We start from the raw sequence: 229465 nt of genomic DNA on the forward strand, positions 1-229465 counted from the left end.
CGACCGTTCGCCGATGTACACGGGCGTGATCGAAGGCGTGGGGCCGCGCTACTGCCCATCGATCGAGGACAAGATTCATCGATTCGCGTCGAAGGAATCGCACCAGATCTTCCTCGAGCCGGAAGGGCTGACGACCAACGAGTTCTACCCGAACGGGATTTCGACGAGCCTGCCGTTCGACGTGCAGCTCGAGCTCGTGCATTCGATGCGCGGCCTCGAACAGGCGCATATCCTGCGGCCCGGCTATGCGATCGAGTATGACTACTTCGATCCGCGCGCGCTGAAGGCGTCGCTGGAGACGAAGGCGATCAACGGATTGTTCTTTGCGGGCCAGATCAACGGGACGACAGGCTACGAAGAGGCGGCTGCGCAGGGCCTGCTCGCAGGCGTCAACGCGGGCCGCTACGTGCAGGAAAAGGACGCATGGTGCCCGCGTCGCGATCAGGCGTATCTGGGCGTGCTGGTCGACGATCTCGTCACGCGCGGCGTCGCCGAGCCGTACCGGATGTTCACGAGCCGTGCCGAATACCGCCTGAGCCTTCGCGAAGACAACGCGGACATGCGTCTGACCGAGATCGGCCGCGAGCTGGGCCTCGTCGACGACGTGCGCTGGGACGCCTTCTGCCGGAAGCGCGACGCTGTTTCACGTGAAACCGAACGACTGAAGACGACCTGGGTGACGCCGAAGACGCTGCCGCCGGAAGAGGCGAGCGCATTGCTCGGCAAACCGATCGACCACGAATACAGTCTGGCGGAGCTGCTGCGGCGTCCGGGCGTCGACTACGACGGCGTCTGCGGGCTGAAGGGCGGCGAGTGCGGGCCGGCGGAGCCGCTGGCCGACGATCCGGTGCTGCTCGCGCAGATCAAGGAGCAGGTCGAGATCGGCATCAAGTATCAGGGCTATATCGAACGTCAGGCGACCGAGATCGAACGCAACGACGCGAACGAGAACACGCGTCTGCCGGACGGGATCGACTATCGCGAGGTGCGTGGCTTGTCGTTCGAGGTCAGCCAGAAGCTCAATCAGTTCCGGCCTGAAACGATTGGGCAGGCATCGCGCATCTCCGGCGTCACGCCGGCGGCCATTTCGCTGCTGATGGTGCACTTGAAGCGGCGCGGGCTGGGCCGCCGTAACGGCGCGGCCGCATCGGCTGCCGAGCAGGGGGACGGCGCCGTCCCGACGCAACAATGACGGCGCGTCGCGCGCCGGCGGTTAATCGGGACGTACTTGAACGGATGCTCGTCGACGGCGCGGCGTCGCTCGACGTCGCGCTATCCGATACGCAACGCAACCGGCTGCTCGACTACGTCGCGCTGCTGGGCAAGTGGAACGCGGTCTACAACCTGACCGCGATTCGCGATCCGCAGCAGATGCTGATCCAGCACATCCTCGATTCGCTGTCGATCGTGCCGCATCTGCGCGGCCGCGCGTCGGCACGCGCGCTCGACGTCGGCTCGGGCGGCGGCTTGCCGGGCATCGTGCTCGCGATCGTCGAGCCGGACTGGCAGGTAACGCTGAACGACATCGTGCAGAAGAAGTCCGCGTTCCAGACGCAAACGCGTGCGGAACTGAAGCTCACGAATTTGTCGGTGGTCACGGGGCGCGTCGAATCGCTGCGGCCCGGCGTCGAGGTGCCGGAAAAATTCGACATCATCGTGTCGCGCGCCTTCGCGGACCTGTCCGACTTCGTTAAACTTGCTCGGCATCTCGTTGCGCCGGGCGGTTCGATCTGGGCGATGAAGGGCGTGCATCCGGACGACGAGATTGCGCGGCTGCCCGAAGGCAGCCGCGTGAAGCAGACGATGCGTCTGGCGGTTCCGATGCTCGATGCCGAACGGCATCTGATCGAGGTGGCCGTCGACGAGGCGATTTGACGGCGCGCGAACGGCGCGCCGAATGTTTGAAGGTAAGAGGAACACACCAACGATGGCAAAGATCTTCTGCGTTGCGAACCAGAAGGGGGGCGTCGGCAAGACGACGACATCGGTCAATCTCGCCGCAAGCCTTGCAGCGCAGGAGCAACGAGTCCTGCTGATCGATCTCGACCCGCAGGGCAACGCGACGATGGGCAGCGGGATCGACAAGGCCGCATGCGAAGCGACGGTGTACGAAGTGCTGGTCGACGGCGTGTCGGTGGCCGACGCGCGCATCCGGCCCGAAGCCGTCACGTACGACGTGCTGCCGGCGAACCGCGAGCTGTCCGGTGCGGAGATCGAGCTGATCGGTATCGAGAACCGCGAGCGCCAGCTGAAGGCGGCGCTCGAGCGCGTCGAGGACGATTACGACTTCGTGCTGATCGACTGTCCGCCGACGCTGTCGTTGCTGACGCTGAACGGCCTGTGCGCAGCGCACGGCGTCGTGATCCCGATGCAGTGCGAGTACTTCGCGCTCGAAGGGCTCTCGGATCTCGTCAACACGATCAAGCAGGTGCACGCGAACATGAACCGCGACCTGAAGATCATCGGCTTGCTGCGTGTGATGTTCGATCCGCGCATCACGCTGCAGCAGCAGGTCTCCGATCAACTGAAAGCGCACTTCGGCGACAAGGTGTTCGACGCGGTGATTCCGCGTAACGTGCGCCTCGCGGAAGCGCCGAGCTATGGGCTGCCGGGCGTCGTGTTCGACCGCAGCTCGCGCGGTGCGCAAGCCTATCTCCAGTTCGGTGCAGAGATGATCGAGCGCGTGCGCGCGTTCGAGGCATCGTAACCGGACATGAGCGAAGCGAGGAAGAAAGACATGAACGCCGTACCGAAGAAGAAGGGCTTGGGACGTGGCCTCGAAGCGCTGCTCGGCGGCAGCGCCGACATCACCGAAGCGGTGAAGATCGAAGGGGCGCCGAACACGCTCGCGCTCGGCAAGCTGCAGGCCGGCAAATACCAGCCGCGCACGCGGATGGACGAAGGCAGCCTGCAGGAGCTCGCGGCCAGCATTCGCGCCCAGGGCGTGATGCAGCCGATCCTGGTACGCCCCATTTCGTCAGACAAATACGAGATCATCGCGGGCGAGCGACGTTTCCGCGCCGCGCGTCTCGCGGGCCTCGAGGAAGTGCCGGTGCTCGTGAAGGAGGTGTCCGATCAGGCCGCGGCGGCGATGGCGCTGATCGAGAACATCCAGCGCGAGGATCTGAATCCGCTTGAAGAGGCGCACGGCATTCAGCGGCTGCTCGACGAGTTCGGTTTCACGCACGAGCAGGCGGCCGAGTCGGTGGGCCGTTCGCGCAGCGCGGTGTCGAACCTGCTGCGTCTGCTGAACCTCGCGGCGCCCGTGCAGACGATGCTGCTCGCGGGCGATCTCGACATGGGCCACGCGCGTGCGCTGCTCGCGGTCGATGCGGCGACGCAGATCACGCTCGCGCATCAGGTCGTCAACAAGCGAATGTCGGTGCGCGAGACCGAGAAGCTCGTCGCACAGACGACGAAGGAAGCGCCTGCCGTGAAGGCGCGCGCGAAGGACGACGGCGGCCGCGATACGCGTCGTCTCGAAGAGGAGTTGTCGGATCTGCTGGCGTCGACGGTGAAGATCAAGCTGGGCCGTCGCGGGCGAGGGCAGGTGACGATCGACTTCGGCAACCTCGATGCACTCGAAGGCATTCTCGTGCGCCTGCGCGGCAACGTCGCGGCCGAGGAATAACGCGAGCATGTCGATTAACGACACGGGCGCGCCGGCGTCGCGCCGGTGGCTCGGCTGGCTTGCACAGGAGCCCGTGCTGTCCGTGCTGGCGCTCGGCCTGATCGTGCTGGAATGGTTGCGTCCGCAACCGATTCGCGTTCTGGCCGAGCGCGTCGACTGGCAGACGGTCGCGACGCTCGCGGGCCTGCTGATGCTGACGAAGGCGCTGGAACTGTCGGGCTGCCTGATGTGGCTCGCGCACCGGATCGTGCATCACGTGCGTTCCGAGCGCGGGCTCGCGATGCTGCTCGTGGTGTTCGCGGCCGTGCTCTCGATGTGGCTGACGAACGACGTCGCGCTGTTCGTCGTCGTGCCGCTGATGGTGTCGTTGCGCGAACTGACGCCGCTGCCGTTCCGGCGCCTCGTGATCGTGGTCGCGCTGGCCGTCAATGCGGGATCGATCGCGACGCCGCTCGGCAATCCGCAGAATCTTTTTCTGTGGCAGTTGAGCGCTGTGTCGTTCGGCCGCTTCGTCGTGACGCTCGGGCCGCTCGCCGTCGCGCTGATGGTGCTGCTGCTCGCGCTGACTGCATGCGCGTTTCGCGCGAAACCGCTCGATCTGTCCGGCGACGTCGCGGGCGTCGACGTGCACCGCACGCACGCGCTGATCGCGGCCGTGCTGTTCGCCGCATTCGTGCTGCTGGCCGACGCGCATCATCCGCTGCCGGCGCTGATTGCGGTGACGATCGTGCTGCTTGCCGTTCAACGCAAGGCAGTCCTGAAGATCGACTGGCTGCTGCTGCTGATTTTCGTGCTGATGTTCGTCGTGCTGCGCACGGCCGCGGCGCTGCCGTGGATACACGACGCGATCGCGCACGCGCGGCTCGATTCGCCGCTGCGCGTGTTCGCGGCGGGCGCGATCCTGTCGCAAGGCATCAGCAACGTGCCGGCCGCGATCCTGCTGTCGGAGTTCACGCACGACTGGCGTGCGCTCGCGTTCGGCGTATCGGTCGGCGGCTTCGGATTCGCGATCGGCTCGCTCGCGAATCTGATCGCGGTTCGTCTCGCGAAGGAACCGCGCATGTGGCTGCCGTTCCACCTCGTGTCGATTCCGTTCGCGCTCGCGAGCGCCGTGCTCGGCGCATGGCTGCTCGCGCATCTCTGACGATCGCTGCACAGAATATCGGCTGGCCTCGGCGGTGGCGACGCACAGCCTGCGCTGTGCCGGCGTGCGCCGCGCGCGCGGGGTGCGGGGCGGACACGGCGGGGTGCGACGGGCCGAGTGAATCGGCTGTGGTGCGACTGCAACCGATGCGCGCGGATCTTCGAATTCGCGAATCCGGCCGAGCAGTCCGCAATGCAGCTTCACGGCAAATTTCCGCGTCCGGCGACGCACGCTTCACCCGTTCGATCGTGTGCCACGCTTTCCACCGCATCGCGACGGCGACAAACGCCGGCCGTTCGACCAACGACGTCTCCCGCCGCACGCCTGTGCGGATCGCCGCGACGATCGCATTACCACACATTTTCTTCGACCGATGACGACGCAAAAGTTGACCTTACAACTGTCATCGTACGTCCCCGAATCGCGCGTTTTCTCGCATCATGACGCGTCGTTTCACGCCGGTTTTTGTCGCGTCTAAAGCCTTGAATCAGTTGCAACTATCGCTTACAATCGCCCGGATTTGTTAGCTCGGCACCCCTGAAAGCTTTCGGAAAGCTTGGGGCCGGTTTCAGGATTTTGCGGAAGACTGCGATGGCGGGTCAGGCGCCGAACGATAGGCACGATGATCACCGCGCGCAACGCACCGCTTCAGCGGCCGGCGAGCGGCGCGAATCCGATGACGACTGGGATGTCGAGCAGCAAGATAACAACATCGTTCCGCTCACACGGGCGGAGGCCGAGAAGCTCTTCGGCCCGAACGTGAGCAAGCCGTCGCGCGTGACCCCGTACAAAGTGGTGATCGCGCAGGTGGCACTGTCCCTGGTTGCAACGCTGGCGTGGTGGCTGTTTTCAAAGTCGCCCGGCGCCGCTGCGCAATCCGCGTTTCTGGGCGGGGCGATCGGCTGGGTGCCAAGCGCGTTGTTCGTGGCACGACTGAAGGCGGGTGGCTCGGCCACCGTGATGAGCTGGGTGGCCGGCGAAGCGCTGAAGCTCGGCGTGACGATCGGCATGTTCGCCGCAGTGGCGTACGGCTATGCCGGCGTGCACTGGCCGGCGCTCCTCGTCACCTACCTCGTCGTGCTGAAGACGTACTGGATCGCGCTGGCCTGGCGGTAAGAAACAAGCAGCGTGCGGTTTTCGACACGAAATCGCACGGGCCCGTTCCCGCAATAGCGTGTTGCGGAACAGGCAAAACGATTTTCGACAATTTGGGTGGCATTAACGATATGGCAGCTAGCGAAGGCACGCGCAGTCCGGATCCGTCCGAGTACATTGCGCACCACTTGCAGAATTTTTCCACCTCGCATCAGACGTCGATTTTCGACATCCACGTCTGGAATCTCGACACGCTGTTCTGGTCGATCGTGTGCGGCATCGTGACGATCGTCCTGCTGCGTCTGGCCGCCCGCAAGGCGACGCCGGGCGTACCGGGCCGCTTCCAGTGCGCGATCGAGATGCTCGTCGAGATGGTCGAAGACCAATCGAAGGCCATCGTTCACGGCAACCGTACGTTCATCGCGCCGCTCGCGCTCACCGTGTTCGTGTGGGTCGCGCTGATGAACTCGCTCGACTTCCTTCCGGTGGACCTGCCGGGCCGCGTGATCGGCTGGCTGGGTCTGTCGAACGTGATCTCCCACCATCGCATCGTTCCGACGGCCGACCTCAACGGCACGCTCGGCATCGCGCTCGGCGTGTTCGTCCTGATGATCTACTACAGCATCAAGATCAAGGGCCCGGGCGGTTTTGCGCATGAGCTGCTGTCGGCGCCGTTCGGCGCGCACCCGCTGCTGTGGATCCCGAACCTCGCGCTCAACGTCGTCGAATACGTCGCGAAGACCGTCTCGCTCGGCATGCGGTTGTTCGGCAACATGTACGCGGGTGAGCTGTTGTTCCTGTTGATCGCCCTGCTCGGCAGCATGTGGAGCTTCGGTGGCGACGCAACGTTCCTCGGCTTCGTTGGTCATGTGATCGCGGGCAGCGTCTGGGCAATCTTCCACATCCTGATTGTTCTGTTGCAGGCATTCATTTTCATGATGCTGACGCTGGTGTATCTCGGCCAGGCGCACGACAAGCATTAAGCACGGCGTGCAAAAAAGAGTCTTCGTTTTATTTTCTTAAATCTCTAGTTCCAAGTCTTTTCACAAAGGAGTGATCATGCAAGCTTTCATCGCCAACATCCAGGGTCTGACCGCCATCGGTATCGGCATCATCATCGGCCTGGGTGCAATCGGCGCCTGTATCGGTATCGCGCTGATGGGCGGCAAGTACATCGAAGCGTGCGCACGTCAGCCGGAACTCATCAACCCGCTGCAAACGAAGATGTTCCTGCTGGCCGGCCTGATCGACGCGGCATTCCTGATCGGCGTGGGTGTCGCAATGCTGTTCGCGTTCGCGAACCCGCTCCTGTCGAAGCTCGCAGGCTAAGGTTCCTCGGAAATATGCGCCCGGCGTGAGCCGGCGCAGGGCGGAACGGAGACTTGGGGCGCTGATCGAATGCAACTCGATGAGCGCCTTACCGTTTCATTTTTCCGGAATAGCAGATAAGGAAACACCGTGAATCTCAACGCAACTCTGTTTGCGCAAATGGTCGTGTTCCTGGTCCTCGCGTGGTTCACGATGAAGTTCGTGTGGCCGCCGTTGATCAACGCCCTCGACGAACGTTCGAAGAAGATCGCCGACGGCCTCGCCGCCGCGGAAAAGGGCAAGGCGGAACTCGAAGCAGCGCACAAGCGCGTGGACCAGGAACTCGCGCAGGCCCGCAACGACGGCCAGCAGCGCATCGCCGACGCCGAAAAGCGCGCCCAGGCGGTCGCCGAGGAAATCAAGGCCAACGCCCAGGCTGAAGCCGCCCGCATCGTCGCGCAGGCGAAAGCGGAAGCAGAACAGCAAATCGTGAAGGCGCGCGAAGCGCTGCGCGGCGAAGTCGCTGCGCTGGCCGTGAAGGGCGCCGAGCAGATCCTGAAGCGCGAAGTCGATCAAACGGCCCACGCCCAACTGCTGAATCAACTGAAAGCCGAGCTCTGATCATGGCCGAACTTGCAACCATCGCCCGCCCTTACGCAGAAGCGCTGTTCCGCGTGGCCGAGGGCGGTGACATCGCCGCCTGGTCCACGCTCGTGCAAGAGCTGGCCCAGGTTGCGCGTCTGCCGGAAGTGCTGTCGGTCGCGTCGAGCCCGAAGGTGACGCGTGCGCAAGTGGCCGAGCTGCTGCTTGCCGCGCTGAAGTCGCCGCTCGCGGCCGGCGCCGAAGCGAAGAACTTCGTGCAGATGCTGGTCGACAATCATCGCATCGCGCTGCTGCCGGAAATCGCCGAGCAGTTCGAGGCGCTCAAGAACGAACGTGAAGGCGCAGCGGACGCCGAGATCGTGAGCGCGTTCCCGCTGGACGGCGCGGATCTCGACAGTCTCGTCGCGAGCCTCGAACGCAAGTTCAAGCGCAAGCTGAAGCCGACGGTCGAAGTCGATTCGTCGCTGATCGGCGGCGTGCGCGTGACGGTCGGCGACGAAGTGCTCGACACCTCGGTTCGCGCGCGCCTCGCATCGATGCAGGCTGCCTTGACCGCCTGAGCGCCACGCCGGCACGCAACAGAATTGACTATCAGGAGCGAATAATGCAACTCAATCCCTCTGAGATCAGCGAGCTGATCAAGAGCCGGATCCAGGGCCTTGAAGCGAGCGCAGACGTTCGCAACCAGGGCACCGTGATCTCCGTGACCGACGGTATCGTGCGCATCCACGGCCTGTCGGACGTGATGCAGGGCGAAATGCTCGAGTTTCCGGGCAACACGTTCGGCCTCGCGCTGAACCTCGAGCGCGACTCGGTCGGCGCGGTGATTCTCGGCGAATACGAACACATCTCGGAAGGCGACGTCGTCAAGACGACGGGCCGCATTCTCGAAGTCCCGGTCGGTCCGGAACTCATCGGCCGCGTGGTCGACGCGCTCGGCAACCCGATCGACGGCAAGGGTCCGGTCAACGCGAAGCTGACCGACGCGATCGAAAAGATCGCCCCGGGCGTGATCTGGCGTAAGTCGGTGTCGCAGCCGGTGCAGACGGGTATCAAGTCGATCGACGCGATGGTGCCGATCGGCCGCGGCCAGCGCGAGCTGATCATCGGCGACCGCCAGACCGGCAAGACCGCGGTGGCGCTCGACGCGATCATCAACCAGAAGGGCAAGGACCTGATCTGTATCTACGTCGCGATCGGCCAGAAGGCTTCGTCGATCATGAACGTGGTGCGCAAGCTCGAAGAAACGGGCGCGATGGCGTACACCATCGTCGTCGCCGCTTCGGCCTCGGATTCCGCCGCGATGCAGTACCTCGCACCGTACGCGGGCTGCACGATGGGCGAATACTTCCGCGATCGCGGCCAGGACGCGCTGATCATTTACGACGACTTGACCAAGCAGGCTTGGGCATACCGTCAGATCTCGCTGCTGCTGCGCCGTCCGCCGGGCCGTGAAGCGTACCCGGGCGACGTGTTCTATCTGCACTCGCGTCTGCTCGAGCGTGCGGCGCGCGTCTCGGAAGAGTACGTCGAGAAGTTCACGAACGGCGAAGTGAAGGGCAAGAGCGGTTCGCTGACGGCACTGCCGGTCATCGAAACGCAGGCAGGCGACGTGACGGCGTTCGTTCCGACGAACGTGATCTCGATTACCGACGGCCAGATCTTCCTGGAAACCGACCTGTTCAACGCAGGCATCCGCCCGGCAATCAACGCCGGCGTGTCGGTGTCGCGCGTCGGTGGCGCCGCGCAGACCAAGGTCGTGAAGAAGCTGTCGGGCGGTATCCGTACCGACCTCGCGCAGTACCGTGAACTGGCCGCATTCGCGCAGTTCGCATCGGACCTCGACGAAGCGACCCGCAAGCAGCTCGAGCGCGGCCGCCGCGTGACGGAACTGCTGAAGCAGCCGCAGTACCAGCCGCTGCAGGTGTGGGAACTGGCCGTGTCGCTGTTCTCCGCGAACAACGGCTACCTCGACGATCTCGACGTGAAGCAGGTGCTGCCGTTCGAGAAGGGCCTGCGCGAATTCCTGAAGACGAGCCACGCTGACCTCATCAAGCGCATCGAAGACACCAAGGATCTCTCGAAGGACGACGAAGGCGCGCTGCGCGCGGCGATCGAATCCTTCAAGAAGTCGGGTGCCTATTGATCCGTGAGTGACACACCGAGGCCGCGCGGGAGCCGAGGCGCCCGCGCCGTTTCGGTGAGCGGTGCATGAGCCCCGAGTAAAGCGCTGAAGTGCCAGCTCGGGGCGCAAAGGAGCAAGCTATGGCTGGAATGAAGGAAATTCGCGGCAAGATCAAGAGCGTGCAGAACACGCGCAAGATCACGAAGGCGATGGAGATGGTGGCCGCATCGAAGATGCGCCGCGCGCAGGAACGCATGCGCGCCGCTCGTCCGTACGCGGACAAGGTCCGTGCCATCGCCGCGCACATGAGCCGCGCGAACCCGGAGTACCGCCACCCATTCATGGTGGCGAACGAAGGCGCGAAGACGGCCGGCATCATCCTCGTCACGACGGACAAGGGTCTGTGCGGCGGTCTGAACACGAACGTGCTGCGTGCGTCGGTGCAGAAGTTCAAGGAGCTCGAAGAGAAGGGCCAGAAGGTCGAAGCCACCGCGATCGGCGGCAAGGGTCTCGGCTTCCTGAACCGCTTCGGCGCGAAGGTGCTGTCGCAGGTCGTGCATCTCGGCGACACCCCGCATCTCGACAAGCTGATCGGTGCGGTCAAGACGCAGCTCGATCTGTACTCGGAAGGCAAGCTGTCGGCGGTCTATCTCGCTTACACGCGCTTCATCAACACGATGAAGCAGGAAGCCGTGATCGAGCAGCTGCTGCCGCTGTCGTCGGAGCACTTCGAGGCCGACGACGGTACGCCGGCCACGTCGTGGGACTACATCTACGAGCCGGACGCGCAGGCAGTCGTCGACGAACTGCTCGTGCGTTACGTCGAGGCGCTGGTGTACCAGGCCGTCGCGGAGAACATGGCGTCCGAGCAATCGGCGCGGATGGTCGCGATGAAGGCCGCGTCCGACAATGCGAAGACGGTGATCAGCGAACTGCAGCTCGTCTACAACAAGAGCCGTCAGGCCGCGATCACGAAGGAACTGTCGGAGATCGTCGGCGGCGCAGCCGCTGTTTAAGCGCGCGCCCGGGACGACAACTGCGCCTTTGCGCGAGTAAAGAATCAGGTATTTAAAGGAAAAGCGATGAGTACTGCTGCTTTGGTAGAAGGCAAGATCGTACAGTGCATCGGCGCCGTTATCGACGTGGAATTCCCGCGCGACAGCATGCCGAAGATCTACGACGCGCTCATTCTCGATGGCTCGGAACTGACGCTCGAAGTCCAGCAGCAGCTGGGCGACGGCGTGGTCCGTACCATCTGTCTGGGTGCATCCGACGGCCTGCGCCGCGGTCTGACCGTGAAGAACACGGGCAACCCGATTTCGGTGCCGGTCGGCAAGCCGACCCTCGGCCGCATCATGGACGTGCTCGGCCGTCCGATCGACGAAGCGGGCCCGATCGAAAGCGAAACCAAGCGTTCGATCCACCAGAAGGCGCCGGCGTTCGACGAACTGTCGCCGTCGACCGAACTGCTCGAAACGGGCATCAAGGTCATCGACCTGATCTGCCCGTTCGCAAAGGGCGGCAAGGTCGGTCTGTTCGGCGGTGCAGGCGTGGGCAAGACCGTCAACATGATGGAGCTCATCAACAACATCGCGAAGGAGCACGGCGGCTACTCCGTGTTCGCGGGCGTGGGCGAGCGTACCCGTGAAGGGAACGACTTCTACCACGAAATGAAGGACTCGAACGTTCTCGACAAGGTCGCGCTCGTGTACGGCCAGATGAACGAGCCGCCGGGCAACCGTCTGCGCGTCGCGCTGACCGGCCTGACGATGGCCGAGTTCTTCCGTGATGAAGGCCTCGACGTGCTGTTCTTCGTCGACAACATCTACCGTTTCACGCTGGCCGGTACCGAAGTGTCGGCACTGCTCGGCCGTATGCCGTCGGCAGTGGGCTATCAGCCGACGCTGGCTGAAGAAATGGGCAAGCTGCAGGAACGCATCACGTCGACCAAGAAGGGCTCGATTACGTCGGTTCAGGCCGTGTACGTCCCTGCGGACGACTTGACCGACCCGTCGCCGGCAACCACCTTCGGCCACCTTGACGCAACCGTCGTGCTGTCGCGTGACATCGCTTCGCTGGGTATCTACCCGGCGGTCGACCCGCTCGACTCGACGTCGCGCCAGATCGACCCGAACGTGATCGGTGAAGAGCACTACTCGATCACGCGTCGCGTTCAGCAGACGCTGCAGCGCTACAAGGAACTGCGCGACATCATCGCGATTCTGGGCATGGACGAACTGTCGCCGGAAGACAAGCTGTCGGTCGCCCGTGCGCGTAAGATCCAGCGTTTCCTGTCGCAGCCGTTCCACGTCGCTGAAGTGTTCACGGGCTCGCCGGGCAAGTACGTGCCGCTGAAGGAAACGATCCGCGGCTTCAAGATGATCGTCGACGGCGAGTGCGACCACCTGCCGGAACAGGCGTTCTACATGGTCGGCACGATCGACGAAGCCTTCGAGAAGGCCAAGAAGATCCAGTAAGGGTTCGAGTGAGTCGCACGCCGGCGCATGCGGCCGCGCATAAGTCATCGCTGATTTATCGCCGCGGCCGACCGCGCCGATCGCAACACGCTCAACCCGCCGTGCATGAGATTGGAGCGAGGCCGAAGTGCCCGTTCCGGTCGATGGCCGACGGGCCGCGATCCGCGCAAGCGCGAACGCAGGCCCGCCGCGGCATCGGTCGGACGTCGCGCCGAAGCGCTCGCACCGATCGACAGGAGTCGATATGGCAACCATCAAAGTAGACGTCGTCAGCGCGGAAGAGCAGATCTTCTCGGGCGAGGCGAAATTCGTCGCGCTGCCGGGCGAAACGGGTGAGCTGGGTATTCTGCCGGGCCACACGCCGCTGATCACGCGGATTCGTCCGGGTGCGGTGCGCATCGAAGTCGAGGGCGGCAGCGACGAATTCGTGTTCGTCGCCGGCGGCATTCTCGAAGTGCAGCCGGGCGCCGTGACGGTGCTCGCCGATACCGCGATCCGCGGCAAGGACCTCGACGCGGCGAAGGCCGAGGAAGCGCGCAAGCGTGCCGAGGAAACGCTGCAGAACGCGAAGTCGGACCTCGACCTCGCGAAGGCGCAGTCCGAGCTCGCGACCGCGATGGCGCAGCTCGAGGCGATCCAGCGTCTCGCGAAGATCCGCAGCCGGCACTGAGCCGGCCGCGTATCGCGCGAAAAGAGAGCAGCCTTCGGGCTGCTTTTTTTTCGCCTGCAGTTTCGGTCCGCGCGCGCGCATCGTTGCGTCCGGTCGTGCTATTTCATCCCGACGCCGCGATTTGATGTCAGAGTGTCGTCAGCGGAGCGCGGCATCATCCGCGATGCGGCTCGCCGCGGTGCGCCCGCCCGCGCAGCCGGCCGGCCCGCGCCGCTCAGACAAAAACGGACGGAGACACTCATGGCAGCAGACCTTGGCGTACGGGCGCTGATTGCGCCCGAGAACGGACTGTCGTACGTGCGCGGCGCGATCGACGTGCCGCTGTCGGAAGCGACGATCGGCCGCTTCCTGCGCGACACAGCCGAGCGCTTTCCCGAGCGGCCCGCGGTCGTGTTCCGCGAGCAGCAGGTGCGCTGGACCTGGCGCGAATTCGCGGCCGAAATCGACGTGCTCGCCGCCGGCCTTGCGGCGCTCGGCATCGAAAAGGGCGACCGCGTCGGCATCTGGTCGCCGAACCGCAGCGAGTGGCTGCTCACGCAGTTCGCGACTGCGCGCATCGGCGCGATTCTCGTGAACATCAATCCCGCATACCGGCTCGCGGAACTCGAATACGCACTGAACAAGGTCGGCTGCAAGGCCGTGATCGCGGCCGAACGCTTCAAGTCGTCGGCATACGTCGAGATGCTGCAGACGATTGCGCCCGAGCTGGCGAACGCGGCGCCCGGCGAACTGCGCGCGGCACGCGTGCCGAGCTTGCGCACGGTGGTATCGATGGGCGACGTCGCGCCGCCCGGCATGTTTCGCTTTGCCGACGTGATCGCGCGCGGGCGCGCCAGCGTCGATTCGGCCGCACTCGACGCGCTCGGTGCGACGCTCGCACCGAGCGATCCGATCAACATCCAGTTCACGAGCGGCACGACCGGCAGCCCGAAGGGCGCGACGCTCACGCACCGCAACGTCGTGAACAACGCGCGCTTCATCGCGATGGCGATGCGCTTTACCGAGCAGGACGCGCTCTGCATTCCGGTGCCGCTGTATCACTGCTTCGGGATGGTGCTCGCGGTGCTCGCGTGCGTGTCGACCGGCGCGGCGATGGTGTTTCCCGGCGAGGCGTTCGACCCCGTCGCGACGCTCGCGGCCGTCGCCGAAGAGCGCTGTACCGCGCTGCACGGTGTGCCGACGATGTTCATCGCGGAACTCGATCATCCCGAGTTCGCGAAGTTCGACCTCTCGACGTTGCGCACAGGCATCATGGCCGGCTCGCCGTGTCCGATCGAGACGATGAAGCGCGTGGTGTCGCAGATGCACTTGTCGGAGATCACGATCGCATACGGGATGACGGAAACGAGCCCCGTATCGTTCCAGAGCTCGACCGACGATCCGCTCGAGAAACGCACGACGACCGTCGGACGCGTGCAGCCGCATCTCGAGGTGAAGATCGTCGATCCGAGCGGCGAGATCGTGCCGGTCGGCGTGACGGGCGAGCTCTGCACGAAAGGCTACTCGGTGATGCTCGGCTACTGGGACGACGACGCGAAGACGCGCGAAGTGCTGATCGACGGCTGGATGCACACGGGCGATCTCGCGACGCTCGACGCGGAAGGCTACTGCAACATCGTCGGCCGCCTGAAGGACATGGTGATTCGCGGCGGCGAGAACGTGTATCCGCGCGAGATCGAGGAATTCCTGTTCCGGCATCCGAAGATTCAGAGCGCGCAGGTGTTCGGCGTGCCCGATCCGAAGTACGGCGAGGAGCTGTGTGCGTGGATCGTGCTGCGCGCGGACGAGCAGATGGCCGAGGACGACGTGCGCGCGTTTTGCCAAGGGCAGATCGCGCACTACAAGATTCCGCGCTATATCCGCTTCGTCGACGAACTGCCGATGACTGTGACGGGCAAGGTGCAGAAGTTCGTGATGCGCGAACGGATGATCGACGAGCTGAAACTCGACGTGCAGAAGACCGCCTGACGATTCGGCTGAACGGGAGAGAGGGGAAACGCGGCGGCCTGCTTCGGGCCGTTGCGTTTTCGATGGACGAAAAAAAGCGGGCTTATTAGCCCGCTAAAAACCACACGCTACGGGGTTAGCGCGAGGAGACCAAAGATGAAACCGGATCCGGCGGGGGGCCGGAAACGACTCCAACAAGGATGCCCCTCGGAAGGGCTTCGGTACGTGACCGACTGGCTCGCAGCGCTTCGCGTCCGCTCACACTTGGCACACGAGACCGCATCCGTGTTGAAACCGTTGAGGCCATTGTGGGCGAATTGATGGACTATCGCGGTAACAAAGTGTTTCAGGTTGTAACGCCCGTCAGATAAGGCTTTCCGGGATTTTTTGCTGTTTTCGGCATCCTGAAAAAGGTCATTTTTACCCACCTTTTCTCATGCGTTTTCATCGCGTGCGTGCAATGCGATTTTCACGCGCATGACGCTCGATGAAATGTCGATTTGCACGCCCGAAAATGCGCGGCGTGCAAGCGACGACGATCGCCGCTTCATCCGTTGGAAAGATTTTGAAACGTGATCGTCGACGAAAACAGTCGGCCGTTCGGCCAGTTCGACGCGCGGCGATCGGCGAGGTGAGTTCGAACGCGCGTGCGGCGGCCGGCGCGCGAAGCGAAGCGCGTGAACCGAAGCACGCGCATCGCCGTCGATCATGCCGTTACTTGAGCCATTTATCGGAGATCGCCTGGTATTCGCCCGTCGACAGCGCGAGGTGCAGCCACTGATCGACGTACTGCTGGAACACGACGTCGCCGCGCGGCACCATGTACGCCTTCTCGCCGAACTGGAACGGCTTGTCCGGGTGCACCGAGCAGAGGCCCGGATTCAGCTTTTGCTGCAGCAGCGTCTCGGACGCGTCGGTCACCATCACGTCGGCCTTGCCCGCGAGGATCTGCTTGAAGATCGTCACGTTGTCGGGATAGACGGTCAGGTTCGCATGCGTGAAATACTGCTTCGCGAAACGCTCGTTCGTGCCGCCGGGGTTCACGATCACGCGCGTTTCCGGCCGGTCGATCTGCGCGACCGTCTGATATTTGTCGACGTCGCTGCAGCGCACGATCGGCGTCTTGCCGTCGACGACGTACGGCTGCGTGAAGAACGCGCGCTTCTGCCGTTCGAGCGTCGTCGATACGCCGCCGACCGCGATGTCGCATTTCGCGACGAAGTCGGCGGTCAGGTTCGACCAGCTCGTCTTCACGTAGTCGGGCTTCACGCCGAGCGATTTCGCGAGCGATTCGGCCATGTCGATGTCGATGCCCTCGAAGCGGCCGTCCGTGCGGTAGTACGAATACGGCTTGTAGTCGCCGGTCGTGCAGACGCGCAGCGTGCCGCGCGCGAGCACGTCGTCGAGCCGGGAAGCGCCGGCGCCTTCCGCCTGCGCGGCGCCGGCGCAGCACAGCATCGCAGCCGCGGCGATCGTGGCGAGTGTCTTCATCTGTCTCCTCCTGGGTTCGGTTCGATATGAGCGTCCGATCATAACGGAGCCATCGCGCGCGTCATATGGCCGCCATCGCGCGGGCACGCGCAGTCCGAGCGCGGCTGTCCGGTAAAATGCCGGTTTGCCTACGCACCGTCGCTCACACCGTGGCCCATACCCTGCTCAACGACACCTTCCTGCGTGCGCTTCTGCGCGAGCCGACCGACTACACGCCGATCTGGCTCATGCGCCAGGCGGGCCGCTATCTGCCGGAATACAACGCGACGCGCGCGCGGGCCGGCAGCTTCCTCGGCCTCGCGAAGAATCCCGATTTCGCGACCGAAGTGACGCTGCAGCCGCTCGAGCGCTTTCCGCTCGACGCCGCGATCCTGTTCTCCGACATCCTGACGATTCCCGACGCCATGGGCCTCGGCCTCGACTTCCAGGTCGGCGAAGGGCCGAAGTTCGCGCATCCGGTGCGCACCGAGGCCGACGTCGCGAAGCTCGCGGTCCCCGACATCGGCGCGACGCTCGGCTACGTGACCGATGCGGTACGCGAGATCCGGCGCGCGCTCACCGATGGCCAGGGCCGCCAGCGCGTGCCGCTGATCGGCTTCTCCGGCAGCCCGTGGACGCTCGCGTGCTACATGGTCGAGGGCGGCGGCTCGGACGATTTCCGCACCGTAAAGTCGATGGCGTATGCGCGTCCCGACCTGATGCACCGGATTCTCGACGTGAACGCGCAGGCGGTGGCCGCGTATCTGAACGCGCAGATCGAGGCGGGCGCGCAGGCGGTGATGATTTTCGACACGTGGGGCGGCGCGCTCGCCGACGGTGCGTATCAGCGCTACTCGCTCGACTACATTCGCCGCGTGGTCGCACAGCTCAAGCGCGAGCATGAGGGCCAGCGCGTGCCGGTCATCACGTTTACGAAGGGCGGCGGGCTATGGCTCGAGGAAATCGCGGCGACGGGCGTCGACGCGGTCGGGCTCGACTGGACGGTCAACGTCGGCGCCGCGCGCGAGCGTGTCGGCGGCCGCGTCGCACTGCAGGGCAACCTCGATCCGACGATCCTGTTTGCGCCGCCGGCCGTCGTGCGCGAGCAGGCGCGTGCGGTGCTCGACAGCTACGGCAATCATCCGGGCCACGTGTTCAATCTCGGCCACGGCATCTCGCAGTTCACGCCGCCCGAGCACGTCGCCGAACTCGTCGACGAAGTGCATCGCCACAGCCGCACGATCCGTAGCGGAGCCGCGCGCTGAACGCAAGCGCCGCCATGCTGCGGTGCAGCGTGACGGCGTTGCGCAGCCGGCGCTAAACAGGGCGCAACCCCGCACCGGCTGCCGATTCGATGCTTGTCAAGACTTGACTTATACACATTTTCCTCGTTGCACCGCGGTAGAGTCCGATGTCGGTCCATCCGTCCCGCTATGATTCGGGAATTTGAATAGCAGCCTTGTGGGATAAGGCTTCGCGGCGCCCGCCGAAGGTCGGGCGGAAGCAGCGGCAAGCGCGACACGGCGCGCGGCGCGCGTAAAGGACCGCAAGTTCTCAACAAAGTTATCCACAGGTCGTGCAGGGTATACGGCGATTCCTAATGAGAATCCAAAACTTAGCGCCGAATCTGAAGTTTTACTTTAAGTTCGCCGACGCGATGCGGACGCGCGCCTATACCGTCTGTGCCACCGCCGCAGCGGCCGCCGGAGCCGCGCGATGAGCGGCACGTATCTGCGCGTCGCGCTCGACCATCCGCTCGCGACGCTGTTCGACTACCGATGCGACGTCGACCCGCCGCCGGGCCCCGGCACGCTCGTGCAGGTGCCGTTCGGCAAACGCCGCGCGGTGGGCCTCGTCTGCGAAGTGACGGCTCACACCGACGTGCCGCCGGCGCGGCTGCGGGCGATCGACGCGGTCTGCACCGAGCTGCCGCCGCTGTCGGCCGACTGGCTCGCGCTCGTGTCGTTCGCGGCCGACTACTATCAGCGCGGCCGCGGCGAAGTCGCACTGCCGGCGCTGCCGCAGGCGCTGCGCGACGCGGAGCGTTGGGGGCGGCTGCTCGCGCCCGAAGTGCGATACCGGCTCACCGACGCCGGCCGAGCGGCACTGCCCGACGCATTGCCGGCGCGCGCCGCGGCGTTGCGGCGGCTCGCGCAGGCGCTCGCCGACGCGGACGCGCTGACGCTGCCCGACGCGCGCGCGCTGCATCCGAAGGCGGCCGCGACGCTCGACGACTGGGCGGCGCGCGGCTGGGTCGACGTGCAGGAGATCGGCTGGTCGGACGCGGCTGTGGGCAATCCTGTGCCCAACGGTGTGGATAACCTGTCGACAACCGGTGGAAGAACTGTGCCGCCGGCGCTGACCGACCAGCAGGCGGAAGCGCTCGACGCGATCCGCGCGGCGCGGGGTTTCGCGCCGTTCCTGCTGCACGGCGTGACCGGCAGCGGCAAGACCGAGGTTTATCTGCACGCGCTCGCGTCGCTGCTCGACACGCGCCCCGATGCGCAGGCGCTGGTGCTCGTCCCCGAAATCAACCTCACCCCGCAGTTCGAGGCCGCGTTCCGCGCGCGCTTCGCGGGCACGCTCGCCGACGACGCGATCGTCACGCTCCACAGCGGCCTGGCCGAAGGCGAACGCGCGCGCAACTGGCTCGCCGCGCATACGGGCCGCGCGCGCATCGTGCTCGGCACGCGGCTCGCGGTGCTCGCGTCGCTGCCGACGCTCGCGCTGATCGTCGTCGACGAGGAACACGAACCGGCGTACAAGCAGCAGGAAGGGTTGCGCTATTCGGCGCGCGATCTCGCGGTCTGGCGCGCGAAGCATCTCGACATTCCGGTCGTGCTCGGCTCGGCGACGCCTTCGCTCGAGAGCTGGTGGCAGGCCGAGCAGGGACGCTACACGCGGCTCACGCTGTCGCGCCGCGCGGTGGCCGATGCGGTCCTGCCGACGGTGCGGCTGATCGACCTCGAAGAGGAGCGGCGGCGCGGGCGCGCATCGACGGGCGGGCTGTCCGGGCCGCTGATCGCCGCGCTGAAGACGCGGCTCGAGCGCGGCGAGCAGAGCCTCGTGTTCCTGAACCGGCGCGGCTACGCGCCGCAGCTCGCCTGCGACGCGTGCGGCTGGGTCGCAGGATGCCCACGCTGCAGCGCCTATGTCGTGCTGCACAAACCCGAGCATGCGCTGCGCTGCCATCACTGCGGCTGGGAAGCGCGCATTCCGCGCTCGTGCCCCGAATGCGGCAACGTCGACATCGCGCCGCTCGGGCGCGGCACGCAGCGTATCGAGGAGACGCTCGCCGAAGCCGTGCCGGGCGCGCGCGTGCTGCGCATCGACGCGGACAGCACGCGCCGCAAGGGCAGCGCCCAGGCGCTGTTTTCCGACGTGCACGCGGGCGAAGTCGACATCCTGGTCGGCACGCAGATGATCGCAAAGGGGCACGATTTCCAGCGCGTGTCGCTCGTCGGCGTGCTCAACGCCGATACCGCGCTGTTCTCGCACGACTTCCGCGCGAGCGAGCGGCTGTTCGCGCAGCTGATGCAGGTGAGCGGCCGCGCCGGGCGCGCGGGGCTGCCGGGCGAGGTGCTCGTGCAGACGCGCTACCCGCGTCACGCGCTCTATCACGCGCTCGCGCGGCAGGATTACGTCGGCTTCGCGAACTCGACGCTCGGCGAGCGTCGCGACGCCCATTTGCCGCCGTTCGTCTATCAGGCGCTGCTGCGCGCGGAAGCGCGCACGCTCGATGCCGCGCTCGCGTTTCTGCAGCAGGCCGCGGCCGCGCTGCCCGGGCTGCCGGGCGCCGATCGCGTGACCGTCTACGATGCGGTGCCGATGACGATCGTCAAGGTCGCGAACGTCCATCGTGCGCAACTGCTGCTCGAAAGCGCGTCGCGTGCGGCGCTCCAGCATGCGCTGCGCGCATGGCAGCCTGAACTGCGCGCGCTGAAGGGCGTGCTGCGGTGGAGCGTCGAGGTCGATCCGCTCGACATCTGACGCGCCGCAGCGGCGCGCGCTTGCTCCCGGTGCCGCTTCTTCCTTACATCCGCCGCGGCCACGCGGCCATCCCAGTGCAACCCGTTTTCGTCGCCCGTCCGCGCACGCCGGACGGCGCGGCGGCGCGCGGACGCGCCCGATCAGGGAAAACACCGATTCGCCGACCACGGGCAACCCCTAGGTTGCGACCGGATAAGTGTCTGATTATATTGATTAAACCGATGGTGCAACCCGTCTTGAAATTCGGTTGCACCTTTTTATTGCGTGCCGTAGGATTTCGCGCATCCTCTCACACCACATTGCCGGCCTTGCGCCGGCGCATGAACCCACCATGGCAAGCACGACCCTCGGCGTCAAAGTCGACGACCTTCTCCGCTCACGTCTGAAAGATGCGGCCACGCGTCTCGAACGCACGCCTCACTGGCTCATCAAGCAGGCGATCTTCGCGTATCTGGAGCGGATCGAGCACGGCCAGCTGCCGCCCGAGCTGTCGGGCCACAGCGGCGTCGCGGATCTTGCCGACGGGCACGCGACGGACGGCGAGGACGACAACTCGCCGCACCCGTTCCTCGAGTTCGCGCAGAACGTGCAGCCGCAGTCGGTGCTGCGCGCGGCGATCACGGCCGCGTATCGCCGGCCCGAGCCGGAGTGCGTGCCGTTCCTGATCGGCCAGGCGCGTCTGCCCGCGAATCTGCAGGCCGACGTGCAGTCGCTCGCGACCAGGCTCGTCGAGGCGCTGCGCGAGAAGAGCTCGGGCGGCGGCGTCGAAGGGCTGATCCACGAGTTCTCGCTGTCGAGCCAGGAAGGCGTCGCGCTGATGTGCCTCGCCGAAGCGCTGCTGCGCATCCCGGATCGCGCGACGCGCGACGCGCTGATCCGCGACAAGATCAGCAAGGGCGACTGGCGCTCGCACGTCGGCCATGCGCCGTCGCTGTTCGTGAACGCGGCGACGTGGGGGCTGATGATCACCGGCAAGCTCGTGACGACGAACAGCGAAGCGGGGCTGTCGTCCGCGCTCACGCGCCTGATCGGCCGCGGCGGCGAGCCGCTGATCCGCAAGGGCGTCGACATGGCGATGCGCCTGATGGGCGAGCAGTTCGTCACCGGCGAGACGATTTCCGAAGCGCTCGCGAACAGCCGCAAGTACGAAGCGCGCGGCTTCCGCTACTCGTACGACATGCTCGGCGAAGCGGCGACGACCGAAGAGGATGCGCAGCGCTACTACGCGTCGTACGAGCAGGCGATCCACGCGATCGGCAAGGCGGCCGGCGGCCGCGGCATCTACGAAGGGCCGGGCATCTCGATCAAGCTGTCCGCGCTGCATCCGCGCTATTCGCGTTCGCAGCAGGAACGCACGATGACCGAGCTGCTGCCGCGCGTGCGCGCGCTTGCGCTGCTCGCGCGCCGCTACGACATCGGCCTGAACATCGACGCGGAAGAGGCCGATCGTCTCGAACTGTCGCTCGACCTGCTCGAGGCGCTGTGCTTCGATCCCGATCTCGCGGGCTGGAACGGAATCGGTTTCGTCGTGCAGGGCTACCAGAAGCGCTGCCCGTTCGTGATCGACTATCTGATCGACCTCGCGCGCCGCAGCCGTCATCGTCTGATGATCCGGCTCGTGAAGGGCGCGTACTGGGATACCGAAATCAAGCGCGCGCAGGTCGACGGGCTCGAGGGCTATCCGGTCTACACGCGCAAGATCTACACGGACGTGTCGTATCTGGCGTGCGCGAAGAAGCTGCTCGCGGCGCCCGATGCCGTGTATCCGCAGTTCGCGACGCACAATGCGTACACGCTGGCCGCGATCTATCACCTGGCCGGCCAGAACTACTACCCCGGCCAGTACGAATTCCAGTGCCTGCACGGCATGGGCGAGCCGCTGTACGAGGAAGTCACGGGCCGCGACAAGCTGAACCGTCCGTGCCGCGTGTACGCGCCGGTCGGCACGCACGAGACGCTGCTCGCCTATCTCGTGCGTCGCCTGCTCGAAAACGGCGCGAACACGTCGTTCGTGAACCGCATCGCCGACAAGTCCGTCTCGGTGAAGGAACTGGTCGCCGATCCGGTCGACGAGGCATCGAAGGTCGTGCCGCTCGGCGCGCCGCATCCCAAGATTCCGCTGCCGCGCAACCTGTACGGCGACGAGCGTCCCAACTCGATGGGCCTCGATCTGTCGAACGAGCATCGTCTCGCGTCGCTGTCGTCCGCGCTGCTCGCGAGCGCGCATCATCCGTGGCGCGCGGCGCCGATGCTCGCCGACGACGCGCTCGCCGACGCGCCGGCGCGCGACGTACGCAATCCGGCCGACCAGCGCGACATCGTCGGCACGGTCAGCGAAGCGACGGCCGAGCACGTGAGCGCGGCGCTCGCGCATGCGGTCACGGCCGCGCCGATCTGGCAGGCGACGCCGGTCGATGCACGCGCCGACTGCCTCGTGCGCGCGGCCGATCTGCTCGAAGCGCAGATGCACACGCTGATGGGCCTGATCGTGCGCGAAGCCGGCAAGTCGCTGCCGAACGCGATCGCGGAAATCCGCGAAGCGGTCGACTTCCTGCGCTACTACGCGGCGCAGATCCGCGGCGAATTCTCGAACGATACGCATCGTCCGCTCGGCCCGGTCGTCTGCATCAGCCCGTGGAACTTCCCGCTCGCGATCTTCATGGGCCAGGTCGCCGCCGCGCTCGCGGCCGGCAACACGGTGCTCGCGAAGCCTGCGGAGCAGACGCCGCTGATCGCCGCGCAGGCCGTGCGCCTGCTGCGCGAGGCCGGCGTGCCGGCCGGCGCGGTGCAGCTGCTGCCGGGCGACGGCGAGACGGTCGGCGCGGCGCTCGTCGCCGATCCGCGCACGCGCGCGGTGATGTTCACGGGCTCGACCGAGGTTGCGCGCCTGATCAACAAGACGCTGTCCACGCGCCTCGACCCGGACGGCAAGCCGATTCCGCTGATCGCCGAAACGGGCGGCCAGAACGCGATGATCGTCGACTCGTCGGCGCTCGCGGAACAGGTCGTCGCGGACGTGATGCAGTCGTCGTTCGACTCGGCCGGTCAACGGTGTTCGGCGCTGCGCGTTCTGTGTCTGCAGGACGACGTCGCCGATCGCACGCTGACGATGCTCAAGGGCGCGATGCAGGAACTGTCGCTCGGCAACCCGGACCGTCTGTCGACCGACGTCGGCCCGGTGATCGACGCGGACGCGAAGCGCACGATCGACGCACATATCGCGACGATGAAGGACAAGGGCCATGCGGTCACGCAGCTCGCGATGCCGGAAGCGTGCGCGCACGGCACGTTCGTGCCGCCGACGCTGATCGAGATCGGCAGCATCGACGAACTGAAGCGCGAAGTGTTCGGCCCCGTGCTGCACGTCGTGCGCTATCGCCGCAGCCAGCTCGACAAGCTGCTCGAGCAGATCCGCGCGACGGGCTACGGCCTCACGCTCGGGATCCATACGCGGATCGACGAGACGATCGCGCACGTGATCTCGCGCGCGCACGTCGGCAACATCTACGTGAACCGCAACGTGATCGGCGCGGTGGTCGGCGTGCAGCCGTTCGGCGGCGAAGGGCTCTCCGGTACCGGGCCGAAGGCCGGCGGCGCGCTGTATCTGCAGCGTCTGCTCGCGACGCGTCCGTCGGGCCTGCCGCGTTCGCTCGCGCAGTCGCTCGTCGCGGACGGCGCGGTGGAAGGCGGCGAGCGTGCGCACCCGGCGGCGGCGCTCACGGCACTGCGCGACTGGCTGATCGAGCAGCGCGAGCCGGCGCTGGCCGCGCGCTGCGACGGCTACCTCGCGCAGGTGCCGGCCGGCGCGACCGCCGTGCTGACGGGGCCGACGGGCGAGCGAAACACGTATACACTCGGCCCGCGCGGCACGGTGCTGTGCGTCGCAGCGACGCCGTCCGGCGCACGCGCGCAGCTCGCGGCGGTGCTCGCGACCGGCAACCGCGCGCTGTTCTCGGGCGCGGCCGGCGAGGCGCTGGTCGCCGCGCTGCCCGCCTCGCTGAAGGCGCATGCGACGGTGCGCAAGCAGGCCGACGCGGCGTTCGACGCGGTGCTGTTCGAAGGCGACAGCGACGAACTGCTGACGCTCGTGAAGGAAGTCGCGCAGCGGCCGGGCCCGATCGTGTCGGTGCAGGGCGTGTCCGCGGGCGCGTTCGAGCACGGCGACGCGGAGGACTACGCGCTCGAGCGGCTGTTGACCGAGCGCTCGGTCAGCGTGAATACGGCCGCGGCGGGCGGCAATGCGAATTTGATGACGATCGGCTGACCATCCTTGCCGCTCGGCTCAAACAATGGAAGCGGCAAGGCGATCCCGAAGCCGCTCCACTTACCCTGGTACCTAGGAGATGCTATGCAACACACGATGAAAAAGCTGGCAGGCGCGACGTTCGTCGCTGTCATGTCGCTGGCGGGGACGGCTCACGCGGACGACGTGAAAATCGGTTACGCAGGGCCGATGACGGGCGCGCAGGCGCACTACGGCAAGGATATGCAGAACGGGATCGTGCTCGCGCTGGAGGATTTCAACGCGACGAACCCGAAGATCGGCGGCAAGCCGGTCAAGTTCGTGCTCGAAACGGCGGACGACCAGGCTGACCCGCGCACCGGCACGACGGTCGCGCAGAAGCTCGTCGACGACGGCATCAAGGGCATGCTCGGCCACTTCAACTCGGGCACGACGATCCCGGCTTCGCGCATCTATGCGAACGCGGGCATTCCGGAAATCGCGATGGCAACGGCGCCGGAATACACGCAGCAGGGCTACAAGACGACGTTCCGGATGATGACGTCCGACACGCAGCAGGGTTCGGTGGCGGGCACGTTCGCATCGAAGGATCTCGGCATGAAGCGCATCGCGATCGTCGACGATCGCACCGCGTACGGCCAGGGTCTCGCCGACCAGTTCGAGAAGGCCGCGAAGGCCGGCGGCGCGACGATCGTCGACCGCGAGTTCACGAACGACAAGGCCGTCGACTTCAAGGCGATCCTGACGAAGCTGAAGGCCGCGAAGCCGGACCTGATCTACTACGGCGGCGCGGATTCGCAGGCAGCGCCGATGGTCAAGCAGATGAAGGCGCTCGGCATCACGGCGCCGCTGATGAGCGGCGAAATGGTGAAGACGCCGACGTTCCTGAAGATCGCGGGCAACGCGGCGGAAGGCACGATCGCGTCGCTGGCCGGTCTGCCGCTCGACGAGATGCCCGGCGGCAAGGCGTATGCGGAGAAGTACAAGAAGCGCTTCGGCGAAGACGTGCAGACCTACTCGCCGTACTCGTACGACGGCGCGATGGCGATGCTGAACGCGATGAAGAAGGCCGATTCGACGGATCCGGCGAAGTACCTGCCGGTGCTCGCGAAGACCGACATGGCCGGCGTCACGTCGACGCATGTCGCGTACGACGCGAAGGGCGACCTGAAGAACGGCGGCATCACGATGTACAAGGTCGAGAAGGGCGAGTGGAAGCCGCTGAAGAGCATCGGCGGCAAGTAAGCCGCACGGTGTAGCTACAGCAGCATGACGGCCGGGCCGCGGGATCCCGCGGCGCCGGTCCGGCATTCGGAACCCGTCGCGAGCGTCGAGCGCTCGCGGCGGGTTTTGTTTTTCGGCGGTCGAGCGATGGGGCGGCGACTTGACTTCGTCGAGCGCCGTATCGCCGCATCGACCGGTACCCGCGACACGCGCGCGAATTCGCGAATCGGGCGCGCCGTCACTGCGGATACGCGCGCTCGAGCAGCGCGCCGACGTCGATCGCATGCGGGTCGAACGCGCCGGCCACGCGCCCCCACGACGCTTCGCCGAGCCGCGTCGCGATGAACGCATCCGACACGGCCGCCGGCGCATCGCGTCGCAGCAGGCAGGCCTGGGCCGTTAGCGCGAGCCGCTGGGCGAACAGGCGCGCCGACGCCTCGAGCGTGTCGGCCGGCGCGGCGAGCATCGCGCGCAGCGCGTCGAGCGCCGCGCGGATGCGCGGTTCGCCGGCGCCGAGCTCGCTCAGTTCGGCGAACAGCGCGGCAGCCGAATCGGGCTCGCGCGACACCGCGCGCAGCACGTCGAGGCACATCACGTTGCCCGAGCCTTCCCAGATCGAATTGACGGGCGCCTCGCGGAACAGCCGCGCGATCGGGCCGTCGTCGACGTAGCCGTTGCCGCCGAACACTTCCATGACCTCGCCGGTCAGCTCGACCGCCCGCTTGCAGACCCAGAATTTCGCGGCCGGCGTGACGATCCGCTTCCATGCGCGCTCGCGCGGCGAGTCGTCGTGCTCGAACGCATCGGCGAGCCGCATCGCGAGCACGAGCGCGGCTTCGCTTTCGAGCGCGAGATCGGCGAGCACCGTGCGCATCAGCGGCTGCTCGGCGAGCGCGCGGCCGAACGCGTGGCGCTGGCGCGTGTACGCGATCGCCTGCACGACGCCCTGGCGCAGCATCGCCGCGCTGCCGAGCACGCAGTTGAGCCGCGTGTAGGTCGCCATGTCGATGATGGTCGGGATCCCGCGCCCTTCGTCGCCGAGCATGATGCCCCACGCGTCGTCGAGCTCGATCTCGCTGCTCGAATTGCTGCGGTTGCCGACCTTGTTCTTCAGACGCTGGATCTCGACCGCGTTCTTCGTGCCGTCCGGCCGCCAGCGCGGCACGTAGAAGCACGACGGGCTGCCGGCTTCGGTGCGCGCGACGACGAGGTGCGCGTCGCACATCGGCGCCGAGAAGAACCACTTGTGGCCGCGCAGCCGGTATTCGCCGCCGCGTCCGCCCGCGCCGGCCGGCGTCGCGAGCGTCGTGTTCGCGCGCACGTCCGAGCCGCCCTGTTTCTCGGTCATCCCCATGCCGAACCAGATCGAGCGCTTGTCGGCGATCGGCACGTCGCGCGCATCGTAGTCGTCGCTGTACAGCTTGTCGCGCAGCGCTTCCCAGAGCGCGGGCTCCTTCTGCAGCACCGGAATCGCGGCCTGCGTCATCGTCGCCGGGCACAGCGTGCCGGCCTCGATCTGCCCGTGCAGATAGAAGCCGGCGGCGGTCGCGGCCCAGCGGCCGCGCCGCGTATCGCGAAACGCGAGCGACACGAAGCCTTCGTTCCGGTACAGCCCGAGCAACGCGTGCCACGCGGGATGGAACTCGACGCGGTCGATCCGGCGGCCGCGCCGGTCGAACACGTTCAGTTCCGGCGTATGGCGATTCGCTTCGTCGGCGAGCCGCGCGGTATCGGCGCTGCCGAGCCGCGCGCCGTATGCGTCGAGCTGCGGCACGGCCCAGTCCGCGCCTGCGCGCGCGAGCGCGTCGCGCAGCGCGATGTCGGTCGCGAACGGGTTATAGTCGACCAGTTCGTCGAACTGGTTCGTGACGACGTGGGTCGGTTCGCTCATCGAATGTCTCCTGTCGGCGCGGCCGCGCGTTCGACCCGCGTGGGGCCGCGCGACGAAGCGCGTTCGTCTCGAATTCGAGGGTAGCAAATATGCCGCCGCGACATGTTCAGGTTCCCGCGCCGTCCGGCTCGCCCGCGGCGCCTTCCGCGCCGGTGCTGCGCCGCCGGCCGCGGCAGCCGCGCGCACGCGCGAGTTCGGACGCGCTGCAGCAGGCGTTCGTTCAGCTTTTGCGCGAGCGCGGCTACGCGAAGACGACGATCCGCGAGATCGCGGCGGTGGCCGGCGTCAGCGTCGGCACGTTCTACGAGTACTTCGGCGACAAGCAGAGCCTCGCGGCCTTCTGCATCCACCGTCACGTGCTTGCGCTGGCCGAGCGGCTGCGCGAGGCGGCGCACGCGCTGCGCGGCGAGGCGCGCGCCGCGCTGGCCGCCGCCTTCGTCGATCTGCAGGTCGATGCGGCTGCCGGCGACGCGGCGCTGTGGAGCCTGCTGTTCGCGCTCGAGCGGCAGGTGTCGTCGCTGGTCGCGTATCGCCGGCATTACGACGCGTATGTCGCGCTGTGGCGCGACGCGCTCGCGTACACGGCGGACCCGCCGCCGGCTGCGCGTCTCGATGCCATCGCGCGCATGGCGCATACGATCTGCTACGGCGGCATCTCGCAGGCGCTGCTGACGCTCGGCCCCGCGTGGGACGCCGCCGCGTTGCGCGGCGAGCTGCACGCGGCGCTGCGCGCGTATCTGGCCGTGCTGCCCGCCTGAGCGCGCCGGCCGTAGCCGGCAATGCCCGACGCGCATGCCGGCGCCGCCGGTGTGCCCGGCCGCTGAACCGTTTTCCTCGTTCGCCATGAGCAAAATGCATGGCCGCCATGACGAACTTTCGGTTGTCCGCCGATATTGGCTCGGGCTAAATCATGCGGAACGCGCAGGCCGCGCGAGCGTGCGGCCGGCCCGACAGACACCGGAAGGAGGAGGAGACATGCGAAGCGCCACTGCGCCCCGTTCGAAACTGCCCGACGTCGGCACGACGATCTTCACCGTGATCGGCCAGCTCGCCGCGCAGCACGACGCGCTGAACCTGTCGCAGGGCGCGCCGAATTTCGCGCCGGATCCGGCGCTCGTCGAGGGCGTCGCGCGCGCGATGCGCGACGGCCACAACCAGTACGCGCCGATGGCCGGCGTCGCGGCGCTGCGCGAGCGGCTCGCGGAGAAGACCGAGACGCTGTACGGCACCCGTTACGATCCGGCCACCGAGATCACCGTGATCGCGAGCGCGAGCGAAGGGCTCTACGCGGCGATCAGCGCGCTCGTGCATCCGGGCGACGAGGTCATCTATTTCGAGCCGTCGTTCGACAGCTACGCGCCGATCGTGCGGATGCAGGGCGCGACGCCGGTCGCGATCAAGCTGTCGCCCGAGGATTTCCGCGTGAACTGGGACGAGGTCGCGGCCGCGATCACGCCGCGCACGCGCATGATCGTCGTCAACACGCCGCACAACCCGACCGCGACCGTGCTGTCGGGCGACGATCTCGCGCGGCTCGCGCAGCTCACGCGCGGCACCGACATCGTGATCCTGTCCGACGAGGTGTACGAGCACGTCGTGTTCGACGGCGCGCTGCATCAAAGCATGGCGCGGCACCGCGAGCTGGCCGAGCGCAGCGTGATCGTGTCGTCGTTCGGCAAGTCGTTTCACGTGACGGGCTGGCGCGTCGGCTACTGTCTCGCGCCGGCCGCGCTGATGGACGAGATCCGCAAGGTGCATCAGTTCATGGTGTTCTCGGCCGACACGCCGATGCAGATCGCGTTCGCCGACATCCTCGCGCGCCCGGACAGCTACCTCGGGCTGTCCGCGTTCTATCAGGCCAAGCGCGACCTGCTCGCGCGCGAGCTCGCCGATTCGCGGTTCGAGCTGCTGCCGAGCGCGGGCTCGTTCTTCATGCTCGCGCGGTTCCGGCATTTCTCGGACGAGCGCGACAGCGATTTCGTGCTGCGGCTGATCCGCGATGCGCGCGTCGCGACGATTCCGCTGTCGGCGTTCTATACCGACGGCACCGATGCGGGCCTGATCCGGCTCAGTTTCTCGAAGGACGACGCGACGCTGATCGAAGGCGCGCGGCGCTTGCGTTCGCTGTAGGCGCGGCGCCCCCGCCGCTGCAATCGACAACAGGAGATCACGATGAAACCCACGCACTCCCTGAAACTGGCGATCGCGCTCGCATGCGCGCTCGGTTCCGCCGCGGCCGTCGCCGACGCGCAGACGCTGCGCTTCGGCCTCGAGGCGCAATATCCGCCGTTCGAGTCGAAAGCGCCGAACGGCGAACTGCAGGGCTTCGACATCGACGTCGGCAATGCGGTGTGCGAAACCGCGAAGCTGACGTGCAAATGGATCGAGACCTCGTTCGACGGGCTGATTCCGGCGCTGAAGGGCCGCAAGTTCGATGCGATCAACTCGGCGATGAACGCGACCGAGCAGCGCCGCCAGGCGATCGACTTCACGACGATCATCTACCGCGTGCCGACGCAGCTGATCGCGCGCACCGGCAGCGGGCTGCTGCCGACGCCCGAATCGCTGAAGGGCAAGCGCGTCGGCGTGCTGCAGGCGTCGATTCAGGAAACCTATGCGAAGGCGCACTGGGAGCCGGCCGGCGTCGCGATCGTCGCGTATCAGGATCAGAACCAGGCCTATGCCGATCTCGTCGCCGGCCGCCTCGATGCGACGCTCGTGCTCGCGCCGGCCGGCCAGCGCGGGTTCCTGTCGCGTCCGGACGGCAAGGGCTTCTCGTTCGTCGGTCAGCCGGTGCGCGACGACCGGATCCTCGGCAGCGGCATCGCGTTCGGCTTGCGCAAGGGCGACGACGCGCTGAAGGCGAAGCTCGACGCGGCGATCGACAAGCTGAAGGCGGACGGCACCGTGAAGTCGCTCGGCCGCAAGTACTTCGGCGACATCGACATCTCGGCGAAGTAAGCGGGACCGCACGATGTCGATGCCGGATACGGCCGCCGCGCGCGGCACGCCGCGCGCGGCGCGGCTGTCGGATACCGCGCTCGAAGCGGCGCTCGTCGCCGAGCTCGGCGACGAATGCGTGACGCGCGCGGCCGACATCGAGCCGCGCTACTTCACCGCGTACAACGAGCGGCCCGGCGTGCGGCCGCGTGCGCTGGTGCGCCCGCGCAGCGTCGACGAGGTGTCGCGCGCGCTGGCGCTCTGTACGCGACTTGTGCAGCCCGTCGTGCCGCAGGGCGGGCTCACCGGCCTCGCGCGTGGCGCGGTCGCGCTCGGCGGCGAAGTCGTGCTGTCGATGGAGCGCTTTGCGGGCATCGACGCGCTCGACGCGGCGGCGGGCACGCTCACCGTGCGCGCCGGCACGCCGCTGCAGGTCGTGCAGGAAGCAGCCGATGCCGCCGGCTTCACGTTCGGCGTCGATCTCGGCGCACGCGGCTCGTGCCAGATCGGCGGGATGCTCGCGACCAATGCGGGCGGCACGCGCGCGATCCGCTACGGGACGATGCGCGAGCAGGTGCTCGGGCTCGAAGCGGTGCTCGCGGACGGCACGGTCGTCTCGTCGATGAACCGGATGCTGAAGAACAATGCGGGCTACGACCTCAAGCAGCTGTTCATCGGCAGCGAGGGCACGCTCGGCGTCGTCACGCGCGCCGTGCTGCGGCTGCATCCGAAGCTCGCCGCGCCGGCCACGGCGCTGTGCCGCGTGCGCGACTACGAGGCCGTCGTCGCGCTGTGGAACCGGATGCGCACGTTGCCGGAACTCGTCAGCTTCGAAGCGATGTGGCCCGCGTTCTACGACTACGTCGCGCGTCATACGCCGGGTGTCGCGGCACCGTTCGCGGCCGACGGCGGCTTTGCGGTGCTGATCGAATGCGCAACGAGCGCGCCGGGGCGCGACGCGCGCGCCGCGCTCGAAACGGCGCTCGCCGATGCGATCGACGCCGGGCTTGCCGACGATGCGGCGCTCGCGACGTCCGAGCGGCAGGCACGCGACTTGTGGACGCTGCGCGAAGGGCTTGCCATCGATGCACTGCCGAATCTGGTGAATTTCGACGTCAGTCTGCCGACCGGAGACCTCGGCGCATTCGCCGCACGTTGCGACGCGGCGCTGCGTGCGCGCTGGCCCGATATCGTGTGTCTGTTCTTCGGCCATGTCGGCGACGGCAACGTGCATATCGGCGTGTCGCTCGCCGCGATGACCGACGCGGACGCCGACGAGATCGATCGCCGTACCTACGCGATCGTGCGCGAGATGGGCGGCTCGGTCTCGGCCGAACACGGGATCGGCGTGCTGAAGCGCGACTATCTCGCGCACACGCGCAGCGATTCGGAAATCGCGCTGATGCGCACGTTGAAGGCCGCGCTCGACCCCGGCGGCATCCTGAATCCCGGCAAGGTGCTGTGAGCGGCGGCGGCCGCGCGGGCGGCGCGCGTCAGGCGTCGACCCAGCGCAGCGCACCGATCTTCAGATGCTCGACGACGCTGCGCGTCCAGTCGAGCTCGGCATCGAGCAGCACCAGCGCGTGCTCGTTGTGCAGCAGGAACAGGCGCGGCACCTGATCGGCCTGCGCGGCGTGGCGCAGCGCTTCGACGCGCGCGCGCTCGGCTTCGAGCGCGGCAATGCGGCGCTCGAGTTGCTGGCGCGCATCGTCGGCGTCGAGCAGCGGCAGGAAAGCGAGACCCGCGCCGAACGCCGGAAATTCGCGCACCGGCTCCGCGAGCAGCGCGTACAGCCACGCCTGCCCGGCCGTGTGCCCGGCTTCGGTCAGCGTGTACAGCGTGCGCTCCGGAAACGCCCCGTCTCGCTCGGTGTCATGCACGACGATGAGCCCGTCGCGCAGCAGCCGCTCGATCGTCTGATAGAGACTCGTGCGCTGTCGCACGTTGACGACTTCGTCGTAGCCACGCGCCTTCAGTTGCTGGAGCATCCCGTACGGATGCATCGGTGCTTCGGTCAGCATCGCCAGCACGGCGAGCGCGAGCGGGGACGGGCGGGCAGCGGGCATGAATAGTCTCGATATATCTAGTCAAATTATGACTAGTATCAGATCGACTATCTGGTTTGACAAGGGTTTCAGCCGAGATGCGTGCGCTTCGCCGCCGGCGCGACGGTTTCCATCGTCGCGAGCCCATGCACGATCCCGCAGTCTTCCACCGAATGCTCGCCGACGCATTGCCGCCGCAGTTCGGTGAGCTGATCGCGCAGATGCGTGAGCTCCGCGAGGCGCGCGTCGACGTGTCCGATGTGTTCGTCGAGCAGCGCATTGATTGAATCGCAGCGGTCGCCCGGCGTGTCGGTGAGGCGCAGGAGCGCGCGGATTTCGTCGTGCGCCATGTCGAGCGCGCGGCAGTTGCGGATGAAGCGCAGCCGCTCGAGGTGTACATCGGTGTAGTTGCGATAGTTCGAGTCGGTACGCTGCGCATCTGGCATCAGACCCTCTTTCTCGTAGAAGCGGATCGTCTCCGGCGTGCAGCGGGCCGCTTTGGCCAGTTCGCCGATCTTCATGTCGCTCTCCCGGTCAACGGTTGACCTTGTAGTGGCTACAGGGTGTTAACTCTACACCGTCAAGTCATCGAAAGGAGAACGTCATGAGCGACGCCCAGCGTCTGCGCGAGCCGCGCGACGACACGGAGGGCAGCGGCGCGTGCTGCACCGGCCCGGCCCGCAGCGCGCCCGCGCAACGCACGGCCGACGCGGCGTGCCGCGCGCACGGCGACGCAGCGTCGTGCGGCGCGTCGTCGCACGCGAGCAGTCGCGATCATGGCGCCGCGCCGGCCGTCGGTACGGACGCGCACCGCAAGCACGAACATCACGCCGCGCACGGGCACGGGGATGACGAGGCGGGGCACGAGCACCGCCACGCTCATCCGCATGGCCACAGCCACGAGCACCAGCACGGCCACGACCACGACCACGAGGACAGCTGCTGCGCGCCGGCCGTTTCGACGCTCGCGCCGCTGCCGGCCGCCGAGGCGACCGCAGCCGGCAACGTGCGCTCCGCGTTCCGCATCATGCAGATGGACTGTCCGACCGAGGAAACGCTGATCCGCAAGAAGCTCGGCGGAATGGACGAGGTGTCCGCGCTCGAATTCAACCTGATGCAGCGGATGCTGACGGTCGAACACGTGCCGGGCGCGCAGCCCGCGATCGAGCGCGCGATCCGCACGCTCGGAATGACGCCCGAGGCCGCATCGGCCGGCACGCCGGCCTCGGCGGCGCCCGCCGAAGCGCCCGCGAAACCGTGGTGGCCGCTCGCGCTGGCCGGCGCGGCCGCGATCGCGTCCGAGGCGGCGAGCTGGGCCGGCCTGCCCGCGTGGCTGTCTGCGCTGCTCGCGATCGCGGCGGTGCTGAGCTGCGGGCTCACGACCTACCGCAAGGGCTGGATCGCGCTGCGCAACGGCAACCTGAACATCAACGCGCTGATGAGCATCGCGGTGACGGGCGCGATGGCGATCGGCCAGTGGCCGGAGGCGGCGATGGTGATGGTGCTGTTCACGATCGCCGAACTGATCGAGGCGAAGTCGCTCGACCGCGCGCGCAACGCGATCCAGGGGCTGATGCGGCTCGCGCCGGATACCGCGACCGTGCAGGACGCGGACGGCACGTGGCGCACGATCGATGCCGCGCGCGTCGTGCTCGGCGCGATCGTGCGCGTGAAGCCCGGCGAGCGGATCGGGCTGGACGGCGAAGTGGTGTCCGGACGCTCGACGGTGAACCAGGCGCCGATCACCGGGGAGAGTCTGCCGGTCGAGAAGGCGGCCGGCGACGCGGTGTACGCCGGCACGATCAACGAGTCGGGCTCGTTCGACTATCGCGTGACCGCGCTGGCGTCGAACTCGACGCTCGCGCGCATTATTCACGCGGTCGAGGAAGCGCAGGGCGCGAAGGCGCCGACGCAGCGCTTCGTCGACCGCTTCGCGCGCATCTATACGCCGATCGTGTTCGCGGTCGCGCTGCTCGTCGCCGTCGCGCCGCCGCTCGTCGTCGGCGGGGCATGGCACGACTGGATCTATCGCGCGCTCGTGCTGCTCGTGATCGCCTGTCCGTGCGCGCTCGTGATCTCGACGCCGGTGACGATCGTGTCGGGGCTCGCGGCCGCCGCGCGGCGCGGGATCCTGGTCAAGGGCGGCGTCTATCTGGAAGAAGGGCGCAAGCTTGCATGGCTCGCGCTCGACAAGACCGGCACGATCACGCATGGCAAGCCGGTGCAGACCGATGTCGACGCGCACGCGGCCGACATCGATTTCACGCGCGCGCGGCACCTCGCCGCGAGCCTCGCCGCGCGATCGGACCATCCGGTGTCGCAGGCAATCGCGGCAGCCGCGCGCGACGCGAACGCGCCGGCGTTCGCCGACGTGCAGGATTTCGAAGCGCTGCTCGGTCGCGGCGTGCGGGGCACGATCGACGGCGTGCGCTACTGGCTCGGCAATCATCGGCTCGTCGAGGAGCTCGAGCGCTGCTCGCCGGCACTCGAGGCGAAGCTCGATGCGCTCGAGCGGCAGGGCAAGAGCGTCGTGATGCTGATCGACGATGCGCGCGTGCTCGCGATCTTCGCTGTAGCCGATACGATCAAGGACACGAGCCGCGCAGCGATTGCCGATCTGCACGCGCTCGGCATCCGCACCGCGATGCTGACGGGCGACAACCCGCATACCGCGCGGGCGATCGCCGCGCAGGCCGGCATCGACGACGCACGCGGCAACCAGTTGCCGGAGGACAAGCTCGCGGCCGTCGACGAGCTCGCGCGCGGCGGCGCGGGGGCGGTCGGGATGGTCGGCGACGGGATCAACGACGCGCCGGCGCTCGCACGCGCCGATATCGGCTTCGCGATGGGCGCGATGGGCACCGACACCGCGATCGAGACGGCCGACGTCGCGCTGATGGACGACGACCTGCGCAAGATTCCCGCGTTCGTCCGGTTGTCGCGCGCGACGCACCGCGTGCTCGTGCAGAACATCGGCTTCGCGCTCGGCGTGAAGCTCGTGTTTCTCGGGCTGACGGTCGCGGGGCTCGGCACGATGTGGATGGCCGTGTTCGCCGATGCGGGCGCGAGCCTGATCGTCGTCGGCAACGGGCTGCGGCTGTTGTCGAACGCACGCGCGTTCGGCGGCGCGCCGGCCGCACGCTGAGCGCGGCGGCGACGATGGACTGGCTCAAACGACTGCTGCGCGGGCACGGTGACGGCCATCGCGCTACCTACGCCGATGGTGGCCATCACGGCCGCGATCGGCGCGGCGGGCACGGCGGCCATGACGGCCATGGCGCCCCGGGCGAACATCACGGCTGGGGCCGCGCGCCCGCGCATCGCGCGGATACGCACGCGCCGCCGCGCGACGTCATCTGCGCGACGTGCGGGGCGCCCAATGCGGCCGGCGCGCGCTACTGCATCCGCTGCGGCAGCGTGCAGCGCGGTCGCGCCTGCGTGCGCTGTCAGGCCATGCTGCCGGCCGATGCGCGCTTTTGCCCCGCATGCGGTACGCGCGCGCATGCGGGCTGACGCCGAGGCGCCGGCCCGGCCGCCTCAACGCACCGACACGTGAATCTCCGTCAGCAGATCCGCCGGCGCCGTATCGAGCGGCGTATTCAGATACAGCTCGAACGGCGGCGCGGCGGCCGGCGTGCGACCCGCTTGCTGCAGCCCCTCGCCGTATAGCCATTGATACGCCGCCTTCAGCTCCGCATACGGCCCCGTATGCAGCAGCACGGCATAATCGCCGCCCGCGATCGTCACGCGCTCCACGGGCGCATCGGGTTCGACGGCCGGCGCGTCGTCGGGCGGCACGATGCACGCATGCGCGCGCAGCTGCGCCTCCGGAACCGTATCGGGATCGTCGTAGTAGATCCCGGCCATCTTCGCGCCGCGGCCGATGAGCCCCCGACGTGCGGCCCACGCGCCGATCTGCGCGAACGCGTCGCCGACCTTCATGTACGCGCCGACATGCGCGACCGCATAACCGTGCTGCGCCGGCAGCCGACGGATTTCGACTTCGTGCTTGAACATCCGCTGTACTCCTTTTCATCGCGATGCGCACCGCGCGCGCTCGTCTGTACGCCTGTATCCGCGCGCCACGGTAGCACGACGCACCATCGCCGCGCGCATGCCAACGCGTAGTCGCCGCCGATATTCCGCCCCTTTTTATATTCCGGCGAAAAGGGTCACGTCCCCACCGATCTATGATTAAAGTTAAAGACGGTGAAATCGGGTGAAGCCGTCATTTTTCTCGAGTAAGTTGCTTGAGCGGGAAAGCGCATCTTGTCGGAGTCCGCAGGGAGTGTGTCGAAGTCCAATCACAACGCACGTTTTCGGGAGAACAAGAAATGGATGCTTCCAGCTTCATTACGTCGCTGCAGACCACGTTAGGCGGATATCTGCCGAAGATCGCCGGTGCGATCGGCATTCTGGTGATCGGCTGGCTGATCGCGGTGATCGTGCGGGCCGGCGCGCTGCGCCTGCTCGGTGCGCTGAAGGTCGATCAGCGAATCACCGAAAGCACCGGGCAGGGCGCCTGCGTCGAGCGCATCGTCGCCGGCGGGCTGTTCTGGCTCGTGCTGCTCGTCACCGCGGTGGGCATCTTCAACGTGCTCAATCTGTACGCGGTGTCCAACCCGTTCTCGCTGCTCGTCACGCACATCGTCGACTATCTGCCGAACCTGATCGGCGGCGCGGCGCTCACGCTCGTCGCGTGGCTCATCGCGTCGCTGCTGCGTAGCGTCGCGAATCGCGCGCTGAAGGCGAGCAAGGTCGACGACAAGCTGTCCGGCAGCGCCGGCATGCAGCCGATGAGCGGCTATCTCGGCGACGTGCTGTTCTGGCTCGTGATCCTGATGTTCCTGCCGGCGATCCTGTCGGCGTTCGCGCTGTCGGGGCTGCTGTCGCCGGTCCAGGGGATGATCGACCGGCTGCTCGCGATCGTGCCGAACCTGTTCGCGGCCGCGGTGATCGGCGTGGTCGGCTGGATCGTCGCGCGCGTGCTGCGCGGCCTCGTGACGAACCTGCTCGTCGCGGCCGGCGCCGACCGTCTCACGCAGCGCCTCGACAGCCCGACGCCCGTACGCGTGTCGAGCCTCGTCGGCACGATCGTCTATGTATTCGTGTTCGTGCCGACGCTGATCTCGGCGCTCGACGCGCTGAAGATCGACGCGATCTCGGTGCCCGCGACGAACATGCTGAACGAGTTCCTGAGCGCCGTGCCGGACATCGTCGCGGCGATCGTGATCGTGCTCGTCACGTTCTATTTCGCGCGCTTCGTCGCGGCGCTCGCGCAGCGGCTGCTCGAGGCGGCCGGCGCGGACGGGCTGCCGGCCGTGCTCGGCGTCGAGCGCGTGTTCAGCGGCATGCTGCAGCCGTCGGTGCTGGTCGCGCGGCTGATCGTGTTCTTCGCGATGCTGTTCGCCGCGGTCGAAGCGGCGAACCGGCTCGGCTTCACGCAGGTGCGCGACGTCGTCACGCTGTTCATCGAATTCGGCGGCCACGTGCTGACGGGCGGCGTGATCCTCGTGATCGGCGTGTGGCTCGCGGGCCTCGCGCGCCGCGTGATCGAGCAGGCCGACCGCGAGCACAGCGTGCTGTTCGCGCGCATCGCGCAGTTCGCGATTCTCGGCCTCGTGTTCGCGATGGGGCTGCGCGCGATGGGGATCGCGAACGAGATCGTGCAGCTCGCGTTCGGCCTCGTGCTCGGCGCGATCGCGGTGGCGGTCGCGCTGTCGTTCGGCCTCGGCGGCCGCGAGGCGGCCGGCAAGCTGCTCGATCGCTGGTTCAACCAGCGCGGCGGCGGTCAGTAAGCACGTCGGTCGCGCGCTGCCGCGCGGTCGCGCGCGGTCGGTCGGGCGACCAGTCGGGCGGTGCGGCCGGCGTTTCCGTCAGCGAAACGTCGGCTGCCGTCTTTGCCGAATTTCGATAACACGTCGAATAATGACTCTCTAGCATCGATTCTCAGTCGCGCGGGCCGCACGCCTCGCGCTTTTGAGGAGAGTCCGATGAAAGCAGAGTCGAAAGGCCAGCCCGCGCTGCAGCAGACGCTCGGCACCTGGCAACTGTGGGGCATCGCGGTCGGCCTCGTGATCTCCGGCGAATACTTCGGCTGGAGCTACGGCTGGGCCAGCGCCGGCACGCTGGGTTTCGTGATCACCGCGCTGTTCGTCGCGGCGATGTATACGACCTTCATCTTCAGCTTCACCGAACTGACGACGTCGATTCCGCATGCGGGCGGCCCGTTCGCGTACGCGCGCCGCGCGTTCGGCCCGACCGGCGGCTATCTGGCCGGCGCCGCGACGCTCGTCGAGTTCGTGTTCGCGCCGCCCGCGATCGCGCTCGCGATCGGCGCGTATCTGCACGTGCAGTTTCCGGGGCTCGAACCGAAACACGCGGCGATGGGCGCCTATCTCGTGTTCATGGCGCTGAACATCGTCGGCGTACAGATCGCCGCGACGTTCGAACTGGTCGTCACGCTGCTCGCGATCTTCGAATTGCTCGTGTTCATGGGCGTCGTGTCGCCGGGCTTCGCGTGGAGCAATTTCACGAAGGGCGGCTGGGCCGGCGCCGACCATTTCAGCGTCGGCGCATTCCACGGGATGTTCGCGGCGATCCCGTTCGCGATCTGGTTCTTTCTCGCGATCGAAGGCGTCGCGATGGCGGCCGAGGAAGCGAAGAATCCGAAGCGCTCGATTCCGGTCGCGTACGTCGCGGGCATCCTCACGCTCGTCGCGCTCGCGATCGGCGTGATGGTGTTCGCGGGCGGCGCGGGCGACTGGACCAAGCTCGCGAACATCAACGACCCGCTGCCGCAGGCGATGAAGTACATCGTCGGCGCGAACAGCGGCTGGATGCACATGCTCGTCTGGCTTGGGCTGTTCGGGCTCGTCGCATCGTTCCACGGAATCATCCTCGGCTATTCGCGCCAGATCTTCGCGCTCGCTCGCGAGGGCTACCTGCCGGAATGGCTCGCGAAGGTGCACCCGCGCTTCCGGACGCCGTATCGCGCGATCCTCGCCGGCGGCGTGGTCGGCATCGCGGCGATCTACAGCGACGAGCTGATCCAGTTCGGCGGTCAGACGCTGACCGCGAATATCGTGACGATGTCGGTGTTCGGTGCGATCGTGATGTATATCGTCAGCATGGCCGCGCTGTTCAAGCTGCGCCGTTCGCAGCCGAACCTCGCGCGGCCGTTCCGTGCGCCGCTGTATCCGCTGTTCCCGGCGTTCGCGATCGTCGCGGCGCTCGTCTGTCTCGGTACGATGGTGTACTTCAACGGCCTCGTCGCGCTGGTGTTCGTCGTGTTCCTCGCGCTCGGCTACGCGTACTTCCTCGCGACGCGCGCGCAGCGCGCCGCGAACGCACCGGCCGACGCACTGCTGGAGGATTGAGCATGACGAAGCCGAACGGCCGTTTCTGACGGCATCGGCGCGCCCGGCCGCAGCGGGCGCGCCGCCGGTTTTTGCAAGGAGACACGCACGATGTCCTATACGGAGACGATCGGTTCGCGCACCTACCGCTTCGCGGACCTGAAGACGCTGCTCGCCAAGGCAAGCCCGCTGCGTTCGGGCGATCAGCTCGCGGGCGTCGCGGCGGCGAGCGAGGAGGAGCGCGTCGCCGCGAAGATCGCGCTTGCCGGCGTGCCGCTGCGCGCGTTTCTCAACGAAGCCGTGATTCCGTACGAGGCCGACGAAGTCACTCGGCTGATCGTCGACGATCACGATGCGGGCGCGTTCGCGGAGATCGCGCACCTGACGGTCGGCGATTTCCGCAATTGGCTACTTTCGCCCGCCGCCGACGGCGCGGCACTCGAGCGGATCGCGCCGGGCCTCACGCCCGAGATGGTCGCGGCGGTGTCGAAGCTGATGCGCAACCAGGATCTGATCGCGGCCGCGCGCAAGCGCCGCGTCGTCACGCGCTTTCGCAACACGGTCGGGCTGCCGGGCCGCATGTCGGTGCGGCTGCAGCCGAATCATCCGACGGACGACGTGAAGGGGATCGCCGCGTCGATGCTCGACGGGCTGATGTACGGCTGCGGCGACGCGATGATCGGCATCAATCCGGCGACCGACAGCCTCGCGGCGATCGTGAAGCTGCTCGCGATGATCGACGGGTTTCGCGAGCGCTACCGCGTGCCGACGCAATCGTGCGTGCTCACGCACGTGACGAACACGATCGCGGCGATCGAGAAGGGCGCTCCGGTCGATCTTGTGTTCCAGTCGATCGCGGGCACCGAACAGGCCAATGCGAGCTTCGGGATCTCGCTCGCGCTGCTTGCCGAGGCGCGAGAAGCGGCGTTGTCGCTCAAGCGCGGCACGGTCGGCGACAACCTGATGTATTTCGAGACCGGGCAGGGCAGCGCGCTGTCGGCGAACGCCCATCACGGCGTCGACCAGCAGACCTGCGAAGTGCGCGCGTACGCGGTCGCGCGCAAGTTCGAGCCGTTCCTCGTCAACACGGTCGTCGGGTTCATCGGGCCCGAATACCTGTACGACGGCAAGCAGATCATCCGCGCTGGGCTCGAGGACCACTTCTGCGGCAAGCTGCTCGGCGTGCCGATGGGCTGCGACATCTGCTATACGAACCACGCCGAAGCCGATCAGGACGACATGGACAACCTGCTGACGCTGCTCGGCGCGGCCGGCATCAACTTCATCATGGGGATTCCCGGCGCGGACGACGTGATGCTCAACTATCAGAGCACGTCGTTTCACGATCAGCTGTACGTGCGCGAGGTGCTGGGCTTGCGCCGCGCGCCCGAATTCGAGGAGTGGCTGGAGACGATGGAGATCGCCGATGCGCACGGCGTGCTGCGCACGGCGACGTCGCGCGCGCCGCTGCTCGCGGGCGCGAACGACTGGATGGGGCTGTCCGCATGAGCGATGCCGTCGAAAAGAATCCGTGGAGCGAGCTGAAGTCGTTCACGAATGCGCGGATCGCGCTCGGTCGTGCGGGCAGCAGCCTGCCGACCGCGCCGCTGCTCGCGTTCAACCTGTCGCATGCGCAGGCGCGCGACGCCGTGCATCAGCCGCTCGACGCCGATGCACTGCGGCGCGAGCTCGATGCCGCCGGTTTCGCGACGCTCGGCGTACAAAGCGCGGCACCCGATCGTCAGCATTACCTGCGCCGGCCCGATCTCGGCCGCAAGCTGTCCGACGACGGCCGCGCGCTGCTCGCCGGCTACGGCGCCGCGCTCGACGATGCGCCCGATATCGTGTTCGTCGTCGGCGACGGGCTGTCGGCGTTTGCGGCCGCGAAGCAGGCGGTGCCGCTGCTGCGCGCGGTGCGCCCGCGGCTCGAGGCGGACGGCTGGCAGACCGGGCCCGTGATCGTCGCGACGCAGGCGCGCGTCGCGCTCGGCGACGAAATCGGCGAGCTGCTGCGCGCGAAACTGGTCGCGGTGCTGATCGGCGAGCGGCCGGGCCTTAGTTCGCCGGACAGTCTCGGCGTGTATCTGACGTGGGCGCCGCAGGTCGGCTGCCACGACGCGCAGCGCAACTGCATCTCCAACGTGCGGCCCGAAGGGCTGTCGTACGACGCGGCCGCGCACAAGCTGCACTACCTCGTCACGCACGCGCGCCGGCTCGGGCTGACGGGCGTCGGGCTCAAGGACGACAGCGACGCGCTGCTGCCTGCCGCGCAGCGGGCGCGCGTCGGCGCGGCCTGCGATCCGGCTACTTGAACAGCCGCTCGCACAGAAAGTCGACGAACACGCGCAGCTTCGGCGACAGCTGCCGGCTCGACGGCCACACGATCGAGAACTGGCCCGGCGCGATCCGGTAGTCGTCGAGCACGGTGACGAGTGCGCCGCGCTCGAGCGCGCCGCGCGCGAGGAAGTCCGGCATGTAGCCGATGCCGAGCCCCGCGAGCACCGCGCCGCGCAGCGCTTCCATGTTGTTGCACGTCATTGCGGTGCGCAGCTTCAGCGGCGTGCCGTCGTCCGCGGCGAGCGCCCAGTCCTGCAGCTTGCCCGTGGTCGGGAAGCAGTAGCGCACGCAGTCGTGCGCTTCGAGGTCGCACGGTGCGTGCGGCGTGCCGGCCCGCGCGAGATACGCGGGCGTCGCGCACAGCACGAACGCGAACGGGCCGAGCCGCCGCGACATCAGGCTCGAATCGGATAGCGGCCCGCTACGGATCACCGCATCGAACCCGCCTTCGACGACGTCGACCATCCGGTCGTTGAAATCGAGATCGAGCTCGACGTCCGGATAGCGCTGCCTGAATTCCGGCAGCACCGGTAGCAGGAACCGATAGCCGATCACCGGCAGGCTCACGCGCAGCTTGCCGCGCGGGCGCTGCGCGGATGCCGTCACGGTCGCCTCCGCGTCGCGAAGATCCTCGAGGATGCGCTGACAGCGCTCGTAGAAATGCCGCCCTTCGTCGGTCAGCGTGATGCGGCGCGTGGTGCGGTTGAACAGCCGTACGCCGAGCGACTGCTCGAGCCGCGCGATCGTCTTGCCGACCGCCGACGCCGAGATGCCGAGCGTACGGCCGGCCGCGACGAAGCTCAGCGCGTCGGCGGCGCGCACGAAGGCGACGATGCCGTTCAGGTTGTCCATCGACGAAACGCGCTCCGGTGTGCGAGACAGATTGCGGAATTCTAGTCCGTTATATGCGGAGCTTCGCGTGGTTTTTCGCGGATTGGATCGGATTTATCTTGTGTCGCGTTGCGGCGCCGATGCGCCGGCTTTTCGAGGAGCGATGATGGATCAACCGTTTTCCGCGGTATCGCCGCGTCGGCGCGCGCTCGTGCTGTTCGCCGTCTGCGCGGCCGCCGTCGCGCTGCCGCTGTCGTTTTCCGGCGGCGCCGTCGCGACGCCGGCGATCGGCCGCGACCTGCACGGCAGCGCGGTCGCGATGAACTGGATCACGAACGCGTTCATGCTCGCGTTCGGCAGTTTCCTGATGGCGGCCGGCGCGCTGGCCGACCAGTTCGGCCGTAAGCGCGTGTTCGCGGCCGGCGTCGGCGGCTTCACGCTGATGTCGGTCGCGCTCGCGTTCGCGCCGTCGATGCTCGCCGTCGACCTGCTGCGCGCGGCGCAAGGGCTCGCGGCGGCGGCCGCGCTGGCCGGCGGCACGGCCGCGCTCGCGCAGACGTTCGACGGCGCCGAACGCACGCGTGCGTTCAGCCTGCTCGGCACGACCTTCGGGATCGGGCTCGCGTTCGGACCGGTGATGGCCGGCTGGCTGATCGAACACTACGGCTGGCGCGCGATCTTCGTCACGGGCGCGCTGGCCGGCGCGCTGTCGCTCGCGTTCGGGCTGCCGCGCATGCAGGAGTCGCGCGACCCGCACGCGACGGGGCTCGACTGGCCGGGCACGGTCGCGTTCACGGCCGCGCTGACGCTGTTCACGTTCGGCGTGATCGAGGCGCCTGCACGCGGGTGGACGGCGCCGCTCGTCGTCGCGCTGTTGGCCGGTGCGGCGCTCGGCGCGGCGGCGTTCGTCGCGATCGAGACGCGCGTCGCGCGGCCGATGCTCGATCTGTCGCTGTTCCGGATTCCGCGTTTCGTCGGCGTACAGGTACTGCCGATCTCGACGTGCTGCTGCTACATCGTGCTGCTCGTCGTGCTGCCGCTGCGCTTCATCGGGATCGACGGCTTCAGCGAGATCGACGCGGGCTGGCTGATGCTCGCGATCTCCGCGCCGATGCTCGTCGTGCCGATCGCGGCCGCGACGCTCACGCGCTGGTGGCCGGCCGGCATCGTCTCGGGGCTCGGGCTGCTCGTCGCGGCGGCCGGCCTCGTGTGGCTCGACGTTGCGCTGCGCGGCGGCGCGGGCCCGGCCGCGATCGCGCCGATGGTCGCGATCGGCGTCGGGGCCGGGATGCCGTGGGGGCTGATGGACGGGCTCTCGGTGAGCGTCGTGCCGAAGGAGCGCGCGGGGATGGCGACCGGCATTTTCAGCACGACGCGCGTGGCCGGCGAGGGTATCGCGCTCGCGATCGTCGGCGCGCTGCTCGCGGCGCTCGCGCATGCGGGGCTGCAACGCGCCGCGCCCGGCGCGCCGTCCGACGCCGTGCTGCACGCCGCCGCGCGGCTCGCGACCGGCGATCTCGCCGGCGCGGCGGCCGCGCTGCCGGGCGTCGACCGCGGGGTGCTGCTCGCGAGCTACACGCATGCGTTCGATCGCCTGCTGATCGCGCTCGCGATCGTCACCGTGCTGTGCGCGGCGATCGTGTTCGCGTTTCTCGGCGCGCGGCAGACCGCCGACGGCACGCACGCCGACACGCGCGCGAGCCTGCCGCGGGACCGCCGCGCGCGACGGCCGGCGTGCGCGGACACGAACGGCCGCTGAGCGGCGCGGCCCGTTACGCGGCGCCGCGCCCGCGGCGCGTCACGCGAGTACGAGCGGCGGCAGCGTCGCGTCGGTGCGCGGCTGCGCGCACCCGACGTCGACGATCACATAGCGCCGCGCATCCGGCCACAGCGCGGCGAAGCGTCCCGCGTCTTCGTCGATCGTCGCGCGTCCCTGCACGAGCCACGTCGTCTGCCGGACGAAATCGACGAACAGCAGCGCGATCGCGGGGTTCACCAGCAAATTTCCGATCGTATTGAACAGGTTGTTGCCCGCGAAGTCGGGCAGCACGAGCGTGCGTGCGTCGACGATCGCAACGAGCGGCGTGGGCGTGCCGTCCGCGCGCGGCTGCCGGCCGCGATACGAGCAGTCGCTGTTGCCGGCGTCGTCGGAGGTCGCGACGATCAGGAACGCCTGTTCGTGGATGAACGCGATCGCGTCGTCGGTCAGCGGGGCGGGTGCATGCATGGAACGAATCGGCGCGGCGGCCGGCGAAGGACGATGCGCGATGCATACGCAAGCCGCATGCCACGCGATCGCGGCCGGCACGCAGGCGCGCGTTGTGAAAATTCCGAACACCGCGCGCCCGTGCTGCGCAGCCGCGGTGTTCAGTTTCGACACAGTCGCGTAGCGCATGCGCGTCGGCGCGCCGCGCGCCGCATTGCGCTACGTGCCGGCGCGACGCCGCGATCGGATGGCATGCATGTTGCGTAAACGTCGACGCGCAATCCAACCGGCGCTGCACTCACAAGCACGATGAACAGGAGACATGTATGAACCCGTTTGACCTGAAGCAACTGGGCCTCGACGTCGAATATCCGTATCGTCAGCAGTACGACAACTACATCGGCGGCAAGTGGGTTCCGCCCGTGAAGGGCGAGTATTTCGAGAACGTGTCGCCGATCAACGGCCAGCCGTTCTGCCGCGTGCCGCGTTCGGGCGCCGACGACATCGAGCTCGCGCTCGACGCCGCGCACGCCGCGCGCCGCAAGTGGGGCAAGACGTCCGTGGCCGAGCGCGCGAACCTGCTGCTCGCGGCCGCCGACCGCATGGAAAAGAACCTGAAGCTGCTCGCCGTCGCGGAAACGATCGACAACGGCAAGCCGCTGCGCGAGACGATGGCGGCCGACCTGCCGCTCGCGATCGACCACTTCCGCTATTTCGCGGGTTGCATCCGCGCGCAGGAAGGCGGGATCTCCGAGATCGACGACAACACGGTCGCGTATCACTTCCACGAGCCGGCCGGTGTCGTCGGCCAGATCATTCCGTGGAACTTCCCGTTGCTGATGGCCGCATGGAAGCTCGCGCCGGCGCTCGCGGCCGGCTGCTGCGTCGTGATGAAGCCGGCCGAGCAGACGCCCGCGTCGGTGCTCGTGCTGATGGAGCTGATCGGCGATCTGTTCCCGCCGGGCGCGGTCAACATCGTGAACGGCTTCGGCAAGGAAGCGGGCGAAGCGCTCGCAACGAGCAAGCGGATCGCGAAGATCGCGTTCACGGGCTCGACGCCGGTCGGCAAGCACATCCTGCACGCGGCGGCCGACAGCCTGATCCCGTCGACGGTCGAGCTGGGCGGCAAGAGCCCGAACGTGTTCTTCGCCGACGTGCTCGACCAGGACGACGCGTTCCTCGACAAGGCGCTCGAAGGGCTCGCGATGTTCGCGCTGAACCAGGGCGAGGTCTGTACGTGTCCGTCGCGGATCCTGATCCAGGAATCGATCTACGACCGCTTCATCGAGAAGGCCGTCGCGCGCGTCGAGCGCATCAAGGCCGGCCATCCGCTCGACATGCAGACGATGATCGGCGCGCAGGCGTCGCAGCAGCAGCTCGACAAGATCCTCTCGTATATCGATATCGGCCGCGGCGAAGGCGCGCAATGCCTGACGGGCGGCGAACGCACGGCGCCGGCCGCCGAACTGAACACCGGCTACTACGTGAAGCCGACGATGCTGCTCGGCAACAACAAGATGCGCGTGTTCCAGGAGGAGATCTTCGGGCCGGTCGCGTCGGTGATGACGTTCAAGGACGAGCAGGAAGCGATCGAACTCGCGAACGACACGTTCTACGGGCTCGGCGCCGGCGTGTGGACGCGCAACGGCACGCGCGCGTACCGCATGGGCCGCGAGATCGAGGCGGGCCGCGTCTGGACGAACTGCTATCACCTGTACCCGGCGCACGCGGCGTTCGGCGGCTACAAGCAGTCGGGGATCGGCCGCGAGACGCACAAGATGGCGCTGTCGAACTATCAGCAGACGAAGTGCCTGCTGGTCAGCTATCAGGCGGAAGCGCTCGGCTTCTTCTGATCGCCGCCACGCGGGCGCGGACGCACGGGCGCACGCCGGGCAGCCGGCGGCGCGCCCGTCCGTCTCGTGATCGCGCCGCCTTTCCGGAAATCCGGCGCAGGCCGCAGCGCATCGCGTTGCAGCCCGCGCCGGCCACGACCTCGTCCGCCGCCTGCGCGCGGCGGTTCCATCCGACATGACAGACACGCCCCGTTCGCGACATCCGGTATTTCATGCAGGCGAGCTCGACGCGCATCGCCGGTTCGGCGTCGCCGACGAAGCCGAACGGATGAGCGACGTCGTGACGACGCGGCTCAGCATCGGCGTGCGGCAGTTCGTCGAGACGCAGCCGTTCATGTTCGTCGGCACGAGCAGCGGCGGCGGCGCGCCGCTCGTCTGCGACATCGTGCAGGGCGGCCGCGATCCGAACGGCGAGCTGCTGCCCGTCGTTCGCGTGATCGATACGAAGACGCTGCGGTTCGCGCTGCCCGCCCGGTGCGACGCATGCCGGATCGATGCGGCGCGATGCGACGGCAGCGGGATCGGGCTGCTGTTCGTCGATTTCGTGCGCGCGATCCGCTACCGGATCAACGGTCGCGCGACGCTGCGCACCGATCTGTCCGACGCGGACGCCGCGCCCTGGCCGGCGGGCAGCCCGATCGTCGAACTCGCCGTCGCGCAGGCGTACGGCAACTGCAGCACGCGCGTCGTGCGGCTGCAGCCGGCCGCCGGCCGCTAGCCGGTGAACGTGCCGCGATGCACGTACGCACCGTGGCGGTGCGCGCGGCGCGCGCGCCGGGCGGGGCGTACGCCCCGCGCAGCGTTGAATCTCGGGCGTGGCCGCCTCGCGCGCGGTTCGGCACGGGACTTGCGTGACCGACGCGGTTCCGGCAGGTGAAGGAGAGCACGATGGATGCACGACAGGCACGTCACGACGAACCGACGGCCGAAGACACGCAGCGCAGCGCGCACGGCGACGATGCGTCGGCCGGGCAGGCGGTCGTCAGCGTCGCGCACGACGCTGACGAGCAGGCGCGCAACCTGATCGGCTGGCGACAGACCTACGACCAGCTCGCGGCGGGCCGCTTCGTCGGCACGCTGACCGAGCTGCCGCTCGACACGATGAAACTGTTTCGCGAATCGACGAGCCATGTGCTGCGCCAGGCGTGCGAAGTGCGCGGCGACGCGTACTGGTTCGGCATTCCGCTCGCCGGCGACGGCACCGCGCGCGTCGACGCGTGCCGGATCGGCCCCGGCGCCCTCGCGTTCCGGCCCGGCAACGTCGAATTCGAATTGCTGACGCCCGCGCAGTTCTCGATCTACGGCGTCGTCGTGCGCGGCGAGGTGCTGCGCCGCTATGCGGAGCAGGTCGAACATCGCGCGCTCGACGAGCGGCTGTTCGCGCAGCGCGTGATCCGGATCGGCGACGCGCGGCTCGCGCGCCTGTGCGCGCTGCTCGGCCGCCGGCTCGACGGCGCGGCGGTCGGCGGCGGCCCGTTGCCCGGCGCACAGCGCGATGCGCTGCAGGCCGAGGTGCTGGCCGCGCTGTTCGACGCCTGCGCGCAGCCGGCCGACGACGGCAGCGGCGCAGCGCCCTCGACGCGGCGCTGGATCGTCGAGCAGGCGCGCGACTACGTGCTGGCGCATCGCACGCGGCCGGTCGGCGTGCCGGAACTGTGCGAGCAGCTCCACGTGAGCCGCCGCACGCTGCAGTACTGCTTCCAGGACGTGCTCGGCATGGCGCCCGCTTCGTATCTGCGCGCGCTGCGGCTGAACGGCGTGCGGCGCGATCTGTGCGGCCGTGCGGCAGGCTCGGTGCAGGATGTCGCGGAAGCGTGGGGATTCTGGCATCTGAGCCAGTTCGCGACCGATTACCGCCGGCTGTTCGGCAAGCGGCCGTCCGATACGCTGCGCGAGCGCGACGCGCTCGCCGCCGGGTGATGCGCGCGCGGGCGCGTGGATCGGCGGCATAGGCCGCGTCGCGCGGATCGCGTGCAGCGTCGTTGTCGCGCGTGCTGCCGATCGCGTTGCGCACGCATCGGGCCGCTGTCCGCGCGCGCTATGGCGCCGCGGTCCGGGCAGCCGGCCACGGCACCGCATCCCAGTCGAGCGCGCCGTAGGCCGCATCGATCGCCGCGATGTCGTCGGGCTGCTCGCTGCGATGCAGCCCGCGCAGTTCGGCCGGCACGTCGAGTTCGATCGGCACGCAATGCGGGTAGTCGCGCACGCGCAGTGCCGGCTCGATCGTCGTGAAGCACGCGACGCTCGGCACATCGAAGCCGGCCGCGACGTGCAGCGCGGCCGTGTCCGGTGCGAACAGCAGGCTCGCGCCTTTCACCCAGGCGATGAAGCGCGCGGTGTCGCCGGCCGCGTCCTCGCTCACGTCGACGTAGGCCGGATGCGCGACCGGCCCGAACCCGACCACCGGCAGCCCGTAGCGCTGCGCGAGCCGGTCGACGAGCACCGCGCGCCGGGCCGGCGGCACGCTGCGCACCGCGGTGCTCGCGTCCGCGCAGAACAGGACGTAAGGCCGCCGCCATGCCGCTGGCAGCGCGGGGAGCTGCAGTCGCGCGAGCCAGCTGTTGCGCTTCGCCGATGCCGGCACGGCGGCAGGCTCCGCACCGAGCGCATCGAGGAAGAAGTCGATCATCGGCATATGCGCGAACGCCGGCCAGTACAGGTGGTTGCCGATGTCGATGCACGGTGTGTGCGCGGGTAGCGCGTCGGCTGCGCACGGCAGCGCGCGCGTCGGCGCGACGACGTCGGCCGCGAGCGCATAGAGCGCCTCGACGTAGCGCGGCGCACGCGCGGGCCGATACAGCGTGAAGCGCAGGTCCGGATGCGCTTCGCGCAGCGCGGCGAGCGCGGTCAGCCCGATTACCGAATCGCCGAGCGCGACGCCCATCCCGTTGATCACGTGTACCTGCGTCGCGTGGCTGTAGTCGAGCCGGAACGGGCGCTGCGCGGCATGCAGCAGCTGCAGCGCCGGCGCGGCCGGCACGTAGCCGGTCGCGCGCGCCATGCCGTGCTCGAGGTCGTACGGCGCGACGAGCGTGCGGTCGGGCGCGAGCAGCGTGCCGGGAAACGCGAGCGCCGCGTCGTGCGACAGCGCGGCGGCGGCCGGCGCGGCGAGCGTGGCCACCATCATGCGCCGCGCGCGCGACGGCCTTGCTCGCGGATCTGTTCGAGCGTCGCGGCCGGCGTGCTCGCGTCCTGCGGAATGCGGATCTCGATCAGCGCGGGCAGCCCGCAGGTCAGCGCGCGGTCGAGCGCCGGCGCGAATTCTGCCGTGCGCACGACCGTCTCGCCATGCGCACCGAACGCGCGCGCGTACGCCGCGAAGTCGGGGTTCGTGAGGCCCGTGCCGTGTACGCGGCCCGGATAGTTGCGCTCCTGATGCATGCGGATCGTGCCGAAATGCCCGTTGTTGACGACGATCACGACGATGTTCAGCCCGTACTGCATCGCGGTCGCCAGTTCGTTGCCGGCCATCATGAAGCAGCCGTCGCCGGCCAGCGCGACCACCGCGCGCGACGGATAGAGCGACTTCGCGGCGAGCGCGGCCGGCACGCCGTAGCCCATCGCGCCGCTCGTCGGCGCGAGTTGCGAGCGGAAGTGGCGGTACGCGAAATGACGATGCAGCCAGATCGCATAGTTGCCCGCGCCGTTGGTCACGATCGCATCGTGCGGCAGCCGCTCGCGCAGCTGCACCATCACGTCGCCGAGCTGCACGTCGCCCGGCATCGGCAGCGGCGCATGCCACTCGCGGTAGGCGCGGTGCGCGTCGGCGGCCGTGCCGGCCCACGGAAGCGCGGCGGGCGGCTCGAGCGCGGCGAGCGGCGCGGCGATCTCCGGCATCCCCGAGACGATCGGCAGATCGGCCGCATAGACACGGCCGAGCTCGTCCGCGCCCTGATGCACGTGGATCAGCGTCTGCCGCGTCTTCGGGATGTCGAGCAGCGTATAGCCGCCGGTCGTCGCTTCGCCGAGGCGCGGGCCGAGCACGAGCAGCAAGTCGGCGTCGCGGATGCGCTTCGCGAGCGCCGGATTGATGCCGAGCCCGACGTCGCCCGCGTAGTTCGGATGCGCGTTGTCGAACGTGTCCTGATACCGGAATGCGCAGCCGACCGGCAACTGCCAGCGTTCGGCGAACGTGCGCAGGTTCGCGCAGGCCTCGGGCGTCCAGCCGCTGCCGCCGACGATCGCGAACGGGCGTTCCGCGCGCGCGAGCCGTTCGCGCAGCTCGTCGATCTGGGCCGGCGATGGCGCGGCCGCGACACGCTTGGCGGCGGGCACCGGCGGCTGCGGCGCGCACGCGTCGGACAGCACGTCTTCCGGCAGCGCGAGCACGACCGGCCCCGGCCGCCCGGACGTCGCGACATGAAAGGCGTGGCTCAAATATTCAGGGATGCGGCGCGGATCGTCGATCTGCGCGACCCATTTCGCCATCTGGCCGAACATCCGCCGATAGTCGATTTCCTGGAACGCCTCGCGGTCGAGATGCTCGCGCGCGCACTGGCCGACGAACAGGATCATCGGCGTCGAATCCTGGAATGCGGTATGCACGCCGATCGACGCGTGCGTCGCGCCGGGCCCGCGTGTGACGAACGCGATGCCGGGGCGGCCGGTCAGCTTGCCGACCGCTTCCGCCATGTTCGCGGCGGCCGCCTCGTGGCGGCAGACGACCGTCTGGATGCGCGCAGTGTCGTCCGCGAGCGCATCGAGTACGGCGAGAAAGCTCTCGCCCGGCACGCAGAACACGCGTTCGACGTGATTGGCGAGCAACGCATCGACGAGCAGTCGCGCGCCGGTGGTGGCGGGCTGCTCGAGATCCTTGGAATGCGACATGGGCTGCCGTCTCCCTGGGTAGCGGGACGTACAGATTACGCTCGTTGGCGGGGCTACGGTATGCCGGCCGATGAAAAGTGTCGGAACACGGGAGGGCGCAAGCGGCGTCGTGTACACACATGGATTTACATTGGACGAAGAATGACCTAATGTACATCCATCGTACATCCGTAATGGGAGAGATGACATGCATACCACCCGGGTCTTCCGGAATGGCAACTCGCAGGCGGTGCGGATTCCTGCGGATCTTGCTTATGAGCGCAGCGATATCGAACTCGAAATCGAGCGTGTCGGTGACGAAATTCGCATCCGGCCTGCGCGGCGGCCGCTGACCGGCGTGCTCGGCAAGTTCGCGAAATTCGGGCCCGATTTCATGGCCGAGGGGCGCGGCGATCAGGAACAGGCCGAGCGCGAGGGTTGGTGATGCCGCGCTACATGCTCGACACCAACATGTGCATCTATCTGATGAAGAACCAGCCGGAGCAGGTCGCGCGGCGTTTCGCGCAGTGCTACACGGGGGACGTCGTCATGTCGGCGATCACCTATGCGGAACTCGAGTACGGCGTGACGCTATGCACCAATCCTGCCCGCGAACGCCGCAATCTCGCCGCGCTGATCGAGGATATCCCGGTGGCGCCGTTCGACGTTGCGGCTGCGCAGGCATACGGCCCCATTCGAGAGGCGACGCGCGAACGCAAGAAGGATCATCTCGACAAGCTGATCGGCGCGCACGCCGTATCGCTCGACGTCGTGCTGGTGACCAACAACGAGCGTGATTTCGCGAGTTATCCGGGCTTGAGGCTGGAGAACTGGCTGATCGGCTAGCACGCGGATGCCGCGGCCGGCCGGTTCGAACGGCCGCGACGGCGGCCGGCGTGCGACGGCCCGCCGATGTAAGGCGGGCGCGTATCGCGCGGTCGGGGCGAGCGGCCGCGACGGCCGCCGCTCAGCACTCCACGATGTTCACGGCCAGCCCGCCGCGCGACGTTTCCTTGTACTTCGTCTTCATGTCGGCGCCGGTTTCGCGCATCGTCTTGATCACCGAGTCGAGCGACACATAGTGCGAGCCGTCGCCGCGCAGCGCCATGCGCGCCGCGTTGACGGCCTTCACCGATGCCATCGCGTTGCGCTCGATGCACGGAATCTGCACCATCCCGCCGACCGGGTCGCACGTGAGGCCGAGGTTGTGTTCCATGCCGATCTCGGCCGCATTCTCGACCTGGCGCGGCGTGCCGCCGAGCACCGCCGCGAGCGCGCCGGCCGCCATCGAGCAGGCGACGCCGACTTCGCCCTGACAGCCGACTTCCGCGCCCGAAATCGACGCGTTGAGCTTGTACAGAATGCCGATCGCGGCGGCCGTCAGCAGGAAGTCGATCACGCCCTGTTCGTTCGCGCCCGGCGTGAAGCGCGTGTAGTAATGCAGTACGGCGGGGATGATGCCGGCCGCGCCGTTGGTCGGCGCGGTGACGACGCGCCCGCCTGCCGCGTTTTCCTCGTTCACCGCGATCGCATACAGGTTGATCCAGTCGACCATCGACAGCGGATCCTGCAGCGCACGCTCCGGGTTGCCGGTCAGCGCGCGGTACAGCTGCGGCGCGCGACGCTTCACCTGGAACGGGCCCGGCAGGTTGCCTTCGGCGTCCGGGTTGCCGATGCCGCAGCCGCGCGACACGCACGACTGCATCACGGCCCAGATCTTCAGCAGGCCGTCGCGCGTCTCCTGCTCGGTATGCCACGCACGCTCGTTTTCCCACATCAGCTGCGCGATCGACTTGCCGGTCGACTCGGTCAGCGCGAGCAGCTCGGCGCCGGTGCGGAACGGATGCGTCATCTGTTCGGCCGCGCTCAGCACCTTCGTGTTCGGTGCACCGGCCGTCACGACAAAGCCGCCGCCGACCGACAGATACGTGCGCTCGGCGAGCACCGCGCCGTTCGCGTCGGACGCGCGCAGCTTCATCCCGTTCGGGTGTTCGGGCAGCGCCTGCCGGTAGAACGCGATGTTCTCCTTCAGCACGAACGGCACCGGGTGCTTGCCGAGCAGCGCGAGCTGCTTCGACGTGCGCACCTGCTCGAGCCGTGCGCCGATCGTGTCCGGATCGACGGTGTCGGGCGCGTCGCCGAGCAGGCCGAGCATCACGCCGCGGTCGGTGCCGTGACCCTTGCCGGTCGCGCCGAGCGAACCGTACAGCTCGACCTTCACGTGCGCAGTCGCGTCGAGCAGTCCGTCGCGCTCGAGGCCCTGGACGAACATCAGCGCTGCGCGCATCGGTCCGACCGTATGCGAACTGGACGGCCCGATGCCGATCTTGAAGAGGTCAAACACGCTGACTGCCATTTGAATTCCTGCCTTGCGATAAAAAACTAGCGCGCCTGCAACGGCAGGCACGCGGCGAGCCATGCGGGCGGCGTTGGAGAAAGCTGCTGCGCGACGCGGGCGTAGCGTCCGTCGAGCCGCGCAGCGAGATGAAACAGTTCGGTGGCGTTTTTCGGGTCCCACTGCCCCGTATAGCCCGGCAAGCCGGCCTCGCGACGCTTCGCATCGAACGGTACCGTCGAATGCACGAATTCTTCGTGCGTCTTCTCGCCGAGCGCGTACGGTACGAGCCAGTCGAGCGCCGCGGCGAGCGTCGCGCCGTTCGTTCCGCGCTCGCGCAGCCAGTTGCGGTTGAAGCGGCGCGCGGCCAGCGCGGCCGTGACGAGCGGCTGCAGATCGTAGACCGCATAGTGCAGCGCATCGCGTTCGCCGAAATCCGAGGTCGCGCCGTCCGGGCCGATGTTGTCGGCCAGATGCTCGGCGAACAGCCGCTGCGCGGCGTTCATCATCTTCCGGTCGCCGAGCGTGAACGCGGACAGCGCGATCAGCTTGATCCGATGACTCTGCCAGTTGTTGCGCCAGATGCCGGTGAGCGGCCGCTTCTGCGCGTCGATCTGCGCGACATAGCCGGCGCCGAGCTTCGCGATGAACGCCGACGTCGCGTTGCGCGTCTTCACCGGCAGCGCGCTCGCGGTCATGTCGTACGCGAGGATCAGACTCTCGAAGCGCGTCTCGTCGATCGGATTGAAACTCGGTTGATACGTCGAAACCCACGCGGACAGGAACCGGTCAACGAGCTGCAGATACCGCGGCGTATTCGTCACGCGCCAGGCGAGCGCGGCGTCGCGCATCAGATCCATGTCCTTCAGTGCTTCGACACTCTGATCGTAGATCCCCTCGTGCGGCAGCGTGCCTTCGGTGTGCACGCGCGCCATCGCGTGCGGCTGCTCGCCGATGCGCGCGTCGACGCTGCGGATCAGCGCCTGCACGCCCGGTTCGGCATGCGTCGTCTCGCTCGCCTGCAGGGCAGGCGCCGCGCAGAAATTCATCGCCGCGTGCGCGCTGCCGGCCGCGCCGAAGCCGGCAGCGGCAAGCGACAGCGACGCGGCGAGCGTCGGCACGAAGCGGCCGGCGCGCATGCGGCGCTGCGTCTGCGTCGCGTCGTGGCCCGGAAACATCGGACGCACCATACGGAACTCCTCGTTTGGCTGGATCGCGTGATGTTAGCCGGATTGGCGGACGAATGTGAGGCGGATCGGCCTGCGGCGCGCGCCCCGCACGCTGCGCGCGGCGGCGTGCGGGGCAAGGCGTGCCGGACGATCGGACCGGCGCTGCGTTATGCGTATTCCGACATCGGCACGCACGCGCAGAACAGGTTGCGGTCGCCGTACGCGTTGTCCGCGCGGCCGACCGGCGGCCAGTACTTGTTCGTGCCGAGCGACGCGACCGGGTACGCAGCCTGCTCGCGCGAGTACGCGTGCGGCCATTCGTTCGCGGTGACGACCGCGGCCGTGTGCGGCGCGTGACGCAGCGGGTTGTCCTCGCGATCGGCGCGGCCTTCCTCGACCGCGCGGATTTCGTCGCGGATCGCGATCATCGCGTCGATGAAGCGGTCGAGTTCTTCCTTCGACTCCGATTCGGTCGGCTCGACCATCAGCGTGCCCGGCACCGGGAAGCTCATCGTCGGTGCGTGGAAGCCGTAGTCCATCAGGCGCTTCGCGACGTCGTCGACGGTGATCCCGCTCGATTCCTTGATCGGACGCAGATCGAGAATGCACTCGTGCGCGACCAGCCCGCCCGGGCCCGAATACAGCACCGGATAGTGCGGCGCGAGGCGCTTGGCGATGTAGTTCGCGTTGAGGATCGCGGTTTCCGTGGCGGCCGTCAGATTCTTCGCGCCCATCATCGCGATGTACATCCACGAGATCGGCAGGATCGACGCCGAGCCGTACGGCGCGGCCGATACCGCGCCGATGCCGTCTTCGCCGCGCGTGTAGCCCGTCGAACGCTGGTTCGGCAGGAACTTCGCGAGGTGCGCGCCGACCGCGACCGGGCCGACGCCCGGGCCGCCGCCGCCGTGCGGGATGCAGAACGTCTTGTGCAGGTTCAGGTGCGACACGTCGCCGCCGAACTGGCCCGGCGCGGTCAGGCCGACCATCGCGTTCATGTTTGCGCCGTCGACGTACACCTGGCCGCCGTGCGCATGCACGATCTCGCAGATCTCGCGCACGTTCTGCTCGAACACGCCGTGCGTCGACGGATAGGTGATCATGATCGCCGCGAGGTTCGCCGAATGCTGCTCGGCCTTCGCTTTCAGATCGGCGATGTCGACGTTGCCTTGCGCGTCGCACGCGACGACCACGACCTTCATGCCGGCCATGTGGGCGGACGCCGGGTTGGTGCCGTGCGCGGACGCCGGAATCAGGCACACGTCGCGGTGGCCTTCGCCGCGCGATGCATGGTACGCGTGAATGATCAGCAGGCCCGCGTACTCGCCCTGCGAACCCGCGTTCGGCTGCAGCGACACGGCCGCGTAGCCGGTGGCCGCGACGAGCATCTGCTCGAGCTGGTCGATCATCTCGCGATAGCCGACGGTCTGCTCGGCCGGCGCAAACGGGTGGATGCGGCCGAATTCGGGCCACGTGACCGGCAGCATCTCGGAAGTCGCGTTCAGCTTCATCGTGCACGAGCCGAGCGGGATCATCGAGCGGTCGAGCGCGAGATCCTTGTCCGACAGGCTGCGCAGGTAGCGCAGCATTTCCGTTTCGGAATGGTGGCGGTTGAACACGTGGTGCGTCAGGTACGCGCTGGTACGCACGAGCGAGGCCGGCAGCGCGGCTTCGCCGCCCAGGCCCGCATCCAATGCGTCGACGGACGGCGCGGTGCCGCCCGCTGCCTGCGCGAACACCGCGAGCAGATCGGCGAGATCGTCGCGCGTCGTCGTTTCGTCGATCGATACGCCGACGCGCGTGTCGCCGACGCGGCGCAGGTTGATGCGCTTCGCGTTCGCGAATGCGTGGACCTGCGCGGTGCGTGCGCCGGTGTCTACCGTGACCGTATCGAAGAACGTGTCGTTGACCGTCGCGAAGCCGAGCTGCTTCACGCCGGCCGCGAACAGCGCGGCGATGCGGTTCACGCGCAGCGCGATCGTCTTCAGGCCGTGCGGGCCGTGATAGACCGCGTACATGCTCGCCATGATCGCGAGCAGCGCCTGCGCCGTACAGACGTTCGACGTCGCCTTTTCGCGGCGGATATGCTGTTCGCGCGTCTGCAGCGCGAGGCGCAGCGCCGGTTTGCCCTGCGCGTCGACCGTCACGCCGACGAGGCGGCCCGGCATCTGGCGCTTGAATTCGTCGCGCACCGCGAGATATGCGGCGTGCGGCCCGCCGAAGCCCATCGGCACGCCGAAGCGCTGCGTGTTGCCGACCGCAACGTCCGCGCCCCATTCGCCGGGCGGCGTCAGGACGGTCAGCGCGAGCAGGTCGGCCGCGACGACGACGTGGCCGCCGGCCGCATGGATCGCATCGGTGAGCGCGCGGTAATCGCGCACGTCGCCGTTCACGCCCGGATATTGCAGCAGCACGCCGAACGCGTTCGACTGCGCGGCGTCGGCCGCCGGGCCCGTCTTCACTTCGATGCCGATCGGCAGCGCGCGCGTGCGGATCACTTCGAGCGTCTGCGGCAGCACGTCGTCGGCGACGTAGAACACGTTCGACTTCGGCTTGCCGACGCGCTGCAGCAGCGTCATCGCTTCGGCCGCCGCGGTTGCCTCGTCGAGCAGCGATGCGTTCGAGATCGCGAGGCCCGTCAGGTCGGTCACCATCTGCTGGAAGTTCAGCAGCGCCTCGAGACGGCCCTGCGAAATTTCGGGCTGGTACGGCGTGTAGGCCGTGTACCACGCCGGATTCTCGAGCACATTGCGCAGGATCACGGCCGGCGTATGCGTGTCGTAATAGCCCTGGCCGATATACGAGCGGAACACCTGGTTTTTGTCCGCGAGCGCACGCAGCGCGGCAAGCGCTTCGGCTTCGCTCTTCGGCTGCGAGAACGGGCCGAGCGGCAGCGTTTCGTTGCGGCGGATCGAGGCCGGGATCACGGCGTCGATCAGCGCGGCGCGCGACGCGAAGCCGAGCGTGTCGAGCATGGCCTGCTGGCTGGCGGCATCGGGGCCGATGTGGCGTTCGGCGAACGCGTCGTGCGTTTCGAGCGCGGCGAGCGAGAGGGGCGTGCGGTTCATCAGGCGGTCCGGGTGTTCGAGCTTCATGGCGTTCCTATCGGGACGGAGCGGCGTATCGGCGCCGGTCCGGCCCCATGCTGGGCGGTCGACCGGAAGCGGCGCGGCGGCCGCCTCCGGCTTGCGCGGCGCCGGATGGCTGCCGGCCCCGCGCGTTTCGGGTCGGAAAAATCAGTCGATCAGCTTGCCGTAGGCGGCCGCGTCGATCAGCTTGTCGGTCGATGCACCGTCGGCGAGCTTGATCTTGAACAGCCAGCTCGCGTATGCGTCGCTGTTGACCGAGTCCGGCGTGTCGACGATCGCCGAGTTGATCTCGACGATTTCGCCCGACACCGGCGAATAGATGTCGGACGCGGCCTTCACCGACTCGACGACGCCCACCGCGTCGCCGGCCGTCACCTGCTTGCCGACTTCCGGCAGTTCGAGGAAGACGATGTCGCCGAGCGTGCTCTGCGCGTGATCGGTGATGCCGACCGTCAGCGTGCCGTCTGCTTCGGTACGGATCCACTCGTGTTCCTCGGTGTACTTCAGATCGGCCGGGACGTTGCTCATCGGATGCTCCTGGATAAAAGTGTGATTCGTTGTGCCGGCGCGCCGTGCGGGCGCGCCGATGCGGTTGTTTTGCCGGGCGCCATATCCCGGCGAGCCGGGAGGCACTCCCGGTCGTTACGCAGCGAGGACCTTGCCGTTGCGCACGAACGGCAGTTTTACCACGCGCGCGGGAAGTTGCTTGTCACGAATCTGCACATGAACCGTGTCGCCGACCTGAACGGCCGTCGGCACGCGTGCGAACGCGATCGATTCCTGCATCGAGGGCGAGAACGTACCGCTCGTGATCTCGCCTTCGCCGTGCGGCGTGACGACCTTCTGGTGCGCGCGCAGCACGCCGCCCGCCTTGCCGTTTTCCTTTTGCAGGATCAGGCCGACGAAGGCGGCGCGCGTGCCGTCGCGCTCGAGCGCTTCGCGGCCGACGAACGCGCGCGGCGTCGACAGGTCGACCGTCCACGCGAGGCCCGCGTCGAGCGGCGACACGGTGTCGTCCATGTCCTGCCCGTACAGGTTCATGCCGGCTTCGAGCCGCAGCGTGTCGCGCGCGCCGAGCCCGCACGGACGCACGCCGTGCTGCTGCAGCGCGTTCCACAGCGCCTCGACGTGCACGGCGGGGACGATCACTTCGAAGCCGTCCTCGCCCGTGTAGCCGGTGCGCGCGACCGTCAGATCGCCGAACGGCGTGCCGGCGACCTGCGCGGCGTTGAACGGCTTCAGCTCGCTCGTCGCGGCGCGCGCGGCGGGCACGGTCGCCCAGACCTTTTCGCGTGCGTTCGGACCCTGTACGGCGACGATCGCGAAATCGCGGCGCGGCGCGATCGTGAGCCCGTAGCCGCCTTGCTCGTTGAGCTGATTGAACCAGGCGATGTCCTTGTCGGCCGTGCCGGCGTTGACGACCACGCGGAAGAAGTCTTCGGTGAAGTAATAGACGATCAGGTCGTCGATGACGCCGCCTTGCGGATTGAGCAGGCACGAGTAGAGCGCCTTGCCGGGCGTCTTCAGCTTGCCGACGTTGTTCGCGATCGCGTGCTCGAAGAAGGCGCGCGCGCGGCTGCCGGTGAAATCGACGACGCACATGTGCGACACGTCGAACATGCCGGCGTCGGTGCGCACCGCTTCGTGCTCTTCGATCTGCGAGCCGTAGTTGACGGGCATGTCCCAGCCGCCGAAATCGACCATGCGGGCATTGAGTGCGCGATGCGCGGCGTTGAGCGGGGTATGTTTCAGTGCAGTCATCGAGGCCTCAGGCAAGGCGCTTGCGCGCGGATCAGAACGGCCATGTGCCGACCGCTGCGGCGATGGGCCGGCGAGCGATCCTGTACATGCCCCTCTGTCCTCGATACCTGAGAGATTGCGCTGCGGGATTGCCCCGGCGAACGCGCGCCCCTTCGGTGGGCAGCCTGCCGGCGCTGCATGCGCAGCCGGCTACTGCCGCTCTCCAGAGTGCGGGGAGTGGTGCGGCCCGCGCGAAGCGCGGACGGGATTCCCCGACGCGGTCGGTCCTTTTGCCTGAGAGTTTGCGGGTGTGCCCCTTCGGCGGCGCGACCGGTGCTGAAACGCTGCGGTCACGCGCTCTCCCGACGCGTGCGGGCGACTGTACGCGAGCGGTCGAGCCTTGTCAATTTGAGCAAAAGAATGTCGCTTCGCGACAAGCGGCGGTGCCCGACACCGCCCCGTTTCCCAGCCGCGACGGGTGCCGGATCACTCGCCGATCGCGCGCGCGGCCGTGTCCAGTTCCTGATTCAGCACGCGCTGTTCGTCGGCCGACAGCCCGCCGCCGTGCTGGCCGGCCATGTCGCTCGATTCCTGCCGGATCACGTCGAGACGATGGTGCAGCTGGGCGCCGTACGGCGGCGGATACGCGCCGCCGTTCACGTGTGTGTCGATGCGGTGATGAAGGATGTCGATGCGGCCGAGCACCTGCTGCATCCGCTCGTTGGCCGCCGCCTGCGGATTCGGGCGCGGCGCCGGGGCCGCAGGGGCGGGCGCCGGACGGACAGGCCGCGGCCGCTCGACGACGCATGCGGCGAGCGAAGAAATCAGGACGCAGCAGAGCGCTGCGCGAACCAACCGTTGCATCGAATTCTCCTGACGATAGGGTGTCGGATCGGCTTTTTGGGAAACGCGTCAGACCGGCGTACCGCTGACTTTCGTTCCCGCGCCAGTTGTAACGGAATGTTGAGCCGGGTTGGGCCGGGCGGCAGCCGGCGCCGGCGGGACGGCCGCCGAAAGCGGCTCGCGCTTGCGCGGTGGTCGAGGCCGACCGCGCTGACGCGGCTGCCCAAGCGCGGCGGCAGGCGCCCCGAGCCGCGCTGCCGCGGCGCGTGCCGTCAGATCGTGCGCCGCACGAACGGCAACCGTCGCCCGTCGTGCTCGCTCTGTGCGGCGAGCTCGATGATCGTCATCACGTCGACCGCGTCCTGCGGTGTGACCGGGAACGGCGCCGCGTCTTGCACCGCCGCGGCGAGCGCGCGATAGAACTCCGCGTACTGGCCGTCGAGCGTCGGCACCGGCCGCTCGACTTCGATCTCGCCCTCGAGCACGCGCAGCACGCCCGGGCGGTTGCCGCCGCCGAATTCGACGTCGTCGGGCGTAAGGCCGGCCTTCAGCTGGTCTTCCTGCGTGTCGAGGCCGTATTTCTGATAGCTGCCGCGCGTGCCGTGCAGCGTGAAGCGCGCCGGCTCGATCGCCGACAGCGCGCTCGCGTGCAGCGCGACGTCCTTGTCCGGATAGCCGAGCAGCAGATGTACGAAATCCGGCGCGGTGCCGTTGTCGCGGCGCGTCTTGACGGTCGCGCTCACCGTCTCGGGCAGCCCGAACAGCGCGAGTGCCTGATCGATCAGGTGCGGGCCGAGGTCGAGCAGCAGGCCGCCGCCGCGGGCCGGCTCCTCACGCCAGCGCGTGCGCGGCGTGGGCCGGAAGCGGTCGAAGTGCGATGCGAAATAGGTGAGGCGGCCGAGCTCGCCCGCTTCGACGAGTCGCCGCACCGTGAGGAAATCGCCGTCCCAGCGGCGGTTGTGAAACGGCGCGAACAAGCGGCTGCGCGCGTTCGCGAGCCGGGCGAGCGCGAGCGCTTCGTCGGCGGTCAGCGTGACCGGCTTGTCGACGACGACGTGGCGGCCCGCCTCGAGCACGCGGCGCGCGAGCGCGAAGTGCGTGTCGTTCGGCGTGGCGATCACCACGCAATCGATGTCGTCGAGTGCGAGCAGCGCGTCGAGATCGGCGACGATGCGCGCGCCCGGATACGCGGCGCGCGCGCGATCGGGCTGACCCGTCGCGATCGCGGCGACTTCCGTGCGGCCGCTCGCGGCGATCACCGGCGCGTGAAACGTGGCGCCGGCGAAACCGAAACCCATCAGACCAATCCTGAGCAATGACGACATGGCAATTCCTGGCGACGAATGAAACGGAAGGATCGCGTGCCGGGGCGGCGCGATGACGACTGGCTATTTTGGCATGACGCCGCGGTGGGGCGCGATCGGCCGTTCGGCCGAGGTGCGAGGGCGGTGCGCGCCGGCGCTGCGCCAACCGCGCGATCGCGGGCGCGGCGTGCCGCGCCGTGCCGTGCCGGCGCTCGGCGGCGGGCTTCGCGAAACGCGCGCCGCCGACGTGTTAACATGCGCGTCCCGTCCGCGCATGCGCGTGCTTCGCAGCCTCCGGCGCGCGCGGCATCCTCCCGGCCTATCGCCGTCAACCGCAACATCATCCGACATCATGTCCGCAGGCCTGAACCCCGCTCAGAACGAAGCGGTGCGCTACCTCGACGGTCCCTGCCTCGTGCTCGCCGGCGCGGGCAGCGGCAAGACCCGCGTGATCACGCAGAAGATCGCGCACCTGATCGAAGCGAAGGGCTTCGAGCCGCGCCACATCGCGGCCGTCACGTTCACGAACAAGGCGGCCGCCGAAATGCGCGAGCGCGTGTCGAAGCTGCTCGAAGGCAAGACGCTCACGACGCCCGGCAAGGAAGGGCGCAAGGTGCCCGTGAACCAGCTGACCGTCTGCACGTTCCACTCGCTCGGCGTGCAGATCCTGCGCCAGGAGGCCGAGCACGTCGGCCTGAAGCCGCAGTTCTCGATCATGGATTCGGACGACTGCTTCGGGATGATCCAGGAGCAGATCGGCACGACCGACAAGGGCCTGATCCGCAAGATCCAGAACATCATTTCGCTGTGGAAGAACGGCCTCGTCACGCCCGAGGAGGCGATGACGATCGCCGCGAACGAGGACGAGCACCAGGCCGCGCTCGTGTACCGCAACTACGTCGCGACGCTGCACGCGTACCAGGCCGTCGACTTCGACGACCTGATCCGGCTGCCGACCGAGCTGTTCGCGAAGAACGAGCAGGTGCGCGACCGTTGGCAGAACAAGCTGCGCTACCTGCTGATCGACGAATACCAGGACACGAACGCGTGCCAGTACCAGCTGCTGAAGCTGCTCGCGGGCCCGCGCGCCGCGTTCACGGCGGTCGGCGACGACGACCAGGCGATCTACGGCTGGCGCGGCGCGACGCTCGAGAACCTGGCGCAGCTCGGCAAGGATTTTCCGAAGCTGCACGTGATCAAGCTCGAGCAGAACTACCGGTCGACGGTGCGGATCCTGACTGCCGCGAACAACGTCATCGCGAACAATCCGAAGCTGTTCGAGAAGAAGCTGTGGTCCGAGCACGGGATGGGCGACGCGATCACCGTCACCGCGTGCAACGACGAGGAGCACGAGGCCGAATCGGTCGTGTTCCGGCTGTCCGCGCACAAGTTCGAGCGGCGCGCGCAGTTCCGCGACTACGCGATCCTCTATCGCGGCAACTTCCAGGCGCGAATCTTCGAACAGGTGCTGCGGCGCGAGCGGATTCCGTACGTGCTGTCCGGCGGCCAGTCGTTCTTCGACAAGGCCGAGATCAAGGATCTGTGCGCGTATCTGCGCCTGATCGCGAACGCCGACGACGATCCCGCCTTCATTCGCGCCGTCACGACGCCGCGCCGCGGGATCGGCAACACGACGCTCGAGGCGCTCGGCGCATTTGCCGGGCAGGCGAAGGTATCGCTGTTCGAGGCCGTTTATATGGGCGGGATCGAGGCGCGGCTGTCGGCGCGGCAGATCGAGCCGCTGCGGATGTTCTGCGACTTCATCCAGCGGCTGACCGAGCGCGCGGACAAGGAGCCCGCGTCCGTCGTGCTGGACGACATGATGGAAGCGATCCACTACGAGGCGTATCTGTACGACGCGTTCGACGAGCGGCAGGCGCAGTCGAAGTGGCAGAACGTGCTCGAGTTCCTCGAATGGCTGAAGCGCAAGGGCACGAAGCCCGAGACGGAAGCCGTCGACGGCGAGGCCGACGGTTTCCACAACGCGGACGGGCTCGCCGATACCGGCAAGAACCTGCTCGGGCTGATCCAGACCGTCGCGCTGATGTCGATGCTCGAAGGCAAGGAAGAGGACCCGGACGCCGTGCGGCTGTCGACCGTCCATGCGTCGAAGGGGCTCGAGTATCCGCACGTGTTCCTCGTCGGCGTCGAGGAGGGCATCATGCCGCACCGCGGCGGCAGCGAGGACGACGGCCCGATCGACGACGAGCGGATCGAGGAGGAGCGCCGGCTGATGTACGTCGCGATCACGCGCGCGCAGCGCAGCCTGCATCTCAACTGGTGCAAGAAGCGCAAGCGGGCGCGCGAGACCGTCGTGTGCGAGCCGTCGCGGTTCATTCCGGAGATGGGCCTCGACGATGCGCCGCCGCCGACGCCCGAGGAAGCGCCGATGACGCCCAAGGACCGCCTCGCGAGCCTGAAGGCGCTGCTGCAGAAGTGATGCCGCAGCGCCGGTGCGGCGATTGCGCGGACAAACAAAAACCCGCGACGCGCAACGCGTCGCGGGTTTTTTATGGCGCGGCGTGCGTTATTTCGCTGCGTTGACCATGTAGTCGACGGCCGCCTTCACGTCGGCATCCGACGCGTTCGACCCGCCTTTCGGCGGCATCGCGCCCTTGCCGTGCAGCGCGTAGTTGTAGACGGTGTCCATCGAGTCCTTCAGGCGCGGCGCCCAGTCTTCCTTGCTGCCGAACTTCGGCGCGCCGAGCACGCCGGCTGCGTGGCAGGCCTGGCAGACCTGCGTGTACAGCGCCTTGCCGGCCGAGGCGGCGTCGGCGCTCGTCGGCGCGGCTGCCGGTTTTTCGCCGGCCTTCGGAATCGCGGCGATCGCGGCCTGCGCGGCGGCGATCTGCGCGCTGGCCGCGTCGGCGGCGCCCGATGCGCCTGCCGCGCCGCTGGCGGGCTGCGCGGCGTTGGCGGCCGGTGCGGCCGGTTCGGGGAAGTTCGCGCCGTCGTTGTTCGCCATGTAGACGATCGCGCGCGCGATCTCGTAGTCGCTGACGTCGTCGGGGTTCGTGCCGCCGCGCGGCGGCATCGCGCCCTTGCCGGCGAGCGCCGTCTTCAGCAGCGTGTCGAAGCCTTGCGCGATGCGCGGCGCCCAGTCGTCCTTGTTGCCGAACTTCGGCGCGCCCGCGGCGCCCGTGCCGTGGCACGTGACGCAGACCGCCTTGTACACCTCCTCACCCGTCTTGTACGTGCGCGGTGCGTTGGCATCCTTCACGTCGACCTGCGCGATCGGCGCGATGCGCCGCGCGACCTGATCGTCGGACAGCGCGTCCGTGCCGGCGCCCGCGCGGAACGCGTGGTTCGCATAGGTGGCAAACAGAACGATGAGGGCAATCGGAATCGCGAACGACGCGATGATGAGGGCAATCAGCTGCCCGGGGGTTTTGACGGGAGATTCGTGGGGTGCTTCGCTCATGCTTGCCTCGTCTCCGTGAATAGGAATTGTGAGCGCGGTGCAACGGCAAAATGGCTGTCCAATGAAGCACGGACGATTATAGACGGAACGTTTACATCACGGCGAGCGGCGCGATGGCGCGTGTTTACCCGCACGGGATGCGGGTGGCGGCGGGAGCCGGCGCGCAAGGTGGACGCGTCATCGGAAACAGGGTATCCTTGCCGTCTTGCCAAATCGTGGGCGATCTTGTTTATTGGGGTCGTTTCACTGTCTCAGGCGCCCGTAGCTCAATGGATAGAGTACTGCCCTCCGAAGGCAGGGGTTGCTGGTTCGATCCCAGCCGGGCGCGCCACATTGCCTGTTCAGGCTTTCCTCTCTGTCGCTTTCCGCTTCGTCGTTGTTTCCATCGCACTGATATACATCGCCGGTCTCAGCGCAGTCATGCGTGAAGGCGCGAGCACCTCACGCCGCCTCGCCGTCGCGTAAGCGCGTTATGCGAGAATCGCCCGCAACGACAACTCGAGCGACGATCGCGGCGGCCGTCTGCGCATCGCGCCCATGCCGATGGCTACCACCCCGTCTTCCCCGATCGCCGGCGACATGCCGGCCGACTGGCAGCAGGCGCTGCTCGCGCGCCTGAACGCCTATTCTCCCGACGACCCCCATGCGCCGCTGCCATACAGCCGGCGGCTCGCCGACGCCGAAGGCTGGTCGCACGATCGCGCACTGGCTGTGATCGAGGAATACAAGCGCTTCGCGTTCCTCGCGCAGGCGGCCGGACATGCGGTCACGCCGTCGGTCGCGGTCGACGCCGCATGGCATCTCCATCTGCAATACACGCGCGAATACTGGGAGGTGTTCTGTGCCGACGTATTGCAGGCGCCGCTGCATCACATGCCCGGCACAGGCGCGCCGGACGAGGCACGCGTGTACGAGCAGCGCTATCGCGACACGCTCGACAGCTATCGTCGGCTGTTCGGCTGCGAGCCGCCGGAATCGATCTGGCCGCGTCCGGCGCGTTCGCGTGCGGACACCGAATCGTCGCGCGCGGACGGCGGCTCGACCGCACGCGCGCCGGACGAGCGCGGGGCCGCGGCACCTGCGGCGCGGCGCAACTGGCGTAACCGTCTGCCCAAGCTGGCGTGGCCGGCAGCCGCCGCAAGTGTCGCGGCGACCTGCGCGTCGGCGCGGGACCTCAACGTGCTGAACTACACGGGGCCGCAGTTCCTCGCGTTCTATATCCCGGCCTGCATCGTCGCGCTGCTGCTGATCGTCGGCTTGCAGCAGGTCGAATACCGCTGCCGGCGCCGACGTGTATTCACGCGCGAAGCGGTGCCGGAGCTGAGCGCCGAGCAGCTCGCGTATATCGCCGGCGAAGAGACGCGCGTCGTGCAGGTGATGACGCTGTCGCTGATCCAGGCGGGCGCGATCGATCTGAGGCGGGCCGGCCGGCTGGGCACGCGCGTGACGCTCGTCGATGCGGCGCGCGCCGGCGCCTACGCGGACGAGTGCGAATGGCTGGCCGCTCAGCCGGACGGCGAAGTGAGCTTCGGCGCGTTCCGCCAGCTCCTCGCGCGGCGCGCGGCGCAATACGCGGATGCCGTGCACCGGCGTGAATGGCTTTGGGCGCCGGGCGAGATGCGTGCGGCGCGGCTGGCGGCGCGCGCGATCGTATTGATCGTGCTGGGCACGGGCATCGCAAAGCTCGCGGTCGGACTCAGTCGCGGCCGGCCGGTGCTGCTGCTCGGCATCGGCATGGCCGCATTCGCGATCGCCTACGGCATCATCGCCGAGCGTCTGACGGGCTTCGGGCGCGGCGGCCTGTCGGTGGGCGGCCGGGCGACGCTCGACGCGCACCGCAACGATCGCCACGACGAACGCGGTACGCCGGACGATTTGCTGTGGGCCACCGCGCTGTTCGGTGCGGGCGCGCTGGCCGGCACTGCGTGGGCCATGCATGCGAGCGCGTTGATGGAGCCGCCGCCGCTGATGGCGGCCGCGATGCGCGCGGACGGAACGAGCGGGTCGTCGCCCAGCAGCCACGCAAGCGATTTCGGGCCGAGCTGCTCGTCGTCGAGTTCGTGCAGTTCCAGTTCCTGCGCGGCGAGTTGCGGCGGGTGTTCGTCGAACAGTTGAGTCGTTGGTGTAGGCGGTGGCGGCGTCCGATGAACCGTCGATGGTGGTGGCCGCTTGCCACCGCCAACCCACCAACCCGCCACCACACCCCATCCGCCGAACAACCACGCGGAACGGGCTCATCTCCTCGCATCGCCCGTACATCCGCTTCGGTAACCTGTCATCCGAAGCCGTCCGCGCTGAAACGAAATCGTCGCGCGCACGGCCCTTTGCCTGCCTCCGATGATGACGCCCGTTTCCGCCGATTCCGCGCCCGTTCAACGTGCCGCGACCCTATGCCAGAACGGCCAGTTCGCTGCCGCGCTGTCGCTCGTCGCGCCGTTGCTCGACACGCCCGCGGCCGATGCCATGGCACTGCATGTCGCGGCCGTCTGCGCGCTCGGCCTGAACCGGCACGCGGATGCGGAGCACTGGTGGCGGCGTGCGATCGACACGATGCCGGCATTCGAGCCCCCTTACGATGGCCTCTGCGCCTTGCTCGTATCGCAGCAGCGATACGCCGACGCGGCAGACGTGCTGCGCCGGCAACTCGAGTCGGTCGAGCCGCTGCGCGCGTCGCATCATCATCGGCTCGGCAAGCTGCTCGAAATGCTCGGCCGCTTCAGCGAGGCCGAACAGGCGTTCGGGCAGGCACTGCTGCTCGAGCCGCAGTCGGCGGAAGTGCTGAACGATCTCGGCAACGTGCTGCGTGTCGTCGGACGGCAGGCCGAGGCCGAACTCGCGTATCGGCTCGCGATCGCCGTGCGTTCGGATCACGCGCTCGCCCATGCGAATCTCGGCGCGATCCTCGTCGACATGCAGCGCCTGCCCGAAGCGGAAGCCGCGAGCCGGCAAGCGCTCGCCCTGTGCCCCGATCATCCGGAGGCGCATTACAACCTCGGCGTCGCGCTGCAGAATCTCGATCGTCTCGCCGAAGCGGAAGCAGCGTATCGCGATGCGATTCGCTGCCGCCCCGGCCTGGCACAGGCGCACAACAATCTCGGCTGCGTGCTGCGCGCGCAGGGACGCCACGACGAAGCGATGGCGGTCTTCGCCGACGCGCTCGCCCTTGCGCCGCAGATGGCCGAAGTGCACTACAACCTCGGCGCGACGTTCGCGCATGCCGGTCGCTTTGCGGATGCGGAGCGCGCATACCGCCGCGCGCTCGAACTGCGCGGCGACTATGCGGACGCGCAGTTCGGTCTCGCGACGCTGCTGCTCGGCCTCGGTCGGTTCGACGAAGGCTGGCGGCGCTATGAATCGCGCTACGCGCAGTCGACGTTCGTCCATCGGCGCACGCGCGAGATACTGCGATGCGCGCAGTGGCAGGGCGAGCCGCTCGCGGGCCGCACGCTGCTCGTGTGGCAGGAGGATGGCCTCGGCGACATGCTGCAGTTCAGCCGCTATTTCAGCGAGTTTCGTGCGCGGGGCGCGGCGCGTGTGGTATTCGCGTGTCAGCCGGCGCTGCATCGGCTCATGGAAACGGTCGACGGCATCGACGCGGTGCTCGATCACGACGCGGCCATCGCGCGTTCGGCCGAATTCGATTACTGGACGAGCCCGCTCAGCGCGCCGCTGTATGCGGGGACGACGCTCGACACGATCCCGCCGCCGGTGCGGCTCGTGCCCGATCCCGAGCGCGTCGCGCGGTGGCGGGTGCGGCTGGACGCGCTGCCTGCCGGTCCGCGTGTCGGTCTCGTCTGGAAAGGCAACCCGAAGCATCACAACGACGCGCATCGTTCGCTGCCGTCGCTCGCGTTGCTGACGCCATTGTGGAGCGTGCCGGGCGTGCAATTCGTGAGCCTGCAGAAGGGGCAGGGCGAAGACGAGGCGCGCATGCCGCCGGGCGGCCTGCCGCTGCTGCATCTCGGTTCGGAGATCGGCGATTTCGCCGATACGGCGGCGATCGTCGCGCAACTCGATCTCGTGGTCTGCGTCGACACGTCGATCGCGCATCTGGCGGCGTCGCTCGGCAAACCGTGCTGGGTCCTGTTGCCGAATCAGGACGTCGACTGGCGTTGGCTGCACGAGCGCGACGATTCGCCGTGGTATCCGGGCACGATGCGGCTGTTTCGACGCGGGCGCGAGGAAAGCTGGATCAGGGTGGCCGAGCGCTTGCGGGAGGCGTTTGCGGCGTATTTTGCGAACCATCGTACCGCGGCGAACGAGCCGGCCCGTGTCGGCTGACGACGCATTGCACGTAGCGTACCGCTTGGGCACACCGTGCAAGACCGTGCGACGGCACTCATCGCATTTTTGTTTTTCCGTTCAATCGAGGCACGCGTGGACAACATCGTGATCGTGGGTTCGTCGGGGCACGCCAAAGTCGTGATCGACATCGTCGAGCAGGCCGGTCGGTACCGGATTGCCGGCTTGATCGATTCGTTTCGATCGCGCGGCGAGCAGACGCTCGGTTATCCGGTGCTCGGCGCCGAGCGCGACTTGCCGCAACTGGTCGACGCGCATCGGGTCACGGGCGTGCTGGTCGCCATCGGCGACAACCATGCGCGCGAGCAAGTGACGGCGACGCTCGCGTCGATCGTGCCGGATCTTCCGCACGTGACGGCCATTCATCCTGCCGCGCGGGTCGGCAAGGCTTCGACGATCGGCGCGGGTACGGTCGTGATGGCGGGGGCTGTGATCAATCCGTGCTGTGCGATCGGCGCAGCGTGCATCGTCAACACGAATGCGTCGCTCGATCACGACGGTGTCATGGACGACTTCTCGAGCCTCGCGCCGGGCGTCGTGACGGGCGGCAACTGCCGGATCGGACGCGGCGCGGCGATCGGCCTCGGCGCGATGCTGCGGCACCGGATCGCGGTGGGCGAGCACGCTGTCGTCGGCGCGGGCGCCGTGGTGTTACGCGACGTCGACCCGTACACGGTCGCATACGGGAATCCGGCGCGCCGGATTCGCGAACGTGCGGCGGGCGAGCGCTATCTATGAATGTCGCGGGCTCAGCCGGCGATCAGATCGACGATGCGGTGGACCATCGCATCGGTCAGCGCCGGATAGATCGGCAGGCATAGCACCTTGCGCGACGCCTCGGACGCGACGGGCAGGTTGTCGCGGTTCGCGGACGGCAAGCCGCGATACATCGGGAACTCCGAAATCAACGGATGGAAGTAGCGGCGCGCGTAGACGTCGTAGTCGCGCAGCTTGCGATAGAGCGCATCGCGGTCGAGCGGATATGCTTCGTCGACGAGGATCGCGAAATACGCGTAGTTCGCGACCGCATGGTCGCCGCGCGGCAGGCAGCGAATCCCGCGCACGTCGCTCAGCAGCGTGCGGTACAGCGTGTCGATCTCGCGGCGGCGCGCAAGCGCGGCGTCGATGTGCTGCAGCTGCAGCATCCCGAACGCGGCGTTGATCTCGCTCATTTTCCCGTTGATGCCGGGCGCGACGACCGTGACTTCGTCGACGAACCCGAAATTCTTCAGATGGTCGATCCGCTGCTTGGTCTTCGCGTCGGGGCAGATGATCGCGCCGCCTTCGAACGTATTGAACACCTTCGTCGCATGGAAGCTCAGCACCGACAAATCGCCGTGGGTCAGCACGCTGCCGGTGTCGGTGCGTACGCCGAACGCATGCGCGGCGTCGTAAATCACGCGCAGGTTGTAGTTGTCGGCGATCTTCTGAATTGCGTCGACGTCGCACGGATTGCCGTAGCAATGCACGGGCATGATCGCGGTGGTTTGCGGCGTGATGGCCGCCTCGATGCGCGCCGGGTCGAGATTGAGCGTGCCGGGCGTCACGTCGACGAATACCGGCTTGATGCCGTTCCACAGCAGCGAATGCGCGGTCGCGACGAACGAATAAGGCGTCGTGATGACCTCGCCGTTGATGCGTAGCGCCTGCAGCGCGGTCACGAGCGCGAGCGTGCCGTTGGCGAACAGCGACAGATACGGAACGCCGAGATACTCGCAGAGCGCGCGCTCGAACTGCTGGTGGAACGGGCCGCCGTTGGTGAGCGTCCTGCTTTCCCAGATCTTCTCGAGGTATGGCAGGAAGTCTTCGAGCGGCGGCAAGTGCGGTTGCGTGACGTAGATGCGTTCGTTCGGCAATTGCGCGACGGACGAGGCGGGCAGGCTGGCGGTCATGGCGGTCTCTCTCGAATGGCGCGGCGATCAGGCGTCGACCGTATCGGGCACGGCGGCCGCATCGTCGAACAACGGCGTATCGAATGCTGTGGCGGGTTCGCCTGCGCACCAGCGCCGCCACATCGTGCGCAGCGCCGACGACAGGCCCGCCGCGACGACGGCTGGCCGGAACGCAGCCGACTGCGCGCAACGTGCGCGCAGACCCGTGCGCAGCACGTGCAGCGCGGCGGTGTCGCGGCCGAGCGCGACGGCCTTCGCGACGAAGTCGTCCTCGTCCTTCGCGATATATTCGTCGAGCCGGACATGCTGCAGCCAGCCGGCGCTACCGCGCCCGGCCACCGTCGAGCCGGGGATCGTCACGGTGGGAACGCCCATCCACAGCGCATTCAGCGTGGTCGTCGAACCGGTGTACGGAAAGGCATCGAGGCAAAGGTCCACGCCGTGATGCTGCTGCATGTAGACGGGGATGTTCGAGCGCGGATGGAACGTCAGACGGCTCGCGTCGATGCCGGCCGCGGCGAACCATTCGGTCAGCGTGCGCTGATCGCCGGCATTGCCGATCGCGCCGAGCGCCATGCGTGCCGTCGGGTCCGCATGCAGCACGCGCGCCCACACCGCGACGACTCGCGGGCTCAGCTTGTTCAGGCGGTTGAAGCTGCCGTACGTCGTATAGCCGTTGTGCAACGCGGGCAGCGCATTGACCGGCGGGCAGTGCGGCGGCGGCATGAACGGCGCGATCGCGGGCAGCCGCACGATCTGCTCGACGAATTGATCATCGAATACGCCGTGCGGCGCAACGAATCGATCGGTGAGGTAATAGTCCATCGACGCGAGGCCGGTCGTCGCCGGATAGCCGATCCAGGACGCCTGCACCGGCGCCGCACGTTGCGCGAGCGCGACGAGCCGATTGCGTCCGGTGTGGCCCGACAGATCGATCGCGATGTCGATCCGGTCGCTGCGAACGCGCTCGAGGAACGCGTGATCGCTCATGCCGGCGACGTTGCGCCAGCCTGCCGCACAGGCCTTGAAGCGTTCGGATGTCTGATCTTCTTCGACATGGTTGTGATAGAAGGGCATCGCGATGCCGGTGTCGGCGGCGAGATGTTCGATCACGGGAACTGCGTAGGACGCCACCGCATGGTTGAACAGGTCGCCCGATACGAAGCCGACCCGAAGCCGGCGTGCCGGGTCGCGCGAATTCGAGAAAGCCGCCGCTCGCTTGCGCTTGCGATCTTCGTAGCGCTGGCCGAACTTGCGATGTTCGGCCACCAGCGCTTGCGGATCGAGATCGCTGCTGTGTGCAAGGCAGAACAGCATGCTGCTGTGCGTGACGCTGTCGGTCGGGTCGATTTCGATTGCACGGCGAAGCCAGCCGAGTGCTTCCTGGGTCGCACCGAGTTCGAGCAGCAGGAAGCCGAGCGTGCCGTTCGGTGCCGCGGCGTTGGGCGCGAGTTCGACCGCGCGCCGGCATGCGGCGATCGCTTCGTCTGCGCGACGCAGCGCGAACAGCACGAGGCCGTGGATGCGGAGCGCTTCCGCGTGATCCGGCCGCAATTCCAGCAGGCGTCGGCACGTGTCGTCGGCTTCCGCGAGGCGGTTCATCACGCGCAGCGTGTCGGCGAGCAGGATCCGCACGAGCACTTCGTCGGGCAGCAGCGCGATGGTGCGCAGACCGGCATCGATCATCTCGGCATAGCGGCCGCTCTTGTGCAGCGATGCGGACAGCGCGCGCCAGCACGCACCATCGTCCGGGTATTCCGCGACGAGCCGTTGTGCATGCGCGGTAGCTTCGTCGTGCTTGCCCTTCTCGAACAGTGCCGCATGCTTTTGCAGCTGATGCGCACTCGCGCGGCGAACCGCCCTGCCGGCGCCGTTCGGTGCGGCCGCTTCGGCGACAGTCTCGGCCACGATCGCCGCGCCGACGCCCGTGGGCGCAATCGCCGCAGCGGCCGTCGCGAGCCGCGCGTCCGGCATGGCCATCTGGGCGATCAGTCCGTCGAGCGCAGGACCGCGCACGCCGCGCTGCTGGGCGATCTCGACCGCAATCCAGGCGGCCGGCGTTTGTCCGCTGCGATGCAGTGCATGGATGTAGCTGACCCAGTAGTAGCCGTTCGCCGGATTCGCGCCGAGCGCGGCTTCGAAATGCGGCAGCGCGTCGGCCGGCCGGCCCGTATCGACCAGCAGGACCGCGAGGTTGTAGCGGGCGTCCGCATGCGCGGGCATCGCATCGAGGATCGCTTCGTACAGCGCCTGCGCTTCGGCAAACGCGCCGCTGCGCTGGCGCTCGAGCGCGTTTTCCATGACGAGCGCAATATCCTGCGCGAGCTGCTGTTCGGGCGTGAGCGTGGCCGGGGCGGACGGGGGCATGATCGAATCTGCGGAAAGTCGGTCCCTACGATTATGGGTAGCGGGCCGCCGCGCCGATGCCGCGAGGTGACGGTAAAAGCACGGTCAGTTTGGGCAATTGAGCGGCGAGCGGCGGCGCGGCGACACGGCGTGCGACACGCAAAAAAACGCCCGCGCGAGGCGGGCGGAGTCGAACGAGCGCGCCCTCACATCAGCGCGTTGTTCTTGTTGTCGGGTGGGCCGCACGGTCACGCGCGGCAGCCGGCGCGCGTCAGCGGCTGGCGATGTTCTGGTATTGGCCGGCGGCCTGCACGCGGCTCATCGCCGCCTGGTATTCGTCGGCGAGTTCCCGCTGTGCGCGCTGCGCATCGGCGAAGATGCGCTCGTTGCTGGCCTGCATGCGCCGGATCGCGGCGATGCCGGCGGGCGGCTGGTCGGCCGAGAGCGACAGGACGAGCGGCTCGCGCGCCGCGGCGAGGCGTACCGCCTCGGTCCAGTCGGCCATCGCGGCCGCGTGCTCGATTGCATCGGTGAGCGCGTCGAGCTGCGCGATCAGTTCGGTCTGTTCCATCGTGGCTCCCGGGTCCGGATCGCGCTCAGCTCTTGTTGCTCGACAGCGCGCCGGCGCTGTTCGTGCCGCCGAACAGCTGCGTCAGGTACTGCGAATTGTTGTTCATCGTCGCCATCAGCGTATTGAGCGCCGTGAACTGCGCCTGGTACTGGCTCGTCAGCTGCGCCGCATAGGTCGACAGCGCCGTCTGCTGCTGCGCGACGCTCTTCAGGTCGTTGCTGAGCGCGGTCGTCCGCGCGGCGATCAGTCCGTTCGTCTTCGTGTAGTTCGTGATGCTGGTCGTCAGCTGCTCGCCGATACCGTTCGTCGAGTTGAACAGCGATGCGACGCCCGTCGGATTGTTCTGCAGCGCGCTATTGAGCGCCGTGCTGTCGACCTGCAGCGTGCCGTCGGCCTGCAGCGTGACGCCGATCGACGCGAGGTTCACGGTCGAGCCGTTGTTCGTGACGCCGCCGGCGACGATCGACGCCAATGCATTGCGGATCGTATTCAGCGTCGAGTCGCCCAGCAGCGGGCCCTGCGACGACGCGCCGGACGTGAAGCTCGACAGCGAGCCCATCGTCGTGACGAGCGTGTTGTAGAGCGTCGCGAAATTGCTGATCGCGTTGGCCTGGCTCTTCGTATCGGCCGCGACGGTCAGCGTCATCGGCTGCGTCGCGCTGACGGCCGCGGCGGTCAGGTTCAGCGTGACGCCCGTGATTGCGCCCGTCACGGCATTGGTCGCGCTCGTGCCGGCAATCCCGTTGATCGTGAACGCGGCGTCCTGCGCGGCGGTACTTTGCTTCCACGCTGCGCTGCCGTTCGCGGACGTGACCGTCGACTGCCCGCCCGTCGTGCTGGCCGTCGACGTGACACCGAGGCTCGACAGCCCTTTGTCGTTGGCGACGTTGCTGAGCGAGACGCTGATCGTGTTGGCCGCGCCCGTCGGCGTCGAGCTGAGCACGAGATGCGCGCCGTCGCTGCCGTTGACGACCGACGCGACGATGCCCGGGTTGCCGGTCGCGTTGTTGATCGCGGCGGCGATGCCGGACAGCGTGTTGTTCGCGCCGTTGACGTCGACGGTGAACGACTGGCTGCCCAGCGACAGCGTCATCGTGCCGGTGCCGAGCGCGGTCGACGCGCCGAATGCGGCCGAGGACAGCGACTGCGACGTCGCGATCTGCGTAACGCCGACCGAGTAGCTGCCCGCAACGGCGCCGGCGCCAGCGGTCGCGGTGAGGCCGGTGCCGCTTGCGGTGGCGGTGAAGGTGTTCTGCAGCGAGCCGTTCGACAGTGTCGTGAGGCCGGCCTGCAAGGCGCTCAGCGCGGCCGACAGGGCGCCGAACGCGGAAATCTGGGTGTTGTCGCTGGTCTGCTGCGCGGTGAGCGCGGCGGCCTGACCGGCGGTCTTCGCATTGACGAGCGCCGTCACGAGCGAGTTCACGTCCATCGACGAGTTGCCGGTCGAACCGCTGATGATCGATTGCGCAGCTTGCTGCAGCAGGCTGTTGGCCGAGTTGGTGGCGGAAGTGACGGCGGAGTTGATCGTCGACATCGTAGTGCTCCGTGCGGCGGTGAATGCGTGAAATCGGTGAAGAAGGTCCGGCGGCGACAGGTGCGGTCGCACGCCGGATGCAGGCAGCCGGGCCGCGCATTGCGCGGGCCCGGCCGTCGGTTGCTACGCGATTACTGCAGGAGCTTCAGGACCTGCTGCGGCAGCGAGTTCGCCTGTGCGAGCACCGAGATGCCGGCTTGCTGCAGCACCTGGTTCTTCGACATGTTCGCGGTTTCCTGCGCGAAGTTCGCGTCGGTGATCTGCGACTGAGCGGACGACAGGTCGGTCGACTCGGCCTGCTGCGCGGTTGCGATCGCCGTGAAGCGGTTTTGTGCGGCGCCGAGCGCTGCCTGCAGGTTGTTCACCGTTTGCAGTGCGTTGTCGATCGAGACCATCGCGACGTTCGCGCCGCTGACCGTGCTGATGTCGAGGTTCGACACGGTCGCCGGCTTGTTGACGGCGTTGATTTGCGCAACGGCATTCGAGATCGCCGTGAGCGAAGCTTGCGACATGCTCGCGTTCGTCGCGCCTGCGCTGATCGAGATTTGCTCGACCGTTGCGCCGTTCGATGCTGCGGCGGTGGACGTCGCGAAGATCGCCGCTGCCGTTGCGCCGGTGATCGCCGTGCCGTTCTGGTCGGTGAACGTGAAGCCGCCCTTGCCGTCGGACAGCACGTTGACTGCCGTGATGACCGCACCCGACGACGTGTATGCGCCGCTCGAGTCGAGGCTCAGACCCGTGACCGTGCCGACCGTCTGGCCTGCCTGCACAAGGCCGCCGCCGATTTGTGCTGCCGACATGCTCTGGCTCAGATCCAGCGAGATCGTCTGACCGACGTTCGCGCCGACCTGGAACGACACGATGCCGGCGTTGCCGTTCAGGATGTTCGTGCCGTTGTACGTCGTTTGCGACGCGATACGGTTCACTTCCTGAATCTGTTGCGCGACTTCCTGTTGCAGCGCGGCCTGGTCGGTCGACGACATCGTGCCCGTCGATGCCTGCACGGCCAGCTGGCGGATACGCTGCAGGCTGTTCGTCAGCGACGACAGCGCGCTCGATGCGGTCTGGATCATCGACACGCCATCGTTTGCGTTCGACACGCCCTGATTCAGGCCGTTGATCTGCGTTTGCATCCGCGTCGAGATCGCGAGACCCGCTGCGTCGTCCGCTGCGCTGTTGATGCGCTTGCCCGACGACAGACGCGTGATCGCTTGCGACAGCGCGTTCTGCGAACCGTTCAGGTTCTGCTGTGCGACCAGCGAGTTGATGTTGCTATTGATTCCGAGCATGGAAAAATCTCCTGTTAAGCCGAAAGCCTTGGAAAGCCGTTTTGGCGTCGGCGGAAGCACTCGTTCATTGCTGGCCGCCTCAGAGCAGGATTTCGGCGGCACAAAACAAAACTTGAGGGGATCGAGGAGATTCGGCCCGATTTTTATGTCGAGGGGTCGGATTGCTGTGCCGCGATGGCGGTCGGACGTTGAGCGCGCCGTGGCGTGAGCCCTTTCGTCGCTCGCCCACGCGCGGACGACAAAAGGGTGGTTTTGTCTGTGATTCCCTGCTATGATGGCGGGCTGAATTGAGATTTCTGTCACGCCTTTGCCGTTTTCGGCATGTCTGCTGGCAGTCAAACGCGGCGCTGCACGCGGCTTGTGAAGCGTACTCGCGGTGCTTTCCGCCTCTCTTTTCCGGCCTCCGAGGCCGTATTTCCGCTCGTTTCGCCTGTTGTGGGAACGCCCGGATGGCCGGTGCGTGGCGCTTGGCCGCTACGTTTTTGACCGTTTAAGCAATTTAGGAACGACATGACGACGATTCTTCTGAAAGAAAACGAGCCGTTCGAAGTGGCGATTCGCCGCTTTCGTCGCGCTATCGAAAAAAATGGCCTGATCGCTGAACTGCGCGAGCGCCAGTCCTACGAAAAGCCGACCGCAGTCCGCAAGCGCAAGAAGGCAGCAGCCGTCAAGCGCCTGCACAAGCGTCTGCGCAGCCAGATGCTGCCGAAGAAGCTCCACTAAGAGCATCGACGGTTCGCCGCGAAACGGCGGAGCGTGCTTCGAAAGAAGCCGCTCCGCCGTTTTGCTTTTGAGGCGCGGAAAGCGTCTGCTCGATCGGCCGGGCGCCGGTGTGGAGTCATCGCAACCACGGTGTCGCGCGACGCAAAGCGGTTCACGCGAACGGAACGAAAGTAAGAATCATTTGCATTGCGTTAGAATGTCGCGCGTTGTCACTCCATCCGCAACACGCGCAACACTGCGATGCCGCGCCCGTCAGTCGCTGCCGCAAACGCCGCTGCGTGTGCGTAGCTTCCATGATCCGCAATCCGTCCCTTCCGGGCCATCGTCCGATTCGGCCTGCTCGTCATCCGCGGTGCGCGCGATGAATGCGTTCGTGCGACCGCTGTTCGTCCGCCTGCATCGATGGTTCGGCCTCGCGACCGCGCTGTTTTTGTTCGTCGCGGGGCTCACCGGCGCGCTGATCGCCTGGGATCACGAGCTCGACGCGGCGCTGAACCGCGACTTCTACGTCGCGCGCAGCGGCGGGAAGCCGCTTTCGCCGCTCGTGCTCGCCGCGCGGATCGAAGCGGCCGACCCGCGCGTGCAGGTGACTTATCTGCCGCTCGCCGTCGAGCCCGGCCATACGCTGCAGGCCGGCGTGATGCCGCGTACCGATCCGGCGACGGGGCAGCCCTATGCGATCGATTTCAACCAGATCGCCGTCGATCCGGCGACCGGCGCCGTGCAGGCGCGCCGCGAATGGGGCGCACTGTCGCTCGCGCGGCTCGATCTGATTCCGTTCATCTACCGGCTGCATTACTCGCTGTTCCTGCCCGTGTACGGCGGCGTGAACTTCGGCTTCTGGGTGATGGGCGTCGTCGGCATCGTATGGGCGTTCGACAGTCTGATCGCGCTCGTGCTCGCCTTTCCGAGCATGAAAAGCTGGCGCAAGTCATTCGCGTTCCGCGTGCGGCGCGGCGGCTACCCGCTCGTGTTCGACCTGCATCGGTCGGGCGGCGTGTGGGTGTGGGGGCTGCTGCTCGTCGTCGCGATCACGTCGATCTCGATGAACCTCGGCAACCCGGTCGTGCGTCCGCTCGTGTCGCTGTTCTCGCCGCTGTCGGAGACGCCGTATACAAACCCCGAGCATTTCCCGCCCGCGCCGCCGGGCAGCAAGGTGCTGGCGCGCGAGCGCATCGTCGAACTTGCCGGCCCGGCCGCCCGCGACGCGGGAATCGCGGCGCCGCCCGGTGCGCTGCTCTACGCGCCGGCGATGAACGTCTATGCGGTCGGCTTCTTCGAGCCGGGTAACGATCACGGCGATGCCGGCCTCGGCAACGCGTGGCTGTACTGGGACGCCGTCACGGGTAAGCCCGTCGCGGCCCAGCTGCCGGGGCGCGGCTCGCTCGGCGACCTCTTCATGCAGGTGCAGTTTCCGCTGCATTCGGGACGCATCGCCGGCGTGGCGGGGCGCGTCGCGGTCAGCGTGCTCGGCATCGTCATCGCGATGCTCAGCGTGACGGGCATCTGCATCTGGGTGAAGAAGCGCAGTGCACGCGTGCGGGCGGCGCGCGGCGCGTCGCGGACAGCCGTGCCCGCTTCGTCGCGGCCCGCGCGCTGAGCGCCGAACGGCGGCTGCCCGCGCGCCGCCGATTCGTCAGCCCGCTTTGCGCGCGCGCGCCGGCTGTTTGCCGCCGAGCGCCGCGCATCGCGCATGGCACGGGCAGCCGACTTCATGATCGTTGACCATTCCGGTTGCCTGCATCAGCGCGTAGCAGATCGTCGAGCCGACGAACTTGCAGCCGTACGCCTTCAGCGCCTTGCTGAGCGCATCGGAGCGCTCCGTCGACGCCGGTGCGTCGCGGTACGACTGCCACGCGTTCTGGATCGGCGTGTGATCGACAAACGACCAGAGGAAGTGCGCGAGCGAACCGTGCTCCTCGCGGATGCGCTGCACCGCGCGCGCATTGGCGACGGCGGCTTCCACCTTCGCGCGGTTGCGCACGATGCCCGGATTTTCCAGCAGCTTCTCGATACGCTTCGGCGTGAAGCGCGCGACGGCGTCGACGTCGAAATCGGCGAATGCGTCGCGGTAACCGGCGCGCTTGTTCAGGATCGTCGACCACGACAGCCCGGCCTGCGCGCCTTCGAGGATCAGCATCTCGAACAGGTGACGATCGTCGTGCGACGGCACACCCCACTCGGTGTCGTGATAGTGAGCGTCCGCTTCGGTTTTGACCCAGTTGCATCGCTGCGACATCGTCTGCCTCGCTTCCCGTATCGATTCGATCGCGCCAGCATAGCGGAAGGCCCCGGCGCGGGATAGCTGGCCGTACGGCAGATGGGCGCGCGCCGCCGATCCGGTTAAGCTTGGCGCCTGTTCGAATCAGCGGGATGAAGGCATGACGGCATTACCTTTTGCGATCGGCATCGACGGCGGCGGCACGGGCACGCGCGCGGTGCTCGCCGATCGGCACGGGCGCGAACTCGCGCAGGGGCGCGGCGGCCCGTCGGGGCTGGGGCTCGGCATCGAGCGTGCGTGGGCGTCGATCGCGGCCGCGTGCGCGGACGCATTCACGCGCGCCGGGCTCGCGTTCGACTGGGCGCAGTGCGCGCTTGGCTGCGGGCTGGCGGGCGTCAACAACGCGGCGTGGCTCGCCGCTTTCCGGGCGCAGGCACCGCTCGCGGCGCTCGCGATCGAGAGCGACGCTTATACGACGGTCCTCGGCGCGCACGGCGGCGCACCGGGGCTGATCGTCGCGCTCGGCACCGGCAGCATCGCGGCCGCGCTCGATGCCGACGGCGCATGCCGGATCGCCGGCGGCTTCGGCTTCCCGTCCGGCGACGAGGCGAGCGGCGCGTGGCTCGGCATGCGCGCGCTCGCCTATGCGCAACAGGCGCTCGACGGACGCGCGCCGCGCGACGCGTTTGCGGAGGCGCTGCTCGCGGAAACCGGTGCGCAGGATCGCGATGCGCTCGTCCAGTGGTCGTGCGACGCGAACCAGACGGTCTATGCGCGGCTTGCCCCGATCGTGTTCGCGCACGGTGCGCATCCGGTTGCGCGCGCATTGATCGCGCAGGCCGGCGACGAGATCGGCAAGATGATCGACGCGCTCGATCCCGGGCAGACGCTGCCGGTCGCCTTGTGCGGCGGCCTGGCCGATGCGCTCTCGCCGGCCGTGCCGGCCCGGCACACGGCGCGGTTGCGCGCGCCGCTCGAGGACTCCGCACACGGCGCGTTGCAGCTCGCACTACGGACGTTGCGCGCGGCGGGCGACGGCGGCTGAGGGAGGCGGAGCGCGACGGGGCTAGGGCGGGACGCAAGAGCGCAGCCGGGGCGGAACGAGGACGGGGCGGTGACGGACGGACCGGCACGAGGACAACGCGCGACAGGCGCAGGCGGTGCGCGCGCTCGCTATAACGGCGACACGCGCCGCAGCCCCGCAGACGCCCAAGGCGCAAGGCCCGAGGCCCGAGGCCCGAGGCCCGAGGCTCGAAGCCCGAAGCCCGAGCACTGAGGCCCGAGCACCGAGCAGCGAGCACCGAGCAGCGAGCACCGAGCCCGAGCCCGAGCCCGAGCCCGAGCCCGACGCCCGACGCCCGAGCCCGAGCCCGAGCCCGAGCCCGACGCCCGACGCCCGACGCCCGAGCCCGACGCCCGACGCCCGAGCCCGAGCCCGAGCCCGAGCCCGACGCCCCACCACCCACCCCCGCCCGACGCTAAAATGACGGCTCCGCAGCGCGCTGCGCGCCTTCCTTGCTCCCCATGTACAAAGTCATCGCCACCGATCTCGACGGCACCCTGCTGAACAGCGACCACCAGCTCGATCCGTACACGATCGAGACCGTCCGCCGGCTCGACCGCGACGGCGTGCAGTTCGTGATCGCAACGGGGCGCCACTACGCGGACGTCGCCGGCATCCGCGACGTGCTCGGCATCCGCCCGTACCTGATCACGTCGAACGGCGCGCGCGTCCATGCGCCGGACGACACGACGATCCACGCGCAGGACATCGATCCGGCCATCGTCCGCCGTCTGGTGCTGCCCGAGATTGCCGGCGCGCACGGCCGCGTGATCGTCAATCTGTTTACCGAACACGGCTGGCTGATCGACCGCGATGCCCCGCACCTGCTCGAATTCCATCAGGACTCGGGCTTCCGGTACGAAGTAATCGACATGCTCGCGCACGACGGCGCGGACATCGCGAAGGTGCTGTATATCGGCGAACCGGCCGATCTGGCGGTCGTCGCCGAGCAGATGCGCGTGCAGTTCGGCGATGCGCTGTACGTCACGTACTCGCTGCCCGACTGTCTCGAAGTGATGACCGCGAACGTGTCGAAGGGCCGCGCGCTGCGCGCGGTGCTCGGGCGGCTCGGCGTCGACGCCGGCCATTGCGTCGCGTTCGGCGACAACATGAACGACATCGACCTGCTCGAAACGGCCGGCCATGCTTTCATGATGAACAACGCAAACCCGGATCTGATCGCGCGGCTGCCGCACATCCCGCGGATCGGCAACAACTTCGACGCGGGCGTCGCGCGTCATCTCCGTACGCTGTTCGCGCTCGAGGATCTCGCCGCGTCCCGAGTCCCGACATGAAAAACGGGCGCCAGCGGCGCCCGTCAAATGGCTTGCCTCTATCTTCTTGTGCAGCGTGAGGCTCGCTGCTCTGCTCGCATGACCCCGTAGTGGTTATTCGCTTGTGCGAGCGGATGCCGTCGGCAGCAGGTCGAGCGCGTCGTCGCGGCCCGCTACCAGCGGGTAGATGACCCCGGCGAGCGCCGCACCGATCAGCGGCGCGATCCAGAACAGCCAGAGCTGGCCGATCGCATCGCCGCCGACGAACAGCGCCGGGCCGGTCGAACGAGCGGGGTTCACCGACGTGTTGGTGACCGGGATCGAGATCAGGTGAATCAGCGTCAGGCACAGCCCGATCGCGATCGGCGCGAAGCCTGCCGGCACGCCGCGCTTGTCGGTCGCGCCGAGGATCACGAACAGGAAGAAGCCCGTCATCACGACTTCGCAGATGAACGACGCCGCGAGCGAGTAGTGGCCCGGCGAGCGCTCGCCGAAACCGTTCGTCGCGAAACCGCTGCCGACGACGTCGAAGCCCGGCTTGCCGGTCGCGATCAGATACAGCACGAACGCGCCGATCGTTGCGCCCACCACCTGTGCGACGATGTACGGGACGAGGTCGCGTGCCGGGAAGCGCCCGGCGACCGTCAGGCCGACGCTCACGGCCGGATTCAGATGGCAGCCCGAAATGTGGCCGATCGCGAACGCCATCGTCAGGACGGTGAGCCCGAATGCGAGCGCGACGCCGGCAAATCCGATGCCGAGGCCCGGGAAGGCGGCGGCCAGCACGGCGCTGCCGCACCCGCCGAGCACCAGCCAGAACGTGCCGAATACCTCTGCAGCGAGCCGCTGAGAAAGATTCATGGGAGGACCTCGTTCAAGTGGGTTGAAGACAAACCGGCGACGGTTACGATTTAGCCGCCGTCCGGAATTGGTCTGGATTATAGGAAATGAAACGCCGCATCGTGGTCAACGATTGTTAAATTTGAGTAGCTGACAAATCGCTTTATTAGAATAAGTCCGCATTCTCGATATATGCGGACCGGTTAAAAATGTCGGCATTAATTTCGATTGGCACGGCGCAGGACGGATTGAGCGGGGGCCGTGTCGCGGCGGATGCGCCGGGGCGCATCATGGAAAGGGGAGTCAAAAAATGTCTCAATACGCAAAACTCAAGGCCCAGATCGCCGAATTGCAGGCCCAGGCGGACGAGGTGCGGCGTCAGGAAGTCGAAGCCGTGATTGCCGATATCCGGCGCCTGATCGACGAATACGGGCTGACCGCGCAGGATCTCGGCTTTGCCGAGCGCGCGCGCCGCGGCCGTCCGCCCAAAAAGGCGCCGCTGCCGCCGAAATACCGCGATCCGAAGACGGGCGCGACCTGGAGCGGTCGCGGCAAGCCGCCGAATTGGATCGTCGGCAAAAACCGCGACCGTTTCCTGATGGAGTGACCGACAGCCAAAAAGAAAGAGCCGCATCGTCGATGCGGCTCTTTGGTTTTACGCGCCGGATTTCGGCGCGATTTTCACCGGCTATTTCGCGCGGATTTCAGCGTTACGCGCCGGCCACGCGGCGCAATGCCGGCCGTCGGGCGTTGGCGCAAAGCGATTCGTAAGTTTCGACGTAGCGCTGCGCCATCGCCTTGGCGCTGAATCGCGTATCGAAACGCGCGCGAATCGCGTCGCGCGACAGGCAGTCGATCCTGTGCAGCGCGCCGACCGCGCCTTGCACATCCTCGACGATAAAGCCCGTCACGCCGTCCTCGATCACCTCCGGCACCGAGCCGCGGTTGAACGCGACGACCGGCGTGCCGCACGCCATCGCCTCGATCATCACGAGGCCGAACGGCTCCGGCCAGTCGATCGGGAACAGCAGCGCCTTCGCGCCCGACAGGAACGCCGGCTTCTGCGCCTCGTTGATCTCGCCGATGAACTCCACGTGCGCCTGGCCGAGCAGCGGCTCGATCACTTCCTTGAAGTAATCGGCGTCGGCCTTGTCGACCTTCGCGGCGATCTTCAGCGGCAGCCCGCTTTGCGCAGCGATCCGGATCGCGGTGTCGACGCGCTTTTCGGGACAGATGCGGCCGAGGAATGCCAGATATTCGGGCTTCACGTCGGGCTGCGGCGTGAGCAGCGTCTCCGGCAGCCCGTGATAGACGGTGCCGGCCCACGCGGCCTGCGGCAGCGGCTTGCGCTGCGAATTCGAGATCGACACGACCGGCGCGTTCGGGAACGCGTCGAATACGGGCTGCAGCTCGGGCAGGTCGAGGCGGCCGTGCAGCGTCGTCACGTACGGCGTGTCGAGCCGCGACATCAGCGGAAACGGCAGATAGTCGAGATGGAAGTGCAGCACGTCGAATTCATGCGCGACGCGCGCCACCTGCTCGATCAGCCGCATATGGGGCGCCATCGAATCGCGGATCGACGGATCCAGCCGCAGCGCGCGCGGCCATGCCGCTTCGAGGCGCGCGGACGTCACCGAGTCGCCGCTGGCGAACAGCGTCACGTCGTGGCCGAGCTCGACGAGCGCCTCGGTGAGATAGGACACGACGCGTTCGGTGCCGCCGTACAGTTTCGGCGGGACGGCTTCATACAGCGGCGCGATCTGGGCAATGCGCATGGACGTTCTCCTGTGTCGACCCGGATTCGCGCCGCAGCGCTGGCCGGGTCCCATGTACCACGGTCGACCCGGGAGCGTTCGGCCCTGGCTCCGGGTCCCTTGTAAAACGGTCGGCCCGAACCGGCCGCCTCGACGTTGCTCGGGCCCTGCAAGACGGTCGATGAGGACCGGAAGCGGCGCCCCGGTTCGTCGTTCGGTCCGTCCGAGCCGCGGGATGCGGCTCGCTCGGTCCCGTACTGCGGTTGCGGAAAGTGCCGACGCTACGGTCGGCGGGTGTGGCGGGCCGGTTCGACGAGAACGGCGGGCCGGCGCCACGCGATGCCGGGGCGGTGCGACACGCGTCGTGTCGACGCCCGTTGGAGTCCATTATCGGGATCGCTCGGCGGGGTTCGAGTGTTTTTTCAAACACTTAAGGCTTGTTACACGATGAAATACGCGAAAACCCGAATAAAAAGGGCACGGAAACACGAATGGAGATGGTCAACGCGATTGTTGCACCATCATGAAAAACCACTATAATTTTTACCGATTCGCGTCCCGGCATGCCTTGCCGGACGGCCCTCCGCGGCGTATCGGCGCAGGTCTCGCCAAATCGCACGCCGCATTTGTCCTCATTCAAGCTTTCAATTCGCCTTGTCGGAAAAATTCCTACACGGTTTACAGACAAATCCTGCACTGCATACGCCACTTCGCTGATACCGGTGCCATTCCCGTTTGGCCAAAATTCGCGCTGTAAGACTATAAACATGCCGACCGAGTGCATCAGGTGCGCCGGATCGAGCAAACGTTTCCATAAACATGAATGGCCAAAGCAACGCTTCTCACGGGGGAATCATGAGCGCCACCAGCGAAATGCTAGGCGAGATCAAAGAGGTCAACCTGTCGTACCTGCTGCTCGCGCAGCGCCTGCTGCGCGAAGACAAGGCAATGGGCATGTTCCGGATGGGCATCTCCGAGGAACTGGCCGACGTGCTTGCAAACCTCACGCTCGCGCAGACGGTCAAGCTCGCCGCGTCGAATCAGATGCTGTGCCGCTTCCGCTTCGACGATCACGCGCTGCTGTCGTCGCTCGCCGACAAAGGCCGCAGCGACGTCGTCGCACGCGCGCACTCGGCGATCCTGATGGCCGGACAACCGGTCGAAAGCGTCCGCTGATCCTTCCTGTCCTGCGTTCGAGCCGGCGCGCCGCGCCGGCGCCGGCGCATGGGCGCAGCATCCGAACAACGACACGCGAACGTTATCACCATGGCAAGCAAAAGCGTCGTGATCGAGGTGAAGGAAATCACCCTCGCCATCGAACTGATCGAACTGGGCGCCCGGCTGCAGCTGCTGGAGGCGGAGACGAGCCTGTCGCGGGATCGTCTGATCAAGCTGTACAAGGAACTGAAGGGCGTTTCGCCGCCGAAGGGAATGCTGCCGTTCTCGACCGACTGGTTCATGACGTGGCAGCCGAACATCCATTCGTCGCTGTTCTACAACATCTACCGCTTCATGCAGGATCACGGCCGCTGCGAGCCGATCCACGCGATCGTGAAGGCGTACCGGCTCTATCTGGAGCACGTCTCGCTGTCCGGCGACGAAGCGGCGCTGAGCCTCACGCGCGCCTGGACGCTCGTACGCTTCTTCGATTCCGGGATGCTGCAGATGACGCCGTGCACGCGCTGCGGCGGGCATTTCGTCGCCCATGCGCATGATCCGCAGCAAGGTTTCGTCTGCGGGCTGTGCCAGCCGCCGTCGCGCGCGGGCAAGACGCGCAAGGCGGCAGCCGCGCGCGCCGAGCTGGCCGCCGCGGCCGCCTGACGCGCGCCGCGCGGCGCATTGGCCGTGCCGCACGGCCGTCCGGCACGCGTGCGTGCGGCGTCGTGCGCGCCGCGCCGCCCCCGGCGGATTGCTGGTAAACACCGTCCGCGTGTGCCCGCGCGGCCGCGAAAGTTTTCCTGCCCACTGCCGTAAACCACTTAACGGCGGTCTCCCCGCCGGTCTTTCGTGAGGGACAGGCAGTGCTGATTATCGTAGGAACACTCGTGACGCTGTTGTCCGTCTTCGGCGGCTATGCGCTGGCGGGCGGGCATCTGGGCGCGCTGGTCCAGCCCCTCGAAATCCTGATGATCGCGGGCGCCGGCCTCGGCGCGTTCATCCTCGGCAACGGCACCAAGACGATCAAGGCGACGGTGCGCGTGCTGCCGACGCTGTTCAAGGGCTCGAAATACACGAAGGACGTGTACATGGAGCTGATGGCGCTGCTGTACGTGCTGCTCGCGAAGGCGCGCAAGGAAGGCACGCTGACGCTCGAGGCCGACATCGACGATCCGGAGAAGAGCCCGATCTTCACGCAGTACCCGAAGATTCTCGCCGATCGCCACATCGTCGAATTCCTGACCGATTACCTGCGCCTGATGGTCGGCGGCAACATGAACGCGTTCGAGATCGAAAGCCTGATGGACGAGGAGATCGAGACGCACCACGCGGAAGGCGAAGGCCCCGCGCATGCGTTGATGCGCGTCGGCGACGCGATGCCGGCATTCGGGATCGTCGCGGCGGTGATGGGCGTCGTGCACACGATGGCGTCGGCCGACAAGCCGCCCGCGGTGCTCGGCGCGATGATCGCGCAGGCGCTGGTCGGCACGTTCCTCGGGATCCTGCTGTCGTACGGGCTGATCGGGCCGCTCGCGAGCCTCGCGGAGCAGCGCGTGGCCGAGTCGACGAAGATGTTCCAGTGCATCAAGGTGACGATCCTCGCGAGCCTGAACGGCTATGCGCCTGCGATCGCGGTCGAGTTCGGGCGCAAGGTGCTGTTCTCGCCGGAGCGCCCGTCGTTCGCGGAACTCGAAGAGCACGTGCGCCGCGTGAAGGCGAAATGACGCGGAGCGAGCGATGAGCAAGGGCAAGGAACGCGCGATCGTCGTCAAGCGGGTGGCCCCGCAGAAGAAGGGCCATCACGGCGGCGCATGGAAGCTCGCGTATGCGGACTTCATGACGGCGATGATGGCCTTCTTCCTGCTGATGTGGCTGCTGAGCTCGGTCACGCCGGTACAGCTGAAGGGAATCGCCGAATACTTCAACACGCCGCTGAGGGCGGCGCTGTTCGGCAGCGGCGATCGCAGCTCGCAGGACTCGAGCATCATCAACGGCGGCGGGCGCGACCTGTCGAGCGTCGACGCGGGCACGCTGCGCCGCACCGACGGCACGACGCAGCTGGCCGAGCGCGTCGCGAAGCCGACCGACGATACCGCGCAGGCGCGGATGCAGGGCGCGCTCGAGCGGCGTGAGCAGGTGCGGCTGCACGACCTGCAGATCAAGCTGATGGCCGCGATCGAAGCGAACCCGACGCTGCGCCAGTTCAAGCAGCAGATCCGCATCGACTCGACGCTGATGGGGCTGCGCATCGAGATCGTCGATACGCAGAAGCGGCCGATGTTCGCGATGTCGAGCGATCAGGTCGAGCCGTACATGCGCGACATCCTGCGTGAAATCGGCAAGACGCTGAACGACGTGCCGAACCGGATCATCGTGCAGGGCCACACCGATGCGGTGCCGTACGCGGGCGGCGAGGGCGGCTACAGCAACTGGGAGCTGTCCGCCGATCGCGCGAACGCGTCGCGCCGCGAGCTGATCGCGGGCGGCATGGACGAGGCGAAGGTGCTGCGCGTGCTCGGCCTCGCGTCGACGCAGAACCTGAACAAGGCCGATCCGCTGGACCCGGAAAACCGCCGGATCAGCGTGATCGTGCTGAACCGCAAATCCGAAGAGGCGCTGACGCGCGACGACACGACGACCACGACGCTGTCGGCCGACGCCGCGGGCTCGACGCAGCTCGCGCAGCAGCTCGCCGGCGCGCATCCGGCGCCGGTCGCGCCGGTGTCGCCCGTTGCGGCCGCGCCGAAACCCTGATGTTGATTCGATTCGAGACACCCATGAAACGATCTTCACGCGCACGACGTCCGTTGCCGCCCGACAGCGCGGCCCGCCTTGCCGGTGCGGCAGGCCGGAGGCACGCATGATCCGGACCATTCTCGCGATCGACGATTCCGCGACGATGCGCGCGTTGCTGCACGCGACGCTCGCGCAGGCCGGCTACGAGGTGACGGTGGCGGCGGACGGCGAAGCCGGCTTCGACTTCGCGGCGACGACGCCATACGACCTCGTGCTGACCGACCAGAACATGCCGCGCAAGAGCGGGCTCGAGCTGATCGCCGCGCTGCGTCAACTGAGCGCGTATGCGGACACGCCGATCCTCGTGCTGACGACCGAAGGCAGCGATGCGTTCAAGGCGGCGGCGCGCGACGCGGGCGCGACCGGCTGGATCGAAAAGCCGATCGACCCGGGCGTGCTCGTCGAGCTTGTCGCGACGCTGTCCGAGCCGGCCGCCAATTGACATGAACGCGATGAACCCAACCGGTGACCGGGCATGACTCTCGACATCACTCAGTTCTACCAGACATTCTTCGACGAAGCGGACGAGCTGCTCGCGCAGATGGAGCAACTGCTGCTGAACCTCGACGTCGGCTCGCCCGACGCCGAGGATCTCGCTGCGATCTTTCGGGCCGCGCATTCGATCAAGGGCGGCGCGGCGACGTTCGGGTTCTCCGCGCTGACCGACACCACGCACATTCTCGAATCGCTGCTCGACCGCGCGCGCAACCACGAGCTGACGCTGACGAAGGAAATGGTCGACGCTTTCCTCGAGACGAAGGACGTGCTGTCCGACCAGCTTGCCGATTACCGCGCAAGCGCCGAACCCGACGCGGCGGCCGCCGCGGCGATCTGCGCAAAGCTCGAGCGGCTGCAGGCCGATAGCGGCGGCGCGGCGGCATCGGTAGCCGCACCGGCGGCGGTCGCCGTCGCGGCGCCCGCGCCCGCCACGCCGGCCGTTGCGTCCGCAGCGGCGGCCGGCCAGCGCGCGCCCGACCATGTCGTCGAGCAGGCGGTCGCGGCCGCGCATCCGTCCGCGGCCGGCGCACCGGCGCCGCAGGCCGACGCCGCCGCCGACGGCGACGGCCCGCACCTGAAGATCACGCTGACCGGCGTGGACGCGAAGGATCAGGCGCTGCTCGTCGAGGAACTCGGCAATCTCGGCCGGATCGTCGGCCGCACCGAAGTCGGCGACGCGCTGACGCTGTGGCTCGAATCCGACGTGCCGTCCGACGACATCGTCGCGGTGTGCTGCTTCGTGATCGACGAAAGCCAGATCCGGATCGCGCGCGGCGCCGCGCCGGCCGCCACGCAGCCGGCTGCGGCTGCGGCTGCACCGGTCGTCGCCGAGCCGCCGCCTGCCGCGCCGGCAGCGGCGTCCGCGGCAACTGCCGCCGCACCGGCACCGGCGCCTGCCGCATCGACCACATCCGCCGCAGCGGCCGCCGCGCCTGCCGCGCATGCCGAATCGCCCGCGCCGTCCGCGGCCGCGCAGCCGGCCGCCCATCACGACGACAAGCGCGCACGTCCGGCCGCGGCCGCCGCGGCGGGCGCGGAAGGCAGTTCGATCCGCGTCGGCGTCGAGAAGGTCGACCAGCTGATCAACCTCGTCGGCGAACTCGTGATCACGCAGGCGATGCTCGCCGAGACCGCGAGCGCGTTCGATCCGGCGCTGCACGACCGTCTGTTCAACGGGATGGCGCAGCTCGAGCGCAACGCGCGCGATCTGCAGGAAGCGGTGATGTCGATCCGCATGATGCCGATGGACTACGTGTTCAGCCGCTTCCCGCGCCTCGTGCGCGATCTCGCGGGCAAGCTCGGCAAGCAGGTCGAACTGGTTACGTTCGGTCAGGCGACCGAACTCGACAAGAGCCTGATCGAGCGGATCATCGATCCGCTCACGCACCTCGTGCGCAACAGCCTCGACCACGGCATCGAGACGGTCGACAAGCGGATCGCGGCCGGCAAGGATGCGGTCGGCCAGCTCGTGCTGTCGGCCGCGCATCACGGCGGCAACATCGTGATCGAGGTCAGCGACGACGGCGCGGGCCTGAACCGCGAGCGGATCCTCGCGAAGGCCGCGAAGCAGGGCATGCAGATCCCCGAGAACATCAGCGACGACGAAGTCTGGCAGCTGATCTTCGCGCCGGGCTTCTCGACTGCCGAGACGGTGACCGACGTGTCGGGCCGCGGCGTCGGGATGGACGTCGTGAAGCGCAACATCCAGTCGATGGGCGGCCACGTCGAGATCTCGTCGCAGGCCGGGCGCGGCACGACCACGCGGATCGTGCTGCCGCTCACGCTGGCGATCCTCGACGGGATGTCGGTGAAGGTCGGCAGCGAGATCTTCATTCTGCCGCTGAACTTCGTGATGGAGTCGCTGCAGCCGTCGAACGACGACATCTACACGGTCGGCAACGGCGAGCGCGTGGTGCGCGTGCGCGGCGAGTATCTGCCGCTCGTCGCGCTGCACGAGGTGTTCTCGGTCGAGGGCGCGCGCACCGATCCGACGCAGGGGATCGTCACGATCATGGAAACCGAGGGGCGCCGCTTCGCGATGCTGATCGACGAGCTGGTCGGCCAGCAGCAGGTCGTCGTGAAGAACCTCGAGACCAACTACCGCAAGGTGCACGGCATCTCCGCGGCGACCATCCTCGGCGACGGCAGCGTCGCGCTGATCGTCGACGTCGCGGCGCTGAACCGCGAAACCCGTGCGACGCACGGCGCCCGGGCGGGCGCCGAGCTCGCGATGTTCTGACTCTCGCCATCAACCGATTGGGGGCAAACGTGTCTGCTGAAGTCCAAATGATCAATCCGGCCGCGGCGAACGCGGCCAACGCGACGACCGGCCGCCGCGACGCGGAACATGGCGACGCGACGGGCCAGGAATTCCTGGTGTTCACGCTCGGCGACGAGGAATACGGGATCGACATCCTGAAGGTGCAGGAGATCCGCGGCTACGACAGCGTCACGCGGATCGCGAACGCGCCCGATTTCATCAAGGGCGTGATCAACCTGCGCGGCATCATCGTGCCGATCGTCGACATGCGGATCAAGTTCCACCTCGGCCGCGTCGAGTACGACCACCAGACGGTCGTAATCATTCTGAACGTCGCGCATCGCGTCGTCGGGATGGTCGTCGACGGCGTGTCGGACGTGCTCACGCTGTCGGCCGAGCAGATCATGCCGGCGCCCGAATTCGGCGCGACGCTGACCACCGAATATCTGACGGGCCTCGGCACCGTCGACGGCCGGATGCTGATCCTGATGGACATCGAGAAGCTGATGTCGAGCCGGGAAATGGCGCTGATCGAAACGCTCGGCGCATAAGCGCGCGATACGCGCGCACGGAACTTCGGGAGAATCTGCGATGTTGCAAAACTGGTCGATCCGCACGACGCTCACGGCGGTCGGACTCATCCTCGTCTGTCTTGCCGCCGCGATCGGCGGCCTCGGTCTGTTCGCGCTGAATCACGCGAGCCGCTCGCTCGACGAGATCGCGCACGTCGATCTGCCGGCGATCCACGCGCTCGACGATACGTCGTCGTATCTGCTGCGCGCGCGCGTGTCGCTCGACCGCTTCCGCTCGCTGACCGAGGCCGGCAACGCGGCCGAGGCCGCGAAGGTGCTCGATCGTGCGCAGGAGCTGTTCGCGAAGTCGAACCAGAACTGGCAGACGTTCCAGTCGACGCCGAAGCTCGGCGTCGAGCAGGCGCTCGTCGACGAGCTCGCCGCGCGCTACGCGACGATCGTGAAGGAAGGCGTCGAGCCGGAGTTCGCGGCCGCGCGCGCGGGCGACATGGCCGCCTACCACGCGGTCGCCGATACGAAGATCAGCCCCATGTTCGTCGCGTACGACCAGGCCGCCGCGGCCGTGATCGCGTCGCTGCAGCAGCGCGCGAACGACCGCCACGCGTCGACGCAATCGCAGATCTCGCTGATGATCGCGCTGATCGCGGCCGGCATCGCGATCGCGTTCGTCGTCGTGATCGCAATCCGCTTCGCGCTGCGCGGGCTGATCGTCAAGCCGCTCGAGGACGCGATCGCGCATTTCGAACGGATCGCCGGCGGCGATCTCACGCAGCCGGTGCACGTGTTCAGCAAGAACGAGATCGGCCGGCTGTTCGGCGGTATCAAGCGCATGCAGGATGCCGTGACCGCGATGGTGCAGGCCGTGCATCGCGGCACCGAATCGATCGACGTCGGCGCGCGCGAGATCGCGACCGGCAATACGGACCTGTCGCAGCGCACCGAGGAACAGGCCGCGTCGCTGCAGGAAACCGCATCGAGCATGGAGCAGCTGACGGGCACCGTGCGGCAGAACGCGGAGAACGCGCGGCAGGCGAGCCAGCTCGCCGTGAACGCTTCGGACATCGCGACGCAGGGCGGCGAGGTGGTCGGCCAGGTCGTGTCGACGATGCAGGACATCGCGGCGAGCTCGGGCAAGATCGTCGACATCATCGGCACGATCGAAGGGATCGCGTTCCAGACCAACATCCTCGCGCTGAACGCGGCGGTCGAAGCGGCGCGCGCAGGCGAGCAGGGCCGCGGCTTCGCGGTGGTCGCCGGCGAAGTGCGCTCGCTCGCGCAGCGCAGCGCGACGGCCGCGAAGGAGATCAAGCAGCTGATCGGCGATTCGGCCGCGAAGGTCGATAGCGGCTCGGCGCTCGTCGCGCGCGCGGGCTCGACGATGGACGAGATCGTGCAGGCCGTGCGCCGCGTGACGGACATCATGGGCGAAATCAGCGCCGCGTCGGACGAGCAGTCGACCGGCATCGAGCAGGTCAATCGCGCGGTCGGCCAGATGGACGCCGTCACGCAGCAGAACGCGGCGCTCGTCGAGCAGGCGGCCGCTGCGGCCGCGTCGCTCGAGGAGCAGACGCGTCAGATGAAGGCGATCGTGTCGAGCTGGCGCGTCGCGGGCGGCACGGCGCTCGCGCCGATGCGTACCGCGCGTGCGGTCGAAGCGGCGGCCGTGCCCGCGCTGCCGGCCGGCACGCCGCGCGACGACGCGCCGGTCGCCGCGCTGCCGGCGCCGGGCGCATCGAACGCATCGCATGCTGCATCGAACGGATCGAACGCATCGAACACCGCATCGCAGCCGGCTCGACGTGCATCCGGCTCGGCCGCATCGTCGAGCGCCGCCCGCACGGCCGCCGACTCGGCCGCGCGCACGCCGGCGGCGAAGGACGCGCCGGCCGCGTCGGGCTACGGCCCGCGCGTCGCGAAGGCGGCCGCACCGGCGGACAAGCCGGCCGCGAAGCCCGCGCTCGTGCGTCCGGCGCTGAACGGCGAGAAGCCGGCGCTGGCGACGGCCGGCGCGTCCGACGACGATTGGGAGACCTTCTAAATCATGCAGGCCGCGCGCGTGCCGTTTCGACCCGATGCACCGGATGCCTCGCCTCGCGCGGGCGAGCCGGGGCGCGACTTCGCGTTCACGGGCGCGGATTTCGCGCGCATCCGCGCGCTGATCCATCGTCGTGCGGGCATCTCGCTGTCCGATCACAAGCGCGACATGGCGTATAGCCGGCTCGCGCGGCGGCTGCGCGCGCGCGGGCTCGACTCGTTTCGCGAGTATCTCGACCTGCTCGAACAGGAGAACGACGCGGCCGAGTGGGAAGCGTTCACGAATGCGCTGACGACGAACCTCACCGCGTTCTTTCGCGAGTCGCACCATTTCCCGATCCTCGCGGAGTTCGTGAAGGGCCGCGCGGCGCCGGTGTCGGTGTGGTGCTCCGCCGCGTCGACTGGCGAGGAGCCGTACTCGATCGCGATCACGCTGATCGAGGCGCTCGGCGAATCGGGGGCGCGCAGCGCGTCGATCCTCGCGACCGACCTCGACACGCAGGTGCTCGCGAAGGCCGAGGCCGGCATCTATACCTACGATCAGGTCAAGCATCTGTCGCCGGAGCGGCTGAAGCGCTTCTTCCTGAAGGGCACGGGCGCGCAGGCGGGCCGCGTGAAGGTGCGGCCCGAACTGCGCGCGATGATCCGCTTCGAGCAGCTGAACCTGACCGATGCCGACTACGGGATCGCGAAGCCGTTCGACGCGATCTTCTGCCGCAACGTGATGATCTATTTCGACAAGCCGACGCAGAGCCAGGTACTCGCACGCTTCGAGCCGCTCGTGAAACCGGGCGGGCTGCTGTTCGCCGGCCACTCGGAGAACTTCACGTACGTGACGCAGGCGTTCCGGCTGCGCGGGCAGACCGTCTACGAGCTGACGCGCGATGCGGCGGGCGGCGCACGCCCGCGCGGCGCGCCGCCGGCCGACGCCGCGCCGCCGCGCCTGCGCGCGCACGCCGCCGCCGCCGCGGGCGTGTCCGGAGGCCGCGGATGAGCGCGCTGCCGATTGCGACGAACCGCTACTTCGACAACCACTTCGGCCTGCCCGGCGTGAAGCTGCTGCCGAACGAGTTCTATACGACGGCCGACGACATGGTGCTGACGACCGTGCTGGGCTCGTGCGTCGCCGCCTGCCTGCACGATCCGTTCGCGGGCATCGGCGGGATGAACCATTTCATGCTGCCCGACGACGGCGCGGACGCCGGCGCGCCCGCATCGGAATCGATGCGCTACGGCGCGTACGCGATGGAAGTGCTGATCAACGAACTGATCAAGGCCGGCGCGCGCCGCGATCGCTTCGAAGCGAAGGTGTTCGGCGGCGCGGCCGTGCTCGCCGGCATGACGACGATCAACATCGGCGATCGCAACGCCGACTTCGTGCGCCGCTACCTCGCGCTCGAACGCATCCGCATCACCGCCGAGGATCTGCAGGGCGTGCATCCGCGCAAGGTCGCGTTCATGCCGCACACCGGCCGCGCGATGGTGAAGAAGCTGCGGCTGCAGGTGCCGGGCGTCACCGAGCGCGAAGCCGCGCTCGCGCGCGAGGCCGAGCGGCTGCGGGCGGCGCGCGCGCACGTCGAGCTGTTCCGGACGAAGCCGCCGGCTGCGCCGCAGCCGGCGCGGCCGCGCATCGAGCTGTTCGGCGCGCGCGGCGCGAGCACGAGGGCGGGCGCGAGCGGCACGGCAGGCGCTGCGCGGACCGGCAGCGCAAGCGGCGGCAGCCCGTACGCCGGAAGCCCGTATGCCGGAAGCCCGTATGCCGGCAGCCCGTTTGCCGGGGCCGCGCACCCCGCGACCCCATCGAAAAAGCAGGAGGCGTGAACGTAGTGCAGAAGATCAAAGTGTTGTGCGTCGATGACTCGGCGCTGATCCGCAGCCTGATGACCGAGATCATCAACGGCCAGCCGGACATGATGGTATGCGCGACCGCGCCCGATCCGCTCGTCGCGCGCGAGCTCATCAAGCAGCACAACCCCGACGTGCTGACGCTGGACGTCGAGATGCCGCGCATGGACGGGCTCGACTTCCTCGAGAAGCTGATGCGCCTGCGGCCGATGCCGGTCGTGATGGTGTCGTCGCTGACCGAGCGCGGCTCGGAGATCACGCTGCGCGCGCTCGAACTCGGCGCGGTCGATTTCGTCACGAAGCCGCGCGTCGGGATTCGCGACGGGATGCTCGACTACGCGGAAAAGCTCGCGGACAAGATCCGCGCGGCATCGCGCGCGCGCGTGCGCCACACGCCGCAGCCGCAGGCGGCCGCCCGCGCGGCGGGCGGGCACCCGGCCGCGCCGATGGTCAACAACCCGCTCGTCAGTACCGAGAAGCTGATCATCATCGGCGCGTCGACGGGCGGCACCGAGGCGATCCGCGAGGTGCTGACGCCGCTGCCGCCCGATGCGCCGGCCGTGCTGATCGCGCAGCACATGCCGCCCGGCTTCACGAAGTCGTTCGCGCAGCGGCTCAACGGGCTGTGCCGGATCGCGGTGAAGGAAGCCGAGCACGGCGAGCGCGTGCTGCCGGGCCATGCGTACATCGCGCCCGGCCATGCGCACCTGCTGCTCGCGCGCAGCGGCGCGAACTACATCGCGCAGCTCTCGGACGAGCCGCCGGTAAACCGTCACCGGCCGTCGGTCGACGTGCTGTTCCGCTCGGCGGCGACGCATGCGGGCAAGAACGCGCTCGGCGTGATTCTGACGGGGATGGGCCGCGACGGCGCGGCCGGCTTGCTCGAGATGAAGCGTGCGGGCGCGCATACGTTCGCGCAGGACGAGGCGAGCTGCATCGTATTCGGGATGCCGCGCGAGGCGATCGCGCTCGGCGCCGCCGACGAGGTCGCGCCGCTGGCGGAAATGAGCCGCCGCGTGATGGCGCGGCTCGCGACGATGGGCGATCGCGTGCAGCGCGTCTGAATGGAATGTCGCGGGACGCGTGCGATGACGCGCGCCCGGACGGAAACGAATCTGGAAAGGAACGACGATGGACAAGAGCATGAAAATCCTGGTGGTGGACGATTTCCCGACGATGCGCCGGATCGTCCGCAACCTGCTCAAGGAACTGGGCTATACGAACGTCGACGAGGCCGAGGACGGCGCGGCCGGTCTTGCGCGGCTGCGCGGCGGCGGCTTCGATTTCGTGATTTCGGACTGGAACATGCCGAACCTCGACGGCCTCGCGATGCTGAAGGAAATCCGCGCGGACGCGTCGCTCGCGCATCTGCCGGTGCTGATGGTCACCGCGGAATCGAAGAAGGAGAACATCATCGCGGCCGCGCAGGCCGGCGCGAGCGGCTACGTCGTGAAACCGTTTACGGCCGCGACGCTCGACGAGAAGCTGAACAAGATCATCGACAAGATGGCCAAGGCCGGGAGCTGACGTGAACGAGCCGATCCATGCCGCGCCGGGCGATGCGCCGTTCGGCGGCGACAGCCAGCCCGAAGGCGCCGATCTCGCGAGCGACCGCATCCTCGCGCGCATCGGCCAGCTCACGCGCACGCTGCGCGACTCGATGCGCGAGCTCGGGCTCGACAAGCACGTCGAGCGCGCGGCGGAAGCGGTGCCCGATGCACGCGACCGGCTGCGCTACGTCGCGACGATGACCGAGCAGGCCGCCGAGCGCGTGCTGAACGCGATCGAGATCGCCAAGCCGGTGCAGGAGCGCGTCCAGAACGAAGCGGAGGCACTGGACGCGCGCTGGGCGCAGTGGTATGCGGCACCGATCGAGCATGCGGAAGTGCGCGAGCTGATGGACGACACGCGCGCGTTCCTGCGCGCGCTGCCCGACGCGACCTCGGCGACCAACGCCCAACTGCTCGAAATCATGCTCGCGCAGGACTTCCAGGATCTGACCGGCCAGGTGATCAAGAAGATCATGGACATGGTCTACCTGATCGAGCAGCAGCTGTTGACCGTGCTGGTCGAGAATATTGCGCCGGAACGGCGCGAGCAGTTCGCGGCGACGGCCGCTGCGCTCGCGGCCGAGAAGACGAGCGCGACCGGCAGCCCCGAGTCTCTGCTGAACGGCCCGCAGATCGCGCCGGAAGGCAAGCCCGACGTCGTGCAGGACCAGGCGCAGGTGGACGACCTGCTCGCCAGCCTCGGCTTCTGACGCAGCGCGCGTCGAGCGTCGCGGCCGCGCCGTCCCCCCCCCGGCGGCGGCCGCGCGTCGGCATTTCCGTGCGGAATTGACACTTGGACACACTCCGCGGGCATACTACGCGTCAGCAGCAACGCAGCGTCATTCATACGATCATCGCGATCGCGGGCGGCGGCGCCCGCGTCGACGCCAGTCCCTGGGGGGGAACGTGAAGCTGAAACGTTTGGGTAGGGCTGCCGCGCACGCGGCAGTTGCAACGGGCGTGCTGTGGGCGACCCACGCGTACGCCGAACTGGGCGGGGCGCCGATGTCGCCGCCCGCCAACGATCCGGCGGCCACCGTGCGCGCGATGCAGCGCGCGATGCGCTCGGCCGACGGCGCGCCGACGAGCGCGGCCGCGTACACGATGCGCGAGATCACGCTCGGTTCCGGCACCGTGATCCACGAATACACCTCGAGCGCGGGCACCGTGTTCGGTCTCGCATGGCGCGGGCCGACGGTACCGGATCTCGCGTCGCTGCTCGGCAGCTATTTCCCGCAGTACACGGCCGGCGTCGAAGCCGCGCACGCGGCACGCGGCTGGCGCGCGCCGGTGTCCGTCGCGACCAGCGGGCTCGTGATCCGCACGGGCGGCCACATGGGCGCGTTCTCGGGCCAGGCATGGCTGCCGAACGCACTGCCCGCCGGGCTGACCGGCAACGACATCCAGTGACTGCGGGAGAACGATCTTGCGAATTCCTCGTACTTTCATCCGCTGGGTCGGCGTCGCGGGTCTGGCGATCGCGACGGCGTTGACGGTCGTCGCGTGCGGCGGCGGCGATGGGGACGGCGGCGGTAGTGCCGCAGGCGGCGGCAGTTCGACGGGCGGCGGCAATACCGGCGGATCGGGCGGCACCGGCGGCTCCGGCTCGGGCGGCGGCACGGCCAACACCGCGAACACGGCCGTCATCACGGTCAATTCCGGTGTCGCGAGCGTCATCAACATTCCGACGGTCAGCGTGACGGTCTGTGCGCCGGGCACCACGAATTGCCAGGTCGTCAACAACGTGCTCGTCGACACCGCGTCGTACGGCCTGCGGCTCGTCAGCACCGCGGTATCGGGCCTGCTCGGCAGCCTGCCGCAGACGACGAGCGGCGGCGCGCCGCTCGCCGAATGCGGCAAGTTCGTGTCGAGCTACACGTGGGGTTCGGTGCGCACGGTCGACCTGTCGATCGGCTCCGAACAGGCATCGTCGCTGCCGGTGCAGATCATCGGCGATCTCGGCACCACGAACGTGCCGACGTCCTGCACGAACGGCAACACGTCGGCGAACTCGGCCGGCACGCTCGGCGCAAACGGGATTCTGGGCATCGGGCCCGCACCGTACGACTGCGGCGACAACTGCGTGACGTCGACATCGTCCGACTACAACAACTACTACGCGTGCCCGAACGGCAATGCGAGCTGTACGGTCACGCTCGTGCCGCTCGCGCAGCAGGTCGCGAATCCGGTCCATCGTTTCGCGACCGACAACAACGGCGTGATCGTGCAGATGCCGAACATCTCGAACAGCGGGCAGGCGAGCGCGACGGGCCTGCTGACGTTCGGCATCGGCACGCAGAGCAACAACGCGCTCGGCGCTTCGTCGACACTGACGTCGACGACGGCCGGCGACGTCACCGCGACGTTCCTCGGCCGCACCGTGACGGCGTTCTTCGATACGGGCTCGAACGCGTATTTCTTCGACGACGCCTCGCAGGCGGTCTGTTCGCGCAACACGTCGTTCTACTGCCCGACGTCGACGACGACCTACTCGGCGACGCTGACCGGCCAGAACGGCACGTCGGCCGGCGTGACGATGCCGGTCGTGAACGCGGATGCGGTGTTCGCGAACACGTCGACGTTCGCGTTCAACGACATCGCCGGCCCGTTCGGCTCGTCGCAATGGCTCGATCTCGGCCTGCCGCATTTCTACGGCAAGACGATCTACTTCGGCATGGACCGCCGGTCGATGGGCGGCGCAGCGCCTTACGTCGCATTCTGAGCGGCCCGGCCGGCCGTACCGAAAAGGGGGGCGACTCGGTCGCCCCCTTTTTTCATCCGCGCGCGACACGCAGGCACCCGCCGTCGAGCCGCGCCGGGCGGGCGATCGCGCCCGTCCGATTCGCAGAAATACCCCCCTTTCCCGGCTTTGCTCGACCGATCGGCGGTTGACGCGTCCATCAATAATCGCTGTCAGTGAAAAGCGGCATTCCGCCGTAGCCGTAGCCGACTGGAGGCCCCGTGGCAGACGAGAGCGATCTCGACCGGACCGAAGCCGCCACTCCGAGACGCCGCGAGAAGGCGCGCGAGGAGGGGCAGGTCGCGCGTTCGCGCGAGCTGGCTTCGTTCGCGCTGCTCGCGGCGGGCTTCTACGGCGCGTGGCTGCTCGCGGGACCGGCGGGCGCGCATCTGCAGGCGATGCTGCGCGGCGCGTTCGCGTTCGACCGCGCGACCGCATTCGACACGCACCGGATGCTGTCGGCGGCCGGCAGCGCGAGCCTCGAGGGGCTTGCCGCGCTGCTGCCGATCCTCGCACTGACCGGCGCGGCCGCGCTGCTCGCGCCGATGGCGCTCGGCGGCTGGCTGATCTCGCCGAAAACCTTCGAGCTGAAGTTCGACCGGCTCAATCCGGTCGCGGGTCTCGGCCGCATCTTCTCGATCCAGGGGCCGATCCAGCTCGGCATGTCGATCGCGAAGACGCTCGTCGTCGGCGGCATCGGCGGCGTCGCGATCTGGCGCAGCAAGGACGAACTGCTCGGGCTCGCGACGCAGCCGCTCGATACGGCGCTCGTCGACGCGCTGCATCTGGTCGCCGTGTGCTGCGGCACGACGGTGGCCGGGATGCTGGTCGTCGCCGCGCTCGACGTCCCGTATCAACTCTGGCAGTACAACAAGAAGCTGCGCATGACGAAGGAAGAAGTGAAGCGCGAACACCGCGAGAACGAAGGCGATCCGCACGTGAAGGGGCGGATTCGCCAGCAGCAGCGCGCGATCGCGCGTCGCCGGATGATGGCGGCCGTGCCCAAGGCGGACGTCGTCGTCACGAACCCGACGCACTTCGCGGTCGCGCTGCAGTACGCGGACGGCGAGATGCGCGCGCCGAAGGTCGTCGCGAAGGGCGTGAACCTCGTCGCCGCGCGCATCCGCGAGCTCGCGGCCGAGCACAACGTGCCGCTGCTCGAAGCGCCGCCGCTCGCGCGGGCGCTCTATCACAACGTCGAACTCGAACGCGAGATTCCGGGCGCGCTGTATTCGGCCGTCGCCGAAGTGCTCGCGTGGGTCTATCAGCTCAAGCGCTTCCGCGCCGAAGGCGGCGCGTTCCCGGCCGCGCCCGTCGATCTCGACGTGCCGGCCGAGCTCGACAAGGGCGCGACGGTGTCCGCCGACGACGCGCGCGACGAGGCCGAAGACGCGCTCGGCACGCACGGAGGCGCCGCATGAGCACGCCGACCACGGGGCTCTTCGCGAAGCGCGCGAACCTGCTTGCCGGCACCAACCTGCGCGCGCTGGCCGGGCCGATCCTGATCTGCATGATCCTCGGGATGATGATCCTGCCGCTGCCGCCGCTGCTGCTGGATCTGCTGTTCACGTTCAACATCGCGCTGTCGGTGATGGTGCTGCTCGTCAGCATGTACACGATGAAGCCGCTCGACTTCGCGGCATTCCCGAGCGTGCTGCTGTTCTCGACACTGCTGCGGCTGTCGCTGAACGTCGCGTCGACGCGCGTCGTGCTGCTCGAAGGCCACACGGGCCCGGACGCGGCCGGCCAGGTGATCGAGGCTTTCGGCCACTTCCTCGTCGGCGGCAATTTCGCGGTCGGCATCGTCGTGTTCGTGATTCTGATGATCATCAACTTCATGGTGATCACGAAGGGCGCGGGGCGCATCGCCGAAGTGTCCGCGCGCTTCACGCTCGACGCGATGCCCGGCAAGCAGATGGCGATCGACGCCGATCTGAACGCGGGCCTCATCAACGAGGAGCAGGCGCGCAAGCGCCGCCAGGCCGTCGCGCAGGAGGCCGAGTTCTACGGCTCGATGGACGGCGCGTCGAAGTTCGTGCGCGGCGATGCGATCGCCGGCCTGATCATCATGGCGATCAACGTGATCGGCGGCCTGATCGTCGGGATGATCCAGCACGACATGAGCTTCGCGGCCGCGGGCAAGAACTACACGCTGCTGACGATCGGCGACGGCCTCGTCGCGCAGATTCCGTCGCTCGTGATCTCGACCGCGGCCGGCGTGATCGTGTCGCGCGTCGCGACCGACGAGGACATCGGCACGCAGATCACCGGCCAGCTGTTCACGAACCCGCGCGTGCTGACGATCACCGGCGCGATCATCGTGCTGATGGGGCTGATCCCCGGCATGCCGCACTTCGCGTTTCTCGCGCTCGGCGCCGGCGCGATCTGGCTTGCGCGCACGCAGACGAAGCGCGCGGCCGCACGCAAGGCGGCCGGCGACGTGACCGAGATCGCACCGCCCGCCGCGCTGCCGTCCGACAGCCACGAAGCGACGTGGGACGACGTGCAGCTGATCGATCCGCTCGGCCTCGAAGTCGGCTATCGGCTGATTCCGCTCGTCGATCGCAACAGCGACGGCGAGCTGCTCAAGCGGATCAAGAGCATCCGCAAGAAATTCGCGCAGGAAATCGGCTTCCTGCCGCCGGTGATCCATATCCGCGACAACCTCGAACTGCGTCCGAACGCGTACCGGATCGCGCTGAAGGGCGTCGAGATCGGCACGGGCGAAGTGTTTCCGGGCCAGTGGCTCGCGATCAATCCGGGGCAGGTGACGGCCGCGCTGCCGGGCGCCGCGACGCAGGATCCGGCGTTCGGGCTGCCCGCCGTGTGGATCGACGTCGCGATGCGCGAGCAGGCGCAGGTGTACGGCTACACGGTCGTCGATGCGAGCACCGTGGTCGCGACGCACCTGAACCATCTGGTCGTCCAGCACGCGGCCGAGCTGCTCGGCCGGCAGGAAGTGCAGGCGCTCGTCGAGCGCACCGGCAAGGACGCGCCGTCGCTCGTCGAGGATCTGGTGCCGAAGACGGTCTCGCTGACGACGCTGCAAAAGGTGCTGCAGAACCTGCTCGACGAAGGCGTGCCGATCCGCGACATGCGCACGATCCTCGAGGCCGTGTCCGAGCATGCGGGCCGCGGCGACGCATACGAGATCACGGCCGCCGTGCGCCTCGCGCTCGGCCGCGCGATCACGCAGCAGTGGTATCCGGGCACGGGCGACATGCAGGTGATGGGGCTCGACGCGAATCTCGAGCGCGTGCTGTCGCAGGCGCTCGCGACCGGCGCGAATCCGGGCCTCGAGCCCGGCCTCGCGAACACGCTTCTGACCGGCACGCAACAGGCGATGCTGCGTCAACAGAATCTCGGGCTGCCGCCCGTGCTGCTCGTGCAGCACGCGTTGCGCGCGATGCTTGCGCGCTTCCTGCGCCGCAGCCTGCCGCAATTGAAAGTGCTGTCGTATGCGGAAGTGCCGGATACACGCACGATCAAGGTTGTTAACGTCATCGGGGGTTCCGCTTGAACATTCGCAAATTCACCGGCGCGACGAGCCGCGACGCGCTTCGTCTGGTGCGCGAGGCGCTGGGCGCCGACGCCGTCGTGCTGTCGAACCGCGCGCTCGATGACGGCAGCGTCGAAATCGTCGCACTCGCCGACGCCGAACTGGCCGCGGTCGCACCGTCGGCCGCCGCTGCCGTGCGAGCGCGCCTGCCGGAATCGGCGCTGCCCGCCGCCGTGCCCGCGGCCGCCGTGCCCGGTATCGTCGCGCGGCCCGCCGCGCCCGCACGCGCGGTCGCGAATCCGTATGCGACGGACGAACACGGGCTGCCGGACGTGTTCTCGTCGGTGTTCGGCGCGAGCGCCGATACGACGCAGGCGGCCGCCGGCCCTGCCGCGCCGGCCGCGGACGAGCCGGGCGCGGTGCGCGCGAATGCCGCTGCGCCGGCGCCGGCACATGCGGCGGCGCCCGCCGCGAGCGGCGAACCGGCCGCATGGCTCGTCGAGCACGCGAAACGCCTGACGCAGCAGCGCGATGCGCTGCGCGCCCGTACGCAAACCGCGCCCGCCGCGTCGGCCGGCGCCGCACACGCGCCGCAGGACGCAGCGCCCGCGGCGTCGCCCGACTGGATGCGCGATGTCGCACGCGAGGCGGAACGGCGCGCGCCGGCCGCCGCGCGCACGACCGACGCGGCTGCCGCGAAAGCGGCCGACCGCGCGCGGCTGTCCGCCGATACGGCGGCTGCCGTCGCCGACGCGGTGAAGTCCGGCGTCGAGCGCATCGTCAACGACACGGTGATGCACGAGCTCGGCGCGCTGCGCGGGATGATGGAAGCGCAGTTCGACAACCTGATGTGGCACGACCGTCAACGCCGCAGCCCGGTGCACGGCGCACTGTCGAAGCATCTGTTCGCCGCCGGTTTTTCCGCGCAGCTCGTGCGGATGCTCGTCGATCGTCTACCGGCCGGCGACGGTGCGCAGACGTTCGACGCGGCGCTCGAATGGGCGCAGTCGGTGCTCGCCGCGAACCTGCCGGTGCTCGGCAGCGAGGACGCACTGATGGAGCGCGGCGGCGTATTCGCGCTGATGGGGCCGACCGGCGTCGGCAAGACGACCACGACCGCGAAGCTCGCCGCACGCTGCGTGATGCGCTTCGGCGCGAGCAAGGTCGCGCTGCTGACGACCGACAGCTACCGGATCGGCGGCCACGAGCAGCTGCGCATCTTCGGCAAGATCCTCGGCGTGCCGGTCCACGCCGTGAAGGACGCCGGCGATCTGTCGCTCGCGCTGTCCGAGCTGCGCAACAAGCACATCGTGCTGATCGACACGATCGGGATGAGCCAGCGCGACCGCGCGGTGTCCGACCAGATCGCGATGCTGCACGGCGCGAGCACGCCGGTGCAGCGGCTGCTGCTGCTCAACGCGACGAGCCACGGCGACACGCTCAACGAAGTCGTGCAGGCGTATCGCAGCGCCGGCGACCGCGCCGATCTCGCGGGGCCCGACCTGGCCGGGCCTGACCTGGCCGGCTGCATTCTGACGAAGCTCGACGAGGCGACGCATCTCGGCGGCGCGCTCGACACCGTGATCCGCTACAAGCTGCCCGTGCACTACGTGTCGACCGGCCAGAAGGTGCCGGAAAACCTGTACGTCGCGACCACGCGCTTCCTGCTGAAGAGCGCGTTCTGCGTGCCGCGCGACGGCTCGCCGTTCGTCCCGCAGGACGACGACATGCCGCTGCTGCTGTCCGCGCTGACCGCCCGCGCGGCCGCCGATCTGCACGAGGTGCGATTTGGATAAACGAACGATCGACCAGGCCGAAGGACTGCGGCGCCTGCTGGCCGGGCGCGGTTCGCGCATCGTCGCGGTGACGGGCGGGCCGACCGGCGTCGGCTGCACGTCGACCGTCGTGAACGTCGCTGCCGCGCTCGCGGCGCTCGGCAAGGACGTGCTCGTCGTCGACGAGCGCGCGGACGTGCATTCGGCCGCCGCGACGCTCGCCGGCGCATGGCTGCGCGACGGCGAGCGCACGCGCGTCGCCGCCGGTTTCTGGCTGTGCGCGAGCGCGCAGGCCGCGCGAGCGGGCTACGGCGATGCGCAGCTGAGCGACTTCGTCGACGGCCCGGCCGACATCGTGCTGATCGACGCGCAGCGCGGCGCCGACGGCACGCTGTCGACGCTCGCGCGCGAAGCGCACGACGTGCTGATCGTCACGCGCGTGGCCGCGCACGCGATCACCGAAGCGTACGCGTGCATGAAGCGGCTGCATTTCGCGCACGCGACCGCGCAGTTCCGCGTGCTCGTGAACCACGTCGGCAGCCATGCCGATGCGAAGACCGCGCTCGACAATCTCGCGGGCGTCGCGAGCCGCTATCTGACCGTGTCGATCGCCGATGCCGGCTGCGTGAGCGCCGATCCGCTCGTCGAGCACGCGCGTGCACTGACGCGCTCCGCGGTCGACGCGTTTCCGTCGTCGCCCGCGGCGCGCGACTACCGAAAGATCGCGGCCGACCTGCTGTACTGGCCGATGCGCCCGCGTGCGGGCACAGGTTCCGCGCGCGAGCTGCGCGCGGGCGGGCAGCCGTCGTACCGGACGGGCGCGGCGCACGCCGCATGAGCGCCACCGGAAGGAGAGAGCCATGATGTACAACGCTCAGGGAAAGATCTCGCAGGCCGACGTGCTCGCGCAGTACGCGCCGCTCGTGCGTCGTCTCGGGCTGCAGCTCGTCGCGAAGATGCCGGCGAGCGTCGATCTCGACGACCTGATCCAGGCCGGCATGATCGGGTTGATGGATGCGGCCGGCCGCTACAAGGAAGATCAGGGCGCGCAGTTCGAGACCTACGCGACGCAGCGGATCCGCGGCGCGATGCTCGACGAGCTGCGCAGCAACGACTGGCTGCCGCGCAGCCTGCGCAAGACCTCGCGCGAGGTCGAACTCGCGGTGCACCAGGTCGAGCAGCGGCTCGGCCGCGCCGCGAGCGAGGCCGAGATCGCGCAGCACCTGAACATGCCGCTCGACGAATACCAGGCGATGCTGCAGGACCTGCACGGCAGCCAGCTCATCTACTACGAGGATTTCGACCGTGCGGCCGACGACGAGCCGTTCCTCGACCGCTATCGCGTCGATCACGCCGATCCGTTGTCGGCGCTGCTCGACGAGCATCTGCGCGGCGCGCTCGTCGAGGCGATCGAGCGGCTGCCCGAGCGCGAGAAGCTGCTGATGTCGCTCTACTACGAGCGCGGACTGAATCTGCGCGAGATCGGCGCCGTGCTCGAGGTCAGCGAATCGCGCGTGTGCCAGCTGCATAGCCAGGCGGTCGCGCGATTGCGCGCGCGGCTGCGCGAGCAGGCGTGGGTCGGCGCGGAAAGCTGAAGCGCGCGCGGCCGGCGGCGCATCGCGCCGTTCGCCCGGCCGTTCCTCGATCGGACGCGGCCTGCTCAACTGCAGCATGGTGAGATTGCGCGCGTCGAGAATCGGTGCGACCGCGTCGGCAGCACGAGTCTCCCGATCGATCGGCCAGCCGATCGCGCGTGCGAGCATCGCGACCCAGAGCGCCCGCGCGCATCTCGATAAAGGGGCGCGCTTCGCTCTGCGCGCCCGTCGCGACGGCGATCGACGCGGCCGACGCAAGAAATTTCCGTCGCGATTTGCTACAATCGCAGCCGTTTTCCGAGGAGCGTTGCGACGGACCTTCTGCGTCCGCCAGGCTCGGAAGGCTTCACCAGGCAGCCGTGCGGCGACATTCGCGCCGGCCCGCCTCCTGAACGGCGCTCACGTCATCAATTTCTAGAACTTTTTTAGAAAGGAGGGCGTGATGAGCGCCGTTATCGATTCGAAAGCTTCCCAGGATTACGTCGTCGCCGACATGGCACTTGCCGGCTGGGGCCGCAAGGAGCTGAACATCGCCGAGACCGAAATGCCGGGCCTCGTGCAGATCCGCGACGAATACAAGGCGCAGCAGCCGCTGAAGGGCGCGCGCATCGCCGGCTCGCTGCACATGACGATCCAGACCGGCGTGCTGATCGAGACGCTGAAGGCGCTCGGCGCCGACGTGCGCTGGGCATCGTGCAACATCTTCTCGACGCAGGACCACGCGGCCGCCGCGATCGTCGAGGCCGGCACGCCGGTGTTCGCGTTCAAGGGCGAATCGCTCGACGAATACTGGGAGTTCTCGCACCGTATCTTCGAATGGCCGAACGGCGAATTCGCGAACATGATCCTCGACGACGGCGGCGATGCGACGCTGCTGCTGATCCTCGGCGCGAAGGCCGAGAAGGATCGCTCGGTGATCGCGAAGCCGACCAACGAGGAAGAAGTCGCGCTGTACAAGTCGATCGCGCGCCACCTCGACATCGACGCGAACTGGTACTCGAAGCGCCTCGCGCACATCAAGGGCGTGACCGAAGAAACGACGACCGGCGTGCACCGCCTGTACCAGATGGAAAAGGACGGCCGCCTGCCGTTCCCGGCGTTCAACGTGAACGATTCGGTCACGAAGTCGAAGTTCGACAACCTGTACGGCTGCCGCGAGTCGCTCGTCGACGGCATCAAGCGTGCGACCGACGTGATGATCGCGGGCAAGGTCGCGGTCGTCGCCGGCTACGGCGACGTGGGCAAGGGCTGCGCGCAGTCGCTGCGCGGCCTTGGCGCGACCGTGTGGGTTACCGAAATCGATCCGATCTGCGCGCTGCAGGCGGCGATGGAAGGCTACCGCGTCGTGACGATGGAATACGCGGCCGACAAGGCCGACATCTTCGTGACCGCGACCGGCAACTATCACGTGATCACGCACGATCACATGAAGGCGATGCGTCACAACGCGATCGTCTGCAACATCGGCCACTTCGATTCGGAAATCGACGTCGCGTCGACGCGCCAGTACCAGTGGGAAAACATCAAGCCGCAGGTCGACCACATCATCTTCCCGGACGGCAAGCGCATCATCCTGCTGGCCGAAGGCCGCCTCGTGAACCTCGGCTGCGCGACCGGCCACCCGTCGTTCGTGATGTCGAACTCGTTCGCGAACCAGACGCTCGCGCAGATCGAACTGTTCACGCGCGGCGACCAGTACGAGAACAAGGTCTACGTGCTGCCGAAGCATCTCGACGAGAAGGTCGCGCGTCTGCACCTCGCGCGCATCGGCGCGCAGCTGTCGACGCTGTCGGACGAGCAGGCCGCGTACATCGGCGTGCAGAAGGAAGGTCCGTTCAAGCCGAACCACTACCGCTACTGATGCGTGCCGCCGCTGCCACGCCGCATGCGCCTCGCGCGCACGCGGCGCGGCAGCGCGGCGTCATCCGGCCGGGCGGCCTGCCGCACGCATTTGCGCGCGGGCCGCTCGCGCCGGCGGCCACCGATCGACAACCGAAGAACCGGAGCACACCATGAGCCTCATCCTGACCTGGGTCATCAATGCCCTCGCGCTGCTGATCATCACGTACCTCGTGCCGTCGATCCACATCAAGAGCTTCGGCACCGCGCTGATCGTCGCGGTCGTGCTCGGCCTGATCAACACGGTGATCCGTCCGGTGCTGATCCTGCTGACGCTGCCCGTGACGGTCGTCACGCTCGGGCTGTTCATCCTCGTCGTGAACGCGCTGTGCTTCTGGTTCGCGTCGTCGCTGCTGAAGGGCTTCGAGGTGTCCGGGTTCTGGTCCGCGTTCTTCGGTTCGATCCTGTACAGCATCGTGTCGTGGCTGCTGTCCGCACTCATCTTCGGTCAGCGCAACCTCGGCTGAGGGCTGAACCCTCCGAATCATGAAACCGATCGAACTCTCGTTTGAATTCTTTCCGCCGAAAACGGCGGACGGCGTCGAGAAGCTGCGCGCGACGCGTGCGCAGCTGCTGCCGCTGAAGCCGAAATTCGTCTCCGTGACGTTCGGCGCCGGCGGCTCGACGCAGCAAGGCACGCTCGATACCGTGCTCGACATGCAGAAGGACGGCCTCGACGCCGCGCCGCACCTGTCGTGCATCGGCTCGTCGCGCGACAGCCTGCGCGCGATCCTCGACCAGTACCGCTCGTGCGGCATTCGTCACATCGTCGCGCTGCGCGGCGATCTGCCGTCCGGGATGGGCTCGGTGGGCGAGCTGCGCTACGCGTCGGAACTCGTCAGCTTCATCCGTGCGGAGCACGGCGACTGGTTCCACATCGAAGTCGCCGGCTATCCGGAATACCATCCGCAGGCGCGCTCGCCGAAGGCCGATCTCGAGAACTTCGCGCGCAAGGTGAAGGCCGGCGCGAATTCCGCGATCACGCAGTACTTCTTCAACGCGGACGCGTATTTCCGTTTCGTCGACGACGTGCGCAAGCTCGGCGTCGACGTGCCGATCGTGCCGGGCATCATGCCGATCACGAACTTCTCGCAGCTGATGCGCTTCTCGGAAATGTGCGGTGCCGAAGTGCCGCGCTGGGTCGCGCGCCGGCTCGAGAGCTTCGGCGACGATCGCGAATCGATCCGCGCGTTCGGCGCCGACGTCGTCACCGGCCTGTGTCAGCGTCTGATCGACGCGGGCGTGCCGGGGCTGCACTTCTACACGCTGAACGCGGCCGCCGCGACGAAGGCGATCTGCGAACGCCTCGACGTGTAAGCGTCGCGCACGCGGCCTGCCGCTGCATGCCCCATCGGCTTCGGCCGGCGGGGCTTTTTTTCGTCCGTCAGCGCTGCGCCTGCAGCAGCGGCGGACGGCGATCGAACCACGGCCGCGCCTGCTCGAGCTGCCGCGCGAGCTGCAGCAGCAGCGCGTCGTCGCCGTGACGCGCGACGAACTGCACGCCGATCGGCAGCCCGCGCGCGTTCCAGTAGAGCGGCACCGACATCGCCGGCTGGCCCGTCAGATTGAACAGCTCGGTGCAGCCGGCCCACGCGAACGCCTTCTGCGACGCCTTCGCGAGCAGCTCGCGCAGCAGCGGCTTCGCGGGCAGCGCGGCCACGAGCTTCATCTGCGCGGCTTCGAGCGGCGTCGGCTGCAGTTCGCCGATCTTCACCGGCGGCCCGGCCAGCGACGCGCAGAGGATCGCGTCGTAGCGCGACACGAAACCCGACACCTGCACGGTCAGCTGCCGCTGCCATTCGAGCACGTCCTGCAGCCGCGCACGCGCGAGCCGCCGGCCGACCACGGCCATCGCCCAGGTCGCCGCCTCGAACTCGCCGCGCCGCGGCGTGCGGCCGGTCAGTGCGCGCGCGCCGAGGACGATCTCCTCGGCGATCGTCGCCCACAGCGTCAGGAAGGTTTCTGCCGCGCGCGCGTAGTCGACATGCAGCGTCGCCGGTTCGACGTGATGGCCGAGCGATTCGACGAGCGCGGCCGCGTCGTCGAGCGCCGCGCGCGTATCGTCGGCGAGCGCCGGCGCGAGCATCGGATCGGTGACGAGGCCGATCCGCAGCGGGCCGGGCGGCGTATCGAGCGCCGCGAGGAAGGTGCCCGGCGCACCGGGCGGCCGCGTCGCGCCGGTCGTCACGTCGAGCAGCAGCGCACTGTCGCGCACGCTGCGCGACACCGCATGATTGACGACGAGATCGCCGTGGGTCGGCAGATCGACGAGCGCGGGATGGCGGCTCGGCTTCAGGCCGAACAGCCCGCAGCACGAGGCGGGAATGCGGATCGAGCCGCCGCCGTCCGATGCATGCGCGAGCGGCACGACGCCGGCCGCGACGGCGGCCGCCGCGCCGCCGCTCGAGCCGCCGCTCGTATGGTCCAGGCTCCACGGATTGCGGCACGCGCCGAACAGGTCGGGCTCGGTGTAGGGCATCTGGCCGATCTCCGACGTGTTGGTCTTGCCGAACACGTTGAGCCCGGCCGCACGGCTTTTCGCGATGAACGGCGAATCGTCGCCGGGCACGAAGTAGCGGTAGTGGCGGCTGCCCATCGACAGCGGCAGCCCGGCGACGGCCGCGCCGAGATCCTTCACGAGATACGGGACGCCCGCGAACGGCGCATCGGCGGTTGCCGCCGACGCAGCCGCCGCACGCGTGCGCGCGGCATCGTAGTCCTGCAGCACGATCGCGTTGATCGCGCCGTTGACGGCCTCGGCCTGGCCGATGGCCGCGTCGAGCAGTTCGAGCGGACTTGCCTGGCGTTCGCGCACGAGCGTCGCGAGGCCGATCGCATCGTGCGCGAGATAGTCGTCATGCATCGCGGTCACTCCTGTTGTGACGTATGGCGATGGGCCAAGCATAACGCGGGCGCGGCACGCGGCGGTGCGGGCCCGCGGCGGGCCGGGCTTACAGGTGCTCGGCGAGGAACGTCAGCGTGCGGCCGTGCGCGAGCGCCGATGCGCGCTGCTGGTACGACGCGCGCTCCGGGCAGTTGAAGCCGTGCTCGGCGCCCGGATAGACGTGAAACGCGGCGTTGTCGCGGCCGGCGAACGCGGCCTTCACCTGCTCGACCGCATCGAGCGGAATCGCGTGGTCGTTTTCGGCGTAATGGAACAGCATCGGCTGCGCGATCTTGCCGGCGAGGTCGAGTGCGTTCTGGATGCCGCCGCCGTAATACGCGACCGCGGCGTCGACCTTGCCGGCCGCAGCCATGCGATAGGCGAGGTGGCCGCCGAAGCAGTAGCCGATCGCGGCGACCTTGCCGGTCGTTTCGGTCCGCGCGCGCAGCGCGTCGGCGGCCGCGCCGAGATCGGCGACCGCGAGGCCGATGTCGGTCTTTTTCAACAGCTCGATGCCTTTGTCGCGATCGGCGCCGTCGTACGTCAGCTCGACGCGCGGCTGCGTGCGCCAGAACACGTCGGGCGCGAGCGCGACGTAGCCGTCGGCCGCGTACTGGTCGGCGACCGCACGAATGTGCGAATTCACGCCGAAGATTTCCTGAATGATGATGACGGCAGGACCCTTGCCGCGCTTCGGCAGCGCGAGATAGCCGCCGAAGCTGTCGTTACCGGTCGGGATGTCGATCCATTGGGCAGTCACGTGGGAACTCCTGGCAAACGAGGCGCATGCGGCCTCGGGGACGATAGAGGCGGCTTAGTGTGCCACCAATCGCGTGCCGTTGCAGTGCGCGCACCGTGCGCGTCGCGCGCTTCTCGCGCAGCGATCGATTCGATCTCGATTATTCATTTTTCGGCCGCGCGGTGCTTCGCTACAGTCGATGCACAGGCTTTTACAAAGCGCTTTCGCGCATCGTTTTCGAAGGATCCGCCATGTCCGCTCGTCCGTTTTCCACTCCGTTCGCCGAACGCTTCGGCTTGCGCGTGCCGCTCGTGCAGGCGCCGATGGTCGGCGCGACCACGGCCGCGATGGTCGCCGCCGCGTCGAACGCCGGCGCGCTCGGCAGCCTCGGCGCCGGCGCATTCGACCCGGATCGCATCGCCGCCGAAGTCGACGCGATCCGCGCGGCGACCGATCGTCCGTTCGCGGTCAACCTGTTCGTGCTGCCCGACACCGCAGCCGATGCGGCGACCGTCGCGCGTGCGCTCGCCGCGATCGATCCGCTGAACGCGGCGCTCGGCCTGCCGCCGGGCACCGCGCCCGCACGGTACGCGCCCGACTTCCGCGCGCAGCTCGATGCGCTCGTCGCACTGCGCGTGCCGGTCGCGAGCTTCACATTCGGCGTGCTCGAGGCGGCCGACGTCGCGCGCCTGAAGGCCGCGGGCACGTACGTGATCGGCACCGCGACGCACGTCGCCGAAGGGCTCGCGTGGCAGGCGGCCGGTGCCGACGCGCTGTCCGCGCAGGGCGCCGAAGCGGGCGGCCATCGCGGCACGTTCATCGGCCCGGCCGAACACGCGCTGATCGGCACGCTCGCGCTCGTGCCGCAGCTCGTCGATGCGACCGGGCTGCCGGTGCTCGCGGCGGGCGGCATCATGGACGGCCGCGGCATTGCCGCGGCGCTCGCGCTCGGCGCGCAGGCCGCGCAGCTCGGCACCGCGTTTCTGCCGTGCGCGGAAAGCGCGATCGCGGCGGACTGGAAGGCGCGGCTGCTCGCGTGCGACGACACGTCGACGCAGGTCACGCGCGCGATCACCGGGCGCCACGCACGCGGGCTGCGCAACGCGCTGATGACGCGCCTCGGCGAACGGCTCGACGACGTCGCCCCGTATCCCGTGCAGAACGCACTCACGCAGCCGCTGCGCCAGGCGGCCGCGCGCGCGAACGACGGCGACTATCTGTCGCTGTGGGCCGGGCAGGGCGCGGCGCTCGCACGCCGGCGCGGCGATGCGCTGACGACCGCGCAACTGGTCGATGCGCTCGCGGCCGAATGGCGCGCGGCAGCCTGAATGCGTTCGTATCGGACGCCGAAACGCGCGTGCCGTCACGCGCGTTTCATTCAATGAACGCGCGCACCCAATACCGATTCGAAAAGGCGCGGAAACGCTTTAAAAGTCCCTTTCAAAAGCCCTCGGGTAATTAGCGGAAACCCTTATCCGGCGGGGCTTCCAGCCGTTTTCGAGCGAGCCCTCCAGTGCGCTCGTGGCGGTAGTGTTACCACTAACTCAAAAAAGTCCCACAAATTAATTTGATCACCTACACTGCGCGCAAGCACGGGCGGCCAGCTGCTAAAAGCGGCTGTTTCACGTGCTTGAGGCCAAGTGCATGAACGATGCAACCGGCGAATCGTCCAGTGATGCAAACACAGGGATGGCAGCGGGGCACCGGGCGATGGCGTTTATTGGGACCGAAACTGGAGACTTACATGAATATCAAGATGCAAAAGCTGTTGCCGATCACCGCGGCGGCGATGCTGTGCGCTGCAGCCGCAAGCAACGCGTCCGCCGATCAAGTCGTCAAGATCGGCCACGTCGCGCCGTTGACGGGCGGCATTGCACACCTGGGCAAGGACAACGAAAACGGTGCACGTCTCGCAGTCGAGGAGATCAACGCGAAGGGACTGACGATCGGCGGCCAGAAGATCACGCTGCAGCTCGACCCGCAGGACGATGCGGCCGACCCGCGTCAGGCGACGCAGGTTGCGCAGAAGCTCGTCGACGACAAGGTCGTCGCGGTCGTCGGCCACCTGAACTCGGGCACGTCGATCCCGGCATCGAAGATCTACAGCGATGCGGGCATCGTGCAGATCTCGCCGTCGGCGACGAACCCCGCCTACACGCAGCAAGGCTTCAAGACGACGTATCGCGTCGTCGCGACCGACGCGCAGCAGGGCCCGGCACTCGCGAACTACGCGCATTCGAAGGGCATCAAGAGCGTCGCCGTGGTCGACGATTCGACGGCCTACGGCCAGGGCCTCGCGAACGAATTCGAGAAGAAGGCGAAGGCGCTCGGCCTGAAGGTGGTGTCGCACGACGCGACGAACGACAAGGCGGTCGACTTCCGCGCGATCCTGACGAAGATCAAGGGTGAAAACCCCGACGCGATCATGTACGGCGGCATGGACGCGACCGGCGGCCCGTTCGCGAAACAGGCGAAGCAGCTCGGCCTGCGCGCGAAGATCTTCGCGGGCGACGGCGTGTGCACGGAAAAGCTGGCCGACCTGGCCGGCGACGCGACCGACAACGTCGTGTGCTCGGAAGCCGGTGCATCGCTCGAGAAGATGCCGGGCGGCGCCGCGTTCAAGGCCAAGTACGAGAAGCGCTTCGGCCAGCCGATCCAGATCTATGCGCCGTTCACGTATGACGCCGTGTACATCATCGTCGACGCGATGAAGCGCGCGAACTCGACCGATCCGGCGAAGATCGTCGCGGCGATGCCGGCGACGAACTACACGGGCGTGATCGGCACGACGACCTTCGATTCGAAGGGCGACCTGCGGCACGGCGTGATTTCGCTGTACAACTACAAGAGCGGCAAGAAGACGCTGCTCGACGAAGTGAAGATGTAACGCGACAAGCGGTCAACAGCAGGGGTGAAAACGCGCATGCGGCGACGCATGCGCGTTTTCTTTTGTGCCGGCGCGCCGCTCAGATCTTCAGATGCGCGAGCACCTTCGGCGCCACGATCGCGACGAGCGCCGCGCAGAGCGCGACGACGGACAGGCCGATGGACAGATTCGCGGCCTGCGCGACCGCGCCGATCACGACCGGCCCGAACAGCAGTCCGAAGTACGCGAGCCCGGCGACGTGCGCGAGGCCTTCGGCCGCGTGGATGCCTTTCACGCGCGCGGCGGCGGCAAACAGCACGGGCATCATGTTCGCGAGGCCGAGCCCCATCAGCGTGAAGCCGATCAGCACGGCCGCCGCGTGCGGCACCAGCAGCGCGCCGATCATCCCCGCGCAAGCGAGCGACGCGCTCGCGAACACGAGCTGCGGCGCGCCGAATCGCGCGCGCACCGCGTCGCCCGCGAAGCGCGCGGCGGCCATCCCGCCGGAGAACGCCGCGTACGCGGCGCTCGCCGCAGCGGGGCTCGCGGCGACGACGTCGCGCATGTAGACGGTCGCCCAGTCGTACATCGCGCCTTCGGCGATGAGCGCGACGAGTGCGATCCCGCCGAGCATCCACAGTGCGGGCGAGCGCCAGCGGTTGCCGCTGCCGTGCGCTTCGTCGTGATGCGGGACGTGCGGCAGCACGGCCGGGCTCGCCGCGACGAGTACGGCCGCACAGGTGGCGGCCGCGAGTGCGAGATGCACGGCCGGCGACATCCCGGCCGACAGCAGCGCGCCGCCGGCCGCGGCGCCCGCCATCCCGCCGATGCTGAACATCCCGTGCAGCGACGACATGATCGGCTTGCCGAGCGCGAGCTCGACCGCGCTCGCTTCCGCGTTCATCGCGACGTCCAGCGTCGCCATCGAGAAGCCGAACAGCGCGAGCACGACGAGCAGCATCGGATAGTCGGGCACGACGAGGATCAGTGCCGCGCACGCGGACATTACAAGCCCGCCCGCGAGACACGCGACGCGCGAACCGACGCGCGCGATCCAGCGCGCGATCGTCAGCATCGCGGCGATCGATCCGCCGGCGACCGCGAACAGCGCGATCGACAGCAGCGCGGGGCTCAGCGCGAACTTGTCGCGCACGGTCGGCACGTGGACGCCCCAAGACGCGTACATCATGCCGGCAACGAAGAACAGCGCCATCGTCGCGGTGCGCGCACGCTGGCGAACGGGAAGCGACAGCATGCGGTGCGCGTCGGGCGCGGCGGCGAGATCGGAGGAAGATGGGGACACGGAACGCTCGTTGGAAGTCTGAATGCGCCGGATGACGGGCGCTCGTCTGATTGGTCCGATTCTATCGAACCGCTTGCGCGCTTGCCGAGCGGCGCCGTCCCGCGCGATGCTGCACCGGTTTGGCGCATGACGGCCGGACGGGCCGACGGCCCATGCGCGGTACGCTCGGCCGCGAGTAACATCGGAGCGCAGGCGGCGCGCCGACGCGCCGCGCGTTCATCGTGGAGCCATCTTGAACATCGATCCCGCCCTCGCCCTGCATCTGCTGCACCGCTGCGCGCTCGGTACGCTCGCGACCCATGCGCGCGAGCCGCAGGGATTTCCGTATCCGACCGTCGTGCCGTTCGCCCCCGACGCCGGCCACCGGCCCGTGATTCTCGTCAGCGCGCTTGCCGAGCACACGCGCAACCTCGTCGCCGATCCGCGCGCGGGATTCCTGGTCGTCGATGCGCGCGACGGCGACGTGCTGAACGCCGAGCGCGCGACGCTGCTCGGCCGCTTCGTCCCGCTCGACGACGATCCGCACGTCGCCGCGCGCTACTGCCGCTACGAGCCGGACGCCGCGCGCTATCTGGCACTCGGCGACTTCACGTTCTGGGCGTTGGACGTCGAGCGGCTGCGCTATATCGGCGGCTTCGGCCGCATGGGATGGGTCGACGGCACGGGCCTCGACACGCTGCCGCCGCTCTCGTTCGACGACGAGCAGGAACTGTGGGCCGCATACGAAGCCGGCGCCGAGCGCCGCGACGGGCTGGAGCTGCTCGGCGTGGACCGTTACGGCGCGGACTGGCGATACGACGGGCGCCGCATCCGGACGTCGTTCGACATGCCGCAAGCCGACGTGCGCGCCCTGCGCGAACGGCTGCTCGACTGCGCGCGAAATGCGGCGTGATGTCGCGGCGTGCCGGCTCGTACGCGGTGCAACGATTTTCCGAAATTGTCGCCGGATGAAAGTTTTGATTTTTACGCATGTCGGGTAATTGCGTATGTTGATAGACCGAATCGACAACCGGTAATGTCCTAATCTCGACACCGGTTCGTAACATTTTGAGAAAGTTCGTAGCCGGTCAAAATGACGGGCCTGAATTACAATCGACATCGGGATTTTCATGAATCCCTCTTCTCTCAATTCTTTTTTGTGCTAATCTCTGCCTTCAAAATCCGAGGCACATATATTTCATGAGTGGTGAGCCGGCTGCAGACCGGCGCCATTGGTCAGATCGAAAGGAAAACTATGTCTTCTTACAAGGACCTGCTGGCCCAGCGGGAGAAGCTGGAGAAGCAAATCGAAGAAGCGAAGGCGCGTGAATACGCCGAAGTGCTCAACGACGTGAAGCAGAAAATCGCCGACTACGGCTTTTCGCTCGCGGAACTCGGCCTGAGCCGCGCGAAGGCCGGCAAGGTCGGCCGCCCGCGCGCCGGTGTGGCGGCAAAATATCGCGATCCGGAAACGGGCGCGACGTGGTCGGGCCGCGGCAAGCCGCCGCGCTGGATCGCCGGCAAGAATCGCGAACAGTTTGCGATTTAAACACGCGCTTACATCGCTCATTCAAGCAGAAGAGCCGCGTGCCGTTGAGGCGCGCGGCTCTTTTGTTTTCAAGGCGTCCGGCTGCGGCTGTCGTGATTTGTAACAAAAATGTCACAAAGCGGCGTGAATGAAAATGCGATGCGTTCGCATAAGCAATTGATTTGAATGGGAAATTTCGTGTTATCGAGATATGGAGCGGGTCGCGTTTGATAGAATCACGTATCCACACCGATATCTCGTATTCCATGTCTACCTTTACCGGCGACGCGCAAAGTGCGGATAAGCACGCGGTCGCGCGCAAGAGTACCTTCGTCAGTATCGTGCTGAATGTCGTACTGGCGACATTTCAGATCGCGGTCGGCGTGATTGCACATTCGCAGGCATTGATTGCCGACGGCGTGCATTCGATTTCCGATTTGATCTCCGATTTTGTCGTGCTGGTTGCGAATCGGCACAGCGGCGCGGTGCCCGATGCCGACCACAATTACGGACACAGTCGCTACGAGACCGTCGCTTCGCTGTTTCTCGGCGCGATCCTGATCGCGGTCGGAATCGGCATGTTATGGCGCGGCGGCGAGCGCCTCGTGCATCTCGAGACCATTCCGCCCGTGCATTTTTCCGCGCTGCTCGTCGCGCTGACGGTACTCGTGTCGAAGGAAGCGCTGTTCCGCTACATGCTGCGCGAAGCGCGACGCGTGCGCTCCGCGATGCTCGTCGCCAATGCGTGGCATGCGCGTTCGGATGCCGCATCGTCGCTCGTCGTCGCGATCGGCATCGTCGGCAGCCTGTTCGGCTTCCGGCTGCTCGACCCGATCGCGGCCGCGATCGTCGGCTTCATGGTCGCACGCATGGGCTGGACGTTCGGCTATGACGCGCTGCAGGATCTGTCCGATCGCGCGCTGAGCCTGGCGGAGACTGCCGAGATCCGCGCGCTGCTCGCGGCGACGCCCGGCGTGCGCGACGTGCACGATCTGCGCACGCGCAAGATGGGCGACGCGGCGCTCGTCGACGCGCATATCCTCGTCGATCCGATGATTTCCGTGTCCGAAGGCCACTACATCGCCGAAACGGCGCGTGCGCGCGTGCTGGCCGATCCGCGCGTGCTCGACGCGCTGATTCACGTCGATCCGGAGAACGACGCGGCACGCCGTCCGGCGCTCGCGCTGCCGCCTCGCGACGAAATCGCGACGCGGCTCGAAGCGGCGCTCGCGCAGCGCGGGCTGCGCGCCACCGCGATCAATCTGCATTACCTGAGTACGGGCCTCGAAATCGACGTGACGCTGCCCGCGGAGACAGGCTCCGACGCGGCGCTCGCCGACAAGCTCGACATCGACGCGCTGAAGCGCCAGTTCGGCGCGCGCCGGATCGGCTTCACGCGCGCGCTGCCGGCGCACGCATGAACGACGGGCCGCGCGGCGCAGCGCCGCGCGCGGCCCGCCCGCCGATCAAAGCGGCAACTGCGTATCGAACTTGATTTCGCGCAGCACGACGCTCGTGCGGACCTGCGAGACGGCGGGAATCTTGAAGATGCGTTCGTGCAGGAACACGTCGTAGGCCTTGATGTCGGGCGCGACGATCTTGAGGATGTAGTCGGCTTCGCCGGTCGTGCTGTAGCACTCGGTGACTTCCGGGCAGGTCGCGATCTCGCGCTCGAACTGCTCGACGCCGCCCTCGTTATGGCGCGTCAGATGCACGTGCGCGAGCGCGCAGACGTGCAGCCCGAGCTTCTCGCGATCGAGCAGCGCGGTGTAGCGCTGGATCACGCCCGACTGTTCCATGTCCTTGATGCGGCGCCAGCACGGCGTGCTCGACAGGCCGACCTGGTCGGAGATTTCCTGCACGGAGCGGCGCGCGTCGAGCTGCAACAGGCGAAGGATTTTTTGCGAAAAGGAATCGAGCGTCACCTGCGCCTCCATGCGGCAGCTACAACACGCTGAATGTTAGAGGGCCGCGAAAGGAAAGGCAATCTGACGTGCCGTCGGTGAGCGAGATTCCCTAATTTGTCCGTGGATCCGTGGGAGATCGTCCCGCGCCCGCGTCGTCGGACCGATCGGTGTCCGATACGGCGAGGCCCGCAAGCGCGGCCTGCTGGCGGCGCAGGTCGGCCAGCATGTTGCAGAACAGCGCGCCTTGCTCGATCGCATCGTCGAGCGCGACGTGCGTGTGCGGATGATCGTCGAACCAGTGCTTCGGAAAGCGCGGCTTGATCGCCTTGCGGTACGGCAGCCCCGTCATCGCGAACGCGAGCGTCTTGATGTCGAGCGCCGACCACGAGAACGGGCAGCGTCCCGCGAAGCGCATCATGTACCAGAACATGAACGTGAAGTCGAAGCCGGCGGGCATCGCGACGAACACCGGTTTGCCGGGCAGCGCCTCGACCCATTCGACGTACGCGACGAGCGCCGTTTCCGGCGCCTGCAGGTTCTGCCGGCACGCGGCCCAGGCGTCGGGCTCCGTCTTCCACCACGCTTCCTGCACGGGATGCGCGTGCGCGCCGGGCAGCGTCTCGAGGTTCGCCGAGAAGGTGGCGATCAGCTGTTTGTCTTCCGTATAGGCGGCCGACGCGAAGCTCAGCATCGAGTGCGGGCCGGGGATCGGGCCGTCCGCTTCGACGTCGGTGCTGACGTAGATTTCGGGAATCGCGGTCTGGTTCATCCGAACACCTTGTCCGACACGAACGGGTTCGTGCGGCGCTCGTCGCCGAACGTCGACACGGGGCCGTGGCCCGGCACGAACGTCACGTCGTCGCCGAGCGGCCACAGCTTCTCCTTGATCGAGCGGACGAGGTCCGCATGATTGCCGCGCGGAAAATCGGTGCGGCCGATCGAGCCGGCGAACAGCACGTCGCCGACGATCGCGACGCGATGCGCGCGACTGAAGAACACGACGTGGCCCGGCGTATGGCCCGGGCAGTGATAGACCTCGAGCGTTTCGTCGCCAAACTGCACGGTGTCGCCGTCGTTCAGCCAGCGATCGGGCTCGAACGCTTCCGCGGCCGGGAAGCCGAAGCGCTCGCTCTGCGTCGGCAGCTTCTCGATCCAGAAGCGCTCGTCTTCCTGCGGCCCTTCGATCGGCACGCCGTAGTGCGTCGCGAGCGTCTTCGCGCCCGCGCAGTGATCGATGTGCCCGTGCGTGAGCAGCACCTTGTCGACCTGCACGTTCTGCCGCGCGATCTCCTGTTCGATCCGTTCGAGGTCGCCGCCCGGATCGACGACGGCGGCGCGGCCCGTCTTCTCGCAGACGAGCAGCGAGCAATTCTGCTGGAACGGCGTGACCGGAATGAGCGTGACTTTCATGGAAGCACCGGCGGCTAAAAGGATCGATTGTACCGGTCGGGCGCGTGGGCTGCCGGCCGTGCGGCGGCGTGCAGGGCCGTTGTTCGGGCAATCCCGCAGCATCCCGATGGTTACCGCCATAGAGAGAATCAATGGTCCGCGCGGGGCGCTTTTCGAGACGCGATTTTGATTTATGTATAATGCGGCCCATTGCGCGTGAATTTCACGCAATTCGCTGGTGTTCCGGCCCCGTCAGAGAGGGGCGTCGGGTTCACCGTCAAGCATCAGCCGCCGGGGGTTTCCGGCGGTGTATCCAGCACCGTGCATTCGGTGCTCACGTCTTGTCCGGCCGGGCGCTGCGCGCCCGCCTGCGGCCTTGCTGCCGCGCCGCCGGACGGGGCCTGTGCCGCCGTTCCTGTGCGTCATCGTATCGACGCGCGCGAACGTGAAAGCCATGTTCGATGGCGGCATGTGGGGTCTGGTCAGGCTGCCGGGGACAGGTTGCGCCAGACGTGAAAGCTAATCAGGACGGTTGCGGCACAGACGAAAGCCGCGCCCATGCAAGCCGCCCGCTCGCGCTCGAGCGGGACGTGCACGCATTTGCCGTCCGGGCCGCGTATCCGCGTCGCGAAACAGCGTCAGGAACAGGCGGCCCGAACCAGAAGGCGACACGTCGATGAATTTACGACTTCCGAATCGATTCGGGACCATTGCTTTATTTTTTGCGCTCGCGGGCTGTGCGGTGCCACCCAGCCAGACCACCGGGAGCGCGTCGCAGAAGAACGCGGTCGACAAGACGGCCGCGGCCGCGAAAGCGGACGATCAGCAACCGCTCAATTTCGATTCCGCGCTGGCATCGATGCCGGCCACCGGCAGCGACGACGCGAAGAAATCGTCGCTGGCCGACGCCGAGCCGATCGACGGCAAGGACGTCTCCGATTTCCGCCAGACCGGGCGCGCATCGTGGTACGGGAAGGGCTTCCACGGCCGCCGCACGGCGAACGGCGAGCGCTTCAACATGAACGCGTTCACGGCCGCACACCGGACGCTGCCGCTGTCGTCGTACATCAAGGTGACGAACGCGTCGAACGGCAAGTGGGTCGTCGTGAAGGTCAACGATCGCGGGCCGTTCAAGCGCGGCCGCGTGCTCGACCTGTCGTATGCGGCCGCGAAGGTGATCGGCCTCGTGCACGCCGGCACCGGCCGCGTGAAGATCGAAGGGCTCTCGCCGCAGGAAGCGCGCGAGGCGCGCGACGAGATGCTCGCGTCGATCTCGTCGAAGTAACGTCGCGGAGCGTTTCCGCGTGCAGAAGGGCTGCCGTCGGCAGCCCTTCGTCATTGATGCGCGGTGCGTGTGCGCCCGCCGTCAACCTTCCTTCAGCGCCAGTGCGCGCGCATACAGCGCGTTGCGCGACGCGCCCGTCAGCGCAGCCGCGAGTTTCGCCGCGCTCTTCACCGGCACTTCTTCCAGCAGCAGCTTGAGCAGCGCGTCGTGCGCGGTGTCGTCTGCGTCGTCGCGCGCGGCCGGCGCGCCTTCGACGACCAGCACGAATTCGCCGCGTTGCCGGTTCGCATCGCCGGCGAGCCAGCTCTGTCCTTCGGCCAGCGTGCCGGCGAACAGCTGCTCGTGTAGCTTCGTCAGTTCGCGCGCGATCAGCAGCCGGCGCGCGGGGCCGAACGCGCCGGCGAGCGCGTCGACCGTTTCCGCGATCCGGTGCGGCGCTTCGTAAAACACCAGCGCGTACGGATGCGACGCGAGCGCCTGCAGTGCGGCCGCGCGCTGCTTCGCCTTCGTCGGCAGGAAGCCTGCAAACGTGAACGCGCCGGCCCAGTCGCCGGCCACGCTGAGCGCCGTCACGGCCGCGCTCGCGCCGGGCAGCGGAATCACCGCGAAACCGGCGGCGCGCACCGCGTCGACGAGCCGCGCGCCGGGGTCCGAGATGCCGGGCGTGCCGGCGTCCGATACGTACGCGACGCGCTCGCCGGCGCGCAGCAGCTCGATCACGCGCAGCGCGGCTTCGCGCTCGTTGTGTTCGTGCACGGCGACGAGCGGCTTCGAGATGCCGTAACGCGCGAGCAGCTGGCCCGTGTTGCGTGTGTCTTCGGCGGCGATGCGATCGACGAGGCCGAGCACGTGCAGCGCGCGCAGCGTGATGTCGGCGACGTTGCCGATCGGCGTCGCGACGACGTAGAGGGCGGCTTCCGGGTAGTGCTGCGTGTGCGCGAGTTCGAGGAGGGCAGTCATGGCAGGCAATGCGCGCGATCGCCGCGCAAGCGGAACAAGGACGGCATTGTGCCACGCGCGCGCCGCGCGGCCGGACGACGCGTGCGCGGCCGACAACTTTTCCTGCGCGGCGCGATCCAAGCCGATCGGCGCCGCGTTCGAGTTGCGCGCGCGGCAGTTCCTCGCGCGCCGCGGGCTCGCGTTCGTCGCGGCGAACGTGACGATGCGCGGCGGCGAACTCGATCTCGTGATGCGCGACGCCGACGGCACGCTCGTGTTCGTCGAAGTGCGCGCGCGACGCAGTACGCGGCACGGCGGCGCGGCCGCGAGCGTCGGTGCGCGCAAGCGGCAGCGGCTCGTCGCCGCGGCGCTGCGCTTCTGGGCGCATCACGATCCGGCGGCCGCGTGCCGGTTCGACGTGATCGCGTTCGAGGCCGGGCGGCTCGTCTGGCTACGCGATGCATTTCGTGCCGACGATGCGTAGCCGCCAGCTGTGACGAGATGTAAAGAGTTCTTGCCGGACCGCGGGACACGGTGCCGGAGTACGGTAAACTCGCCGCACTCACGATGTGTCGCGCGACGCGCCGAAGCGTGCTGCGCGCCCAGTTCACCAGGAATCGATGTCAGTCGAACGTATTCAGCAACATTTCCGCGACAGTGCCGCGCTTCATGCGGAAGCCGCCGACGCGCTGTCGCTGCCGATCGCAGCTGCGGTCGACGCGATGTTCGCCGCACTGGCGAACGGCAACAAGATCGTCGCGTGCGGCGACGGCCCGTCGGCCGCCGCAGCGCACTACCTCGCCGTGTCGCTGGTCGGCGGCTTCGAGCGCGAGCGTCCGGGCCTGCCCGCGATCGCGCTCGGCACCGATGCGTCGCAGGCCGGCCTCGCCGGCGCGGCGGCCGCCGATCAACTGTTCGCGCAACAGGTGCGCGTGCTCGGCCAGACCGGCGACATCCTGCTGGTGCTCGATTCGGGCGGCGCCTCGCCGCGCGTGCTCGCGGCGATCGACGAAGCGCACGAGCGCGAGATGACCGTCGTCGCGTTGACGGGCGGCAGCGGCCATGCAGTCGCGGCCGCGCTGTCCGACACCGATATTGCGATCAGCGTGCCCGCCGTCCGGGCGGCGCGCATTCACGAAGTCCATCTGCTGACCATCCACTGCCTGTGCGACGGCATCGACGCGATGCTGCTGGGTGAGGATTGAACGAAGGAGAGCCGTCGATGAATCAAAGCCGCGTCAAACAGACGCTCGTCAGAACCACGCTGCTCGCCGCGCTGACGGCGGGCCTCGCCGTGTCGCTGCAGGGCTGCGTGCTCGGGGTGGTCGGTGCGGCAGCCGGCGGCGGCGCGCTGATCGCGACCGACCGCCGCACGCTCGGCGCGCAGACCGAAGATCGCGAGATCCAGGTCAAGGCGCTCACGCAGATCAACAACGGGCTGCCCGATCAGTCGCACGTGAACGTGACGGTGTTCAACCGCCGCGTGCTGCTGACCGGCGAAGTGCCGAACGATGCATCGAAGCAGCGCGCCGAGGAGATCGTGCGCGGCATCAACAACGTGAACGGGATCGTCAACGAGCTGTCGGTCGAGCCGGCGGCGTCGCTGTCGTCGCGCGCGAACGACTCGTATCTCGAAGGGCGCGTGAAGTCCGAGCTGATCGCGACGAAGGGCATCTCGGCGAACAACTACAAGGTCGTCAGCGAGCGCGGCAACATCTATCTGATGGGCCTCGTGACGGTCGACGAAGGCAATCGCGGCGCCGAGGCGGCGAGCCAGGTGCCCGGTGTCGAGAAGGTCGTGAAGGTATTCCAGTACATCAAGCCGCAGGATGCGCAGGCGCTGCAGGCCGCGGCGCCGAGCGACGCGTCGGGCACGCAGGCCGCGGCCGCGCCGGCCGACGCGGCGACCGTCGGCGCGGTGCCCGATGCGTCGGTGCAGTCCACGCCGCTGCAGCCGCCCGCGCCGATCTCGAATTCGTCGGGCGTGCATCCGGGCAACCCGAAGGCGACGCCGCAATGAGGGCTGCGCCGATGAAGTCGTTCAGGCAGGTGGCACGCCGCATCGTGCAGGGCGCCGTGGCGGCGTCGCTCGTCGGTGCGTGGGGCGCGAGCGCGCACGCGCAGGTCGGCGACGGGCTCAGGGTCGCGCGCAGCAACGCCTGCCTGGGCTGTCACGCGGTCGACCGGAAGCTCGTCGGCCCGTCGTTCAAGGACATCGCCGCGCGCTACAAGGGCGATCCGCAGGCCGTCGCGAAGCTGTCGAAGAAGGTGAAGGACGGCGGCTCGGGCGTCTGGGGCGCGATTCCGATGCCTGCGCACCCGCGGATGAGCGATGCCGATCTGCGCTCGGTCGTCGAATGGGTGCTGGCCGGCGCGCCGCAAAAGTAACGTTCGGCGGGCCGCCGCGCGCGATCTTGCGCGGGCGCAAGCGCTTGGGGGCAACCCTATTGCCAAGCGCGGAAATGCGTGTGTATGATGACGGTTTGTTGGGGCGGTAGCTCAGCTGGGAGAGCGTCGCGTTCGCAATGCGAAGGTCGGGAGTTCGATCCTCCTCCGCTCCACCAACGAATTCGAAGGGCTCGATCGCAAGATCGAGCCCTTTTTGTTTATGCGCGCCGCCGTCCTAGCGCCGCCCGAAACTCGGCCGCTTCGGATCGTACGTCCAGCCCGGCACGAGATACCGCATCGCAACCGCATCGTCGCGCGCGGTGCCGCCCACCTGCCGGTACAGCGCATGCGCAGCCTCGACCTGCGCGAGGTCCAGCTCGATGCCGAGCCCCGGCCGCTCCGGCACGGCGACCTTGCCGCCGACGATCTCGAGCGGTTCGCGCGTGAGCCGCGCATCGCCTTCCTGCCAGATCCAGTGCGTGTCGATCGCGGTGATCGTGCCCGGCGCCGCGGCTGCCGCATGCGTGAACATCGCGAGCGACACGTCGAAGTGATTGTTCGAGTGCGAGCCCCACGTGAGCCCCCAGTCGCGGCACAGCTGCGCGAGCCGCACCGAGCCCTGCATCGTCCAGAAGTGCGGGTCGGCGAGCGGAATGTCGACGGCCTGCAGCCGCACCGCATGATCCATCTGCCGCCAGTCGGTCGCGATCATGTTGGTCGCGGTCGGAATGCCGGTCGCGCGGCGGAATTCGGCCATCACCTCGCGTCCCGAATAGCCGGCTTCCGACCCGCACGGATCTTCCGCATACGCGAGCAGGTGGCCTTGCCCGCGGCACAGCGCGATCGCTTCGTCGAGCGACCAGGCGCCGTTCGGATCGAGCGTCACGCGCGCGTCGGGAAAGCGCGCCTTGATCGCCGCGATCGCTTCCATCTCGTCGGCGCCGTCCATCACACCGCCTTTCAGCTTGAAATCGGCGAATCCATAGCGTTCGACCGCGGCCTCCGCCTGCCGCGCGATCGCGGCCGGCGTCAGCGCCTCGCCGTTGCGCAGCCGGAACCAGGGCTCGCTCGCGTGCGCCTCGTCGCGGTACGGCAGATCGGTGCGGCGCCGGTCGCCGATATAGAACAGATACGCGAGCATCGGCACCGCGTCGCGCTGCTGACCTTCGCCGAGCAGCGCGGCAACCGGCACGTCGAGATACTGGCCGAGCAGGTCGAGCAGCGCGGCCTCGATCGCCGTGATCACGTTGTCGAGCCGCAGGTTGATCTCGTGCGGCTGGCGCAGCACCGCGGCTTCGCCGGCCGACGTGACCTCGTGCCGGATCGTGCGCCCCGCGCCCGCGGCCGGGCCGGACAGCGCCGCGCGCACCGCGTTCAGCGTCGCCTGGTAGCGGCCGATCGGCTGGCCGACGACGAGATCGGTCATGCGCTCGAGCGCGTGCCGGATGCCTTCGCCGCCCGGCACTTCGCCGACCCCGGTGCGTCCGCTGCTGTCGTCGAGTATCACGAGGTTGCGCGTGAAATACGGTGCGTGCGCGCCGCAGAGATTGAGCAGCATGCTGTCGCGACCGGCGACGGGAATCACCTGCATCCGCGTGACGCGCGGCGTGCCGGCATGACGGGCTTCGGACATCGTTCGGGGTTCCTCTCGAAAGCGGGCGGCCGGCCGCGCCGGCTCGGCCCGCGTCGGTTCAACGAAGCTCGACGCGGCGGATCTCGCCGACGACGAACAGATAACAGATCACCGCGACGAGCGCGTGCGCGCCGACATAGACGAGCGCGCCGTTGAACGACCCGCTGCGGTCGACGATATAGCCGATCGCGATCGGCGTCGTGATGCTCGACAGGTTTCCGCAGGTGTTCAGCAGCGCGCCGCTGAGCCCGGCGATCTGGCGCGGTGCGGTATCGGCGTTGACGGCCCAGCCGAGCGCGCCGAGCCCCTTGCCGAAGAACGACAGCGCCATGAACAGCACGACGAGCACGTGAGAATCCGTGTAGTTGCAGACGATCATCGACATCGACAGCAGCATCCCGATCACGATCGGCACCTTGCGCGCGATCGACAGCGAGCGGCCGTGCCGCAGCAGCGCGTCGGAGACGATACCGCCGAGAATGCCGCCGAGGAACCCGCACACCGCCGGGATCGACGCGACGAGCCCCGCATTGAGAATCGACATCCCGCGCGCCTGCACGAGATAGACGGGAAACCACGTGATGAAGAAGTAGGTGAGCGCGTTGATGCAGTACTGCGCGACGTAGACGCCGATCAGCATCCGGCTCTTCAGCAGCGCCTTCACGTGCCGCAGCGACGGCCCGCCGTCGCGCGCGCCGCTCGTCTGATCGATGTTGACGAGCGCGCCGCCGTCCGCGAGATAGTCGAGTTCGGCACGGTTGATCTGCGGATGGTCCTTCGGATCGTAGACGGTGCGCCGCCAGACCGCGACGAACGCGAAGCCGAGCACGCCCATCACCGCGAATACCGATTGCCAGCCGAACGCGTGCACGAGCCAGCCCATCAGCGGCGCGAACACGACGGTCGCCGCATACTGCGCGGCATTGAAGATGGCCGACGCGGTGCCGCGCTCGGCGGCCGGAAACCACGCGGACACGATCCGGCTGTTGGCGGGAAACGACGGTGCTTCCGCTGCGCCGACGAGAAAGCGCAGCCCGAACAGCAGCGCGAACGCGGCCGCGCCGCCGAAGAAGCCGATCGCGCCTTGCAGCAGCGTGAACAGCGACCAGAAGAAGATGCTGAACGCGTAGACGATGCGCGAGCCGTAGCGGTCGAGCAGCCAGCCGCCGGGCAGCTGCGCGACTACGTACGACCAGCCGAACGCGGAGAAGATGAAGCCGATCTGCACGTGGTTCAGATGCAGGGCGCGCGCGAGGCTCGGGCCGGCGATCGAGATCGCCGCGCGATCCGCGTAGTTGATCGTCGTGACCGCGAACAGCACGGTCAGCACGAGCCAGCGCACGCGTGTGCGCCGGGCCGTTGCCGACGCGGACGCCGGCAGCGCGTGAAGCGGATTCATGCTGTCTCCTCCGAGGCGGAAGGCGGGCCGTCCTGCGGCCGGCGCGTCGGTGTGCGCGCGATCTGTCGTGTCGCGACGCCCGGGCCGGGCGAGCGGGCGGGCGTCCGGGTCATTCTGTCACGGCGACATTTGCACATTCATGCCAATTGCTGACTTGATCGATTCAGCAATTGAATCGTTCGCGACGACGGCGACCGGCGCGAACGATTTTTATCCGGGTGATATTGACATCCGATTTATACCCGGATAAAAATGTCGCTACTCCGATTTTGCATCCAAGGCGACCGCGATGACTGCGACTTCGTTTCTCCCTTCCTATACCGCGTTCGACGGCCATCGCCGCATCGCGTCGGGCCCGCTCGCGACGGTGGCGGTCGCGGTCAAGCGCATCGCCGGCGACGGCATGGCCGGCACGGTCCTGATCTTCGACGATGCGACGGGGCGCTCGATCGACCTCGACCTGCGCGGCACGGCCGACGAAGTGCGCGCGCGTCATGCGCCGCCGGCGCGCGATGCCGCGCACGACGCAGGCATCGCCCGCGATCCTGTCGGCGCGGCCGAACAACGCGGCCGCGGCCGGCCGAAGCTCGGCGTCGTATCGCGCGAGGTCACGCTGCTGCCGCGCCATTGGGACTGGCTCGCCGCGCAGCCGGGCGGTGCATCGGTCGCGCTGCGCAAGCTCGTCGAAGACGCGCGCCGCACGCATGCGGCCGCCGACCGGCGGCGCGACGCGCAGGCGCGCGCCTATCACTTCATGTCGGCGCTGGCCGGCGATCTGCCCGGTTTCGAGGAAGCGGCGCGCATGCTGTATGCGAACGATCTCGCGCGGATGGCCGAACTGATCGCCGGCTGGCCGGAGGATGTGCGCGACCACGCGCTCGCGCTGGCGCGCGGCGAGCTGCCGCCGTCGACGGAAACGTGCTGAGCGCGCGCGCCGTGCATCACCGCGCGCGCAACGCATCGACGATGTTCAGCCGCGCGGCGCGCAGCGCCGGCAGGAAGCCGCCGACGAGCCCCATCACGAGCGAGAACAGCAGCGTCTTGACGACGATCGCCGGCGTCAGCACGAAGCGGAACGACAGGTCCGAGAAGGTCTGGAAGTTGGTCGTCGAGAACGAGGCGAACTGCATCAGCGACGCGCAGGCGAGCCCCGCGACGCCGCCGACGAAGCCGAGCAGCAGCGCTTCGAGCAGGAACGCCGCGAGCACGTTCGCGCGCTTGAAGCCGAGCGCGCGCAGCGTGCCGATCTCGGCGGTGCGGTTCGCGACCGACGCATACATCGTGATCGTCGCGCCGATCATCGCGGCGATCGAGAAGATCGTCGACAGCGTGATTCCGAGGATGTTGATGAAGGTCGACAGCGCCTTCGACTGATCGCCGTAGAACGTCTGCTCGCGCTTGGCTTCGTCGGTCAGCCGCGGATCGACGTCGATGTCGGCCTTGAAGCGCGCGAAGCCGTCGGCGCTCGGAATGCGCAGCACCATCGACGAATAGCTGGTGCGCCGGAACGACTGCATCAACTGATCGACGTCGCCCCAGATTTCCGAATCGAAGCCGCTGCCGCCCGCGTCGAACGCGCCGACGATGGTCCAGTCGCGCTGCGCGAAATGCAGGCGGTCGCCGAGCTGCGTGTCGCTGAAGCCTTTCGCGACCGCGCTGCCGACGATGATTTCCGACGAGCCCGGCGCGAACATGCGGCCCGCCTTGAGTTGCACGCGCGGGCGCAGCGCGAGCCCGGCCGGCGACACGCCGCGGATCACGACGTTCGACGGCTTGCCGGTCGACGTCTTTACGAGCGAGATCAGCACGACGGCTTCCTTCGACACGAGCGGCCGGCCGTCGGCGCCGAGCGCGACGGCCGGATGCATCTCGAGCGCGTTCGCCTGCTGATGATCGATCGCGCTCTGGATTTCGGTCTCCGCGCCCTTGCGGATCACGACGACGTTGTCGGGCTCGCCGGTCGACACGAGCGTCTGCGTGAGCCCGGCGTCGAGCATCAGCACGGTCGCGAACACGAAGATCACGAGCGCCATCCCGCCGGCGGTCAGCGCGGTGGTGAGGCGGCGCGCCCACAGGTTGCGCGCGATGTAGGTGAGCGGGATCGCCATGCCGCGCCCGTCAGCCGATCGCCCGCAGGCCTTCGACGACGCGCACGCGCGCGGCCTGCCAGGCGGGCACCAGCGCGGCCGCCACGCCGACCGCGACCGAGCAGGCGGCCTGGAGCGCGAGCGTGCGCGCGGACACGTGGAACACCGGGAAGATCCCGCCGGCCGCCTGCTTGAACAGGCTCGCGGCCGGCGGCGTCGCGAGCATGCCGAGGCTGCCGCCGATTGCCGCGATCACGGCCGATTCGCCGAACACGAGCAGCGCGAGGAAGCCGGGCCCGAAGCCGAGCGCCTTCAGCGTTGCGTATTCGGCCGTGCGCTCGCGCGCGCTCATCGCCATCGCGTTCGCCATCACGGCCATGATGATCAGGATCACGACGTAGGACACCAGCCGGATCGCCGCGATGATCTGGTTCGACATCGCGACGAAGCCGAGCTGGAACGCCTGCTCGGTTTCGGTCAGCGTTTCGGCGAGCGAGTTGCGGAACGTCGCGTCGACGTTGCGCGCGATCGCCGCGCCGTCGTCCGGGTTCGCGACGCCGAGCACGAACACGCCGACCTGATCGGCCTGCTTCGGCGTGCGCTGGCGGACCGTTTCATTGAGATAGTCCCAGTGGAACACCAATTGCCGCGTGATCGTCGATTCGTCGCGCCCGTCGAGGATGCCGCGCACGACGAAATCCCACGTGCCCGGATAGATCGTGCCCTTCAGCGGGATCACGTCGCCGACCTTGAAGCCGAACTGCGTCGCGAGCTGCCGCCCGACGAGACAGCCGCGGCGGTCGCGCGCATAGTCGGCGCGCTGCTGCGCCGGCACGATGAACTCGGGATACAGATCGAGATAGTTGTCCGACACCGCGAAGCTGGCGAAGAAATTCTTCGGATCGCGGTAGATGCCGCCGAACCAGTTCGAGCGGACGATCGCCGTCACGCCGTCGACACCGCGGATCCGGTTCTCGTAGCTGACCGGCAGCGGAAACACGAGCGAGATCGCGTTGCGCGTGACGAGCCGGCCGCTCGACGCGGCGGCCGCGCCCGCGTACCACGCGTCGACGACCGTATGCAGCAGCCCGAATGCGAGCACCGCGATGGTCAGGCCGAGCACGGTCAGCAGCGTGCGCAGCCGGTGCCGCAACGCGTTGCGCGCGATCAGCTTCAGCACGAACATCGCGCGCGCCGGGGCGAACGGTCAGCGGGCATGCCCATCGATCAGCTCCCCTTTTTCGAGATGCACGAGCGATTTCGCGGCCGCGGCCGCATGCGCGTCGTGCGTGACCATGATGATCGTCTTGCCGAGTTCGGCGTTCAGCCGCTGCAGCATCGCGAGCACGTCGGTGGCCGAGGCGCGGTCAAGATCGCCGGTCGGCTCGTCGGCGACGATCAGCGCGGGATCGGTGATCAGCGCGCGCGCGATCGCGACGCGCTGCTGCTGGCCGCCCGACAGCTCGGACGGATAGTGCGCGGTCCGCTCGCCGAGATTCACCATGTCGAGCACGAGTTCGACGCGCTCGCGCCGTTCGCGGCGCGACAGCGGCGTCAGCATCAGCGGCAGCTCGACGTTCTCGAACGCGGTCAGCACCGGCATCAGGTTGTAGAACTGGAAGATGAAGCCGACGTTCGCCGCGCGCCATTCGGCGAGCTGCGCTTCCGCGAGCTGCGTGATGTCGAGCCCGCCGACGCGCAGTTCGCCGGCATCCGGCCGGTCGATGCCGGCCACGAGATTGAGCAGCGTGCTCTTGCCGGAGCCGGACGGTCCCATCAGCGCGACGAAGTCGCCTTCGCCGATGTCGAGCGTGATGTCGGTCAGCACGGGCACGATCTGGCTGCCGCGCCGGTACGACTTCGCGACGTGGCGGATCTCGACGAGGGGCGGCGGTGCGGCGCTCACGCTACTTCTTCGCGACGGTCACTTTCGCGCCGTCCTTCAGCGCCGCGCCGGGCGCGAGCACGACCGTGTCGCCGGGCTTCACGCCGCGCACCGCGACCAGCTCGCCGATGCGCGCGCCGCGCGCGACGGGCACCGCGTGCACGGTGTCGTCCTGCAGCGCGAACACGACCGGCCGGCCGTCGCGCTCGACGACGGCGCTCGCCTGCACGGCCGTCACCGGCTGGCGGTCCTGCGCCGAGACGGGCTTCGACAGGAACGCGATCTTCGCGCTCATGTCGGGCAGCACGCGGTCGTCGCGATCGACAAAGCGCACCTTCACGAGCACGGTCGCCTTCGAGCGGTCGACGGTCGGCACGATCCGCGACACGCGGCCCGCGAAGCGCATGTCGGGCAGCGCGTCGAGCTGGATTTCGCACGGCTGCCCGGCGCGGATCTTCGCGATGTTCGATTCGGCGACGTCGGCCTCGACTTCGAGCGTATCCATGTCGGCGATCGTCACCACCGCACCCTTGCTGTCCGATGCGGACGAGAACGGCGTGATGTTGTCGCCGACGTTCGCGTGCTTCGCCAGCACGATCCCGTCGAACGGCGCGCGGATCACCGTCTGGTCGACGGCGACCTGCGCGGCGCGGGCATTCGCTTCGGCCGACGCGACGGCGGCCTCGCCGCTGTTCACCGACGCGCGCGCCTTGTTGACGCGCGCGGTGTCGGTGTCGAGCTGCGCAGCCGGCACGGCGCCGCGCGGCGCGAGCGCCGCGGTGCGGCGCAGCGCGATCTCGGCATCCTTCAGCTCGGCCTGCTGCACGCCGAGGTTCGCGCGTGCCACCTTCACCTGGGCAAGCGCCTGCGCGAGCGACGCTTCGACGTCGCGGCTTTCGAGCCGCGCAATGATTTCGTCCTTCTTCACGCGCGTGCCCTCGAGCACGCCGAGCCACTCGACGCGTCCCTGGCCCTTCGATGCGACGGCTGCCTTGCGCTGCGGAACCACGTAGCCGGTCGCGTTCAGTTGCGTGTCGTTCTGATAGGGATACGCGGACGTGACGGCCGTCGTGTCGACGGTCGGCCGGCGTGTGACGGCGAGGCCTATGGCGAGCGCGACGAGGGCGAGCGCGGCGGCCGCCGCATAGCGAACCCAGCGTCGCCGGCGCGGCGCTGCGATCGGGCCTCGGTCGATCTTCAGCTTGTCCAGATTGTGATCGGGCAATTGGGTGCCTCTTGGCGGCCGTCTCGGGGCCGCGGTCCGGTGCCGGGAGCGTGTCCGGGAAAGGGACGGAAGGTCGCTCAGTATAGCGTCGCCGCGAACGGTCGGCGCACCGGTTCGCCGGCATGCGGATGGCGGTCGCGCGTGCGCCCCCGGGAAAACCCGGTAAACGCCGCGCACGTGTCAACTGGCCGCGAAGCCGGTGCGTTATCGAGCCAGTGCGTCAGGATTCCAGCGCGGCGGAACGGTGCAAGCCGGCCGGCGTGACTGACGCTCCGATGCGGATGCCTCGCATCTTTTCGTACCGGCACGTTTGAATTTTTTCTCCGCTAAAGGAAGAACAATGAAGAAGACGCTCGCTTCGATCATGACCGCAGCATTCGCTCTCGCATCGGTTTCGGCATTCGCACAGGCTTCGGCGCCGGCCGCCGACACGTCGGCTTCGGCTCCGGCACCGGCCAAGAAGGATCACAGCAAGCCGAAGCACCAGCTGAAGCGCCACGGTTCGGCAAAGGGCAAGGCGAAGGCCGCAGCGGCTTCGGCAGCCGGCACGAACGACGCAGGCACGCAGAACTAAGCACGCGGTGCAGGCCGGCCCGGCCGGCCAGCCCGTCGCGAAACCCCGTTTGCTTCGGCATACGGGGTTTTGTTTTTTTAGCCCCCGCTCGCGGCGGGCTGCGCGCGCATCGCCTCGACGAGCGCCTGCATGCGCCGCCAGTGCGAGCCTTCCCAGAACACGCGCCGGCACACGTCGCACGCGGCGAAGCGCCGGTGCCGCTGCCGCACGCCGGGCGGCACGCGCGGCGCGGCCGCCGCGGCATCGAGCGCATGCAGCGGCGCGTTGCAGCGCAGGCAGAGCCGGAACGGCTGCATGTGCGGCGCGAGATCGAGCCGCGCGAACAGCTCGCGCAACTGCTCGGCCGGCTGCTGCGCATGGACGTAGCAGCCGCGCACGATCGCGCGGCGCTTCAGCAGCTCGCGGTCGCGCGTCAGCACGATGCGGCCCTCGCGCTCGGCGAGCGCCGCGATCTCGTCGTCGCGGAAGTGGTTGTCGTAGCGCGTGTCGAAACCGGCGAGCCGCAGCAGTTGCGCGAGCCCGCCGAGATGGGCGTCGGCGACGAAGCGCCACGCGTCGGGCGGCGGCGCGCTCGCGGCGCCGCCTGCGCGCTCCGGGTACACGTCGATGCGGTCGCCGTCGTCGACGCGCCGCTCGAGCGCGGCCGCCGCACCGTTGACCGACAGCCGGCCGATTTCCGTGTGCGGGATGCCGAGCGCCTCGATCGCATGCTTGACGGTCGCGTCGCGCGCGCACGCATGCGCGAACGCGCGCTCGCGCTGCTCGCGCGCGAGAAACGCGTTCAGTTCGCCGTGGAAGCGGAAGGTCGCGGTCGCCATCCGCGCAGTATCGCATCGCGAGCCGCGCGGCGTGCGGCGTGCGCCGTCAGGCCTGAGGCGTGCGCTGCGCGTTGCACGCATCTGTGTTTAACTCGCGGCTTGACGATCGAAGGAGCGGGCAATGGATCTCGGATTTATCGGGCTGGGCGAAATGGGGCAGGCAATCGCGACGAACCTGCTGAAGGCCGGACATACGGTGCGCGTGTGGAACCGCTCGCGCGATCGCGCGGCGCCGCTGGCGGAGCTCGGCGCCCGGATCGTCGATGCGCCGGCCGACGCGTTTCGCGGCGACGCGGTGTTTTCGATGCTGGCCGACGACGCCGCCGCGCGCGCCGTGTTCGACGACGCGCTGCTTGCGCAGGCGCCGCGCGGCTTGATCCACGTGAACATGGCGACGATATCGGTCGCGCTCGCGGAATCGCTCGCGCACGCGCATGCGTCGCGCGGCCTGCAGTACGTCGCCGCGCCGGTGATGGGCCGGCCCGACGTCGCGGCCGCCGGCCGCCTGACGATCATGGCCGGCGGCCCGGCCGAGGCGATCGACCGCGTGCAGCCGCTGTTCGATGCGATCGGCCAGAAGACCTGGCGTTTCGGGTCGCTGCCGCAGCACGCGAACGTCGCGAAGATCGCGGCGAACTTCACGCTCGCCTCGGCGATCGAGACGCTCGGCGAGGCGTCGGCGCTGCTCGGCGCGCACGGCGTCGCGATGCGCGACTTCCTCGACGTGATCACGCACAGCGTGTTTCCGGGGCCGGTCTACGAAGGCTACGGCGCGATGATCGCCGAACGCCGCTACGAGCCCGCGCGCTTCAAGGCGCGGCTCGGGCTGAAGGACGTGCGGCTCGCGCTCGAAGCCGGCGACGCGGCGTCGGTGCCGCTGCCGGTCGCGAGCGTCGTGCGCGACAGCCTGCTCGACGTGCTCGCGCACGGCGGCGGCGATCTCGACTTCGCCGCGCTCGGCGACGCGGCACTGCGCCGCGCGGCCCGTTGAGGGCGCGCGCGACAGCGGCGTCGCGCGCACGGCATAATCGACGTTTCGTTTTGACGACTTCACGCAGAGGCGCGCAATGAACCTGCATACCTGGTGGCTTTTCGTGGCGACGGTGTTCGTCGTGTCGGCGATTCCCGGACCGAACATGCTGCTGGTGATGACGCACGGTGCGCGCCACGGCCTGCGGCGCTCGGCGGCGACGATGGCCGGCTGTCTGAGCGCGCTCGTGCTGATGCTGTCGGTGTCGGCAGCGGGCCTCGGCGTGTTCCTCGAGGCGTGGCCCGCGATGTTCAACGCGCTGCGCTTCGCGGGCGCCGCCTATCTGATCTACCTCGGCGTGAAGGCGTGGCGCGCAAGCGCCGACGACGTGCCGGCCGCCGATGCCGAGCCCGCGCTGCGCCATGCGGCCAATGCGTCGCGCTGGGCGCTGTTCCGCAACGGCTTCCTGGTGGCGGGCAGCAACCCGAAGGCGATCCTGTTCGCGGCCGCGCTGCTGCCGCAGTTCATCAACGCGGCCGAGCCGACGCTGCCGCAGTTCGGCATCCTCGTCGTCACGTTCGCGGTGATCGAGGTCAGCTGGTATCTCGTCTATGCGTCGTTCGGCACGCGCATCGGCGCGACGCTGAAAAGCCGCAGCGTCGCGAAGATCTTCAACCGGCTGACGGGCGGACTGTTCGTCGGCTTCGGCGCGATGATGGCGCTGGTCCGTCACTGATTCGCGCCGCCGCCGCGCGCCGAACGCCCCACACCGGACGCCCCGTGCCTCGCCAGAGGGCGGGGCGTTCGTCTTTCAGGCCTGCGTGTCGGGCAGCGCCGCGCGGCCGGTCACGCGCGCGGCGGACCGCCCGGCCAGGCCCGATGCGCCGGCGAAGACGAGCGCGACCGTGCACACGGCGCTCCAGCCGCCCCAGGCCCATGCGCTGCCCGCGAGGGCCGCGCCGATCGCGCCGCCGACGAAGAACAGCCCGACGAAGAGGCCGTTCAGGCGCCCGCGCGCGGCCGGATTCAGCAGGTTGATCGCGCGGCGGCCCAGCGTCTGGTCGACGATCACGCCCGCATCGAGCAGCGCCGCGCCGCCGGCCAGCAGCGCCAGCGCGAGGCCGCGGTGCGCGTGCGCGTCGAAGCCGAGCCAGCCGGCGCCCGCGATGCCGAGCACGACGAGCGCCGCGAGCATCGCGCCGAACGCGGCGCGCTGCGCGAGCGGCCCGCGCCCGCTGTCGCCCGCGCGACCGGCGAGCGGCGTGACGATCGCGCCGCTCGCGCCGGCGAACGCGAACAGCGCGATTCCATGCAGGTCGAGGCCGAACGGCGGCTGCGCGAGCCGCAATCCGATCGCCGTCCAGAACGCGCTGAACGCCGCCATCGCGAGCGCGGCCGACAGCGCATGCCGCCGCAGCACGGGTTCGTCGGCGAGCAGCTGTCCCATCGATGCCAGCAGCGCGCGGTAGCTCGCCGTGACGGGCGGTGTGCGTGTCGGCAGTCGCAGCGCCAGCACGGCTGCGATCGCGACGTCGGCCGCGGCGGCGAGCGCATAGAACGCGCGCCAGCCGATCGAGCCCGCGATCAGGCTCGCGAGCGGCCGCGACAGCAGAATGCCGAGCATCAGCCCGCTCATCACGTTGCCGACGGCGCGCCCGCGCTGCGCTTCCGGCGCCATCGACGCCGCCATCGGCACGAGCATCTGGATCACGCTCGACGCGGCGCCCGCGATCAGCGTCGCGCACAGAAACACCGTGCCCGAGTGCGTGACGGCCGGCAGCGCGAGCATCGCCGCGCATACGGCGAGCGTCGCCACGATCACGCGGCGGTTCTCGAGCAGATCGACAAGCGGCACGAGCAGCGCGAGCCCGGCCGCGTAGCCGAGCTGCGGCAGCATCGCGACGAGCCCGGCGAGGCTCGCGGGCAGCTGCAGGTCGGCGCTGATCGGGCCCGTCAGCGGTTGCGCGGCGAACAGGTCGATCACGATCACGCCGACCGTCGCCGCGAAGAAGAGCGTCATGCCGGCGCTCAACGTCGGCCGGGCGTCGTGCGCCGCGCGCGCGGCGCCGGGACGGGAAGGGGCAGGGCAGTTCATGGAAGGGCCACCGGAATAGTCGAAGGAAACCCCATCGTAGGCGGCGTCACGTTATGCGACAATTGAAATATCTCTAAAATCATTATGCGAGTTTGCTTTGAATACACGCGATCTCCAGGCGTTCGTCGCGGTGGTGGACAGCGGCTCGATGGTGGCCGCGGCGACGCGGCTTCATCTGACGCAGCCGGGGCTGACGCGGCGCGTGCAGAACCTCGAAACATTGCTCGGCGTGCCGCTGCTCGACCGGCAGAGCAAGCCGCTGAAGCCGACCGCGGCCGGGCGCGACGTATACGTGCTCGCGCGCAACGTGCTGAGTGCGGTCGATGCGCTGTTGGCGGCCGGCACGCCGGATAGCGAGCCGACCGGCGAACTGCGGATCGGCGTGCCGCCGTTCCTGTCCGAACTGGCGCTCGAGCAGCCGATCGACCGGCTGCGCGAAGCGTTCCCGCGCCTCACGCTGCGCGTGACGGCCGGCTGGTCGCCGGCGCTGCTGCAGGGCGTCGAGCGCGGCACGCTCGACATGGCGACCGTGATGGTGCCGGTCGGCACGGCGCTGCCCGACACGCTGAGCGCAACGCGGCTCGGCACGCAGCCGACCGTGCTCGTCGCCGCACGCGAGTTTCCGCTGCCGGAGGGGCCGCTGACGCTCGACGCGCTGTCGCGTTTTCCGTGGGTGCTGAGCCAGGACGGCTGCGGGATGCGTTCGGCGCTGAGCCGAGCGCTCGGTGCGGCCGGGCTGCCGTTCGACGTCGCGGTCGAGGCGTTCGGCTCGGAGCTGCAGTTGTCGCTGGTGGCGCGCGGCGCGGGGATCGGCATCGCGCCGCCGAACGCGCTCGCGCGCAGCGCGCATCGCGACGCGCTGAAGATCGTGCCGACCGACGGGCTCGATACGCGGATCGGCGTCTGGATGGTGCACGGCGCGTTGCCGGGCCGGCTGATGCGGCCCGCCGCGCTGCTGCGGGAAGCGCTCGGCGCCGTGCTGGCGCGGGAGATTGAAACGGGGTCAGCTGTAAGCGCGGCGGCCTAGCACCCGCCGGACAGCGTTAGAGGCGCCATTCGAGGGAAAATCCTTATTTTCTCTACGGAAATGTTGCGCTGCGCAAATCGATTCGCTATAGTTACACCTGTCTCCTCCATGTCTCCTCTGATATGGATTCAGCCCGCCTCTCAAGGCGGGCTTTTTTTTGCCTGCGCGCCGGCCGCGGGGGAGCCGCTGCGCCGCCACCGGTGCGGCCGGGCATCAGAACTTGTAGGTCAGCCCGACGTAGCTGATGATCGGATCGGCCTTCAGCTCCGACTTCGATTCCGCGAGCACCGTGCCGTCGGCCGCCTTGATCGTCACCGTCGACGTCGTCTTCAGCGGGATGTAGGTCACCGACGCGATCAACCCGAAATGCTCGGTCATGTTGTACTGCACGCCCGCGTTGAACACCGGCTGCCATGACGACGAGGCCTTCGCTTCCACGGATGTCGTGCCCGGCTTGCCGGCGCCTGCCGCGAGAATCGCGCCGAGGTTGTCCTGCGTCTGCTTGATGAAGTTCGAGTTCAGCTGCAGGTCGCTGAACCAGTTGTACGACACGCCGAGCCCGAGGAACGGCCGGAACCGCGCGGTGGCCTGCCCGAAGTAATACTGCAGCAGCACCGCGGGGCTCCATTGCCGCACGCTTTTCACGATCGGATTGACCGCCGCGATCCCGATGTTCTGCGTGCCGAGTGCGCCGGCCGGGCCCGGCGGATTGATCGTGCCTTTGCCCGACACCTTGAACACCGGCGGTACGCCGGCGACCGACGTGACCGCGATGTGGTCGGTCAGAAAGTGGCTGACCGTCAGCCCGACGGTGTCCGCGCCGCTCGTGTGCAGCCCGGTGCCGGGCGACGTGAACGAAGGCGGCAGCCGCAGCGGCGTGTTGATCGGCGTCGGCGCGACATTGGTTGTCATCGGCGTGCTGCTCTGCTGCGGCATCACGTGGAACCAGCCGAGCGTGACGACGTTGCTGCCGGCGCTCTGTGCGTGGGCCGCGAGCGGCGCCAGCGCGGCGGCGCCGGCCGCCGCGCACAGGAAGGTCTTCTTCATCACGGCAGCCTCCGCTTACTGGACGAACGCGCCGATCGTGAAATACGGCGTCGAACCCGCGTTGTCGAGGAAGCCGAACACACCGCCCGTGAAGATGAACTTGCCGGTCGGCGACGTGCTGCCCGAGCCCGTATGAATCGTCGTGACCGTGCCCGGCACCTTCTGCGTGTAGTCGAGGTCGAGCGCGGTCGCGAGCGACGCCTGCGACGGCTGGAACGGATCGAGCAGCGTCGCCTGCGTGTTGATCAGCGCCGTCGTCCGATAGTCGAACTGGCTGTCGACGCCGATGTACTCGCCGTTCTGGGAGCCGACCGACACGGCCGTCTGCGGGGCGAGGATCGAAATGCTCGACTCGTCGTCGGCGGTGAGGCCGGGCACGCCGTTGCTGTCGGGTGTCGGGTTCGGGTTCGCGACGCCCGTGCGCACGAGGATCGGCACGAGCTGGTTGCGCAGCTTGCCGACGACCATGAAGCCCTTGCCTTGCGGCGTCGCCGACAGCGTCGGCTTGATCTGGCTCTGATAGTGGTCGGTCTCGAACGCGCCGCTGCCGTCGGCCGACTGCACGAAGTTCGTGCCGCGCTGCACGCAGGCGCCGCCCGCGAACTGGCCGGTCGAATCGCACTTGCTCCACGTGCCGTCGGCGTTGATCGTCACCTTCGCGTCGATCGACACCGGCGCGAAGTTCTGCGACGGCACTTCGCCGAAGCCGACGTGGCTGTATGTGCCGGCCACGTTGGCAATGTTCGTCTCGATCTGCGAGAAGCCGATGAACGGGTAGTACGGGAATTTCGTGTCGGGCACCGCGGCCTGGCCGAGCACGCCGCCGAACTGGATCTCCTTGCCGGGAATCGTGCCGCCCGCGACGCCGTAGCCGACGAAGATGCGCGCCGGGCGCGACGCGTCGAGGCTCGCGCCGTTCAGCCGGAATGCGCACTGATTCAGCTTGTTGGTCGGCAGCAGCGTTTCCTGCGTCAGCGTGCCGCTGTCGACGGTGCCCGCGCGCGTCGGCGTCACCGTGCCCGTCGTGCGCGGCACCGGCGATTCGATGTACGTGACCTGCCAGGTCATCTTCGTCGTGTCGAGCTGAAGCTTCACGAGTTCGCCGCTGCCCGCGCCGCCCGTGTAGACGGTGTTGTAGTCGAGCGTCGCGGGGCAGAGCCGCTCCTCGACGAGCGGCGGTGGATTGTCGCCGTCGCCGCCGCCGCCGCAGGCCGAAAGAAGGGGGGCGGCAAAGGCCGCCGCCAGAACGAGGTTGCGCTTCATGTTGCTCCTCCGGATTTGTCTTGTACGGCGGCCGGCTCCCTGTCGACCGCTTCTGTTGCTTGTGCTCGTGCTGCCGGCGCCGTGCCGGGCGCCTTCGTGCGTCGCGCGGCGGCGTGCATGCGCCGCCGCGTCCCCGACCGCTACTTGCTGATCTGCGCGCCCACGCCGAAGTACGGTGCCGACGACGTCGTCGCGTTCGCCGACGTCGACGTGACGCCGCCGTTCACCGTGCCCTGCACGAGCGCCGCGTACAGCCCGCCCGTCGCGATCACGACGCCCGACGCGGACGGATAGCTCGCGCCGCTCGCCGGCGTCGTCGTCGCGGCCAGCAGGCCCGGCGTCGACTGGCCGTAGTCGAGCGTGAAGCCGTCTTCCTCGGCCTGCGTGGACGGATTGATGAACGATGCGTTGCTGCCGCGGATCAGCGCAGCCGTGTACTTGAAGTTCGAGTCCGCGCCTGCGTAGCCGCCGTCGATCGCGCCCGACTGGATCGTGCTCGCCGCGCCGAGCACCGCGATGCCCGATTCGTCGTCGACCTTGGCGTCGGTATGCAGCGGCGGCGAGCCGAGATTCACGTCGCCCGTCCGCACGATCACCGGCACCGTCGCGCCGTTGAGCTGGCCGATCACCATGTGCGCGGTGGCCGACTTGCCGGTCGCGCCGACGATCGGCAGCTGCGTTTGCGGCAGGATCTGCGGGGCGTTCTTGCTATCGAGGTAGCCGCGGTTCGCGGCATTTACGGTCCAGGGATTGCCGGTCGTCTGGCAGCTGCCCGACGTCGACGTGCATGCGCCGTTCGCGTCGAACGTCTCGCTCGAATTCGTGCCCTTCGTCGCGTAGTTGCCGGACGGCACGAGGTGGTAGCTCAGCGCGTTATAGGTGCCCGGCAGCTTCGACAGATCGGTCGTCGTGCTCGCGAAGCCGAGGAACGGATAGAAGTCGAAGTGGCGGTTCGGCACCTTGCCGACGTTCTCGGCGATCACCGGAACGATCGTGAGCCCGTCGTACTGCACCGTCGCACCCGGAATGCCGCCGCCCGCGACGCCCATACCGACCAGCAGCATCGGCGGGTTCGCCTGGTTGAAGTCGGCGGCGGTCGAGTAGGTCGAGCCGTCCGCTGCGGTGCCGGTGCCGGGCGTCAGCACGAAGGCGCAGCGTGTTTGTTCGGCCGTCGGCAGCGTGCCCGCGGGCGGATGCACGACCTTGCCGGTGATCGTCGTGCCGGCGCGGCTCGGCGTGACGGTGCCCGTTTTCAGCGGGATCGGCGATTCGAGCCACTTGAGCGTGTAGGTCATTGCGACCGCATCGATGTTCACGCTGACGATCTCGCCGCTGCCCGCGCCGCCGAGATACGTGCTCTTCACGATATCGGCGTTCGCCGGGCACAGCGCGCCGTTCACCGGCTGCGACGGTGGCGGCCCTTGCGTGCCGCAGCTCGAGCCCGAGCATTGAGGCGCGTCGATCGGCGCGAGCGAACCGCCGGAATCTCCGCCGCCACAGGCAACCAGCAAAGGGGCAATGGCAAAGGCCGTTGCCACCCCCTTCGATAAGGTGTGCGACATGCCGCTGTCTCCAGTCGTTTAATTGTGCGAGCTAATGTCGCCGCGTGGATTTTTGCTGTCAATTGACGAACTCGTCTAAAAAAGGCGATTGAAACGAAAAGCGCTTTTAAAGCCCTTTACGGATAAGGCCTGCGGTAAGAAATTTAAACGCGCGGGACGGCGGGATAGGGCGAGGAAGTCGGCTCGGCGCCACGCCGGTCGGGCGTCTGCGCCGCTGTGCACGTCGCCGCGAAGCGTTTAAAGCGAACGGTATCCGGTTTATCCCTATCCGGGATGAAAGGGAGAGCGGCGGCGCGCGAAATTAATTAACCGGCAATGAGCTAATCGAAAGCTTGTAAATATTTGTAAATACCGGCGCGCGCGTTTTATTGATTGCCGGCCGTGAATGAAAAAAGCCGGCCAACGGCCGGCTTTGCATCGCGTGCGATGACGATCAGCGCTTGAGGCCCGTGTCTTCGGCTGCGCCGATGTTGATGTTCATGCACTGGATCGCGGCGCCCGACGCCCCCTTGCCGAGGTTGTCGAGTCGCGCGACGGTCACGAAGCGCTCTTCGTTGCCGAATACGAACAGGTCGACGCGGTTCGTGTCGTTGTTCGCCTGCACGTCGAAGAAGCCGCCGTCGAGGTTCGCATCCGCGTTGAACGGTGCGACGCGCACGAACGGTTCGTCCGCGTAGTACTCGGCGAACACGCGCTGCACGTCCTGCGGCGTCGCGCGCTTCGCGAGCTGCTCGGGCGTGAAGTACGTCGTCACCGCGAGGCCCTTCAGGAACGGGCCGACGATCGGCGTGAAGATCGGCGGGTTCGCGAGGCCCGTATGGGCGGCCATCTCGGGCAGGTGCTTGTGCGTGAGGCCCAGTGCATACGCGCGCGGGCTCGCGAGCTTGCCGCCCGGCGCCGCGTTCTCGTAGTCGGCGATCATCGACTTGCCGCCGCCGCTATAGCCCGTGATCGAATAGCTGTGCGCGGCGAACGTCGGTGCGACGATGCCGGCCTCGACGAGCGGGCGCATCGCGAGCACGAAAGCCGACGCGTGGCAGCCCGGCACCGCGATGCGCTTCGACGTGCGGATCTTCTCGCGCTGGCCGCGCGCGAGTTCCGGCAGCCCGTACGCCCAGTCGGCATGCGTGCGGAATGCGGTGCTCGCGTCGATCAGCGTCGTGGCCGGATTCTCGACGAGCGACGCCGATTCGCGCGACGCGACGTCGGGCAGGCACAGGAACGTGACGTCGGACGCGTTGATCAGGCGGCGGCGTTCGTCGACGTCCTTGCGCTTCGCTTCGTCGATCCGCAGGATTTCGATGTCGTTGCGCGCCGACAGGTATTCGAAGATCTTCAGGCCGGTCGTGCCTTCCTGACCGTCGACAAAAACTTTGGTGCTCATTTCGCTCTCACTGAAACGGGGGCGCCGCGGCCCGAAAACCGACATTTTAAGACGTCATCCGCTGCACCTGCAGCGCACCGGGGAAAAAAAGCGGCCTGCGCGGCGCGCAGGCGCCGTCACCGCCGCGCGGCGCGCCGCCCGAAGCGGCAAGACGCAGTCTAGCGAGCCGACATGACGGAAAGGCATCGGATGCGTCACTGTCCGTAGCGGACGACGAGCCGCGCGGTGCCGATCGTCTCCGTGCCGATTTCGTGCTCGAACATCGGCGCCGGCCGGCCTTGCGCGACGCGCAGGTCGGTCGCCTTCAGCGCATAGACGGTGATCACGTAGCGATGCGGCCTGCCGGGCGGCGGGCACGGGCCGCCGTAGCCGTCGGTGCCGAAGTCGTTGCGCGCCTCGCTCGCCCCGATGCGCCGCAGGAACCCGGACGCGCTCGCGTCGGCCGGCAGGCTCGTGACGGTACGCGGAATGCCGGTCACGGCCCAGTGCCACCAGCCGCGGCCCGGCGCGTCTGGGTCGAACATCGTGACGGCGTAGCCTCGCGTGCCGGGCGGCGGATTGCGCCAGCTCAGCTGCGGCGAACGGTTCTCGCCCTTGCAGTCGCCGCGATCGAACAGGTTCGCGGTGCCGACGCGGCCGCCCGGCGTCAGATCGTCGCTCGATACGGTGAACGGCGCTTGCGCATGCGCGAACGCGCAGGCCAGCATCGCGCAGGCGGCGGTGACGACGAACGCACGCGGACGACCCGATGGCGCAGGCGGAGCGATCCGGCGATCGACACGCATATGGCGCTTCTCCCGTCACGTGGCGCGGGCCGAGCGGCCCGGCATTGTTGGTGTGTGCGTGGCCGGCGCAAGGGCAGGCGGCGACGTATGAAGTCTAGCATTCGGGGTTGGATGCACGAAGCGGATGCCACGCCGTGACGCACGGCACGTACGGACGAAAAAAAACCGCTCGCGATCGCGAGCGGTTCGTGCGTGCGGCGTACCGGCATCGACGCCGGCGCAGCATTACTCCTGGGCGCCCGTCGCGCCGCCGTGCGCGGCTGACCACTCGGCCGGCGCGTGCAGGAATTTCTCGACTTCGTCGAGCGTCTTCGTCTCGAAGTAGCCCGATGCCTTCGCGACGCGCAGCACGTCCCACCAGGTCGCGAGCGCGTGCAGGTCGACGTCGATGTCCTTCAGGACCGACACGCTTTCCTTGAAGATGTTGTAGTGAAACAGCACGAAGCAGTGATTGACCTTCGCGCCGGCCGTGCGCAGCGCGTTCACGAAATTGATCTTGCTGCGGCTGTCGGTCGTCAGATCCTCGACGAGCAGCACGCGCGAGCCTTCTTCCAGATGACCCTCGATCTGCGCGTTGCGGCCGAAACCCTTCGGCTTTTTGCGCACGTACTGCATCGGCAGCATCATCCGGTCGGCGATCCACGCCGCGAACGGGATGCCGGCCGTCTCGCCGCCCGCCACCGAGTCGATCTGCTCGAAGCCGACGTCGCGCATGATCGTCGTTTCCGCCATTTCCATCAGCGCACGACGCACGCGCGGATACGAGATCAGCTTGCGGCAGTCGATATAGACGGGGCTCGCCCAGCCCGACGTGAAGATGAACGGTTTTTCGGCGTTGAAGTGCACCGCCTGCACTTCGAGCAGGATTTTGGCGGTCGTATCCGAGATCGACTGACGATCGTAGCCTGTCATGGGCATTCCTTGGGTGATGAGCGAGGAGCGGGCGCGGGCCCGGTGGCGCAGCAAGGGGAACCCGGCCGGGAGCCGGGCGCGACCGGGAGGCCGATCGCACCGCTGCGCGCGTAGCCCGCAATTTTACCCGATTCAGGGCGGTTTTCGGCGGAATTCGCGCAGGTTCGCCCGACTGCTCGCCACCGGTGAAACAAGCGGGCCGCCCGCGCCGGCGGCTGATGGCGGGCATGCCGTGGCGCAGCAACGCGCGTCATTCTCCGGGGTGTACACTAGGCGACCCTTAGAAATCGTTCCGTACTTTGCATCTGCTTCTTGCCACCCGCCAAGGTTCGAGGGCGTGCCGATCCGGCGCGCCGCGGCCGTCTCGCAGTCGACCATCCCCTCGATTCACGCAGACGCGGCTCAAGGTGCTGTGTACCGGACCGTCAACATTTCGCATGTCTCTCGCAGGTCAATCATGGACGAACAACTGAAGCAGGCCGCTCTCGCCTATCACCAGAACCCGAAACCCGGCAAGATTTCGGTCACGCCGACCAAGCCGCTGTCGAATCAGCTCGACCTCTCGCTCGCGTATTCGCCGGGCGTCGCGGCCGCGTGCGAGGCGATCCACGCCGATCCGCTCGACGCGCAGAAATACACGTCGCGCGGCAACCTCGTCGGCGTCGTGACGAACGGCACGGCCGTGCTCGGGCTCGGCAACATCGGCCCGCTGGCCGCGAAGCCGGTGATGGAAGGCAAGGGCTGCCTGTTCAAGAAGTTCGCCGGCATCGACGTATTCGACATCGAACTCTCGGAATCCGACCCCGACAAGCTCGTCGAAGCGATCGCGATGCTCGAGCCGACGCTCGGCGGCATCAACCTCGAGGACATCAAGGCGCCGGAATGCTTCTACATCGAGCAGAAGCTGCGCGAGCGCATGAAGATTCCCGTCTTCCACGACGACCAGCACGGCACCGCGATCATCGCATCGGCCGCGATCCTGAACGGCCTGAAAGTCGTCGGCAAGAACCTCGCGGACGTGAAGCTCGTGTGCTCGGGCGCCGGCGCCGCGGCGATCGCGTGTCTGGACCTGCTCGTGAACCTCGGGCTCACGAAGTCGAACATCCTCGTGACCGACTCGAAGGGCGTGATCTACGAAGGGCGCGGCAATCTCGATCCGTCGAAGCAGCGCTACGCGGCGACGACCGACGCGCGCACGCTCGCCGACGCGATCGTCGGCGCGGACGTGTTCCTCGGCTGCTCGAGCGCAGGCGTGCTGAAGCAGGACATGGTCAAGGCGATGGCCGACAAGCCGCTGATCCTCGCGCTCGCGAACCCGGAGCCCGAAATCCGCCCGGAAGACGCGAAGGCCGTGCGCCCGGACGCGATCGTCGCGACCGGCCGTTCGGACTACCCGAACCAGGTCAACAACGTGCTGTGCTTCCCGTTCATCTTCCGCGGCGCGCTCGACGTCGGCGCGACGACGATCACGGAAGAGATGAAGCTCGCCTGCGTGCGCGCGATTGCGGAGCTGGCGCAGGAAACCGACCAGAGCGAGGAAGTCGCGAAGGCGTATGAAGGCCATTCGCTCGAATTCGGGCCGGAATACCTGATTCCGAAGCCGTTCGATCCGCGCCTGATCATCAAGATCGCGCCGGCCGTCGCGCAGGCCGCGATGGATTCGGGCGTCGCGACGCGTCCTATTCAGGACATGGACGCGTACCGCGAACAACTGGGCGCAACGGTGTACCGCACGGGCATGGTGATGCGCCCGGTGTTCGCGACCGCGAAGAAGGCCGCGGCACGCATCGTGTTTGCCGAGGGCGAGGACGAGCGCGTGCTGCGCGCCGCGCAGTTCGTGCTGCTCGAGAAGATCGCGAAGCCGATCATCATCGGCCGTCCGTCGGTCGTCGAGATGCGCCTCGCGAAGATCGGCTCGAAGCTGAAGGCGGGCGTCGATTTCGAGATCGTCAATCCGGAAGACGACACGCGCTACCACCGCTACTGGCAGGCGTATCACGAGATCGGCGCGCGCGACGGCGTGACGCCGGAAGTCGCGAAGGCCGCGCTGCGCAAGTTCAACACGCTGATCGGCGCGATGCTGGTGCACCTGGGCGATGCGGACGGGATGATCTGCGGGATGATCGACACGTACCACAGCCACCTGAAGTTCATCGAGCAGGTGCTGGGCCGCGCGAAGGGCGCCGAGCACTTTGCGGCGATGAACCTGCTGATGCTGCCGGGCCGCAACCTGTTCGTCTGCGACACGTACGTGAACGAACTGCCGAGCGCCGAACAGCTCGCCGACATGACGATCCAGGCCGCGGCCGAGATCGAGCGCTTCGGGATCGTGCCGAAGGCCGCGCTGCTGTCGAACTCGAACTTCGGCAGCGCGCCGTCGGCGTCGTCGCGCCGCATGGCCGAGGCCCGCAAGCTGATCGTCGAACGTGCGCCGAACCTCGAGGTCGACGGTGAAATGCACGGCGACGCCGCGCTGTCCGAAGCGGTCCGCAAGGCCGCGTTCCCGGGCACGACGCTGTCGGGCGAAGCGAACCTGCTGATCATGCCGAACGTCGAAGCGGCGAACATCGCGTACAACCTGCTGAAGATGGTCGGCGGCGAAGGCGTGACGGTCGGCCCGTTCCTGCTCGGCGCGGCGAAGCCGGTCCATATCCTGACGCCGGCCGCGACCGTGCGCCGGATCATCAACATGACGGCCGTTGCCGCCGCGAACGTGAACACGAAGTAAGCGTGCGCGTCTGCCGCGCCCGCTGCGCGGCGCAAAGAAAAAGCCACGGAACCTGGCGTTCCGTGGCTTTTTTATCGCGATCGGCCGGTACGGCGAGCGCGGCGGACGTCCGGCGCGCGAACGCCCGCCGCGCGTCGGCGGCTACGCGACCTGCTGACGCGACTGGCCGCCCGTCGGCGAACGCCACTGCGCGAGCAGCGTGTTCCACTTCTGGCGGACGGCGCGCAGGTTGTTGTCCTTCACGTGACCGTAGCCGCGGATGCCGTCCGGCAGCGACGCGAGCTCGACCGCGAGCGGCCGGTTGCCCGCAGTCAGCTTCGCGAGCACCTCGTCGATCAGCGCTTCGTACTCGCCGATCAGCGCGCGCTCGGTGCGGCGTTCTTCGGCGCGGCCGAACGGGTCGAACGCCGTGCCGCGCAGGAACTTCGCCTTCGCGAGCAGCCGGAACGCGGACATCATCCACGGGCCGTACGCCTTCTTCACGAGATGGCCGTGCGCGTCCTTCTTCGCGAACAGCGGCGGCGCGAGATGGAATTTCAGCTTCCAGTCGCCTTCGAACTGCGCGGACAGCCGTGCGAGGAACGCCGGGTCGGACTGCAGCCGCGCGACCTCGTATTCGTCCTTGTACGCCATCAGCTTGAACAGGTTGCGCGCGACCGCTTCGGTCAGCGGCTCCTGCATCGCGTCGCCGTCGGCGAGCGCACGCTCGGCTGCGCGGACCTTGTCGACGAACGCCGCATAGCGTGCCGCGTAGCCGGCGTTCTGATACGCGGTCAGGAACTCGACGCGCTTCGCGATCAGCGCATCGACGGCCTTCTTCGTGTGCAGCGCGATCACCGTCGCGCCCTGGGCGGCGCGCGGTTCGCCGGCCGCGGCCTGCTGCACGCTAGCGAGATCGTGCGCGGCGCGCCGGCCCCACTCGAATGCCGCGCGGTTCTTGTCGACCGACACGCCGTTCAACTCGATCGCGCGCTGCAGCGACGCGAGCGTCAGCGGCAGCCAGCCCTTCTGCCATGCGTAGCCGAGCACGAACGGGTTCGTGTAGATCGCGTCGCCAAGCAGCGCGACCGCGAAGCGGTTCGCATCGACGAAGTCGACCATGTCGCCGGCCGCGGTGCGGATGTCGTGCTCGGCGGACACGCCCGGGAACGCCCAGTTCGGGTTCTTGATGAACTCGGCGGTCGGCGTTTGCGCGCTGTTGACGACCACGCGCGTCGCGCCGTGCCGCATCCGCGACGTGCATTCGTCGCCGGCCGTCACGATCGCGTCGCAGCCGATTACGAGATCGGCTTCGCCCATTGCGATGCGCGTCGCGTGGATGTCGGTCGGCGTGTGCGAGATCTGCACGTGGCTCATTACCGCGCCGCCTTTCTGCGCGAGACCCGTCACGTCGAGCACGGTCACGCCCTTGTTTTCGAGGTGCGCGGCCATCCCGAGCAGCGCGCCGATCGTGACGACGCCCGTGCCGCCGACGCCGGTGACGAGGACGCCGTACGCGCGATCGATCGCCGGCAGCGCCGGCTCGGGTATCGGCGGCAGCGCGCTGCCGTCGACGGCGACGGCCTTCGGCTTCTTCAGCTGGCCGCCTTCGACCGTGACGAAGCTCGGGCAGAAGCCCTTCACGCACGAGAAGTCCTTGTTGCAGCTCGACTGGTTGATCTGGCGCTTCGTGCCGAATTCGGTTTCGAGCGGCTCGACCGACAGGCAGTTCGACTGCACCGAGCAGTCGCCGCAGCCTTCGCACACCGCGTCGTTGATCACGACGCGCTTGGCCGGATCCGGATACGCGCCGCGCTTGCGGCGGCGGCGCTTTTCGGTCGCGCAGGTCTGGTCGTAGATCAGGATCGTCGTGCCTTCGATCTCGCGCAGCTCGCGCTGCACGTCGTCGAGCTGGTCGCGGTGATGGATCGTCACGCCCGGCGCGAGCAGCGCCTTCTGGCTGTCGTACTTCTCGGGCTCGTCGGTGACGATCACGATCTTCTTCGCGCCTTCGGACGCGAGCTGGTGCGTGATCTGCGGCACGGTCAGCACGCCGTCGACCGGCTGGCCGCCCGTCATCGCGACGGCGTCGTTATACAGGATCTTGTACGTGATGTTCGCCTTCGACGAGATCGCCGCGCGGATCGCGAGCAGGCCCGAGTGGAAATAGGTGCCGTCGCCGAGGTTCGCGAACACGTGCTTTTCGTCGGTGAACGGCGCCTGGCCGATCCACGGCACGCCTTCGCCGCCCATCTGGCTGAAGGTGCTCGTGTTGCGGTCCATCCAGACGGTCATGTAGTGGCAGCCGATGCCGGCGATCGCGCGCGAGCCTTCCGGCACGTTGGTCGACGTGTTGTGCGGGCAGCCCGAGCAGAACCACGGCTTGCGCTCGGTCTGCACGTGCGGCTTCGCGAGCGCCATTTCCTTCGCGTTGATCACCGCGATGCGCGCGGCGATCCGCGCACGCACGTCGGACGGCAGCTCGAACTTCTCGAGGCGCGTCGCGATCGCCTTCGCGATGATCGCGGGCGACAGCTCGTAGTGCGCGGGCAGCAGCCAGTTGCCCATCGGCACCGACCATTCGCCGCCGGCGCCGTCCTTTTCGTCGAACTTGCCGTACACGCGCGGGCGCTGCGCGTCCGGCCAGTTGTACAGCTCTTCCTTGATCGCGTACTCGAGGATCTGGCGCTTTTCCTCGACGACCAGAATTTCGTCGAGGCCGCGCGCGAACGCCTGCGCGCCCTGTGCTTCGAGCGGCCAGACGCAGCCGACCTTGTAGAGCCGGATGCCGATCCGCGCGCAGGTTTCGTCGTCGAGGCCGAGGTCGGTCAGCGCCTGGCGCACGTCCAGATACGCCTTGCCGCCCGTCATGATGCCGAAGCGCGCGTGCGGCGAATCGATCTCGATGCGGTCGAGCTTGTTCGCGCGCACGTAGGCGAGCGCCGCGTACCACTTGTAGTCGAGCAGCCGCGCTTCCTGCACGAGCGGCGGGTCCGGCCAGCGGATGTTGAGCCCGCCTTCCGGCATGACGAAGTCGGTCGGCAGCAGGATTTCGGTGCGGTGCGGGTCGATGTCGACCGACGCCGACGATTCGACGACGTCCGTCACGCATTTCAGCGCGACCCAGAGCCCCGAGTAGCGGCTCATCGCCCAGCCGTGCAGCCCGAAGTCCAGATATTCCTGTACGTTCGACGGGAACAGCACCGGCAGCCCGCAGGCCTTGAAGATGTGCTCGGACTGATGCGCGAGCGTCGAGGATTTCGCCGCATGGTCGTCGCCGGCGAGCACCAGCACACCGCCGTGCTTCGACGAGCCGGCCGAGTTCGCGTGCTTGAACACGTCGCCGGTGCGGTCGACGCCCGGGCCCTTGCCGTACCACATGCCGAACACGCCGTCGTACTTCGCGCCGGGATACAGGTTGACCTGCTGCGAGCCCCACACGGCGGTCGCGGCGAGATCTTCGTTGAGGCCGGGCTGGAAAACGATCTGATGGGCGGCCAGATGCTGCTTGGCCTTCCAGAGCGACAGGTCGAGGCCGCCGAGCGGCGAGCCGCGATAGCCGGAGATGAAGCCGGCCGTATTGAGGCCGGCGGCGCGGTCGCGTTCCTGCTGGAGCATCGGCAGGCGCACGAGCGCCTGGATGCCGCTCATGTAAGCGCGGCCGCGCTCGAGCGTGTATTTGTCGTCAAGCGTGACGGACTTTAGCGCGGCTTCGAGCGACGCGCGTTGGCCTGCGTCTAGCGGGGCATTCATTAACAGTCTCCTCCACCCAGTTTGGGATCACCAAAACTTCGAGTGCGTCGGCGTCTTGTGAACGCGTCGGCAGTGGCCGGCATATTGGCCGGTTTTAAGTGATGGTAGCACTGGGATAAACCCGCCGCCCATCCGCGATACTGCCGCACTGCATCAACGGGCGAGGGCCGGCGCACCCGTTACAGCATGTAAAAGCATGTAAAGCTGGCCCCATCTTCGCGCAAACGCCGTTAATCTTGTCGGCCTGCCGGAGGTGCCCGGTCGCGTCGACACGCTGTCGAGGCACGGGGAGGCGCCGGCAGTCTTAAAAGGAGGTGCAATGAACACGCGTCATATCCAGAGTTTCCTGATCGTGTCGGCCGCATTTTTCGCGATGACCGGCCCGGTGCGCGCGCAAGGCGCGAGCGCACTGGCGGCAGCCGGCGCGCAGATGCGTCAGACCGCGTCGGCGCAGAACGCCGATGCGCAGCCGGCCGTCGCGCGCGCCGCGGCGTCGAAGGCGAGCGTGCGTTGATGCGATCGCGCGGCAGCGCGCCGCGCCGAAAACGAACAAAGGGCGGGAATCGTGCGATTCCCGCCCTTTTTGTTTGTGCGGCCGGGCCGGACGGCGGCGTGCGGCCGCGCGCACGGGCCCGTTCCGTCAGGCCTTGTCCTGCACGACGCCGCGGCGGATCTGATCGAGCTCGATCGATTCGAACAGCGCCTTGAAGTTGCCTTCGCCGAAGCCCTGATTGCCCTTGCGCTGGATGATCTCGAAGAAGATCGGCCCGATCTGGTTTTCGGTGAAGATCTGCAGCAGCAGATCGTCGCGTGCGCCGTCGATCAGGATCTTGCGCTTCTTCAGCTCTTCCAGCGATTCGCCGTGGTTCGGCACGCGGCGATCGACCAGTTCGTAATAGGTGTCGATCGTGTCGAGCAGTTTCACTTCCTTGCTGCGCAGGCCGTCGACGGCCCCATAGATGTCGTTGGTGCCGAGCGCGATATGCTGAATGCCTTCGCCGTGGTACGCGTCGAGGTATTCCTGGATCTGGCCGGCCGTGTCCGAGCCTTCCTCGTTGATCGGGATGCGGATCTTGCCGCACGGCGACGTCATCGCCTTCGACTTCACGCCCGTCACCTTGCCTTCGATGTCGAAGTAGCGCACTTCGCGGAAGTTGAACAGGCGTTCGTAGAACTCTGCCCATTCCTGCATGCGGCCGCGATGCACGTTGTGCGTCAGGTGGTCGATGTACGTGAGTCCGTGGCCGACCGGGTTCGGCTCCGCGCCGGGGATCGGCTCGAAGTCGACGTCGTAGATGCTGATGTCGCCGATCGCGCCCGGCTGCGCGCCGTTCTTGCCGCGCCAGCGGTCGACGAAGTAGATCAGCGAATCGCCGATGCCCTTGATCGCCGGGATGTTCAGCTCCATCGGGCCGGTCTTGTTGTCGAAGCCCCATGCGCCGAGTTCGAGCGCGCGCTTGTACGCCTTCGCGGCGTCCTGCACGCGAAACGCGATCGCGCAGATCGACGGGCCGTGCAGCCGCGCGAAGCGCTGCGCGAACGAGTCGGGCTCGGCGTTGATGATGAAGTTGATGTCGCCCTGGCGGTAGACCGTCACGTCCTTGTGGCGGTGACGCGCGATCGCGGTGAAGCCCATCCGTTCGAACAGTTGTCCGAGCGCCTTCGGGTCCGGTGCCGTGTATTCGATGAATTCGAAGCCGTCGGTGCCGACGGGGTTGTCCCAGGTGGGGATCTGCATGCGTGTCTCCTGAGTCGGCCGCGGCGATGCGGAGCGCCGTCGGTCCTGTGTCGAGGGTGGTGCGCGCCGACGGCGCGCGAAACGATCGAGTACGTGCGACAAAGTGTAGCGGGCCGCGTGGAGCGTAAACTTGCGAACTTGGTCGCGCGATCCTACGATGGCGCAATTTCCAGTCTCGAAACGACTTTCGGAGGGCAGAAGATGGCGCAGGTCGAATTGGACGCGATCGACCGGCGGATCCTCGCGATTCTTCAGGAGAACGGGCGCCTGTCGAACCAGGAGATCGCCGAACGCGTGAACCTGTCGCCGAGCCCGTGTCTGCGGCGAATCCGCCGCCTCGAGGAGATCGGCGTGATCACGGGCTACGTCGCGCTGCTCGACCCGCAGAAGCTCGGGCTCGATCTGCTCGCGTACGTGAGCGTGCGGCTCGAGAAGCGCGGCGGCGTCGTGCCGGTGCGCGCGGACGAAACGGCGGCGCGCGCGGGCGCGACGCACGCGGAGCTGTTCCGCGCGGCCGTGCAGGCCTGGCCGGAAGTCGTCGCGTGCCACGCGATGACGGGCGATATGGATTATCTGCTGCGCGTGCAGGTGGAGGACATGGCGCATTTCTCCCGCTTCGTGCAGGAGCAGTTGCTGCACCATCCGTCGGTGATCGACGTGAAAACGAGCTTTTCGCTCGAATGCTTCAAGGAGACGACGGCGCTGCCGATCCGGTCGATGCGCTAGCGCCGATGGGAAGGCGGGTGGGAAGCGAGAACCGCCGGGCGCAAGCGACGCGCCGCGGCGGCGTACCGGCGTTACGCGCTGAGCGCAGCGGGCATCAGCGACTCGATGAACTTCGACGCCCGGTGCGCCTGGCGCTTCATCGCATAGTCGAACACGGCCGCCTGTTCCTGCAGCATCTCGGCGAGGATCGTCGAGTGGTCGGCCGGCGGCAGCGACAGATACGCGTCGGCTTCGCCGTACGCATGCTCGATGCGCATCCCGGACTTCTTGGCGATGTGCATCATCGTCGCGTTGCGCGACAGGCAGTGCATGTAGAGCGTCGTCACGCGCGTGTTGCGGCTGCGGATCGCCGCGCGCTCGAACAGCTTCGTGCCGACGCCGCGGCCGCGCGCGCGTTCGAGCACCGACACGCCGAATTCGGCCGTTCGCTTGTCGCCGTCGGCCGGCAGATAGGCGAGGTGACCGACGCCGATCAGCTCGAGATCATGGTCGAACACGCCGAACACGGTATCGCGGCCGAAGTCGATCGTGCGCACGTAGTTTTCGATCACGTGGTCGGGCACCATCTGGCCGAAGCGCAGCAGGCGGTCGTCCTCGTTCAGCGACAGAAAATGGGTGAGCATCTGCTCACGGTCTTTGGAAGCCAGTTCCCTGACGAGAACCGGCGCATTACCGGCGGTGCCGACGACATCGGCCGAGCCGTGGAATTGCGTGTTCATCGTGGGTTCCTCAATGGTGACCGTACAGCGGGTTGTGCAATGCAGCAGCATTTTACCCGAGTGTTTGGGTCAGGATTGGGGAAAACCCGTATATTCTGTCGAGGGTGAATTCTAAATGCACTTAGTTCATAACATAAGCCACTGATTTTAAACGCATTAAAAATTCATCATATGAAATGCCGAGAGGGCGGTGTGGCTGTGCACACCGCGCAACGGATGCTGCCCTGCGACATCACGCGGCCGACGACAGCCCGCGCTCGATCATGTCGATCACCTGTTCGGCGAAGTCGCGGTAGCCGAGGCGGCCGCCCGGCTTCAGCCACGTGAACGTCCAGTTGATCATCCCGAACACCATCATCGTCACCGACGTCTGGTTTTCCTTCGAGATGCGATCAGGATAGGCGCGCGCGAGCTGCCGCGCGAAGGCTGCGACGATGTCGCGCTGGCGGTCGAGCACGATTTCGCGCTGTGCATCCTCGAGATACTTAACGTCGTTGAGCAGCGCGACGTGCCGGCTGTGCGACGTCTCGTATTCGGCGAGGAATGCGCGCACCAGCTCGGCGAACGCCTCGCGCTCGCTGAGCCCGCGCCGCTGACTCGTCCCTTCGACTTCCGCGATGATCAGCATCAGCCGCTTCGTGTAGCGGTCGAGCAGGTCGAACAGGATCGCTTCCTTGCTCTCGTAATAGTGATAGAGGCGTGCCTTCGACGTGCCGCTCGCGGTCGCGAGATCGGACATCGACGTGCTCGGATAGCTCGTCTGCGCGAACTTTTCGGCGGCGAGATCGAGGATCTGCTCGCGCTGGGATTCGTGGTCGGGCGCTCGGGTACGGGCCATGGTCGAATGCGGAAGATTAGCGGGATGCGTTTACCGCGCGGGCGGCGCGCACGTGCGTGAAGGAGAGGGCGGCGGGCGCATCGTCCCGCAGCTCGAGCCGGCCGGCCGCGGCCAGTTCGCGGCAGCGCCACCACGCGACGGCGTCGCTGACGAACAGTCCGCCGCGATCGGCCTCGGCCATGATGCGGCCGACGAGCTGCCGCGCCGGCTGCCAGTCGGTGCTCGCGCGCGCGACGATCAGCGCGTCGAGGTCCGCATAGTGGCCGCTCTTGATCGTGTTGCTGATCCAGTAGCGCAGCTCGGCGTTCAGGTGTTTGGCCTCCTGCCATTCGAGCGCGAGCCGGCCGATCCGCAAGACCGAGATCGGCGCGGCGGCAGGCCGCCGCTTGCCGAGCTGCGCCGGCGAGAACATGCCCGTCGAACAGGCGTGGTCCGCGCGTGCGAGTGCGGCGCGCTGCGTCGCGTCGAGGTCGGCGGCAGACAGCCGCACTTCGTTCAGCCGTTGCGGGACACTGCGCAGGTGATAGGCGACGCGGCGCAGCAGCAGCTTGTCGCCGACGCATGGCGCGTGCCACACGACGACCTGGCCGGTGTCCGTGGCCAGCTGGTCGAGTCGCGCGAATTCGCCTTCGATCTCCGCTTTCCAGTCGGGGATCTGGTCGCCGAGCACACGTTGCCAGAACGCGGCGCGCACGTCCGGCGTCTCGTCGGCACCCTTCAACGGGCCGACGCCGAGGTCGTCGAGCAACCCGACGACGCGCTCGTCGCGTCCGGCTGCCGCGAGCGCTTCGCGCAGCGACGCGGCGGCGGTGCCGCCCTGAATCACGTGAATGGTACTCATCGGCCTGTCGTCAACAAAAGAAAACCGCCGGCCGGGCGGACGCTGCAAGCTGTCCGACCGGCCGGCGGCCCCTAGTGTAAGCGAGATGTGTGACGACGAGAAACCGGCGCCGCGTCTCGACGCGCAGCCGATCAACGCTCGTCGAAGCTCACCACGATCCTGTCGCTGACCGGATGGCACTGGCACGTCAGCACGAAGCCGTCGTTCACCTCGTGCTCCTCGAGCGTGTAGTTCTTCTCCATCCGTACTTCGCCTTCGAGCACCTTCGCGCGGCACGTGCAGCACACGCCGCCCTTGCACGCATACGGCAGCGCGAGGCCGGCGCGCAGGCCGACGTCGAGCAGGCTCACGCCTTCGTATGGCAGACGCAGCTTGCGCTTCTTGCCGTCGAGCACGATCTCGAGATCGGCGGCCGGCGTCTGTTCGGTGATCTCGACGACCGGCACGCCCGCCTGCGGCAGCGGCGTGCCGAAGCGCTCGACGTGCACCTTCGCGGGCGGCACGCCGGCCGCCTTCAGCGCGGCTTCGGCCGCATCCATCATCGGCGCCGGGCCGCAGATGAACGCTTCGTCGATCGAATCGGCCGGCACCAGCGTGTCGAGGAACGCCGCGCACTTCGCCTGGTCGAGCACGCCGTTGAACAGCTCGACGTCCTGCAGATCGTCGGACAGCACGTGATAGAGGACGAAGCGGTTCATGTAGCGGTTCTTCAGATCCTCGAGCTCTTCCGCGAACATGATCGCGTCGACGCTACGGTTGCCGTAGATCAGCGTGAACGTGCTGCGCGGCTCGAGTTCGAGCGTCGTTTTCACGATCGCGAGCACCGGCGTGATGCCCGAGCCGCCCGAGAACGCGACGTACTGCTTGCCATGATCGGCGTTCAGATGCGTGAAGAAGCGGCCGTCCGGCGTCATCACGTCGATCGTGTGGCCGGGCTTCAGCGTGTCGAACGCGAAGTTCGAGAAGCGGCCGCCGCGCACGCGCTTGATGCCGATGCGCAGCTCGCCGTCGCGATCGTAGTCGGTCGTGCCCACGCAGATCGAATACGAGCGGCGCGTCTCCTCGCCGTCGATATGCGTCTTCAGCGTGACGAACTGGCCCTGCGTGAAGCGGTATGCGTCGCGCAGCTCCGGCGGCACCTCGAAGGAGACGGTCACGGCGTCGGCGGTCTCGGGCCGCACGTCGCGGATACGTAGCGGATGAAATTGCGGGGTCGCCATATCAGTAAGGTTTGAAGTAGTCGAAGGGTTCGCGGCAGTCGACGCAGCGGTACAGCGCCTTGCAGGCCGTCGACGCGAACTGCGCGAGACGCTCGGTGTTCGCGGAACCGCAGCGCGGGCAAACCGGCGCCGCGACCGGCCGCGGCACGAAGCGCACGACGTTTTCGCGCGGCGCGGCGCTGCCGCACTGGCCGACGGGCGGCGCGATGCCGTAGGCGCGCAGCTTCTCGCGCGCGTCCTGCGTGATCCAGTCGGTCGTCCACGCGGGCGCGAGCACCGTCTCGATCCGGTGCGGCGGCAGGCCGGCGCCCTGCAGCGCGGCCGCGATGTCTTCGGCGATCTGCGACATCGCCGGGCAGCCCGAGTAGGTCGGCGTGATCACGACTTCGAGCGTGCCGTCGGCGGCGCGGCGCACGTCGCGCAGGATGCCGAGCTCGCGGATCGACACGACCGGAATCTCCGGATCGGGTACGGCTTCGAGCACGTCCCACGCGCGCGCGAGCAGCGGATCGGCGTGGTGCGCGCCGGGCGCGCCGTGCGTGGGGGCGGCGGTCTCGATGGACATGCGTCGGCTCCGTCGTCGCGGGTTACCAGGTCGCGCCCGGATGCTGGCGCGCAAGGCTCTGCATTTCGGCGAGCAGGTAACCCATATGTTCCGAGTGTTCGCCCTGCTTGCCGGTCGGCACGTGCTGCACGGGCGCGGGCAGCGCGAGCGTCGCTTCCGCCAGTGCCGCTTCGACGTCGGCGCGCCACGCGGGTTCGAGCGACGCCGGCGCGGGCCCGACGCCCTGCGCGGCGACCGCCGCGTCGATCGCGTCGGCCGCGAAGAATTCACGCGTGTACGGCATCAGGTACTCGAGCGCGGCCTGTGCGCGGCGATGCGATTCGTCGGTGCCGTCGCCGAAGCGCACGAGCCATTCGCGCGCGTGCTGCACGTGATAGCGCGTTTCCTTCACCGACTTCGCGGCGATCGCGGCGAGCTGCGCGTCGGTCGACGTTTCGAGCGCGCTCCATACGTGCAGCATCAGCGTCGCGTAGAGGAAATTGCGTACGATCGTCACCGCGTAGTCCTTGTCGGCGTGCGCGGTGCCGGCGAGCGGTCCGTAGTGCGGCAGCTCGGCCAGCGTGAAGTTCGCGAACTCGCGTTCGGTGCGGAAGTAGGCGTAGTCGTCCTCGGTTTTCGTCGCGCCGTTCAGCTGGCGTTCGAGTTCGGCCGCGTGCGTGTACAGCATGCGCGCCTGGCCGATCAGGTCGAGGCTCATGTTGGTGAGCGCGATGTCTTCCTCGAGGACCGGGCCGTGACCGCACCACTCGGCGTTGCGCTGACCGAGGATCAGCGCGTTGTCCGCGAGGCGCAGCACGTAGGAAAGGTGTTCGGGCGTGATCGTCATGGCGCGCGTTACATATGGTTGACTTCGTCGGGCAGCGTGTAGAACGTCGGATGGCGATAGATCTTGTCGCCGGCCGGTTCGAACATTTCGGCCTTCTCGTTCGGATCCGATGCGGTGATCGCCGACGACGGCACCACCCAGATGCTCACGCCTTCCTGGCGGCGCGTGTAGACGTCGCGCGCCATGCGCAGCGCCATCGTCGCGTCGGCCGCGTGCAGGCTGCCGCAGTGCTTGTGGTCGAGGCCCTGCTTGCTGCGCACGAACACTTCCCAGATCGGCCATTCCTTGTTCATCTTTCTCTCCTGTGGGCCGGCTTCGCGCGCGCGGCGCGAGCCGGTCCGATGCAATGCTGTGTTGAATTCGATCGGCGGCCGGCACGCACGGTGCCGGCGCGTGCCGCTTATGCCGCGTGCTGTTCGGCGCGCGCGCGGCGTTTCGCTTCGTACGCGAGCGCGGCTTCGCGGACCCACGCGCCGTCTTCGTGCGCCTTCACGCGCGTTGCGAGGCGTTCCTTGTTGCACGGGCCGTCGCCGTTGACGACGCGCCAGAATTCGTCCCAGTCGATCGCGCCATAGTCGTAGTGGCCGCGCGCCTCGTTCCATTTCAGGTCCGGGTCGGGCAGCGTGACGCCGAGCACCTTCGCCTGCTCGACCGTCGCGTCGACGAACTTCTGCCGCAGATCGTCATTCGAGATCCGCTTGATGCCCCATTTCGCGGACTGATGGCTGTGGACCGAATCGGCGTCGCTCGGGCCGAACATCATCAGCACCGGCCACCACCACCGGTTCACGGCCTGCTGGACCATTGCGCGCTGCGCGTCGGTGCCCTTCATCATCGTCAGCAGGGCATCGAAGCCCTGGCGCTGATGGAACGACTCCTCCTTGCAGACGCGGATCATCGCGCGCGCATACGGGCCGTACGTGCAGCGGCACAGCGGCACCTGGTTCATGATCGCGGCGCCGTCGACGAGCCAGCCGATCACGCCGACGTCGGCCCAGGTCGGCGTCGGGTAGTTGAAGATGCTCGAATATTTGGCCTTGCCCGCATGCAGCGCGTCGATCAGCGACTCGCGCGAGACGCCGAGCGTTTCGACCGCGCTATACAGATAGAGGCCGTGGCCCGCTTCATCCTGCACCTTGGCAAGCAGGATCGCCTTGCGCTTCAGGCTCGGCGCGCGCGTGATCCAGTTGCCTTCCGGCAGCATGCCGACTACTTCCGAGTGCGCATGCTGCGAGATCTGGCGGATCAGCGTCTTCCGATAGGCGTCCGGCATCCAGTCCTGCGGTTCGATCTTGCCGTCCGCGGCCATCACCGCGTCGAACCGCGCCTGCTCGGGCGACTCGGCTGCGGCGTCGAGCGGCGCGACGTTGCCGGGAATGTCGAGGGATTGCGTGTACATGGCGAGCGCTCTCGTCCGGTTGAATGTGTGCGAAGTATAAACCAACCGACCGGTCGGTTAATAAATTTGTTGTGGAAATTCGGCGAGGTGCGGGTAAACCACGGGCGTCAGGGTGCGATCGCATGGCGGCGCGCGATCGGTCGCGCTTCTTCTGCGGCACAATGCCCGCTTTCCGATGAGGATTTGCCGATGTCATTCCGAAGCAGTCTGGCGGCGACCGTGCTGGGTGCCTCCGTTCTTCTTTCGCCGTTCGCCGTCTGCGCGGCGCCCGCCGGCTGGGTGGCCGCGTGGGCGACCGCGCTGCAGCCGATTCCCGAGCTGGCCTCGCCGCCGCCGTTGTACCGAGCACCGGACGTCGCGGGGCGGACCGTCCGCCAGATCGTCTATCCGACTGCATCGGGCCGCGCGGCGCGTATTCGCGTGAGCAACGCGTATGGCCATGCACCGCTGGTGATCGAGGCGGCGAGCCTCGGCCGTGCCGGCGAAGGCGCGGCGCTCGCGGACGGTGCGGCCGCGCCGGTGCGGTTCGGCGGCAAGGCCTCGGTGACGCTCGCGCCGGGGCAGGAGCTCGACAGCGATCCGCTCGCGCTGGACGTCGTGGCCGGTCGGCCCTATGCGATCAGCTTCTATATGGGACCGAAGCAGCGGATGACGGTTTGGCACCGCGTGTCGAACCAACTGAATTACGTGTCCGGTCCAGGCGACCATGTGAACGATGCCGGCGCCGCGGCGTTTCGCACGCGGTTTACGCAGTACGCGTGGGTGACGGAGCTGGCGGTTGAGGCGGGCGGTGCGCATGCGAGCGTCGCGGCGATCGGTGATTCGATTACCGACGGCTTGCGGTCGAGCCTGAATCGGAACCGCCGTTGGCCGGACGCGTTCACGCGCCGGCTGGCGGACACCGGTACGACGTCGGTCGGCGTCGTGAACCTCGGGATCAGCGGCAACCGGCTGCTCAGCGATTCGCCATGCTACGGCGTGGCGCTGGCGTCGCGATTCGAGCGCGATGCGCTGTCGCGCGCCGGCGTGAAGGCGGCAATCGTGCTGATCGGGATCAACGACATCAATTTCGCGGCGATGCCGCCGCGCGCGGGGCTCGATTGCGACGATCCGCACACGCAGGTCACGGCCGCGGCGCTGGTCGACGGCTATCGCGGATTGATCGACGCGGCGCATCGGCGCGGCGTAAAGGTGTTCGGCGCGACGTTGACGCCCGCCGACTTGCCGCCGGCGCGCGAGGCGATCCGTTTGGAGGTAAACCGATGGATCCGGAGCGGCGGCGCGTTCGATGGCGTCGTCGACTTCGACGCGGCGTTGCGCGACCCGGCGCGTCCGAGCGTGCTGCAGCACCGGTACGACAGCGGCGACGGGATTCATCCGAGCGACGCCGGCTACGCGGCGATGGCCGAGGCGGTGCCGCTGGAGCGGTTGAAGGCGATTGCGGCTGGCGAGTAGCGCGCTCCTGTATATATGGGACACGAGGCGGCGCAATGCCGACCAGACTCGGTGCCGAATCTTAAGCTCGAGCGAGCGTCCGGAGGACGCGGCCCCGCGCTCTAGTTTGCGAATTCGCCGAACCCGCGCGTCGTTGCCCCGAAGCCACCGTGCGCGGCAGCGCACGGAGGCTTTTAAAAATATTTTCACAAACCGCTTGCGTGTTGGACGTGGGCTGCATAGAATCACGCCTCTTTCGCGCTAACGGAAACGCGGCGTGAAAGGGGAAGCGAAGTCGGACGTGTGCTGTAGTGTGAGCGCCCGCCCGGCGAAGGAAGAAGAACCGCGCAGTCGCAACGATGTAGTGAAAAAAGTTGTTGACGAGCTGCGAAACAGTGTTCATAATCTCGCTTCTCTGCTGCTGACAACGCAGCGCTGCTGAGCAAGACGATCTGCTCGCAGACATGTTCTTTAAAAACTAACAGCCGATAAGTGTGGGCGCTTGATGTGAGCGAGACCTGATCTTCGGATCGGGATAGCAAAAGTATCAAGAGTCTCACACTAAAGTAAGTCAGGTTTATGAAGCAATTCATATGACCTGTCAGCTTTGAGTGAGCGACCGGTTCGAGAGAACCGAAAACAGTAACAGGTTTGAACTGAAGAGTTTGATCCTGGCTCAGATTGAACGCTGGCGGCATGCCTTACACATGCAAGTCGAACGGCAGCACGGGTGCTTGCACCTGGTGGCGAGTGGCGAACGGGTGAGTAATACATCGGAACATGTCCTGTAGTGGGGGATAGCCCGGCGAAAGCCGGATTAATACCGCATACGATCCACGGATGAAAGCGGGGGACCTTCGGGCCTCGCGCTATAGGGTTGGCCGATGGCTGATTAGCTAGTTGGTGGGGTAAAGGCCTACCAAGGCGACGATCAGTAGCTGGTCTGAGAGGACGACCAGCCACACTGGGACTGAGACACGGCCCAGACTCCTACGGGAGGCAGCAGTGGGGAATTTTGGACAATGGGCGAAAGCCTGATCCAGCAATGCCGCGTGTGTGAAGAAGGCCTTCGGGTTGTAAAGCACTTTTGTCCGGAAAGAAATCCTTGGCTCTAATACAGTCGGGGGATGACGGTACCGGAAGAATAAGCACCGGCTAACTACGTGCCAGCAGCCGCGGTAATACGTAGGGTGCGAGCGTTAATCGGAATTACTGGGCGTAAAGCGTGCGCAGGCGGTCTGTTAAGACAGATGTGAAATCCCCGGGCTCAACCTGGGAACTGCATTTGTGACTGGCAGGCTAGAGTATGGCAGAGGGGGGTAGAATTCCACGTGTAGCAGTGAAATGCGTAGAGATGTGGAGGAATACCGATGGCGAAGGCAGCCCCCTGGGCCAATACTGACGCTCATGCACGAAAGCGTGGGGAGCAAACAGGATTAGATACCCTGGTAGTCCACGCCCTAAACGATGTCAACTAGTTGTTGGGGATTCATTTCCTTAGTAACGTAGCTAACGCGTGAAGTTGACCGCCTGGGGAGTACGGTCGCAAGATTAAAACTCAAAGGAATTGACGGGGACCCGCACAAGCGGTGGATGATGTGGATTAATTCGATGCAACGCGAAAAACCTTACCTACCCTTGACATGGTCGGAATCCTGAAGAGATTCGGGAGTGCTCGAAAGAGAACCGGCGCACAGGTGCTGCATGGCTGTCGTCAGCTCGTGTCGTGAGATGTTGGGTTAAGTCCCGCAACGAGCGCAACCCTTGTCCTTAGTTGCTACGCAAGAGCACTCTAAGGAGACTGCCGGTGACAAACCGGAGGAAGGTGGGGATGACGTCAAGTCCTCATGGCCCTTATGGGTAGGGCTTCACACGTCATACAATGGTCGGAACAGAGGGTTGCCAACCCGCGAGGGGGAGCTAATCCCAGAAAACCGATCGTAGTCCGGATTGCACTCTGCAACTCGAGTGCATGAAGCTGGAATCGCTAGTAATCGCGGATCAGCATGCCGCGGTGAATACGTTCCCGGGTCTTGTACACACCGCCCGTCACACCATGGGAGTGGGTTTTACCAGAAGTGGCTAGTCTAACCGCAAGGAGGACGGTCACCACGGTAGGATTCATGACTGGGGTGAAGTCGTAACAAGGTAGCCGTATCGGAAGGTGCGGCTGGATCACCTCCTTTCCAGAGCTATCTCGCGAAGTTGAGCGCTCACGCTTATCGGCTGTAATCAAGACAGACTCAGGGGTCTGTAGCTCAGTCGGTTAGAGCACCGTCTTGATAAGGCGGGGGTCGTTGGTTCGAATCCAACCAGACCCACCAAGTTGTCTGGCGAGAAGAAACCTGGGTGGTCTCTGTACATGGGGGCATAGCTCAGCTGGGAGAGCACCTGCTTTGCAAGCAGGGGGTCGTCGGTTCGATCCCGTCTGCCTCCACCAATCACCAACGCTAAGAGTTTGCTGAAAATTCAGCGAGCGCTTTGCATTGGCGATTGAGCCAGTCAGAGTGATGCAGGAAACTGTATCGGCTGTCGTTCTTTAACAATCAGGAAGAAGTAAGTAATTTGGATAGCGGAAGCGTCTTATGAGATGGACGTGGAAACTATCCGGGTTGTGATTGTATCGATGTATCTCAAGATGATTCGAACTTCATGTTCGACTCAATTGGAATACGGCACAACGCGAGAACTCAACCTGTAGCGACTGTCCATGAGACAGACTCGTTATAGGGTCAAGCGAACAAGTGCATGTGGTGGATGCCTTGGCGATCACAGGCGATGAAGGACGCGGTAGCCTGCGAAAAGCCCCGGGGAGCTGGCAAACAAGCTTTGATCCGGGGATGTCCGAATGGGGAAACCCACTCCGTATGGAGTATCCATGACTGAATACATAGGTCATGTGAAGCGAACGCGGTGAACTGAAACATCTAAGTAACCGCAGGAAAAGAAATCAACCGAGATTCCCAAAGTAGTGGCGAGCGAAATGGGATGAGCCTTGTACTCTTTATTCGTATTGTTAGCCGAACGCTCTGGAAAGTGCGGCCATAGCAGGTGATAGCCCTGTAGGCGAAAACAGTATGAAAGAACTAGGTGTACGACAAGTAGGGCGGGACACGTGAAATCCTGTCTGAAGATGGGGGGACCATCCTCCAAGGCTAAATACTCGTGATCGACCGATAGTGAACCAGTACCGTGAGGGAAAGGCGAAAAGAACCCCGGGAGGGGAGTGAAATAGATCCTGAAACCGCATGCATACAAACAGTCGGAGCCTCGTAAGGGGTGACGGCGTACCTTTTGTATAATGGGTCAGCGACTTACGTTCAGTAGCAAGCTTAACCGTATAGGGCAGGCGTAGCGAAAGCGAGTCCGAATAGGGCGTTCAGTTGCTGGGCGTAGACCCGAAACCAGGTGATCTATCCATGGCCAGGATGAAGGTGCGGTAACACGTACTGGAGGTCCGAACCCACTAACGTTGAAAAGTTAGGGGATGAGCTGTGGATAGGGGTGAAAGGCTAAACAAACCTGGAAATAGCTGGTTCTCTCCGAAAACTATTTAGGTAGTGCCTCGTGTCTCACCTTCGGGGGTAGAGCACTGTCATGGTTGGGGGGTCTATTGCAGATTACCCCGCCATAGCAAACTCCGAATACCGAAGAGTGCAATCACGGGAGACAGACATCGGGTGCTAACGTCCGGTGTCAAGAGGGAAACAACCCAGACCGCCAGCTAAGGTCCCCAAATATGGCTAAGTGGGAAACGAAGTGGGAAGGCTAAAACAGTCAGGAGGTTGGCTTAGAAGCAGCCACCCTTTAAAGAAAGCGTAATAGCTCACTGATCGAGTCGTCCTGCGCGGAAGATGTAACGGGGCTAAGCCATATACCGAAGCTGCGGATGCGAGCTTGCTCGCATGGTAGGAGAGCGTTCCGTAAGCCTGCGAAGGTGCCTTGTAAAGGGTGCTGGAGGTATCGGAAGTGCGAATGCTGACATGAGTAGCGATAAAGGGGGTGAAAGGCCCCCTCGCCGTAAGCCCAAGGTTTCCTACGCAACGTTCATCGGCGTAGGGTGAGTCGGCCCCTAAGGCGAGGCAGAAATGCGTAGCTGATGGGAAGCAGGTCAATATTCCTGCACCGTCGTTAGATGCGATGGGGGGACGGATCGCGGAAGGTTGTCCGGGTGTTGGACGTCCCGGTCGCTGCATTGGAGAAGGCGCTTAGGCAAATCCGGGCGCAGGATTCAAGGGTGTGGCGCGAGCGACTTCGGTCGCGAAGCAATTGGAAGTGGTTCCAAGAAAAGCCTCTAAGCTTCAGTCTAACGATGACCGTACCGCAAACCGACACAGGTGGGCGAGATGAGTATTCTAAGGCGCTTGAGAGAACTCGGGAGAAGGAACTCGGCAAATTGGTACCGTAACTTCGGGATAAGGTACGCCCTTGTAGCTTGACCAGCCTGCGCTGGAAGGGTGAAGGGGTTGCAATAAACTGGTGGCTGCGACTGTTTAATAAAAACACAGCACTCTGCAAACACGAAAGTGGACGTATAGGGTGTGACGCCTGCCCGGTGCCGGAAGATTAAATGATGGGGTGCAAGCTCTTGATTGAAGTCCCGGTAAACGGCGGCCGTAACTATAACGGTCCTAAGGTAGCGAAATTCCTTGTCGGGTAAGTTCCGACCTGCACGAATGGCGTAACGATGGCCACACTGTCTCCTCCCGAGACTCAGCGAAGTTGAAGTGTTTGTGATGATGCAATCTACCCGCGGCTAGACGGAAAGACCCCATGAACCTTTACTGTAGCTTTGCATTGGACTTTGAACCGATCTGTGTAGGATAGGTGGGAGGCTATGAAACCGGAACGCTAGTTTCGGTGGAGCCGTCCTTGAAATACCACCCTGGTTTGTTTGAGGTTCTAACCTTGGTCCGTGATCCGGATCGGGGACAGTGCATGGTAGGCAGTTTGACTGGGGCGGTCTCCTCCCAAAGGGTAACGGAGGAGTACGAAGGTACGCTAGGTACGGTCGGAAATCGTGCTGATAGTGCAATGGCATAAGCGTGCTTAACTGCGAGACCGACAAGTCGAGCAGGTGCGAAAGCAGGTCATAGTGATCCGGTGGTTCTGTATGGAAGGGCCATCGCTCAACGGATAAAAGGTACTCTGGGGATAACAGGCTGATACCGCCCAAGAGTTCATATCGACGGCGGTGTTTGGCACCTCGATGTCGGCTCATCTCATCCTGGGGCTGTAGCCGGTCCCAAGGGTATGGCTGTTCGCCATTTAAAGAGGTACGTGAGCTGGGTTTAAAACGTCGTGAGACAGTTTGGTCCCTATCTGCCGTGGGCGTTGGATATTTGAAGGGGGCTGCTCCTAGTACGAGAGGACCGGAGTGGACGAACCTCTGGTGTACCGGTTGTGACGCCAGTCGCATCGCCGGGTAGCTATGTTCGGAAGAGATAACCGCTGAAAGCATCTAAGCGGGAAACTCGCCTTAAGATGAGATATCCCTGGAGGCTTGACCTCCTTGAAGGGTCGTTCGAGACCAGGACGTTGATAGGTCGGGTGTGTAAGCGCAGTAATGCGTTCAGCTAACCGATACTAATTGCCCGTAAGGCTTGATCCTATAACAAGTCTGCCTTGTAGATCGGCGCCGTGCGACAGCACCGGCTGCGATCCAAAGCGACATGTTGGATTCTCGTGTGCGATACGCACAACCCAAAATTACTGCTTCTTCCCGATTGGTTGCGCTGCGAAGCGGCGCAACAACCCTCTTTGCCTGATGACCATAGCGAGTCGGTCCCACCCCTTCCCATCCCGAACAGGACCGTGAAACGACTCTACGCCGATGATAGTGCGGATTCCCGTGTGAAAGTAGGTAATCGTCAGGCTCCCTAAGCCAAGAACCCCCGCCCAGCAGGCGGGGGTTTTTGCATTTGTGGCGCTGGAAATGCGCTATCGGCCCGAGCGCCGGCCGGTCTCCGCGCGATGCGAATCCTCGCAGGATACGCGTCCTCTTTCTGGGGCATGCCTTCTTTCAACCGGCCGAGCCCTAGACTCGGCGCGGCGAGCCGCCTCACGGCAAATGAGCCGTCGCCTATCCTCTGGCGCGCCGTGACACGCCGACAGACGCTGCCATCGACACCGCCTTGCAGTTGGTGCCCTGCGGCCCGCCTTCGTCGATCGACGGACATCGCTCGACAGCTGGCTGACAGCGGTCTTTGCTGACGCCCCACCGGTCCGCAGATCGACCCATGCGGCGTCGGGGCAACTGAAATGTCCCCCCGTCGCGCGCTCTGTGCGATTGCCTGTTCCACGTTGCAGCCTCGCTGCGTTCCTCAGCTCACGCGCGCCCATCGACAATCGTCTGCTCGTAGCTCCTATTCCGACCGTTCCGCGCGGTGTGGCTGCGCTTTCCGGGCGTCTTGACCCTTCCGGCCAAGGGTGCCCGTCGCGCCCGGGCGCCGATACCGGGCGCGGCGGCGAACAAGCAGCAAGCAGTTGGGCAGGGCGCCGCACCGGTCGACAGCCATGTGCGCAGCGGAGAAGCGGTCCCGAAGAGTCCGCGCGTCAGGCCTGAGCGCGGTCGCCGGCGCCGCGTCCGAGGCCGTTCAGTCCGGGCCGTCGCTCCCCGGCGCTGCGACTGCCTCGCGGGGCAACGGCGCGATACGCCCGACAACCGTCCCCTGAAGTCCCCAATTCGTCGCCCAAAGGACGCCCGGCACGAATATTGCAAAAATTTTCCGCCTACCCGCTTGGCATTCTGCCCGAGAGGCCGTATGATGGCGGTCTTTCGTTTCCAGCATGCAACATTGCTGGAAGCGGAGTCTGACGAAGGTGTGGGCGCCGAATGGCGAACCTCTCGTCGCCATCGTAGTCGGCGGCGGATGCCTGGTGGTCGAGCCGGCGCTCGGGAAGAAAATGAAAATAATCTTCTCGCAGTGCTTGACAAGAGTTCGATGCACCCCCATAATCGTCAGTTCTCTACGGAGGGGTGCCCGAGTGGCTAAAGGGGGCAGACTGTAAATCTGTTGGCTTACGCCTACGTTGGTTCGAATCCAACCTCCTCCACCAAGACATCAGCGCAGAGAGCGGTAAGGAATCGTTAGTGGCCCGTGCGGGTGTAGCTCAATGGTAGAGCAGAAGCCTTCCAAGCTTACGACGAGGGTTCGATTCCCTTCACCCGCTCCAGTCCGCGAAGTTGAAGCGTAAAAGCGCCCATGTGGCTCAGTGGTAGAGCACTCCCTTGGTAAGGGAGAGGTCGGCAGTTCGATCCTGCCCATGGGCACCAGCAGTAAAGTCAGTGTCTGTTTGCGCGCGGCGCAACATGTGAAATTCCTTTCGGGAGTTGAAAATGGCCAAGGAAAAATTCGAGCGGACCAAGCCGCACGTGAACGTTGGTACGATTGGTCACGTTGACCACGGCAAGACGACGCTGACGGCAGCGATCGCGACGGTTCTGTCGTCGAAGTTCGGCGGCGAAGCGAAGAAGTACGACGAAATCGACGCGGCGCCGGAAGAAAAGGCACGCGGCATCACGATCAACACCGCGCACATCGAGTACGAAACGGCGAACCGCCACTACGCGCACGTCGACTGCCCGGGCCACGCCGACTACGTGAAGAACATGATCACGGGTGCAGCGCAGATGGACGGCGCAATCCTGGTGTGCTCGGCCGCAGACGGCCCGATGCCGCAAACGCGTGAGCACATCCTGCTGGCACGTCAGGTTGGCGTTCCGTACATCATCGTGTTCCTGAACAAGTGCGACATGGTGGACGACGCTGAACTGCTCGAGCTGGTCGAGATGGAAGTTCGCGAACTGCTGTCGAAGTACGACTTCCCGGGCGACGACACGCCGATCATCAAGGGTTCGGCAAAGCTGGCGCTGGAAGGCGACAAGGGCGAGCTGGGCGAAACGGCGATCATGAACCTGGCCGACGCGCTGGACACGTACATCCCGACGCCGGAGCGCGCGGTGGACGGTACGTTCCTGATGCCGGTGGAAGACGTGTTCTCGATCTCGGGCCGCGGTACGGTGGTGACGGGTCGTGTGGAGCGCGGCGTGGTGAAGGTCGGTGAGGAAATCGAAATCGTCGGTATCAAGCCGACGGTGAAGACGACCTGCACGGGCGTTGAAATGTTCCGCAAGCTGCTGGACCAGGGTCAGGCAGGCGACAACGTCGGTATCCTGCTGCGCGGCACGAAGCGTGAAGATGTGGAGCGCGGTCAGGTTCTGGCGAAGCCGGGTTCGATCACGCCGCACACGCACTTCACGGCCGAAGTGTACGTGCTGAGCAAGGACGAAGGCGGCCGTCACACGCCGTTCTTCAACAACTACCGTCCGCAGTTCTACTTCCGTACGACGGACGTGACGGGCTCGATCGAGCTGCCGAAGGACAAGGAAATGGTGATGCCGGGCGACAACGTGTCGATCACGGTGAAGCTGATTGCGCCGATCGCGATGGAAGAAGGTCTGCGCTTCGCTATCCGTGAAGGCGGCCGTACCGTCGGTGCCGGCGTCGTCGCAAAGATCATCGAGTAAGCCAGTTATTCGTTGATCGACAGTTTTGGGGCTGGCGATAGCCGGCCCCAACATGGTCTAGGGGTATAGCTCAACTGGCAGAGCGTCGGTCTCCAAAACCGAAGGTTGGGGGTTCGATTCCCTCTGCCCCTGCCAAAAAATAGCCACGTGTCCTACGTGGCATTTGTTTTAAGGTGTTATGGCGAATCCATCCGTCGAAACTGTAAATACCTCCGGCGATAAGCTGATGCTGGCCCTGGGCGTATTGCTGGTCTTGGCCGGATTCGTGGGCTTCTTCTGGCTGGGCAATCAGCAGTGGTATGTCCGCGGCGCCGCGTTGGCGGTCGGGATCGTCGCCGGCGTGGCCGTCGGGCTGATGTCCGCTCCAGGCAAAAGCCTCATCGCGTTTGCCAAGGACTCGTACAAGGAAGTCCGAAAGGTCGTTTGGCCCACCCGTAAGGAAGCAACGCAAACCACGCTCGTCGTGTTCGGTTTCGTGCTTGTGATGGCGATTTTCCTCTGGTTGAGCGACAAATCGATCGAATGGGTGATTTTCTCGGTGATTCTGGGTTGGAAATGATATGAGCGATACTCCGGCATCTCCGAGCGGAAAACGTTGGTACGTCGTGCACGCCTACTCCGGCATGGAGAAGAGCGTGCAACGTGCGCTTCAGGAGCGCATCGAACGGGCCGGCATGCAGGATAAATTCGGTCAGATCCTGGTCCCGACCGAAGAAGTGGTCGAAGTCAAAGGCGGCCACAAGGCTGTGACGGAACGTCGTTTCTTCCCGGGCTACGTGCTCGTGGAAATGGAAATGACGGACGAAACGTGGCACCTCGTGAAGAACACCGCGAAGGTCACCGGTTTCGTCGGCGGCGCACGCAACCGCCCGACCCCGATTTCCCCGAAGGAAGTCGAGAAGATCATGTCGCAGATGCAGGAAGGCGTGGAGAAGCCGCGCCCGAAGACCCTGTTCGAAGTGGGCGAGATGGTACGGGTCAAGGAAGGCCCGTTCACGGACTTCAACGGCACCGTCGAAGAAGTCAACTACGAAAAGTCGCGCGTGCGCGTGTCGGTCACCATCTTTGGCCGTTCTACCCCGGTCGAACTCGAATTCGGCCAGGTCGAAAAAGTCTGATCCTGATTCGGTGGGCAGCCTCGGCTGCCCACCTTCGCGCTTACGGCCCGCGTCATGGTCGTTGAGGAGCGTCAGTAGCCAGCGGCGAACGCGCGTTATCACTCACCGAACGCCGCTTGGCGTTCCAACGAGGTTTTCAAATGGCAAAGAAGATTGTCGGCTTTATCAAGCTGCAGATTCCTGCAGGTAAAGCCAACCCGTCGCCGCCGGTCGGTCCGGCACTGGGCCAGCGCGGCCTGAACATCATGGAGTTCTGCAAGGCGTTCAACGCGCAGACTCAAGGTATGGAGCCGGGTCTGCCGGTGCCGGTCGTCATCACGGCATACGCTGACAAGAGCTTCACGTTCGTGATGAAGACGCCGCCGGCGACCGTCCTGATCAAGAAGGCGGCGAAGGTGGACAAGGGCTCGAGCAAGCCGCACACCGACAAGGTCGGTTCGATCACGCGCGCTCAAGCCGAAGAGATCGCAAAGACGAAGATGCCGGACCTCACGGCAGCTGATCTGGACGCAGCCGTTCGCACCATCGCTGGTAGCGCACGCTCGATGGGCATCACTGTGGAGGGCGTGTAAATGGCTAAGATCTCCAAGCGCCGTCAGGCATTTGCCGCCAAGGTCGATCGTCAGAAGCTGTACGCGATCGACGACGCACTGGCACTCGTGAAGGAATGCGCGAGCGCGAAGTTCAACGAGTCGATCGACGTCGCAGTCCAGCTCGGCATCGACGCGAAGAAGTCGGACCAGGTCGTTCGCGGTTCGGTCGTTCTGCCGGCCGGTACGGGCAAGTCGGTTCGCGTCGCCGTGTTCGCGCAAGGCGAGAAGGCCGAGCAGGCACGTGCAGCAGGCGCGGAAGTCGTCGGTATGGAAGACCTGGCCGAGCAGATCAAGGCTGGCCAGATGGACTTCGACATCGTGATCGCTTCGCCGGACACGATGCGTATCGTCGGTACGCTCGGTCAGATCCTCGGCCCGCGCGGCCTGATGCCGAACCCGAAGGTCGGCACGGTCACGCCGGACGTCGCGACCGCGGTCAAGAACGCGAAGGCTGGTCAGGTGCAGTTCCGCGTCGACAAGGCCGGTATCATCCACGCGACGATCGGCCGTGCATCGTTCGAACCGGCTGCGCTGCGTTCGAACCTGTCGGCGCTGATCGAAGCACTGCAGAAGGCCAAGCCGGCAACGAGCAAGGGCGTCTACCTGCGCAAGATCGCACTGTCGAGCACGATGGGCGTCGGCGTGCGTGTCGACCAGGCTACGCTGGCCGCGCAGTAAGCATGAAATTCAGGCCGCTTCGTTCGCGAAGCGGTCTTCAAGGGCTTTGGGCGGTTGTTCGTGCAGTCCGCGGGCAACCGGTTATCAAAGACCGTTGGTGGGAGGCAGCAGTCGGGCATCCCTTAATTCAAGCCAACGCAGATGGCGAACCCGAAAAAGTTTTGTAGTGGTGAAGCCGCAGGTCGCGAAGCAGTTCGCGGCGTGAGGTGGAAATACTCCTAACGAGGTCGGACGCCGTTGTTGAACGAGGTACGTGAGGTCGAGCCATACCGGCTAGCCGAGCGTATCGTTTCTGGAGGCTAACCGTGCCGCTTAATAGAGAAGACAAGCAAGCCGTCGTTGCTGAGGTCGCCGCACAAGTTGCGAAGGCCCAGACCGTTGTGCTGGCTGAGTATCGTGGAATTGCGGTTGGCGATCTGACCACGCTGCGCGCGAAAGCGCGCGAGCAGAAGGTTTACCTGCGCGTTCTGAAGAACACGCTGGCGCGTCGCGCTGTTGAAGGTACGCCCTTTGCTCCGCTGGCAGAGCAGATGACTGGTCCGCTGATCTACGGCATCTCGGAAGATGCAATTGCCGCTGCTAAGGTCGTCAACGACTTCAGCAAGAGCAATGACAAGTTGGTCATCAAGGCTGGTTCGTTCGATGGCAAGGTGATGGATAAGGCTGGCGTGCAAGCGCTGGCAAGCATCCCGAGCCGTGAAGAACTGCTCTCGAAGCTGCTGTTCGTCATGCAAGCGCCTGTTTCGGGCTTCGCGCGTGCTCTTGCCGCGCTGGCCGAGAAGAAGCAAGCAGAAGCTGCGTAATCGAACACGCATCAGCGTTACTGATCGCTGGCTGTATCCGAATTCAATTTAGGAGTATTTCAAATGGCAATCGCAAAAGAAGACATCCTGGCAGCAGTCGAAGGGATGACCGTTCTCGAACTGAACGAACTGGTCAAGGCGTTCGAAGAGAAGTTTGGCGTGTCGGCAGCTGCAGTCGCAGTCGCTGGCCCGGCAGGCGGCGGCGCAGCTGCTGCTGCTGAAGAGAAGACCGACTTCACGGTCGTTCTGGCTGAAGCAGGCAGCAACAAGGTCGCAGTCATCAAGGCCGTTCGCGAAATCACGGGCCTGGGCCTGAAGGAAGCGAAGGACCTCGTCGACGGCGCACCGAAGCCCGTCAAGGAAGGCGTCGACAAGGCTGCTGCTGAAGAAGCGAAGAAGAAGCTGGAAGACGCAGGCGCGAAGGTCGAACTCAAGTAAGTTCCGACGCGCTGTGCGAAGGCTGGCGGTATTTTCACCGCCGGCCTTTTTGTGCTTTGTGGGGACGTTATTCTGGCACTCTTTCGGGAGGCGGGATAATCGGCCCCAGAAGCCAAAGATAAACGTCAAATCGTGGCTGCTGCACGGCGATTGGCGATTCTCTTTGTCTTCTGAAGCGACTGCAGAAGGCAAGTTTGGTCGGGTAGCGGGCAACACAGGCATCCGCTGCCGTCAGCCAGCGGTTGGTAGCGGCCAACCACCAAGCTTCTCGGCTCGTTCAAGCCGTCGGACGGCCATCGGGTCTCAGTCGGTGAACACTCGGGTTTGAAACGTCCAGGTATTCCGCCTCGATAGCACCCGCCGTGATTCGGAGATCGTATGCAATATTCCTTCACCGAGAAGAAGCGCATTCGCAAGAGTTTCGCGAAGCGCCCCATCGTTCACCAAGTTCCTTTCCTGCTGGCCACCCAGCTTGAATCATTCAGCACGTTTCTGCAAGCCGATGTGCCGGCGACGCAACGCAAGCCTGAAGGTTTGCAGGCCGCTTTCACATCGGTATTTCCCATTGTTTCGCACAACGGCTTCGCGCGCCTCGAGTTCGTGAGCTATGCGCTGTCCGCGCCGGCATTCAACATCAAGGAATGCCAGCAGCGCGGCCTGACGTACTGCTCCGCGCTGCGCGCGAAGGTCCGCCTCGTCATCCTCGACAAGGAATCGCCGAACAAGCCCGTCGTCAAGGAAGTGAAGGAGCAGGAAGTGTACATGGGCGAAATTCCGCTCATGACGCCGACCGGCTCGTTCGTCATCAACGGCACCGAGCGTGTCATCGTCTCGCAGCTGCACCGTTCGCCGGGCGTGTTCTTCGAACACGACAAGGGCAAGACGCACAGCTCGGGCAAGTTGCTGTTCTCGGCACGGATCATTCCGTACCGCGGCTCGTGGCTAGACTTCGAATTCGATCCGAAGGACATCCTGTACTTCCGCGTCGACCGTCGCCGCAAGATGCCGGTCACGATCCTGCTGAAGGCGATCGGCCTCACGCCGGAACAGATCCTCGCGAACTTCTTCGTGTTCGACAACTTCACGTTGATGGACGAAGGTGCGCAGCTCGAGTTCGTGCCCGAGCGCCTGCGCGGCGAAGTCGCGCGCTTCGACATCACGGATCGCGACGGCAAGGTCATCGTCCAGAAGGACAAGCGGATCAACGCGAAGCACATCCGCGACCTCGAAGCCGCGAAGACGAAGTTCATCTCGGTGCCGGAAGACTATCTGCTCGGCCGCGTGCTGGCGAAGAACGTCGTCGACGGCGAGACGGGCGAAGTGATCGCGAACGCGAACGACGAGATCACCGAAAGCGTGCTCGAGAAGCTGCGCGAAGCGGGCATCAAGGAAATCCAGACGCTCTACACGAACGATCTGGACCAGGGTCCGTACATCTCGTCGACGCTGCGTGTCGACGAAACGACCGACAAGACGGCCGCGCGCATCGCGATCTACCGCATGATGCGTCCGGGCGAGCCGCCGACCGAAGAAGCGGTCGAGGCGCTGTTCAACCGTCTGTTCTACAGCGAAGAAGCGTACGACCTGTCGAAGGTCGGCCGCATGAAGTTCAACCGTCGCGTCGGCCGTGACGAAATCACGGGCCCGATGACGCTGCAGGACGACGACATCCTCGCGACGATCAAGATCCTCGTCGAGCTGCGCAACGGCAAGGGCGAAGTGGACGACATCGACCACCTCGGCAACCGTCGCGTGCGTTGCGTCGGCGAACTGGCGGAAAACCAGTTCCGCGCGGGTCTCGTGCGCGTCGAGCGCGCGGTCAAGGAACGCCTCGGCCAGGCCGAAAGCGAAAACCTGATGCCGCACGACCTGATCAACTCGAAGCCGATTTCGTCGGCGATCCGCGAGTTCTTCGGTTCGTCGCAGCTGTCGCAGTTCATGGACCAGACCAACCCGCTGTCGGAAATCACGCACAAGCGCCGCGTTTCCGCACTGGGCCCGGGCGGTCTGACGCGCGAGCGCGCAGGCTTCGAAGTTCGCGACGTGCACCCGACCCACTACGGCCGCGTGTGCCCGATCGAAACGCCGGAAGGTCCGAACATCGGTCTGATCAACTCGCTCGCACTGTACGCGCACCTGAACGAGTACGGCTTCCTCGAGACGCCGTACCGCAAGGTCGTGGACGGCAAGGTGACCGACCAGATCGACTATCTGTCGGCGATCGAGGAAGGCCGTTACATGATCGCGCAGGCGAACGCGGCGATCGACGACGAAGGCCGACTGACCGACGAACTCGTGTCGTCGCGTGAGGCCGGCGAAACGATGATGGTCACGCCGGACCGCATCCAGTACATGGACGTGGCGCCGTCGCAGATCGTGTCGGTCGCGGCATCGCTGATTCCGTTCCTCGAGCACGACGACGCGAACCGTGCACTGATGGGCTCGAACATGCAGCGTCAGGCCGTGCCGTGTCTGCGTCCGGAGAAGCCGGTCGTCGGTACCGGCATCGAGCGCACCTGCGCGGTCGACTCGGGCACGACGGTTCAGGCGTTCCGCGGCGGTGTCGTCGACTACGTCGACGCAGGCCGTATCGTGATTCGCGTGAACGACGACGAAGCGGTCGCAGGTGAAGTCGGTGTCGACATCTACAACCTGATCAAGTACACGCGTTCGAACCAGAACACGAACATCAACCAGCGTCCGATCGTGAAGATGGGCGACAAGGTCTCGCGCGGCGACGTGCTGGCCGACGGCGCCTCGACGGACCTGGGCGAGCTCGCGCTCGGCCAGAACATGCTGATCGCGTTCATGCCGTGGAACGGCTACAACTTCGAGGATTCGATCCTGATCTCGGAGAAGGTCGTGGCCGACGATCGCTACACGTCGATCCACATCGAAGAGCTGAACGTCGTTGCACGCGACACGAAGCTCGGGCCGGAAGAAATCACGCGCGACATCTCGAACCTGGCGGAAGTCCAGCTCGGCCGTCTCGACGAATCGGGCATCGTCTACATCGGTGCGGAAGTCGAAGCGGGCGACGTACTGGTCGGCAAGGTCACGCCGAAGGGCGAGACCCAGCTGACGCCGGAAGAGAAGCTGCTGCGCGCGATCTTCGGCGAGAAGGCGTCGGACGTGAAGGACACGTCGCTGCGCGTGCCGTCGGGCATGAGCGGCACCGTGATCGATGTCCAGGTGTTCACGCGTGAAGGCATCCAGCGCGACAAGCGTGCGCAACAGATCATCGACGACGAACTGAAGCGCTACCGTCTCGACCTGAACGACCAGCTGCGTATCGTGGAAGGCGACGCGTTCCAGCGTCTCGCGCGCATGCTGGTGGGCAAGGTCGCGAACGGCGGTCCGAAGAAGCTCGCGAAGGGCACGAAGATCGACCAGGCGTACCTGGAAGATCTCGACCACTACCACTGGTTCGACATCCGCCTCGCGGACGACGAAGCAGCGGCGCAGCTCGAAGCAATCAAGAACTCGATCGAAGAGAAGCGTCACCAGTTCGATCTGGCGTTCGAAGAGAAGCGCAAGAAGCTCACGCAAGGCGACGAACTGCCGCCGGGCGTGCTGAAGATGGTCAAGGTGTACCTGGCGGTGAAGCGCCGCCTGCAGCCTGGCGACAAGATGGCGGGCCGTCACGGCAACAAGGGTGTCGTGTCGAAGATCGTGCCGATCGAAGACATGCCGTACATGGCCGACGGCCGTCCGGCAGACGTCGTGCTGAACCCGCTCGGCGTGCCGTCGCGGATGAACGTGGGTCAGGTTCTGGAAGTGCACCTCGGCTGGGCCGCGAAGGGCCTCGGCTGGCGTATCGGCGAAATGCTGCAGCGTCAGGCAAAGATCGAAGAGCTGCGTGCGTTCCTGACGAAGATCTACAACGAGTCGGGTCGCGCGGAAGATCTGGACAGCTTCTCCGACGACGAGATCCTCGAACTCGCGAAGAACCTGCGCGAAGGCGTGCCGTTTGCGACGCCGGTGTTCGACGGTGCGACCGAGGACGAAATGGCGAAGATGCTCGACCTCGCGTTCCCGGACGACATCGCGAAGCAGCTCGACATGAACCCGTCGAAGAACCAGGTTCGCCTGTACGACGGTCGCACGGGCGAGCCGTTCGAGCGTCGCGTGACGGTCGGCTACATGCACTACCTGAAGCTGCATCACCTTGTCGACGACAAGATGCACGCGCGTTCGACGGGCCCGTACTCGCTCGTCACGCAGCAGCCGCTGGGTGGTAAGGCGCAGTTCGGTGGTCAGCGTTTCGGTGAAATGGAAGTGTGGGCGCTCGAAGCGTACGGCGCATCGTATGTGCTGCAGGAAATGCTGACGGTGAAGTCGGACGACGTGACGGGCCGGACCAAGGTGTACGAGAACCTGGTCAAGGGCGATCACGTGATCGATGCAGGCATGCCGGAATCCTTCAACGTGCTGGTGAAGGAAATCCGCTCGCTCGGTATCGATATCGATCTCGACCGCAATTAATCGGACTACGGAGAGAAAGCAATGAAAGCTCTGCTCGATCTATTCAAGCAAGTCCAACAGGAAGAAGTTTTCGACGCGATCAAGATCGGTCTGGCCTCGCCCGACAAGATCCGTTCGTGGTCGTTCGGCGAAGTGAAGAAGCCGGAGACCATCAACTACCGTACGTTCAAGCCGGAACGCGATGGTCTGTTCTGCGCGAAGATCTTCGGTCCGATCAAGGACTACGAGTGCCTGTGCGGCAAGTACAAGCGCCTGAAGCACCGTGGCGTGATCTGCGAGAAGTGCGGCGTTGAAGTGACGCTGGCGAAGGTGCGTCGCGAGCGCATGGGCCACATCGAGCTCGCGTCGCCGGTCGCGCACATCTGGTTCCTGAAGTCGCTGCCGTCGCGTCTGGGCATGGTGCTCGACATGACGCTGCGCGACATCGAGCGCGTGCTGTACTTCGAAGCGTACGTGGTGATCGATCCGGGCATGACGCCGCTGAAGGCGCGGCAGATCATGACCGAAGAGGATTACTACAACAAGGTCGAGGAATACGGCGACGAATTCCGTGCCGAAATGGGCGCGGAAGGCGTGCGCGAACTGCTGCGCGCGATCAACATCGACGAGCAGGTCGAACAGCTGCGCACCGAGCTGAAGAACACCGGCTCGGAAGCGAAGATCAAGAAGTACGCGAAGCGCCTGAAGGTCCTCGAGGCATTCCAGCGCTCGGGCATCAAGCCCGAGTGGATGATCCTCGAAGTGCTGCCGGTGCTGCCGCCGGAACTGCGTCCGCTCGTGCCGCTGGACGGCGGCCGTTTCGCGACGTCGGATCTGAACGACCTGTATCGCCGCGTGATCAACCGTAACAACCGGTTGAAGCGTCTGCTCGAGCTGAAGGCACCTGAAATCATCGTCCGCAATGAAAAGCGGATGCTGCAGGAAGCCGTCGACTCGCTGCTCGACAACGGTCGTCGCGGCAAGGCGATGACGGGCGCGAACAAGCGTCCGCTGAAGTCGCTCGCCGACATGATCAAGGGCAAGGGCGGTCGTTTCCGTCAGAACCTGCTGGGCAAGCGCGTCGACTACTCGGGCCGTTCGGTCATCGTGGTCGGCCCGACGCTGAAGCTGCATCAGTGCGGTCTGCCGAAGCTGATGGCGCTCGAGCTGTTCAAGCCGTTCATCTTCAACAAGCTTGAAGTGATGGGCGTCGCGACGACCATCAAGGCGGCGAAGAAGGAAGTCGAGAACCAGACGCCGGTCGTGTGGGACATCCTCGAAGAGGTGATCCGCGAGCACCCGGTGATGCTGAACCGTGCGCCGACGCTGCACCGTCTCGGCATCCAGGCGTTCGAGCCCGTGCTGATCGAAGGCAAGGCGATCCAGCTGCACCCGCTCGTCTGTGCGGCGTTCAACGCCGACTTCGACGGTGACCAGATGGCCGTCCACGTGCCGCTATCGCTCGAAGCGCAGATGGAAGCGCGCACGCTGATGCTCGCGTCGAACAACGTGCTGTTCCCGGCCAACGGCGATCCGTCGATCGTGCCGTCGCAGGATATCGTGCTGGGTCTGTACTACGCGACCCGCGAAGCGATCAACGGCAAGGGCGAAGGCCTCACGTTCACCGGCGTGTCGGAAGTGATCCGCGCGTACGAGAACAAGGAAGTCGAGCTCGCCTCGCGCGTCAACGTGCGGATCACCGAAATGGTCCGCAACGAGGACAAGTCGGAAGGCGCGCCGGAGTTCGTGCCGAAGATCTCGCTCTACGCGACGACGGTCGGCCGCGCGATCCTGTCGGAAATTCTGCCGCCGGGCCTGCCGTTCTCGGTGCTGAACAAGCCGCTGAAGAAGAAGGAAATCTCGCGCCTGATCAACACCGCGTTCCGCAAGTGCGGTCTGCGCGCGACGGTGGTGTTCGCCGATCAGCTGATGCAGTCGGGCTTCCGTCTCGCGACGCGCGCCGGCATCTCGATCTGCGTGGACGACATGCTCGTGCCGCCGCAGAAGGAAACGATCGTCGGCGACGCCGCGAAGAAGGTGAAGGAATACGACCGTCAGTACATGTCGGGTCTCGTCACCGCGCAGGAACGCTACAACAACGTGGTCGACATCTGGTCGGCGACGTCGGAAGCGGTCGGCAAGGCGATGATGGAGCAGCTGTCGACGGAGCCGGTGATCGATCGCGACGGCAACGAGACGCGCCAGGAATCGTTCAACTCGATCTACATGATGGCCGACTCGGGCGCCCGCGGTTCGGCGGTGCAGATTCGTCAGCTGGCCGGTATGCGCGGCCTGATGGCGAAGCCGGACGGCTCGATTATCGAGACGCCGATTACCGCGAACTTCCGCGAAGGTCTGAACGTGTTGCAGTACTTCATCTCGACCCACGGTGCACGTAAGGGTCTGGCTGATACGGCACTGAAGACCGCGAACTCGGGTTACCTGACGCGTCGTCTGGTCGACGTCACGCAGGATCTGGTGGTCGTCGAGGACGATTGCGGCACGTCGAACGGCGTCGCGATGAAGGCGCTGGTCGAAGGCGGTGAAGTCGTCGAAGCGCTGCGCGACCGTATCCTCGGCCGCGTCGCGGTCGCGGACGTCGTGAACCCGGAAACGCAGGAAACGCTGTACGAAGCGGGCACGCTGCTCGACGAAACGGCGGTCGAGGAAATCGAACGCCTCGGCATCGACGAAGTGCGCGTGCGCACGCCGCTGACCTGCGAAACGCGTTACGGCCTGTGCGCATCGTGCTACGGCCGCGACCTCGGCCGCGGCACGCTCGTGAACGTCGGCGAAGCAGTCGGCGTGATCGCGGCGCAGTCGATCGGCGAGCCGGGCACGCAGCTGACGATGCGTACGTTCCACATCGGTGGTGCGGCATCGCGTGCGGCAGTCGCGTCGTCGGTCGAGGCGAAGAGCAACGGCACCGTCCGCTTCTCGCCGTCGATGCGCTACGTGACGAACGCGAAGGGCGAGCAGATCGTCATCTCGCGTTCGGGCGAGGCGCTGATCACCGACGACATCGGTCGCGAGCGCGAACGTCACAAGATCCCGTACGGCGCGACGCTGCTGCAGCTCGACGGCGCGGCGATCAAGGCCGGCACGCAGCTGGCGACGTGGGATCCGATGACGCGTCCGATCATCACCGAGTACGGCGGTACGGTGAAGTTCGAGAACGTCGAGGAAGGCGTGACGGTCGCGAAGCAGATCGACGACGTGACCGGCCTGTCGACCCTCGTCGTGATCGACGCGAAGCGTCGCGGTTCGCAGGCATCGAAGAGCGTGCGTCCGCAGGTGAAGCTGCTCGACGCGAACGGCGACGAAGTGAAGATCCCGGGCACGGAGCACTCGGTGCAGATCGGCTTCCAGGTCGGCGCACTGATCACCGTGAAGGACGGTCAGCAGGTGCAGGTCGGTGAAGTGCTCGCACGTATCCCGACCGAATCGCAGAAGACGCGTGACATTACCGGTGGTCTGCCGCGCGTGGCCGAGCTGTTCGAAGCGCGTTCACCGAAGGATGCGGGCATCCTCGCGGAAGTCACCGGTACGGTGTCGTTCGGCAAGGATACGAAGGGCAAGCAGCGTCTCGTCATCACGGATCTCGAGGGCAACCAGCACGAGTTCCTGATTGCGAAGGAAAAGCAGGTGCTGGTCCACGACGGTCAGGTCGTCAACAAGGGCGAAATGATCGTGGACGGCCCGGCCGATCCGCACGACATCCTGCGTCTGCAGGGTATCGAGGCGCTGTCGCGCTACATCGTGGACGAAGTGCAGGACGTGTATCGTCTGCAGGGCGTGAAGATCAACGACAAGCACATCGAGGTGATCGTTCGCCAGATGCTGCGTCGTGTGCAGATCACCGACAACGGCGATTCGCGCTTCATCCCGGGCGAGCAGGTCGAGCGTTCGGACATGCTGGACGAGAACGACCGCATGATCGCCGAGGGCAAGCGCCCGGCGTCGTACGAGAACGTGCTGCTCGGTATCACGAAGGCGTCGCTGTCGACCGATTCGTTCATCTCCGCGGCATCGTTCCAGGAAACGACCCGCGTGCTGACCGAAGCGGCGATCATGGGCAAGCGCGACGATCTGCGCGGCCTGAAGGAAAACGTGATCGTCGGCCGTCTGATTCCGGCCGGTACGGGTCTCGCGTTCCACAAGGCACGCAAGGCGAAGGAGATGTCCGACCGCGAGCGTTTCGACCAGATCGCAGCGGAAGAGGCATTCGACTTCGGCACGCCGAGCACGCCGGCGGAAGAGCCGCAACACCCGGCAGCCGAGTAACGGCGCGCGGCGCGAGCCGCGTCTGCTTTGCTGTCATCGAAACCGCCCGGTTTGCCGGGCGGTTTTTTTTGTTCGTCCCGTTGGCGGGCGTGCGTGCGGCGTATCGGCACGCGCTGCGCGCGAGCGCACGCTGTCCGAACGGCGAACGTCGTGCGATTTGCCGCGCGCCGCGCGGGGCGGGTTGTTAAAATCGCGGTCATCGTTCCGCCGTCCTCGTTCTCATCATTCATGTCTCGCGCCCTCGAAATCCTCGACGAAGTCTTCGGTTATTCCGCCTTTCGCGGCCAGCAGGGCGAGATCGTCGAGCACGTCGCGAGCGGTGGCGACTGTCTGGTGCTGATGCCGACGGGCGGCGGCAAGTCGCTGTGCTACCAGATTCCCGCGCTAATGCGCCGCGAGGCCGGCCATGGTGCGGGCATCGTCGTGTCGCCGCTGATCGCGCTGATGCAGGATCAGGTCGCCGCGCTGCGCGAAGTCGGCGTGCGTGCCGCGTATCTGAACTCGACGCTGTCGGGCGCCGAGGCAGCGGCGACCGAGCGCGCGCTGCGCGAAGGCGAGATCGACCTGCTGTATGTCGCACCCGAACGGCTGATGACGGGGCGTTTCCTCGAACTGCTCGAGCGCGCGAAGATCGGGCTGTTCGCGATCGACGAGGCGCACTGCGTGTCGCAGTGGGGGCACGACTTCCGTCCGGAATACATCCAGCTGTCGGTGCTGCACGAGCGGTTCCCGGCGGTGCCGCGCATCGCGCTGACGGCGACCGCCGATGCGATCACGCGCGACGAAATCATTCACCGTCTCGCGCTCGACGACGCGCGCGTATTCGTGTCGAGCTTCGATCGGCCGAACATCCGCTATCGGATCGTCGAGAAGGACAACGCGCGCGCGCAGCTGCTCGATTTCATCCGCGCCGAACACACGAACGCCGACGGCACGACCGACGCCGGCGTCGTCTATTGCCTGTCGCGCCGCAAGGTCGAGGAAACGGCCGAGTGGCTGAAGGCGCAGGGCATCCGCGCGCTGCCTTATCACGCCGGCATGGAATTCGAGGTGCGGCAGAAGCATCAGGAGATGTTCCAGCGCGAGGAAGGCATCGTGATGTGCGCGACGATCGCGTTCGGGATGGGCATCGACAAGCCCGACGTGCGCTTCGTCGCGCACCTCGATCTGCCGAAGAGCGTCGAAGGCTATTACCAGGAGACCGGCCGCGCGGGGCGCGACGGGCTGCCGGCGAACGCGTGGATGGCGTACGGGCTCGGCGACGTCGTCCAGCAGCGCAAGATGATCGACGAGTCCGATGCGGACGACGCGCACAAGCGCGTGCAGACGTCGAAGCTCGACGCGTTGCTCGGCCTGTGCGAGACGATCTCGTGTCGCCGCGTGCGGCTGCTCAATTACTTCGGTGAAGCGAGCCAGCCGTGCGGCAACTGCGATACGTGCCTCGAGCCGCCCGCATCGTGGGACGCGACGCGCGAAGCGCAAATGGCGCTCTCATGCGTGTTCCGTGCGCAGCGCGCGAGCGGCTTCAACTTCGGCGCGAGCCATCTGATCGAGATTCTGCGCGGCGCGCGTACCGAAAAGGTACTGCAGCGCGGGCACGATCAACTCAGTACGTTCGGGATCGGTGCGGCGCTGTCGGAGCCCGAGTGGCGCGCGATTTTCCGGCAACTCGTCGCGTACGGCTATCTCGCGGTCGATCACGGCGGATTCGGCGCGCTCGTGCTGACCGAAGCCGCGAAGCCCGTGCTGAAGGGCGACGAGAAGGTCACGCTGCGACGCTACGTGAAGCCGCAGCGCACGCGCCAGTCGTCCGGCCGCAGCGGCACGCGCGTCGATCCGACGGCCGGCATGGGCGCACGCGAGCGCGCGCGCTGGGACGCGCTGCGCGCGTGGCGCGCGGAGACGGCGAAGGCCGACGGCGTGCCGGCCTACGTGATCTTCCACGACGCGACGCTCGCGGAGATCGCGCGCAATGCCCCGGAGACGATCGACGATCTCCGCCATATCCCCGGCATGGGCGTGCGCAAGCTCGAGCGGTTCGGCGACGAGATCATCGACGTCGTCGAATCGGCCTGACACAGGCGTTCCGACCCTTCGGGTCAACGGGCGCGACCGGCGGAAAATCACGCAAGCCGTTGACTTAGTTGGTATTTCCGGAATATCATGCTGGGTTCCGGTCTTCGGTGGGTCGACACACGTTCGAAAGTTCGTGCCCGCTTCGCCGCGCCGGGAGTCAACTGTGCGTCGATTTTCGCTTTGCCCGAAATCGAAGTGCGGATTTTGTTCAATTTCAGGAATAAACAATGCCAACCATCAACCAACTGGTTCGCAAAGGCCGTCAGTCGGAAACGACGAAGAGCAAGAGCCCGGCCCTGCAGGACTGCCCCCAGCGTCGCGGCGTGTGCACCCGTGTGTACACGACGACGCCGAAGAAGCCGAACTCGGCACTCCGTAAGGTCGCCAAGGTTCGTCTGACGAACGGCTTCGAAGTGATTTCGTACATCGGCGGTGAAGGCCACAACCTGCAGGAGCACTCGGTTGTGCTGATCCGCGGCGGCCGTGTGAAGGACTTGCCGGGTGTGCGTTACCACATGGTTCGCGGCTCGCTGGATACCCAGGGCGTCAAGGACCGTAAGCAAGCGCGCTCGAAGTACGGCGCGAAGCGTGCAAAGGCTGCCAAGTAAGCAGCGTTTGATCAGGGATCGCCTCAGGGCGGTCAAGGCGGTGGTGCCGGATTGCCGGTGCTGTCGAGTAAGTGGTCACCCGGCCAAGCTGGTTAGTCGTGAAGATGTGATCGGGTTAGTTGGTGGCCGCGGGGCTGAACACAGCTCCAACTGAACAGGTAAAGGAAGAATCATGCCGCGTCGTCGCGAAGTCCCCAAGCGGGAAGTGTTGCCGGATCCGAAGTACGGCAACGTGGATGTAGCCAAGTTCATGAACATGCTGATGCTGTCCGGCAAGAAGTCGGTCGCTGAACGCATCGTTTATGGTGCTTTCGAACAGATCCAGACCAAGGGTGGCAAGGACCCGCTGGAAGTGTTCACGGTTGCGCTCAACAACGTCAAGCCGGTGGTCGAAGTGAAGAGCCGCCGCGTTGGTGGTGCCAACTATCAAGTTCCGGTCGAAGTGCGCCCGTCGCGTCGTATGGCATTGGCGATGCGCTGGCTGCGCGAGGCTGCGAAGAAGCGCAGCGAGAAGTCGATGGCTCTGCGCCTGGCAGGTGAACTCTCCGAAGCGGCCGAAGGCCGTGGCGGCGCGATGAAGAAGCGCGACGAAGTTCACCGCATGGCAGAAGCCAACCGCGCGTTCTCGCATTTCCGTTTCTAAGCGCCTGGCTGGGCTGTTAGCGGAAATAAATTCCGGGCGGGTGCGCTTTTCGAGCGCCTCGCCCGTTTGTGTTGAGGCGCGATGCAGCAGGGCTGCGTCGCGCCATCCCAGTAGAGGATCAAAGTGGCTCGCAAGACTCCCATCGAGCGCTACCGCAATATCGGTATTAGCGCTCACATCGACGCCGGCAAGACGACGACGACCGAGCGCATTCTGTTTTACACCGGTGTGAACCACAAGATCGGTGAAGTCCACGACGGCGCAGCAACGATGGACTGGATGGAGCAGGAACAGGAGCGTGGCATCACGATCACGTCCGCTGCTACCACCGCCTTCTGGAAGGGCATGGGCGGCAACTATCCGGAACACCGCATCAACATCATCGACACGCCGGGGCACGTCGACTTCACGATCGAAGTGGAGCGTTCGATGCGCGTGCTGGACGGCGCGTGCATGGTCTACTGCGCAGTGGGCGGCGTGCAGCCGCAGTCGGAAACGGTGTGGCGCCAGGCGAACAAGTACAAGGTGCCGCGTCTCGCGTTCGTCAACAAGATGGACCGTACCGGCGCGAACTTCTTCAAGGTCTACGACCAGCTCCGTCTGCGCCTGAAGGCGAACCCGGTTCCGGTCGTGGTGCCGATCGGCGCGGAAGAAAACTTCAAGGGCGTCGTCGATCTGCTGAAGATGAAGGCGATCATTTGGGACGAGGCGTCGCAGGGCACGAAGTTCGACTACGTCGACATCCCGGCCGAGCTCGTCGACACGTGCCAGGAATGGCGTGAAAAGATGGTCGAGGCGGCTGCGGAAGCCAACGAAGACCTGATGAACAAGTACCTGGAAGAAGGCGATCTGCCGGAAGCCGACATCATCAAGGCGCTGCGCGACCGTACGATCGCGTGCGAAATCCAGCCGATGCTGTGCGGTACCGCGTTCAAGAACAAGGGCGTGCAGCGCATGCTCGACGCCGTGATCGACTTCCTGCCGTCGCCGGTCGACATCCCGCCGGTCAAGGGCGAGCTCGACAACGGCGAAACGGCCGAGCGCAAGGCGTCGGACGACGAGAAGTTCTCGTCGCTCGCGTTCAAGATCATGACTGACCCGTTCGTCGGCCAGCTGATCTTCTTCCGTGTGTACTCGGGCGTCGTCAACTCGGGCGACACGGTGCTGAACTCGACCAAGGGCAAGAAGGAACGCCTCGGCCGTATTCTGCAGATGCACGCGAACAACCGTGAGGAAATCAAGGAAGTTCGCGCGGGCGACATCGCCGCGGCGGTCGGCCTGAAGGAAGCGACCACGGGCGACACGCTGTGCGATCCGGCCAACCCGATCGTGCTCGAGCGCATGGTGTTCCCGGAGCCGGTGATTTCGCAGGCTGTCGAGCCGAAGACGAAGGCCGACCAGGAAAAGATGGGCCTCGCGCTGAACCGTCTCGCGCAGGAAGATCCGTCGTTCCGCGTGCAGACCGACGAAGAGTCGGGCCAGACCATCATTTCGGGCATGGGCGAGCTCCACCTCGAAATTCTGGTCGACCGGATGAAGCGTGAGTTTGGCGTCGAAGCAACCGTCGGCAAGCCGCAGGTTGCGTACCGCGAAACGATCCGTTCGACGGCGAAGGACGTCGAAGGCAAGTTCGTCAAGCAGTCGGGCGGCCGCGGCCAGTACGGTCACGCAGTCATCACGCTCGAGCCGAACGAACAGGGCAAGGGCTACGAGTTCTTCGACGAGATCAAGGGCGGCGTGATTCCGCGCGAATACATCCCGGCGGTCGACAAGGGTATCCAGGACACGCTGAAGTCGGGCGTGCTGGCCGGCTTCCCGGTCGTCGACGTGAAGGTTCACCTGACGTTCGGTTCGTACCACGACGTCGACTCGAACGAAAACGCGTTCCGCATGGCCGGTTCGATGGCGTTCAAGGAAGCGATGCGCAAGGCGAATCCGGTGGTGCTCGAGCCGATGATGGCTGTCGAGGTCGAGACGCCGGAAGAGTACATGGGCAACGTGATGGGCGACCTGTCGGGCCGTCGCGGCATCGTTCAGGGCATGGAAGACATGGTCGGCGGCGGCAAGATCGTTCGCGCCGAAGTGCCGCTGTCGGAAATGTTCGGTTACTCGACCTCGCTGCGCTCGCTGACGCAAGGCCGTGCAACGTACACGATGGAGTTCAAGCACTACGCTGAAGCTCCGCGCAACGTTGCCGACGCGATCATCAGCGCGAAGTCGAAGTAAATCTGCATCTACCAACTGATTATTTTTTGAAAGAAGAGAATCATGGCAAAAGAGAAGTTTGAGCGGACCAAGCCGCACGTGAACGTTGGTACGATTGGTCACGTTGACCACGGCAAGACGACGCTGACGGCAGCGATCGCGACGGTTCTGTCGTCGAAGTTCGGCGGCGAAGCGAAGAAGTACGACGAAATCGACGCGGCGCCGGAAGAAAAGGCACGCGGCATCACGATCAACACCGCGCACATCGAGTACGAAACGGCGAACCGCCACTACGCGCACGTCGACTGCCCGGGCCACGCCGACTACGTGAAGAACATGATCACGGGTGCAGCGCAGATGGACGGCGCAATCCTGGTGTGCTCGGCCGCAGACGGCCCGATGCCGCAAACGCGTGAGCACATCCTGCTGGCGCGTCAGGTTGGCGTTCCGTACATCATCGTGTTCCTGAACAAGTGCGACATGGTGGACGACGCTGAACTGCTCGAGCTGGTCGAGATGGAAGTTCGCGAACTGCTGTCGAAGTACGACTTCCCGGGCGACGACACGCCGATCATCAAGGGTTCGGCAAAGCTGGCGCTGGAAGGCGACAAGGGCGAGCTGGGCGAAACGGCGATCATGAACCTGGCCGACGCGCTGGACACGTACATCCCGACGCCGGAGCGCGCGGTGGACGGTACGTTCCTGATGCCGGTGGAAGACGTGTTCTCGATCTCGGGCCGCGGTACGGTGGTGACGGGTCGTGTGGAGCGCGGCGTGGTGAAGGTCGGTGAGGAAATCGAAATCGTCGGTATCAAGCCGACGGTGAAGACGACCTGCACGGGCGTTGAAATGTTCCGCAAGCTGCTGGACCAGGGTCAGGCAGGCGACAACGTCGGTATCCTGCTGCGCGGCACGAAGCGTGAAGACGTGGAGCGCGGCCAGGTTCTGGCCAAGCCGGGTTCGATCACGCCGCACACGCACTTCACGGCCGAAGTGTACGTGCTGAGCAAGGACGAAGGCGGCCGTCACACGCCGTTCTTCAACAACTACCGTCCGCAGTTCTACTTCCGTACGACGGACGTGACGGGCTCGATCGAGCTGCCGAAGGACAAGGAAATGGTGATGCCGGGCGACAACGTGTCGATCACGGTGAAGCTGATTGCGCCGATCGCGATGGAAGAAGGTCTGCGCTTCGCTATCCGTGAAGGCGGCCGCACCGTCGGTGCCGGCGTCGTCGCAAAGATCATCGAGTAAATTCGGCGATCCGCGGCTTCCCACGGGGGCCGCGATTCCACGGTAAGCAGTCGTACCGTCCGAAACCGGGCGTCCAGTTCCGCTGGCGCCCGGTTTCGTTTTGGCCGGGCGGCGGCGCGGTATCGACAAACGCGCACCACCGCTCGACAAAATCGTGTAGAATCGCGGGCTTAGCAGTGGAAGTACCGTCCCGGGACATCGTGCCTCGCACCCCGCAGGTGCGCTGTCTTGCGTTCTTTTAGTGTCCGGCGATGCAATATCGCCTCGCTCTTTTCAAGGAATCGTCATGCAGCAACAGAAAATCCGCATTCGCCTGAAGGCTTTCGACTATCGCCTGATCGATCAATCGGCCGCCGAGATCGTCGATACCGCGAAGCGGACTGGTGCAATCGTCCGTGGCCCGGTGCCGCTGCCGACGCGCATCCAGCGTTTTGACATCCTGCGTTCGCCGCACGTCAACAAGACGTCGCGCGACCAGCTCGAGATCCGTACCCACCAGCGTCTGATGGACATCGTCGATCCGACCGACAAGACGGTCGACGCGCTGATGAAGCTCGACCTGCCGGCTGGCGTCGACGTGGAAATCAAGCTGCAGTAAGGCTTTCGGCGCCTTCCGGGGTTCCGGAGGGTGCTAAGTCTTTGATTGCTTGCAGAAAACGGGAAGCCTTGCTACAATGCTAGGCTTTTCGCGCATTCGCGTAAAAAAGTCGGGTCTTGCGTACCCGGCATTTTGTAAATCAGCCCCGACCAATCGCAGTCGGGAATGGAGAAAACGATGAGCCTTGGACTCGTAGGTCGCAAGGTTGGCATGACCCGTATCTTCACGGCTGAAGGGGATTCGATTCCCGTCACCGTGGTGGACGTGTCGGACAACCGCGTGACGCAGATCAAGACTGTTGAAACCGACGGCTACACCGCCGTTCAGGTTGCATTCGGCTCCCGCCGCGCATCGCGCGTGACGAAGCCGCTGGCAGGTCATCTCGCCAAAGCCGGCGTTGAAGCCGGTGAAATCCTCAAGGAATTCCGCATCGATGCGGCCAAGGCAGCCGAGCTGTCGAATGGCGCCATCGTTGGCCCGGATCTGTTCGAAGTGGGCCAGAAGGTCGACGTGCAAGGCGTGTCGATCGGTAAGGGCTACGCCGGTACCATCAAGCGTTACAACTTCGGTTCGGGTCGTGCTTCCCACGGTAACTCGCGCTCGCACAACGTGCCGGGCTCGATCGGTATGGCGCAGGATCCGGGTCGCGTGTTCCCGGGCAAGCGCATGACGGGTCACATGGGTGACGTGACGGTGACGGTGCAAAACCTCGAAATCGCTCGTATCGACGCAGAGCGCAAGCTGCTGCTCGTCAAGGGTGCGATTCCGGGTGCGAAGGGCGGCAAGGTTTTCGTGACGCCGGCCGTGAAGACCAAGGGGGCGAAATAATGGAACTCAAGCTCCTGAACGAAAATGGTCAGGAAGGTGCAGTGGTCAACGCATCGGACGTCGTGTTCGGTCGTGACTACAACGAAGCGCTGATCCACCAGATCGTCGTCGCTTACCAGGCGAACGCTCGCCAGGGTAACCGCGCGCAGAAGGACCGCGAGCAGGTCAAGCACACGACCAAGAAGCCGTGGCGTCAGAAGGGTACGGGCCGCGCTCGTGCCGGTATGTCGTCGAGCCCGCTGTGGCGTGGCGGTGGTCGTATCTTCCCGAACTCGCCGGAAGAAAACTTCTCGCACAAGGTCAACAAGAAGATGCATCGCGCAGGTCTCTGCTCGATCTTCTCGCAGCTGGCCCGCGAAGGCCGTCTGTCGGTCGTCGAGGACATCGTTCTCGAAGCGCCGAAGACCAAGCTGCTGGCCGACAAGTTCAAGGCCATGGGTCTCGATTCCGTGTTGATCATCACCGACACGGTCGACGAAAACCTGTACCTGGCTTCGCGCAACCTGCCGCACGTGGCAGTTGTCGAGCCGCGCTACGCTGACCCGCTGTCGCTGATCTACTTCAAGAAAGTGCTGGTCACGAAGGCTGCGGTCGCCCAGATCGAGGAGTTGCTGTCATGAGCGAGATTCGCAAGAACGATCATCGTTTGATGCAGGTCCTGCTCGCACCGGTGATTTCCGAAAAGGCGACGCTGGTTGCCGACAAGAACGAGCAAGTCGTGTTCGAAGTCGCACCGGATGCCACGAAGCAGGAAGTGAAGGCGGCTGTCGAGCTGCTGTTCAAGGTTGAAGTTGATTCCGTCAACGTGCTGGTTCAGAAGGGCAAGCAAAAGCGCTTCGGCCGTTCGATGGGCCGCCGCAAGGACGTGAAGAAGGCATACGTGTGCCTGAAGCCCGGCCAGGAAATCAACTTCGAAGCGGAGGCCAAGTAATCATGGCAATCGTGAAAGTTAAACCGACCTCGCCGGGCCGCCGCGCGATGGTCAAGGTGGTCAACAAGGACCTGCACAAGGGCAAGCCGCACGCGGCACTGCTCGACACGCAGAGCTCCAAGGCTGGCCGCAACAACAACGGTCGCATCACGACGCGTCACCAGGGCGGTGGTCACAAGCACCACTACCGCGTGATCGATTTCCGTCGCACGAAGGACGGCATTCCGGCGAAGGTCGAGCGTCTCGAGTACGACCCGAACCGCAGCGCGAACATCGCGCTGGTGCTGTACGCCGACGGCGAGCGCCGCTACATCATCGCGCCGAAGGGCGTGACGGTTGGCCAGCAGCTCATGTCGGGTTCGGAAGCGCCGATCCGTGCAGGCAACACGCTGCCGATCCGCAACATCCCGGTCGGTACGACGATCCACTGCATCGAGATGCTGCCGGGCAAGGGCGCGCAAATGGCGCGTTCGGCCGGTACGTCGGCCATGCTGCTCGCACGCGAAGGCGTGTACGCGCAGGTCCGTCTGCGTTCGGGCGAAATCCGCCGCGTGCACATCGAATGCCGTGCGACGATCGGTGAAGTCGGCAACGAAGAGCACAGCCTGCGCCAGATCGGCAAGGCCGGTGCGAACCGCTGGCGCGGTATCCGCCCGACGGTGCGTGGCGTGGCAATGAACCCGATCGACCACCCGCACGGTGGTGGTGAAGGCCGTACCGCTGCGGGCCGCGACCCGGTGAGCCCGTGGGGCACGCCGACGAAGGGCTTCCGTACGCGTCGCAACAAGCGCACGACGACGATGATCGTCCAGCGCCGTCACAAGCGTTAAGGAGTAGGCAATGGCACGTTCTGTTAAAAAAGGTCCGTTCTGCGACGCCCATTTGCTGAAGAAAGTTGAGGCGGCTGCAGCTTCGCGCGACAAGAAGCCGATCAAGACCTGGTCGCGTCGCTCGACGATCCTCCCGGATTTCATCGGCCTGACGATCGCCGTTCACAACGGCCGTCAACACGTTCCGGTGTACATCTCGGAAAACATGGTCGGCCACAAGCTTGGCGAGTTCGCACTGACCCGTACGTTCAAGGGTCACGCGGCCGACAAGAAGGCCAAGAAATAAGGGGCTATCAAGATGGAAGTGAAAGCAATTCATCGCGGTGCCCGCATCTCGGCGCAAAAGACGCGCCTTGTGGCTGACCAGATCCGCGGTTTGCCGGTCGACAAGGCGCTGAACGTTCTGACGTTCTCGCCGAAGAAAGCGGCTGGCATCGTGAAGAAGGTCGTGCTGTCGGCGATCGCGAATGCGGAGCACAACGAAGGCGCCGATATCGACGAGCTGAAGATCAAGAGCATCTACGTCGACAAGGCTGCATCGCTCAAGCGTTTCACCGCGCGCGCCAAGGGCCGCGGTAACCGCATCGAGAAGCAATCCTGTCACATCACTGTGACGGTCGGGAATTAAGGAGCCATACGATGGGACAGAAAATTCATCCGACTGGCTTCCGCCTGGCTGTCAGCCGCAATTGGGCTTCGCGTTGGTACGCGAACAACAACAATTTCGCGGCGATGCTGCAGGAAGACATCGGTGTTCGTGAGTATCTGAAGAAGAAGCTGAAGAACGCTTCGGTCGGTCGCGTCGTCATCGAGCGTCCGGCAAAGAACGCGCGCATCACGATTTTCAGCTCGCGTCCGGGCGTCGTCATCGGCAAGAAGGGTGAGGATATCGAACTGCTGAAGACGGAACTGCAACGCCGCATGGGCGTTCCGGTTCACGTCAACATCGAAGAGATCCGCAAGCCGGAAACCGATGCGCAGCTGATCGCCGACTCCATCACGCAGCAGCTCGAGCGCCGGATCATGTTCCGGCGCGCGATGAAGCGTGCGATGCAGAACGCGATGCGTCTGGGTGCCCAGGGCATCAAGATCATGAGCGCAGGCCGTCTGAACGGTATCGAAATCGCGCGTACGGAGTGGTATCGCGAAGGTCGCGTGCCGCTGCATACGCTGCGTGCCGATATCGACTACGCGACTTCGGAAGCGAAGACGACCTACGGGATCATCGGCGTCAAGGTGTGGGTGTACAAGGGCGATACCCTTGGCCGCAACGACGCGCCGGTGGTGGAAGAAGTAGCCGAAGACAAGCGTCCGCGTCGCAATGCGCGTCCGGGCGACCGTCGTCCGCGCCGTGACGGCGAAGGCGGCGCTCCGGGTGCTCGTCGTGGCGCACCGCGCCGTGGCGCCGGCAAGCCGGAAGACGGCAAGACTGGAGAATAACGATGCTGCAACCGAAACGCAGGAAGTATCGCAAAGAGCAGAAGGGTCGTAACACCGGCAAGGCGACGCGCGGCAACGCGGTGTCGTTCGGTGAATTCGGCCTGAAGGCGATCGGTCGCGGCCGTTTGACCGCGCGTCAAATCGAAGCGGCGCGTCGTGCCATGACGCGTCACATCAAGCGTGGCGGCCGCATCTGGATTCGCATTTTCCCGGACAAGCCGATTTCGCAGAAGCCGGCCGAAGTACGTATGGGTAACGGTAAGGGTAACCCGGAGTACTACGTCGCCGAGATTCAGCCGGGCAAGATGCTGTACGAAATGGACGGCGTATCCGAAGAACTGGCGCGTGAGGCGTTCCGTCTGGCTGCAGCGAAGCTGCCGATCCAGACCACGTTTATCGTTCGCCAGCTCGGCGCCTAAGGAGAAAACATGAAGGCTTCCGAACTTCTCCAGAAAGACCAGGCCGCGCTCAACAAAGAGCTGGCGGACCTGCTGAAGGCGCAATTCGGCCTGCGCATGCAACTCGCGACCCAGCAGCTCACGAACACGAGCCAGCTGAAGAAGGTTCGTCGCGACATCGCACGTGTGCGGACCGTCATGACTCAGAAGGCGAACCAGAAATGAACGATAGCGTGAAAACCTCGCTGAAGCGGACGCTGATCGGTCGGGTCGTCAGCAACAAGATGGACAAGACCGTCACCGTGCTGGTCGAGCACCGCGTCAAGCACCCGATCTACGGCAAGTATGTCGTGCGTTCGAAGAAGTACCACGCGCACGATGAAGCGAACACCTACAACGAAGGCGATCTCGTCGAAATCCAGGAAACCCGTCCTGTTTCGAAGACGAAGGCCTGGGCGGTGGCGCGTCTCGTCGAGGCAGCCCGCGTTATCTAAGCGGGTCAGAGCAGTAGAGCAGTAACGGGCACTTCTCCACGAAGTGCTTGAAATCGCAAAGTTTTTGCTTGCGTGACCGGGATTATTTGTTATAATCCCGGTCTTCCCTCTTTATGGGAGCCCCGTCGCGGGCGAAGTTGGTGGGGGAAGCGGACAGGCGCCAGCCTGCTCCGAAAGATTCACCGAATTGCGATGGCGGGTTTCGTTTGCCGTCGCTGCTGTTCCAACCCAAGCAGCCGATCGGCTGACGGGACCAAGACTGACCGTATGCATCATGGTGGTGCATCCGGATTAAGTTGGGAAAGACAAACCATGATCCAGACCGAATCTCGGCTTGAAGTAGCCGACAACACGGGTGCGCGTGAAGTCATGTGCATCAAGGTGCTCGGCGGCTCGAAGCGTCGTTATGCCAGCATTGGCGACATCATCAAGGTGAGCGTCAAAGAGGCAACGCCGCGCGGGCGTGTGAAGAAAGGCGAAATCTACAACGCCGTGGTGGTCCGCACCGCCAAGGGCGTGCGCCGTCAAGACGGCTCGCTGATCAAGTTCGACGGCAACGCCGCTGTGCTTTTGAATAACAAGCTCGAGCCGATCGGCACCCGCATTTTCGGGCCGGTGACGCGTGAGCTGCGTAGCGAACGATTCATGAAGATCGTCTCGCTGGCGCCGGAAGTGCTGTAAGGAGTCGCGATGAACAAGATTCGCAAGGGTGACGAAGTCATCGTCATCGCAGGCAAGGACAAGGGCAAGCGCGGTGTCGTGCTGGCAGTCGCCGCCGACCGCGTGACGGTTGAAGGTATCAACCTCGTCAAGAAGCACGTGAAGCCGAACCCGATGAAGGGTACGACGGGTGGTGTGGAAGCGAAGACGATGCCCCTCCACATTTCGAACGTCGCGGTTGTCGACGCGAACGGCAAGGCGTCGCGTGTCGGCATCAAGGTCGAGGAAGGCAAGAAGGTTCGCTTCCTGAAGACGACCGGTGCCGTACTGAGCGCCTGACGCAGCGGAGTAAAAAATGGCTCGTTTGCAAGAGTTTTACAAAGAAAAGGTTGTGCCCGGCCTGATCGAGAAGTTCGGTTACAAGTCGGTCATGGAAGTGCCGCGCATCACCAAGATCACGCTGAACATGGGTCTTGGCGAAGCCGTCGCGGACAAGAAGATCATCGAGAACGCCGTTGGCGACCTCACGAAGATCGCCGGCCAGAAGCCGGTCGTCACGAAGGCTCGCAAGGCAATCGCAGGTTTCAAGATCCGCCAGGGTTACCCGATCGGCGCGATGGTGACGCTGCGTGGCCGTGCGATGTACGAATTCCTCGACCGTCTGGTGACGGTTGCGCTGCCGCGCGTGCGTGACTTCCGCGGCGTGTCGGGTCGTGCATTCGATGGCCGTGGCAACTACAACATCGGTGTGAAAGAGCAGATCATTTTCCCCGAAATCGATTACGACAAGATCGACGCGCTGCGTGGGCTGAACATCAGCATCACGACGACCGCGAAGACCGACGACGAAGCAAAGGCGCTGCTCGCCAGCTTCAAGTTCCCGTTCAGAAACTGAGGTTACCGTGGCTAAACTGGCACTGATCGAACGTGAAAAGAAGCGCGCCCGCCTGGTCGCGAAGTTCGCAGCAAAGCGCGAAGCGCTGAAGGCGATCATCGAAGACCAAAGCAAGTCGGAAGAAGAGCGCTACGAAGCACGCCTTGAGCTGCAGCAACTGCCCCGCAACGCAAACCCGACCCGCCAGCGCAACCGCTGCGCGATCACGGGCCGTCCGCGTGGCACGTTCCGCAAATTCGGCCTCGCGCGCAACAAGATTCGTGAAATCGCATTCCGTGGCGAGATTCCTGGCCTGACCAAGGCGAGCTGGTAATAGGAGAAACGTAAATGAGCATGAGTGATCCTATCGCCGATATGCTGACTCGCATCCGCAACGCGCAGATGGTCGAGAAGGTATCGGTCGCGATGCCCTCGTCGAAGGTCAAGGTTGCAATCGCACAAGTCCTGAAGGACGAAGGTTATATCGACGATTTCGCGGTGAAGACCGAAGGCGCGAAGGCTGAGCTGAACATCGCGCTGAAGTACTACGCGGGCCGTCCGGTGATCGAGCGCCTCGAGCGCGTGTCGAAGCCGGGTCTGCGCGTGTACCGCGGCCGTAACGAGATTCCGCAGGTCATGAATGGCCTCGGTGTGGCTATCGTGTCGACGCCGAAGGGCGTGATGACCGACCGCAAGGCGCGCGCAACGGGCGTCGGCGGCGAAGTCATCTGCTACGTCGCTTAAAGCCGAGGAGAGAGAAACATGTCTCGAGTAGGTAAGAGCCCGATCGCGCTGCAAGGCGCGGAAGTCAAGCTGGCCGACGGCGTCATCACCGTCAAGGGCCCGCTGGGCACGATCACGCAAGCGGTGAACCCGCTCGTGAAGGTGGCGAACAACGACGGCACGCTGAACCTGGCGCCGGCCGACGAAAGCCGCGAAGCAAATGCACTGTCGGGCACGATGCGCGCGATCATCGCGAATGCCGTGCACGGCGTGACCAAGGGTTTCGAGCGCAAGCTGACGCTGGTTGGCGTCGGCTACCGTGCGCAAGCGCAAGGCGACAAGCTGAACCTGTCGCTGGGTTTCTCGCACCCGGTGGTGCACCAGATGCCGGAAGGCGTCAAGGCTGAAACCCCGACGCAAACCGAAATCGTGATCAAGGGGATCGACAAGCAGAAAGTCGGCCAAGTGGCTGCGGAAGTCCGCGGCTACCGTCCGCCTGAGCCCTACAAGGGCAAGGGCGTGCGCTATGCCGACGAGGTTGTGATCCTCAAAGAAACGAAGAAGAAGTAAGGGTGCGCAATCATGGATAAGACTCAATCTCGCCTGCGCCGCGCTCGCCAGACGCGTATCAAGATCGCTGAGCTGCAGGTCGCGCGTCTCGCCGTGCATCGCACGAACACGCACATCTACGCTCAGGTGTTCTCGCCGTGCGGCACCAAGGTGCTCGCTAGCGCGTCGACGCTGGAAGCTGAAGTGCGCGCCGAGCTCGCAGACAAGTCGGGCAAGGGTGGCAACGTCGCCGCCGCGACGCTGATCGGCAAGCGTATTGCCGAGAAGGCCAAGGCCGCCGGCATCGAATCCGTCGCCTTCGACCGCTCGGGCTTCCGCTACCACGGCCGCGTGAAGGCGCTGGCTGAGGCAGCTCGTGAAGCTGGGCTCAAGTTCTAAGGAAGGAATTCGTCATGGCAAAGATGCAAGCGAAAGTTCAGGCTGACGAGCGCGACGACGGCCTTCGCGAAAAGATGATTTCGGTCAACCGCGTGACCAAGGTCGTGAAGGGTGGCCGTATTCTCGGCTTCGCCGCACTGACCGTGGTAGGCGACGGTGATGGCCGCGTCGGTATGGGCAAGGGCAAGGCGAAGGAAGTGCCGGTCGCTGTCCAGAAGGCGATGGAGCAGGCTCGCCGCAACATGTTCAAGGTGCCGCTGAAGAACGGCACGCTGCAGCACGAAGTGCACGGCAAGCACGGCGCATCGACGGTTCTCCTCGCTCCGGCGAAGGACGGTACCGGCGTGATCGCCGGCGGCCCGATGCGCGCCGTGTTCGACGTGATGGGCGTTCAGAACGTCGTGGCCAAGAGCCACGGTTCGACGAACCCGTACAACCTCGTGCGTGCGACGCTGGACGGCCTGCGCAAGCAGTCGACCCCGGCAGACATCGCGGCGAAGCGCGGCAAGTCCGTCGAAGAAATTTTGGGCTAAGCCCGGGTGGTCACCATGTCTGAAAAAACTGTCAAGGTTCAGCTCGTCAAGAGCCTGATCGGGACCCGCGAATCGCACCGCGCGACCGTGCGTGGCCTGGGCCTGCGCCGACTCAACTCGGTCAGCGAGCTTCAGGACACGCCGGCGGTCCGCGGCATGATCAACAAGGTCTCGTACCTCGTTAAGGTCATCGCGTAAGCGGCCCTACGGATCAAGGAGTTGATATGGAATTGAATAACCTGAAGCCGGCCGCTGGCGCCAAGCACGCCAAGCGTCGCGTCGGCCGCGGCATCGGTTCGGGCCTCGGCAAGACGGCTGGCCGTGGTCACAAGGGTCAGAAATCGCGTTCGGGCGGCTTCCACAAGGTCGGCTTCGAAGGCGGTCAGATGCCGCTGCAACGTCGTCTGCCGAAGCGCGGCTTCACGTCGCTGACGAAGGAATTCGTCGGTGAAGTGCGTCTGGGCGACCTCGAGAAGCTGCCGGTCGATGAAATCGATCTGCTCGCACTGAAGCAAGCCGGCCTGGTCGGCGAGCTGACGAAGAGCGCGAAGATCATCGCCACGGGCGAACTGAAGCGCAAGATCGTCGTGAAGGGTCTCGGCGCCACGAAGAGTGCGCGCGCTGCGATCGAAGCGGCTGGCGGTTCGTTCGCCGAGTGACACGCGTAGCGCGTCGTCACTTGCATTCATCGGAGAAGGTACTTGGCTAACAGCCCGAGTCTTGCAAAACCCGGTCGAAGCACGGCGAAATTCGGCGATCTGCGCCGGCGAGCGATGTTCCTGCTCCTGGCGCTGATCGTCTATCGCATCGGCGCGCACATCCCCGTGCCGGGCATCGATCCGGATCAACTGGCGAAGCTGTTCCAGAGTCAGGCGGGCGGCATCCTGGGCATGTTCAACATGTTCTCGGGCGGCGCGCTGTCGCGTTTCACGATCTTCGCGCTGGGGATCATGCCGTACATCTCGGCGTCGATCATCATGCAGCTGCTGGCGATCGTGTCGCCGCAGCTTGAGGCGCTGAAGAAGGAAGGGCAGGCGGGGCAACGGAAGATCACGCAGTACACGCGGTATTTCACCGTGGTGCTCGCGACCTTCCAGGCGTTCGGTATCGCGGCTGCGCTGGAAAACCAGCCGGGCCTCGTGATCGACCCCGGCATGCTGTTCCGGCTGACGACGGTCGTGACGCTGGTCACCGGTACGATGTTCCTGATGTGGCTCGGCGAGCAGATCACCGAGCGCGGTCTGGGCAACGGTATCTCGATCATCATCTTCGGCGGGATTGCAGCAGGGTTCCCGAATGCCGTGGGCGGTCTGTTCGAGCTGGTGCGCACGGGTTCGATGAGCATCATTTCGGCGATCATCATCGTCGTTCTGATTGCCGCGGTGACTTACCTGGTCGTGTTCATCGAACGCGGTCAGCGCAAGATCCTCGTGAACTACGCGAAGCGTCAGGTCGGCAACAAGATCTACGGCGGGCAGTCGTCGCACCTGCCGCTGAAGCTGAACATGTCGGGTGTGATTCCGCCGATCTTCGCGTCGTCGATCATCCTGTTCCCGGCCACGATTCTCGGCTGGTTCAGCACGGGTCAGCCGTCGGGAAGCTGGATCTCCAACACGTTGCATAACGTCGCGGAGGCGCTGAAGCCGGGCCAGCCGGTCTATGTGCTGCTGTACACGCTGGCGATCGTGTTTTTCTGCTTCTTCTACACCGCACTGGTGTTCAACAGCAGGGAAACCGCGGACAACCTGAAGAAGAGCGGCGCGTTCGTGCCGGGCATCCGTCCGGGCGACCAGACCGCGCGATATATCGACCGCATCCTCACGCGTCTGACGCTGGCCGGTGCGATCTATATCGTCTTCGTGTGTCTGCTGCCGGAATTTCTGGTGCTGCGCTGGAACGTGCCGTTTTATTTTGGTGGAACGTCGCTGCTGATCATTGTCGTCGTCACGATGGACTTCATGGCGCAGGTGCAGTCGTACGTTATGTCGCAACAGTATGAGTCGCTGCTCAAGAAGGCCAACTTCAAGGGCGGCAACATCCCAATGCGTTAAAAGGACTATGGCCAAAGACGATGTAATCCAGATGCAGGGTGAGGTGATCGAAAACCTCCCGAATGCGACCTTCCGCGTGAAGCTGGAAAACGGCCATGTCGTGTTGGGGCATATCTCCGGAAAGATGCGGATGCACTACATCCGCATCCTTCCGGGCGACAAGGTGACGGTTGAATTGACGCCTTACGATCTGTCTCGTGCGCGGATCGTGTTCCGGGCGAAGTGATTTGGAAAAAAGGGTATTATCATGAAAGTGATGGCATCGGTTAAGCGCATTTGCCGCAATTGCAAGATCATCAAGCGCAAAGGCGTCGTTCGCGTGATCTGCAGCTCGGATCCGCGCCACAAGCAGCGCCAAGGCTGACCGCGCGTTTGTTTGCGCTTTTTGTTTGAGGAAAAACAATGGCTCGTATCGCAGGGGTTAACATCCCGAATCACCAGCATACCGAGATCGGCCTGACGGCAATCTTCGGTATCGGCCGCACCCGTTCGCGCAGCATCTGCGTGGCAGCTGGCGTCGATTTTTCGAAGAAGGTCAAGGATCTGACCGACGCAGACTTGGAAAAGCTGCGTGAAGAAGTGGGCAAGTTTGTCGTCGAAGGCGATCTGCGCCGTGAAGTGACGATGAACATCAAGCGCCTGATGGATCTCGGTTGCTACCGTGGCGTTCGTCATCGCAAGGGCCTGCCGATGCGCGGTCAGCGTACGCGTACGAACGCACGTACCCGCAAGGGTCCGCGTCGTGCAGCGCAAGCGCTGAAGAAGTAAGCGGAACTGACAGTTACAGGAAAACGTAATGGCTAAGGCTTCGAACACCGCGGCGCAACGCGTTCGCAAGAAGGTTAAGAAGAACGTCGCTGAAGGCGTGGTTCACGTTCACGCGTCGTTCAACAACACGATCATCACGATCACCGATCGCCAAGGCAACGCACTGGCATGGGCGACGTCGGGCGGTCAGGGCTTCAAGGGCTCGCGCAAATCGACGCCGTTCGCTGCTCAGGTCGCAGCCGAGTCGGCTGGCCGCGTCGCGATGGAATACGGCGTGAAGAATCTGGAAGTGCGGATCAAGGGCCCGGGCCCGGGTCGCGAGTCGGCAGTGCGCGCGCTGCACGGCCTCGGCATCAAGATCACCGCGATTTCGGACGTCACCCCGATTCCGCACAACGGCTGCCGTCCGCCGAAGCGTCGTCGTATCTAAGGATGTGCTGGCACGTTCGTGCTGGCGCATTGCCTGTCGCCGCGCCGCGTCGACGGGCGTTGCTTTTTTGATTGACTAAGCCCACCGTTCGCCCCAAAGGGAGCGGACTAGCGCGGATTCCGATCCGCGTGACCGATTGATAAAAGGAATGCAAAGTGGCACGTTATATCGGCCCTAAAGCCAAGCTGTCCCGCCGTGAAGGCACCGACCTGTTCCTGAAGAGCGCGCGTCGCTCGCTCGCCGACAAGTGCAAGCTCGACAGCAAGCCGGGTCAGCACGGCCGTACCTCGGGCGCACGTACGTCCGACTACGGCACGCAGCTGCGTGAAAAGCAAAAGGTCAAGCGTATCTACGGCGTGCTGGAGCGTCAGTTCCGCCGCTACTTCGCCGAAGCCGACCGCCGCAAGGGCAACACGGGTGAAAACCTGCTGCAACTGCTCGAATCGCGCCTCGACAACGTCGTGTATCGCATGGGCTTCGGCTCGACCCGCGCTGAAGCGCGTCAGCTCGTCAGCCACAAGTCGATCACGGTGAACGGCATCGTCGCGAACGTGCCGTCGCAGCAAGTGAAGGCAGGCGACGTCATCGCGATCCGCGAAAAGGCGAAGAAGCAGGCACGTATCATCGAAGCGCTGTCGCTGGCCGAGCAAGGCGGCATGCCGAGCTGGGTTGCAGTCGATGCGAAGAAGTTCGAAGGTACGTTCAAGCAAGTGCCGGAACGCGCCGACATCGGCGGCGACATCAACGAAAGCCTGATCGTCGAATTGTATTCGCGTTAATCCGATTGACGGCCGAGGTACCCCGATTGCGTGCAGCAAGGGGTGACCTCGGCTGTTTATTTTCAGGGTGTTACCGGTCAGCCTTATCGGTGTAACGAGCCGAGGGTATTGAAAAGGAAAACCTATGCAAACCAGTTTGTTGAAACCCAAGATCATCGCCGTGGAATCGCTGGGCGAGAACCATGCGAAGGTGGTCATGGAGCCGTTCGAGCGCGGCTACGGCCACACCTTGGGCAATGCGCTCCGTCGCGTGCTGCTGTCGTCGATGGTCGGTTACGCGCCGACGGAAGTCACGATTGCGGGCGTGGTGCACGAGTATTCGACGCTCGATGGTGTGCAAGAGGACGTCGTCAACCTGCTGCTGAACCTGAAGGGCGTGGTGTTCAAGCTGCACAACCGCGACGAAGTGACGGTGACCCTGCGCAAGGAAGGTGAGGGCGTCGTCACCGCCGGCGATATCGAGCTGGCGCACGATTGCGAAGTCATCAACCCGGATCACGTGATCGCGCATCTGTCGAAGGGCGGCAAGCTCGACGTGCAGATCAAGGTCGAGAAGGGGCGCGGCTATGTGCCGGGCAACGTCCGTCGCTATGGCGAAGACACGGCCAAGATCATCGGCCGCATCGTGCTCGACGCATCGTTCTCGCCGGTTCGCCGCGTGAGTTACGCGGTCGAAAGCGCGCGTGTCGAGCAGCGTACCGACCTCGACAAGCTCGTGATGAACATCGAAACGACCGGCGTGATCACGCCGGAAGAGGCGATCCGTCAATCGGCGCGCATCCTCGTCGACCAGCTGTCCGTGTTCGCGGCGCTGGAAGGCACGGAAACCGCTGCCGAGGCACCGTCGCGCGCACCGCAGATCGATCCGATCCTGCTGCGTCCGGTGGACGATCTCGAGCTGACGGTCCGTTCCGCGAACTGCCTGAAGGCCGAGAACATCTACTACATCGGCGATCTGATCCAGCGCACGGAAAACGAGCTGCTGAAGACGCCGAACCTCGGTCGCAAGTCGCTGAACGAGATCAAGGAAGTGCTCGCATCGCGCGGCCTGACGCTGGGCATGAAGCTCGAGAACTGGCCGCCGGCTGGTCTCGACAAGTAAGCGCGGTAGTTGCTGAAGCTGGCAAAGATGCGGATTTTCCTTTAAAATCCGCATCTTGCTTTTTTTCGTTACCGGCCCGTGCGCCCGTTCGGGGTGCGATAGAAGAGCTGGATCAAAACTTTGAATCAAGGAAACTGAAATGCGCCATCGTCATGGTCTGCGGAAACTGAACCGCACGAGCAGCCACCGTCTGGCTATGCTCCGCAACATGTCCAACTCGCTGATCGAGCACGAAGTCATCAAGACGACGCTGCCGAAGGCGAAGGAACTCCGTAAAGTCGTCGAGCCGCTGATCACCCTCGGCAAGAAGCCGTCGCTCGCGAACCGTCGCCTGGCGTTCAACCGCCTGCGCGATCGCGATTCGGTCGCGAAGCTGTTCGACGTGCTCGGTCCGCGTTTCGCGAACCGTCCGGGCGGCTACCTGCGTATCCTGAAGTTCGGTTTCCGCGTCGGCGACAACGCACCGATGGCACTGGTCGAACTGCTGGATCGTCCGGAAGTCGACGAAACGGAAAACGTGCAAGAAGCGGAATAAGCTTCGGTACGAAGCAGTAACCGAAAGGGCTGAGCGATTGCTTGGCCCTTTTTGTTTTTCGGGCGCCGGCTGCGATCGATTGTCGCAGCGTGCCGCCGGCAGCCGCGCTCGCGCTGCGCTACGATACGGGGCGACAAGCGTGGGCCGCGGCGTGCGGCGAGTTGCCGTCGCCGGATGCGCGCCGGCCCCGCGAGCGAATCAGGAGGGCGCGAATGGTGGTAGTACTGATGCTGACGACGGTGCCGGATGCCGCGACCGCCGCGACGCTGGCCGACGGTGCGCTCGGTGCGCGGCTCGCCGCGTGCGTGTCGGAACTCGGCGCGATCAAGTCGCGCTATCACTGGCAGGGCAAGGTCGAGACCGCCGACGAGATCCAGCTGCTGTTCAAGACGAGCGCCGTTCGCGCGCTCGAACTGGAGCGGTTTATCGTCGCGCATCATCCGTACGACACGCCCGAAATCCTGTCGTGGCAGGCGACCGCATCCGACGCCTACGGTCAGTGGGTGGCCGGCGAAACTCAACGTCTCTTTCATGTTTAACGGTATGGCGCTTCCCGTGCGCGCGCGTGCGCTGCAATTCCTCGCATTCCTGTTGTCGGTGCTGTGCATGCTGGGCGGCATGTCGATCGCACGCGCGGCCGACGATTTCCTCGATCCGGCGGTCGCGTTCAAGTTCAGCGCCAGCGAAGCGCCGGGGCAGGTCGACGTCCGCTTCAAGGTCGCGGACGGCTACTACCTCTACCGCGAGCGATTCGCGTTCGCGGTGAAAAGCGGCCAGGCGACGCTCGGCGAGCCGCAACTGCCCGCCGGCCATGTGAAGTTCGACCAGACCTTCGGAAAGAACGTCGAGACGTATCGCGGCGACGTCGTGATCCACGTGCCGGTGAAGCAGGCGGCCGGGCCGTTCGAGCTCGCCGTCACGTCGCAGGGCTGCGCGGACGAAGGCATCTGCTATCCGCCCGCCGAGCATGTCGTGAAGATCGACGGCGCCGCGCTCGGCACTGCGTCGAATGCGGCGGGCAATACGGCCGCGCAGGGCAGCTGGTTCGACAAGGTCACGAGCGCCGATTTCGCGCAGTCGCTGCTCGAAGGGCGGGGCTTCTTCACGATCGTCGCGTTGTACTTCGTCGCAGGCGTCGTGCTGAGCCTGCTGCCGTGTTCGTATCCGATGATCCCGATCGTGTCGGCGATCATCATCGGCCAGGGCACGCGGGCGACGCACGCACGCGGCTTCGCGCTGTCGCTCACGTACGTGGTCGGCATGGCGCTCGTCTATACGGTGCTCGGGATCGCCGCGGCGCTGATCGGCCAGAGCCTCGGTGCATGGCTGCAGAACCCGTGGGTGCTCGGCGCATTCGCCATGCTGCTGACCGCGTTCGCGGTATCGCTGATCTCCGGCAAGGACATCGCGTTGCCGCAGCGCTGGCAGAACGGTGCGGCCGAAGCGTCCGGCGCGCGTCAGGGCGGTCACTTCGCGGCGGTCGCGGCGATGGGCGCGCTGTCGGCGCTCGTCGTCGGCGCATGCATGACGGCGCCGCTGTTCGCGGTCCTCGCGTTCATCGCGCATACGGGCAACGCATGGCTCGGCGGCGCCGCGTTGTTCGCGATGGGGATGGGGCTCGGCGTGCCGCTGCTCGTCGTCGGCGTGGGTGCCGGTACGCTGCTGCCGCGCGCGGGCGCGTGGATGGACGGCGTGAAGGTGTTCTTCGGGATCGTGCTGCTCGCGGCCGCGCTGTGGATCGTATGGCCGGTGCTCGGCGGCGGATTGAAGATGATGCTGGCCGCGCTGTGGCTGCTCGTCGCCGCGGCGGCGCTCGGGCTGTTCACGCCGAATGCGGGTGCCGCCTCGATCTGGCGCCGGCTCGGACGCGGTCTGGGCGCGGCGCTCGCGATCTGGGCCGCGACGCTGCTCGTCGGCCTCGCCGCCGGTTCGACCGATCCGGTGAAGCCGCTCGCGGTGCTCGCGTCGCGCGCGGCGGCGACCGGCAACGATGCAGCGGCGGCCGCGGCGCACGAGGGTCCGGCATTCGCGTCAGTGCGCTCGAGCGGCGAGCTCGATGCGCTGCTGAAGAGTTCCGCGCAGCCGGTGATGCTCGACTTCTACGCCGACTGGTGCGTGAGCTGCAAGGAGATGGAGCACTTGACGTTTACCGACGCGCGCGTGCAGGCGCGGCTCGCGCAGCTGCATCTCGTGCGTGCGGACGTGACGGCCAACAATGCGGACGATCAGGCGCTGCTCAAGCGCTTCGGCCTGTTCGGGCCGCCGGGCATCATCTTCTTCGATCGCAACGGCAAGGAAATCGCGCGCGTGGTCGGCTATCAGGCCGCGGAGACGTTCCTGCGCAGCCTCGATCGCGCGGCCGTGCCGACCGTATAACGAACGAACCGCACGCCAGGCGATGTCGCCGCACGCGATCGGGCGCGCACAAAAAAACGGCGGAACACCGAAGTGTTCCGCCGTTTCGTTTTGCAGCCGCGCAGGGCGCGCCGATCAGCGTTGCGCTTTCAGCAGACGCGCGGCGTCGAGCGCAAAGTACGTGAGCACGCCGTCGGCGCCCGCGCGCTTGAACGCGAGCAGCGATTCGAGCACGACCTTGTCGTGGTCGAGCCAGCCGTTCATCGCGGCGGCCTTCAGCATCGCGTATTCGCCGCTCACCTGATAGACGTAAGTCGGGAAGCGGAATTCGTCCTTCACGCGGCGCACGATGTCGAGATACGGCATGCCGGGCTTGACCATCACCATGTCGGCGCCTTCGTCGATGTCGAGACGCACTTCGCGCAGCGCTTCGTCGGTGTTCGCGGGATCCATCTGGTAGGTCATCTTGTTGCCCTTGCCGAGATTGGACGCCGAGCCGACCGCATCGCGGAACGGGCCGTAGAACGCGGACGCGAACTTGGCCGAGTACGCCATGATGCGCGTATGGATATGCCCGTCGCTTTCGAGCATCTCGCGGATCGCGCCAATGCGCCCATCCATCATGTCCGACGGCGCGACGATGTCGACGCCGGCTTCGGCCTGCGCGCGCGCCTGCTCGATGAGGATCTCGATCGTGTCGTCGTTGATCACGTAGCCGTTCTCGTCGAGCACGCCGTCCTGGCCGTGGCTCGTGTACGGATCGAGTGCGACGTCGGTCAGCACGCCGAGTTCGGGGAAGCGCTTCTTCAGTTCACGCACCGCGCGCGGAATCAAGCCTTCGGGATTGGCCGCCTCGCGGCCGTCCGGCGTCTTCAGCGCAGGCTCGATCGCGGGGAACAGCGACAGCACCGGCACGCCGAGTTCGACGCATTGCTCGGCCACATGCATCAGCAGATCGACCGATACGCGCTCGACGCCGGGCATCGACGGCACGGGCTGCCGCTCGTTCGTGCCTTCGACGACGAACACGGGGTAGATCAGATCGTCGGTGGTCAGGCGGTTTTCGCGCATCAGGCGCCGGGAGAAATCGTCGCGGCGCATCCGGCGCGGACGATGAAGCGGATGGAAACTCATGACGAATTGGCAGAAATCAGGGCAATAAGACCTTACGGAACCCTTAGGTCATTTTCGGGGGCGTTGGTATATGATAGCGATCGGGCGACGCGCGATGCGCGGCGCTCCCCGCTTCTCCTCCCTGAGCGGGTGCCTGTCGTTTTTCGATTAGGCTGTTTGACCCGCCGTTCGACGGCGGGTTTTTTTATGAGCCGTCCGAATCGCAGGCGCTCTCAGGTGCGCGCGGCCGATCCCGCCGCGCGTTGCCGTTCATTGTGCTACAGGCTCGTTTTTTTCGTCGGCGACGGACGGCCGCACCCAGCTCTCGATCAACGCATGCGCTTCATCGAGGCCCGTGCGCTTGAGCGCCGAGAACAGCTGCACCGTCAGCTTGCCCTGGACACCCTGATCGCGATAGGCATCCAGCCCCTTTTGCGTCGTGCGCAGGGCGTTGATGCTTTCCTGCCGCGTCAATTTGTCGCACTTCGTCAGCAAGGTATGGATCGGCTTGCCGGTCGGCGCGAACCATTCGATCATCCGGCGATCGAGTTCGGTCAGCGGACGGCGCGAGTCCATCATGAGAATCAGCCCGCAGAGCTGCGAGCGCGTCGCGAGATAGGTGGACAGCAGCATCTCCCAGTGCGCCTTCGCGGCGCCGGGCACTTCGGCGTAGCCGTAGCCGGGCAGATCGACGAGATTCGCGACCGGTTCCGCGGCCGGCCCGACCGAGAAGTAGTTGATGTGCTGCGTGCGGCCGGGCGTTTTCGACGCGAATGCCAGTCGTTTCTGGTTGCACAGCACGTTGATCGCCGTCGACTTGCCGGCGTTCGAGCGGCCCGCGAATGCGACTTCCGGCTGCACCGTGGGCGGCAGATCGCGCAGGTGATTGACGGTCGTATAGAAGCGGGCTTGATGGAGCAGAAAGGCCATGGGAACCGGACGGACGGGCGGCGCGAGCCGCTTGGTGGAGGCGGGGTAGCCCCGATAGGCGCGGGGGCTTTCAGCGCGATATTGTACAATACGGCGGTTTTACCGAAGGCCCCGGGGCGCCTGCGTCGCACTTTTATGCGGCTTCTGCGGTAGACTGAACGCCGTCGTTTTTTGCAGAACCTCAAATTCCCACAAGACGAAACAGGGTGTGCGAATGAATCGACTGTGCAAGTCTCTGATGGTGCTTCAGGTTGCAGCAGGGTTCGTAGGTTTCGTAGCAGAGGCAAGCGCGGCGGATGCGGCCAAGCCGGATCTGGAGCGCGGCAAGGCGATCGCCGGGCAGGTATGCGCGTCGTGCCACGGCGCCGACGGCAACAGCGCCTCGGGCAATTTCCCGAAGCTCGCCGGTCAGCATCCCGAATATCTGGTCAAGCAGTTGAACGACTTCAAGGCGCAGCCGGGCGCGAAGGGGCCGGCGCGCAACAACGCGGTGATGGTCGGATTCGCCAGCGCGCTGAGTCCGGACGACATGCGCAACGTCGCCGCGTATTACGGATCGCAAGCGGCCAAGCCCGGCACCGCGCGCAACGCGGCCACCGTGGCGCTCGGCCAGAAGATCTATCGCGGCGGCATCGCGGACAAGGGCGTGCCCGCCTGCGCGAGCTGCCACGGGCCGACCGGGCAGGGCATTCCGGTTCAGTATCCGCGTCTGTCGGGGCAATGGGCCGACTACACGGTGGCCCAGTTGACCGCGTTCCAGCAGGGTGCCGGCGCGCGGAACAACAACGAGGCGATGCATCAGATCGCATCGCGTCTGTCGGACAGCGAGATCAAGGCCGTCGCGGATTACATCGCCGGCCTGCATTGAGCGGTTCGATGCGAACGGAGTGACCGGGCGTCCGAAGGGCGGCCGGAGTCAGAACAAGAAAAGGGTGGGGCGCCGCGTCGTTGCGGCCGCCTTGCCCTTTTTTGTTGTCAGTCGGAGTTTGAATGAGCGTTACCACGTCGGGGTTGCAGTCGAAGTCGGGTCATGGTGCGTCGAAGCGCGCGGTCGAGCTGCTCAGCTCGATGCGCTTCGCGATCGCGCTGCTGGTCGTGCTGTCGATCGCGAGCATCATCGGCACCGTCCTCACCCAGGACGATCCTTATCCGAACTACGTGAACCAGTTCGGCCCGTTCTGGGCCGACATCTTCCGCGCGCTCGGCCTGTACAACGTGTACAGCGCGTGGTGGTTCATGCTGATCCTGATCTTCCTCGTCGTGTCGATCTCGCTGTGCGTGATCCGCAACGCGCCGAAGATGCTCGCCGACGCGAAAAGCTGGAAGGACAAGGTCCGTGAAGGCAGCCTGCGTGCGTTCCATCACAAGGCCGAGTATTCGGCGAGCGGCACGCGTGCGGCCGCGGCGGCGGCGCTCGCCGCGTTCGTCGCGAAGGCCGGCTACAAGCACGTCGTGCGCGAAACCGACGGCGCGACGCTGATCTCCGCGAAGCGCGGCGCGATGACGAAGTGGGGCTACATCTCCGCGCACCTCGCGATCGTCGTGATCTGTATCGGCGGGCTGCTCGACAGCAATCTGCCCATCAAATTCCAGATGTGGATGTTCGGCAAGAGCCCCGTCAACACGAGCGCGACGATCAGCGAGATTTCGGCCGATCACCGGCTGTCCGCGTCGAACCCGACGTTCCGCGGCTACGCCTGGGTGCCCGAGGGCCAGTTCGTGTCGACCGCGATCCTGAACCAGCCGAGCGGCTCGCTGATCCAGGATCTGCCGTTCTCGATCCAGCTGAACAAGTTCATCGTCGACTACTACTCGACCGGCATGCCGAAGCTGTTCGCGAGCGACATCGTCGTGATCGATCGCGAGACGGGCCGCAAGATTCCGGCGCGCGTCGAGGTCAACAAGCCGTTCACGTACAAGGGCGTGTCGATCTATCAGTCGAGCTTCCAGGACGGCGGCTCGCAGATGCAGATGACGGCCTATCCGATGACGGGCGGCAGCGCGAAGCCGTTCGCGGTGCAGGGCACGATCGGCAGCTCGACGCCGCTGCAGATGCCGGGCGTCGACGGCGACACGATCGAGTTCGCCGATTTCCGCGCAATCAACGTCGAGAACATGGCGGACGCGAACGGCAAGCCGGACGTGCGCGGCGTCGCGAAGACCGCATCGCTGAAGGAGGCGTTCGACGAGCGGCTCGGCTCGGGCGCGAAGACCTCGAAGCCGATGCAACTGCACAACATCGGGCCGTCGGTGCAGTACAAGATCCGCGGCAAGGACGGTCAGGCGCGCGAATTCAACAACTACATGCTGCCCGTGGACATGAACGGCGAGCGCGTGTTCCTCGCGGGCGTGCGCTCGAGCCCGAACGATCCGTTCCGCTATATGCGGATTCCGGCCGACGGCCAGGATTCGATCGGCGAATGGATGCGTCTGCGCGCGGCGCTCGAGGATCCGGCCGTGCGCGCGGAAGCGGCCGCGCGCTTCGCGCAGCGTTCGCTGCCGGGCACGGACGCGTCGCTGCGCGCGCGCCTGCAGGACAGCGCGCAGAAGGTGCTGACCCTTTTCGCGGCGAGCGACGACAGCGTCGGCCGCGGCGCGGACGGCCAGCCGATCGGCGGCTTCCAGGCCGTCGCGACGTTCATCGACCGTTCGGTGCCGAAGGCCGAGCAGGAGAAGGCCGCGAACCTGATGCTGCGCATGCTCGAAGGCTCGATGTGGGAGGTCTGGCAGATCGCGCGCGAGCGCGCCGGCGAGCCGGCCGCGCAGCAGGGCAACGACACGCTCCGCTTCGTGCAGAACGCGCTCAACGCGCTGTCCGACAGCTTTTTGTATGGCGCGCCCGTCTATCTGCAGCTCGACTCCTTCAAGCAGGTGCAAGCTTCGGTATTTCAGCTGACGCGCGCACCCGGCAAGAATCTGGTGTATCTTGGCAGCCTGCTGTTGGTCGCCGGCATCTTCGCGATGTTCTATGTGCGCGAGCGGCGTCTGTGGTTCTGGCTGAAGGACGCCGGCTCCGGCGTCGACGTGGTGATGGCGATGTCCACGGCCCGCAAGACCTTCGATTTCGAGAAAGAATTCGTGCAGACGCGCGATGCGGCGGGCGCCGCGTTGCACGCCGCACCGCGCGATGCCGCGCCGGCCGGTGCCGCTTCAGCGGCGCGTCCGCCCGTCGGCGGCGATTCCGATTCCGAGAATTCCACCCGGTAACATCATGGATCTCACTCAAGTCTCCTCTTCCCGTCCGGCGTCGGCCAAGGCGCCGGCTCCGGCCGCGTCGTTCGACGAGCGTCCGTTCCTCGCGCGCCTGTCGCCGCTCGACTGGCTGTTCGCCTTGGCGCTTGTCGTGGGCGCGGGCTATGCGCTCGTGCACTACAACGCGCACATGGATTACTACGACAAGGCCGTGCTGATCGGCACGGTGCCGGCGCTCGTCGCGCTCGGCTGGCGGTGGAAGCCGGCCCGGCTGATGATGGCGTCGATCGCCGTGCTGTCGCTGCTGTCGATCCAGATCTATCAGGGCGATCTCGCGCGCGCCGATTCCGCGTTCTTCCTCAAGTACTTCCTGTCGAGCCAGTCGGCGATCCTGTGGATGAGCGCGCTGTTCGTGCTCGCGACGCTGTTCTACTGGATCGGCCTGCTGGCGCGTTCGGCAACGGGATCGGCGATCGGCCAGAAGCTTACGTGGGTCGCGGTGCTGATGGGCTTCACGGGCCTGATGGTGCGCTGGTACGAGTCCTACCTGATCGGCGCCGACGTCGGGCATATCCCCGTGTCGAACCTGTACGAAGTGTTCGTGCTGTTCAGCCTGATCACCGCGCTGCTCTATCTCTATTACGAAGGCCACTACGGCACGCGTGCGCTCGGCGCGTTCGTGCTGCTGGTCATCAGCGCGGCGGTCGGCTTCCTGATGTGGTACTCGGTCGCGCGCGATGCGCAGCAGATCCAGCCGCTGGTGCCGGCGCTGCAGAGCTGGTGGATGAAGATCCACGTGCCGGCGAACTTCATCGGCTATGGCAGCTTCGCGCTGTCGGCGATGGTGTCGGTCGCCTATCTGATGAAGGAGCGCGGCGTGCTCGCCGACCGTCTGCCCACGCTGGAGGTGCTCGACGACGTGATGTACAAGTCGATCGCGGTCGGCTTCGCGTTCTTCACGATCGCGACGATCCTCGGCGCGCTGTGGGCGGCCGAAGCCTGGGGCGGCTACTGGAGCTGGGATCCGAAAGAAACCTGGGCGCTGATCGTGTGGCTGAACTACGCGGCGTGGCTGCACATGCGGTTGATGAAGGGGCTGCGCGGCGCGGTGGCTGCGTGGTGGGCGCTCACGGGCCTGCTCGTGACGACGTTCGCGTTCCTCGGCGTCAACATGTTCCTGTCCGGGCTGCATAGCTACGGCAAGCTGTAAGGGTTTCGACGCTCGTCAGACAAAAGACCGCCGGCGCACCGCGTGCCCGGCGGTTTTCTTTTGTAATGCGCGCGCGCAGCGCGTGCAGAACGGCGCCCGGCGGCGCCGGTCGAATGCGGATGAGGCGTGCGCCAGCGCGCGCAAAGGAGCAGCACGATGTGGATCAAACGTTCTTTCCGTCACCTGCTGACGGGCGACGATATCGCGCGCAGCGAGATCACGCCGCGCGCGCTGTTCGAGCATCGCCGGCGCGTGCTGCAGGCCGCCGGCGCCGCGGCGGCGGGCGGGCTGCTCGGCGGCAGCGGCGCGGCGTTCGCCGCGTACGCGTCGCCCGACGCGCGTGCGGCCAAGCTCGCGGCGAAAACGAACGCGAAGTTCGTCGCGGCCGACAAGGTCACGCCGTTCAAGGACATCACCTCCTACAACAACTTCTACGAATTCGGCACCGACAAGGGCGATCCCGCGCAGAACGCCGGCACGCTACGGCCGCGTCCGTGGCGCGTGAGCGTCGAGGGCGACGTGCTGCATCCGAAGGTGTTCGACATCGACGAGTTGCCGAAGCTCGCGCCGCTCGAGGAGCGCGTGTACCGGCTGCGCTGCGTCGAAGGATGGTCGATGGTGATTCCGTGGATCGGCGTGCCGCTGTCGGAGCTGATCAAGCGCGTGCAGCCGACCGGCAACGCGAAATATGTGCAGTTCGTCACGCTTGCCGATCCGTCGCAGATGCCGGGGCTGTCGACGCCGGTGCTCGACTGGCCGTACTCGGAAGGGCTGCGGATGGACGAGGCGATGCATCCGCTGACGCTGCTGACGATGGGTGTCTACGGCCAGGTGCTGCCGAACCAGAACGGCGCGCCGGTGCGCGTCGTCGTGCCGTGGAAGTACGGCTTCAAGAGTGCGAAATCGCTCGTGAAGATCCGCTTCGTCGACAAGCAGCCGAAGACGAGCTGGAACACGTACGCGCCGAACGAATACGGGTTCTATTCGAACGTCAATCCGGACGTCGACCATCCGCGCTGGAGTCAGGCGACCGAGCGTCGTATCGGCGAAGACGGCTTTTTCACGCCGAAGCGCAAGACGCTGATGTTCAACGGCTACGGCGATCTTGTCGCGTCGATGTATCAGGGCATGGACCTGAAGAAGAACTTCTGAGTGCACGGGTGCGACAGGACATGACGCCGACACCTCTTTCGTCTTCGCATACCGCGCGCTCGCGCGTGGCGTCCGGCGCCGCGCGTACGGCCGTGCCGCGCTGGCTCGCTGCGGCCAAGGTACTGGTTTTCGCGGCAGGCCTTTATCCGCTTGCGCGGCTCGTGCTGTTCGGGATGACGGACCGCCTCGGCGCGAATCCGATCGAATTCGTCACGCGCTCGACGGGCCTGTGGACGCTCGTGATGCTCTGCGTGACGCTCGCGATCACGCCGCTGCGGCGCGTGACGGGCGTGACTGCGCTGCTGCGCTTTCGCCGGATGATCGGCCTGTTCGCGTTCTTCTACGCGACGCTGCACTTCGCCACCTACTTCTGGTTCGACAAGTGGTTCGATGTGGCGGCGATTCTGAAGGACGTCGGCAAGCGGCCGTTCATCACGGTCGGCTTCGCCGCGTTCGTGCTGCTGATCCCGCTTGCGGCGACGTCGCCGCGCGCGATGGTGCGCCGGCTCGGCCGGCACTGGGCGACGCTGCACCGCGCGATCTATGCGATCGCTGCGTGCGCGGTGCTGCACTTCTGGTGGATGCGGGCCGGCAAGCACGATCTCGCGCAGCCGAAACTCTATGCGGCGATCGTCGCGGCGCTGCTCGGCTGGCGGCTGATTGCGTGGGCCGTGCGGCGCTTGCATGCGGCGCGCGATGCGCAGAAAAACGAAAGGCGATGACGGAACGTCATCGCCTTCTGTAGCGAGCGCGCCGCGCAGATGCTTTTAGTGCACGGACGTGCCCGAAGCGGCGGCGGGCGCTTTCGCGGTGCCGTCGGACAGCTCCGGCGACAGCGTCAGCGGTGTGCCGGACGAGTCGGGCGTGTCGGACGCGTTTTCGTCGGTCGGTGCGACGTCCGACGGCGGCGTGTCTTGCTGCTGGATCGGCTTTTGCGGCAGCGGCGGCACGGTAGGCAGATAGAGCGGGCCGCGTTGGCCGCAGCCGGCAAGAATCGCCAAAGCCGCTACAATCGCGCTCATCCGGAAAACGACTCGCATGATCGTCCCTGAACAATTGAACCGATAGAGTTTAGCATGTCCGATACCGAATACCTGACCCGTGCCGAGGCCGTGCTGGCGGCCGTCGAGCGTACCGTCGACGCCGCGAACGACGGCGATCACGACATCGATCTGGAACGCAACGGCAGCGTTCTGACGCTCACCTTCGAGAACGGCTCGAAGATCATCGTGAATCTGCAGCCGCCGATGAAGGAAGTGTGGATCGCCGCGAAGGCGGGCGGTTTCCACTATCGCTACGTCGACGGCGCATGGCGCGATACGCGCACCGGCACCGAATTCTTCGCCGCGCTGAGCGAGTACGCGACGCAGCAGGCCGGGCTGCCGATCACGTTCACCGCGTGACGCGGTAGGCGCCGGCGCCGCCGGTGCGTGCGTGCATCGCCGGATAAGAAAAAAGCGCCCCGCGGGGCGCTTTTCTCATGCCGGGGCCGCCGATCAGTGGCCGCGGAACAGGTTCATGATGTCCTGCTTTTCCTGCTCGTCGACATGCGGCACGGCATCGTCGACCTCTTGCGATGCGGGCGCCTGCGGCACACCGACGGTCGACACGAAGCCGTGGCCGGGCGTGAAGTCGGTGAAATACAGCTCGCCGCCGAGCGATTCGACGCCGTCGGGCATCGTCGGCTTGAAGTCGGGCACGCCCTTGAGCGCCGCACCCATGTAGTCGATCCACACCGGCAGCGCGAGGCCGCCGCCGGTTTCGCGATCGCCGAGGCTGCGCGGATTGTCGTAGCCGATCCACGCGATCGCGGCGAGCGTGTGCTGATAACCGGCGAACCACGCATCGTGCGAATCGTTGGTCGTGCCGGTCTTGCCCGCGAGATCGGTGCGCTTGAGCACGTTGGTCTTCGCGCCGGTGCCGCGCTGCGCGACGCTCTGCAACAGGCTGTTCATCACGTACGCGTTGCGCGCATCGATCGCGCGCGGCGCATTCTGCTCGGCCATGAGCGGTTGTGCACGCGCGACGATCGCACCGTTCGGATCGGTGACTTCCGCGATCAGATACGGGTTCACGCGATAGCCGCCGTTCGCGAACACCGAATACGCGCCGGCCATCTGCAGCGGCGTGACGAGGCCGGCGCCGAGCGCCATCGGCAGATAGGCCGGATGGCGATCGGCGTCGAAGCCGAACCGCGTGATGTACTGCTGCGCATACTTCGTGCCGATGTGATTGAGGATCCGGATCGACACGAGGTTGCGCGAGCGCTGCAGCGCGGTGCGCATCGACATCGGCCCTTCGAAGCCGCCGCCGTAGTTCTTCGGCTCCCAGGGCTGGCCGCCGGTTTCGGCCGCGCTGAAATAGAGCGGCCCGTCGTTGATGACCGTGGCCGGCCCGAGCCCCTTGTCGAGCGATGCCGAGTAGATGAACGGCTTGAACGACGAACCGGGTTGCCGCCACGCCTGCGTCACGTGGTTGAACTTGTTCTTGTTGTAGTCGAACCCGCCGACCAGCGAGCGGATCGCGCCGTCCTGCGGCACGATCGAGATGAACGCGCCTTCGACCTGCGGCAACTGCGTGATCGACCATTTGCCCGCGTCGTTTTTCACGACGCGAACGATTGCGCCCGGACGAATGCGACGGTTCGGCTGCGCGTTCGCCGACAGTGCGCCGGCCGCGAAGCGCAGGTTCTCGCCTTCGATCGTCGCGCTGCTGCCGTCGATGAACGCGACGGTGATCTGGCGCGGGCTCGCGGCCGTGACGACGGCCGCGATCAGCTCGCCGTTGTCCGGGTGCTCGAGCAGCGCGTCGTCGATGGCCTGTTCGCGCTCGTCCGCGGCCGAAGGTAGCTCGATGAAACCTTCCGGCCCGCGATAGCCGTGGCGCCGCTCGTAATCCATGATGCCCTTGCGCAGCGCGGTATACGCAACCTGCTGATCGGCGGAATCGATCGTCGTGATGACGTTGAAGCCGCGCGTGTAGGTTTCCTCGCGGTATTGCGCATACATCATCTGACGCACCATTTCCGCGACGTATTCGGCATGCACGCTGTACTCGCGACCCGCGCCCTTGACGACGAGCGGCTGCGCGACGGCTTCGTCGTACTGCTCGCGCGTGATGAAGTTCAGCTCGAGCATCCGCTGCAGGATGTACTCCTGGCGCACCTTCGCGCGCTTCGGATTGACGACCGGGTTGTACGCGGACGGCGCCTTCGGCAGCCCCGCCAGCATCGCCGCTTCGGCGAGCGTGATGTCTTTCAGGTCCTTGCCGAAATAGACGCGCGCGGCGCTCGCGAAGCCGTACGCGCGCTGGCCGAGATAGATCTGATTCATATAGACCTCGAGAATCTGATCTTTCGTGAGCGCGCGCTCGATCCGGTACGCGAGCAGCATCTCGTAGATCTTGCGCGTGTACGTCTTCTCGCTCGACAGGAAGAAGTTGCGCGCGACCTGCATCGTGATCGTACTCGCGCCCTGTGTCGCGTGGCCGTTCGTCAGCGCGACGACGCCTGCGCGGAGGATGCCGGTGAGGTCGACGCCGCCGTGATCGTAGAAGCGCGCGTCCTCGATCGCGAGGATCGCCTTTTTCAGCGAATCGGGGACGTCCTTGAAATGGACGATGTCGCGGCGTTCCTCGCCGAATTCGCCGATCAGCACGTGATCGGACGTATAGATGCGCAGCGGCACCTTCGGCCGATAGTCGGTCAGCGCGTCGAGCGACGGCATGTTCGGCCACGCGACGACGAGCGCATAGCCGAGCACGAGGCCGCCGGCCACGACGAGCGCCACGCACATCGCGGCGAAGCCGAACAGCGCTTTTTGCCACCAGGGGCGCTTCTTCGGCTCCGGGGACGGAGGCGGGGGCGTAGGAGACGTGGATTGCATAGGCATACCGGAAAACAGTCCCGCGATTATAGCTGCCCGCCGGAGGCGGCCCCGGCGCGGGGGAAGCGGCCGGGCAACCGCGCGACCGTGCCGAGATCAGCATAGCCCGGCGGCCGGCTCGTGCGCCATTGGCCGTTCGGTCGACTGTCGGCGGCGCGCACTGCTCGCCAGAATCGGGCCTCGGATCGCGGCATGGGCTGCGACGATCGCGGGAGGCTGGAATGACAGGACGATGGGCGGCGGCGCGCTTCGTGCCGGGCAGGCACCGATCGACGGGTATCGACGTCGGCGCGGGCGAGGTCAGGATCGTGGTGCTGAGCCGGCGCGGCCGCGTGGCCGACGTGCGGATTGAAGCGCTCGAGCGGGAACCGCTCGCACTGCCGGAGGGCGCCGATGCGCGCTGGGCGGCAGTCGCGCGCGCGCTGTCGGCTGCCGTCGCGCGGCTCACCGGCGCTGGCGTGCGCTGCGACACGCGCGGCGTGATGGCGCTGCGCGACGACGAGATGCGCACGGCCACGCTCGATCTGGCGGGGCGCGACGACATCGCCGATGCGGCGCGGCAGGCTGCCGAGCGCATCTCGGGGCTTGCGCCGGACAGCATCGCGTTCGACTGGCGGCACGACGACGGCGCGTGCGCGCAGGAGATCGCGGTCGCGGCCGCACCGCTGGCGTTGCTCGAACGGCGGATCGACGTCGCCGCGCAAGCGGGGATCGACCTGACGGCCGTCGACAGCGAATCGGCCGCCGCACTGCGCGCGCTGCGCTACGCGGCGCAGTTCGAGCTCGACGCTCAGGGGCCGTACGCGGCGCTGTGGTTCTCCGATGCGGGCGTGCGCGGCTGGCGCATCGACGGCGCGCTCGCCGCGCCGATGCTCGCGCTGGCCGCCGACATGCCGGGCGCGTTGGCCGATGCGTTGCGCGCAGGTGCGCAAGAGCGGGTTGGCTGCGTGCTGGTAGCCGGCGATGAGCGATGTGTCGCGCGCTTCGGCCTGTCGCTGGCCGATATCGGCGACGCGCTCGGCGCGACGTCGGTGCCGTTCGACTGTACCGGGTGGGACGGGCGTCCGATCGCGCCGGCCGGGGTGCCGAGCGCGCCGGCGTTCGCGGTCGCGTTCGGGCTTGCGCTGCGCGGGGTGTGGGAATGATCGCGAAGCGCTTGCGTGCGGCCGGCCCGCTTCGGCTCGACGGCTTCAACCTGCTGCCGTACCGCGAGCGCGTTGCGCGTGCGCTGCGGCGGCGTCAGGCGGCGCAGTGCGGTGCGGCGATCCTGCTCGCCGCGCTCGGCGTCGGCCTATGGACAGCCGGCTGCACATGGCGGCGGCTCGACATGGACGCCGAGCGCCTGCGTCTCGACGTACGGTTGCGGCAACTGGAGCCGCAGGCCGCTGCGGCGAAGCGCGCCGCGCGTACGGCAGGCGCCGTCACGCAGCGCGACGCGCAGGCAGTCGAGCTGGCGGAGCCACACCGGCGCGTGAGCGCGCTACTCGCGACACTCGCGCACGTGCGCGACGACACGGTGCGCATCGACGCGCTGCATGCGACGCGTTCCGGCGTCGTGCTCGACGTGCGCGCGGCGAGCTACCGCGCGGGTGCGCGTTGGCTCGCCAGCGTCGCGCGCGAGCAGCGCGACGCGCGAATCGACGTCGATGCATTGAAACCGGCGTCGGCGGCGGCGCCCGTTGCGGCGGGCGCGCCGATCGCGTTTTCCGCGCACGTGCGCTGGCGCGATGCGACGCCGCGGCGCGCGACGCCGGGAGACGGCGCATGACGACGATCGCGACCGCAGGCGGCCCGCTCGTCGCGGCATGGCCGCGTATCAAGCGGCGCATGTCGCCGGCCGCTGCGCATGCTGCCGGCTGCGCGTTGGCGTTCGCCGTCGTGCTGGCGGGCGGCATTCATCTGTCGAACGCGGCCGACTGGAGCGGGCTCGCGCGCAGCGGCGCGCTTCTGCAGGCGGCACGGACGCGTGTCGCGGACCTTGAGCACGCGCTCGAAACGGCCGCGCCGAACCGAAACGCGAGACCGGGCGCCGCGGCCGGCGACCGTACGCCGCCTGTGCGCGAGTGGGGCGCGCTCATGCTCGAGCTGGCCGACCTCGTTGCATCGCGCGGGCTGCACGTCATATCGATCGAACCGTTGAAGGCCGACCGTGCGGCAGCGTACGGTCGCCGTACGGTGCGGCTCGTCGCAGCCGGCGAACCGGCGGCGCCCGCGCGCGCAATCGGCGCGCTGGCGGATTTTTCGGTGCTCGCGGTGCCGGCGACGCTGCGTGTCGAACGCGGTCCCGATGGCGTGAGGATCGACATGTCGGTCGACGTGTTTCCGACGTTGCCCGGCATCGCGTCCAGCGGCGCGGCAACGCCTGCGCTGGATGGCGATCCGTTCGGCGGTGCGGAGGCGTTCGCGATGGCCGACGGGCGGTTGCCGCGCCTTGCCGGGCTGATCCGCGACATGCGCACGGCGCTGGTGCTGTTCGACGACGGCGATGGCCGCTTCACGGCCGTGCGGGCCGGCGACGCGCTCGGTGCATTGCGCGTTGCACGCGTCGATGCGGGCGCCGTGACGCTGTCGACGTCGGACGGCCCGCGGCGGCTCGCACTCGAAGACGGAGGCCGCTCGTGACGAAGCTCAACCGGTACGGCATTGCGGTCTGGTTTGGTATCGGAGTCGGCGCCGTCGGCCTCGGCGCGGCTGCGGCGAACGCCGCGTTGCCGCCGCTGCCTGCGGCCTGGCCGGTCGCCTCGACGATGGCTGAAGCGCGCGAGGCGCCGCTGCCGCCGGGCGTGCCGGACGGCGCGATCGATGACGCAATCGACGGTGCGGCCGATCGCGCGGCGTCGCACGCCCAATCCGACCGCACGCACGAAGCCGCCTCACCGGGCGCGAGCCCGCCGCCGTTCGAACACGCATCCCGCGTCGCGCAGCACGCGCAACCGGCCGCGCCGGCACCGGCGCTGGAAGGGCCGCCGATCCCGCTGCCGCCGCCTGCGCGCATGAACGACGCGGCCGCGCATCGCGCAGGCGATGCGGACGATACGCGCCGCATCTCGCTGAACCTGCAGCGCGCGGACCTGACGGCCGCCTTCGACGCATTCGCACGCTTCACGGGCCTGAACATCGTCGTGAGCGAGCAGGTTCGCGGCACCGTGACCTTACGTCTGAACAATGTCCGCTGGCGCGATGCATTCGACACGCTGCTCGACACGCACGGGCTCGCGATGTCCCGGCGCGGCGACATCGTCTGGGTGACGCCGGCCGCCGAACTGGCGGTGCGTGAGCGCGAGCGCTTCGAAACGCACGCGCGTGCCGCCGATCTGGAGCCGCTCGAGAGCCGCCGGTTCGAATTGCACTACGCGCGTGCGCAGGACGTGCAGCGGCTGCTGGCCGGCGCGACCGGCCAGCGCCTGCTGTCGAAGCGCGGTGCCGCGGCGGCCGATGCGCGCACGAACCTGCTGTTCGTCACCGATCTTGCGCCGCGCATCGCCCAGATCGCCGATCTGATCGCGGCACTCGACCGGCCGTCGCGGCAGGTGCGCATCGAGGCGCGCATCGTCGAGGGCGAGCAGGGCTTTTCGCGTCATCTCGGCGCGCGGCTCGCGTTGCGCGCGCAAGAGCGGCCGGCCGCGGCCGAAGCTGCCGCGTCCCCGGCCGGCCCACGCACGGCGCTCGATCTGGCCGCGCGGCCGCTCGCCGGGTTCGATGCGGCGACGGCCGGCTTCACGCTGCTCGCCGCGCCGCTCAGCCGCGTGCTCGACGTCGAGCTGAGCGCGTTGGAGGCGCAGGGGCGCGGCCAGATCGTGTCGAGCCCGCGCGTCGTGACGGCCGATCGCGCGAAGGCGCTCGTCGAGCAGGGCGCGGAGCTGCCGTATCAGGCAAAGGTCGGCAACGGCGTGACGGGCGTGCAGTTCCGCCGCGCGACGCTGAAGCTCGAGGTCGAGCCGCAGATCACGCCGGACGGGCGCGTCGTGCTCGACCTCGACGTGACGAAGGACAGCGTCGGCGAACCGACCGCGGCCGGCCCCGCGATCCATACGAAACACGTGCAGACGCGCGTCGAAGTCGACGACGGCGGCACGGTTGCGATCGGCGGGATCTATGAGCGGCTGCATCGGCACGATGTGACGCGGGTGCCGCTGTTGGGCAAAATACCGGTTCTGGGCGCGCTTTTCCGGCATCGCGCGCAGCGCGAGCAGCGTAGCGAGCTGGTCGTATTCATCACGCCGACGATCGTCAGCGCAGGGTGCGGCCCGCCCGGCACAGCCGACGAAAATGCCGAGAAATCGGGGCCGGAAGCGGGTGGCGCAGGCTCGACAAGGCAGTCGCTTTGCCAGTAAGCTGCGCCACACACCAGCAAGATTGAAGCAGAGGAAGCCGTTGCAAGCGCGGGACCCACATGCAAACGTATTTTTCGTCGGCCTTATGGGAGCGGGTAAGACCACCGTGGGCCGTGCGGTCGCGCGCCGGCTCGACAGGACGTTCTTCGACTCCGACCACGAAATCGAGGCCCGCACGGGCGCGCGCATTCCGGTGATCTTCGAGCTGGAGGGCGAGGCCGGGTTTCGCGACCGCGAGGCGCAGATGATCGCCGAGCTCACGCAGCGCGAGAACATCGTGCTCGCGACGGGCGGCGGCGCGGTGCTGCGGGCCGAGAATCGCGCATGCCTGAAAGGCAACGGCATCGTCGTCTATCTGCGCGCCAACCCGCACGATCTGTGGCTTCGCACACGCAAGGACAAAAACCGTCCGCTGCTGCAGACCGACGATCCGAAGGCCCGTCTCGAAGCGCTCTACGAAGTGCGCGACCCGCTGTACCGCGAATGCGCGGACTTCGTGATCGAAACGGGCCGCCCGTCCGTCAACGGTCTCGTCAACATGGTGCTGATGCAACTCGAACTGGCGGGCGTCGTCGCCAAGCCGCTACAAGCATGATTACTGTCAACGTCGATCTGGGCGACCGCGCCTACCCGATTCACATTGGCGCCGGCCTGATCGGCCGCGCCGAGCTGTTCGCTCCCCACATCAAAGGTTCGTCGGTGACGATCGTCACGAACACGACGGTCGATCCGCTCTACGGCGACGCGCTGCGCGCGGCGCTCGCGCCGCTCGGCAAGCACGTGTCGACGGTCGTGCTGCCCGACGGCGAAGCCTACAAGAACTGGGAAACGCTGAACCTCATTTTCGACGGGCTGCTCGGCGAGCGCGCCGATCGCAAGACGACGCTCGTCGCACTCGGCGGCGGCGTGATCGGCGACATGACGGGCTTTGCCGCCGCCTGCTACATGCGCGGCGTGCCGTTCATCCAGGTGCCGACCACGCTGCTGTCGCAGGTCGATTCGTCGGTCGGCGGCAAGACGGGCATCAATCATCCGCTCGGCAAGAACATGATCGGCGCGTTTTACCAGCCGCAGGCGGTGATCGCCGACATCGGCGCGCTGACGACGCTGCCCGAGCGCGAGCTCGCGGCCGGCATCGCCGAGGTCATCAAGACCGGCGCGATCGCCGATGCCGCATTCTTCGACTGGATCGAGGCGAACGTCGACGCGCTGAACCGGCGCGATCCCGCGGCGCTTGCGCATGCGGTGAAGCGGTCGTGCGAGATCAAGGCGAGCGTCGTCGCGGCCGACGAGCGCGAGGGCGGCCTGCGCGCGATCCTCAATTTCGGACATACGTTCGGCCACGCGATCGAGGCGGGCCTCGGCTACGGCGAATGGCTGCACGGCGAGGCGGTCGGCTGCGGGATGGTGATGGCGGCCGATCTGTCGGTGCGGCTCGGGCTGCTCGACGACGCGTCGCGGCAGCGGCTCGACGCGGTGATCGCGGCCGCGCATCTACCGACGCGCGGGCCGGCGCTCGGCGATGCGCGTTACATGGAGCTGATGCGCGTCGACAAGAAGGCCGAAGCCGGCGCGATCAAGTTCATTTTGCTGAAGCGCTTCGGCGATACGCTGATCACGCAGGCGCCCGACGAAGCGGTGTTCGCTACACTGGCGCATACGACCCGGTAATCGGGCCCCGGACGCCCGGCGCCCCTGACATGGAGGAGACGTGAGCGAGACATCCAGCCGCAATCTGCCCGAAACCGGCCGTGGCCCAGCCGCCGCCGTCGTCGAGCCGCCCACGCTGGCGGCGCTGGAAGCCCACCTCGCTCCGTATGCCGCGCATGCCTCGCAATCGCGCGGCCGCCGCTACCCGGAGGCGCCGCCCGCGGCACGCACCGAATTCCAGCGCGACCGCGACCGCATCGTTCACTCCACCGCGTTTCGCCGGCTCGAATACAAGACGCAGGTATTCGTCAATCACGAAGGCGACCTGTTCCGCACGCGTCTCACGCATAGCCTCGAAGTCGCGCAGATCGCGCGTTCGGTCGCGCGGAACCTGCGCCTGAACGAGGATCTCGTCGAAGCGATCTCGCTCGCGCACGATCTCGGCCATACGCCGTTCGGTCATGCCGGGCAGGATGCGCTGAATGCCTGCATGCGCGAATACGGCGGCTTCGAACACAACCTGCAGAGCCTCGCGGTCGTCGACGAGCTCGAGGAACATTACGGCGCGTTCAACGGGTTGAACCTGTGTTTCGAAACGCGCGAAGGGATCCTGAAGCATTGCTCGCGCGAGAACGCGCGCAAGCTCGGTGCGCTCGGCGAGCGTTTCCTGCAGGGGCGGCAGCCGTCGCTCGAAGCGCAGCTCGCGAACATCGCGGACGAGATCGCCTACAACAATCACGACGTCGACGACGGTCTGCGCTCGGGGCTGATCACGATCGAGCAGCTCGCGGAAGTCGAGCTGTGGCAGCGCCACTACGAGCAGGCGCTCGCCGAGTTTCCCCATCTCGAAGGCCGCCGCCTCGTGCACGAGACGGTGCGCCGCATCATCAACACGCTGATCGTCGACCTGATCGACGAAACGACGCGCAATCTCGCGCGCGTCGCGCCCGCATCGATCGACGACGTGCGCGCGGCGCCGCCGCTCGTATCGCACAGCGAGCCCGTGGCCGCGCAGGCGGCCGCGCTCAAGCGTTTCCTATTCAAGAACCTGTATCGCCACTACAAGGTGATGCGCATGGCGAGCAAGGCGCAGCGCGTCGTCACCGGGCTGTTCGATGCGTTCATCGACGATCCGCGCCTGCTGCCGCCGCCCTATCAGTCCGACGATCGCGCGCAGCAGCCGCGTCTCGTCGCGCATTACATCGCCGGGATGACCGACCGGTTCGCGCTGAAGGAGTACCAGCGGCTGTTCGTCATCAACGACAACTGACTGTCATAAACGATCACTAGACTTCGCCGGTTCAATGGCGACGGGAAGCTTGCACACGCTGTTGGTAACGTTTTCATAGGAGAGGTCGATGAAGAAGAAGCCTGCGGGGACCGTGGTTCGTTCGATCGTGCTCGGCGGCGCGCTGATGTTCGGTGTGCAGCATGCGGCATTCGCGGTGACGGAGATCCAGTTCTGGCACGCGATGGAAGCCGCGCTCGGCGAGCGCGTGAACGAGCTGGCGACGCAATTCAACGCGTCGCAGAGCGATTACAAGATCGTGCCGGTCTTCAAGGGCACCTACGACCAGACGCTCGCGGCCGGTATCGCCGCCTATCGCAGCGGCAACGCGCCGGCGATCCTGCAGGTGTACGAAGTCGGCACGGCCACGATGATGCAGGCGAAGAAGGCCGTCGTGCCGGTGTACGACGTGTTCAGGCAGGCCGGCGTGCCGCTCGACGAAAAGGCGTTCGTGCCGACGATCGCGAGCTACTACAGCGACGCGAAGACGGGCCATCTCGTGTCGATGCCGTTCAACAGCTCGACGCCGGTGCTGTACTACAACAAGGACGCGTTCAAGAAGGCCGGCCTCGACCCGAACCAGCCGCCGAAGACCTGGGCGGACGTGAAGGCCGATTCGGAGAAGCTGCGCAAGGCCGGCATGACGTGCGGCTTCACGACGGGCTGGCAGGGCTGGATTCAGCTCGAGAACTACAGCGCGTGGCATGCGCTGCCGTTCGCGAGCCGCAACAACGGCTTCGACGGCTCGGACGCGGTGCTCGAGTTCAACAAGCCGCAGCAGATTGCGCACGTCGCGTTCCTGCAAGAGATGGCGAAGGACGGCACGTTTACATACGCGGGCCGCAAGGACGAGGCGTCCGCGAAGTTCTATAGCGGCGACTGCGGCATCATGACGACGTCGTCGGGCGCGCTCGCGAACGTGCAGAAATTCGCGAAGTTCAGCTACGGCACCGGGATGATGCCGTACGACGCGAACGTGAAGGGCGCGCCGCAGAATGCGATCATCGGCGGCGCGA

General features: G+C 66.5%; 208 protein-coding genes, 8 tRNA genes, 3 rRNA genes and 3 riboswitches (2 of these 222 cut by a window edge). Of the genes, 157 read left to right on the plus strand and 62 right to left on the minus strand.

Translation table 11 applies throughout. The annotated features are described in order from the left end of the window. From mnmG to NP80_RS13575, 15 genes are all read left to right on the plus strand, one after another. Positions 1–1192, plus strand: partial view of a tRNA uridine-5-carboxymethylaminomethyl(34) synthesis enzyme MnmG gene (gene mnmG, locus NP80_RS13505; protein WP_006408094.1) — the 3' portion only. 779 nt of this gene lie to the left of the window's left edge; only the last 1192 of its 1971 coding nucleotides appear in the window; the start codon falls outside the window, past its left edge; it ends in the stop codon at positions 1190–1192. Then, positions 1189–1875: a 16S rRNA (guanine(527)-N(7))-methyltransferase RsmG gene (rsmG, locus tag NP80_RS13510; protein ID WP_035489553.1), complete on the plus strand. Its 687-nt coding sequence runs from the start codon at positions 1189–1191 to the stop codon at positions 1873–1875. Before mnmG ends, rsmG begins: the two co-directional genes overlap by 4 nt. 52 nt (positions 1876–1927) lie before the next feature. Then, positions 1928–2707, plus strand: a complete 780-nt coding sequence (locus NP80_RS13515; protein ID WP_006401472.1) for a ParA family protein — start codon at positions 1928–1930, stop codon at positions 2705–2707. Between the two features lie 30 nt (positions 2708–2737). Next, positions 2738–3631, plus strand: a complete 894-nt coding sequence (locus NP80_RS13520) for a ParB/RepB/Spo0J family partition protein (RefSeq protein WP_006401471.1) — start codon at positions 2738–2740, stop codon at positions 3629–3631. Positions 3632–3638: 7 nt separating this feature from the next. Then, the gene (locus NP80_RS13525; RefSeq protein WP_006408096.1) at positions 3639–4775 is read left to right on the plus strand and encodes an SLC13 family permease; all 1137 of its coding nucleotides are present in this window, start codon (positions 3639–3641) and stop codon (positions 4773–4775) included. Between the two features lie 591 nt (positions 4776–5366). Then, the gene (locus tag NP80_RS13530; protein ID WP_006401468.1) at positions 5367–5891 is read left to right on the plus strand and encodes an ATP synthase subunit I; all 525 of its coding nucleotides are present in this window, start codon (positions 5367–5369) and stop codon (positions 5889–5891) included. A 110-nt stretch (positions 5892–6001) separates the two neighbouring features. Beyond that, entirely contained in the window at positions 6002–6853 is an 852-nt protein-coding gene (atpB, locus tag NP80_RS13535) for a F0F1 ATP synthase subunit A (RefSeq protein WP_006411132.1), read from the plus strand. A gap of 76 nt (positions 6854–6929) precedes the next feature. Beyond that, entirely contained in the window at positions 6930–7199 is a 270-nt protein-coding gene (gene atpE / locus NP80_RS13540) for a F0F1 ATP synthase subunit C (protein WP_004195828.1), read from the plus strand. Positions 7200–7328: 129 nt separating this feature from the next. Continuing rightward, positions 7329–7799 carry a F0F1 ATP synthase subunit B gene (locus NP80_RS13545; RefSeq protein ID WP_006401466.1) on the plus strand — a complete coding sequence of 157 codons (471 nt, stop codon included), beginning with the start codon at positions 7329–7331 and terminating at the stop codon, positions 7797–7799. A gap of 2 nt (positions 7800–7801) precedes the next feature. Further along, a complete protein-coding gene (locus tag NP80_RS13550) occupies positions 7802–8341 on the plus strand; it encodes a F0F1 ATP synthase subunit delta (RefSeq protein WP_006401465.1) in 540 nt (179 codons plus the stop codon). 44 nt (positions 8342–8385) lie between these two features. Further along, entirely contained in the window at positions 8386–9927 is a 1542-nt protein-coding gene (atpA, locus tag NP80_RS13555) for a F0F1 ATP synthase subunit alpha (RefSeq protein ID WP_006401464.1), read from the plus strand. Between the two features lie 119 nt (positions 9928–10046). After that, positions 10047–10922 (plus strand): F0F1 ATP synthase subunit gamma, encoded by an 876-nt coding sequence (gene atpG / locus NP80_RS13560; RefSeq protein ID WP_006401463.1) that lies wholly within the window; start codon positions 10047–10049, stop codon positions 10920–10922. A gap of 66 nt (positions 10923–10988) precedes the next feature. After that, the gene (atpD, locus tag NP80_RS13565) at positions 10989–12383 is read left to right on the plus strand and encodes a F0F1 ATP synthase subunit beta (RefSeq protein WP_006401462.1); all 1395 of its coding nucleotides are present in this window, start codon (positions 10989–10991) and stop codon (positions 12381–12383) included. A 244-nt stretch (positions 12384–12627) separates the two neighbouring features. Then, a complete protein-coding gene (locus tag NP80_RS13570) occupies positions 12628–13053 on the plus strand; it encodes a F0F1 ATP synthase subunit epsilon (protein ID WP_006401461.1) in 426 nt (141 codons plus the stop codon). Positions 13054–13293: 240 nt separating this feature from the next. Further along, on the plus strand, positions 13294–15021 hold the full coding sequence (locus NP80_RS13575; RefSeq protein WP_006410369.1) for an AMP-binding protein: 1728 nt from the start codon (positions 13294–13296) through the stop codon (positions 15019–15021). A 413-nt stretch (positions 15022–15434) separates the two neighbouring features. Here NP80_RS13575 and NP80_RS13580 read toward each other — a convergent pair whose 3' ends face one another. Both NP80_RS13580 and NP80_RS13585 read right to left on the minus strand, forming a co-directional pair. After that, positions 15435–15710: a hypothetical protein gene (locus NP80_RS13580; protein WP_006408101.1), complete on the minus strand. Its 276-nt coding sequence runs from the start codon at positions 15708–15710 to the stop codon at positions 15435–15437. A 4-nt stretch (positions 15711–15714) separates the two neighbouring features. After that, the gene (locus NP80_RS13585; protein ID WP_006408102.1) at positions 15715–16491 is read right to left on the minus strand and encodes a transporter substrate-binding domain-containing protein; all 777 of its coding nucleotides are present in this window, start codon (positions 16489–16491) and stop codon (positions 15715–15717) included. Between the two features lie 149 nt (positions 16492–16640). On the opposite strand from NP80_RS13585, the gene hemE reads away from it, so the two are divergent. The 4 genes from hemE to NP80_RS13605 all read left to right on the plus strand — a co-directional run bounded on the left by hemE (position 16641) and on the right by NP80_RS13605 (position 25948). Next, positions 16641–17735: a uroporphyrinogen decarboxylase gene (gene hemE / locus NP80_RS13590; RefSeq protein WP_006408103.1), complete on the plus strand. Its 1095-nt coding sequence runs from the start codon at positions 16641–16643 to the stop codon at positions 17733–17735. 451 nt (positions 17736–18186) lie between these two features. Further along, on the plus strand, positions 18187–20460 hold the full coding sequence (locus NP80_RS13595) for a primosomal protein N' (RefSeq protein WP_006408104.1): 2274 nt from the start codon (positions 18187–18189) through the stop codon (positions 20458–20460). A 331-nt stretch (positions 20461–20791) separates the two neighbouring features. Next, a complete protein-coding gene (gene putA / locus NP80_RS13600) occupies positions 20792–24724 on the plus strand; it encodes a trifunctional transcriptional regulator/proline dehydrogenase/L-glutamate gamma-semialdehyde dehydrogenase (protein ID WP_006408105.1) in 3933 nt (1310 codons plus the stop codon). An 84-nt stretch (positions 24725–24808) separates the two neighbouring features. Beyond that, the gene (locus tag NP80_RS13605) at positions 24809–25948 is read left to right on the plus strand and encodes a branched-chain amino acid ABC transporter substrate-binding protein (protein ID WP_006408106.1); all 1140 of its coding nucleotides are present in this window, start codon (positions 24809–24811) and stop codon (positions 25946–25948) included. 217 nt (positions 25949–26165) lie between these two features. On the opposite strand, the gene NP80_RS13610 is transcribed toward NP80_RS13605, so the two are convergent. Next, positions 26166–27818 (minus strand): acyl-CoA dehydrogenase family protein, encoded by a 1653-nt coding sequence (locus NP80_RS13610; RefSeq protein WP_006410806.1) that lies wholly within the window; start codon positions 27816–27818, stop codon positions 26166–26168. Between the two features lie 89 nt (positions 27819–27907). Between NP80_RS13610 and NP80_RS13615 the strand changes: the two genes are divergently transcribed. The 4 genes from NP80_RS13615 to NP80_RS13630 all read left to right on the plus strand — a co-directional run bounded on the left by NP80_RS13615 (position 27908) and on the right by NP80_RS13630 (position 32223). Next, complete coding sequence (locus NP80_RS13615) at positions 27908–28576, plus strand: TetR/AcrR family transcriptional regulator (protein ID WP_006408109.1); 669 nt, start codon at positions 27908–27910, stop codon at positions 28574–28576. A gap of 217 nt (positions 28577–28793) precedes the next feature. Beyond that, positions 28794–29948: a pyridoxal phosphate-dependent aminotransferase gene (locus NP80_RS13620; protein WP_006408110.1), complete on the plus strand. Its 1155-nt coding sequence runs from the start codon at positions 28794–28796 to the stop codon at positions 29946–29948. A 42-nt stretch (positions 29949–29990) separates the two neighbouring features. Continuing rightward, a complete protein-coding gene (locus tag NP80_RS13625) occupies positions 29991–30779 on the plus strand; it encodes an ABC transporter substrate-binding protein (protein ID WP_006408111.1) in 789 nt (262 codons plus the stop codon). Between the two features lie 13 nt (positions 30780–30792). After that, positions 30793–32223 carry an FAD-binding oxidoreductase gene (locus NP80_RS13630; protein WP_006409571.1) on the plus strand — a complete coding sequence of 477 codons (1431 nt, stop codon included), beginning with the start codon at positions 30793–30795 and terminating at the stop codon, positions 32221–32223. 28 nt (positions 32224–32251) lie between these two features. On the opposite strand, the gene NP80_RS13635 is transcribed toward NP80_RS13630, so the two are convergent. Both NP80_RS13635 and cadR read right to left on the minus strand, forming a co-directional pair. Then, positions 32252–32824, minus strand: coding sequence for a PadR family transcriptional regulator (locus NP80_RS13635; RefSeq protein ID WP_006408113.1), 573 nt, complete (start codon positions 32822–32824; stop codon positions 32252–32254). A 68-nt stretch (positions 32825–32892) separates the two neighbouring features. Continuing rightward, positions 32893–33324 (minus strand): Cd(II)/Pb(II)-responsive transcriptional regulator, encoded by a 432-nt coding sequence (cadR, locus tag NP80_RS13640; protein WP_006401446.1) that lies wholly within the window; start codon positions 33322–33324, stop codon positions 32893–32895. Positions 33325–33407: 83 nt separating this feature from the next. Between cadR and NP80_RS13645 the strand changes: the two genes are divergently transcribed. Together NP80_RS13645 and NP80_RS13650 are read left to right on the plus strand one after the other, a co-directional pair. Next, the gene (locus NP80_RS13645) at positions 33408–35948 is read left to right on the plus strand and encodes a heavy metal translocating P-type ATPase (RefSeq protein WP_006408114.1); all 2541 of its coding nucleotides are present in this window, start codon (positions 33408–33410) and stop codon (positions 35946–35948) included. Between the two features lie 14 nt (positions 35949–35962). After that, positions 35963–36316: a zinc ribbon domain-containing protein gene (locus tag NP80_RS13650; protein WP_006408115.1), complete on the plus strand. Its 354-nt coding sequence runs from the start codon at positions 35963–35965 to the stop codon at positions 36314–36316. A 24-nt stretch (positions 36317–36340) separates the two neighbouring features. Here NP80_RS13650 and NP80_RS13655 read toward each other — a convergent pair whose 3' ends face one another. Continuing rightward, a complete protein-coding gene (locus NP80_RS13655; protein ID WP_006408116.1) occupies positions 36341–36820 on the minus strand; it encodes an AraC family transcriptional regulator in 480 nt (159 codons plus the stop codon). Between the two features lie 317 nt (positions 36821–37137). On the opposite strand from NP80_RS13655, the gene NP80_RS13660 reads away from it, so the two are divergent. The 4 genes from NP80_RS13660 (at position 37138) to eutC (ending at position 42473) form a co-directional block, all read left to right on the plus strand. Beyond that, positions 37138–38601, plus strand: a complete 1464-nt coding sequence (locus NP80_RS13660; RefSeq protein ID WP_006408118.1) for a mechanosensitive ion channel — start codon at positions 37138–37140, stop codon at positions 38599–38601. Between the two features lie 195 nt (positions 38602–38796). After that, positions 38797–40182: an ethanolamine permease gene (gene eat / locus NP80_RS13665; protein ID WP_006401441.1), complete on the plus strand. Its 1386-nt coding sequence runs from the start codon at positions 38797–38799 to the stop codon at positions 40180–40182. 90 nt (positions 40183–40272) lie between these two features. Further along, complete coding sequence (locus NP80_RS13670; RefSeq protein WP_006409320.1) at positions 40273–41670, plus strand: ethanolamine ammonia-lyase subunit EutB; 1398 nt, start codon at positions 40273–40275, stop codon at positions 41668–41670. Beyond that, on the plus strand, positions 41667–42473 hold the full coding sequence (gene eutC, locus NP80_RS13675) for an ethanolamine ammonia-lyase subunit EutC (RefSeq protein WP_006408122.1): 807 nt from the start codon (positions 41667–41669) through the stop codon (positions 42471–42473). The genes NP80_RS13670 and eutC overlap by 4 nt, the downstream gene beginning before the upstream one ends. Here eutC and NP80_RS13680 read toward each other — a convergent pair. Then, complete coding sequence (locus NP80_RS13680) at positions 42466–43350, minus strand: LysR family transcriptional regulator (protein WP_006408123.1); 885 nt, start codon at positions 43348–43350, stop codon at positions 42466–42468. The two genes, eutC and NP80_RS13680, sit on opposite strands and share 8 nt — an antisense overlap. Before the next feature lie 145 nt (positions 43351–43495). Between NP80_RS13680 and NP80_RS13685 the strand changes: the two genes are divergently transcribed. Further along, positions 43496–45088 (plus strand): MFS transporter, encoded by a 1593-nt coding sequence (locus NP80_RS13685; RefSeq protein ID WP_006408704.1) that lies wholly within the window; start codon positions 43496–43498, stop codon positions 45086–45088. Between the two features lie 39 nt (positions 45089–45127). Here NP80_RS13685 and NP80_RS13690 read toward each other — a convergent pair whose 3' ends face one another. Beyond that, the gene (locus tag NP80_RS13690; protein WP_006408274.1) at positions 45128–45724 is read right to left on the minus strand and encodes a pyridoxamine 5'-phosphate oxidase family protein; all 597 of its coding nucleotides are present in this window, start codon (positions 45722–45724) and stop codon (positions 45128–45130) included. Between the two features lie 137 nt (positions 45725–45861). On the opposite strand from NP80_RS13690, the gene exaC reads away from it, so the two are divergent. From exaC to NP80_RS13705, 3 genes are all read left to right on the plus strand, one after another. Next, positions 45862–47388, plus strand: a complete 1527-nt coding sequence (exaC, locus tag NP80_RS13695) for an acetaldehyde dehydrogenase ExaC (protein WP_006401434.1) — start codon at positions 45862–45864, stop codon at positions 47386–47388. A gap of 175 nt (positions 47389–47563) precedes the next feature. Beyond that, a complete protein-coding gene (locus tag NP80_RS13700) occupies positions 47564–48106 on the plus strand; it encodes a hypothetical protein (RefSeq protein ID WP_006408276.1) in 543 nt (180 codons plus the stop codon). A gap of 170 nt (positions 48107–48276) precedes the next feature. Next, complete coding sequence (locus NP80_RS13705; RefSeq protein WP_045594318.1) at positions 48277–49308, plus strand: helix-turn-helix domain-containing protein; 1032 nt, start codon at positions 48277–48279, stop codon at positions 49306–49308. A gap of 118 nt (positions 49309–49426) precedes the next feature. On the opposite strand, the gene NP80_RS13710 is transcribed toward NP80_RS13705, so the two are convergent. Together NP80_RS13710 and NP80_RS13715 are read right to left on the minus strand one after the other, a co-directional pair. Next, on the minus strand, positions 49427–50515 hold the full coding sequence (locus tag NP80_RS13710; protein ID WP_006408279.1) for a glycosyltransferase family protein: 1089 nt from the start codon (positions 50513–50515) through the stop codon (positions 49427–49429). Next, positions 50512–52215 carry a thiamine pyrophosphate-binding protein gene (locus NP80_RS13715; RefSeq protein WP_006408280.1) on the minus strand — a complete coding sequence of 568 codons (1704 nt, stop codon included), beginning with the start codon at positions 52213–52215 and terminating at the stop codon, positions 50512–50514. Before NP80_RS13715 ends, NP80_RS13710 begins: the two co-directional genes overlap by 4 nt. 187 nt (positions 52216–52402) lie before the next feature. On the opposite strand from NP80_RS13715, the gene vapB reads away from it, so the two are divergent. Together vapB and NP80_RS13725 are read left to right on the plus strand one after the other, a co-directional pair. After that, positions 52403–52639: a type II toxin-antitoxin system VapB family antitoxin gene (vapB, locus tag NP80_RS13720; RefSeq protein WP_006408845.1), complete on the plus strand. Its 237-nt coding sequence runs from the start codon at positions 52403–52405 to the stop codon at positions 52637–52639. After that, positions 52639–53040, plus strand: a complete 402-nt coding sequence (locus NP80_RS13725; protein ID WP_035489546.1) for a type II toxin-antitoxin system VapC family toxin — start codon at positions 52639–52641, stop codon at positions 53038–53040. Before vapB ends, NP80_RS13725 begins: the two co-directional genes overlap by 1 nt. Positions 53041–53161: 121 nt before the next feature. On the opposite strand, the gene NP80_RS13730 is transcribed toward NP80_RS13725, so the two are convergent. The 7 genes from NP80_RS13730 to NP80_RS13760 form a co-directional block, all read right to left on the minus strand. Next, positions 53162–54550 (minus strand): L-serine ammonia-lyase, encoded by a 1389-nt coding sequence (locus NP80_RS13730; protein ID WP_006408285.1) that lies wholly within the window; start codon positions 54548–54550, stop codon positions 53162–53164. 26 nt (positions 54551–54576) lie between these two features. After that, positions 54577–55719 carry an alginate lyase family protein gene (locus NP80_RS13735; protein WP_006408286.1) on the minus strand — a complete coding sequence of 381 codons (1143 nt, stop codon included), beginning with the start codon at positions 55717–55719 and terminating at the stop codon, positions 54577–54579. A 146-nt stretch (positions 55720–55865) separates the two neighbouring features. Continuing rightward, positions 55866–58793 (minus strand): aminomethyl-transferring glycine dehydrogenase, encoded by a 2928-nt coding sequence (gene gcvP, locus NP80_RS13740; protein ID WP_006408288.1) that lies wholly within the window; start codon positions 58791–58793, stop codon positions 55866–55868. Between the two features lie 141 nt (positions 58794–58934). Next, positions 58935–59315 carry a glycine cleavage system protein GcvH gene (gene gcvH, locus NP80_RS13745; protein ID WP_006401422.1) on the minus strand — a complete coding sequence of 127 codons (381 nt, stop codon included), beginning with the start codon at positions 59313–59315 and terminating at the stop codon, positions 58935–58937. A gap of 114 nt (positions 59316–59429) precedes the next feature. Next, positions 59430–60548: a glycine cleavage system aminomethyltransferase GcvT gene (gene gcvT, locus NP80_RS13750; RefSeq protein WP_006408844.1), complete on the minus strand. Its 1119-nt coding sequence runs from the start codon at positions 60546–60548 to the stop codon at positions 59430–59432. Positions 60549–60632: 84 nt separating this feature from the next. After that, positions 60633–60764: riboswitch (glycine riboswitch) on the minus strand. A gap of 35 nt (positions 60765–60799) precedes the next feature. Then, positions 60800–60902, minus strand: a riboswitch (glycine riboswitch). A gap of 111 nt (positions 60903–61013) precedes the next feature. Continuing rightward, on the minus strand, positions 61014–61391 hold the full coding sequence (locus tag NP80_RS13755; RefSeq protein ID WP_035945763.1) for a hypothetical protein: 378 nt from the start codon (positions 61389–61391) through the stop codon (positions 61014–61016). Between the two features lie 251 nt (positions 61392–61642). Beyond that, positions 61643–62695 carry an oxidoreductase gene (locus NP80_RS13760; RefSeq protein WP_035945761.1) on the minus strand — a complete coding sequence of 351 codons (1053 nt, stop codon included), beginning with the start codon at positions 62693–62695 and terminating at the stop codon, positions 61643–61645. A gap of 331 nt (positions 62696–63026) precedes the next feature. Here NP80_RS13760 and NP80_RS13765 point away from each other — a divergent pair, with 331 nt between their 5' ends. Further along, a complete protein-coding gene (locus NP80_RS13765; protein ID WP_012467743.1) occupies positions 63027–65114 on the plus strand; it encodes a UvrD-helicase domain-containing protein in 2088 nt (695 codons plus the stop codon). An 87-nt stretch (positions 65115–65201) separates the two neighbouring features. Here NP80_RS13765 and NP80_RS13770 read toward each other — a convergent pair whose 3' ends face one another. Then, positions 65202–66095: a c-type cytochrome gene (locus NP80_RS13770; RefSeq protein WP_012212500.1), complete on the minus strand. Its 894-nt coding sequence runs from the start codon at positions 66093–66095 to the stop codon at positions 65202–65204. Positions 66096–66350: 255 nt separating this feature from the next. On the opposite strand from NP80_RS13770, the gene NP80_RS13775 reads away from it, so the two are divergent. The 4 genes from NP80_RS13775 to NP80_RS13790 all read left to right on the plus strand — a co-directional run bounded on the left by NP80_RS13775 (position 66351) and on the right by NP80_RS13790 (position 71135). Then, positions 66351–66426: transfer RNA gene (locus tag NP80_RS13775), tRNA-Arg, on the plus strand. A gap of 212 nt (positions 66427–66638) precedes the next feature. Next, positions 66639–68210 (plus strand): TIGR04222 domain-containing membrane protein, encoded by a 1572-nt coding sequence (locus tag NP80_RS13780; protein ID WP_370445533.1) that lies wholly within the window; start codon positions 66639–66641, stop codon positions 68208–68210. Between the two features lie 222 nt (positions 68211–68432). Beyond that, positions 68433–70376 carry a tetratricopeptide repeat protein gene (locus NP80_RS13785; protein WP_006411254.1) on the plus strand — a complete coding sequence of 648 codons (1944 nt, stop codon included), beginning with the start codon at positions 68433–68435 and terminating at the stop codon, positions 70374–70376. 96 nt (positions 70377–70472) lie between these two features. Then, positions 70473–71135 carry an acetyltransferase gene (locus tag NP80_RS13790; RefSeq protein WP_006411261.1) on the plus strand — a complete coding sequence of 221 codons (663 nt, stop codon included), beginning with the start codon at positions 70473–70475 and terminating at the stop codon, positions 71133–71135. An 11-nt stretch (positions 71136–71146) separates the two neighbouring features. Here the strand turns inward: NP80_RS13790 and vioA are convergent, their stop codons facing one another. The 5 genes from vioA to NP80_RS13815 form a co-directional block, all read right to left on the minus strand. Beyond that, entirely contained in the window at positions 71147–72289 is a 1143-nt protein-coding gene (gene vioA / locus NP80_RS13795) for a dTDP-4-amino-4,6-dideoxy-D-glucose aminotransferase VioA (RefSeq protein ID WP_006411258.1), read from the minus strand. Positions 72290–72316: 27 nt separating this feature from the next. After that, on the minus strand, positions 72317–74656 hold the full coding sequence (locus NP80_RS13800) for a tetratricopeptide repeat protein (protein ID WP_006411255.1): 2340 nt from the start codon (positions 74654–74656) through the stop codon (positions 72317–72319). Positions 74657–74906: 250 nt separating this feature from the next. After that, a complete protein-coding gene (gene fliT / locus NP80_RS13805; protein WP_006408299.1) occupies positions 74907–75206 on the minus strand; it encodes a flagellar protein FliT in 300 nt (99 codons plus the stop codon). Between the two features lie 25 nt (positions 75207–75231). Further along, a complete protein-coding gene (gene fliD, locus NP80_RS13810; RefSeq protein ID WP_006408300.1) occupies positions 75232–76740 on the minus strand; it encodes a flagellar filament capping protein FliD in 1509 nt (502 codons plus the stop codon). 131 nt (positions 76741–76871) lie between these two features. Continuing rightward, a complete protein-coding gene (locus tag NP80_RS13815; RefSeq protein ID WP_006408301.1) occupies positions 76872–78029 on the minus strand; it encodes a flagellin in 1158 nt (385 codons plus the stop codon). On the opposite strand from NP80_RS13815, the gene NP80_RS31240 reads away from it, so the two are divergent. From NP80_RS31240 to NP80_RS13825, 3 genes are all read left to right on the plus strand, one after another. Further along, complete coding sequence (locus tag NP80_RS31240) at positions 78028–78237, plus strand: hypothetical protein (RefSeq protein WP_144245535.1); 210 nt, start codon at positions 78028–78030, stop codon at positions 78235–78237. The genes NP80_RS13815 and NP80_RS31240 overlap by 2 nt on opposite strands. A 302-nt stretch (positions 78238–78539) precedes the next feature. After that, positions 78540–78752 (plus strand): 30S ribosomal protein S21, encoded by a 213-nt coding sequence (rpsU, locus tag NP80_RS13820; RefSeq protein WP_006401410.1) that lies wholly within the window; start codon positions 78540–78542, stop codon positions 78750–78752. 361 nt (positions 78753–79113) lie between these two features. After that, positions 79114–80352 (plus strand): PepSY-associated TM helix domain-containing protein, encoded by a 1239-nt coding sequence (locus tag NP80_RS13825; protein ID WP_035489566.1) that lies wholly within the window; start codon positions 79114–79116, stop codon positions 80350–80352. 36 nt (positions 80353–80388) lie between these two features. Here the strand turns inward: NP80_RS13825 and NP80_RS13830 are convergent, their stop codons facing one another. Then, entirely contained in the window at positions 80389–80991 is a 603-nt protein-coding gene (locus NP80_RS13830) for a DNA-3-methyladenine glycosylase I (RefSeq protein ID WP_006401407.1), read from the minus strand. A gap of 142 nt (positions 80992–81133) precedes the next feature. On the opposite strand from NP80_RS13830, the gene NP80_RS13835 reads away from it, so the two are divergent. Both NP80_RS13835 and NP80_RS13840 read left to right on the plus strand, forming a co-directional pair. After that, positions 81134–82018, plus strand: coding sequence for a glucosamine kinase nucleotide-binding domain-containing protein (locus NP80_RS13835; protein WP_006408304.1), 885 nt, complete (start codon positions 81134–81136; stop codon positions 82016–82018). Positions 82019–82497: 479 nt separating this feature from the next. Continuing rightward, positions 82498–83331, plus strand: coding sequence for a Cof-type HAD-IIB family hydrolase (locus NP80_RS13840; RefSeq protein ID WP_006408305.1), 834 nt, complete (start codon positions 82498–82500; stop codon positions 83329–83331). Positions 83332–83424: 93 nt separating this feature from the next. On the opposite strand, the gene aqpZ is transcribed toward NP80_RS13840, so the two are convergent. Then, entirely contained in the window at positions 83425–84171 is a 747-nt protein-coding gene (gene aqpZ / locus NP80_RS13845; protein WP_006408306.1) for an aquaporin Z, read from the minus strand. Between the two features lie 289 nt (positions 84172–84460). On the opposite strand from aqpZ, the gene NP80_RS13850 reads away from it, so the two are divergent. Further along, entirely contained in the window at positions 84461–84757 is a 297-nt protein-coding gene (locus NP80_RS13850; RefSeq protein WP_006401402.1) for an H-NS histone family protein, read from the plus strand. 103 nt (positions 84758–84860) lie between these two features. Here NP80_RS13850 and NP80_RS13855 read toward each other — a convergent pair whose 3' ends face one another. Continuing rightward, entirely contained in the window at positions 84861–85925 is a 1065-nt protein-coding gene (locus NP80_RS13855; RefSeq protein WP_006408307.1) for a glycosyltransferase family 4 protein, read from the minus strand. A gap of 409 nt (positions 85926–86334) precedes the next feature. Beyond that, entirely contained in the window at positions 86335–86709 is a 375-nt protein-coding gene (locus NP80_RS31245) for a hypothetical protein (protein ID WP_155490603.1), read from the minus strand. A 50-nt stretch (positions 86710–86759) separates the two neighbouring features. Here NP80_RS31245 and flhD point away from each other — a divergent pair, with 50 nt between their 5' ends. The 23 genes from flhD (at position 86760) to metF (ending at position 111403) form a co-directional block, all read left to right on the plus strand. After that, positions 86760–87080, plus strand: coding sequence for a flagellar transcriptional regulator FlhD (gene flhD, locus NP80_RS13860; RefSeq protein WP_006401400.1), 321 nt, complete (start codon positions 86760–86762; stop codon positions 87078–87080). 90 nt (positions 87081–87170) lie between these two features. Then, entirely contained in the window at positions 87171–87725 is a 555-nt protein-coding gene (gene flhC / locus NP80_RS13865; protein WP_006401399.1) for a flagellar transcriptional regulator FlhC, read from the plus strand. 200 nt (positions 87726–87925) lie between these two features. After that, positions 87926–88786: a flagellar motor stator protein MotA gene (gene motA / locus NP80_RS13870; protein ID WP_006408308.1), complete on the plus strand. Its 861-nt coding sequence runs from the start codon at positions 87926–87928 to the stop codon at positions 88784–88786. 13 nt (positions 88787–88799) lie between these two features. Further along, positions 88800–89816 carry a flagellar motor protein MotB gene (gene motB, locus NP80_RS13875; protein ID WP_006408309.1) on the plus strand — a complete coding sequence of 339 codons (1017 nt, stop codon included), beginning with the start codon at positions 88800–88802 and terminating at the stop codon, positions 89814–89816. Positions 89817–89922: 106 nt separating this feature from the next. Then, complete coding sequence (locus NP80_RS13880) at positions 89923–90300, plus strand: response regulator (protein WP_006410243.1); 378 nt, start codon at positions 89923–89925, stop codon at positions 90298–90300. Positions 90301–90333: 33 nt separating this feature from the next. Next, positions 90334–92595, plus strand: coding sequence for a chemotaxis protein CheA (cheA, locus tag NP80_RS13885; RefSeq protein WP_045593791.1), 2262 nt, complete (start codon positions 90334–90336; stop codon positions 92593–92595). Between the two features lie 47 nt (positions 92596–92642). Beyond that, positions 92643–93167: a chemotaxis protein CheW gene (gene cheW, locus NP80_RS13890; protein ID WP_006401394.1), complete on the plus strand. Its 525-nt coding sequence runs from the start codon at positions 92643–92645 to the stop codon at positions 93165–93167. 40 nt (positions 93168–93207) lie between these two features. Next, complete coding sequence (locus NP80_RS13895; RefSeq protein WP_045593795.1) at positions 93208–95187, plus strand: methyl-accepting chemotaxis protein; 1980 nt, start codon at positions 93208–93210, stop codon at positions 95185–95187. Positions 95188–95190: 3 nt separating this feature from the next. Continuing rightward, positions 95191–96177: a CheR family methyltransferase gene (locus NP80_RS13900; protein WP_045593797.1), complete on the plus strand. Its 987-nt coding sequence runs from the start codon at positions 95191–95193 to the stop codon at positions 96175–96177. Beyond that, on the plus strand, positions 96174–97004 hold the full coding sequence (gene cheD / locus NP80_RS13905) for a chemoreceptor glutamine deamidase CheD (RefSeq protein ID WP_045593800.1): 831 nt from the start codon (positions 96174–96176) through the stop codon (positions 97002–97004). The genes NP80_RS13900 and cheD overlap by 4 nt, the downstream gene beginning before the upstream one ends. Before the next feature lie 59 nt (positions 97005–97063). After that, a complete protein-coding gene (locus NP80_RS13910) occupies positions 97064–98092 on the plus strand; it encodes a protein-glutamate methylesterase/protein-glutamine glutaminase (protein ID WP_254224539.1) in 1029 nt (342 codons plus the stop codon). A gap of 67 nt (positions 98093–98159) precedes the next feature. Continuing rightward, positions 98160–98555, plus strand: a complete 396-nt coding sequence (gene cheY / locus NP80_RS13915) for a chemotaxis response regulator CheY (RefSeq protein WP_006401389.1) — start codon at positions 98160–98162, stop codon at positions 98553–98555. A 1-nt stretch (position 98556) separates the two neighbouring features. After that, positions 98557–99288 carry a protein phosphatase CheZ gene (gene cheZ / locus NP80_RS13920; protein WP_006401388.1) on the plus strand — a complete coding sequence of 244 codons (732 nt, stop codon included), beginning with the start codon at positions 98557–98559 and terminating at the stop codon, positions 99286–99288. 196 nt (positions 99289–99484) lie between these two features. Continuing rightward, entirely contained in the window at positions 99485–99988 is a 504-nt protein-coding gene (locus NP80_RS13925; RefSeq protein ID WP_006408232.1) for a DUF2844 domain-containing protein, read from the plus strand. Between the two features lie 16 nt (positions 99989–100004). Next, positions 100005–101300 carry a DUF3443 domain-containing protein gene (locus NP80_RS13930; RefSeq protein WP_006410635.1) on the plus strand — a complete coding sequence of 432 codons (1296 nt, stop codon included), beginning with the start codon at positions 100005–100007 and terminating at the stop codon, positions 101298–101300. A gap of 239 nt (positions 101301–101539) precedes the next feature. Continuing rightward, positions 101540–102739, plus strand: a complete 1200-nt coding sequence (gene flhB, locus NP80_RS13935; RefSeq protein ID WP_006408234.1) for a flagellar biosynthesis protein FlhB — start codon at positions 101540–101542, stop codon at positions 102737–102739. Continuing rightward, positions 102736–104838, plus strand: a complete 2103-nt coding sequence (flhA, locus tag NP80_RS13940) for a flagellar biosynthesis protein FlhA (RefSeq protein WP_006410632.1) — start codon at positions 102736–102738, stop codon at positions 104836–104838. The genes flhB and flhA overlap by 4 nt, the downstream gene beginning before the upstream one ends. After that, entirely contained in the window at positions 104835–106613 is a 1779-nt protein-coding gene (gene flhF, locus NP80_RS13945; protein ID WP_045593804.1) for a flagellar biosynthesis GTPase FlhF, read from the plus strand. The genes flhA and flhF overlap by 4 nt, the downstream gene beginning before the upstream one ends. Next, a complete protein-coding gene (locus NP80_RS13950) occupies positions 106606–107430 on the plus strand; it encodes a MinD/ParA family ATP-binding protein (RefSeq protein ID WP_006409584.1) in 825 nt (274 codons plus the stop codon). The genes flhF and NP80_RS13950 overlap by 8 nt, the downstream gene beginning before the upstream one ends. A 22-nt stretch (positions 107431–107452) precedes the next feature. Beyond that, a complete protein-coding gene (locus NP80_RS13955) occupies positions 107453–108187 on the plus strand; it encodes an RNA polymerase sigma factor FliA (RefSeq protein WP_006401381.1) in 735 nt (244 codons plus the stop codon). 293 nt (positions 108188–108480) lie between these two features. Next, positions 108481–108595, plus strand: a riboswitch (S-adenosyl-L-homocysteine riboswitch). Between the two features lie 31 nt (positions 108596–108626). Then, the gene (gene ahcY, locus NP80_RS13960) at positions 108627–110048 is read left to right on the plus strand and encodes an adenosylhomocysteinase (protein WP_080512292.1); all 1422 of its coding nucleotides are present in this window, start codon (positions 108627–108629) and stop codon (positions 110046–110048) included. Between the two features lie 151 nt (positions 110049–110199). Beyond that, complete coding sequence (locus NP80_RS13965) at positions 110200–110553, plus strand: phage holin family protein (RefSeq protein ID WP_006401378.1); 354 nt, start codon at positions 110200–110202, stop codon at positions 110551–110553. 19 nt (positions 110554–110572) lie between these two features. Further along, the gene (metF, locus tag NP80_RS13970) at positions 110573–111403 is read left to right on the plus strand and encodes a methylenetetrahydrofolate reductase [NAD(P)H] (protein WP_006401377.1); all 831 of its coding nucleotides are present in this window, start codon (positions 110573–110575) and stop codon (positions 111401–111403) included. 67 nt (positions 111404–111470) lie between these two features. Here the strand turns inward: metF and NP80_RS13975 are convergent, their stop codons facing one another. Together NP80_RS13975 and NP80_RS13980 are read right to left on the minus strand one after the other, a co-directional pair. Further along, complete coding sequence (locus NP80_RS13975) at positions 111471–112949, minus strand: amidase (protein ID WP_006409585.1); 1479 nt, start codon at positions 112947–112949, stop codon at positions 111471–111473. Between the two features lie 88 nt (positions 112950–113037). Further along, complete coding sequence (locus tag NP80_RS13980; protein ID WP_006401375.1) at positions 113038–113730, minus strand: dienelactone hydrolase family protein; 693 nt, start codon at positions 113728–113730, stop codon at positions 113038–113040. A 230-nt stretch (positions 113731–113960) separates the two neighbouring features. Here NP80_RS13980 and NP80_RS13985 point away from each other — a divergent pair, with 230 nt between their 5' ends. Together NP80_RS13985 and NP80_RS13990 are read left to right on the plus strand one after the other, a co-directional pair. Then, positions 113961–115037 (plus strand): NAD(P)H-dependent flavin oxidoreductase, encoded by a 1077-nt coding sequence (locus NP80_RS13985; RefSeq protein ID WP_035946336.1) that lies wholly within the window; start codon positions 113961–113963, stop codon positions 115035–115037. 416 nt (positions 115038–115453) lie between these two features. Beyond that, on the plus strand, positions 115454–116596 hold the full coding sequence (locus NP80_RS13990) for a branched-chain amino acid ABC transporter substrate-binding protein (RefSeq protein WP_006401372.1): 1143 nt from the start codon (positions 115454–115456) through the stop codon (positions 116594–116596). 79 nt (positions 116597–116675) lie between these two features. On the opposite strand, the gene NP80_RS13995 is transcribed toward NP80_RS13990, so the two are convergent. Further along, positions 116676–117830 (minus strand): MFS transporter, encoded by a 1155-nt coding sequence (locus tag NP80_RS13995; protein WP_206289224.1) that lies wholly within the window; start codon positions 117828–117830, stop codon positions 116676–116678. A gap of 280 nt (positions 117831–118110) precedes the next feature. On the opposite strand from NP80_RS13995, the gene NP80_RS14000 reads away from it, so the two are divergent. The 3 genes from NP80_RS14000 (at position 118111) to NP80_RS14010 (ending at position 120806) form a co-directional block, all read left to right on the plus strand. Beyond that, positions 118111–118770, plus strand: coding sequence for a HugZ family pyridoxamine 5'-phosphate oxidase (locus NP80_RS14000; RefSeq protein ID WP_006409586.1), 660 nt, complete (start codon positions 118111–118113; stop codon positions 118768–118770). A gap of 342 nt (positions 118771–119112) precedes the next feature. After that, positions 119113–119406 carry an H-NS histone family protein gene (locus tag NP80_RS14005; RefSeq protein WP_006401369.1) on the plus strand — a complete coding sequence of 98 codons (294 nt, stop codon included), beginning with the start codon at positions 119113–119115 and terminating at the stop codon, positions 119404–119406. 245 nt (positions 119407–119651) lie between these two features. After that, positions 119652–120806, plus strand: a complete 1155-nt coding sequence (locus NP80_RS14010; RefSeq protein WP_035489615.1) for a cation diffusion facilitator family transporter — start codon at positions 119652–119654, stop codon at positions 120804–120806. 45 nt (positions 120807–120851) lie between these two features. On the opposite strand, the gene NP80_RS14015 is transcribed toward NP80_RS14010, so the two are convergent. The 3 genes from NP80_RS14015 to NP80_RS14025 form a co-directional block, all read right to left on the minus strand. Continuing rightward, a complete protein-coding gene (locus NP80_RS14015; protein ID WP_006477376.1) occupies positions 120852–121322 on the minus strand; it encodes an Lrp/AsnC family transcriptional regulator in 471 nt (156 codons plus the stop codon). 79 nt (positions 121323–121401) lie between these two features. After that, on the minus strand, positions 121402–122061 hold the full coding sequence (locus NP80_RS14020; RefSeq protein ID WP_006401366.1) for a 3'-5' exonuclease family protein: 660 nt from the start codon (positions 122059–122061) through the stop codon (positions 121402–121404). Continuing rightward, positions 122058–122702: an MBL fold metallo-hydrolase gene (locus NP80_RS14025; RefSeq protein ID WP_006401365.1), complete on the minus strand. Its 645-nt coding sequence runs from the start codon at positions 122700–122702 to the stop codon at positions 122058–122060. The genes NP80_RS14020 and NP80_RS14025 overlap by 4 nt, the downstream gene beginning before the upstream one ends. A 655-nt stretch (positions 122703–123357) precedes the next feature. Here NP80_RS14025 and NP80_RS14030 point away from each other — a divergent pair. Next, positions 123358–123966, plus strand: coding sequence for a septal ring lytic transglycosylase RlpA family protein (locus tag NP80_RS14030; RefSeq protein ID WP_006401362.1), 609 nt, complete (start codon positions 123358–123360; stop codon positions 123964–123966). Positions 123967–124047: 81 nt separating this feature from the next. Here the strand turns inward: NP80_RS14030 and rsmI are convergent, their stop codons facing one another. Beyond that, positions 124048–124926 (minus strand): 16S rRNA (cytidine(1402)-2'-O)-methyltransferase, encoded by an 879-nt coding sequence (gene rsmI, locus NP80_RS14035; protein WP_006401361.1) that lies wholly within the window; start codon positions 124924–124926, stop codon positions 124048–124050. A gap of 46 nt (positions 124927–124972) precedes the next feature. Here rsmI and NP80_RS14040 point away from each other — a divergent pair, with 46 nt between their 5' ends. The 5 genes from NP80_RS14040 to NP80_RS14060 all read left to right on the plus strand — a co-directional run bounded on the left by NP80_RS14040 (position 124973) and on the right by NP80_RS14060 (position 127469). Then, on the plus strand, positions 124973–125389 hold the full coding sequence (locus tag NP80_RS14040) for a YraN family protein (RefSeq protein ID WP_172488706.1): 417 nt from the start codon (positions 124973–124975) through the stop codon (positions 125387–125389). A 136-nt stretch (positions 125390–125525) separates the two neighbouring features. Then, positions 125526–126110, plus strand: coding sequence for an SIS domain-containing protein (locus NP80_RS14045; RefSeq protein WP_006401359.1), 585 nt, complete (start codon positions 125526–125528; stop codon positions 126108–126110). Positions 126111–126127: 17 nt separating this feature from the next. Continuing rightward, positions 126128–126925, plus strand: coding sequence for a BON domain-containing protein (locus NP80_RS14050; protein ID WP_006408248.1), 798 nt, complete (start codon positions 126128–126130; stop codon positions 126923–126925). Between the two features lie 11 nt (positions 126926–126936). Continuing rightward, on the plus strand, positions 126937–127293 hold the full coding sequence (locus tag NP80_RS14055; protein WP_006408249.1) for a c-type cytochrome: 357 nt from the start codon (positions 126937–126939) through the stop codon (positions 127291–127293). 100 nt (positions 127294–127393) lie between these two features. Next, positions 127394–127469: transfer RNA gene (locus NP80_RS14060), tRNA-Ala, on the plus strand. A 59-nt stretch (positions 127470–127528) separates the two neighbouring features. On the opposite strand, the gene NP80_RS14065 is transcribed toward NP80_RS14060, so the two are convergent. Together NP80_RS14065 and NP80_RS14070 are read right to left on the minus strand one after the other, a co-directional pair. Next, positions 127529–128926 carry an enolase C-terminal domain-like protein gene (locus NP80_RS14065; RefSeq protein ID WP_006409071.1) on the minus strand — a complete coding sequence of 466 codons (1398 nt, stop codon included), beginning with the start codon at positions 128924–128926 and terminating at the stop codon, positions 127529–127531. 58 nt (positions 128927–128984) lie between these two features. Further along, on the minus strand, positions 128985–130325 hold the full coding sequence (locus NP80_RS14070; protein WP_006401343.1) for an MFS transporter: 1341 nt from the start codon (positions 130323–130325) through the stop codon (positions 128985–128987). A 289-nt stretch (positions 130326–130614) separates the two neighbouring features. On the opposite strand from NP80_RS14070, the gene NP80_RS14075 reads away from it, so the two are divergent. After that, positions 130615–131250 carry a DUF2239 family protein gene (locus NP80_RS14075; protein WP_006409073.1) on the plus strand — a complete coding sequence of 212 codons (636 nt, stop codon included), beginning with the start codon at positions 130615–130617 and terminating at the stop codon, positions 131248–131250. Positions 131251–131266: 16 nt separating this feature from the next. Here the strand turns inward: NP80_RS14075 and NP80_RS14080 are convergent, their stop codons facing one another. Genes NP80_RS14080 through NP80_RS14095 form a run of 4 tightly spaced genes read right to left on the minus strand, consistent with a single transcriptional unit; the run spans position 131267 to position 135522 of the window. Further along, positions 131267–132433: an ABC transporter permease gene (locus tag NP80_RS14080; protein ID WP_006409068.1), complete on the minus strand. Its 1167-nt coding sequence runs from the start codon at positions 132431–132433 to the stop codon at positions 131267–131269. A gap of 10 nt (positions 132434–132443) precedes the next feature. Continuing rightward, positions 132444–133598 (minus strand): ABC transporter permease, encoded by a 1155-nt coding sequence (locus NP80_RS14085; RefSeq protein WP_006401339.1) that lies wholly within the window; start codon positions 133596–133598, stop codon positions 132444–132446. 21 nt (positions 133599–133619) lie between these two features. Beyond that, complete coding sequence (locus NP80_RS14090) at positions 133620–134318, minus strand: ABC transporter ATP-binding protein (protein WP_006401338.1); 699 nt, start codon at positions 134316–134318, stop codon at positions 133620–133622. A 1-nt stretch (position 134319) separates the two neighbouring features. Then, a complete protein-coding gene (locus NP80_RS14095; RefSeq protein ID WP_006408255.1) occupies positions 134320–135522 on the minus strand; it encodes an efflux RND transporter periplasmic adaptor subunit in 1203 nt (400 codons plus the stop codon). Between the two features lie 340 nt (positions 135523–135862). Here NP80_RS14095 and NP80_RS14100 point away from each other — a divergent pair, with 340 nt between their 5' ends. Further along, the gene (locus NP80_RS14100) at positions 135863–136096 is read left to right on the plus strand and encodes a hypothetical protein (RefSeq protein ID WP_006401332.1); all 234 of its coding nucleotides are present in this window, start codon (positions 135863–135865) and stop codon (positions 136094–136096) included. A gap of 77 nt (positions 136097–136173) precedes the next feature. Here the strand turns inward: NP80_RS14100 and NP80_RS14105 are convergent, their stop codons facing one another. Beyond that, on the minus strand, positions 136174–136914 hold the full coding sequence (locus tag NP80_RS14105; protein ID WP_045593814.1) for a Mut7-C RNAse domain-containing protein: 741 nt from the start codon (positions 136912–136914) through the stop codon (positions 136174–136176). 121 nt (positions 136915–137035) lie between these two features. Between NP80_RS14105 and NP80_RS14110 the strand changes: the two genes are divergently transcribed. Continuing rightward, positions 137036–137905: an NAD(P)-dependent oxidoreductase gene (locus NP80_RS14110; protein ID WP_006401329.1), complete on the plus strand. Its 870-nt coding sequence runs from the start codon at positions 137036–137038 to the stop codon at positions 137903–137905. 76 nt (positions 137906–137981) lie between these two features. After that, on the plus strand, positions 137982–138620 hold the full coding sequence (locus tag NP80_RS14115) for a LysE family translocator (RefSeq protein WP_006401327.1): 639 nt from the start codon (positions 137982–137984) through the stop codon (positions 138618–138620). Between the two features lie 75 nt (positions 138621–138695). On the opposite strand, the gene NP80_RS14120 is transcribed toward NP80_RS14115, so the two are convergent. Next, positions 138696–139979 (minus strand): MFS transporter, encoded by a 1284-nt coding sequence (locus NP80_RS14120; protein ID WP_045593818.1) that lies wholly within the window; start codon positions 139977–139979, stop codon positions 138696–138698. A gap of 97 nt (positions 139980–140076) precedes the next feature. On the opposite strand from NP80_RS14120, the gene NP80_RS14125 reads away from it, so the two are divergent. Then, on the plus strand, positions 140077–141006 hold the full coding sequence (locus NP80_RS14125) for a LysR family transcriptional regulator (RefSeq protein WP_006408259.1): 930 nt from the start codon (positions 140077–140079) through the stop codon (positions 141004–141006). Between the two features lie 213 nt (positions 141007–141219). Here the strand turns inward: NP80_RS14125 and NP80_RS14130 are convergent, their stop codons facing one another. The 6 genes from NP80_RS14130 to NP80_RS14155 all read right to left on the minus strand — a co-directional run bounded on the left by NP80_RS14130 (position 141220) and on the right by NP80_RS14155 (position 147959). Beyond that, positions 141220–142053 carry an OmpW/AlkL family protein gene (locus NP80_RS14130; protein WP_006408260.1) on the minus strand — a complete coding sequence of 278 codons (834 nt, stop codon included), beginning with the start codon at positions 142051–142053 and terminating at the stop codon, positions 141220–141222. A gap of 15 nt (positions 142054–142068) precedes the next feature. Beyond that, complete coding sequence (locus NP80_RS14135; RefSeq protein ID WP_006401319.1) at positions 142069–143316, minus strand: DUF2957 domain-containing protein; 1248 nt, start codon at positions 143314–143316, stop codon at positions 142069–142071. Positions 143317–143456: 140 nt separating this feature from the next. Further along, positions 143457–144878, minus strand: coding sequence for a DUF2957 domain-containing protein (locus NP80_RS14140; RefSeq protein WP_035946446.1), 1422 nt, complete (start codon positions 144876–144878; stop codon positions 143457–143459). Positions 144879–145311: 433 nt separating this feature from the next. Next, positions 145312–146262, minus strand: a complete 951-nt coding sequence (gene argC, locus NP80_RS14145) for an N-acetyl-gamma-glutamyl-phosphate reductase (protein ID WP_006401315.1) — start codon at positions 146260–146262, stop codon at positions 145312–145314. A gap of 194 nt (positions 146263–146456) precedes the next feature. Then, positions 146457–147047: a YbhB/YbcL family Raf kinase inhibitor-like protein gene (locus tag NP80_RS14150; protein WP_006408263.1), complete on the minus strand. Its 591-nt coding sequence runs from the start codon at positions 147045–147047 to the stop codon at positions 146457–146459. A 225-nt stretch (positions 147048–147272) separates the two neighbouring features. Next, entirely contained in the window at positions 147273–147959 is a 687-nt protein-coding gene (locus tag NP80_RS14155; protein WP_006409709.1) for an orotate phosphoribosyltransferase, read from the minus strand. A gap of 457 nt (positions 147960–148416) precedes the next feature. Here NP80_RS14155 and NP80_RS14160 point away from each other — a divergent pair, with 457 nt between their 5' ends. Further along, positions 148417–150687 carry an NADP-dependent malic enzyme gene (locus NP80_RS14160; protein WP_006408265.1) on the plus strand — a complete coding sequence of 757 codons (2271 nt, stop codon included), beginning with the start codon at positions 148417–148419 and terminating at the stop codon, positions 150685–150687. Positions 150688–150828: 141 nt separating this feature from the next. Here the strand turns inward: NP80_RS14160 and NP80_RS14165 are convergent, their stop codons facing one another. Continuing rightward, positions 150829–154419: an indolepyruvate ferredoxin oxidoreductase family protein gene (locus tag NP80_RS14165; protein ID WP_006409712.1), complete on the minus strand. Its 3591-nt coding sequence runs from the start codon at positions 154417–154419 to the stop codon at positions 150829–150831. Positions 154420–154738: 319 nt separating this feature from the next. Here NP80_RS14165 and NP80_RS14170 point away from each other — a divergent pair, with 319 nt between their 5' ends. Continuing rightward, positions 154739–154933, plus strand: a complete 195-nt coding sequence (locus NP80_RS14170; protein ID WP_006401308.1) for a hypothetical protein — start codon at positions 154739–154741, stop codon at positions 154931–154933. A 126-nt stretch (positions 154934–155059) separates the two neighbouring features. Here the strand turns inward: NP80_RS14170 and hppD are convergent, their stop codons facing one another. Then, on the minus strand, positions 155060–156157 hold the full coding sequence (gene hppD / locus NP80_RS14175) for a 4-hydroxyphenylpyruvate dioxygenase (RefSeq protein ID WP_006401307.1): 1098 nt from the start codon (positions 156155–156157) through the stop codon (positions 155060–155062). Positions 156158–156358: 201 nt separating this feature from the next. Here hppD and NP80_RS14180 point away from each other — a divergent pair, with 201 nt between their 5' ends. Beyond that, a complete protein-coding gene (locus tag NP80_RS14180) occupies positions 156359–156883 on the plus strand; it encodes an Lrp/AsnC family transcriptional regulator (protein ID WP_006401306.1) in 525 nt (174 codons plus the stop codon). A gap of 71 nt (positions 156884–156954) precedes the next feature. On the opposite strand, the gene NP80_RS14185 is transcribed toward NP80_RS14180, so the two are convergent. From NP80_RS14185 to paaA, 8 genes are all read right to left on the minus strand, one after another. Further along, a complete protein-coding gene (locus NP80_RS14185) occupies positions 156955–157602 on the minus strand; it encodes a GNAT family N-acetyltransferase (protein ID WP_006408711.1) in 648 nt (215 codons plus the stop codon). 232 nt (positions 157603–157834) lie between these two features. Further along, positions 157835–158440, minus strand: coding sequence for a TetR/AcrR family transcriptional regulator (locus tag NP80_RS14190; RefSeq protein ID WP_006401304.1), 606 nt, complete (start codon positions 158438–158440; stop codon positions 157835–157837). Between the two features lie 16 nt (positions 158441–158456). After that, positions 158457–159281, minus strand: a complete 825-nt coding sequence (locus NP80_RS14195; protein WP_035946445.1) for a DUF1835 domain-containing protein — start codon at positions 159279–159281, stop codon at positions 158457–158459. 131 nt (positions 159282–159412) lie between these two features. Next, entirely contained in the window at positions 159413–160501 is a 1089-nt protein-coding gene (paaE, locus tag NP80_RS14200; protein WP_006408270.1) for a 1,2-phenylacetyl-CoA epoxidase subunit PaaE, read from the minus strand. A 1-nt stretch (position 160502) separates the two neighbouring features. Continuing rightward, positions 160503–161066 carry a 1,2-phenylacetyl-CoA epoxidase subunit PaaD gene (paaD, locus tag NP80_RS14205; protein WP_006409704.1) on the minus strand — a complete coding sequence of 188 codons (564 nt, stop codon included), beginning with the start codon at positions 161064–161066 and terminating at the stop codon, positions 160503–160505. Between the two features lie 22 nt (positions 161067–161088). Continuing rightward, positions 161089–161892, minus strand: a complete 804-nt coding sequence (paaC, locus tag NP80_RS14210) for a 1,2-phenylacetyl-CoA epoxidase subunit PaaC (RefSeq protein ID WP_006408272.1) — start codon at positions 161890–161892, stop codon at positions 161089–161091. A gap of 8 nt (positions 161893–161900) precedes the next feature. After that, the gene (gene paaB, locus NP80_RS14215) at positions 161901–162185 is read right to left on the minus strand and encodes a 1,2-phenylacetyl-CoA epoxidase subunit PaaB (RefSeq protein ID WP_006401299.1); all 285 of its coding nucleotides are present in this window, start codon (positions 162183–162185) and stop codon (positions 161901–161903) included. 107 nt (positions 162186–162292) lie between these two features. Further along, the gene (gene paaA / locus NP80_RS14220) at positions 162293–163291 is read right to left on the minus strand and encodes a 1,2-phenylacetyl-CoA epoxidase subunit PaaA (RefSeq protein ID WP_006401298.1); all 999 of its coding nucleotides are present in this window, start codon (positions 163289–163291) and stop codon (positions 162293–162295) included. 189 nt (positions 163292–163480) lie between these two features. Here paaA and NP80_RS14225 point away from each other — a divergent pair, with 189 nt between their 5' ends. From NP80_RS14225 to dsbD, 55 genes are all read left to right on the plus strand, one after another. Beyond that, positions 163481–164746 carry an SGNH/GDSL hydrolase family protein gene (locus NP80_RS14225; protein ID WP_006409713.1) on the plus strand — a complete coding sequence of 422 codons (1266 nt, stop codon included), beginning with the start codon at positions 163481–163483 and terminating at the stop codon, positions 164744–164746. A gap of 632 nt (positions 164747–165378) precedes the next feature. Then, a 16S ribosomal RNA gene (locus tag NP80_RS14230) occupies positions 165379–166911 on the plus strand. A gap of 61 nt (positions 166912–166972) precedes the next feature. Continuing rightward, positions 166973–167049 (plus strand) — tRNA-Ile (locus NP80_RS14235). 40 nt (positions 167050–167089) lie between these two features. Continuing rightward, positions 167090–167165 (plus strand) — tRNA-Ala (locus NP80_RS14240). 290 nt (positions 167166–167455) lie between these two features. After that, positions 167456–170336, plus strand: a 23S ribosomal RNA gene (locus NP80_RS14245). Between the two features lie 152 nt (positions 170337–170488). Continuing rightward, positions 170489–170601: ribosomal RNA gene (rrf, locus tag NP80_RS14250) — 5S ribosomal RNA — on the plus strand. The 16S, 23S and 5S rRNA genes sit together here with 2 tRNA genes alongside, the layout of an rRNA operon. A 1097-nt stretch (positions 170602–171698) precedes the next feature. After that, positions 171699–171784: transfer RNA gene (locus NP80_RS14255), tRNA-Tyr, on the plus strand. Positions 171785–171827: 43 nt separating this feature from the next. Beyond that, positions 171828–171901, plus strand: a tRNA-Gly gene (locus NP80_RS14260). A gap of 25 nt (positions 171902–171926) precedes the next feature. Then, a tRNA-Thr gene (locus tag NP80_RS14265) sits at positions 171927–172001 on the plus strand. A gap of 63 nt (positions 172002–172064) precedes the next feature. Continuing rightward, positions 172065–173255 carry an elongation factor Tu gene (tuf, locus tag NP80_RS14270; protein WP_006400660.1) on the plus strand — a complete coding sequence of 397 codons (1191 nt, stop codon included), beginning with the start codon at positions 172065–172067 and terminating at the stop codon, positions 173253–173255. 59 nt (positions 173256–173314) lie between these two features. After that, positions 173315–173390 (plus strand) — tRNA-Trp (locus NP80_RS14275). Between the two features lie 43 nt (positions 173391–173433). Next, entirely contained in the window at positions 173434–173814 is a 381-nt protein-coding gene (gene secE / locus NP80_RS14280; RefSeq protein WP_006412134.1) for a preprotein translocase subunit SecE, read from the plus strand. 1 nt (position 173815) lies between these two features. Beyond that, complete coding sequence (gene nusG / locus NP80_RS14285) at positions 173816–174373, plus strand: transcription termination/antitermination protein NusG (RefSeq protein ID WP_006400672.1); 558 nt, start codon at positions 173816–173818, stop codon at positions 174371–174373. A 140-nt stretch (positions 174374–174513) separates the two neighbouring features. Further along, positions 174514–174945 (plus strand): 50S ribosomal protein L11, encoded by a 432-nt coding sequence (rplK, locus tag NP80_RS14290; RefSeq protein ID WP_006400671.1) that lies wholly within the window; start codon positions 174514–174516, stop codon positions 174943–174945. After that, positions 174946–175644 (plus strand): 50S ribosomal protein L1, encoded by a 699-nt coding sequence (gene rplA, locus NP80_RS14295; RefSeq protein ID WP_006400670.1) that lies wholly within the window; start codon positions 174946–174948, stop codon positions 175642–175644. It begins immediately after the preceding gene. 305 nt (positions 175645–175949) lie between these two features. After that, a complete protein-coding gene (gene rplJ, locus NP80_RS14300; RefSeq protein WP_006400668.1) occupies positions 175950–176447 on the plus strand; it encodes a 50S ribosomal protein L10 in 498 nt (165 codons plus the stop codon). A gap of 63 nt (positions 176448–176510) precedes the next feature. After that, on the plus strand, positions 176511–176885 hold the full coding sequence (gene rplL / locus NP80_RS14305; RefSeq protein WP_006400666.1) for a 50S ribosomal protein L7/L12: 375 nt from the start codon (positions 176511–176513) through the stop codon (positions 176883–176885). A 378-nt stretch (positions 176886–177263) separates the two neighbouring features. Continuing rightward, entirely contained in the window at positions 177264–181370 is a 4107-nt protein-coding gene (rpoB, locus tag NP80_RS14310; RefSeq protein ID WP_006400665.1) for a DNA-directed RNA polymerase subunit beta, read from the plus strand. A gap of 21 nt (positions 181371–181391) precedes the next feature. Further along, a complete protein-coding gene (gene rpoC / locus NP80_RS14315) occupies positions 181392–185633 on the plus strand; it encodes a DNA-directed RNA polymerase subunit beta' (RefSeq protein WP_006400664.1) in 4242 nt (1413 codons plus the stop codon). Between the two features lie 228 nt (positions 185634–185861). Beyond that, entirely contained in the window at positions 185862–187709 is a 1848-nt protein-coding gene (gene recQ, locus NP80_RS14320; RefSeq protein ID WP_172488731.1) for a DNA helicase RecQ, read from the plus strand. A 227-nt stretch (positions 187710–187936) separates the two neighbouring features. Further along, a complete protein-coding gene (gene rpsL / locus NP80_RS14325) occupies positions 187937–188317 on the plus strand; it encodes a 30S ribosomal protein S12 (RefSeq protein WP_006400662.1) in 381 nt (126 codons plus the stop codon). Positions 188318–188489: 172 nt separating this feature from the next. Next, positions 188490–188960 carry a 30S ribosomal protein S7 gene (gene rpsG, locus NP80_RS14330; protein WP_004198359.1) on the plus strand — a complete coding sequence of 157 codons (471 nt, stop codon included), beginning with the start codon at positions 188490–188492 and terminating at the stop codon, positions 188958–188960. Positions 188961–189083: 123 nt separating this feature from the next. Next, positions 189084–191186, plus strand: a complete 2103-nt coding sequence (fusA, locus tag NP80_RS14335; protein WP_006400661.1) for an elongation factor G — start codon at positions 189084–189086, stop codon at positions 191184–191186. A gap of 42 nt (positions 191187–191228) precedes the next feature. After that, complete coding sequence (gene tuf / locus NP80_RS14340) at positions 191229–192419, plus strand: elongation factor Tu (protein ID WP_006400660.1); 1191 nt, start codon at positions 191229–191231, stop codon at positions 192417–192419. Between the two features lie 286 nt (positions 192420–192705). Beyond that, complete coding sequence (gene rpsJ, locus NP80_RS14345; RefSeq protein ID WP_004199280.1) at positions 192706–193017, plus strand: 30S ribosomal protein S10; 312 nt, start codon at positions 192706–192708, stop codon at positions 193015–193017. A gap of 177 nt (positions 193018–193194) precedes the next feature. Continuing rightward, positions 193195–193845 carry a 50S ribosomal protein L3 gene (gene rplC / locus NP80_RS14350; RefSeq protein ID WP_012212557.1) on the plus strand — a complete coding sequence of 217 codons (651 nt, stop codon included), beginning with the start codon at positions 193195–193197 and terminating at the stop codon, positions 193843–193845. Then, entirely contained in the window at positions 193845–194465 is a 621-nt protein-coding gene (rplD, locus tag NP80_RS14355; protein WP_006400658.1) for a 50S ribosomal protein L4, read from the plus strand. Before rplC ends, rplD begins: the two co-directional genes overlap by 1 nt. After that, positions 194462–194776, plus strand: a complete 315-nt coding sequence (rplW, locus tag NP80_RS14360) for a 50S ribosomal protein L23 (protein WP_004199275.1) — start codon at positions 194462–194464, stop codon at positions 194774–194776. Before rplD ends, rplW begins: the two co-directional genes overlap by 4 nt. 2 nt (positions 194777–194778) lie before the next feature. Further along, a complete protein-coding gene (rplB, locus tag NP80_RS14365) occupies positions 194779–195606 on the plus strand; it encodes a 50S ribosomal protein L2 (RefSeq protein WP_006400657.1) in 828 nt (275 codons plus the stop codon). Between the two features lie 10 nt (positions 195607–195616). Further along, the gene (rpsS, locus tag NP80_RS14370; RefSeq protein WP_004199273.1) at positions 195617–195892 is read left to right on the plus strand and encodes a 30S ribosomal protein S19; all 276 of its coding nucleotides are present in this window, start codon (positions 195617–195619) and stop codon (positions 195890–195892) included. 12 nt (positions 195893–195904) lie between these two features. Further along, a complete protein-coding gene (gene rplV / locus NP80_RS14375) occupies positions 195905–196234 on the plus strand; it encodes a 50S ribosomal protein L22 (protein WP_004199272.1) in 330 nt (109 codons plus the stop codon). Positions 196235–196245: 11 nt separating this feature from the next. After that, positions 196246–197046: a 30S ribosomal protein S3 gene (rpsC, locus tag NP80_RS14380; protein WP_006400654.1), complete on the plus strand. Its 801-nt coding sequence runs from the start codon at positions 196246–196248 to the stop codon at positions 197044–197046. 2 nt (positions 197047–197048) lie between these two features. After that, positions 197049–197465, plus strand: a complete 417-nt coding sequence (gene rplP, locus NP80_RS14385) for a 50S ribosomal protein L16 (RefSeq protein ID WP_006400653.1) — start codon at positions 197049–197051, stop codon at positions 197463–197465. A gap of 9 nt (positions 197466–197474) precedes the next feature. Further along, positions 197475–197669 carry a 50S ribosomal protein L29 gene (gene rpmC / locus NP80_RS14390; RefSeq protein WP_006400652.1) on the plus strand — a complete coding sequence of 65 codons (195 nt, stop codon included), beginning with the start codon at positions 197475–197477 and terminating at the stop codon, positions 197667–197669. Next, on the plus strand, positions 197666–197938 hold the full coding sequence (rpsQ, locus tag NP80_RS14395) for a 30S ribosomal protein S17 (protein WP_006400651.1): 273 nt from the start codon (positions 197666–197668) through the stop codon (positions 197936–197938). The genes rpmC and rpsQ overlap by 4 nt, the downstream gene beginning before the upstream one ends. 312 nt (positions 197939–198250) lie before the next feature. Then, positions 198251–198619 carry a 50S ribosomal protein L14 gene (gene rplN, locus NP80_RS14400; protein ID WP_004197951.1) on the plus strand — a complete coding sequence of 123 codons (369 nt, stop codon included), beginning with the start codon at positions 198251–198253 and terminating at the stop codon, positions 198617–198619. Positions 198620–198628: 9 nt separating this feature from the next. Beyond that, positions 198629–198937 (plus strand): 50S ribosomal protein L24, encoded by a 309-nt coding sequence (gene rplX, locus NP80_RS14405; protein WP_006400650.1) that lies wholly within the window; start codon positions 198629–198631, stop codon positions 198935–198937. Positions 198938–198953: 16 nt separating this feature from the next. After that, on the plus strand, positions 198954–199493 hold the full coding sequence (rplE, locus tag NP80_RS14410; RefSeq protein WP_006400649.1) for a 50S ribosomal protein L5: 540 nt from the start codon (positions 198954–198956) through the stop codon (positions 199491–199493). Between the two features lie 7 nt (positions 199494–199500). Further along, positions 199501–199806, plus strand: coding sequence for a 30S ribosomal protein S14 (rpsN, locus tag NP80_RS14415; protein ID WP_006400648.1), 306 nt, complete (start codon positions 199501–199503; stop codon positions 199804–199806). 14 nt (positions 199807–199820) lie between these two features. Continuing rightward, positions 199821–200216, plus strand: a complete 396-nt coding sequence (gene rpsH, locus NP80_RS14420; RefSeq protein WP_006400647.1) for a 30S ribosomal protein S8 — start codon at positions 199821–199823, stop codon at positions 200214–200216. An 18-nt stretch (positions 200217–200234) separates the two neighbouring features. Then, entirely contained in the window at positions 200235–200765 is a 531-nt protein-coding gene (gene rplF, locus NP80_RS14425; RefSeq protein ID WP_006400646.1) for a 50S ribosomal protein L6, read from the plus strand. Positions 200766–200777: 12 nt separating this feature from the next. After that, complete coding sequence (rplR, locus tag NP80_RS14430) at positions 200778–201143, plus strand: 50S ribosomal protein L18 (protein ID WP_006400645.1); 366 nt, start codon at positions 200778–200780, stop codon at positions 201141–201143. A 14-nt stretch (positions 201144–201157) separates the two neighbouring features. After that, the gene (gene rpsE, locus NP80_RS14435) at positions 201158–201676 is read left to right on the plus strand and encodes a 30S ribosomal protein S5 (protein ID WP_004197945.1); all 519 of its coding nucleotides are present in this window, start codon (positions 201158–201160) and stop codon (positions 201674–201676) included. Positions 201677–201691: 15 nt separating this feature from the next. Next, complete coding sequence (gene rpmD, locus NP80_RS14440; RefSeq protein ID WP_006400644.1) at positions 201692–201874, plus strand: 50S ribosomal protein L30; 183 nt, start codon at positions 201692–201694, stop codon at positions 201872–201874. Between the two features lie 26 nt (positions 201875–201900). Further along, on the plus strand, positions 201901–202335 hold the full coding sequence (rplO, locus tag NP80_RS14445; RefSeq protein WP_006400643.1) for a 50S ribosomal protein L15: 435 nt from the start codon (positions 201901–201903) through the stop codon (positions 202333–202335). A gap of 42 nt (positions 202336–202377) precedes the next feature. Next, on the plus strand, positions 202378–203727 hold the full coding sequence (gene secY, locus NP80_RS14450) for a preprotein translocase subunit SecY (protein ID WP_006400642.1): 1350 nt from the start codon (positions 202378–202380) through the stop codon (positions 203725–203727). Positions 203728–203734: 7 nt separating this feature from the next. Beyond that, the gene (infA, locus tag NP80_RS14455) at positions 203735–203953 is read left to right on the plus strand and encodes a translation initiation factor IF-1 (RefSeq protein WP_004521905.1); all 219 of its coding nucleotides are present in this window, start codon (positions 203735–203737) and stop codon (positions 203951–203953) included. Positions 203954–203974: 21 nt separating this feature from the next. After that, positions 203975–204091 (plus strand): 50S ribosomal protein L36, encoded by a 117-nt coding sequence (rpmJ, locus tag NP80_RS14460; protein ID WP_004199844.1) that lies wholly within the window; start codon positions 203975–203977, stop codon positions 204089–204091. A 38-nt stretch (positions 204092–204129) separates the two neighbouring features. After that, on the plus strand, positions 204130–204495 hold the full coding sequence (gene rpsM, locus NP80_RS14465; RefSeq protein WP_006400641.1) for a 30S ribosomal protein S13: 366 nt from the start codon (positions 204130–204132) through the stop codon (positions 204493–204495). Between the two features lie 28 nt (positions 204496–204523). Beyond that, complete coding sequence (gene rpsK / locus NP80_RS14470; RefSeq protein ID WP_004197937.1) at positions 204524–204925, plus strand: 30S ribosomal protein S11; 402 nt, start codon at positions 204524–204526, stop codon at positions 204923–204925. Positions 204926–205080: 155 nt separating this feature from the next. Further along, complete coding sequence (gene rpsD, locus NP80_RS14475; protein ID WP_006400640.1) at positions 205081–205704, plus strand: 30S ribosomal protein S4; 624 nt, start codon at positions 205081–205083, stop codon at positions 205702–205704. 124 nt (positions 205705–205828) lie between these two features. Then, entirely contained in the window at positions 205829–206806 is a 978-nt protein-coding gene (locus NP80_RS14480; protein ID WP_006400639.1) for a DNA-directed RNA polymerase subunit alpha, read from the plus strand. A gap of 139 nt (positions 206807–206945) precedes the next feature. Then, positions 206946–207341 (plus strand): 50S ribosomal protein L17, encoded by a 396-nt coding sequence (rplQ, locus tag NP80_RS14485; protein WP_006400638.1) that lies wholly within the window; start codon positions 206946–206948, stop codon positions 207339–207341. Positions 207342–207553: 212 nt separating this feature from the next. Beyond that, complete coding sequence (cutA, locus tag NP80_RS14490) at positions 207554–207880, plus strand: divalent-cation tolerance protein CutA (RefSeq protein WP_006400637.1); 327 nt, start codon at positions 207554–207556, stop codon at positions 207878–207880. Next, positions 207873–209717, plus strand: a complete 1845-nt coding sequence (gene dsbD, locus NP80_RS14495) for a protein-disulfide reductase DsbD (protein ID WP_035947615.1) — start codon at positions 207873–207875, stop codon at positions 209715–209717. Before cutA ends, dsbD begins: the two co-directional genes overlap by 8 nt. A 114-nt stretch (positions 209718–209831) precedes the next feature. Here the strand turns inward: dsbD and hemB are convergent, their stop codons facing one another. Further along, a complete protein-coding gene (gene hemB / locus NP80_RS14500) occupies positions 209832–210830 on the minus strand; it encodes a porphobilinogen synthase (RefSeq protein WP_006411100.1) in 999 nt (332 codons plus the stop codon). 249 nt (positions 210831–211079) lie between these two features. Next, the gene (gene yihA, locus NP80_RS14505) at positions 211080–211739 is read right to left on the minus strand and encodes a ribosome biogenesis GTP-binding protein YihA/YsxC (RefSeq protein WP_006407016.1); all 660 of its coding nucleotides are present in this window, start codon (positions 211737–211739) and stop codon (positions 211080–211082) included. Between the two features lie 214 nt (positions 211740–211953). On the opposite strand from yihA, the gene NP80_RS14510 reads away from it, so the two are divergent. The 5 genes from NP80_RS14510 (at position 211954) to msrQ (ending at position 218015) form a co-directional block, all read left to right on the plus strand. Next, on the plus strand, positions 211954–212607 hold the full coding sequence (locus NP80_RS14510) for a c-type cytochrome (RefSeq protein WP_012212561.1): 654 nt from the start codon (positions 211954–211956) through the stop codon (positions 212605–212607). 122 nt (positions 212608–212729) lie between these two features. Next, positions 212730–214946 carry a cytochrome c biogenesis protein ResB gene (locus NP80_RS14515; protein WP_006411093.1) on the plus strand — a complete coding sequence of 739 codons (2217 nt, stop codon included), beginning with the start codon at positions 212730–212732 and terminating at the stop codon, positions 214944–214946. 4 nt (positions 214947–214950) lie between these two features. Beyond that, complete coding sequence (gene ccsB, locus NP80_RS14520) at positions 214951–216141, plus strand: c-type cytochrome biogenesis protein CcsB (RefSeq protein ID WP_006400630.1); 1191 nt, start codon at positions 214951–214953, stop codon at positions 216139–216141. A 156-nt stretch (positions 216142–216297) separates the two neighbouring features. After that, entirely contained in the window at positions 216298–217293 is a 996-nt protein-coding gene (gene msrP, locus NP80_RS14525) for a protein-methionine-sulfoxide reductase catalytic subunit MsrP (RefSeq protein ID WP_045594323.1), read from the plus strand. Between the two features lie 20 nt (positions 217294–217313). Further along, positions 217314–218015 (plus strand): protein-methionine-sulfoxide reductase heme-binding subunit MsrQ, encoded by a 702-nt coding sequence (msrQ, locus tag NP80_RS14530; protein ID WP_035948332.1) that lies wholly within the window; start codon positions 217314–217316, stop codon positions 218013–218015. A gap of 45 nt (positions 218016–218060) precedes the next feature. Here the strand turns inward: msrQ and lptM are convergent, their stop codons facing one another. Further along, positions 218061–218333 carry an LPS translocon maturation chaperone LptM gene (gene lptM / locus NP80_RS14535; protein WP_006411964.1) on the minus strand — a complete coding sequence of 91 codons (273 nt, stop codon included), beginning with the start codon at positions 218331–218333 and terminating at the stop codon, positions 218061–218063. Between the two features lie 36 nt (positions 218334–218369). On the opposite strand from lptM, the gene cyaY reads away from it, so the two are divergent. Next, positions 218370–218696 carry an iron donor protein CyaY gene (gene cyaY / locus NP80_RS14540; RefSeq protein ID WP_006400626.1) on the plus strand — a complete coding sequence of 109 codons (327 nt, stop codon included), beginning with the start codon at positions 218370–218372 and terminating at the stop codon, positions 218694–218696. A 93-nt stretch (positions 218697–218789) separates the two neighbouring features. On the opposite strand, the gene NP80_RS14545 is transcribed toward cyaY, so the two are convergent. Next, entirely contained in the window at positions 218790–221177 is a 2388-nt protein-coding gene (locus NP80_RS14545) for a penicillin-binding protein 1A (RefSeq protein ID WP_088923719.1), read from the minus strand. A 221-nt stretch (positions 221178–221398) separates the two neighbouring features. Here NP80_RS14545 and NP80_RS14550 point away from each other — a divergent pair, with 221 nt between their 5' ends. The 8 genes from NP80_RS14550 to ugpB all read left to right on the plus strand — a co-directional run. Next, the gene (locus tag NP80_RS14550) at positions 221399–222322 is read left to right on the plus strand and encodes a hypothetical protein (RefSeq protein ID WP_006407008.1); all 924 of its coding nucleotides are present in this window, start codon (positions 221399–221401) and stop codon (positions 222320–222322) included. Then, positions 222319–222945, plus strand: coding sequence for a hypothetical protein (locus tag NP80_RS14555; protein WP_006411967.1), 627 nt, complete (start codon positions 222319–222321; stop codon positions 222943–222945). Before NP80_RS14550 ends, NP80_RS14555 begins: the two co-directional genes overlap by 4 nt. Further along, complete coding sequence (locus NP80_RS14560; RefSeq protein ID WP_006411969.1) at positions 222942–223799, plus strand: hypothetical protein; 858 nt, start codon at positions 222942–222944, stop codon at positions 223797–223799. Before NP80_RS14555 ends, NP80_RS14560 begins: the two co-directional genes overlap by 4 nt. After that, complete coding sequence (locus NP80_RS14565) at positions 223796–225511, plus strand: type IV pilus secretin PilQ (protein WP_045593829.1); 1716 nt, start codon at positions 223796–223798, stop codon at positions 225509–225511. Before NP80_RS14560 ends, NP80_RS14565 begins: the two co-directional genes overlap by 4 nt. 40 nt (positions 225512–225551) lie before the next feature. After that, on the plus strand, positions 225552–226106 hold the full coding sequence (locus tag NP80_RS14570; protein ID WP_012467729.1) for a shikimate kinase: 555 nt from the start codon (positions 225552–225554) through the stop codon (positions 226104–226106). After that, positions 226103–227182: a 3-dehydroquinate synthase gene (gene aroB, locus NP80_RS14575; protein ID WP_006400618.1), complete on the plus strand. Its 1080-nt coding sequence runs from the start codon at positions 226103–226105 to the stop codon at positions 227180–227182. Before NP80_RS14570 ends, aroB begins: the two co-directional genes overlap by 4 nt. A gap of 64 nt (positions 227183–227246) precedes the next feature. Further along, positions 227247–228431, plus strand: coding sequence for a deoxyguanosinetriphosphate triphosphohydrolase (locus tag NP80_RS14580; protein ID WP_088927976.1), 1185 nt, complete (start codon positions 227247–227249; stop codon positions 228429–228431). Positions 228432–228519: 88 nt separating this feature from the next. Beyond that, positions 228520–229465, plus strand: the 5' portion of a protein-coding gene (gene ugpB, locus NP80_RS14585; protein WP_006411272.1) for a sn-glycerol-3-phosphate ABC transporter substrate-binding protein UgpB. The gene runs 389 nt beyond the window's last position; only the first 946 of its 1335 coding nucleotides appear in the window; the start codon lies at positions 228520–228522; its stop codon lies off the right edge, out of view.

Origin of the sequence: Burkholderia multivorans ATCC BAA-247, from assembly GCF_000959525.1 — a bacterium.
In the GTDB taxonomy this organism is placed as follows: Bacteria; Pseudomonadota; Gammaproteobacteria; order Burkholderiales; family Burkholderiaceae; genus Burkholderia; species Burkholderia multivorans.

Bases quoted from the DNA above. Each gene is read 5' to 3' on its own strand.
- rsmG (WP_035489553.1), top strand. From the start codon at position 1,189: ATGACGGCGCGTCGCGCGCCGGCGGTTAATCGGGACGTACTTGAACGG.
- NP80_RS13515 (WP_006401472.1), top strand. From the start codon at position 1,928: ATGGCAAAGATCTTCTGCGTTGCGAACCAGAAGGGGGGCGTCGGCAAG.
- NP80_RS13520 (WP_006401471.1), top strand. From the start codon at position 2,738: ATGAACGCCGTACCGAAGAAGAAGGGCTTGGGACGTGGCCTCGAAGCG.
- NP80_RS13525 (WP_006408096.1), top strand. From the start codon at position 3,639: ATGTCGATTAACGACACGGGCGCGCCGGCGTCGCGCCGGTGGCTCGGC.
- NP80_RS13530 (WP_006401468.1), top strand. From the start codon at position 5,367: ATGGCGGGTCAGGCGCCGAACGATAGGCACGATGATCACCGCGCGCAA.
- atpB (WP_006411132.1), top strand. From the start codon at position 6,002: ATGGCAGCTAGCGAAGGCACGCGCAGTCCGGATCCGTCCGAGTACATT.
- atpE (WP_004195828.1), top strand. From the start codon at position 6,930: ATGCAAGCTTTCATCGCCAACATCCAGGGTCTGACCGCCATCGGTATC.
- NP80_RS13550 (WP_006401465.1), top strand. From the start codon at position 7,802: ATGGCCGAACTTGCAACCATCGCCCGCCCTTACGCAGAAGCGCTGTTC.
- atpA (WP_006401464.1), top strand. From the start codon at position 8,386: ATGCAACTCAATCCCTCTGAGATCAGCGAGCTGATCAAGAGCCGGATC.
- atpG (WP_006401463.1), top strand. From the start codon at position 10,047: ATGGCTGGAATGAAGGAAATTCGCGGCAAGATCAAGAGCGTGCAGAAC.
- atpD (WP_006401462.1), top strand. From the start codon at position 10,989: ATGAGTACTGCTGCTTTGGTAGAAGGCAAGATCGTACAGTGCATCGGC.
- NP80_RS13570 (WP_006401461.1), top strand. From the start codon at position 12,628: ATGGCAACCATCAAAGTAGACGTCGTCAGCGCGGAAGAGCAGATCTTC.
- NP80_RS13575 (WP_006410369.1), top strand. From the start codon at position 13,294: ATGGCAGCAGACCTTGGCGTACGGGCGCTGATTGCGCCCGAGAACGGA.
- NP80_RS13580 (WP_006408101.1), bottom strand. From the start codon at position 15,710: ATGATCGACGGCGATGCGCGTGCTTCGGTTCACGCGCTTCGCTTCGCG.
- NP80_RS13585 (WP_006408102.1), bottom strand. From the start codon at position 16,491: ATGAAGACACTCGCCACGATCGCCGCGGCTGCGATGCTGTGCTGCGCC.
- NP80_RS13595 (WP_006408104.1), top strand. From the start codon at position 18,187: ATGAGCGGCACGTATCTGCGCGTCGCGCTCGACCATCCGCTCGCGACG.
- putA (WP_006408105.1), top strand. From the start codon at position 20,792: ATGGCAAGCACGACCCTCGGCGTCAAAGTCGACGACCTTCTCCGCTCA.
- NP80_RS13605 (WP_006408106.1), top strand. From the start codon at position 24,809: ATGCAACACACGATGAAAAAGCTGGCAGGCGCGACGTTCGTCGCTGTC.
- NP80_RS13610 (WP_006410806.1), bottom strand. From the start codon at position 27,818: ATGAGCGAACCGACCCACGTCGTCACGAACCAGTTCGACGAACTGGTC.
- NP80_RS13615 (WP_006408109.1), top strand. From the start codon at position 27,908: ATGCCGCCGCGACATGTTCAGGTTCCCGCGCCGTCCGGCTCGCCCGCG.
- NP80_RS13620 (WP_006408110.1), top strand. From the start codon at position 28,794: ATGCGAAGCGCCACTGCGCCCCGTTCGAAACTGCCCGACGTCGGCACG.
- NP80_RS13625 (WP_006408111.1), top strand. From the start codon at position 29,991: ATGAAACCCACGCACTCCCTGAAACTGGCGATCGCGCTCGCATGCGCG.
- NP80_RS13630 (WP_006409571.1), top strand. From the start codon at position 30,793: ATGTCGATGCCGGATACGGCCGCCGCGCGCGGCACGCCGCGCGCGGCG.
- NP80_RS13635 (WP_006408113.1), bottom strand. From the start codon at position 32,824: ATGCCCGCTGCCCGCCCGTCCCCGCTCGCGCTCGCCGTGCTGGCGATG.
- cadR (WP_006401446.1), bottom strand. From the start codon at position 33,324: ATGAAGATCGGCGAACTGGCCAAAGCGGCCCGCTGCACGCCGGAGACG.
- NP80_RS13645 (WP_006408114.1), top strand. From the start codon at position 33,408: ATGAGCGACGCCCAGCGTCTGCGCGAGCCGCGCGACGACACGGAGGGC.
- NP80_RS13650 (WP_006408115.1), top strand. From the start codon at position 35,963: ATGGACTGGCTCAAACGACTGCTGCGCGGGCACGGTGACGGCCATCGC.
- NP80_RS13655 (WP_006408116.1), bottom strand. From the start codon at position 36,820: ATGTTCAAGCACGAAGTCGAAATCCGTCGGCTGCCGGCGCAGCACGGT.
- NP80_RS13660 (WP_006408118.1), top strand. From the start codon at position 37,138: ATGGATGCTTCCAGCTTCATTACGTCGCTGCAGACCACGTTAGGCGGA.
- eat (WP_006401441.1), top strand. From the start codon at position 38,797: ATGAAAGCAGAGTCGAAAGGCCAGCCCGCGCTGCAGCAGACGCTCGGC.
- NP80_RS13670 (WP_006409320.1), top strand. From the start codon at position 40,273: ATGTCCTATACGGAGACGATCGGTTCGCGCACCTACCGCTTCGCGGAC.
- eutC (WP_006408122.1), top strand. From the start codon at position 41,667: ATGAGCGATGCCGTCGAAAAGAATCCGTGGAGCGAGCTGAAGTCGTTC.
- NP80_RS13680 (WP_006408123.1), bottom strand. From the start codon at position 43,350: ATGGACAACCTGAACGGCATCGTCGCCTTCGTGCGCGCCGCCGACGCG.
- NP80_RS13685 (WP_006408704.1), top strand. From the start codon at position 43,496: ATGGATCAACCGTTTTCCGCGGTATCGCCGCGTCGGCGCGCGCTCGTG.
- NP80_RS13690 (WP_006408274.1), bottom strand. From the start codon at position 45,724: ATGCGCTACGCGACTGTGTCGAAACTGAACACCGCGGCTGCGCAGCAC.
- exaC (WP_006401434.1), top strand. From the start codon at position 45,862: ATGAACCCGTTTGACCTGAAGCAACTGGGCCTCGACGTCGAATATCCG.
- NP80_RS13700 (WP_006408276.1), top strand. From the start codon at position 47,564: ATGACAGACACGCCCCGTTCGCGACATCCGGTATTTCATGCAGGCGAG.
- NP80_RS13705 (WP_045594318.1), top strand. From the start codon at position 48,277: ATGGATGCACGACAGGCACGTCACGACGAACCGACGGCCGAAGACACG.
- NP80_RS13710 (WP_006408279.1), bottom strand. From the start codon at position 50,515: ATGATGGTGGCCACGCTCGCCGCGCCGGCCGCCGCCGCGCTGTCGCAC.
- NP80_RS13715 (WP_006408280.1), bottom strand. From the start codon at position 52,215: ATGTCGCATTCCAAGGATCTCGAGCAGCCCGCCACCACCGGCGCGCGA.
- vapB (WP_006408845.1), top strand. From the start codon at position 52,403: ATGCATACCACCCGGGTCTTCCGGAATGGCAACTCGCAGGCGGTGCGG.
- NP80_RS13725 (WP_035489546.1), top strand. From the start codon at position 52,639: ATGCCGCGCTACATGCTCGACACCAACATGTGCATCTATCTGATGAAG.
- NP80_RS13730 (WP_006408285.1), bottom strand. From the start codon at position 54,550: ATGGCAGTCAGCGTGTTTGACCTCTTCAAGATCGGCATCGGGCCGTCC.
- NP80_RS13735 (WP_006408286.1), bottom strand. From the start codon at position 55,719: ATGGTGCGTCCGATGTTTCCGGGCCACGACGCGACGCAGACGCAGCGC.
- gcvP (WP_006408288.1), bottom strand. From the start codon at position 58,793: ATGAAGCTCGAACACCCGGACCGCCTGATGAACCGCACGCCCCTCTCG.
- gcvH (WP_006401422.1), bottom strand. From the start codon at position 59,315: ATGAGCAACGTCCCGGCCGATCTGAAGTACACCGAGGAACACGAGTGG.
- gcvT (WP_006408844.1), bottom strand. From the start codon at position 60,548: ATGACTGCACTGAAACATACCCCGCTCAACGCCGCGCATCGCGCACTC.
- NP80_RS13755 (WP_035945763.1), bottom strand. From the start codon at position 61,391: ATGCAACGGTTGGTTCGCGCAGCGCTCTGCTGCGTCCTGATTTCTTCG.
- NP80_RS13760 (WP_035945761.1), bottom strand. From the start codon at position 62,695: ATGTCGTCATTGCTCAGGATTGGTCTGATGGGTTTCGGTTTCGCCGGC.
- NP80_RS13765 (WP_012467743.1), top strand. From the start codon at position 63,027: ATGTCCGCAGGCCTGAACCCCGCTCAGAACGAAGCGGTGCGCTACCTC.
- NP80_RS13770 (WP_012212500.1), bottom strand. From the start codon at position 66,095: ATGAGCGAAGCACCCCACGAATCTCCCGTCAAAACCCCCGGGCAGCTG.
- NP80_RS13780 (WP_370445533.1), top strand. From the start codon at position 66,639: ATGGCTACCACCCCGTCTTCCCCGATCGCCGGCGACATGCCGGCCGAC.
- NP80_RS13785 (WP_006411254.1), top strand. From the start codon at position 68,433: ATGATGACGCCCGTTTCCGCCGATTCCGCGCCCGTTCAACGTGCCGCG.
- vioA (WP_006411258.1), bottom strand. From the start codon at position 72,289: ATGACCGCCAGCCTGCCCGCCTCGTCCGTCGCGCAATTGCCGAACGAA.
- NP80_RS13800 (WP_006411255.1), bottom strand. From the start codon at position 74,656: ATGCCCCCGTCCGCCCCGGCCACGCTCACGCCCGAACAGCAGCTCGCG.
- fliT (WP_006408299.1), bottom strand. From the start codon at position 75,206: ATGGAACAGACCGAACTGATCGCGCAGCTCGACGCGCTCACCGATGCA.
- fliD (WP_006408300.1), bottom strand. From the start codon at position 76,740: ATGTCGACGATCAACTCCGCCGTCACTTCCGCCACCAACTCGGCCAAC.
- NP80_RS31240 (WP_144245535.1), top strand. From the start codon at position 78,028: ATGGAAAAATCTCCTGTTAAGCCGAAAGCCTTGGAAAGCCGTTTTGGC.
- NP80_RS13815 (WP_006408301.1), bottom strand. From the start codon at position 78,029: ATGCTCGGAATCAATAGCAACATCAACTCGCTGGTCGCACAGCAGAAC.
- rpsU (WP_006401410.1), top strand. From the start codon at position 78,540: ATGACGACGATTCTTCTGAAAGAAAACGAGCCGTTCGAAGTGGCGATT.
- NP80_RS13825 (WP_035489566.1), top strand. From the start codon at position 79,114: ATGAATGCGTTCGTGCGACCGCTGTTCGTCCGCCTGCATCGATGGTTC.
- NP80_RS13830 (WP_006401407.1), bottom strand. From the start codon at position 80,991: ATGTCGCAGCGATGCAACTGGGTCAAAACCGAAGCGGACGCTCACTAT.
- NP80_RS13835 (WP_006408304.1), top strand. From the start codon at position 81,134: ATGACGGCATTACCTTTTGCGATCGGCATCGACGGCGGCGGCACGGGC.
- NP80_RS13840 (WP_006408305.1), top strand. From the start codon at position 82,498: ATGTACAAAGTCATCGCCACCGATCTCGACGGCACCCTGCTGAACAGC.
- aqpZ (WP_006408306.1), bottom strand. From the start codon at position 84,171: ATGAATCTTTCTCAGCGGCTCGCTGCAGAGGTATTCGGCACGTTCTGG.
- NP80_RS13850 (WP_006401402.1), top strand. From the start codon at position 84,461: ATGTCTCAATACGCAAAACTCAAGGCCCAGATCGCCGAATTGCAGGCC.
- NP80_RS13855 (WP_006408307.1), bottom strand. From the start codon at position 85,925: ATGCGCATTGCCCAGATCGCGCCGCTGTATGAAGCCGTCCCGCCGAAA.
- flhD (WP_006401400.1), top strand. From the start codon at position 86,760: ATGAGCGCCACCAGCGAAATGCTAGGCGAGATCAAAGAGGTCAACCTG.
- flhC (WP_006401399.1), top strand. From the start codon at position 87,171: ATGGCAAGCAAAAGCGTCGTGATCGAGGTGAAGGAAATCACCCTCGCC.
- motB (WP_006408309.1), top strand. From the start codon at position 88,800: ATGAGCAAGGGCAAGGAACGCGCGATCGTCGTCAAGCGGGTGGCCCCG.
- NP80_RS13880 (WP_006410243.1), top strand. From the start codon at position 89,923: ATGATCCGGACCATTCTCGCGATCGACGATTCCGCGACGATGCGCGCG.
- cheA (WP_045593791.1), top strand. From the start codon at position 90,334: ATGACTCTCGACATCACTCAGTTCTACCAGACATTCTTCGACGAAGCG.
- cheW (WP_006401394.1), top strand. From the start codon at position 92,643: ATGATCAATCCGGCCGCGGCGAACGCGGCCAACGCGACGACCGGCCGC.
- NP80_RS13895 (WP_045593795.1), top strand. From the start codon at position 93,208: ATGTTGCAAAACTGGTCGATCCGCACGACGCTCACGGCGGTCGGACTC.
- NP80_RS13900 (WP_045593797.1), top strand. From the start codon at position 95,191: ATGCAGGCCGCGCGCGTGCCGTTTCGACCCGATGCACCGGATGCCTCG.
- cheD (WP_045593800.1), top strand. From the start codon at position 96,174: ATGAGCGCGCTGCCGATTGCGACGAACCGCTACTTCGACAACCACTTC.
- NP80_RS13910 (WP_254224539.1), top strand. From the start codon at position 97,064: ATGACCGAGATCATCAACGGCCAGCCGGACATGATGGTATGCGCGACC.
- cheY (WP_006401389.1), top strand. From the start codon at position 98,160: ATGGACAAGAGCATGAAAATCCTGGTGGTGGACGATTTCCCGACGATG.
- flhA (WP_006410632.1), top strand. From the start codon at position 102,736: ATGAGCACGCCGACCACGGGGCTCTTCGCGAAGCGCGCGAACCTGCTT.
- NP80_RS13955 (WP_006401381.1), top strand. From the start codon at position 107,453: ATGATGTACAACGCTCAGGGAAAGATCTCGCAGGCCGACGTGCTCGCG.
- NP80_RS13965 (WP_006401378.1), top strand. From the start codon at position 110,200: ATGAGCCTCATCCTGACCTGGGTCATCAATGCCCTCGCGCTGCTGATC.
- metF (WP_006401377.1), top strand. From the start codon at position 110,573: ATGAAACCGATCGAACTCTCGTTTGAATTCTTTCCGCCGAAAACGGCG.
- NP80_RS13975 (WP_006409585.1), bottom strand. From the start codon at position 112,949: ATGCATGACGACTATCTCGCGCACGATGCGATCGGCCTCGCGACGCTC.
- NP80_RS13985 (WP_035946336.1), top strand. From the start codon at position 113,961: ATGTCCGCTCGTCCGTTTTCCACTCCGTTCGCCGAACGCTTCGGCTTG.
- NP80_RS13990 (WP_006401372.1), top strand. From the start codon at position 115,454: ATGAATATCAAGATGCAAAAGCTGTTGCCGATCACCGCGGCGGCGATG.
- NP80_RS13995 (WP_206289224.1), bottom strand. From the start codon at position 117,830: ATGCTGTCGCTTCCCGTTCGCCAGCGTGCGCGCACCGCGACGATGGCG.
- NP80_RS14005 (WP_006401369.1), top strand. From the start codon at position 119,113: ATGTCTTCTTACAAGGACCTGCTGGCCCAGCGGGAGAAGCTGGAGAAG.
- NP80_RS14010 (WP_035489615.1), top strand. From the start codon at position 119,652: ATGTCTACCTTTACCGGCGACGCGCAAAGTGCGGATAAGCACGCGGTC.
- NP80_RS14015 (WP_006477376.1), bottom strand. From the start codon at position 121,322: ATGGAGGCGCAGGTGACGCTCGATTCCTTTTCGCAAAAAATCCTTCGC.
- NP80_RS14020 (WP_006401366.1), bottom strand. From the start codon at position 122,061: ATGAACCAGACCGCGATTCCCGAAATCTACGTCAGCACCGACGTCGAA.
- NP80_RS14025 (WP_006401365.1), bottom strand. From the start codon at position 122,702: ATGAAAGTCACGCTCATTCCGGTCACGCCGTTCCAGCAGAATTGCTCG.
- NP80_RS14030 (WP_006401362.1), top strand. From the start codon at position 123,358: ATGAATTTACGACTTCCGAATCGATTCGGGACCATTGCTTTATTTTTT.
- rsmI (WP_006401361.1), bottom strand. From the start codon at position 124,926: ATGACTGCCCTCCTCGAACTCGCGCACACGCAGCACTACCCGGAAGCC.
- NP80_RS14045 (WP_006401359.1), top strand. From the start codon at position 125,526: ATGTCAGTCGAACGTATTCAGCAACATTTCCGCGACAGTGCCGCGCTT.
- NP80_RS14050 (WP_006408248.1), top strand. From the start codon at position 126,128: ATGAATCAAAGCCGCGTCAAACAGACGCTCGTCAGAACCACGCTGCTC.
- NP80_RS14055 (WP_006408249.1), top strand. From the start codon at position 126,937: ATGAAGTCGTTCAGGCAGGTGGCACGCCGCATCGTGCAGGGCGCCGTG.
- NP80_RS14065 (WP_006409071.1), bottom strand. From the start codon at position 128,926: ATGTCCGAAGCCCGTCATGCCGGCACGCCGCGCGTCACGCGGATGCAG.
- NP80_RS14070 (WP_006401343.1), bottom strand. From the start codon at position 130,325: ATGAATCCGCTTCACGCGCTGCCGGCGTCCGCGTCGGCAACGGCCCGG.
- NP80_RS14075 (WP_006409073.1), top strand. From the start codon at position 130,615: ATGACTGCGACTTCGTTTCTCCCTTCCTATACCGCGTTCGACGGCCAT.
- NP80_RS14080 (WP_006409068.1), bottom strand. From the start codon at position 132,433: ATGGCGATCCCGCTCACCTACATCGCGCGCAACCTGTGGGCGCGCCGC.
- NP80_RS14085 (WP_006401339.1), bottom strand. From the start codon at position 133,598: ATGTTCGTGCTGAAGCTGATCGCGCGCAACGCGTTGCGGCACCGGCTG.
- NP80_RS14100 (WP_006401332.1), top strand. From the start codon at position 135,863: ATGAAGAAGACGCTCGCTTCGATCATGACCGCAGCATTCGCTCTCGCA.
- NP80_RS14105 (WP_045593814.1), bottom strand. From the start codon at position 136,914: ATGGCGACCGCGACCTTCCGCTTCCACGGCGAACTGAACGCGTTTCTC.
- NP80_RS14110 (WP_006401329.1), top strand. From the start codon at position 137,036: ATGGATCTCGGATTTATCGGGCTGGGCGAAATGGGGCAGGCAATCGCG.
- NP80_RS14115 (WP_006401327.1), top strand. From the start codon at position 137,982: ATGAACCTGCATACCTGGTGGCTTTTCGTGGCGACGGTGTTCGTCGTG.
- NP80_RS14120 (WP_045593818.1), bottom strand. From the start codon at position 139,979: ATGAACTGCCCTGCCCCTTCCCGTCCCGGCGCCGCGCGCGCGGCGCAC.
- NP80_RS14130 (WP_006408260.1), bottom strand. From the start codon at position 142,053: ATGAAGAAGACCTTCCTGTGCGCGGCGGCCGGCGCCGCCGCGCTGGCG.
- NP80_RS14135 (WP_006401319.1), bottom strand. From the start codon at position 143,316: ATGAAGCGCAACCTCGTTCTGGCGGCGGCCTTTGCCGCCCCCCTTCTT.
- NP80_RS14140 (WP_035946446.1), bottom strand. From the start codon at position 144,878: ATGTCGCACACCTTATCGAAGGGGGTGGCAACGGCCTTTGCCATTGCC.
- argC (WP_006401315.1), bottom strand. From the start codon at position 146,262: ATGAGCACCAAAGTTTTTGTCGACGGTCAGGAAGGCACGACCGGCCTG.
- NP80_RS14150 (WP_006408263.1), bottom strand. From the start codon at position 147,047: ATGCGTGTCGATCGCCGGATCGCTCCGCCTGCGCCATCGGGTCGTCCG.
- NP80_RS14155 (WP_006409709.1), bottom strand. From the start codon at position 147,959: ATGACAGGCTACGATCGTCAGTCGATCTCGGATACGACCGCCAAAATC.
- NP80_RS14160 (WP_006408265.1), top strand. From the start codon at position 148,417: ATGGACGAACAACTGAAGCAGGCCGCTCTCGCCTATCACCAGAACCCG.
- NP80_RS14165 (WP_006409712.1), bottom strand. From the start codon at position 154,419: ATGAATGCCCCGCTAGACGCAGGCCAACGCGCGTCGCTCGAAGCCGCG.
- NP80_RS14170 (WP_006401308.1), top strand. From the start codon at position 154,739: ATGAACACGCGTCATATCCAGAGTTTCCTGATCGTGTCGGCCGCATTT.
- hppD (WP_006401307.1), bottom strand. From the start codon at position 156,157: ATGCAGATCCCCACCTGGGACAACCCCGTCGGCACCGACGGCTTCGAA.
- NP80_RS14180 (WP_006401306.1), top strand. From the start codon at position 156,359: ATGGCGCAGGTCGAATTGGACGCGATCGACCGGCGGATCCTCGCGATT.
- NP80_RS14185 (WP_006408711.1), bottom strand. From the start codon at position 157,602: ATGAACACGCAATTCCACGGCTCGGCCGATGTCGTCGGCACCGCCGGT.
- NP80_RS14190 (WP_006401304.1), bottom strand. From the start codon at position 158,440: ATGGCCCGTACCCGAGCGCCCGACCACGAATCCCAGCGCGAGCAGATC.
- NP80_RS14195 (WP_035946445.1), bottom strand. From the start codon at position 159,281: ATGAGTACCATTCACGTGATTCAGGGCGGCACCGCCGCCGCGTCGCTG.
- paaE (WP_006408270.1), bottom strand. From the start codon at position 160,501: ATGGCGACCCCGCAATTTCATCCGCTACGTATCCGCGACGTGCGGCCC.
- paaD (WP_006409704.1), bottom strand. From the start codon at position 161,066: ATGTCCATCGAGACCGCCGCCCCCACGCACGGCGCGCCCGGCGCGCAC.
- paaC (WP_006408272.1), bottom strand. From the start codon at position 161,892: ATGACGATCACGCCCGAACACCTTTCCTACGTGCTGCGCCTCGCGGAC.
- paaB (WP_006401299.1), bottom strand. From the start codon at position 162,185: ATGAACAAGGAATGGCCGATCTGGGAAGTGTTCGTGCGCAGCAAGCAG.
- paaA (WP_006401298.1), bottom strand. From the start codon at position 163,291: ATGTACACGCAATCCCTCGACATTCCCGGCAACGTCGCGCCGCTCGAC.
- NP80_RS14225 (WP_006409713.1), top strand. From the start codon at position 163,481: ATGTCATTCCGAAGCAGTCTGGCGGCGACCGTGCTGGGTGCCTCCGTT.
- tuf (WP_006400660.1), top strand. From the start codon at position 172,065: ATGGCCAAGGAAAAATTCGAGCGGACCAAGCCGCACGTGAACGTTGGT.
- secE (WP_006412134.1), top strand. From the start codon at position 173,434: ATGGCGAATCCATCCGTCGAAACTGTAAATACCTCCGGCGATAAGCTG.
- nusG (WP_006400672.1), top strand. From the start codon at position 173,816: ATGAGCGATACTCCGGCATCTCCGAGCGGAAAACGTTGGTACGTCGTG.
- rplK (WP_006400671.1), top strand. From the start codon at position 174,514: ATGGCAAAGAAGATTGTCGGCTTTATCAAGCTGCAGATTCCTGCAGGT.
- rplA (WP_006400670.1), top strand. From the start codon at position 174,946: ATGGCTAAGATCTCCAAGCGCCGTCAGGCATTTGCCGCCAAGGTCGAT.
- rplL (WP_006400666.1), top strand. From the start codon at position 176,511: ATGGCAATCGCAAAAGAAGACATCCTGGCAGCAGTCGAAGGGATGACC.
- rpoB (WP_006400665.1), top strand. From the start codon at position 177,264: ATGCAATATTCCTTCACCGAGAAGAAGCGCATTCGCAAGAGTTTCGCG.
- rpoC (WP_006400664.1), top strand. From the start codon at position 181,392: ATGAAAGCTCTGCTCGATCTATTCAAGCAAGTCCAACAGGAAGAAGTT.
- recQ (WP_172488731.1), top strand. From the start codon at position 185,862: ATGTCTCGCGCCCTCGAAATCCTCGACGAAGTCTTCGGTTATTCCGCC.
- rpsL (WP_006400662.1), top strand. From the start codon at position 187,937: ATGCCAACCATCAACCAACTGGTTCGCAAAGGCCGTCAGTCGGAAACG.
- rpsG (WP_004198359.1), top strand. From the start codon at position 188,490: ATGCCGCGTCGTCGCGAAGTCCCCAAGCGGGAAGTGTTGCCGGATCCG.
- tuf (WP_006400660.1), top strand. From the start codon at position 191,229: ATGGCAAAAGAGAAGTTTGAGCGGACCAAGCCGCACGTGAACGTTGGT.
- rpsJ (WP_004199280.1), top strand. From the start codon at position 192,706: ATGCAGCAACAGAAAATCCGCATTCGCCTGAAGGCTTTCGACTATCGC.
- rplC (WP_012212557.1), top strand. From the start codon at position 193,195: ATGAGCCTTGGACTCGTAGGTCGCAAGGTTGGCATGACCCGTATCTTC.
- rplD (WP_006400658.1), top strand. From the start codon at position 193,845: ATGGAACTCAAGCTCCTGAACGAAAATGGTCAGGAAGGTGCAGTGGTC.
- rplW (WP_004199275.1), top strand. From the start codon at position 194,462: ATGAGCGAGATTCGCAAGAACGATCATCGTTTGATGCAGGTCCTGCTC.
- rplB (WP_006400657.1), top strand. From the start codon at position 194,779: ATGGCAATCGTGAAAGTTAAACCGACCTCGCCGGGCCGCCGCGCGATG.
- rpsS (WP_004199273.1), top strand. From the start codon at position 195,617: ATGGCACGTTCTGTTAAAAAAGGTCCGTTCTGCGACGCCCATTTGCTG.
- rplV (WP_004199272.1), top strand. From the start codon at position 195,905: ATGGAAGTGAAAGCAATTCATCGCGGTGCCCGCATCTCGGCGCAAAAG.
- rpsC (WP_006400654.1), top strand. From the start codon at position 196,246: ATGGGACAGAAAATTCATCCGACTGGCTTCCGCCTGGCTGTCAGCCGC.
- rplP (WP_006400653.1), top strand. From the start codon at position 197,049: ATGCTGCAACCGAAACGCAGGAAGTATCGCAAAGAGCAGAAGGGTCGT.
- rpmC (WP_006400652.1), top strand. From the start codon at position 197,475: ATGAAGGCTTCCGAACTTCTCCAGAAAGACCAGGCCGCGCTCAACAAA.
- rpsQ (WP_006400651.1), top strand. From the start codon at position 197,666: ATGAACGATAGCGTGAAAACCTCGCTGAAGCGGACGCTGATCGGTCGG.
- rplN (WP_004197951.1), top strand. From the start codon at position 198,251: ATGATCCAGACCGAATCTCGGCTTGAAGTAGCCGACAACACGGGTGCG.
- rplX (WP_006400650.1), top strand. From the start codon at position 198,629: ATGAACAAGATTCGCAAGGGTGACGAAGTCATCGTCATCGCAGGCAAG.
- rplE (WP_006400649.1), top strand. From the start codon at position 198,954: ATGGCTCGTTTGCAAGAGTTTTACAAAGAAAAGGTTGTGCCCGGCCTG.
- rpsH (WP_006400647.1), top strand. From the start codon at position 199,821: ATGAGCATGAGTGATCCTATCGCCGATATGCTGACTCGCATCCGCAAC.
- rplF (WP_006400646.1), top strand. From the start codon at position 200,235: ATGTCTCGAGTAGGTAAGAGCCCGATCGCGCTGCAAGGCGCGGAAGTC.
- rplR (WP_006400645.1), top strand. From the start codon at position 200,778: ATGGATAAGACTCAATCTCGCCTGCGCCGCGCTCGCCAGACGCGTATC.
- rpsE (WP_004197945.1), top strand. From the start codon at position 201,158: ATGGCAAAGATGCAAGCGAAAGTTCAGGCTGACGAGCGCGACGACGGC.
- rpmD (WP_006400644.1), top strand. From the start codon at position 201,692: ATGTCTGAAAAAACTGTCAAGGTTCAGCTCGTCAAGAGCCTGATCGGG.
- rplO (WP_006400643.1), top strand. From the start codon at position 201,901: ATGGAATTGAATAACCTGAAGCCGGCCGCTGGCGCCAAGCACGCCAAG.
- infA (WP_004521905.1), top strand. From the start codon at position 203,735: ATGGCCAAAGACGATGTAATCCAGATGCAGGGTGAGGTGATCGAAAAC.
- rpmJ (WP_004199844.1), top strand. From the start codon at position 203,975: ATGAAAGTGATGGCATCGGTTAAGCGCATTTGCCGCAATTGCAAGATC.
- rpsM (WP_006400641.1), top strand. From the start codon at position 204,130: ATGGCTCGTATCGCAGGGGTTAACATCCCGAATCACCAGCATACCGAG.
- rpsK (WP_004197937.1), top strand. From the start codon at position 204,524: ATGGCTAAGGCTTCGAACACCGCGGCGCAACGCGTTCGCAAGAAGGTT.
- NP80_RS14480 (WP_006400639.1), top strand. From the start codon at position 205,829: ATGCAAACCAGTTTGTTGAAACCCAAGATCATCGCCGTGGAATCGCTG.
- rplQ (WP_006400638.1), top strand. From the start codon at position 206,946: ATGCGCCATCGTCATGGTCTGCGGAAACTGAACCGCACGAGCAGCCAC.
- cutA (WP_006400637.1), top strand. From the start codon at position 207,554: ATGGTGGTAGTACTGATGCTGACGACGGTGCCGGATGCCGCGACCGCC.
- dsbD (WP_035947615.1), top strand. From the start codon at position 207,873: ATGTTTAACGGTATGGCGCTTCCCGTGCGCGCGCGTGCGCTGCAATTC.
- hemB (WP_006411100.1), bottom strand. From the start codon at position 210,830: ATGAGTTTCCATCCGCTTCATCGTCCGCGCCGGATGCGCCGCGACGAT.
- yihA (WP_006407016.1), bottom strand. From the start codon at position 211,739: ATGGCCTTTCTGCTCCATCAAGCCCGCTTCTATACGACCGTCAATCAC.
- NP80_RS14510 (WP_012212561.1), top strand. From the start codon at position 211,954: ATGAATCGACTGTGCAAGTCTCTGATGGTGCTTCAGGTTGCAGCAGGG.
- NP80_RS14515 (WP_006411093.1), top strand. From the start codon at position 212,730: ATGAGCGTTACCACGTCGGGGTTGCAGTCGAAGTCGGGTCATGGTGCG.
- ccsB (WP_006400630.1), top strand. From the start codon at position 214,951: ATGGATCTCACTCAAGTCTCCTCTTCCCGTCCGGCGTCGGCCAAGGCG.
- msrP (WP_045594323.1), top strand. From the start codon at position 216,298: ATGTGGATCAAACGTTCTTTCCGTCACCTGCTGACGGGCGACGATATC.
- msrQ (WP_035948332.1), top strand. From the start codon at position 217,314: ATGACGCCGACACCTCTTTCGTCTTCGCATACCGCGCGCTCGCGCGTG.
- lptM (WP_006411964.1), bottom strand. From the start codon at position 218,333: ATGCGAGTCGTTTTCCGGATGAGCGCGATTGTAGCGGCTTTGGCGATT.
- cyaY (WP_006400626.1), top strand. From the start codon at position 218,370: ATGTCCGATACCGAATACCTGACCCGTGCCGAGGCCGTGCTGGCGGCC.
- NP80_RS14545 (WP_088923719.1), bottom strand. From the start codon at position 221,177: ATGCAATCCACGTCTCCTACGCCCCCGCCTCCGTCCCCGGAGCCGAAG.
- NP80_RS14550 (WP_006407008.1), top strand. From the start codon at position 221,399: ATGACAGGACGATGGGCGGCGGCGCGCTTCGTGCCGGGCAGGCACCGA.
- NP80_RS14555 (WP_006411967.1), top strand. From the start codon at position 222,319: ATGATCGCGAAGCGCTTGCGTGCGGCCGGCCCGCTTCGGCTCGACGGC.
- NP80_RS14560 (WP_006411969.1), top strand. From the start codon at position 222,942: ATGACGACGATCGCGACCGCAGGCGGCCCGCTCGTCGCGGCATGGCCG.
- aroB (WP_006400618.1), top strand. From the start codon at position 226,103: ATGATTACTGTCAACGTCGATCTGGGCGACCGCGCCTACCCGATTCAC.